This window comes from Butyrivibrio sp. AE3006, assembly GCF_000424165.1.
Lineage (GTDB): Bacteria > Bacillota > Clostridia > Lachnospirales > Lachnospiraceae > Butyrivibrio.
In genome coordinates, this window is the sequence record NZ_AUJJ01000003.1 from 57,672 (window position 1) to 277,803 (window position 220,132).

Genomic DNA, 220,132 nt, shown 5'->3' on the forward strand with positions numbered 1-220,132 from the left:
GATCTCCTTCTCCGTCTTTATGACCTTTGCCTTGTCGATAAGACGGTTACTGGATAAATAGATACGTACGAGATCCTTTTTCTGAGTGGTTGAAATCTTCTCCACCTGAACATCCGCTAATTCTTCTTTTGTGTGTTTATCTAATTCAAGTGTGGCAAACACTTCAAGAAATGGTTTTCTCATACATTAAATCTCTTTCTATAATATAAACACACTTCGAAGATTACGAAGAATCTCCGAAGTGATTATGATCATCAGTCGTTCCAGTGAACGAGCTCTTCTCTGAGGGTATTTATCAGTTCTGCTTCAGGAACCTTCTTCACGATCTCGCCGCGTTTTATAAGAAGTCCCTCGCCTACGCCGCCTGCGATACCTATATCAGCTTCCTTGGCTTCTCCGGGGCCGTTTACCGCGCATCCCATAACAGCCACCTTGATATCTAACGGAAATTCCTGAACCATCTTCTCAACCTGATTGGCAAGTCCGATAAGGTCGATCTTGGTTCTTCCGCAGGTAGGACATGATACAACTTCTATTCCGCCCTTCCTGAGACCAAGAGTCTTAAGGATCATCTTAGCAGTTCTGATCTCCTCAGTGGGATCTCCTGATAATGAAACTCTTATGGTATCACCAATACCTTCATTCAAAATGATTCCAAGTCCGATTGAAGACTTGATATTACCGCCATAAAGAGTACCTGCCTCAGTAATTCCAACGTGAAGAGGATAATTGGTTTTCTCCGCAAGCTTTTTGTGAGCATCAACGCAGAGCATAACGTTGGAGGATTTGATGCTTATTACAAGATTATCATAATCAAAATCCTCAATTATACGAACCTTATCAAGAGCGCTCTCAACAAGACCCTCAGCGGTAACACCGCCATATTTTTCAACAAGGTTCTTCTCAAGAGAGCCGCTGTTTACGCCTACTCTGATGGGAATATTTCTCTCCTTGGCTGTCTTAACAACAGCTTCTATTCTGTCATTTGAACCGATATTACCGGGATTGATCCTGATCTTATCAGCGCCGTTCTCCATTGCAGCGATGGCCATTTTGTAATCAAAATGAATGTCTGCTACAAGAGGAATATGGATTCTCTCTTTTATCTTCTTGATAGCATCTGCTGCTTCCTGAGTAGGAACCGTGCATCTGACAATGTCACAACCTGCTGCCTCAAGAGCAAGAATCTGCGCAACAGTCGCCTCTACATCCTCTGTAGGTGTATTGGTCATGGACTGGATCATTATGGGATTGCCGCCGCCTATGACCTTATTGCCTATATGAACAACCTTAGTATTATCGCGATATGCCATATCTATTACCTCATGAATTTTGAAACATCATTGATAACCACTACAACCATAAATGCCAGCAGTATTACCATTCCTACAAGGTGTACCATACCTTCTTTATCCCTTGGTACGGGCTTACCTCTCACAACCTCGACGAACTGGAATATAAGTCTTCCTCCGTCAAGAGCAGGGAAAGGAAGAAGGTTCATAACTCCCAGGTTCACAGACAAAAGTATTGCAAGTTCAAGCATTGTAAGAATTACAGACCATACACCGTAGGGGCTTACCGCCTCGTAGGTATCATCAACTATCTTAACCATTCCGACAGGACCCGAAACATCATTAAGTGAAAGCTTGCCCTGAACGAGAAGCGCAAGGCTTCTGTAGGTAGTCTTCAGATAATACCAAACATCATACCAGGCATAAGGAATTACCTTGGAAGGACTAACCTTGTCATATTTTCCCATGTAGAGGCCCATGTAATAGCGATCATCCTCGCTGTCGTAACGGGGAATGAGATCGGTAGAATTCACCTGACCGTCTCTCTCATATACGATATGCATGGGACCGCCCTGGCTGAACTGTGAAATAAGCGTTACTTCAGATGCAAGATGAATCTTCTCGCCATTGATCGAAACGATGGTATCGCCTTCCATAAGTCCTGCATCCGCTGCAGCAGAATCCTCTGTAAGACCTGCCACAACAGGATATGCCCAGCTGGAATTAGCTACAACGATAATAGCCAGTATCATAGCTGTTATGAAATTGAAAAACGGACCGCCAAAAAGTACTGCTATTCTTGCCCACACATTGGCATTTGGAAATGAGCGCTCATCAAACTCCTGGTTCTCAGCGTCCATAACATCCTCGCCTTCAAACACACAGGCTCCGCCTATAGGTAAAAGCCTGATGCTGTAGGTGGTTTCCCCTTTTTTCTTTTTCCATAATACCGGGCCCATTCCGATGAAAAACTCAAGAACCCTTATTCCATTTGCCTTGGCAATAAGAAAATGCCCCAGCTCATGGGTTGTAACAAGGACACAGAATATTATGAAAAAAATGATCAAACTAACTAACATATTTTAAAAAGTGCCTCCCGCAAAATTACAGCTTAAAATTCTCAAGATAAGCATAGGTCTCAGCCTCTGCTGCAAGAATCTCCTCAAGATCAGGATTCTCTATCTTATTGTGATGCTCCATGGCACCGGTGATCATATCGTAAATATCAAGGAAACGAATCTCCCTTGCTATAAACTTCTTAACAGCCATCTCGTTTGCCGCGTTAAATACTGTAGGCATGCTGCCGCCTGCTCTTGCAGCATCATAGGCAAGGGCCAGACCTCTAAAGGTATCAGTATCAGGCTTCTCGAAGGTGATACTTGCAAGCTCGAAGAAATCAAGTCTCTTCTCATTCATAGGTCTTCTGTCAGGATAGAAAAGTGCATACTGAATAGGCAGCTTCATATCCGGAACGCCAAGCTCCGCCATAACAGCGCCGTCCACAAACTGTACCATAGAATGTATTATACTCTGAGGCTGTACAATAACCTGGATTTGATCAAGGTCTGTACCAAAAAGCCACTTTGCCTCCATAACTTCAAGTCCCTTATTTACAAGAGATGCTGAATCTATTGTAACCTTAGGCCCCATATCCCAGTTGGGATGCTTTAATGCATCATCCACTGTCATATTAACAAGCTCTTCACGCTTTTTGCCTCTGAAGGGACCACCTGAAGCTGTAAGAAGGATCTTTTCAATCTTATCAGCAGGCTCACCGTTAAGAGACTGAAAAATAGCACTGTGCTCACTGTCCACAGGAAGAATCTTTACATTGTTCTTCGCTGCAAGGGGCATGATGATATGTCCTGCAGTAACAAGAGTCTCCTTATTTGCAAGAGCAATATCCTTGCCACTCTCGATAGCTGCGATTGTGGGACGAATTCCGATCATACCAACCACAGCTGTAAGAACAGTATCTGCCTCCGGCACTGTAGAAATCTCAACAAGGCCTTCCATTCCGGAAAGAACTTTGGTGGGAACATCTGCAATCTTAACCCTAAGCTCCTCTGCTGCCTTCTCATCAAACATGGCAACATACTTAGTCTGAAACTCTCTTACCTGTTTCTCTACCATGTCAACGCTTCTGTTGGCTGCGATACCCACTACCTTAAGCTCATCGGGATTAGCTCTGACAACATCCAGCGTCTGCGTTCCGATTGAACCTGTAGAACCTAAAAGAACAATTTTTCTTCCCATTAACAATTACCTCTTACTAACTAAAATCAAACATTAAGCAGCATCATTGCCATAAAGAATATCACCGGAGTGATAAAAATAACGCTGTCGAATCTGTCCATAATTCCGCCATGACCGGGAATCAGATGACCATAGTCCTTAATATCATGATCTCTCTTTATACCTGATGCGATAAGATCACCTATCTGAGAAAGGGCACCTGCCACAAGAGTGATCAGCATGAAAGCGATAATATCCTGTGATACAGCTGCTGAGCCGGTATTAACCGCATAAACATATCCAAAAACAGCACCTGCAACAACGCTTCCAACAATACCGCCTATAGCACCTTCGACTGTCTTCTTGGGAGAAAGCTTGGGGCAAAGCTTGTGCTTACCAAAAGCTCTTCCTGCGAAGTATGCAAAGGTATCACATATCCATGCGATAAACGGAAGCCATGCCAGGAACTGTCCGTTTGGCATGATCCTAAGAAGATATATAAAGGAAAGCATCACCGGTGCATAAATAAATGAAAACACCGCTGCTATAAGCTGCTTTGAATGATATTTGGGAAAAGAAAAAACAAATACGATAGCCTCAGCAAAAAACAAAAACATCAAGGTCATAACAAGATATTTCATGTCTCCGCCAAAGGCAATTGTCAGACCATAATAAACTGCAACTGCAATAAGGCCAAGTATCTCAATAATGTTAAATCCCTTTTCTCCGTTATTTACACCCAATGCAGATACCAGTTCGTGATATCCCACCAGTGACACAAGAAGGAGAACGCCGGCTGTTACATATCCACCACTAAGGAGTGTGGCCACAAGAAGCACTACCAAAACAGCTCCGCTCACAACTCTAGTCTTCATAAAACACAATTCTCCCTGAATTTATTTTGTCTCGGTATCCTTCAAACCGCCAAACTTACGGTTACGTCCTGCATAGGCATCAACTGCCTTCTGAAGCTCTTCCTTATCAAAATCAGGCCATGCAATATCAGTGTAATAAAACTCTGTATATGCACACTGCCAAAGAAGGAAGTTACTGAGTCTCTGCTCACCGCAGGTACGGATGAGGAGATCGGGATCAGGTATATTACCTGTATCCAGTTTCTGTGAAATCATCTCCTCTGTAATATCCTCAGGTGAGAGTTTTCCATCCTTGCAATCAGCTGCTATTGTTCTTACGGCGCGAACTATCTCATCACGGCTTCCGTAGTTAATAGCTATAGTAAAAGTAAGCCCGGTGTTACCTGCTGTAGTAGTCTCAAGCTCTTCGATGGCTTCTCTGATATCCTCAGAGAGACGTGAACGCTCGCCGATAACCTGACAGCGAACATTATTCTTCATGGACTTCTTGATACTGGTCTTCAAATACTGACGGAGGATCTTCATAAGTGCAGCAACCTCTGTCTCAGGTCTGTTCCAGTTCTCTGTGGAAAAAGCATATACTGTCAGATACTTTATTCCCATATCTCTGGCAACAACCAGTATGTCCTCTACAGCCTTGGCACCCTGCATATGTCCATAATTCCTGGGCATACCCTTTGCCTTGGCCCAACGTCCGTTACCATCAAGGATTATTGCTACATGTTCCGGAATCTTACTCATTTCTTCCATATTCATATTCCTATCTTCAAAATAATAGTTTTAAGTTCTCTACATTTTCCCCAAGAAACCAAATGATTTCCTATGAGATAAAAGTCAGAGCCTGTGATGTCCCCACAGGCTCCAACATTGATTGTTATTTAATACTGATAATAACAACTATTATACAGTCATTATCTCTTTGCTCTTCTCTTCTACAGCGCCGTCAATCTTCTTGATGAACTGGTCTGTAATCTTCTGAAGATCTTCCTCAAGCTCAGCTATCTCATCCTCTGAAACATCTGAACCCTTAAGCTTCTTGAAAGCATCATTACCATCACGACGGATATTTCTGATGGCTACCTTAGAGTCTTCACCCTTTTTCTTGATGTCCTTTGCAAGCTGTTTTCTTCTCTCCTCTGTAAGCTCAGGGAAAACAAGTCTTATAACATTACCATCATTGCTGGGTGTGATACCTACATCTGATGCCATTATAGCTTTCTCGATATCCTTGATAAGGCTCTTATCCCAGGGTGCGATCTGAATCATGCGTGCTTCGGGAATAGAAACGTTACCTACCTGCTGAATGGGTGTGGGTGTTCCATAATAGTCCACCTTCACCTTATCGAGAACATGAGGATTCGCTCTGCCTGCACGTACTGCAGCAAGGTCAGCTACAAGGAAATCATAAGCTTTTGTCATTTTCGCTTCATAAGGCTTAACTTTCTCATTCATACCATTGTCCTCCAACATAATCAGGCTGTTACTGTGGTTCCGTTAAAGTTACCACTCTCTGCCTTAATTATACTATTTTCTTCCTGTAATGCGAATACCCGCATAGGAATATGGTTCTCCATTACCATAATGGAAGCTGTCATATCAACGACCTGAAGTCCCTGCTTTACAACATCTTCAATGCTAATCTCATCATAGCGCTTAGCATTGGGATTGGTAGCAGGATCGCTGTCATATACTCCGTCGATTGCTTTTGCAAGGAGCATTACATCAGCTTCGATCTCAATAGCTCTGAGAGCCGCACCTGTATCAGTTGAGAAGTAAGGATGGCCTGTGCCGCCTGCAAAGAAAACTACCATACCTTTTTCAAAGTACTTATTTGCTCTGTCCTTTGAGAAAAGCTTGGTAAATGAACCACATTCAAAAGGTGTGAGGATGTTTGTCATCATACCTACACTTCTGAAAATCTCAGAAACATAGATGCAGTTCATAACCGTCGCAAGCATTCCGATCTGGTCTGCCTTAACACGATCGATATTCTCGCTGGTTCTGCCTCTCCAGAAATTACCACCGCCGATAACGATACCAACCTGAGTTCCCTTATCAACAAGTTCCTTAACCTGAAGAGCAACCTGACGAACAGTAGGCTCGTCAAATCCTGTCTTATTGGGGCCGGCAAGAGCCTCGCCACTAAGCTTTAATAAAATTCTCATTATTTTGTTCCCTTAAGTCCTTCAAAGAATGCAGAAGGATTAACCTCAGCATAAGCCTGTGAGCAGTTACCTTCGATAACAGCACCGTTGTTGATCTGTACAGACTGAGATTTTATGTTACCCATAACAATTGCTGTTGTATCAAGAACTACAGGTCCGGGTACATCGATGTCACCCTTTACAGCGCCTGCGATTACTGCGCTTGTAGCGAAGATGTTACCGATAACTACTGTGCTCTGTCCAATCTTAACGCTACCCTGGCTGCGAACCTCACCTGTGATTCTTGCTGCCTCAGCGTAAATCTCTGCTGCCTTTGAATCACCCTCGATCTCACCTGTTACGTTAAGCTTACCAAGACAAGTTACGTTACCTGCGATCTTACCAACGAGCTCAAGTGAGCCTGTAGTCTCAAGGTTACCGACAATTTTCATACCCTCGGTAATGCTTGCTGTCTCATCTGTAGGTGTCTGCTGCTGAATATCCATTGTTTCAAATCCCCCATTATTTCTTATTGTATTTGTTGGTGCTTCATATTTAACTGCTTCACGAACCGGAACCTCTTCCACCTTCGCAGTCTCTACTACTGAATTAAGAGACTCTGTAAGGTCAGCAACAGTCTCTGCCTCAGGAACTGTCTCTACGCTTACTTCAGGAATAACATCCGCAATTGAAGAGTCTTCAGCTTTTTCCTTGATCTCTTCTTTGATCTCTTCTTTAATCTCTTCACTGATTACCGGCTCAGCATCAGCTTTCTTATCAGCCCCATCATCCCCGAGCTCGATTTCATCAAGGTGATCAAGCATAGCGTTCAGATCCTTCTTGACCTCTGCCTCGCTCTTAACAGCGGAAGCGGTATCTTCGCTTTTCTGAGGTTCCAGAATCTGTGCATCGTTACTTTCCTCAGGTATGATAGTCTTTGCTGCCTGAGAGAGATCACTTTTCAGCTCTGAAAAAAATCCCATTTTTCATTTCCTCCGTTTTCTTACTGCAAATTACTGATATGTTGAACCGGTAACGTATCGTCCGTTATCGGAACTATCACTGTGTTATCAAGCGCCTGTACCTGCTCAATTATCTCAGGTAGCGCATCCACCGTCGCCTGCTTGTCTGAGGCGTCGTGTAAAAGTATTATCGAGTTCTGGAACTTGGGAACCCCGGTCATGACATTGGTAACTATCAAGTCCTTGGTAATACCGTTCCTGTCATCTCCACTTGCCACATTCCAATCATAATATGTGATATTTTCAAGTGCAAGATAATTAATTAGCTCGCTCATATCGACCTTGCTGACTGTATTGGAGCTGCCTCCGGGGAATCTGTATCTGGTGGACCAGACTCCTGTGGTCTCATAAAGGAAAGTCTGAAGCTTGTGCAGGTCCTCCTGAAAGCCCTCAAGTGACTCGTAAAGTTCGCTGTATTTGTGACTGTATGAGTGCATGCCCAATGTATGTCCGCTGTCCACTATGCGCTTATATACATCTGTGTACCTGGTATCGGGCTTGCCTGTTACGAAAAAAGTGGCCTTAACATCATATTCATCCAGGACATCAAGAATCTCTCCTGTCTTACTGCTAGGCCCGTCATCAAAAGTTATGTAAACTCTTCTGATACCATCACCGACCGCCAAATTGCCGTCAGCATCCTCCAAAACCTCTTCCGTCTTCTCATCCTGATTCTCAGATAGGGCTTCCTCCGCGTCTGCCTGGTCTTCTAAAGTCTCCTCGGGTATTGATGCAACATCTTCTACGGGCTTCTCATCGGTAGTGGCAGACTCCTCTGCCCCGGCGGTGTCCTCCTCTTTTTCCAGAGGCTTGTCATCGCCCTTCCCCCTTGCCAATGCGCTCTCTCCGTATTGTTGCTCGTACCATGAAAGCTCTTCTTTTGCCTGATCGAGTCTGGTCTTTATCCTGTCATATCTGACGGCAAGAACAAGACATATACAGATTGGAATAATAATAGCACCTGCAATCGATGCAAGAATCAATCTTCTCAGAAAACGAATGCGCTTTGCACGGTCGACGGAAGGCTTTTGTTCCTCCCCATTTGTTTGCATATTATTACCACATTTCCAATTTCTATCTATATTACATAGCCAAAAAGCATTATATCATAATTTCACTGCGACCTACAAAACATTTTCCAAAAATCAAGTTGGCAAATTCACTAATAATTCCGAAAAAAATTTGGAGCCTGAAAACAAGCCAGTATATATTTTTTTTAGATTCTCTTTATAGGATGTTTATCCTCAAATGCTATTCTTATTTTACCAAGTAATACAGGAGGAAACGGGTATGAATAGAATCACAACTCTCATCGTAACAATGGCTTTTTTGGTAGGGGTATTCACACCTGTACAGGTCAGTGCAAGTGCTTCATCACAGTCAGATATAGGAATCAAAGCCGAGTATCTTATAAAGGATAACGACGGTTTACATACAAGATATGTAGTACTGGCGACCAACAATTCAGAATCAGATGTAACAGTTAATGCAAGCTTCCACGCATTTGATGCAAACGGCTCCGTTATCAAAACCGTATACGACAATGCAGAATCCATTAAAAAAGGTCAGGATTTCATAATATACGGACAATTCAGAAATGAGATCGCATCTGCTGCATCCGCCATTAAATACGACTTTTCGGTAAATGATGACAATTGTTGCAACTATGACGCCATAGGTCTTGATATCACACAGGACGAGGACCGTTCACTTACAGTAACAGGAACCAACTATTCCAAATCCGATGTAAATGCGGTAAACATTCGCGGAATCTTCTACAAAGACGGTACACCGGTAGCATTTGATACAACCAACATCGCAGACACAGGCTACACACTAAGAAGCGGTAATTCAGGAACACAGGAGCTGTGTCAGGTTCCGACCGATTATGACGACTACGTAATTACCTATTCAGCAAGCAGTGTAACACCGAATATAATCTACAACTGATAAATAATATGACATCATTAAGGGCCCCGGAATTGCATTTCGCAATTTGTCCGGGGCCCTATTCTATTTCATTTAATAATCCACTTTCATAAGACACAGTCCCTGAGGCGGAGCCGTGGGACCGGCTTTTTGTCTGTCACAGGCTTCTATGATATCCTCCATTGCTGATGGTTCAATGTTGCCATAGCCAACCTCCAACAGTGTTCCTGTCATTATTCTGACCATGTTCTGTAAAAATCCGTTGCCATGAAAATAGAATCTTATCTGAGGACCGCTCTCCTCAATCTTGATGTTATCAACACAGCGGACGGTTGATTTTTTCATGTGGGTATTGCCGCAAAAACTCTTAAAATCATGGGTTCCGACTATATATTTAGCAGCCTCCTCCATAAGAGCCACATCCGGTTTTTTCTCAAGAACAGTGACATATTTTCTGTCAAAAACCGGCTTGGTATCGCCAAAATAGCAGGTGTATCTGTAGGTCTTGCCAAGGGCATTGTAGCGACTGTGGAATCTGTCAGAACAGATCCTCACATCATTGATGCTGATATCCTCAGGCAGATACTGATTCATATACCTGAGAATTTCTTCTTCTGTAAAAACCGTATCCAGCACAGCATTGGCAGTCATGGCTCTCGCATGAACTCCCGCATCTGTCCTTCCCGCACCAATAACCTGTACGTTTTCACCTTCCGACATGCCTACCATTCTGCTGAGCACAGCTTCAAGCTTACCCTGAATGGTCATGTCCTTATTGGGTTGTTTCTCCCAGCCATAAAACCTGGTTCCGTCATAGCTGAGTATAAATTTGTAATTTCGTTTCATAATTCACTCAATTCCGGCGTATTATTTAGCCAGCTGCGCCTTTATAGCAGAAAGAAGCTCATAATATCTCTCAAAAGCAGGATACTGCGGGTAATCCTTCTTGATCTGATCAGTTGTTCTGAAAAGAAATCCTGCCTTACTTGCCTCGATCATACCAAGATCGTTAAAGCTGTCTCCACTGGCAATAGTTTCAAATCCGATGCTCTGAAGTGCCTTGACCGTAGTAAGCTTACCCTTCTCGCAGCGCATCTTGAAACCTGTGATCTCGCCATTTTCAGCAACCTCAAGTGAGTTGCAGAAAATTGTGGGCCATCCAAGCTTCTTCATAAGAGGTGTAGCGAACTGTGTAAAAGTATCGCTAAGTATAATAACCTGTGTTATAGATTTGAGTTCATCAAGAAATTCCTTTGCTCCGGGCAGTGGATCAATCGTAGCGATTGTATCCTGAATCTCTTTAAGGCCAAGACCGTGCTCTTTAAGAATATCGATTCTGTATTTCATGAGCTTGTCATAATCAGGCTCATCTCTTGTTGTTCTCTTAAGCTCCGGGATTCCTGTTGCCTCAGAAAAAGCAATCCAGATCTCGGGAACCAAAACACCTTCCAAATCCAAACAGGTTACGTACATTTTCATCCTCCTCGTGTGCTAAACTATCATAATCAACTTTTTTAGTAGTTTACCATACTTTCCGGAAAAGTGAATAAAAATACCTATTTTCTGTATATGAATTTTCTGGCTGCAGCAAGTGCTATCTTGTAGTAGAAAGGATTCAGCTCCTTATCAGCATTCTTAAGCTCCTGCCTGATATTTATATGCTGAGGACAGTGGCTCTCGCACTTACCGCATTCTATGCACTGTGATGGAAGCCCCGGTTCCTTGCGCATTCCAACAATCCGGAAAAATTCCTGCCTGCCGGTGCCCTTGTTATCCATATACATTGCATTATAGCATCTAAATGTACTCGGAATATCGACACCCTTTGGACATGGCATACAATATCCGCAGCCGGTACATCCAACCTTCAAACGTTCATTTATGCTGGCCTTAATCTGATCTATCAGCTGGAAATCCTTCTCGGTGAACTCGCCGGCCTCTGCTTCGGATGCTACTCTGCAGTTCTCCTCTACCATTTCGACAGAATTCATGCCTGACAAGACGCAGGTAACCTGGGGCTGATCCCAAAGCCATCTGAAGGCAAGCTCTGCTGCAGATCTGTGCTTCTCATCCTGAGCAATAAGCGTCTTAGCTTTTTCAGGCAAAAGATCAACCAGTTTTCCGCCGCGAAGAGGCTCCATGATAATAACAGGGATACCCTTTTCGCCTGCTGCTTCAAGTCCCTTCCTTCCAGCCTGGGACACATCATCCAGATAATTGTACTGAATCTGACAGAAATCCCAGTCATAGGCATTAAGGATTTCTATGAACATTTCCGTATTTCCATGAAAAGAAAAGCCTATGTGCTTTATTTCACCGGAGGCTTTCTTCTCTGCTATCCATTCCTCTATACCGAGCTTTTTAAGCTTTTCCCAGGCATTTATGTCTGAAAGCATGTGCATTAAATAATAGTCGATATAGTTAGTACGAAGGCGCGAACATTGCTCCTTAAAGTACTTCTCGATAGCATCTTTATTTGCAATAAGATATTGTGGGAGCTTTGTGGCAATCTGGATCTTCTCTCTGATGTGATTCTTCTCGAAAATCTCACCTATTGCCACTTCGCTTCCCGGATAAATGTAAGCCGTATCGTAGTAATTTACTCCAAGTTCATAGGCTCTCATTATCTCCTTCTCGGCTTTTTCCATGTCAATGCCGGGGCCTTTCCTTGAAAAGCGCATGCATCCATAACCGAGTAAGGAGATGTCTCCACCCTGTCTGTTTTTCCTATATTTCATTCCCTCTCCTTAGTTATTTACATGAGTTTTGCTACACAAGCAGCAACATTCTCCATCTTCTCTGTGGGCTCGAATCTTGCTACAACCTCACCGTTTCTGTCTACAACGAACTTTGTGAAGTTCCACTTGATATCAGGATTATTCTTGTAGTCCTTATCGATCTTCTTAAGCATAACACTCATTGCAAGTGCTGAAGGTCCTTTTCCGAAGCCTTCAAAGCCCTTCTGCTCCTTAAGGAATCTGTAAAGATCAAGCTGGTTCTCGCCGTTTACATCAGACTTCTTCATCTGAGGGAACTTTGTGTTGTAATGAAGTGTGCAGAACTCGTGAATTTCCTCATCTGTTCCGGGTGTCTGGCCTGCGAACTGATTGCAGGGAATATCAAGTACCTCAAAGCCCTGATCGTGGAATTTCTCGTACATATCCTCGATATCCTTGTAATGAGGTGTGAAACCGCAGCCTGTAGCTGTATTAACTACGAGAACTACCTTTCCCTTGAAATCTGCCATTGAAACGGCCTCGCCCTGTGCATTTGTTACTGAATAATCATAAAATCCCATAATGACCTCCATAAAAAATTAAATCTCTTTGTGAATTATCAATGTTATTTCAAAAAATGTTTTGTTAATCATCTTTATGATTTAATGAAATTATATTGCGTGCAATTCATTTTGTCAAGGTCCTAATTTAACTTTTTCTGGTGGCTATTTTAAGGCTTTTCAGGTACTCCTTCTGCTCCGGAGTAATCCTGTAGCTTTCGATTGATTTTTGAATCGCCTTGTTGTGAGTCCAGACATCAAGCTTCTTATTCTCAATAAACGGGATTATGGAATCATACTGCTTTGCCAGAGCTGTGGCAAAATACCAGGCGATCATCATATTGATGTAATACTCATCAGAGCGCACCTTTGCCACCATCTCGGGATATTTCATATCAAAATCATCATCCAGAAAATGCTCCATAAGCATGCCGATGGCAAAGCGGACAGTATAGGTCTTATCTGATACTATCCACTCATCTATCTTTTTTAGAAGCTCTTCCTTATGCTTTTTAAAAATCTTGGGTGACATCTGATCGCAGGTAGCCCAGTTATCAACATAAGGCAAAAACTGACAAAGCTTTTCCATGCACAGATCGTAATCCTTCATGCCGGATATAATGAAGGCCTGAAGCTGGTTTTCATCAAAATATTTATGGGGAAGGTCATCTAAAAATTCATCGATGCCATCTGCCTTAGCATATTGTTTTGCCAGCTTTCTAAGCTCCGGAGTTCTGACACCTATCATGTCATCCGGATCTGTTCCGGGAATAAGCTTTACCTGAAAATCTCTGTATTTAATGTCCTGATGCTTAAATAATTCTTCTCTGATTTCGTCAGTTATCATGGGCTTCATCTATACCTCCACTTTTTTCACAAGGAAGTTCTGCTCTCGCATGCAAGCATGCTCGCCAGAACAACAGTCGTCTCTAAACTCGAACTTCCTTAGCAGTCGTTCTCGTTAAGAGAACGACTGTTTCAACACTCCTGGTGTGGGCAAACATGTCCACGGGGATGATGCGTTTTGCGACGTAGCCGTTCTTGGTCATGAATTCAAGGTCGCGGGCAAGAGTGTCGGGACTGCAGGATACATAGACAACTCTGTCGGGAGCGAGTTTAAACATGGACTCCATGAAAACCTCGGTGGAACCGGCACGAGGGGGATCCATGAAGACAACGTCCACCTTCTCGCCTGCTTCTGCCATCTGAACCATGAATTTGCTGGCATCGTTCTCGTAGATATCTATATTCTTAATTTCGTTCATTCTTGCATTTAATCTCGCATCACGAACAGCATCCTTATTGAGCTCAACGCCAATGACTTCCTTGGCTTTAGGGCTTGCGATGATGCCGATGGTACCAACTCCACAGTAGCAATCGAGAGCTGTTTCTTTGCCTGTAAGACCTGCCAGCTCAACTGCCTTGGAATAAAGTTTCTCAGTCTGAACGGGATTTACCTGATAGAAAGACTTAGGAGAAATCTTGAATTTCATTCCGCAAACTGTATCATAGATGAATCCGGGACCATAAATTGTCTTCTCCTTATCGCCCAGAATCATGCTTGTATGCTTGTCATTTACATTTATAACAATGGTTGTGATCTCAGGATGCTCCTTCAAAAGAGCCTTCACAAAATTATTCTTGGAAGGCAGAATCGGAGATGTGAGCACAAGAACAACCATTATTTCTCCGGTATTATGACCGACTCTTATAAGGACATGACGAAGAAGGCCATATCCATTATCCTCATCATAGGTCTTGATCTTGAAGGACCTTAGCATTCCTCTGATTGTTGCAATGATGGCATCGGCCTTTTCATTCTCAAGAAGACATGCGTCAATGGGCACAACATCATGGGTTCCTTCTTTATAAATTCCAGACTGGGGATTGCCCTTCTTATCATGAGTGAAAACCGCATGAACCTTACACCTGTAATGATCAGGATCATCCATGGCCATGAAGGGCTCGACCTTTCCAAACTTGCCAAGCATCTCCTCCATCTTCTCCTGCTTGATGGCGATCTGCTTCTTGTAAGGCATATCAATCATCTGGCAACCGCCGCACTTCTTAGAGTAAGGGCAGCGACTCTTTGGAGCCTGCTTTGCGTCCCCGGCTTTGCCTGGTCTGCCGGTTCTCCCTGGTACAGCCGGTTTCCTGCGATTATCGGTTTTTTTACCGGTGACGCCGGCCTTATTACCTGCTCTGTTAAACTTCTTTTCCATAAATCTACCTCTATAGACACAAAACCTCCGGAACAACTTCTGCTCCAGAGGCCATTAATTACTTCTTTTTCTTTCCGTTTTTATCTTTTTTGTGTTCACCAAAATCTCTGAGCTTAATATCCTCAAGTCCTGAAACCAGGTCTCTGGCTCTCTCAACATCTGCTCTGTTTATGCGGATGGTGCAATAAATTTTATTCTTGTTACCACCAAAGAGCTTCTGTAAAAATGACTGCTCATGCCAGTCGATGTAGTAAGATATACGGTTTGCTAAAAACCTCTCCTCAAGTGTCTTCTTGCTCTCTCTGCTGTAAACTCTGCAAAAAGATACTTCATTATTAAAAACCTGATCGTCCTGAATGATTGATGACATGCTAAAAACCTCTTAATTTTCTAATGTTTCGAAAACATTTTACACTATCCGCATCTGATTTGTAAATGAAAATGATAACCACCACATCACAAATAACCCATATACATCAAAAATAGCAACAATTTATGATAAACCGCCAACTTTTACACATACTTAATTTTATTTATCATCTTTTCATTTGATACTTTAAACATTCAGGTGTAAAAATTAATTAGAGGTACTATGTAACGGCATGGATGCTGTTTTTCCCGGAAAATACTTTTTCCGCAGATCAAAGGAGTGATATCTATGGGAATAAACGTAAATATGGATTATTCCACCTTATTTAGCAGTATGTCCGGCGCTTCTTCATCCAACAATTATTTATCGGGTTTATCAGGAATGCTTTCCGACTATTCTTCCATCAAAAACGGAAGTTACGGTAAGCTTGTTTCTGCATATTATAAAAAGATCGACGGAGAGAATTCTTCATCAAAAGCTGATGACAGCAAGGACGCAAAAGCTGCTGAGAAATCAAAATCACAGCAGGCAGCTGCAGAGAAAAAGAAATATTCTTCAATAGCATCAAGTGCAAATGCTCTTGAAGAATCCGCTGAGAAGCTGACCAATTCAGGTGCTGATTCCATTTTTGAAAAGGCATGGAAGACAAAAACCGATGAAGACGGCAAAACATCTCAGGTCTACGACTACAACGAAGAAAAAATCGTGTCGGCTGTATCTGATTTCGTAACCAAATACAACAGCCTTGCGTCAGCTTCTGCAGATGCGTCAGATACAAACACCAGCACCAGAGCTTCCTACATGGCAAAAATAACCAATTCCTTTAAGGATGAACTATCCTCAATCGGAATCTCAGTATCCGACAAAGGTAAGCTCTCGCTTGATAAGGATAAAATGAAAGAAGCCGGCATGGAATCAGTAAAAAACATCCTTGGAAACCGCAGTGGATATGCGTATCAGATGTCATCCTCAGCATCCTCCATTGAGAGTGCAGCATCAAAAGCAGCCAGCAACAGCTCAACTTATTCCAAGTCAGGCAGCATTACACCGGACTATTCATCAATAATGGATTCATTTATTTAAAAAGATTTGAGCATAAGCTCTTTTCTCATAAACAATTTGCCATAAAACGAATCCTCACGGCCAGTGGCTGTGAGGATTTGTAATTTAACACAACTATTCTCAATCTCCGTCATCATTCAGATGCAATCTCATCTACTCTACTAGCATATTTTACTCTGTATATTCTGGACAGTGATTCATTGATCCTGTCTTCACTAATGATGCCACTCTGAACTGCTGAGAGAACTCCGTTATAAGATTCCTCAAAATTCCCAGGAATAAAGATCATATCTGCTCCTGCCTGAATTGCTGCAACTGCTGCATCGCCGTCTGAATATCTCTCGAGAATTGTCTCATCGCTGAGCGTATCTGTGATGATGATACCCTGGTAACCAAGCTGACCTCTAAGGAGATCCGTAACAACTGCGCTGCTAAGACATGAAGGTGTATCATCTCCGGTAATGCCTGATGAAGTCGCTGCACAAACCATGATCATATCAGCACCTGCGTCGATTCCTGCCTTGAAAGGAGCAAGGATGTCTGCCATGCCCTCTGCTGTAGTTCCGCTGTCTGATATCTCAGGGAAAAACTGAAGGCAAGAGGAAACGCCATAGGTATCAAGTCCCGTAACTGTCTGAGCTACCATGCTTGAAACCACTGCCTGATCAGTACCAAAGGACTGCTCACTGTCTGAAAGGTTCGCATTTATTCCGAAATTCAGATTGAATCCATATCTGTTAAGGTAATTTGAAACAGTCTCTGCTGCCTCGTGAGCCTTCTCAGGGCTGCCCTCTGCTGCAAGCTGTGAAGGTGAAGCCGGCATCTCAAGTGAAAGTCCGCTGGCAACCTTGCTTCCGCTGCCACCAACCTCTGATGTAGCGATGAAAAGCGGATACTTACTCATATTAACAGTTGATGAAAGCATATCTGTAAGCTGTGCCTCATCCTTGATATTCTTGGTGCTGTAGTAAATACCACCAACAGCATATTTAGAAAGCGCATCCTGTGTAGCGTTACCTGCCTTTATTACAGCATCGGCACCTGTAAGCTGCTCAGGTGAGATCATGAACAGACCTGCAACCTTGTCCTCAAGAGGCATCTCTGAGAGACAGGTTTCAACTATAGTATCAAGCATACTTTCAGTGCTGGATACCTCTGCTTCAGTGACATTCTCATCCGGAGAAGACACTGCCGCCGGCTCTGCCTCTACCTTGGAAGCCTCAAGTGAAGCCTCATAAGAAGCATTCATCTCCTGTATAAATCCTGTAGCCTTGGAAATTCCTAACGCGATAACCGCAACGAAAACTATAACAAAAACTCCCATGACGGAATATGCGATGATCTGGCTTCTAATTCTGCGCTGCCTTCTGATCTCACGTCTCTCATCACGCTCAGAGCTACTAATTCTATCTCTATCTTCCATACATCCTCCCCTATGGAATCCACCCAAAAAACTTACCTAGAGTATAGCATAGGAAAAACACAAATTCTACCCAAACATAGATACGAAACCACTAAATATAGTATGGAAAACCATATATATGGTGCCCAAAATTCCAGCGAAAAATATGTTTTCAAAAAGCAATAATTTTAACCGAACATGCCCCTACATTTTTTACAATAAAAAAACGTAAGGGCGAATGATCGTTTCTACCATTCGCCCTTACGCCTTTTCAAATTGTTCGTTGTCCAATGGACTTACCTCCAAATTCTCAACCCTGCTCTTTCCATTAACCTTTGCACTCGTATGCTGTGACGGTTAGTTCGACGACTAATTCTTCGCCACTATGTCATGTACTCGAACTAGTTGTGATGGAATTAATCACTATTGTTGTGGTTAAACTAATTCGCTCGGTGGACTGTACCTTCCTTTCCGAAACTAATTAAAAACTAGATCTACAGTTCTAACTTATGTTCCCTTTGGACCGTACCTCCCTTTCTTTCAGCCACCCGCTGAAGTATTTAAGATGTATCTCGTTTATTTATGTTTGTAGTATACCCTCGCCATAGTAATTTGTCAATACATTTTTTGAAAATTCTTCTTTTATTTTGATTATTTGCCGGTTATTAATTGTTTTTCTGATAAATTGTCGCAATCATATATAATTTATATACAATTCAAAATACCGAATTTTTCTTTTACATGAATGAAAATACAAATCCCGAAAAAGCCGCGAAATAAAAAGACTACCCGTATAATGTACCGGGTAGTCTCATAACCACAATATCTATTAAATTTATGCTTAAATTTATCAAATAAGAGGATATTTTTTCGTTAACTCGTCAATAATTTTTCTTGCTTCGTCGTTCTTTTCACCCTTGCCCTTGATGACGATGGAAATAGCCTCAGCGATTCTGTCCATATCATCTTCCTTCATGCCACGAGTGGTAACAGCAGGTGTTCCGAGACGGATTCCGCTTGTAACGAAGGGTGACTGCTTTTCATTGGGTATTGTATTCTTGTTAGCTGTGATGTGTGCATCGTCAAGCCATGTCTCAACATCCTTACCTGTAAGGTCGAAGTTGGTCAGATCGATGAGCATCAGATGGTTATCTGTACCGCCTGAAACGATCTGAACGCCTCTCTTCATAAGGCCTTCGCTGAGTGCCTTTGCGTTCTTAACGATCTGCTTCTGATATTCTACGAATGAAGGATCAAGTGCTTCCTTGAAGCATACAGCCTTAGCAGCAACCACATGCTCTAAAGGGCCGCCCTGGATTCCCGGGAAAACAGCCTTGTTGAACTTGTACTTATCCTGTGCTGCCTGATTCCAAAGAATGAGACCACCTCTGGGTCCGCGAAGTGTTTTATGTGTTGTGGTAGTAACAACATCTGCATAAGGGAACGGACTGGGATGAACACCCGCAGCAACAAGTCCCGCAATGTGAGCGATATCTGCCATAAGTACAGCGCCGCAAGCATCTGCTGCCTCTCTGAACTTAGCGAAATCAATTGTTCTGCAATATGCTGATGCACCTGCGATGATGAGCTTGGGCTGATGTTCCTTTGCAAGTCTGATAACCTCGTCGTAATCGATGAAACCGTTCTCATCTACGCCATAAGCCACAACATTGTAATATGTACCTGAGATATTTGCCGGACTTCCGTGTGAAAGATGACCACCCTGACTGAGATTCATACCAAGAATAGTGTCACCGGGCTTTAAAAGAGCAAACTGAACTGCCAGATTGGCCTGTGCTCCTGAGTGGGGCTGAACATTTGCATAATCGCAGTGGAAAAGCTCCTTAGCTCTGTCTCTTGCGATATTCTCAACCTTATCAACTACCTGACATCCGCCGTAGTAACGCTTTCCGGGAAGACCCTCAGCATACTTGTTGGTAAGAGGGCTGCCCATAGCTGCCATAACTGCCTTACTTACCCAGTTCTCAGATGCGATCAGCTCGATGTGATCATTCTGACGCGCCATCTCCTCCTCGATGAGAGCAGCGATTTCCGCATCAACATTCTTAACTTCGTCCAATGAATACATACCCGTTCTCCTCTTTCTAATTTTGACAATTTAAAGTGCTAAAGCAAACTTGTGTTGTATCATAGCATATTATTTTTTTAGTGTCAAAATAAAAAAGCTACCCGTAAGCCATTTTTTAGCTATGAGGCAGCTTTAAGAATCTTCTCCCAAACTATATATCTCTTTTTACAGGAACTCACCAAGCCTTGAAAAAATAACATCAGGCTCAACAGGTTTTGCCAAATGGGCGTTCATGCCGGCCTGAAGGCACTTCTGAACATCCTCATCAAAAGCGTTGGCGGTCAGCGCAATTATCGGTATTTTCCCTGCATCCGCTCTATCCATAGTCCTGATTACAGACGTAGCTTCAAGTCCGTCCATTTCAGGCATTCTCATATCCATAAGAATCGCATCATAATACCCTTCCGGATGACTTGCAAACATCTCTACTGCAAGCTTACCATCCTTGGCATGATCGACCTCCAGCTTTTTCATACTGAGGATCTTCATGATTATTTTGGCATTGACCTCAATGTCTTCTGCCAGAAGTATCCTCTTTCCTACAAACGAAGTCTCATCCTTTTTCTTAGCGGTTACAGTTTCCTGAGCTTTTTCTTCCTCCACCCGCTCTGAGTCTGCCAGTGTCACAGATACCACAAACTCTGTGCCCTCGTCCTTTTTACTGCTGACGGTTATCTCGCCGTTTAGCATATCAACAATATTCTTGGTAATAGCCATTCCAAGGCCTGTGCTTCCATATTTACTGGTACTGGAATCATCCTCCCGGGAAAAGGCATCAAAAATTCGCGGCAAAAAAACCTCATCAATTCCCACGCCGGTGTCTTTCATGGAAAACTTAAGAAGACTGTTGCCATTAAAATGAGTGGCTCTCATAACCGTGAAAATAACATCACCTCCGGGAGGCGTGAACTTCACGGAATTGCCCAGGATATTTATGATTATCTGCTCAAGCTTCATGGCATCGCCAATGTAATAGCGGTCAATATCGCCGATTATCTCCGACTTGTAATTAAGCCCCTTATCCCTGCACTGACTGCCTATTATGGTATCAATCTGATCAAAAAGCTTACCTAACGAAAACTCTTCATTCTTGATAGTCATCTGTCCAGATTCTATCCTGGACATATCAAGGATATCATTGATGATATTCAAAAGATGTTCCGCAGAGTCGCCTATCTGCCGGAGATAATCTCTTGTTTTATCTGAAATATCAGGGTCATCCAGCGCAATCTTATCGATACCTATAATAGCGTTCATAGGCGTTCTGATCTCATGACTCATACTGGATAAAAAAGCAGTTTTCGCTTTACTTGCCTGCTGCGCGACACTGAGAGCGTCGCTTAGAGCCTGACTATGCTCCATGGTCCTTCGCATCTCAGCATCCACATCGGTAAAGCCAACGCCAAGGGAATGAACCATGTGATCCTCTCTGTCCTCAACCCTTCTTACGCCTGCCATACGGATCATCTCATAGGATTCCCTGCCGTTTTTAATGCTGAGATACCTGTAAGCAATAAGCGACTCCTTAGTAAGTCTCTTTCTGATATTTTCAGGATCAATGAATTCCAAAAATTCATCCCTGTACTGCTCTGTCACATGCTCATGAGCATATTTTTCGAAGGTATCGCTAAAAACAAAGGTCTCTCCTTCTTTTAAGCCGTTCTCCAACCTGGAATGAGATCTGTAACAGGTACCCTTGTCCTGATCAAGATTTACATAATAAACACTCCAGTAATCGGAAGCCAGGGCCGTGATCATGTTGTTGGCCTGCCTCTGGGCATGATCCATATACTCTCTCAGGTGATCTCTGACTGAATGGATTTTTTTACCCAGCATCTGAATTTCATTCTGAGCATCACTGTCTGTCGTGCCTATTTCTCTCTTATCCTCCGAGATCGCAGCCCCGGACGAAGCAGCCAGCTCCTTTGTGATATCATCAACGTCATTAGCCAGGTCATTAAGGTCCGTCAAAAGTGTCTTGAAATATCTTCTTACATTTCTCATCACGAAGAATATTAGGAAAATACCAATGACCACAGTCAGCATAATATCTGCAAGAATAATACGGAAAAATCCCGCAATCTGCTCATCATACCAGGTGGCACTGAAATCCACCGCAACCACAACGGCCACATTTCCGTCAGAATCAAAAACAGGACTGTAAGCACTGTAAAACTTTCCCCAGTCATCCTCATAGGGATCCATATCCACGGAAGCTACGCCCTTACTTGCACTGTAAAGGGCATCCGTATAAACGATGGGTGATCCGAATTCTCCCGGATCCTCTTCTGCGGGATCAATGGAAAAAACAAATTCTTTTTCTCCAACCTGCTTAATACAATAAATGTATTTAAGCTCCATATTGTTTTGGAAAGCCCTAAGCTTATCCATCTCTCTTTCATAGGCTTCCGTCCCCTCGTCTTCAGCCTTAAAGGAACCGACAACATCTCCATCAAGCATGGACGCAGCAGTATTGGACATATCCATCATTCTGCTGTTTATAAGAGTTTTGATAGCCCTCTGGGACTGCATTGTCAGAGAGACTCCCAAAAAAACATCTGCCACAAGCAAAAATGACGATACGCCTACGATTATTTGTGTTGTAAGGCTTAGTTTCCTGGTTTTCATAAGCTGGCGTTCTCCGTTGTAAGAACCTCATTTAAAGTAGCGATCAGTTTACTTATATCGATAGGCTTGGCGATATGCCTGTTCATGCCGGCATCCCGGGCAGCCTCTATGTCCTCTTTAAAAGCATTGGCTGTCATGGCGATAATCGGAATCTCAGATATTTCCTTATCTTCCATAGCGCGAATAGCCTTCGTTGCTTCATATCCGTTCATAACAGGCATCTGCACATCCATTAAAATAGCCTGAAAATATCCTGCTTCAGAAGCCTTCACCCTGTCTACGGCTTCCGCTCCGTTTTCCGCATGCTCTACCATAAAACCGAATTTCTTAAGAATGCGACAGGCAATCTCTCTGTTTACAGGCTGATCATCCACCACCAAAAGGCGAATAGTAGTGTAGTCAAGCTTTGCCATATTAGCGGCTGCATCCTCTTCTTCCCTGATTGTTTCTTCATCCACCGTGGCAAAGCTGACTTCTACGATAAACTCCGTACCTTCACCCTTTTTGGAGTTAACAGTAATCGTGCCATCCATGAGATCCACAATACTCTTGGCAATAGCCATTCCAAGACCTGTACCCTGAATGCCCGTTACATCCTTATCTCTCTCGTATGCCACGAAAACTTTTTTTACAAACTCAGGGCTCATGCCCATTCCGGAATCCTTGACACTGATCCTGTAAAAAGCTCTGCTGGTCTCCTCCGACAGCTGCGTAAGAGTTACCCGTACACTTCCGCCCTCAGGAGTGAATTTGCAGGCATTACTAATAAGATTCAGCAGCACCCTGTTAAGTCTGTTGGAATCGCACATAACGTAGCGGTTCTTAAGGTTCACACAGAATACCGTGTAATCAATATCCTTAAGCTTCATCTGATTCGAGAAAAGATCCCTGATATCATCCATGGATTTTTGCAGGTCAGTCTCCACAATATCAAGTTCCATCCTTCCGCTCTCTATGCGACTCATATCAAGAATATCGTTCACAAGAGCAAGCAGATGCTTACTTGATGCCTCGATCTTATCAAGATACTCAATGCCCTCAGACGGCATATTTTCAACATCCCTGGCAATTTCCGTATAGCCGATAATGGCATTCATGGGCGTTCTTATGTCATGGCTCATGTTAGACAAAAACGTAGTCTTCGCCTTGCTGTTTTCCTCAGCTCTTGCCTTTTGCACTTCAAGATTCCTCTCCCTGTGCATCATGGAATTGTATATTGAAAACATGATGAAAAGCGCAACGATTATAGTTACCATCTGCAGCATACTGTTGGTCTGCATGGAATCGTTCACTCTCTCAACCTGGGATGCCATGTAATCCTCTGACTCGATTATCTCATTCAGAGTCAGCGTAACTCCGTGGTTGGACAGCTCCGTCTCATTAAAGTTATCGATATTCACCAGCACCTCTGCCGTGGTCTCCTTTGTAGCCTCGCGGAACCATAGCATAGACAGGAAAAATACCAGAAACAGCAAAGAAATCCACACTACCGTGGACCTGCCAAAGCGCCTGTTTTCATCCTTCATATACACCTGACGGAATGCCAAAAAGCCCAGCATACTCCAGATAATGAGGATCAGGTAGGATTCTGTTGCAAGCTCGCTGACAGACCAAAAGCCAGGCACAAGGAAATACATTGTATATGCCAGGGAAATAAGAAAACCTAATAATCCCGTTATTTTCATGGGAAGATAGTTTTCCTTCTTTGCCGTCCTATAAGCAGACCAGGATGTGTAAGCGTATGCCACCGTGGCGCCGATTGTATTAACATCCACGATCCAGCCGATGGCTGTTCTTCCAAAAAGCGGAATCGGAATGGATATAAGGATAAGGATTACGAATACCTTTGATGGAACGCCCCTCTCGTTTAGACCTGCGAATCTTTCTCCAACTACCCTGTCCTTTGCCATGGAATAAACCAGCCTGCTGGCAGCGATAAGATTACCCACAAGTCCAGTCATAATGCCGCATACCGCAGCGATTCCAAGGATTGCAACACCCCTGCTGCCAAGATAAGTCTTTGCTGCATAAAAAGTAGGAAGCCCCTCAATTCCTGAAAACTTACCAAGATCGTTTATATAGGCTTTCCAGCTGATATAACCCTCAGGCAGCGCAGATGCTGCAATAAGCGCAAGAAGCGAATAAGCCAAAACGCCAGAAATCAGCGATATTATTATCACGGTTATGGACTTTTTCACATCAAAACGATATTCCTCTACAGAGTGGGAAATTGATTCAAAACCCACAAAAGCCCAGGGTGCCAACAAAACTATGCTTCCAACCTGCTTTACGAAGCCTGAGTCATTTGAAAACTGCGGAGTCATACCGGCTATGCTTTTACCACCTGTTGAAAAAATATATGCAGCGCAAAATACGATACCACCAAGCAAAAGTATCGCCATGATTATCTGGACTATGGCTGAAAATCTGCCGCCGTAAATGCACACCACACCAGCAGCCACAAGGACTGCAATGCTCAAAAGTATCTCGCCAAAATAAACCTCAAAGCCGGCCACATTGTAATGAAAACCATACTGAAAAAGACTTCCGAAAAGATTTCTGAAGATAATAGGAAGAGCCGTTACATTGGCCCAGACTATCGCAATATAAACGAGCATGAGAAACCATGTGCTGATAAAACCATGGTCATAGCCCATGGTGTTTTTGGTGTAGGAATAGGTGCCGCCGCAATCAGGATAGCGCTTCATCATGTAAAAATAATTAACGCCGATAAGCAGCATAACAAGACCGCCTATGGACATGCCGATCACGGTACCCACAGGACCTGCCATGGGAAGAAATGTTGTTCCCGGCATAACAAAAGAGCCCCAGCCAACGCTGCATCCAAAAGCCAGAGCCCAGGCGCCAACAAGCGTAAGATATTGCTTTAATTTCGCATTATCATTTCCCACTTTTAGTCCCACCAACAATCATTAAGTCATGTTCCCTGAAAGCGCCCCATTTCACAGGAAAGAGTGCAAATATCGCAAAACTCCGTATCGCTCCAGTTCTTCTCTATTCTGTCTGTAACTACCTTTATGTCCTGTCTGTCTGCCTTGGTAAGAGCTATCATCACCTGATTTTTGCTGTATCTTGTTACAACATCACTCTCTCGTAATAGTCCGCTCACCATTTCAGTGAAGGCATCTGTAACTTCCTCTTCGCTTACTTCACCGTCAGCCTCTAAGGAATATAACAGCACATGGGCAGCGGTTCTGTAATTGGAAACCACTCTGTTCAAATACCTGTAAACATGCTTAAACTGCTCAGGAGTCAGAACCATGGCACCCTTCTTGGGACTTCTCTCACCCATCAGCATCATTGCAGCAGACAATCCCTTTGCATTCTCATTTGCATTCTTGGAACTATCATCTTCCTCCACGAAAATCTTGTAGCCGTGTTTTCCATGCTGTTTTACGTCATATAGAGCCTTATCCGCCTTCTTAAAAAGTGTGAGGAAATCCTTGCCATCTGCAGGTGCAAATACGCAGCCAATGGACGCCCCAAGAGGTATCGTCATATCTTCGCCCATAAGCTCCTTTGCAGAGCGCACAATCTCCTCGTTTATATAGGCTGATTTTTCCCTGATGATCTCTTCTTTGTTGATGTTTTTACAATAGATGATGAATTCGTCTCCGCCCATTCTTCCTGCAATATCCGTGGAGCGAATGGCAGAACAGAGTATCTGCGCAAAGCGGATCAGAACCTTATCACCCATGTCATGACCATAGATATCGTTAACAGGCTTGAAGCTGTCCAGATCTATCATCATCAGGGCTCCACCGGTCTTTTTACAGATTTTTTCTATCTCATCCCGGGATGCTTTTTTATTCAAAAGGCCGGTCATGGGATCTGTGCCCACTTCCTGCTTAAGTCCTTTTATCTGTTCTAAATTGGTGAAAATATTGGATATGCGCTTTAAAAGAACGTCCGCCCTGAAGGGCTTTCTGATATAATCAAGCGCACCTATTGAAAAGCCTTTGCTTTCTGTCTCACCCTTCTTATCAGCTGTCATGAACATGAAAGGAATATTTATCCCCTTTTCCTCCTGAACAATCTGACGAAGCCTGAACCCGTCTATTTCAGGCATTCGAAGATCAGACAGAACAAGGTCCGGCGATTCGCTTTCGATGATATCGATGGCTTCATGTCCTGAAGATGCACAAATTGTATTGTATTCGCTTGATAAAATGTTGTCGGTCATACGAAGAGAGACTATTTCATCATCCACAATCAAAATCGTGTGATCCTTCATCATGATCTCCTTCTACATGCGCATAAATGCTGAAAAGTAAATACAAAAAAGCCTGTGCCACTACCATAAATCGTACCATATACGTTTTGCCTAAAAAGAAAAAAACATATAAAAAAATATTAAATATCTATATTTTTTTGTATAATTATATTATGTACGGAATTTTCTAAACAGATAAGGAGAGACCGCAATGACAATAGATTCACTCAGAGCTTTTGGAGCAAATGTTGACGAAGGTTTAGAGAGATGCATGGGCATGGAGGATTTCTATATTGAGATGATCGAGCTCGGCATTTCCGATGAGCGTTTTGAGGATCTTGGAACCTGTTTACAGGAAGAAAATCTTGACGGAGCCTTCGAAGCAGTTCATGCCCTGAAAGGTGTTATAGGAAATCTTTCGCTTACACCCCTGTATGAGACTATAAATGAGCTCACAGAGCACCTTAGAAGCAGAGATAAAATGGATTATAAGCCCCTTTACGACAAGCTTATAAGTCAGAGAAAAGCCATCCAGGATCTTGGCTGAGCCCTGCTTTTATTCACACAAAATATTACTGACATAAGAAAGATAGAAAAATGTTTTATTGTATTGTTAACCCATCTGCCAGATCAGGAAATGGCAAAAATATCTACAGCAAATTCGAAGAGAGATGTAAAAGTCTCGGAATTCCCTATAAAGTAGTATTCACAAAAGGACCGGGACACGCCATGAGTGTGGTGTCCCGCCTTACATCTGATACACATCACAAGCTTGACGGCCCCTTAAACATACTTGTTATGGGCGGCGATGGCACATTAAATGAAGTTATTTCAGGAATCGCGGATTTTGATAATGTCAGAATCGGCGTTATTCCTTTGGGCTCCGGTAATGATTTTGTAAGAGACATGGGCCTTCCAAAGCGCACAGACGAGCTTCTTGAGACCATACTTAAGGGAGAAGTGGTACGTCAGATAGATGTGGGTAATGTTCACTACAACAATATGACAAAGACCTTCTCAAGGCTCCATGATGATAGAATCGCTGAGGACAGACGCTTTGATGTAAGCTGCGGAATAGGCTTTGATGCCGCTGTATGCGAGGAAGCCCTCTCCTCCGGCACCAAGAATTTCCTTAACAAAATCGGTCTTGGCAAACTGACCTACGGCTCCATAGCAGTGAGACAGATTGTCAACGCCATGCAGCCTGCCTGCGACATAGAAACAGATGATGGCACCAAGGTTCACATCAACCACTTCATATTCGCTGCTGCCATGATCCATCACTATGAGGGAGGCGGTTTTAATTTCGCTCCCGACGCAGACCTCTCAGATGGCTATTTTGAGCTGGTTGCCGCCGGTGATATCAGCATGGCCCAGACCTTTAAGGTGCTTCCCATGGCCTACATCGGTAAACACTACGGCCAGAAGGGCATCCACCACATTAAAGCCAAGGAAATCAGGATAAAGACTGAGCTTCCCCTGTGGGTACACACAGACGGCGAGGTACTTCTTAAGTCCAGCGACATAACACTTACCTGCCATCAGAAAAAACTGAGTATGCTCATGTAAAATATAGTAAAAACGCCCTATTATTTATAATTATTTAATGATTTTTAGTCACTTTTATGTTTGAAAAATCCTCAGCTTTGTTCTATATTACTTCATAAAGGTAACATTTTGTAATATCTATACTTAATAAGGTGTTTTTTTAAATGAAAAAAAGTTTATCGAAGTACTTTGACAAGCCTTGGACCAAAGAGCGTCAGCTTGAAACTATCAAATGTACGATATTCGTTCTCATATATGCGGTTATTTATTTTGTCTGGTTCTTCCATTTGGAGAACACAAATGCAGTACACTACACAGAGATACATGCAGCACTTGATGACAAAATTCCGTTTTTAGAGATTTTTATAATTCCATATCTTGGTTGGTTTGCATATTGTGCCATATTCTTCGTAATGTTCCTGCTTATGTATGACATGGAAGATTTCTTCAAGAATGCAGCATTCCTCTTTACCGGAATGACAGCCTTTTTGATAATCTCATCATTATGGCCCAATATTCAGTATTTAAGACCTGTGGTAATGCCCAGAGATAACGTGTTTACAGCTATGATCTCTCATCTGTATATGACAGATACACCCACTAATCTCTGGCCCAGCATCCATGTGTACAATGCCATTGGAACACATATCGCGGTTGCTAATTCAAGCAGATATGGCAAAGGCATTAAGCGTTTCTCACTGGTATTTAGTATTCTGATCGTGCTCTCTACAATGTTTATCAAGCAGCACTCAGTAATCGATGTACTTGGCGGAGTCCTCTTTGCAATCGTTATGAACCTTGTGGTTTATAAGAGCGAGCTTATCGTTAACGCATACGCCCGTCATGAAGCTAAGCTTAAGACCTACAGAATGTAACAAAAAATTAACGCCGGCAGTTAAATGCCGGCGTTTTCATATTAATCTTTTCTTTTTATCAGTTGAAGTTATACAGTCTCTGAGCAAGCTTGTAACCTGCAAGAGTGATCTTCCTTCCGCCCTTACCCGGCAGATAAACGAATACACCCTCGATTCTGTATCTGAGCTTGCAGTAAAGAAGCAGGCTCTTTTTCTTGATATAATTCATGAGTTCTTTTCTCTTCTCGAGATTCTCACTGGTTCCCGAAGCAAGCATAAGTATGGTGGAGATCGCAGTAATGATCTCAAGATAGTTGAACATGTAATGATGACGTTTCCTGTTGGACTTGATCATTCCGATGTTCTCAACATAGTAGTCAACCATGAGCTTATTTACACGGATCTGCTGATCAATTCGAGAGATCATGATCTGCTGATTAACGGACTGATCTGATCTTCCGATGTAGTAATAGTAGAAGTTCACATCCAGATAGTACATGGTCTTAACAAAAGGAAGCGGATTAAATACATAGATGTTATCTACATAGAAGCAGTGCTCAGGGAGCTTAAGTCCGCAGTCCTTAAGAAGCTTTGTTCTGAAAATAACGGAATGCATAAGAAGATAATGTCCGATGGAAACCCTCTTTACATCATCCCAGGTGAAAAGCTCCTCGATAGGGAACATTCGGTTATATCTCATAACCTTGTGTCTCTGCTCGCCCTCTTTGTTATATACGAAATTGCTGATAAGAAGATCCAGTCTGTCATTACCGCCCACGAACTCCTCAAGGGTAGTAAGAATTTTCCTGTATGCGATCTCCTTTACCCAGTCATCACTGTCAACAACCTTAAAATACAAGCCTGTAGCATTCTCAAGTCCTGCGTTTACAGCTGAGCCGTGGCCGCCGTTGGGCTTGTGAATAGCCTTACAGATAGTAGGATATTTCTCGGCATATTCATCTGCTATCTTGGCAGTATCATCCTTTGAACCATCATCTACTATCAGAATCTCAACATCCTCTCCTCCAACAAGAAGGGACTCAATGCACTTCCTCATATAATCCTGCGAATTGTAACAAGGAATTGCAATACTAAGTAACTTCATCTTCTCCCATATCTCCTTATAAAAATTTCTCTATATTAACTGCGAAGTCTTGATACTTCAAATCTCTGCTTCGTAAGAAGGCACTCTCTAAGCTCGGCGCATCTCTCATCGGGATCATCCCCGGGGATCTCGGTGTCAATCGCCATAGCCATCACATCTATCATCTCGTTTGTGACAACGGGTCTTAAGAGGTTCAGCACTTCAAGTCTTGCAGCACATGTATCAGCGTCAAGGAAACGAACCACAAGAGGATTCATGCCAAAATCCTCAGCCTCTTCCTCAATGGTGCGATTCATGTAATTACTGTTAACAGCACCTTCATCGGGAGTAACCACGTTAGACTTCTTTTCAGGTTCTTCTTTTTTGCCCCAATCTATGAGACTCTTTTTCTCGGGCTCTTCCTTCTTTTCGGGAACGATCGCTTTGGCTTCCTCCTTCTTCACAGGCGCAGCCTTCTTCTCCTCCACATGATCCATGGTATCTGCGGTGTCGTCATGTCCCGGTGTAAAAAGCTCGAAACGCATTCTCTGATCTGCGTTTGGATATTTCTCGTGATCCACCTCTGAAACAAACTCTGAAAGAGGACGGGAATAAACCGTAAACTCTCCGTATAAAGCCTGATAGATTACGTACTCCTCACCGGTATCAGCATCCCTTGCGATGGTGATAACCTGATATTTCCCACCCTTAAAGTGTCTGTATAATTCCTGTGGTAATGGTTTTCTCATAAGTCCATTATTCCCCCTTTGCAATTAGCATTATACCATATAAACCGATTACTCTGTTCTCGATGATGCCTTAATAATGATCATCTCGATACTTATTGTATGGTCAAGTTTTCCTGATTTAACTGCTGCGTCGCTCTCAAGGCACATATCAAGAGAAGCCTTGATGCCGTCTCTCGTATAGCCCTTTACCCAGCCTATATATTTGGAAGCTATAAAAGGCGGCAAGGACAGCGCCGATGCTATGGCATTCTGCGGGCGTCCCATCTCCGTCATCTCTTTTGTAATAAGAAGCAGATTAAACTGTCTCGAAATCAGCGCCAGAATCTGCTCAGGAGCTGTCTTTAATGCGATCAGCTCGTAGTAGATATCCATGGCCTTTTTCTGGTTCTTCTGAACGATGGCATCCGTCATCTCGAATATCCTGCTGGTAAGCCAGTTAGCGCAGATAGCATCAATATCCGCCTCTGTGACCTCGTCCCTGTCAATGCAATAGCAGATAAGCTTCTCCATCTCGTTGGCCATATTGGACATATCGGTGCCCACGCGATTTATAAAATATGCGATAGCTCTTGGAGAGATTCGTTTTTTCTCTGCACCGAGTCTTGATACGATCCAGCGACCAAGCATCTGCTCGTCAGGAGTATCGCAGCTTATATCAAGGCCGATCTTATGGACTGCCTTGTACATATCTTTTCTCTTATCAACAGCTGATTCCACAAAGAGAAAAACTGTGGTCTCTGATGGGCTTTTCAGATAGTCGGCAAGCTCAGGGCATCCGCTTTTGAAAAAGCCACTGTTTTCAATAATTATAACTCTTCTCTCTGCAAAAAAAGGAAGGGTCTCTGCCATATCGATTATCTCAAGAGGATTAAGATTGGCGCCTTCGTAATGCTGAAGGTTCATCTTATCTCCGCCGCCAAGCAGCGCCTTTTCAAGCTTGTCCCTGTTCTGGAGCCTTAGATAAGCCTCATCTCCGTAAATCAGATAGCAGGGCTTAAAGCTTCCGTTTGCTATATCTTCATTAATCTGTCTTTGCTTTACGGGATAATCCGTCGTCTTCTTTGCAGCCATACTATAATCCTAATACCCTTGCTTCATTCTTACAACATGTTGTATTATAACATATCGGGAGGGTAAAAAAATGCTGAAACAGGTTTCTATTTATGCTGAAAACAAAAAAGGATGCTTCAAGACAATTACCGGTATCCTTAGAGAAAATGACATTAACATCTTAGGATCCGTTACCAATGATACAGCCGAGTTCGGAATCATTCGTATGGTAGTATCCGATCCCTATCGCTGCGTTGAGGTTCTCAAAGCCGCAGATTTTATCTGTAAGACCACTTCTGTTCTTGCTATTGAGTGCCCTGATGAAGTCGGTGCCTTTGACAAGATACTTAATTCTCTTTACGAGAGCAATATCAACGTAAATTACACATATCTGTCATTCAACCGCGAATCCGGTCTTCCTATTATGGTAATGCATACCGATGATGTCCACGCAGTTGAGAACATCCTTATCAATAAAGGTTATAACTGCATTGGTGAGAATTAAAAGGAAATATATAAGATAAAATTTAATTGATTTAAAGAAAAAACGCGAGCTCCCCAGCCCGCGTTTTTAGTTAGATAATATATTTAATTTTCATACCCGCTTTTTCCTGCTGCAATCAATCCGACTGCAAAAATCAAACAGATGGCAATTTCTACACAAATGATAAATTTATCATTATCGTCTCGCTGAGCTCCAAGTACCTCCGCATCCTCCTCCGAATTTTCAGAAGCAGAAGCATCCGCATCAGCGGTGGACTCATCATCGAGTTCCTCATATCTATTTGAATCTTCTGCAATCACCTCTGTATCCGCTGTAGCAGCATATACATTGTAATGCATATTCCCAGCGCCCAGCAGAATCATGACCAGAAGGATCATACCTGCGATAAAGCGTTTCATCTTAATCCACAAGTCCTTTCAATTATGTATTTTTATACCCTTATTATATAATATGGTTCACCTTTCGTTACTACGAAAAGTGAACCATTTTGTTCAAAACTCGTACTTGACAAAGTGCAAATTTTGCTGTATAGGATTCGATTATTTTACCTCTTGAAGATCAAGTGCATTAGTTCCAACTGCATATTTTCCTATTCCTGTGCTGTCAGAAACAGGGATTTCCACTGTAATTGACGAATTTGACTTAAGATATGTCTTTTCAAATCCAACGAGACTAAGATACGGCATCTGCTCATCGGGAAGTCTGTAGACCTGAATAAGCTCAGATCCGTCAATATCGCTCTTGTTTGTAAGAGTCAGCTTTACAATATGTCTTCCGGTATTATATGAAATATCGGAAATCTCAAACTCCGAATAGGATAGTCCATAGCCGAAGGGGAACTGTACGGGGATATTCTCCTTGCAGGTATGTCTGTAGCCTATGAAAAATCCTTCTCTGTAATGAACAAGCTCCTTATCGCCAAAGTCTCCAACAGATATTCCGGAGCAGTCCTCCTTCTTGCAATAGAAGGTCTCAGGAAGATGTCCGCTGGGTGATATATCACCTAAAATAACTTCAGCAAGAGCATTTCCGCCCTCCATACCGTTGTAGTACATATAAAGAAGTGCTTTACATTTTGAAAGCCATCTTGTCATATCGACGCATCCGCCGCCGACCATAACAACAACAGTGTCAGGACGCTTTTCAAGAAGCGCTTCCAAAAGTTCATTCTGCTCGTAGGGAAGATCCAAGTCTGCTCTGTCAACGCCCTCAGAATCAATATCATGATTCAGACCGCCCACAAAAATTACATGGTCATAATCTTCGCAAACATCTAGAACTTCATTGCGAAGCTTCTCTCTGTAGGCCTTGAGCTCTGCATCTGCTTTTTCCTTATCAGCTGTGCTGCCGCCGGAATTCTGAAGGCTGAGTGCCTGCCAGTTGGTGCCGCCTGCTTCCATTTCTACATTTAATGCGCTTGCATAGCCTCTCAGATAGTCGAACTTTGTGCTGCCTCCGACTCTTGCCTTTAATCCCATGAGAGGAGTTATCTCGTAGAGTGCCTTGATCTCAGCACTTCCTCCTGCATTGGAATGAGTGCGGTTAGCATTCTCGCCCACAACAAGTATCTTTTTATCCTTGATCAAAGGTCTGATGAGAGGAAGAGTATTGTCCTCATTTTTCAAAAGAACAACGCTCTCTCTTGCTATATCAAGCACATCCGCCCTTGCGGCAAAGCTGTTGTATGGAGCATCCTTTCTTATAAGTCTGTCCTCATCAAGCATGTTAAGGCGCAGCATCAGAATAAGGATATGTATTACCTTCTCATCAATAAGAGCTTCATCAATCTCGCCATCCTCAACCATCTTCTTAAGAGGATTAGCGAATTTGTATTCATCAAAATTATCCCTTACTGACATCTCACAGTCTATTGCTGCTTCTGCTGCCTTTTTTGTATCGTTGACAGCGCCCCAGTCAGATACCACAAAGCCCTCATAACCCCACTTTTCACGGAGGGTCTCGTTAAGCAGGAACTTACTCTCACTGCAAAGTTCGCCCTTTATTCTGTTGTAGGCACTCATCACACTGTAGGGATTTGCTGCATCGATGACATCCTTGAAAACCTTGAGATAAAGGTCATTTAAAACATCATCATCTATCTCTTCATCCACGCCAAGTCTTCCGCTCTCCTGATTATTCAGGGCAAAATGCTTAAGACATGCAGCAACGTCCCACTGCTGAATACCCTTTACATACTCAGAAGCAAGCTGCGATGTAAGGAACGGATCCTCACTGTAATACTCGAAATTTCTTCCGCAAAGAGGTGTCCTCTTCAAATTTATACCGGGAGCAAGGATTACATCCTTTCCTCTGCCCCTTGCTTCGGAACCAAGAACACTTCCTGCTCTCTCTGAAAGCTTTCTGTTCCAGGTAGCTGCGATGGCACTGTTGCAGGGAATGTAGGTAACATAGTCATCCGAATTGCCAACAGGTATCCACTGGCTCGGCTGAAAATCCGCGCGAACGCCGCAGGGACCATCCGACATTGTAAGAGGCGGAATGCCAAGGCGCTCTACTCCCTTTGTTCTAAAGAGCTCGTTGCCGTGGATCATTCCGATCTTTTCATCAAGTGTCAGCTCTTCAAGTATCTCTTCTGCTCTAAAACGCAGTGTCTGTATGCTGCCCTCCATAAATCTCCAATCTGCTGAACATGCATCAGCTGCACTTACTTCATAATCTTTATGATATGCACATCCTTAGGCGCGATCTTGTGCATACCTGCGCCAAATTCTATGCCATTAATTATTTCCATGCCCTCGTCGTGAAGCTCGTAGATACCCTCTGAATCGCCGTGATTCAGAATATAAATGACGATTGCGGTATCATCCTCTCTGCTGGTAACCTCTACGCCCTCTGATGCGTACATAAGTGAATGCACACCGGAGGAAGCAAGGACATCTGATAAAAATGCCGCTCTAAAGCTCTCATCTGATGAGGTTGCAATATAGTAGGCTTTTCCTTTTCCGAACTTATTACTGGTGACAACAGGCATTCCGTGATAGAAATCCTCCAGATATCCGTAGTCATCCTTCATCTTAGCGGTCTCCAGATGTATTAGATCACAGAGGATTCTTGCGGGATAACGCTGTCCGTGATAACTGAAGCTGTTGCACTTATCAGGTCCAAAGGAATCCGTCTCCTCTACCCAGATACCCAGAATATCGCGAAGCTTGCCGGGATAACCGCCTGTTATTACCAGGTCATTTTCCTGAACATAGCCGCTGAAAAATCCTGTCACGAAGGTTCCGCCGTTTTCCACAAAGCTTCTGATCCTCTCGTCAAGATCGCCCTTAACCATGTAAAGAACAGGTGCAATAACAACTCTGTATTTACTAAAGTCAGCATCCTGACCGATGATGTCCACATTGACATTCATGTTCCTGAGAGACTCGTAGTAATCACCAACCAGCTCTCTGTAAGCCAGGTCTTTGCTGGGGCCTGCAGAATACTCAACTGCCCACCAGTTATCCCAGTCAAACATGATCGCCACATCAGAATGAGTCCTCATGCCGATGGTGGCATTACCTATATCACGAAGCTCTTTTCCAAGAGCAGTTATCTCTCTGAAAACTCTGGTGTTCCCTGTTCCCACATGATCTATTACCGCGCCGTGATATTTCTCGCAGGCTCCGATACTTCTTCTCATTTGGAAAAAGAGAACACTGTCGGCACCATGTGCCATAGCCTGATAGCTCCAAAGTCTCATTACACCCGGTCTCTTAAGGGCATTGTAGGGCTGCCAGTTAGTTACGCTGGGAGTCTGCTCCATAAGTGCGAAAGGCGCACCGTCTCCGCAGCCTCTCATAAGATCGTGGCTCATGGCAATTCTTGCAGGTGAATCCGAAGGTCCGGGGTAATTGTCCCAGGATACGAAATCCATCTCTTTTGCCCACTTCTGATAATCAAGGGGCTTAAAGAATGCCATGAGATTGGTGGTTACGTTGGCATCGGGAATGATCTCCTTGATGGCATCTCTCTCAAGCTTGTAGCAATCAAGGATAGCATCAGACATAAATCTCTTGTAATCGATGGAGATTCCCTGAAAATCAGTGTGTGCTCTTCCCATGAATTCGAACTCCTCAGAGAGCTCGTTGGGCGCAACAATCTCATCAAAGTCATAGAAGGTATGTCCCCAGAATGAGGTATTCCATGCTTTGTTCACATCATAGATAGTCTTATATCTGTCGGAAACCCAGTTCCTGAACGCATTCTCACAGTTCTCGCAATAGCACTCGCCGCCGAACTCGTTTGAGATATGCCACGCTATTATATTTCTCTGATGCTGATAGTGCTCAGCAAGCTTGGTTGCCAGCCTATGCGCATACTTTTTATATGTGGGACTTGAAGGACACGAATTGTGGCGACCGCCGAACTTACGCTTTCTGCCCTTATAATCGACTCTAAGAATATCAGGGTGTCTCTTAGCCATCCACGCGGGATGTGCTCCTGTAGACGTAGCCATGATAATATTCATATCATTTTCAGTGACAAGCTTAACTATCTTATCCAGCTTGTCGAAGTTGTACTCATCCTCTGAAGGCTGCAGAGCTGCCCATGAAAAAACGTTCAGCGTAACGGTATCAATACCCGCCTGCTTGAACAGCTTCATGTCCTCCTCCCAAACATCCTCCGGCCACTGCTCCGGATTGTAGTCACCTCCATAAGGAATTTTGTTTATTTTTTCGTTCCAGCTCATGCCCCCTCCTTGTTTTGCGTATAGCCCATTTTGTTATATTTTATCACAGCTGCGGGGTATTGAGAGGGCATTAAATCCTTAATTTTCAATAAAAACCATTATTTTTGCAGGATTTAACTGTTCTGACCGTTGTAGTGAGGAAGCCTTGTCAGTACAAAGAAGGTTATTACAGTTCCTTTTCGTAGCAAAGAAAATCCTGATCGTACATGAAGCATTCCCCCACCACGTTAAAGCCAAAGTGGGAATAGCACGAAATGGCTTTTTTATTTTCTTTGTTTACAAGGAAATGAATACTCTTGTAACCGCGCTCCTTAAGAGTTTTCATGCCATGGGCGATGAGCTGTCTGCCGATACCCTTACTTTGAAGCGATGGGGAAACCGCAACCCTTGCAAGCTCTCCGCCGGGGAATATGCTCTTATCCCAGCAGTCAAGGCTGTCCACAGCTTCATCCTCTTCAAGTGATATTGCAGCTACGACCTTTTCATTTTCTTTTACTACGAATAAAGCATCTCGGGACAGGTCGAAGTCAATGGTCTCATCTGATGGATAATCCTCATCCCAAAAACAAAACTCCCTGCCCTTTTGCTCATTGTATAAATCCATTACCTGTTTTCTGTCATTCTCAGTAGCTAAAACTATTTCCAAAACTTTTCCCCATTTCTAAATTCTATATGTTCTGGATAATCCACTCTCCCTTTTTGTTGGATCCAATTCGCCTGATGATATTTCTATCAGCCAGTTCTCCAAGCTTCCTTTTTACTGTAGAATCAGAACAGTCTAATAATTCAGCCATTTTGCCCCTTGTAATGCCTGGATTATCTCTGAGAATTTCAAGTATTTGTTTAGATTTTTCATCTATATCCAGTGATTTTATTGGGTCATTTATTGGGTCATTTATCGGGTCATCGTGACCCAATAAAAATTTTCCGCTAATATGCATTTCTCTGTTATGAAGCTCATTTTTCTCATTTAACAACAGATTTCTGAAGAATTTCTCAAGAAACTCAGTGGTTTCGTATATACCTTTTTGGATGTTATTGTAATTAGCACGTACCAACGCATTTCTGAAATACCATGAATTCTCTGCAAATAAATCATTATCAGCTTCAAAACCAAGTTGGCGCAAATACTTAATGAAAAATACCGCTGTTGTCCTGGTATTTCCTTCTCCAAATACATGGATCTGCCAGAGCCTTGATACAAATACTGCCAGATGATGTATGACCTCTGTCATAGTTAGTCCATTATAGCGGAAATCTCTCTCCTGCCCCAAATCATAATCTAGTGTTGCCCGAAGATTCGAAGCTCCACCATAAGAAACACTATCTCCATCAAGAACCCATTCTTTCTTTGAGATATTATAATCCCTCAGTTTTCCGGCATGAGAGTATATCCCCTGAAACAGCTCTTTATGAATTGATAGATATTCCGCAGGTGAAAAAACAAAAGCATTGGATGAAAGGAGCTTTGCAATTCTGGCTGAAACTTTATCGGCTTCCTCTGTACCATGCTCAACATGACCCTCTTTACTCTCATAGTAGCTGTTAATAAGCTCTCCTGCTTCGTCAACTGAGATTTCGCCATCAATATTCTTCTTGGCAGTCTCATACAAATATTCTGATGGTTTCAATCCATCAACATCTTGCAAGCCAATAGCTGCAGACCACGCCTGCCCAAGCTCCTTGCGAGTCGGAGGTAAATTTTTTATATATTCGTCAAATGGATCTTTTTTAATATCCTTCAACTTATTCTCCCTCTGAAAAATCATCTTCTCTTCTGTATTTCAAAACTTCTTTCTTAACAATTCCTTACTATTTTATCATATTCACAGAATAAATATGCGTTCTTCCCTGTCTTTAGCTAGAGGTCAAATATTGTTTTCCCCGATTTCCCAGAACTTTTTCACAATTTCATCACATAACTTTAAAGTTCAATAAAGTTCGCGAATTATTATAAATACATCAAGAGGCACACAAGACCTCTTGCCCCCTATCTACGATCCGCTAGCGGACGTAGAACACTCATCCCCCAAGGATGAACACCCCTCATGACACTTTTCTTCATAACACTGGCCGGTAACCCTTATAAAGAACTACCGGCATCCCTCATTTTTATCATTTACAGGTTAGAAAAAATCACTTCCATGCTTAAATAGACTTAAGGGAGTTAGCGGATTTTCCATCACAAAGGTAAAAGCTCTTACGAACAAAAAGGTAGACGTCACATTCAAAAATGCAAGTGACGTTACAGATTATGAGATCAGATATTCAACTGACAAGAACTTCAGGAAAAACGTAAAGAGCTACTCCGCCTGGTCTAAATCCAAGAATGTCAAAGTAAAATAAATAAAATGAAAATGGAGAAAACCTGATATTTGTTAAGGCTTTCTCCATTTTTTTTGCTAAAAATCTCACTTTTTATAACTGATCTTTGCTTTTTTATTTGCTCGCTTTAAAGCCTTCTCTAGCTGCTTTGCAATCTTTGTGCCCTTTTTAGCCTTCTTAACTGTCATCTTGGAAAGCTTATTTGCGCCTTTGAAAGCATCTTTATGAACCTTAGTAAGATTCCTTGCATCGACAGTAAGCTGAGCGACCTTCTTGCCGGTAACTGCCTTCTTGGCTATCTCTGTTACGGGATATTCTTTACCTTCAACCTTAACTGTTGCGGGTATTGTAAGCTTCTTCTTGTTTTCTGCAGAAATAATTCGAACAGAAGAACCGTCAGCACTGGCCTGAACAGTTATACCACCTGAAATCTTCGCCTTTGCATTCGGTTTAAGACCTGTTTCTTCCGCCTGCTGTGTGTTTACGTTTTCGGAAGCTGCCTGATCACCGTTTCCGGCATTTTCAGACTGAGAGCCATTGCCATTATTACCGGACTGAGAGCCACTCTCCGAACTACCTGACTGAGAACCTCCTTCAGTTTTCTCCGGAAGATCTCCTTCCACTCTGATAGCAGTACCCTTGCCAAGCTCTTTTATTTTACACGACTGATCATTTATGTCACACCAGGAATAACCTTTTGGCGTTGGAAGCCCAATCACAGCATCAGAATTATTGACTATCTTCTCAATATTAGTGGTTCCATTAAATAATACACTTTTTACATTTGCACCTATGATAAGAGTGCTTACCACGCTTTCGTAGCTCCAATCGATCTTATAAAATCTAAACTCGCTGCTTCCATTTACAGTCATGCTACCATCAGCATTAATCACATAGGAGCATCCGTTAGATTCTCCTATAAATGGCGCTGTTTGTTTAAGATACCATTTTGTATTTCCAAAATAATTTTTTTTATCATTATCAGTAAGACTCTTAAAAAGCATATCAGACATCTCAATATCACTTAGTGAGTAGCAATCTCTAAAACAATTACCACCAAGACTCTTAACACTGGCAGGGATAACTATCCCCTGAAGGCTATGACAGCCGCAAAATGCATTATCACAGATTTTATCAAGTTCCAATGGCATTTCTACATCTGTAAGATTAGTACAGCCATAGAATGTACTGCTATTAATTTGGGAAAGCTTCCTTGGGAGCCTCACTTTTTTAAGACTGGTACAACCCTTAAAAGCATCACTCGGTACCTCACCTAGTGAATATGGTAATATTGCACTCTTAAGACTTGTACATTCAGAAAACGCACTATACCAAAGCATAACCAGGGAATCCGGAAAATTAATTTTCTCAAGACTTGTGCACTCTGAAAATGCAAATCTTCCAATCCATGTAACTGACTCCGGCACCTTTACTTCCTTAAGGCTGCTGCACCTTTGAAAGGCATTATACCCTATTCCGGTGAGAGTGCTAGGTAATTCCATCTCTTCTAATGCAGTATAATCAGAAAAACCATCTATCTCAGTAAGGCCTTCCCCAACCACAATTTTCTTAATCTGGTTTTTATAAACATTGTATTGCCTCTTATTTCCTACCTTGCCTGTTCCATTTATCACAAGTGTCCCATCATCATATAGACTCCAGGTAATATTGTCCTCTGTCAATCCGCAAACAAACTCTGCTGCCTGCACATCCTTTTTTCCAAAGGTCAGTGCAAGCACCATCAAAAATAATGAAAGCCAAACAAATTTCTTCTTATTCATTGTGTAACCCCTTCCTAAAACCTCTTCTATTTCACACCGATGCATCTATTCTCTGTTTAAATCTGAACTGATGCACCAAATACAATTATAACTCAATTTACAACTCATTACTTAAAAATTTAATCGAAGTTAATTTTTCACTTTACATAATCTAACGTATTCTACAGCGATATATTTCACAATTTCATCACATTACTTTAGTCTGCTTTTTATCGATTTCTATAATCATTCCGGCATCATTTTTTCCAATATTATATATTTAAAAAATCTCTACCATAAAATCTTTACTTAAAATCAATACAAATAGGATAACCATTTTCACTTTGAACAAGGCAGGCATCGATGCCATAGATCGCATGAAGACATTCTGTAGTAATAACGTCAGCGGGTCTTCCCTGACAGATTACACTGCCCTTTTTAAGGCCTATTATGTTGTCAGCAAACTTACAGGCCAGATTCAGCTCATGCAAGACCATGACAATGGTAGTGCCCTTCTCCTCATTAAGCTTTTTAAGGAGTGTGAGGATTTCAAGCTGATATGCCATGTCCAGATATGTGGTTGGCTCATCAAGTAAGATTATATCTGTATCCTGCGCTAAGGTCATGGCGATCCATGCTCTCTGGCGCTGACCTCCCGACAGGGTGCTGACTCCTCTGTTCTTGTAGTCAGTAAGTTCAGTTTTTTCGATGGCATCTTCAATAATGGAATTGTCTTCCTTGGACATTCCGCACATTGCAGACTGATAAGGATATCTTCCAAAGCCCACCAGCTCTTTTACAGTGATTGAGTCGGGACATTTGGGAGTCTGAGGAAGGATTGCCATTGTCTTTGCCAGATCCTTGTCCTTGTATTTTTTGATACCTTTATTGTTGATGTAGATTTCTCCATCAATCGGCTTTATCATTCTGCCCATGGATTTAAGAAGAGTGGATTTTCCGCATCCGTTTGCGCCGATGATGATAGATATCTTCCCCTTGGGGATATCAAGATTCATATCGTTAATAATGAGATTGTTGTCATAACCAACATCCAGATTTTTTACGGATATTGCAATATTGTCTGTCATATATTACACCACTAACTTTCTTTATTTTTCCAAACCAGATACAGGAAATATGGAACACCGATTACTGATACCGTAATTCCGGCAGGCAGTTCTATTGGCGAGAACAAATTTCTTGAAATGGCATCCGAAAAAATGAGAATTACCACTGCTATCATGGCTGATGCAGGAATAAATGCTTTGTGCCTGTTTCCTAAAAGCTTCTTTGCTATATGCGGAGCAACCAGCCCTAAGAAACCAATGTTTCCTGCAAACGCTGTAGCTGTTCCTGCCATTACTACTGATAAAATCAGAAGCCCTACTCTGGCCTTATCTACATTTAATCCAAGACCTGTACCAACTTCATCATTAAACTGCATCACATCCAGCTTTTTATTATTGTAGATTGCAATGATGAAAGTAATTACTATAATCGGAACAATAACCTTTACATAGGACCAGCCTGAGCCCCACAAAGAACCTGTGGTCCAGGTAAGGATTTTGTTGTATTCATTGTTTCCAAATCTAAATGTTCTAAAGCTGATAAAGGCGTTGATTCCGGCATTTACACCGATACCTGTAAGAAGCATCCTGGTGTTGGAAAAGCCTCCAAAGCATGACAACACATAGATAAAAACTGCTGAAATCACCGCACCTGTTATAGCAAACAGCGGAAGCATGTAAATGGAAAATTCTCCAAGCTCTGTGTAATAAGCTACTGTCTGATGCTCTACAAAAAGCACTGCTGCAAGTGCGGCGCCGGAATTGATTCCCATTACACCCGGGTCCGCCAGATCATTTTTAGTGATGGTCTGAAGGATTGCTCCCGATGTCGCAAGGCCCACAGCCACAAATATCGCCATGATGGTACGGGGCAATCTTATTGTCATTATGGCAATTCTCGCCATGTTTTCACCTTTGCCTAAAAGCACAGCAAAGATTTCCGATACATTTATCCGATAACTGCCCCAGTACATGGATAGCAGAAACGCTATAAGACACAGCAGAGCCAGAATAATAAATGTCAGTTTCTTTTTCATCCTTTGCTCCTTCCTGCCATGTATAAGAAAAATGGCACGCCCAGCAAGGATGTAAATATTCCTACAGGTATTTCGTAGGGGTCGTAAAGAGTGCGAGCCAGGATATCGGAAAATACCACAAGCACTGAGCCAAGCAAAAAGCTGTAAGGGATGATCTTGCGATAATCTTCACCGATTGTAAGTCTTACTATCTGAGGAACAATAAGACCTACAAATCCAATAGTGCGCCCCACTGCAACTGTCATGGCGCAAAGAGGGATCATCAACAGTAATGTGGAAAATCTGACCTTTTTAGGATTAGCTCCAAGTCCTGTAGCAACATCATCTCCAAGGCTAACTATATTTATTTTGGGTGAAAAAAATATAGCGATCACAAGGGCTATGATGCCTACCACCATTGCAAGTACAGCTTCACTCCAGCCTGCATTTCTGAATCCGCCGCCTACCCAAAAACCAATCATCTGAGACTGATTTGATAAAAGGCCAATGATATTTGTAATGGAAATCAAAAATGTACTAAGGGCAGTTCCGGCTAAAAGTAGTCTGGATACTGACATATTTGATGGATTATAAAGTGCAAAAATAATTACCACAAGACCTGTGACAAGTGCTCCTGCCAGAGATGCTCCAAGAGTTCCAAAGAGGGTGGCAGACTTTCCTAAGGCATAAAAAACAGCCACCACCAATGTAGCCCCCTGACTGATTCCAAGGAGGGATGGTTCTGCGATTGGATTTCTGGTAACACCCTGCATCAGGGCCCCGGAGAGTCCAAGGCTGCCTCCAACCATCACTGCTGCAATTGCTCTTGGCAAACGCACATCTCTTATTAACATATCTTCAAGGGAGCCTGAATATCTGAATAACGCATTTACAATATCATCTATTCCTATATCCATGCTTCCTTTTAAAACAGCAATTAGCACCCCGACTACAAGAGCCGGGATGCCTGCGGATAGAATTACTATTTCTCTAGTAATTTTTTTCATTCTAAATTCCCTAACATATCAGAAATTTCATCAAGCAACAATTCTCTTCCAATACAGCTATATCCCTGATTGAAGTATGGTGATGAAGGAAGGTCTACGACTTTACCGTTTACAACCGGATCAAGGCTGTTATAGATAGCATTTGAATCCATGTCTGCCTTATCATCGTCTGTTGCGATAGCAAAGATTACATCTGCTTCGATTGATGCTAATCCTTCGTAGGTAACTACCGGAAGGCTGATGTCATCCTGCTCCGGAAGACCTGCCGGTCTTGCAAGTCCCAGATCCTCATAAAGAACTGAACCGAAGCCTGCACCTGTAAATACGAAGAACTGACCACCACTTGCAAGGAATGAAAGATATGATGTGTCATCGCCAAACTTTTCCTTGATCTGATTTCCTACTTCTGTAGCCTTTGCTTCATAGTTTGACAGCCATGCATCTGCAGCATCTGTCTTACCAAAGATTTCTGCAATTGTGTAAATATCGTCCTTCCAGTTAAGAGCCTCAAGCTGAATCATTACTGTAGGTGCGATCGCTGAAAGCTGATCATAAAGCTTTTCCTGAACTGTTGAAATAATGATCAGGTCAGGGTTAAGATTCATAACATTTTCGATATCCATTGTATCCTGCATGCTATATCCTAAAATCTCAGCACCGGAAAGCTCCTCTTCAAGGTATGCCGGGAACTTTGTATAGTCGTAAGCATCACTGTTTGCTGTACCAACAACCTTATATCCAAGGATTGAAAGAATATCACTGTTTCCGCTTAAATCTACAATACGCTGCGGATTTGCAGGGATTTCCACCTCACCTCTTACATCTGTAACTGTAACAGTCTCAGCAGATGCTTCAGTTTCAGCTGCTGTTTCACTTTCAGCTACTGTTTCCTCAGCAGAGGCTGCTGTCTTATTGGGCTGTCCACATGCAGTAAGTGTAAGTGCCATAGCAGCTGTAAGCACAAGGCTAATTAACTTATTGATTTTCATATCTAATCTCCTGTAATGTCTATATTATGTCTATTAAATTGAATAAGTTGCAACTTATTTTGTTAGCAATATCTAACAAACATTTTCATATTATATATGCCAGCTTCGTTTTGTGCAACTATTTTTTATACAATTTTCAATTGTGTGATCAGATGGTTACATAGGTTCCCGCATGCAAAATCCTCGCGCGTGAGCGGTAATATAAACATCCAAAATATTCACGTAAAACTCAGCCGGGATCAGGGCAACCCCTGTATCATCCCCGGCAACAACAAGGTGATCCCCTGCTTTCACTTTTTATCTTTTAGACTTACCCGCTTTCTCTGTATTAACTATGATGATTCCAGCAACTACTAATAACAAAGAGATAAGCCCCGTTATGGAAAATGCTTCCCTGTTTTCTCCAAGGAAAATCGCAGATAAAAGAACGCCCATCACCGGGTTCATGAATCCAAGAATGGATATCCTGCTGACAGGGTTATGCTTTAACAAAATTCCCCACAGCGTGTAGGCTCCTGCGGAAATAAAGCCCATGTAAATAAGATTCAGCACACAGGAAATGCTTCCAAAAATAAGATGCCCGCCCATGGTAAAACCGATTATGAAAAGAACAGCTCCGCCAAGCATAAACTGATATCCGCTAAGGGCAACAGGGTTCTCTTTTCTTGAATAAATCTTGATACAGCAGGATGAAAGAGCATAGAAAATCGCAGCAAGGAGCATTGCACCTTCACCGGATAAAGAAACAGACTCCGCACCGTTAAAGGCACTAAGCCCTCCAAGTATCAGGAATATCCCCGCAAAGCCGGTGATGCATCCTGCAAATTTCCTAAGCGTGAATTTTTCAAAATGGAAAAGATACGCAGCAAGGAGTATAGCGAAAAAGTTCCCTGCAGCGTTGATGATAGAGCCCCGGACACCTGTGATATGTGCCAGCGCCATGAAAAAGAAAAAGTACTGTCCCACTGTCTGAAAAAGTGACAGTACAGCTATGCTTCCAAAGGAGTCCTGCCTTGGCAAAAGAAATCTCTTTGCAAGAAGCGACCCAAAGCCTATAGTCATTACCCCTGCAAGAAAAAATCTGGCCCCTGCCAGCATGATCCTGGATGCAGTATCATCAGGACCTATTCCAAAAAGCTGATATGCGATCTTGATGGCAGGCGTCGCACTCCCCCACAGAACGCAGCAAAAAAGCGCCGTCAAAAAGGTTATGGGGAACCACGCCCACATGGATTTTTTCTCTTTTTTCATACCTTAAAAACCTCCCGATGGATTCAGCATTTCTTTTTTGAAAGTGCTTTCGCGCATATAGAATCCATCAAATATACAAGCGTGATCACTGCGATAACAAGCCCCGCATATCCAATCAGATACCCCGGATTCCCCATAAATGATTCAAGAAAAGATAAGGGACTGTTTGCCACGGGATAATTCACAAAGAAAAAGTTGCATCCCGAAAGCTTATCAAAAACATATATGAACGGCGTTACGCAGCATAGAAACAGCAGTGGCCAGTGCATTCTTTTTATAGAAGGAATCACATATCCGTTAAGCCTTAGCGCCAGAGGATAGACGATCAGCATCCCATGCCACGCATAACTGTACAGATTCATAAAATTAAAAGCAGGATAATAAATCGTCCAGTCAGGAAAAATCAGCGCAGCCACAGAGCTTGGAAAAATCAAAATATACGATAGCTCCCCAAAGAAATCCTTTGCCCTCTGCCCCGGAAGATACTCCCTGAGAAGAAATATGAAAATCCCGATGCTGCAGATATGAAGCGGTAAATACCACAAACTAAACCTGCGAACAGAAACAAGAAATACATCCTTAAACAGTTCCATCCCCAGCATCAGGACAGGAATCCCCTTAAGTACTCTTCGCTGTCTGTCAGACTTCATGCGGCATATACAAAAGATAAGTACTCCCGCAACAAGCAGAGTGACAGCTGCGCTTATTATATGTACCTTTCCAAATAGCGGATATCCCAGTCCCGAAGGAATGTCATCCTGCTGCTTCCAAAAATATTCCAAGAAGAATATGACCTCCTAAAATGTCTTACTTACAAGTTTTCACAATTTCGTCACATTACTTTAAAGTTCAATTAAGGTTGGGGAATTATCATGAATACATCGAGAGGTTCACAGAACCTCTTGGCAACCCCCATCTACGATCCGCTAGCGGACGTAGAGAAACCTCATCCCCCCAAGGATGAACACCCCTCAAACACTTTTCTTCATAACACTGGCCGGTAGTACCCTAAAAAGGACTACCGGTCTTCCTCATTAATCAGACTTTGTTATCTAAATTCAGAAAAATAACTCCATATCATCATCTTCTTTTTCATCAACGGATTTTTTCTTTATAAAGTGAACAATTATCGCGCCAATACCAATGAAAACTGCAAGGCCTATAGCATAGACTATAGCTATGAAGGCTCCCACAATAGGTGTCTCAAAGTCACTACTGATTGTGTAATAGTAACAGGTCGTGTTTATGATGACTCCTATTTCCGATGATGCAAAAAGGATCAGTCCTGACAACAGGTAGTCTTTCATGCTCTCAGAAAGAAGAATATCCAAGATCAAAAATCCCAATATAATCATAGGCCTGACTGGACTTATACCAATCCCAAGCACACAGTCCCACAGGTAGAATAATCCAAGTGGTATGAGGTTAATTAACATGTAGATTTTCTTCATTTGTCAGAACCTTCTCCCAAATATCTCACTTCCTTGCCGCTTATCTCTCCTCATAGAGATTTGAGGAACATTGCAGATTTCCCCATAAAGCCCATCTGATCCTTTGCATCAAAATGTTCTATGGCAAAGTATCCGTCATAGCCGGACTCTACCAGCCTTGTAACCACTTCTTTTATTGGAATTCTTCCATCTCCAACGGGTATGGCTTCAGCTGATCTGTCCTTGCAGTGAACGTGCTTTATCCTTGGGAAAAACTTGTCGAATGCGAAAAGTACATCTTCATCATGCATGATAAAGTTACCGCAGTCGAAGGTAAATCCAATGCCGGGGCACCTATCGAGGAACCATGCAGCTCCGTTTATTCCTGACATCGGGGATGAGAAGTCATCGAAATCTTCAAAAAGAACAGTAATTCCCATATCCTTGCCCATGGCCACAGCCCTGTTCATACCTTCAGCCATACGCTTTACTTCATCATGAGAATCAAAGAAGGAATAAAGCTTCGCCTCATCCTTCATATACTCTTTTAATCTATCAACATCTTCACCTTCCAAAAAGCCTGGAACGATCATAATATTTGGCGCTGAAAGCTCCTTTGCCATATCAAGATGAGCCTTTATTTTCTCTGTCTCATCTGCTTTTCCCATATCATAAAATTCAAAAATACAGCTGACTGAAAGCCCTGCATTTTTAATCCTGACGGCTGCTTCTTCATCCTCCTGCAGGTGGCTTAGCCTGACTTCAAGCGCGTCAATACCGCATTCCTTCACATATTTAAGAATGCTGTCTATATCTTTCCCCGTCTGCTCCTGGGCCTCAACTATATGATCATAGAATACCGAAAGTTTCATCCTTTTATCTCCTCATTTTGCGGCAGTGACCTTACTATTCCATCCGGATTGCAATATCGAACTGCATTGACGATTATCCTTTGTATCTCAGGAATATAGTATGTGGGGCAAGTCTCATGCCCCGGCTGAAAATAAAATATCTTTCCTTTTCCTCTGGTAAAAGTGCATCCGCTCCTAAATACATATCCATTTGAAAACCATCCTGTGAACACAACATCATCAGGCTTCGGGATATCAAAGGACTCACCATACATCTCTTCTTCAGGGATATCTATACATTCCGGGAGCCCCTTTGCTATAGGATGCGTAGGCGCCGTGCACCAAAGCTTTTCAGACTCATCATGTTTCCATTTCAGCGTCATGGTAGTGCCCATAAGGAGCCGCAGCATTTTTGAATAATGCGCAGAATGGAGAGCTATAAGACCCATTCCGGATAAAACATGACGTTTAATCCTATCCGCAACCTCGTCTGAAAACTCATCCTGCAGAGCGTGACTCCAGTAGATTAGTACATCAGTATTATCAAGCACTTCCTCTGTCAGTCCGTGTTCCTCATCTATAAATGTCGCTGTTCTTACTTCAAAATCATCTTCCTTCGATAAGAAAGCTTTGATGCAGCCGTGTATTCCATCGGGATATACCTTCTTAACTACATCCAGCTCCTGTTCATGCTTATACTCATTCCATATCGTGACGCGTATCATCTATCTCTCCCTTAGCTCAATGCCTGATAACTTCCAATATCCGAAATGACATCTTTCGCAAGCCTACTTTCACTTTCCTTACTCTTTAACAGGCTCAAGGTATTCAATCTTTTTCCCATGTTCTCTTGCGTACTCAATCTCAGATCTGGTGCTGTCTCCAATGTAGCCGCCTACATTGATTACAAAAATACCATCTGCCATATCTATCTTGCGCTTATGCATGTCATCCAGCATCTCCTTGGTCTTGGTAAGAGTGCCTTCGTCCATGTTTTCCCAGACTTCCTGATCGCCTGAATGACCAAAGAGACCTACACTGATGACAATATTGCCCTCAAGAGTAAGTCTCTTCTGCGCTTCCATAAATTCGTCCTTAAAACGTGTGCTGCCGCATAATGTAATAACCGGATATTTGCCTGTCATTTTGTATGTCTCCTGATGATAAAAAATATTCGTAATTACATCATATCACTACATAGCCTGCACAGTTAGGATTATTTATAAAATCATATTCAATTATCAAAAATCCTCAAAGTCGTCCGGATCAAGACCTGCATCTTCCAGGGCATCCCAGCGCTCCTCAGGATCCATTAACTCCAGCTCATCTCTATCAAGCCTTGCCATATCAAGCTCGTCCTCAAGTTCATCTTCTTCATCTATATCAGTGTCCAGGTCATCAGAGAAAAGAGTGTCGTTAATAAATGCCCATTCTCCGCCATCAATATGTCCGTCACGGTTAAGGTCAAAGGGTGTGTTTCCAAAAATGTTGTCAAATGGTCCGTTCATGGGATTCTCCTTTTTGTCAAAAACTCTGCATATAGACAAGTTTATAAACCATTTATCAATAATCGATTATCATTTGTTTAAGAAAGTCTTCTTGATTGCAAGAACTATGGACTATTCCGGTGACCTGGACCGCTGCGTTTTCAATATCAATCCAGAAATATACCAGGTAGTTTCCTACATTTACTTTTCTTACTTCCTCTGTCCTCCATGGTTCTTCATCAACAAAAAAATATTTCTCCGGATTCACAGACAAGCTATTAATTTTCTCATCCACTAAATCAATAAAACTCTCTGCAGCATCAGGATTATTCAACACTATCGCTATATATCTCGCGATATTTCTTAATTGTTCCTCCGCCTGTGTAGTTAACCTTACTTCAAATACGTTCACCTAGTCCACTCCCTGATATCTTTTCTAATATCTGAAATGACATCTTTCGCGGGTCGGCTCTCATTATTCTTAGCCTGTGACAAACCATTTTCCATCATTTGGTCGAATTCTCTTGCAGTCATCTCTTCTCTACTTACAGGAGTAGTAGAAAGATCAAAAGAGAATGGAATTCCTCTTGTTCTGATTATCTTTTTATAAAGTGCATTAATAACTACAGAACTTGATATACCTAACTGACTGAGTATTTCCTCTGCTTCTTCTTTGACAGCCGGCTCTACTCGTGCCAATACGGTTGCTGTTTTATTTGCCATAACTATCACCTCTCTTTCTTAATTATATTCTATTGTATATCTAATAGTTATACAATAGTAAAGATGTCATTCTCAGCACATTGATGAAAAAGCACATTTTATATCACTTTTATTCACCATTAAGTAGCCAACACAAAAATGGTATACCTTACAAAGTCCAATAAAAACACCAGCTCAAAAAAGCGCATTTGCCTAAAACATAATAAATCTCTCCGTAAAACTGATTAAAAGTGGAAATCAGTACATTCAGACCGAATGAACTGCAGCTTTGATTGTTGCACTTTTGCTGCGTGGGATAATATAACAGAATCAGAAACTTTTGTAAACAGGATTTTGAAAAAAAGATTAATTACTTTTTTCATAATATAACTGAAAAAAAGGCTCAGCATATGCCAAGCCTTTTACGAAAATTAACTATCAGTACTAAAACTGTAATTACAATCTATCTAATTCTCTCATTTTATCTTCATAGATACTTTTAATCTTAGGAAACATTGGATCATTAGGGAAAGACAGCTCCGCCTTATTATATGCTTGCTGCATTTTACTAACCCAGGCATTAGCCAATGTTATCTCTGTATAATATGTGGAACCGGGTTTTCCCCACATAGTATTCTTAAGGCTCTTTTTACCAAATTCCACATTTATGCTGGCTGCAGCCATGAGAATAAACTCAGATATTTCTTCAACTGTATTTGGAATAGGAAATGCCTTAATATGTGATAGTTTTCTCTCAAACGTCTTGCTACCATAACCTCTTTCCATTACCTTGTCTAGCCCAAAAGCTTTCATATAATTTCCCATCAAGCCCTTTGCGCCAGAATCTTCATTAGCTTCAGCTTCAATTCTTGCTAATTCTTCTGCAAATTGCTTAACAGAATTTGCAACTCCCTTATTTGTTATCTGTGCACCACAGTATGGGCAAGTTGCATCCATCCGTCCAATTGAAGATCCACAATTAGGACACTTTACCATCGTTTCTTGTCTTGGCATTTCAGATGACTGATTGCTATTATCACCTTTTACGTTTCCAAGTGGAGTCCCACAACTAAAACAAAATTTAGCCCCTTCCGGTAATTGCTGTCCACAGTTCATACAAAAAGGCATTTTTTCTCCTCCTAACCTATTCTCCAGTAGTTATTAAACATTTCTCAAATACCCTTAATACTCTTTTCCTTCGTTTGCTTCCACAAAATCAATATAATATGGGTTCTCCCATTTCTCGCCATCAGTAGTTTGATATGATACTACTATCGCTCTAATTTTCTGAATGCTTGGGCTTGTTGAAACTTCATAACCACTATCATCACCGTATGACTGACCCTTTAACAGATTAACATTTGAGTATGTTACTTCCGTAATATAATCACCAGTCCCTATTCCATAAGGTTTCTGTATCTTAACAGGCAGGTTATTTTTATCCCAAGCAGCAAAAGCAACCACCGCTTCTGCTATTTTTTTATCCGAATTATTATAAATTATGGCCTGCATCATATCACCAGATGCTATGTACAAATCATCTTTTCTTAAAATACTTGTTTGGGAGACATATAAATCCTGTGTTTTTACCTTCTCATCAAGCTCAGAATTTGATAACATTGACTCTCCACTTTTTTGCCTAGCCAATTTTTGTTCAAATATTTTCTTTTTGGACTGATAAGTAGCTGCGTCAAAAACAGTCACATCAGAAAAGGTATATCCCCCATCCCCAGGAGTTGCATATGCTTCAAAACCATTTGAAACCTGCATTCCAAATCCATTCTTTCCCATTACCTCGCCAATAATATGATATTTGCCATCTTCTTCAACAATTATTGCATCCTCATAACTTCCAAATTCTGCTGAATCCGGGAATTTTAATAATTCAGCTACCTGAGGTTGAACATTAGTCCAAATCTGTTCCTTTACCTTAGCCTGATTTCCAGAACCTCCTGCACCACCACATGCTGTCAAAAGCATTGAACATAGAATAATTGTTGCAACTAGTCTTTTCATTTAATTACCTCCGCTAAATTTATTGTCTGTGTATTCCTTTACCAGCTTCGTAAAGGCATCATTGACTTTCCATTCAGTTCCATCAGTATAATGAACACTCACCACGTATGCCTCATATTGAGTAGCATTATCATAACCATATGTATTCCAATAAGAATTGCTCCCGTCAAACGTTCCATTTGGCTGTATTCTCTTTTGAGAAATACAATGCAAAATATTATCATCTCTAACGTACTTGTTTACAGGCTTTCCATAATTGTCATAACAATAAAAATCAATCTCAAAGGCATCGACAGTTTTATCGGATTCATTTTTACAGTTAACTGACAACTGATTGTCATTGATTGAATTCTTTGTCACAATAATTTTTGTGATCTTCAGAGGGCATTCAGCAAGGCATTTTTCAAAATCTTGCTCTGTTTGATTTCTCTCGCTTTCTAGTTGTTCTTCTCTATCTTTATCCTTTATTGAATATAACTCTTCTTTGAACTTTAACACTTCTTCAGAACAATCACCCTCGTAGTTTGAACTGATATTATTTAGAATATTTAAAGGCTGATCATATGGTTTTTCAACATTATTACTTATATTATTTTGGTAAAGAACCTGTGCTTTTGAGAAACTAAGTAAAGCATAGGAAGATTTATATGTTGCATCATTATCTACTACCTTTTGAAGGGCTTCAACAGCTTCATCATAGTTCCCTGTTTCGATTGCTTTCAGTCCTTTTTTATACAAAGAAGCGTTGGCGTTTAGGCCACATGAACAGGTTAGAGCCATAGTCAAAATCAAGCAAACAATAAGCGCAATACTATTCTTTTTTAGATATGCCATTTCCATTCCTCACGATTATTTTTGCATAACTTAATATTAATAATATCAACGAAGAATTAAACATCTATTAACGTCATATAAATAGTTTATTACTTTTCATCCGACAAAAAAAGACCATTCACATGACTATACTTTTTCATGTAAATGGTCTTCTCAATTAACTTACATATTCTTTTCGCCCTGCATACTTTCGTTATATAAATTGGACATTCTATTTGATTCAATAGTGTCCAGAATTCTAGCAGGTGAACGATATTCTTTACCACCATTTTTCTTTATTATTTCTAAAACCTGTGAACAATTACACATTTTGCCTCCATTCATGCAACTCTGAAAGTATCAGTTGTAATTTACTATTTAATTCTCTGTATGATAAAGTTATTCCTATTTCACATTATATCATTCATTATTAAATCAAGAAATTTCGGACAAAAAATACACTATTGACACATTATTGATAATTAATAATGGCTATTTAGTTCATCTTTTGCTACAATTGATAAAGGTTAATATACGCTCTGTACTAATCCCAGCATAAAAATTGATGCTCTTTAATTATTCCGCCGCATTCGGGACAAATGATTTTTTCCTGTCTTAGTTCTTTTATAAATTCATCAATAATTTCAGCCTTGCTTCCGCATTTTGAACAATGATGATCGTATTTCTCATAAAAGACATATCTTTTGATTTCTATGATCGACCTAACCATATCTTCCGGCAGGCTCGTGAATTTAGAATCTCCTCGATTAATCCCATCCATTAATGTTTGTCTTTTTTGTTCAATTTCCGGATCAGGTATCATAAGGTTCAAATCATACACCGGTTCGAGATTCCCGCACTTAGTGCACCGAGAAACTACACTCTCGCAGGAGATTGATCCATCCGGATGTTCCTCAAAGAATTTTCTTCCCTGCTCGCCATAGTGGCCTTTCTTCATGTTTTCTATTTCATCTTTTACTAACTGGGGATAGAACATTCCTGATCCAAGTGATGCATTTAATGTATATCCGCATTTTTCACATTTACAAATATATCCTCTGCCCATATTTATCCCTCCATCTGATACTCACATGATACATCCCGATGTGTACCATAAGTGGGCTGTATCCACGAACATGCGTGCACAAAAAATAACCGCCCATTGTCCTGCCAGACTGAGCGGTTATTTCATAATCGACTTATAAAACAGGGCTAACCGTCTATCGGTAGCACCTTTTGTTATATAACCAAGTATTTTGGTCAGTATATCTCTATCCTCACTCTTCATATAAGAGAACACCCTCCTCCTGAATTTTCGACAAAAAATTCTTATCTTCTATGCTTGTCGTTACAACGTCTACATGACATCCAAGACTTTTCTCAAGCTCTTCGACAAACATAAAGTACCTAATCAAACTTTGGACCTGTCCCTTATCAATAATGATATCAACATCACTCTCATCATTGGCTTCACCACGGGCATAAGATCCAAATATCGTCATACTCTTTATTCCGTAACTTATTGCTATAGGAATAGTTTTTTCTTTGATTTCATCTAACGTATAACACATAGTTTTAACCTCATCTTAGTTATAGCTATTTATTAGATAAGTATCTTTCCACTTTGCTGAACTATTTCAGCTTTATTGTCAGTTGCGTAAGTTTAAATGTATTTATTTAAATTTTATTCTACATTGAGTACAGTTTCAATTAAAACAGCTCTAATAGTCCGTCAAATATATAGCAATACTGATCTGCGTCCATGAGTCCATTTTGTCGATATCTGTCACTTTTGCTTTTAGCAGTTTTCCTGCATCCATGAGTCTGGCGAAAACAACGTTGTCTTTCATGGGAACATAGCCCAGTTTTTTCTTTTCATGGTTAAGGACAAGGATAGCGTTCTCCAAACACTCTTACGTATTCACGGTCATAGCTGAGGGCATCTTTTCTTAGTTTGTCTCTTTTGTTAATGAGCGCCTCGTATAGTGAGTAGGATGATTTTTTTACTTCTTCGATAGTGTTCATGGTACATTCCTCCATCTGATACTCACATGATACATCCCGATGTGTACCATAAGCGGCCGTATCCACGAACATGTGTGCATAAAAAATAACCGCCCTTAGCCTGTGATACTAAGAACGGTTATCTCTTGCTTATGCTCACCATCAGTGACCTTATAGCAGTGATTGCGCTATGTGCGACTTTCTTTATTCTTGGTTACATGTTTGGAAAGCATGACGCTAGGACACAAAAATAACCGCTCAGCCTGCAACTTTTTGCGGTTATTAAGTAACTACCAAAATCATTTCGGGCTAGCCGTCTATCGGTAGCGCCTTTTGATATTTATATACTATCATTTCAACTCGTTATCGTAAACCCAAATTCTAAGTTGTTTTATCATTGCCTTATTTTTCTGTTTTATAAATCGCCACAGCTCATTTATCTACCATATATCTGGCGAAATATAAGCATATTTTGCTTCATAAATCGCCAAAGCCTACAAGTCAAACTAATTACCTTCCATGCAATAAGAATCTATAGTGCCTTTTTCACCATCACAACTTCTTCATTCCGGTATTCAATTTCAAAGCCATTCTTCAGAAAGAGCTTATATGAAGGATTATCAGCAGCGATATCGTCATGTAATATTGAAATACCATTTTCTTTTGCTGCCTGGCACAGTAGCTTTATGCCCTCGGAACCGTACCCTTGATTTCTGTATTTTGCCAGGATGATCACATCACAAATGTATATATCTCTTGGCTCATCATAGTGGTACGCAATCTCGCCGACATATTCTTTTTCTTCATTTTGCAGATAACGATAAAATCTATCTTTTCCGGAATTTCTTACCCATGCATCATACCAGGAATTCCACTTCTCTTTGGGAAATGGAATGGTTCCACCCCACTTGGCGTTATAGGACATGGTTTCTTCATCAGCCATAAGGCTTTCTCTAAAAGACATTTCTTCTAATTCAGGTTTTATGAGTTCTAGCATTTTGTCTCATCTCCAATACCCATATTAAAGACATTAGCCACGCTCAAATACAACGCTTCCTCCCTCTGTGGGATGATCCATGTAAACTACATCTTTTGCAGATGATGCGTATGAAGCGATGTTTTTAATTACCATCAAATCTCCACAGGCAGAGGCTGATCCGATTATTCCAAAAAGCATTACCCAAAAATTACCTCCGGCAATGCCAACTACTATGGGAATTATGCCAAGAATTATAAGGGGCATCACTGCACCGAAAATGTAATTTCCTTTTGTCAGTGGTGTCGAGCATGTGCAGTAAGGATTCATAGTGCTGGCAGCATATCCGAATTCGATATCCTTGAACTTCTTTTTGGAAGCAATGCCCCAGCTAAGGCCGTGAAGAGCCTCATGGACCAGTATAGATATTAAGTATGCTCCCATAGTGATGAACATTTCGGATATGTGAAGCTTCGGAATCGGATTTAGTACAAAATACAGAACAAATGAAATCACCGTAAGCGGAATGAGCAAAAGTACCATGTTTTTATTTGCCTCATTCAAATCTATGGTCAGATCTTTGCGCGTATAGTTCTGCTGCGTCATTTCATCAGAAAGAATCTCGAATTTTTCAAGTCTCTTCTTTTCAGCGTCAGTGAGAACTCTTTCCTTTTTCTCTGCGTTATCTTTTCCCATACCAAAATCCTCCAAGTAATAAATATAGTCCTTGGATACTATACCATATTTAATACTCCCTCGTCCTGTCCAAAAAGGCCTTCACAGGATCATATCCTGCAAAGGCCTTTGATTTATATCTATTCTATTTGGCAGTTTTTCTTATGAATCAAAAATCAATATCAGTCCTTGAAGAACTTCATCTCTTCATTGAGCTGATCTGCTGATCGCTGTTACCCTGTTTAACATCCTCTGCTGCCTGAACTGCTGCCTCACCTGCTCTCGCAGCCTCGATTTTAATCAAATTTTAATATTTGATATCTGTGGTACTGATTCTAGCAGGTATCTGGTATACTCGTTCTGTGGATTTCTATATATCTGATTAGAGGTTGCCATCTCACAGATATGACCATTTTTCATGACACAGACTCTGTCGGCAATAAAGCTGACTACTGCCAGGTCATGGCTTATGAAAAGACAGGTAAGTCCCATCTGTTTTTTTAACGATTTAAGAAGATTCAGTATCTGGGCCTGAACGCATACATCCAGAGCCGACACGGATTCATCACAGATAAGGAGTTTTGGATTAAGAGCTATTGCTCTTGCGATGCCTATACGCTGACGCTGTCCTCCGGAGAACTGGTGAGGGTAACGGTCCAGGCAGTCCTCTTTTAAATCCACAAGGTCAAGGAGTTCCACAATCCGCTCATCCATTTTGCTTCTTGAATCATAGGCATTCCATGCTACAAGAGGCTCTGCGATGATATCCCTGATTTTCATGCGAGGATCAAGTGATGATGCTGGATCCTGGAAAACCATCTGCATCTGCCTTCTATAGGGTCTCATTTTTTTCTCAGTAAGACCTGATATCTCATTTCCTTCAAAATATATGCTGCCTTCATCTGCGTTTATCATTCGCATAAGCATTCTTGCAAGGGTGCTTTTTCCGCAGCCAGATTCGCCAACAAGAGCCAGCGTTTCGCCCTTATAGATTTCGAGACTCACATCATTTACGGCGTTTACTTTGTTTTTCATGCCGACGCGGAAGCTCTTTTTCAAATGGGAAGCAGCTAAAATAACCTGATTATCCATTTAGGCCTCCTTTCCTGCTGATGCGAATGCGTAGTCACTTGCAGCAGAGTTATTTGCAGATGTAGCCGTATACCCGACATTTACCGCATGGCAGCGAATGTAATGATTTTCTGCTACCTTTACAAGTGGTGCCTTATCAAAAAAGCACTTCTTTATATCGTCAGAGCACCTCAGGCAAAACTCACAACCTTTGAATTTTTCCTTATTCACAGGAATGTTGCCGGGAATTGTCACTAAGAATTCCGGATTATCTCCCATTCTGGGAATAGATGACAAAAGTCCCCTTGTATAGGGATGCATTGGATTTCTGAAAAGCTCCTTTGTGGGAGCCTGCTCCATTATGGAACCAAGATACATAACATAGACATAGTCGCAGACCGCAGAAACTACGCCCATGTTATGGGTTATAAGCAGCGCACTCATAGTGTAGGTTTCGCACATATTTTGGATCAGCTTAAGTATCTGCGCCTGTGTGGTGACATCAAGGGCAGTTGTGGGCTCATCCGCGATAAGAAGCCTTGGCGAGCCAATCATTGCCATAGCTATCATAACTCTTTGACGCATGCCGCCTGAAAGCTCGTGGGGATAGGCTTTGTAACGAAGGTCAGGCTCCGGTATGCCAACTGCGTCAAGCATTTCAATAACGCGAGTCTTTGCCTTTTCCTTGCTTTTTTCAAGCTTATGTATCATAAGCACTTCCCTTATCTGGTCGCCAACGCTCATCATCGGATTAAGTGATGTCATTGGCTCTTGGAAGATCATTGCTATGTCGGTTCCGCAGAGCTTTCTAATCTCTTTTTCCTTCATAGGAGCAAGGTCAATCGACTCCCCTGAAGTCCAATGCCACAACATAGTCCCGCCTGTTAATTTGGCAAAAGAAGGCAGAATGTGATTAATGGACTTAGCGGTCATGCTTTTTCCGCAGCCTGACTCACCCACAAGGCCTACTATTCCCCTTCGTGGAATCTCGATATCAATGCCCTTTACTACAGGCATCAACTCTTTTCCCTGTTTAATTGACACTGTGAGATTACTGATCTCCAATAATTTATCTTCATTCATTGCTCAATATTTTGTCTTGGGATCAAGGATATCCCTAAGCGCATCTCCCAAATAGTTGAAAACCAAAACGAGAATCATTATCATTATCGATGGTGCAAGAGCAAGCCAGGGCATCTGGAAAAGCAGAGCCTTGGACTGATTTACCATAAGTCCCAGAGAAACTTCCGGGGGCTGAATGCCTATGCCAAGAAAACTCAATGCACTTTCTGAAAGGATTGAAGATGGCACATTAAGCGTAAAAAGAACAATCAGCGTAGGCATAAGATTCGGAAGAACATGTTTAATTATTATGGAAATTTTTCTTACGCCCATGGTCCTTGCTGCCTGTACGTATTCGTTTTCTATGATAGACATGGTAACTGAGCGGACAATTCTGGCTATACTGCCCCATTCCATGATTATGATTGAGATAAGTACCGATGTAAAAGAGCCGCCAAAGGTGTACATGATTGCCATTGCAAGAAGCATTCCGGGAAAAGCCAGTGTCACGTCTGCAAGCCACATAATGACAAGATCCGCTGCTTTTCCATAGTAAGCAGAAACTATTCCCATGACCATGCCTGCAAACACCGCAAGAGCAGTAGGAATGATGGCGATAAGAAGCGAAATTCTTGATCCGTATAGCATCCTTGCAAACACATCCCTGCCTAGCTCATCAGTCCCAAAAAGATGCCCGTTACCAGGCGCCTTTAGCCTGCTCAAAAGGTCCTGTCTCTCTGCCTCGTAAGGAGTCAAAAATGGCGCAAAAACTGCCATAAGAGCGATAATAAGGATGATTCCCACCGATATGACTGCTACTTTGTTGTGAAAAAAAGATTTTGCCATATTTACACTCTAAGCCTCGGATCCATGCACACGTTAACGATGTCCGAAATTATATTTCCAAGTGAGATAATAAGTGCCGAAAAAAGAACCGTCCCCTGAAGAAGCGGCATGTCTCTGGTCTCTACCGCTGACAAGGCCAGCTTACCAAGTCCTGCAATGCCAAAGACACTCTCCGTAATGACTGCTCCTGATAGCATACCTGATAGCTGCAGTGCAAGCATTGTAATAACGGGAACCATGGCATTTTTTAGGCCATGCCTGAATATCGCCTGTCTTGAAGTCAGGCCTTTTGCTCTTGCTGTATCAAGGTAAGATTCATTAAATTGTTCCATAAGACTTGATCTTGTAAGTCTCGCAACGCTGCCTGCACTGTTCCAGCCAAGGGCTATAGCAGGAAGCATCATGGACACAAGGGTTCCGTCATATACCAGCGGTAAAAGTGAGAATTTGAAATAAAAAAGATATTGCAAAAAAAGCGCCACCATAAAGACAGGCACGGAAACACCCAGGAGAGAAACTCCTCTGAAAAGATAGTCCGGCAGTCTGTCGTGATGAACAGCGGAAATAACTCCAACACCGATTCCAAAAAGCCACGCAAAGGCTGCAGCAAAAACAGTGAGCTTCACGGTGTAGGGGAAGGCCTGAAGAACCAGGCTAAGCACAGGCTGTTTCATGTAATAGCTTTGACCAAGGTCTCCCCTCAAAGCTCCCTGCAGGTATAAGAGGAACTGCTCAGGCACAGGCTTATCCAGATTCATGGATGCCGTCAGCCTTTCTATGGTCTCTTTATTAACATGTTCGTTTAATAGAACTGCGGCAGGGTTACCCGGAATGATCCTGAGTACCACGAATATCAATGCCATAACACCTAGCAAAACCAGGATAACCCCGACACATCGCCTTATAAAAACGCTCATTTACTTAAGTGTCACTCCCTTAAAATAGATATCGCTCCATCCTGCCCACTGAGGCACGAACTTTTCTACACGGTCACTTTTTACAAACAGATGCTTTAATGAAAACATGGGCACCCAGACAGCATCATCCTGAACGAGCTTTTTCTCAAGCGCGGCATATTCTGCTGCCCTTTCATCCGTATTTACGATTCCTCTGGCAGCAGCAACCCTGTCAATCGCACTATCATCTGCATAGTTATCGGACCTGACAACGGTATTATCCTTGCTTCCAAAGAAGGTATAAATTACGTTGTCCGGATCGTTGTAGTCCAGAATCCAGATTGCAAGGAACGATGGCATATCGCCACTGTTTCTTGCTTCCAGCCAACTTGCATGGTCGTAGTTCTTGATATTAGCAGATATTCCCACATCACTAAGGTTCTGTGCAATTATCTGTATTACATTTTTAACTGAATCTGCTGCACCTGAATCCAGTGAAAGCTCCATTTCAAAGCCGTCACTATAGCCTGCCTGCGCAAGAAGTTCCCTGGCACCATCAGGATCATAATTAAGCCATCCCTGATTGCCGTTACTGTAGTAGAGACAACCTTCAGGATATATACCATCTTCAAGCTTGCCATCGCCGCTATATATTGAATCCAGAATTGCCTGACGGTTAATCGCCATCTGTATAGCCTTTCTTACCTTAACGTCTCCGAGAGGTTCTATTTTTTCATTAAGCATCAGATAGTTGATGCCAAGTCGATTTACGGATACGATGTTATCCGCAAATTTTGTTTTATAGGTGGATTCAACGATGGCAGAATCAATCATAAGGCAGTCTATAATGTCCAGGTCGCCCTTCTGAAAAGCCATATCCATGGAAGACGCATCCATGATTCTGGCATTTACCTTTTTCACGGAGGGCTCAGGCCCCCAGTAGAGGGGATTATATTCAAAAGTAAGGCCGGCTCCCCGCTCCCATGAAGTCACGATATAAGGGCCTGTGCCCAGGGTCTTTTGGGGCACTACGCCAAAATCATCCCCTGCTGCAGTCACTATGGATTTGGAAAGAATACTTGTGGAAGGAGTTGCGAGCTGCGCAAGAAATCCTGCAAAGGGTTCTGCAAGAGTGATTGTCAGATGTGTATCGTCTTCCACCTTGATACCGCTAAGTTCTGTGGCAGAGCCGTTCATGAGCTCATTTGCGCCTTCTATGGAAATGGCGTAATCCGTCTGCTCACTTTCAGGAAGAGTAAGTATGCGCTCAAAGGTGAATTTAACATCATTTGCCGTAAGGGGTGTTCCGTCTGAAAAAACTACACCGTCCTTAAGCGTAATGCTATAGGTAAGTCCGTCATCGGATATGGAGTAATCCTCAGCCAGGCTTTTTTCTATGCTTGTGGAGCCATCACTATTTACAACGACTTCAAAAAGAGTATCAAAAACGTTCATTGGCACGAGATAATCGTTGGTTGTCCTGTGAACGTCCATGCTGACTATATCCGCATTAAGGGCGATGTTAAGAACAGCATCATCCCCCGCTATGTTTGTATCAGTTCCTGCTGTATCTGATCCTGCTCCGGTGTTTTGCGCGGTACCATCCTCAGCGCTTTGTCCTGCACCTGACTGTCCATCATTTTTTGCTCCGCCACAGGCAGCACATGCAAATAGAAGCGCAGCCATCATCCCTGACATGAAAACTTTTCTTATATCTCCCACTCTGGTTATCCTCCTGTCACATATAAGATAATTAATTCTCAGAAATTCGTACATGAATAACTACAAAATCGCAAAACTTCTGAGTATATTATCTCAGACAGAAATAAAAACCATGTAAAGAAGTAATTAAATTATTATTACTGTTGATTCTGGAAGCCAGCTTACTTACAAGTAATAACCCCAGTTCCAATTACATACCTCCCACAAAAAATGTCATCTAATATACATGGTAAAGACCATTGGCCTTATTTTCAATGTTATTAAAACAAAAAGGGGAACGCTTAGCTCCCCTCTGTCTCGGAATCAATATTTTCTTTTTTACCTTTTCGCAGATGCTCCTTCATGTTGGTGATAAGGGCCAGCCTGTCGGCATTCTGCTTGGTGGTTTTGTTTTTATCGGATGTGAATCTGGATATGCTCGAAAGAATTCTCTTCTGGTTAAAAGAAAGTGAAGCCACATGGAGTGCTGAAATTCTTTTTCTTGATGTAGCGATTCTTGCTTCCATGGTTTCCTTTTCCATGCTTAGTCTGTTCTCTATGGAACTTACCTCCGAGCGAAGCTTCTCACTTACAGCGCTGGGGACTGCGGCAATCTTTTCGTAGTTCTGCTGAGCCTGGATATTGAATTCCTGATGCATTTTCTCAACATCTTTAAGAAGAGCAGAAAGGCTTGCTTCCGTGAGAGCAAAGTCGGCGCCAAATGCTGCTGCAAAAGCGATAGCACAAACCTCATAGACAAAAGCTGGTACCATTGCGTGCATTCCGTTTACAAAGGGAATGAGGTATTTCACCACAAGAATTCCTGCAATGCCAAATGCTGTGCTGACAGGTACGCAGATTCTTCCCTGAATGTTCAGTGGAATGTTGCTGTAGTCCCACCACCTGGCGTGGAATCTTTTCTCTAAAACCCAGGAAGTTCCAAACTCCGCAATGGCGCTGCCTATATAGCAAATGATGAATATGGCCCAAATGGGGAAATTTGGATCGGCAAATGCCGGTATCAGGCTAAAGACCATGGATGCCACTACAACGCAGGATCCATAAATAGGGCACACAGGTCCAAACAGGAATCCTCTGTCAGCCCACTTTTTCTCCTTTGTGGTGCAGTAGATCGATTCCCAAACCCATCCAAGAAAACTGTAAAAAATGAATTCAACGAAGTACTGTGATATGACCATAGCTCCTCCAACTGTTTTTAGAAAACATACGCATCATTAGTTTTCCGGTCAATATAAAATACTCTTACTGTGTATTTTGATACTCATCTATTATAGCATTCAGCTCATGATAGGGATTATCGATAAGTCTGATCTCATCATTTAGCTCAAGAAGCTTGTCATCTGCAGAATTCCACAAAGGCCACTCTTCGAGGCTGATTCCTGAATCGCTCCCCTTGTTTGGATCTCCTGTTTTTGCAAAGTTAGTCCAATAGGTCTGCATTTTTTCTGAAAGCGCATAATCACTCTCGTCATACATTCCGGGGTGATAGTCCAGATTGCCGTAGGCGTAGACCATTTCTCCCGCATGATTGTTGCTTAGATACTTATTTGTCTTTGTGAAAAAATACTGATACACAGGTCTGCCCTGCTGCTCCATATATTTGCTCCAGACATTGTGGCTGTAGGAAAACCACGCGTCGCTGTATATGAAGTTAAGGCTGCCCTTGGCTTCTCCCTTTGGATCGATGATAAAATATGAATCTCTTTCCACCGCGCCGGGAGGAAGAAGCTCAATAGCCTTAGGTGAAAGGTCGCCAAGTATAGGCTCTAAAAGCTCCTCATAATTTTCTTTTGTGGCCTCGGTATCTAATAAAAACGCATCTGCCTCTTTAAGGTTAGAGCCGTTAAGAAGAGCCTGCTCGTGGTTTTCTCCCTTTTCGTAGGTAAGATAAGGCTGCTCTGCAATCGCATAGCCGTCCACGCACATGTCGCTGTTTTGGGATGTGGTGGTGACGAGCTTATTTGCATCAATTTTTCTTAGGTCGGATACATTAGATGCGCCAAACTCAGCTAAGATTTCTCTGCCTGTATCAAGCGCCTCGTCCATTTCCCTAAATGTGTGATAGGGCTTTTTAGCTGCAATTCCGCTGCTTTCTGCTATTGCTCTCACAAAGAGTCCCTCTGTAAGAGGTGATACGCAAAGGGCATTCACAGAGGATGAGCCTGCTGATTCGCCTGCGATTGTGATATTATCAGGGTCTCCGCCGAAGGCTCCTATGTTTTCATGAACCCACTTAAGAGCCATGATCTGGTCAAGAAGTCCGTAATTGCCGGTGGTGCCGTTTGGCGATTCTGCTGCCAGTTCCTCGTTTGCCATGTATCCGAAGATGCCAAGTCTGTAGGCGAAGTTTACGAAGATGACGTCTTTTTCCGCAAAGCTCTCGCCGCGATACTCAGTGTAATAGGAATATCCTGTAGTCAGAGATCCTCCATGCACAAAGAAAACTACCGGCAGGGGCTCACCATCATAGTCCGCCGGCCTGTAGACATTAAGATACAGGCAGTCCTCGCTGACGTCATCCTTGTACTGATCATTAAGTGAGAATCTGTAATCATGGGTTCCGAGAATCTTCGATAGGGACGAGTACCAAATAGCTGATGTCTTCTGCATTGCCATAGGTCCGTAGGTGTCGCAGGCTTTTACACCGTCCCAGCTTTCTGCCTCCTGAGGCTCCTTCCATCTAAGGTCACCTACAGGTGCTTTCGCATAAGGAACTCCCGCAAAGACCTCCACCTGTCGATCTTCATTTACTACGCCTGTAATGTCGCCCTGGGCCACATGAACCACTTCAGTAGCTTTAGGATCCCTTACATCCACCGCTGCCACTCTTTTTACAGGGGGCTGTGTGCAATAGTAATTTACGCCAAACAGGATAAGCAAAATGAGGAATGCGCCTACTCCTTTTATAGCATTCCATTTGCTCTTATTTTTTAGATGTTTTCTCATAAAAAGCAGGCTGACTGCGAGAATTACTGCCACAGCCCAGCCCGGTAATATGTTTTTGGAAAGTTCCAAGAAAAATAGATATAAAGCTGTAATTATAAAAATGAATATTGTATATGCCACTTATTTTGCCTTTCATTTCAGAGCATCGTTCATGCTGCCCATTTTGTAACCCTGAAGATCCAGGGTAACATACATGAATCCGATTTCTTTGAACTTTGAGAAGATGGCTGTTCTCATTTCGTCGGCTGCGAGTCTTGTTATGTCTTCTGGCGGTACTTCGATTCTGGCAAGGTTGCCGTGAAGGCGTACTCTTTCTTGGATAAAGCCATTCTCAATCAGGAACTGCTCTGCCTGATCAATCATGTGGAGCTTTTCTTCTGTAATCTCCTCGCCGTAAACAAACCTTGATGCCAGGCAGGCATATGCGGGCTTACTCCAGGTGGGAAGTCCCATAGCTTTAGATATTTTCCTGATATCGTCCTTGGTAAGTCCTGCTTCTCGTAAAGGGCTTGTGACCTTAAGCTCCTCTACTGCTTTGAGACCCGGGCGATAATCACCAAGGTCGTCCATGTTGGAACCTTCTGCCACGTACTCTATACCATTCTCTTTTGCCACCCTTTTTATCTCGGAGAATATCATCTTCTTGCAGTGATAGCAGCGGTCAGGATGATTGTGCTTAAATGCTTCAAGCGTGAGCGGATTGACCTTGCAGATGACCTGCCTTATCCCTCGCCCCTTACAAAACTCCGCAGCTTCCGCCGCTTCTCTCTCCGGCACAAACACCGCAGCACCTGTGATAGCAAGGGCCTTATCTCCAAGAACCTCCTTTGCCACCACCAGCAAAAATGTCGAGTCCACGCCGCCCGAAAAGCCCACAGCAAGCGAGCCCAGGCTTCGGATGTATTCTTCAAGCTTATTAAGTTTTTCCTGCAAATCAGGGGTAATGGGTTCGTTAGTTTTTATCATAAAGTCCTCTAAGCCGTACTGACACTTATTAAAATCTGTTTTTCACATTTCGCTTGGAAGTGTCTCCGCTCTGTTCGCGATGTTCTGCTTGAAGTTGATGATGTCGTGATTATACTCTTCATCCATGTAGCTTGAATGAATGAGGAAGTCCGCTGTTGCTTTGTTGTTTGCAAAGGGAATGTCATAAACCTGGGCAATTCTCATAAGTGCCTTTACGTCGGGATCATGCGGCGCTGCTGTAAGCGGATCTGAGAAGAATATTACAAAGTCAATTTTTCCCTCTACGATCTTGGCACCAATCTGCTGATCTCCACCAAGGGGACCTGAATTGTAGCCCCTTACCGGAAGGTTTGTGGCATCCGTAATCATCCGGGCTGTTGTTCCTGTTCCGCAAAGGAAGTGCTTCTTAAGTGTCTCCGCATTATCCTTGCACCACTGTATAAGCTCAGCCTTCTTGCCATCATGAGCAATAAGCGCAATATTTTTCTGTTTTCCTATAGTAAGAGTAATTGTATCTGTCATACCCTTATCCTCCTTGTTTTTATTGATATTCTTACTTATTTTTCATTATACAAGCTTGCCTCTGCCGAATACAGTCGCTGACAAAAAAAGTATACAAAATATATGTATTTTTCTATCTTATATACCTGTCTCCGAGTATTCATACAACACCACAAATGTAAAATGGAATCTAATATTTATATTTTCCAGAAGAAACGTGCGCCGTCGGGCGCACTGGAACAAAAAGAGCAGACTTTCATCTGCTCTTTTAATCTCAATCATACTTTTTGCTGTTGCATCTGGGATATGATCTTATGGTAAAGGTATGCTCATGTTTGTTCATATAAGATGTGGACTTAAGGAAATAGGTGTAATAGATTTTGGTATTAACACCTGTTCCGTCTGTGATTGGATCATCCCAGGTCACATCTATGTGATACCATTTGCCGCCGATCTTGACCATATTCCATGCGTGACCACCACCTGTTGTCATACCTCTTACAACAACGCAGGCTACGCCATACTCGTCCATAAGCTTTTTAAAGGCAAGGGCATAGCCCTGACAAACACACTTCTTATCAAGAAGTGCGCCTTCTACCGTGTATACCTTTCGTGGAAGAGTTCCCTTTAAATAGTTCTTATAATCGTAAGAAATATTCCTGATCATCCAATTATGAACTGCCTTTACTTTTTCATAATCGGACATCTTCTTGGATATCGTAAGATTCTTGACCTGCTTCACGCGGTTCTGAACGTTCTTTTTATATACATTTACCTTATATTTGAAGGTCCCATAGGCGTTGGTAGCTGTGATAACGGCTTTTCCGGGCTTTTTCGCCTTAATTCTGCCGGCAGCATCCACGGTAACTACAGACTTCTTGGAGCTGGTCCATACATAGTCATCATAAATCGTGTTGCAGACAGGCTGATTGAACTTATCTCCCACAAGGAGATAGATGTTCTTTTTTGCAAAGCCTTCTTTAATGGTTCTGGTAACAGCCACTCCTAAGGAATCTGCCATACTCTCGGCACTGCTGTTTTTAAAAGGAGTAACTATGTTCTTAAGATTCGCACAATTGCGAATGGCATACTCCTCCAGCTGAGTATCACCTTCAAAGATGATGTAGCGAAGGTTAGGAAGCTCATAGATAGAAAAACCACCTATATTGGTAACTGTGGCAGGCACATGAATAACCTGTACATAAGGATTATCATATATGGCAAACTGTCCAAGCTCTGTTATCTGAGGCGGAATGGTAATCTCAGCATCTGTGCCATAATAACTGGCACCGCTAAAGCTGCCGTAGCTTCTCCACCCTTCAGGAAGCTCGCCCTCTGACTGTCCTAATTTTGTTGTAGTAATCTTAGCATTTGCTGTAATCGCCGACTGGGAAGGTACCCCTGCAACAAGTACTGCTGTCAGCGCCAGTGCAAAGACTTTTAACATATTTTTCTTCATATACTATCCCTCTATTGCATATTAAAGCAGATTAATTATACTCGCTTTTTACCCCTGTGTGAAGCAAATATGTTTCCCTTAAATATTGGCATATTCGCACTTTTTTTGTATAATTATGCTTGATGTTTATCTTTGGGGAATCTGCATATCTGCATATTTTTCACGGATGCGATACATAAATTTTTAGATAAGAAGATGAGAATACTATGGAAAACAAGCTTAATATCTACAACACACTTACCAAGAAAATCGACAACTTCGTGCCCAATGAAGACGGCAAGGTTGCAATGTATACCTGCGGCCCCACTGTTTATCATTTCGCACATATAGGTAATCTTCGCACATATATCTGTGAGGATGTTCTCGAAAAAACACTTCGCTACATCGGCTATGATGTGAAGAGAGTTATGAATATCACTGACGTAGGCCATCTTTCAAGTGATGCCGACACAGGTGAAGACAAGATGCTTGCAGGTGCAAAGCGTGAGCACAAAACAGTCATGGAGATCGCAAAGTTCTACACAGATGCATTTTTCTCTGACTGCAAAAAGCTCAATATCAAGACTCCTGACGTGGTTGAGCCTGCTACTAACTGCATTCCTGAGTTCATCCACATGGTTGAGTCCCTTATCGAGAAGGGCTTTGCCTATGTTGCAGGCGAGAATGTATACTTTGACACTTCCAAGCTGACTGATTACTACGTTCTTACAGGTCACAACGAAGAGGACCTTTTCGTAGGCGTTAGAGATGACGTAAGTGAAGATACCAATAAGAGAAATAAAAACGACTTCGTTCTCTGGTTCACCAAGTCCAAGTTCGAAGATCAGGCCCTTAAGTGGGACAGCCCCTGGGGCGTTGGATATCCCGGCTGGCATATTGAGTGCTCATGCATTTCCATGAAGCACCTCGGCGAATACATGGACATCCACTGCGGCGGTGTTGATAATATTTTCCCTCACCACACCAATGAGATTGCTCAGAGTGAGTCCTTCCTTGGACACAAGTGGTGCAACTACTGGTTCCATGTTCATCACTTGAATGACCAGACAGGTAAAATGAGTAAGAGTAAGGGCGAGTTCCTTACTGTATCCCTCCTTGAGGAGAAGGGCTACAACCCTGTTGTTTACAGACTCTTCTGCCTGCAGAGTCACTACCGCAAGCCTCTTCAGTTCTCATACGATGCACTGGATCAGGCTGCTGCCACCTACGACAAGCTCAAAAAGAGAATTCTCTCTCTTACAGATGAGGGCGAAGTTGATGAGAAGGTATTTGCAGAGTACAGAGCTAATTTCGAAGCTGCACTTTGCTCAGATATCAACACTTCAAGTGCAATCACTGTTGTATATGATGTTCTTAAGGCTGATACCAATGACAAGACCAAGAAGGCTCTTATCGAGAGCTTTGATGAAGTCCTCTCACTTGATCTTCTTAAGGCAGAGGAGAGTTCTTCAGAAGTAGATTCAGATCTAGCAGCTTACGTTGAAGAGATGATCGCAAAGCGTAAGGAAGCTAAGAAAGCCAAGGACTTCGCAGCAGCAGATGCTATCCGCGACGAGCTTGCTTCTAAGGGCATCACTATTAAGGATACCCGCGAAGGCACTGTTTGGGAAAAGGCTTAATTCCTTTATTTTCAAAGATTATATAGCGCTCTGTACACTTTGATGTGCAGAGCGTTTTCTTTATTTTCATATAAGAATAATTTACTTTGTTTTAATACTTGTAGATAAAGCTAAGGCTTATAATATAAACGTAATATTATTTGTATTTACAACTATATTTAGCCTATGGAACATTTTAAAGATCCTAAAAAACGGCTTATTGCTTATATATTTATTTCTTATATCTGCCTCGTCATCTCAACCTTTGCCGGGGCTACTCATTTTATTGTCCTTTTTTCACCCCTTGTTACTCTGCTTTCCTTTGTACTTTGCTATAACTGTGCCCAGGGAATTCCTGAGTTTTCATTGAATATCCTGGTCATAGGCTTAGGAATCCTGTGCTGGAGTATGGGTGATATATGTAAACTCTTCACGGTTTATGCCCTTGGAAGCACGTCCTTTGGCGGTTTTATTAAGACGCTGTACCTATTCCCCAACTATCTTTTTGGCATATCCATCTTCATGTACATCAGAAAAAAGATGAATCAGCGCAACAGGTATAAGCTTCTTGCTGATACCTTCATTATGACGATCATCGGTTTTATCCTTCTCAGGAAGCTCCTTAATGTGCTTCTGGCCGGCAGAACCATTCCCTTTGTCACCTATGTTCGAACCCTTGGATATTTCTTCGTGAACTTTTTCATGATAATGCTGGCGATTTATCTTCTTCGCCTGATCAAAGGTCTGTCTATTAAAAAGGGCACCTGTCTTATTCCGTTAGCGATATTTTTATACATAATTATCGATTTCCAGTACACCTACATAGAAGCTCTTGGACTGGATGCTGAGAATATATTCATGGATCTACTGTACATTCTTTTCATGATTATGATGGCTCTCGGCGCCTACACCCAGGAAAAATATCAATTTGAATTCGGCGTTCGCTCATACGAGAGAAATGAAAAATCAAAGGCCCACCTTGTGATGCAGATACTTTTCCTCTCAGCTGCTGATATTATTTTATTCTTTATAAGGTTCCTTTCTGAAAACGAGTTTTTCTATGTGCTTATTGCGATAATGGGCTACTGGATCATGACCGCAACCTTTGAAAACTCCCAGCTTGACGCTTCTCTCCTTGAAAGTCAGCAGACTCTTAACAAAAAGCTTGAGGAACAGGTCGCACAGAAAACTCAGGATCTGAAAATAGCCAATGATAACCTGAAAAAGCTGTCCTCTACTGACATCCTTACAGGGCTTTACAACAGAAGATACAGCAACTCATTTATAAAGAACATGACCGCTGACTATGAAAAATCAGGACAGCGCTACGCAGTATTTGCCATTGATCTGAACCACTTTAAGCCTATAAACGATACCTATGGTCACGATATGGGTGACAGGGTTCTGGCTGAATTCGGTCACAGAATGCTGCGTCTTCCCAAAAATATGGTTGGATTCAGGACAGGCGGCGATGAGTTCATGATCATTCAGTGCGACGTAATAAATGACGCAGAGGTGGAGACCGCAGCCAAGAAGATTCAGGAGTTACTATGCACTCCCGTGGAGCTTGATACCTACAGCTTCAATCTCTCAGGCAGTATCGGAGTATCCTTATACCCCAAGGACTCTTCTAACCCCGATCTTTTGCTCCAATATGCCGATGCTGCCATGTACATGGTAAAAGCAAGCACCAAAAGGGATGACTATAAATATTTTGATAAGGCTCTTGTACCTTCGGTTGCAAGGCACAATAATCTTCAGGATCTTTTATCAAATGCAGTACCTGAGGATGATTTTGTGCTGCACTATCAGCCCCTTGTAAACACGCAGACAGGCAGAATATTTGGTGCTGAGGTATTCCCTCGCCTTAAAAAGGAGGCCAGCTTCGAGTACTCAGCAGATGAGCTGATCCCTGTTGCAGAAGAAGTAGGCCTTATGGGCAAGCTTGGAACATGGATCGTTCAGACAGCTTTGGAGCAGTTCACCAAGTGGAATGAAAAGTACAACACGGAGTTCTATGTCTCCATAAATCTGTCTGCTTTGCAGCTCCTTGATTCAGGCTTTATCTCATTCCTAAAGAGCGAATCTTCAAGGGTTAATTACCCTTTAAAAAAGCTGGGCCTGGATATCAGTACCACCGTTATGCTTAATGCTGATGATTCATCAAAAGAGGTGCTTATTGATCTTGGCAACTTTGGCTTTAAAATCTGCCTCAATGATTTTGGCGGCGGCGAGCTTAATCTGTCCAATTTCCTAGACTGCAAATTCTATGTAATTAAGCTCTCCCACTCTCTTATCGAAAAAGCCGACAAGGACGACAATGCCCTTCTCCTTGCCAAATCCATCCAGTCCATGGCAGACACCATGGACATCAAGACCTGCGCAGTCGGTGTCGAAACCGACTCCCAGCTCAAAAAAATGCAGGACATCGGCATCTTCATCGCCCAGGGCTTCTACTTCGGCAAACCCTGTGACGCCGAGACCTTCGAGAACAGTTATCTGGATACCCATAATTAGCATAATTTTGCAGTCTGTGGTATCATGTTATTCGGAGTCTTTAGAAAAACAGGGAGGATTTGTAATGTCCAAGTATGTTATCAGCTGCTGCTCTACCGCAGATCTGAGCAAGGAACATTTTGAAAAAAGAGATATTAAATATGTATGTTTCCACTTTGAGATAGATGGTAAACAATATCTTGATGATGGTAAATATCCTATTGCTGATTTCTATAAAGCTATGGCAGACGGTGCCATGACCAGAACATCCCAGGTTAATACAGAAGAATATGTTGATCATTTTAAACCTTTTCTTGAAAAAGGCTATGATATACTTCACCTTACACTTAGTTCCGGAATATCCGGTTCTATCAATTCTGCAAATATAGCTGCAGATATCCTTACAAGCGAGTTCCCCGGCAGAAAGATTTATATCGTGGATTCACTTGCCGCTTCATCGGGATTCGGACTTCTTATGGATGAAATTGCTGACAGAAGAGATGCCGGCATGAGTATAGACGAGCTCCGTGATTGGACTCTTGAACACAGACTTGATATCAATCACTGGTTCTTCACAACAGACCTTACATACCTTGTAAGAGGCGGAAGAGTTTCAAAGGCAGCCGGCTTCTTCGGCGGTGCCCTTAAGATCTGCCCTCTTCTCAATGTAGACTTTGAAGGTCACCTCATTGCAAGAGCAAAACTCCGCGGAAAAGCAGCCGTTATAAGAGCAGCTGCCAATAAGATGCTTGAATGTGCTGAGGATGGCGCCGACTATAACGGCAAATGCTATATTTCCCAGTCAGCCTGCAGAGAAGATGCTGATGCACTCATAGCTGAGATTGAGAAACTTATTCCTGCCATGAAGGGCAAAGTCGAAGTCTATGATATCGGTACTACAATCGGAAGCCACACAGGCCCCGGAACAGTAGCCCTCTTCTTTGTTGGTAAGAAGCGCATTGACTAAATAATTATATGAAAAAATGTGCCGGACACCTTCGTTTTTGAAAGTGTCCGGCATTTTTTATTCCTGAACCTCAGCGATAACGTAAAGTCTGGTATCGTCTGTTCTGAACATTCTGGTATCTTCACCGTAGCCTGTTCCGCCATAGTCAGGTCCAAGACGCACACCACAGCTGTTGGCAACGCCGCCTGTAGTTGTGATCTCCTCTTTTTCGCTCTGCATCTTATAGAATTTATCTATCATTACATGGATGATCCCATTCTGTTTAACATGAATGGGAGCCATTGTATTTATAAGGCTTCCAAAGGCCTTGATGTTGATCTTAACCTGACGGTTGGCAATTCTGTATACCTTGTCAGGATCAAGTCCCATGGTTCTGAGAGCCACATAGTCATTATTGGGTCTGCACTCTTTCTGGAAAATAAGAGCAACAGCCAGTGATTTATCCTTTGATACAGCCATGAAGCGGTATTTATCCAGTCTGTAGAAATCTCCAAACTGGAATACTTTTCTCCACTCCTTGTAGAATGCTACCTGATCTGCAATCTGCTTTTTCTGCTCATCTGACAATTCGCTTAAGTTAAGCTCATATCCAAAGCATCCAAATGCAGCCACTGAGAATCTGGTCTCAAGCGGAACTGTGTGCAGTGTCTGATGATTGGGACATGCAGATACGTGAGCACCATAGCTGTTAACAGGATATCCGTAGCTGTAGCCTCTCTGAATATCCATTCTGCATACTGCATCGGTATCATCGCTTCCCCAAATCTGCGGGAAGTAGCTCAGGATACCAAGGTCAAATCTGTTACCGCCTGATGAACATCCCTCGAAAAGAATCTCAGGGAACTTTCTGGTAAGTTCGCCCATAACTCTGTAAAGGCCAAGGTAATATCTATGGGTGAATTCCTTCATGCGCTCAGCAGGAAGTTCTCTTGAAAATGTATCAGAGAAAACTCTGTTCATATCCCACTTGATATATGAGATATTTGCCGATGAAAATACCTTGCTCATGGCATCTATGATGTAATCCTGAACGTCCTTCCTTGTGAAATCAAGGATCATCTGATTTCTGCCAAGTGAATGGGGACGATTCGGTATTCTCACTGCCCACTCAGGATGAGCTCTGAAAAGATCAGAGTCTTCATTTACCATCTCAGGCTCAACCCAGAGACCAAAGCTCATTCCAAGACCGTTTATCTTATCCGCAAGTCCCTTTAAACCATCCGGAAGCTTTTTGGTATTTACTGTCCAGTCACCAAGACCTGCCTTATCATCGTTTCTCTTGCCAAACCAGCCATCGTCAAGAACGAATAATTCGATACCTGCCTTAGCTGCATCTTTTGCTATTCTAAGGAGCTTTCCTTCATCAAAATCAAAATATGTTGCTTCCCAGTTGTTAATAAGAATAGGTCTTTCTTTGTCACGCCATACGCCGCGAACGATATGCTTTCTTACGAAATCGTGCATTTTGGTGCTCATTCCGTGGAAGCCCTTGTCAGAGAAAGTCATGACCGCTTCGGGAGCTTCGAATTTCTCACCGGCATCAAGAGTCCATGAAAAGCCTGTGGGCTGAATTCCGCTAACGAAACGTGAAAGGAAGGTTCCGTTTGCAGAAAGAGCACTGTAATGATTGCCACTGTAAATGAGATTAAGGCCGTAAACATCGCCTGCTTCCTCAGTAGCATTCGGATCACTTACCATAGTGAAGGGATTACTTCTGCTTCCTGACTCACCTGCTGAGATTTCTTCGTTGACAACTTTTCCTGCCTTGCAGATGCTGTCAGACATATTCATCTCATCAGCCCAGCGTCCGTGGAAGCTTGTAAGCTTAAGACCCACCTTCTGGAAATCCAGCTGGTTGGACAAAAGTCTGTCCACTACAACCTTTTCCTGGCTGTCATTATATAAAACGGAAGTGCGGGTGATTGTGTCGCACTCGGGATAAACCTTGTAAATAAGCTCTAGACGAAGGCCATACTCCTTATCCTTAAGGGTAAGCACAAGCTGTGAAGCCTTATCTAAAGCTCCGCTCTCAAATTTCAGTTCCTGTCCGTCATCATAGGAGCTGGGCAAAGTATCAAGAGCTGAAATCTCATCAAAAATCTCAGCACTATCAAAAAGAAAATCACTTGTAAGGGAGCCGTCTGCGTGAGAAACCTCGATAAGAGGCTCGCGGATATCGCCTTTTCCAAAAGAAGACATCTCAAGAGGCATAACCTCGAGACAAAGTGGATAGTGTTCAGTCGAATACACTATCATGTTACCACCCTCATGGCGATGCTTGATCTCCATGGCCTTAGCCATCTGAAGGACTATTTTGCTGTCCTCCTTATCGCCCTTTAAAAGTTCTTCATACTGTCCACCGGAAAGGATGGATTTTCCATAATGAATATGCTCCACATGACCTGATGGAAGCACCTGAAGAAAATAGCTGCTGTTTTTTGTCTGCAGCAGAAATACGTTCTCATTTCTGATTATCATTTTAAAGTCCCCACTTTAATTTTTATTTGTCTACGCAAATACCCCTCATGATTATATCTATCATAACCTGAAGTGCATCTTCATAGGTAGTATTTCCCTCAAGAAGTACATCTGAGCTTAAAAATCTCTCGATAGAAGCCTCTGTCATAGCCTTGATTACAGGAATAGGAAGGTCCCTTACCTTGCCCTCTGCAATACCTTTCTCAATAAGACCGATGGTATCGCCCCAGTCGTTCTCAAGTCTCTTCTGAACCTTGGCATAAATCTTGGGATACTTATCCTTAAGAGTAAAAACCTTACGGAAATCAACATCCCTGTACTTATCAGGCATGCAGATCATTATTTTCTCAATCTTCTCTACAGTAGAAAGGCTGTCATCAGCAAGAACCTCTGCCTCTTTCTCTTTAATGGAATCAAAGCAGTAATCTACAAGAGCATCAAAAATCTCTTCCTTATCGTCAAACTCCTTGTAGATGGTCTTCTTACTCATATGAAGATCTGATGCTACATCATCCATGGTGAATTTGGATCCTTTTTCCTTGAACTCTGTAAGTACTGCTTCAAGGATCTTTACTCTGGTATCGTTCATAAAAACTCCTTACTTTCTTTTAAACACTGGTTAAGCAACAGATGTTGGGAACTTGTTTTTAATTTTCAGTTTCCATAACTATATACTATCAAATATTAAGTCGATATTCAATCATTTTCGAAAATCGACCTCGTTTCCTTCCGTTAAGCTTATTTTCTATATAAAGCTTTGGATTTTCAGAAGACGTATCTGACATATAAACATTTTATCACGAAACAGTTTCCAAGAAATACATGAACTTATGAAATAACTATAAACTTTAAATTCTCTATTACGATTAATGATATTATTATATTAAGAATACATTTTCTAATTCGCAGCTGATGCAAAAGGCATTACCACGAATAGAAAAAACGGAATCTGACCGATCAGATTCCGCCTATTCAACTAATTATGAGGAGGTAAAGCTATGGCTCACAATACAAGAAACATCTGTATGAATTGTGGCAGACTGTTCACTGCCAGAGAAAGCAACCATGCTTTTTGCTCCCTTGAATGTAAGAGAATGTACTCCAATCACTCAGGCTACAGATGCAGGGATTGCAGAAATGCAGGTTGTAAGGTCAGAAATAACTCCCTGGTAAACTCACCTCCGGATTGTGAGAATCTGCAGCTTCATAAGTCATATAAGGCATCCCCGCCCAAGTAATTTTCACGAAGCTTCAGGCTCCAAGCTCTACCGGAACGGAATTGTTGCTCATTCCGTCTTTCATGGATTTTACATATTCACCGATATATTTAGGTGCTTCTTTTCCATACTTTTCAAGAAGCTTTACTATGGCCGATCCGACAATTGCTCCGTCGGAAATATCGGCCATTTTTTTTGCCTGCTGAGGTGTAGAAATTCCAAAGCCTATTGCGCAGGGGATGTCCGTGTTTTCCCTAACAAGCTCAACCATGGATGCAAGGTCGGTATTTATCTCGCTTCTTGCTCCCGTTACTCCAAGACTTGATACGATATATAGGAATCCACTGGCCTCTTTTGCTATCATGGCAATTCTCTGTCTGGATGTCGGCGCAATAAGAGATATAAAATCAATGCCATACTTATCACATGTTTCAGAGAACTCTTCTTTTTCCTCAAAGGCTATGTCAGGAAGGATCAGTCCGTCCATTCCTATTTCTTTGCAGGTCTTAACGAATCTCTCGATGCCATATGAAAAAACTACATTTGCATAGGTCATGAAAACCATGGGAACATCTACGTCTTTTCTAAGATCTTTTACAAACTCAAATATTTTATCTGTAGTTATGCCACCTGCAAGAGCGCGGATATTGGCTCCCTGAATTACGGGGCCTTCCGCAGTTGGATCTGAGAAAGGTATTCCAAGCTCGATGAGATCAGCACCGTTCTTTGCTGCCTCTCTCACTGCTTTTCCTGTGGTCTCGAGGTCGGGATCTCCGCAGGTTATAAATGCTATAAATGCTTTTCCGTTTTCAAATGCTTTCTTTATATTACTCATTGATGTCCTCCCCTCTGTATCTTGCGATTGCTGCGCAGTCCTTATCGCCTCTTCCTGAGATGGTTACTATTATTATCTGGTCCTTGCTCATCGTGGGTGCAAGCTTGATTGCATGTGCCACTGCGTGAGCTGATTCAATTGCCGGGATGATTCCCTCTGTTCTTGAAAGGTATTCAAAAGCATCTACTGCTTCATCGTCGGTAACAGGCACGTATTCTGCTCTGTGTATGTCGTGAAGATGTGCATGCTCAGGTCCGACACCGGGATAATCAAGTCCTGCCGAGATGGAGTATACAGGAGCGATCTGTCCGTATTCATCCTGACAGAAGTAGGATTTCATTCCGTGGAAAATACCAAGTTTTCCGGTATTTACAGTGGCTGCGGTTTCAAAGGTATCGATGCCTCGTCCTGCTGCCTCACAGCCTATCAGCTTAACGCCTTCATCATTGATATAGTGGTAGAAGCTTCCGATTGCATTTGATCCGCCACCAACACAGGCAACGATTGCATCGGGAAGACGTCCTTCTTTTTCAAGTATCTGAGCTCTTGATTCTCTTGAAATCACTGCCTGGAAATCTCTTACGATCGTGGGGAAAGGATGGGGGCCCATTACAGAACCAAGGCAGTAATGTGTGTCATCTATTCTGGTGGTCCACTCACGCATAGCCTCGGATACAGCATCCTTAAGTGTGGCTGTGCCTGATGTTACAGGAATAACTTCAGCTCCAAGAAGTCTCATTCTGTACACGTTCAGAGCCTGCCTTTTTGTATCCTCTTCTCCCATGAATACAACGCACTCCATTCCCATGAGCGCTGCAGCTGTAGCTGTCGCAACTCCGTGCTGTCCTGCTCCGGTCTCAGCTATAAGTCTTGTCTTACCCATTTTCTTTGCAAGAAGTGCCTGACCAAGAACATTATTTATTTTGTGTGAACCTGTGTGGTTTAAGTCCTCTCTCTTTAAGTAGATCTTGGCTCCGCCCAGGTCCTTTGTCATTTTCTCTGCATAATAAAGTCTTGAAGGTCTGCCTGCATACTCATCCAATAGCTCTGTAAGTTCTCTGTTGAATTCAGGATCATTTTTGTAATGCTCATAGGCTTCTTCCAGCTCAATTACTGCATTCATTAGTGTTTCAGGAATGTACTGTCCTCCATGAATTCCAAATCTTCCTTTTTTGTCTGTACTCATAATCTCCTCCTATTAGTGAAGTTCTGTTCCTGATCTTGCGAGTGGCTCTGCTTCTCACGCAAATAAAATAGGATTTCGCTTGCGAAATCTTCGCGCGCGAGTGTCGCATGATGTCCGGGGGACATCAGCTCTGCGACGACCGAAGTGGAACGAAGACATTGCGAAGCAATAAACTTCATTTCCACGAGCTGCGCATCCACACGGAGTGTTTTTTATCTTATAGGAAATCCGCAGGAAGCTATAAGATAAAAAAAGTCCCTGACAGAAAAATCTATTTTCTGTCAAGGACGAATCATCTAATAATCCGCGGTGCCACCTTGAATTCATGGACTTCCATGCGCCTCACAGGATACCAACATATCCCAGGCAACTAACGTATGCCTTCACGTCGTAGAATACTCAGCTTAAAATCGGCAGCTCTGATATCGCTTCAAAACTCAGAACACATTCGATTCCGGAAATTACATATTTCCTATCTCGCTTTTGATCTACGCCCTCAGTGGTCCATTTGACAATTTGTTTCTCACCCGCTCTCAGCTTCCCGGGCTCTCTGTAAAGGCATCACTGCCGTTATCTCCACTTCAACGGTTTAAAGTATTAAGTTGTTCATATTCTACTCTCATGGTCCTGCATCGTCAAGGTACGAATTTAATTTTTTGTAAGATTAATTTTGCTCTCATAGGAGATATGTTTTTATTTTCTTTTCTATAATCCTTACATCCAACGGATTGGACTCTGATTCCATTGATATAAGTACTCGGTCTCCAACAATATATCCACTTTTTTCATATAGCTGTAGCTTTCCAAAATTCTTTATCGCATAATCCTCTTCAGAGACTAATCCCAAATGTTCCCAGTAGTATGTCTTCCTCTTTCGAACATTTAGAATGATAAAATCAGGATAGACTATTTTCCCACCACGTAATTCAAGGGCAGGCTCATAGCAATATGGAATTTCATACTTGTTGAACAAATCCGCCAGGATCTTTTCAGACTTTGATCTGACATATTCTCCTTTTGCAGTTACATATCTTCCATGTTCCGGATACAAATTCTTTTCGCCTTCATGCTGCTTAAGCCAATTTTTGATATATTCTTCATCCGAAGGAATAATTGGCTCAACTATAGCCTTTCTTGCTTCCCCCATGTGCTCGTAAACATTTTCTATTGCTGATGAATCATACAATTGTAGAAACCTGTTTATCTGGTAATTCAAATTTCTCATGGTTTTAAGAGTTTTCTCTTCATAATCTCTTTGAGCTATTTTCCTGGCCAAGTCCTTGTCCTTATCCTTTACATATTTGGGCTTTGAATCTCCTTCCACAATGTAGTAATGATACCCATTTTTTCGATTTGAGACTCTTAACAATTTGTTTTCTAAGCCAATATAGTTCCTAGCTCTTCTTTCTGTTTTATCTATAAGAGATTCAATTTCTTTCATTTGTTGTTTTAATTGTTTTGAATAACTTTCCAAAAATTTCTCCTTCCGTCAATTGTATCGCTTACGAAAGAAGCGAATACCATTTCATTTTTTAACATTTTTCTTTTGTCATAATTCTTCTAATACCCTGCGGGTAGTGAAAACACGCATACTAAAGTCACATTCTGATTAACGTGTCTTTGCATTGTATAACTAAGGCGCACAAACACGTATATTAGAGCAAGTATTCCTATATACGTGTCTTTGTAATTGCTTTTGTGACGCATTTCTTGTACCTCCTGTTATATTCGTGTTTGGGTACTGAAATACTGTGACGCATTATCTCTATACGAATTCCGCTGCGTGTCCACCGCTCCCCTACTAGCCATAGGCAATCACGCATTTGGGGTAAAGCCAATCATATGCGTGTTGGATTTTCAAATCGTCGACACGTGCGTTAACAAATTAGGCTCAAATGCGTGTCTTTATAGCATATTCCCCTTCTTTTTCCTTTTTTAAAACCGTTTTTAAAAAACAAACTGCACTAATATCCTAAAATGTGTCACTCATCATTAACGTGCATATCTTCGATAAATGTATCCACAATCAGTTTGCTATGCCGGAGTTCGAGCGTAATAGCTCCGCTCTCATCAGTCCTATATATCCTGGTTCCGATTTTCTCAAGTCTCTCCACAAGTTCCTTGTGAGGATGGCCATAGCGGTTGTCTACGCCACAACTGATAAGTGAAATTCTGGGATGGATGAGCTCTAAGAATTCTTCATCGGTGGTATAGCCGCTTCCGTGGTGTGCAACCTTAAGAAGTGTTAAATTACTGAATTCGTCTGGGTTCTTACGTATATACTCCTTTAGGTTCTCCTGTCCCGTGCCTTCAACATCCCCTGTAAAAAGGCCACTGAAGTCGCCGCACTTTAACAGCAATATTGTAGAATAAGCGTTTGGCTCATCAGTAACCATCTTAGACACAGGACCGATGCACTTTATGCGAAGGCATGCGGAGTCAAGATTCAGCTCATCACCCTGCTTCACATAAGACGTAGGAATTTCAAGGCCTGCTGCCTTCGCTTCAAGCATCCGGTAATTATCTCCTTTTGAAGCTTCGCCAATATCCGGCAGGATCAGATTTCTGATTCTGATATTACTTCTTCTCTCTTCCATCATCCCCATAAGCTCAAGAATACCGCTCATATGATCTTCATCCTCATGGGTAAGAATAACCGCATCAAGAGCACCAATACCCTCGTATGAAAGAAATGGCACAAGTTGATATTTAGCCACATCCTTTTTGGAAGTACTTCCTCCATCGATCATCATGTGAATCCCCTTCGACTCAATAACAATTCCGTCTCCCTGTCCTACATCCACGGCAGTAATCTTAAGTTCAGGAGACGGTCTGTAGCACAGCACCACCATCCCGATAAAAAGAAGAGTCCACCTTACCACTAACCACTTCCGATCAGCTTTCTTCTTAGTTTTCTCCCTCTCTTTCACGCAGACTTCTGAGTCCCGTTTATCATGCCCTCTCTCATTATCTTCCGTATCCATGCTCTCCTTCTCCCACTGAAAAATCAGTACAAAGGCAACCAGCATAATCACGTACACTGCCACCTGAAAAGCACAGGAATGGCCTACATACCAGGTTCCAAAGGGCAGCATATCCCCTGTGTTACAGCAAATAAGGAACCACTTAAGAATGTAGTGATCTATCAGTCCAAAGAGTTGTCCTGCCGGCACAAAAAGCGCTCCTACAGCACTGCAAAGCAAAGCTCCAAGCATCAGAACTCCCATAAGGGGAAGTATCAACAAATTCAGGAAAACAGAGAAAATCGGGAAGGTGTAATAGAATGACGTATACACAGGAAGGGTGACTGTTGTAATTGCAAGACTTGCGGAAATCGGTTTGAGAAATCCCGTTCTGATAAATACAGGGAAAGCCGGCAGAACATATCCTATACCGATAATCGCCCCAAAAGAAAGCAGAAACCCGCTGTTTGTTATGTATAGCGGCTGTTCCAACAGCAAAAGCATCGCAGACAACGACAATGCCGACAGCATATCGTAGGTTCTTCCAATAACATCTGCAAAAAGCCTTACTGCGAACATCAATATTGCCCTGTAAGCTGAAGTACTCATTCCGCACATAACGCCATATAGATACATTACTGTAGCTGCGATTATCGCAGATGGCAGAGTCCAAAGGCTGGTCTTACGAAGCAGCTTATAGAGACTAAGACCTATAAGAGATATGTGTAATCCCGATACAGCAATTATATGAATTATTCCATTTCGTTTATAAATATCTTTTATTTCGTCATCAAGTTCATTCTTATCACCAAGTACTATGGCTTTCATTATTCCGGCATCTTCAGGTTCCATACAGGAATCCATGACATTCTCGATACTCATCTTAAGGTCATACATTCCTTCTTTTATGAAATCCCTGTCACCGCCCACGCCAAGTACTTTGGCATTTTTAATTCTATATGCAGTTTTCAAGGTTCTGTAGTAGCTACGGCTGTCGAATTCTCCCGGATTTCTTGCACTGTCAAAACACCTGCATTCCCCGCTGACCCTGATTATCTGTCCAATGTCAGGCTCATAATCAGGGCTCAGGTATGCAAGGGCATGGTAGTCCCTATCAAGGAGCTTCATTTTCACAATAAGCTCCTTTTCTCCACTGTAACTATTTGTTTTTAATTCTTTTCCGATCACTTCTCCGGTTTGTGTAATATGCGCCCGATCGGGCAGATCAGAATAATAATCCTGCGGAAAAATCATTATGAGAATAAGAACAGCCGCCGCTACCAGCATGGTAAATACGCAAAGCGGTCTCTTCATAAATATTACTCAACTATATCTAGATTTCTTTCAAATACGGTTCCCAGGGAAACCGTCTCCATGAAAATAACATCAGAACTTCCGCCAACGGAAATCTGAACTTTATTGGTATCTGTGATAGCACAGAGTGTATTAACGATTGAATATATTGCAACATCGGCAGATACAGCATTGGGCTGTATCAGGAAATTATTATCAAAATCTACATAGCATACGCCATCTCTGACGGATACGGAATTGATCTTGGCCTGAGAATTCAAAGTAGGAAACGCCACATCTGTATTAGGTCCTTTAAGAAGCTGTTCCATAGCAAGCCTCTGCATCGGGATATTACTGTTATATACAACGCTTCTGTAAACCGGTACAAGATTCTTACCATCTTCTGTTGCAAAATAAAGCACCAGCTCAACCTTCTCATAGGTGTTGATCTCGTTACCTGCGTTATAGACAAAACTGTCCGCCGACATATTTCCGATAATATTGCCGTTAACGTCTGTAAGCGGATTACCTGCGATCATAAACGCAACATTCTCTACGTCAGGAATCTGTGTCAGTGTACGCACCATAGCTGCCCTGTCCAGAATCTCGATAGTAACATCCGTCTCAACATAACTGCTGTCAAAATTAAGGGTCAGAAGCCCTGTGTTATACGAATAGGAAAGAAGCTTAATGGGGCCGTAAATAGGTGCCTCATATTCCAGCTTCTCGGGCATAGTCTGCATCTTATCAAGCAGCTCTTCAATGACTGCTTCAGTGTCTTCCATATCAGCCTTAACTTCGTAGTCTTCAAAAAGAATTCCGGTCTCATCGTTGTTTATATAATAGACCTGTACCACTTTATCCTGATCCATGTCAGCACTTTTAGAGCATCCTAAAAGGGTGCTCACGATAAGTAAAAGACAAGGTATTAAATTTAAAATCCTTTTCGTCTCTGATCTCATCTTCTCATTCCTGTGACTGCATGTATTTAAGCGGTATTGTTACTGTGAATATTGTTCCCTCATCCTCAATACTCTGCACATCAATAGTTCCTCTGTGCATAAGTATTGCGCTGTGAGTGATTGAAAGTCCAAGTCCTGTTCCACCGATCTCTCTGGATCTTGATTTATCGACTCTGTAGAATCTCTGGTATATCTTATCAAGACTGTCTTCCGGTATTCCTATTCCGGAATCACTGATTTCGCAGGTAAAAGATTTATGATCCGCATCAAGCTTAACCTTGACCCAGCCATCGTCCTTATTGTATTTAACCGCATTCTCAACCAAATTCATAAGAGCCAGTGAAAGCTTAACCTCGTCAATCTCAGCACTTATTTCTCTTGTGGTCTCGAGGGTAAGCTCAATATTTCTCTTTCTGGCAATAGGCCTCATTCTCTTCATGATGACTTCCATCATCTGAACCACATCAACTGTTGTGATATTAAGAGATGTAGCCTTTTTATCCATCTTAACAAGCTCAAGCAGATCGTTTATGATCTGATTCTCTCTGTCCACCTCTGCTGCTATATCTTCCATGAAATCCCTGTAGACTTCGTTAGGAACCTCATCCTGCATGATAAGCGAATCTGCAAGCACCTTCATTGAGGTTATCGGTGTCTTAAGCTCATGCGATACGTTTGAAACGAATTCCTGTCTGGATGCATCCAGATCATTCATCCTCTGCAGCATCTGATTAAAAGCTGTGATTATATGCTCTGTCTCATAATACTGTGAGCCTTCTATGGGGTCATTTGTAAAGCCGGCCTTAACGTCATTGATTGCGGAAGTGATTCTGTCGAATGGGCGAAGAAGCTTTCCGGATCCCCACCATGCTGATACAAGAATGAGAATAACCGCAATAAGCTCTATTGAAACAGCTCTTCTTGTAAGAATATTCATGGTGTTTCTGATATACTCGGTCGATACGCTTATAAGCAAAACACCTCTTACAACATCCTGAGATTTCTCCCCGGCAGCCACGTCGCCGCTTTCAAAGGTAAGTGTCTCTGTAATGGGAGCCGTCATTTCTATGTAACCGTTGTTCCTGTCGTAAACAGTACTGGCCCCTGCACTTCCGTTCTTCAAACACTTAACAACCTCTTCCGAGATAATAATCTTACCGTCACTGATTCCGTAAGTATCCTTACGAATCTGAAGATTATTATCAATGACCATAACACGACCATCGTAGAGATTGGCAATAAGATCAAGCTCTGCGTTGATAACGTCCGAAGTCGTATCGGAAAAATAATTGTAATTGATAAGGTGATTTGCCAGAATCATAAGCTGCGTAGAAACCTCAGACTCTCTGACGCTCACAGCTCTGTTCTCATAGCTTTCGATTATTGCAAAATGAATCACGAGGCATGAAACCAGCCCCGTGAAAAAGACCATTAAAAATATTCTGAACCTAAGACTTTTAAAAGGATTAAATATCATACGTCGTCACAGCTATCCTGATTATGCCTGGAAGAAGTAACCTGATCCCCACTTGGTACGAACGTATCTGGGTTCACTGGGGCTCTTCTCAAGCTTCTCTCTCAGTCTTCTTACATGAACATCAACTGTTCTCTCGTCACCGGGGAAATCCTCACCCCAGATGGCATGTAAAAGCTCACTTCTGTTATAAACCTTGCCCGGAGTTGATACAAGGAATTCGAGAACATCGAACTCTCTGCTGGTAAGATTAATCTCCTTGTCACCAACATAGACTCTTCTGTACTCTTCATTTATTACAAGCTCTCCAAATGTAAGAACACTGGCCTGAGTATCTGCCTTAGTCGTTCTTCTCATTATGGCTTTGATTCTCGCCTTAACTTCAAGGATATTGAAAGGCTTTGTGATGTAATCGTCTGCGCCGTACTCAAGACCAAGGATCTTATCCATATCATCGCTCTTGGCTGTGATCATAACGATCGGAACTGAAGAAAATTCGCGAATCTGCTGACAAACTTCAAAACCGTCCATCTTGGGAAGCATTACATCAAGAAGTACCATGTCGTAAGCATTATTCTTGGCAAGCTCAAGTGCTTCCTCACCATCAAAAGCACTGTCAACCTTCATACCGTCCTGCTCAAGACTGTACTTTATTCCCTTTACAATTGTTTTCTCATCATCAACGACAAGAACCTTTTTAGCCATCTTTTCTTCACTCCATACGCTAAACTGTTATATAATCTTTTATCTTTGCAAAGAACTTATCTTTGATACCTGATACATTCTTGATATCTTCGATAGTTCCAAATTTCCCTTTTTCCTCGCGGTAAGCCAGGATATTCTTAGCTCTCCCGGGGCCTATTCCCGGTATGGTGCAAAGCTCTGTTTCTGATGCGGTATTTATATTCACCTTGCCATCAGAGGACTTTTCACCCTGATCTGATGCTTCGCCCCCGCCGCTTATTCCTGCCGTCTGCGGGCCTGCGCCATTATCTGATGCTGCATCCTGATTAAGAGCACTGCTCTCTTCAATAGTCGGAATTCTTAGCTTAACTCCGTCCTCAAGGACCTGGGCCTGATTAACAAAAGAACTGTCGGCGTCACCTGAAAACCCGCCTGCTGCCTTAACGGCATCAACAACTCTGCTGCCTGCTGGAAGTTCGTAGACTCCTTCGCATAAAACAGCACCGCAAACATGCACCATAACGCATTTTGCTTCTTCGGGCTCATCTTCATCCGCACTTTCTAAAGCAGATGAATCGTCTGCCTTGTCAGTCTCCTGTTTCTCTCCCTCACTTACTGCTTTTTCATTTGAATCCTCGCTGACCTGAGTCGGCTCAGCTAATATGATTTCCGTGTTTTTCTTACTGCATCCGCTGACTAAAAGAAGAGCGGATAAAATTATCAGTGTACTGATTTTCTTATATCTTTGCATGTTTCCTCCATAATTACGGAGGTCCCCACCACGCTAATTATCATAATAGCTGAAACAAAATCCACTTGCAAGATATATGTAATATTTTTGTAACAATTACAAATAAATGCCCTTTTTACGGGAAGTTTTTGTTAATTATGTCATTCCTCTTCCTGGCCGTCAGTTATGATAACTGTCGCATCCGGAAGCACTTCCTCATGAACCTCTTCTCCGGTTATCTGAAGCTTAATATTTTCGGAAAGTTCACGAAGTGTCTGGTTAACATCCGAGCCATCCCAGATATTGGCAAAAGCAATCTCAAGAAGAACCCAGAAATTGCTGGTCTCCATGAGTTTAGGCATAGGTACTGAATTGCCGTAAACAGATACATAGGATGCCAGTGATCCATTGGAATAATTAACCAGAGAATTAGCTGCAAGCTTGCCGCTCATGGTGTACATGGTCTCTGTATCCTCGCTGCAAAGGAACTTTGCCAAAGCATTGGCCTCTGACATATGCTCTGTAAATCCGTTTATTACAAGACAGTCTGTTACTGACATGGTTCTTGTTGCATACTGCTCGTTCAGCGCAGGCATAGGAGTTACGCCATATTCAAATGAGCATTTACCCTCAGCCTTAGCAGCCTCGATCTTGGCAACTGCGTCTGATGTAGCCACAGTAAATACGGTCTTGCCGTCTATGAAATCCTGCAAAACCTTATCGTATGAAACAGCACCCTCATCAATAGCAAAGAACTGATTAAGCTGCTGGTAGAAGCTCATGCAATTGATGGTATTTTCATTGTAAACATCAATCTGACTGGCATCATCACCTGCTGTGCCGCCAAGATTCAGATAATTACCCACGAAAAAGAAGTTGTAGAAAATATCCGTAACGTCCCACTGAAAGACGGATTCTACAGTGTCCGGGGCATTATATTCATTAGCAAAAACAAGAATATCCTCGATTGTCTTGGGAAGAATATTCTCAAGCTCAGCCTGTACCTGAGCATCATCAAGCTCTATTACCTCATTCTCTGCAGCTTCGGTATCACCCTCTTCGATGTCACCCTCTGCGGCGTCAATCTCAGCCTGGGCAGCCTCGCCCTCAGCAGCATCGATGGCAGCCTGGAGCCTGCTTTTTACTTCATTCTCAAGATAAGTCTTATTATAAAGAAGTGAGCTTGTCTCAAAATAATAGGGATAAGCGATATATTTATCCTTGTAGCTGACAGCATTAAGGGCAGCGGGACTGTATCCGTTAGACTCATCTGTCAAGAATTCCGAACTCTCAACTTCTGATGCAAGTCCTGCAAGGTATGCTTTCTCAAGAGAATCATGGGTCATAATGAAAACATCGGGATAATTCTCTTCCTCGATAGATGCCTTGCCAATCTCCTCAAGATATTCAAGTCCTGAAACACACTCCAGCTCAACTCTGGACTTCCTGCTGGAATTATTGAACTCAACGACCTTGTTTGTAAGGTAATCTGTCAGTGCTTCATCCGTGTACCAGAGCCTTAATGTGATCTTGTCGTTGGCACCAAAAATAGGTCTGTCCTCAGTGAGTTTCTGACCTGACTTCGCATAATAAAAAGCTGCAAGCAGCAGCGCTATAATTAGAACTGCTCCAAGCAGCCTATATCTTATCTTCATATCTACCTCTGTTTTTATAGACAGGGCTCAAGAATCTCCATCATGTCATCAACATCCTTAGTAGTAATGACAAGCGGCGGTATGAATCTAATGATATTGGTTCCTGCATTTATCAAAATAAGCCCGTTATCAAGAGCTTTGTTAATGATCTCGCCTACAGGATGATCAAATTCAAGTCCCTGCAATAGTCCGCTTCCGCGTCTGTCTATGATATCTGAGTGGCGTCCCTTTAATTCATCAAGACGCTTTTCGAGGTATACCGAAACCTCTCTCACGTTATCTATTATATTGTTCACCTCGAATAAATCAAGAACTTTGTCTATTGCAGCACATGCCAGCGGATTACCGCCATAAGTGGTTCCGTGATCGCCGGCAACAAGTGAATTCTGACCAACCTTCTCAGTCATAAGAAAGGCTCCAACAGGTACGCCGCAGCCAAGGGCTTTCGCTGTAGTCATAATGTCAGGCTTTACACCAAACTTCTGCCATGCGTACATGTATCCTGTTCTGCCCATACCGCACTGTATCTCATCAAGAATAAGAAGTATATCCTTTTCATCACAGATAGCCCTTACTTCCTTAAGGAACTGCTCTGTTCCGGGATGAATTCCACCCTCGCCCTGAACTGTTTCCATAATAATAGCACAGGTCTTGTCCGTAATATTGGACATGACACTTTCTATACTGTTGTAGTCCGCAAATTTAATGTTACCGATCATAGGCTCAAATGCCTCGCGGTAATGCGGATTACCTGTTACAGAAAGTGCACCGAAGGTACGTCCGTGGAAGGAATGATTCATAGCGATTATCTCATGATCAGTATTTCCATCTCTTAAGAAGGCATATTTTCTTGCAGCCTTAAGAGCTCCTTCAACTGCCTCAGCTCCGCTGTTTGTGAAAAATACGCGGTCCATCCCGGATACCTTCTTGAGCTTTCTTGCAGCCTCAATGGCAGGCATGTTGTAGTAATAGTTTGAAGTATGAATAACCTTATCTATCTGATTTTTAAGGGCATCATTGTATTCCTTATTGCCGTAGCCAAGTGCGAATACACCTATTCCCGACACGAAATCCAGATAGCTTTTGCCATCCATATCATAGAGATGCACGCCCTCGCCCTTATCGAGGATTATCTGATAACGGTTATATGTATGCAGAAGGTCCTGCTCTGCATTTTCAATGTACTGCTTCATTTTTTCGCTCATGCTATGGTCTCCTCCCCGTCGGGCATAAACATTGTTCCGACACCCTTGTTGGTAAATATCTCAAGCAGTAAGCAGTGAGGAATCCTACCATCAAGAATATGCACTGTATGAACGCCTTGTTTTACTGCATCTGTGCAGTTTGCAAGCTTCGGAAGCATTCCTCCTCCGATGTTGCCGCTGGCTATAAGCGCATCTGCCTCAGATGTAGTGAGCCTTGATATGAAGGTTGAAGGATCATTGATATCCCTGTAAACACCCTCTATATCTGTAAGGAATGCAAGCTTGTCTGCGTGTACAGCCTTTGCGATTGCGCAGGCTGCATCATCAGCGTTTATATTGAAGGTCTCAAAGTTTTCATTCATTCCTACAGGTGCCACGATAGGCAGATAGTCATTATCAAGAAGATCAAAGAGAACCTTTGGATCAACCTCAGTGATCTCTCCAACGTATCCGATATCCTTGCCATCGATGAGCTTTTTCTTTGCCTTTAAAAGTCCGGTATCTTTACCGCTTATTCCGATAGCCTTTACGCCTATCTCCTGGACCATTCTTACAAGGCATTTATTAACTCTGTTAAGGACCATCTCTGCTATTTCCATGGTCTCATCATCGGTGACGCGAAGGCCGTTTATGAACTGAGCTTCCTTGCCCACTTTGCCGACCCACTTGCTGATAGCCTTGCCGCCGCCGTGAACGATGATGGGCTTAAAGCCTACCAGTTTAAGAAGTGTGACGTCCTTGATGACGTTCTTCTGGAACTCTTCGTTTTCCATGGCACTTCCGCCGTACTTTACAACGATGATCTTCCTGTTGAATTTCTGAATATAAGGAAGGGCCTCGATCAGCACTTCCGCTTTTTTCATTACTTCCTGCATATCCTTGTCCACTTTTTTGTCCTCCTCATCTTGCTATTCTCTGCAAGCTTTACTGAACCAAATACCTCGCCGACGCTCTACTCAAAATATGACCGTAACATCAGCTTCTATAGTCTGCGTTTATCTTCACATAATCGTAGGTAAGATCGCAGCCCCAGGCCGTAGCTTCTTCGCTTCCCATTTTCATATCAACCTGAGCGATGACCTCTTTTTCTGAGAGGATTCCTGTCGCATATTCTTCATCAAAATCAAGGGGCTTTCCATCCTTAAAAAGAAGGACGCTTCCCTTGCTGCTCTCAATACTGAGTTCAATTTTTTCGGGATCAAATGCGACACCTGAATAACCAAGCGCGCACAGGATTCTTCCAAAGTTTGCATCATGACCGTAGATCATGGCTTTTGTAAGAGATGAGCAGATTACCGACTTCGCCAGAGTTCTTGCGTTATCCTTAGTATCTGCATTTTTTACATGTGCAGTGAAAAGTGCGGTGGCACCTTCGCCGTCGCCTGCAAGCATTCTTGCCATCTCATAGCAGATCTTATAAAGCGCTTCTTCAAAGCTGTCGTAGGCTTCACCCTTTTCTGTGATCTCTTCGTTACCTGCTTCGCCGTTAGCAAGTACCATAAGTGAATCATTGGTGGACATATCGCCGTCCACAGAGATCATATTGAACGTATCAACCACTACCTTTTTCAGAGCCTGCTTCAAAAGCTCATGGGATATAGCCACATCTGTTGTTACAAAAGAAAGCATTGTACACATGTTGGGATGGATCATTCCTGAACCCTTGGCAAGAGCACCGATGGTACAGGTCTTACCGCCAACCTCAAACTCTACAGCCATCTGCTTGTTATGTGTATCTGTGGTCATTATGGCCTTTGCGGCACCGGTTCCTGCTTCTAATGAATCAGAAAGCTTTGGCACCATCTGCTCGATACCCTTTTCAAGCTTACTTATGTCCATCTGCATTCCGATGACGCCGGTTGATGCCACAAGTACGGAATCCTTGGGGATATCAAGAAGATTAGCTGCGCAGATTGCTGTGTCCTCGCAGATCTTTTTGCCCTCTTCTCCCGTGCAGGCATTTGCTATTCCGGAATTAGCCACGATAGCGTGAACCGGATGAATGTCGTCGCATATCTTTTTATCCCACACAACAGGAGCTGCCTTAACAACATTGCTTGTGAAAACGCCTGCCGCCGTACAGGGTGATTCACTGTAAATAAGCAGCATGTCCTCACGTCCGCTGTATTTAATATTCGCCTCTGTGCTGGCTGCCTTAAATCCCTTAGCTGCTGTAACTCCGCCTTCTATAATCTTCATAATCGCCTCCATATTATATGAAGTAACTATCTGACAAAAGCCAGGTGATTACTTATGTATAAACTCAGTAATATTGTTTTCATTAAGCGCAAAATCGTAGTAGTTCATATCATCTCTAAGTGTCCAGCCCATGCGCTGCCAGAATGCATTCCCCACCTTGTTGGTAACAAAGGCATTCAGGGCCACTTTGCAGATTTCCTCTTCCTTAAGCTTTTCGATGCAAAACTCCACCATTTTCTTGCCGATGTGATGTCGTCTGTAATCCTCTCTTACACACACGTGATAGAAGCATGCTCTTCTGCCGTCATGTCCGCATAGGATAGCTCCTACAATCTGCCCTTCTTCCACATCCACCACACATGTATCGGGATTCCTTTTAAGGAACTTACTTATTCCTTTGAAGGAATCATCTATAGTGCGGATTCCAAATCCTTCTATTGAATTCCAAAGCTCGAAGACCTGCTCATAGTCTTCGATTTTCATTGTGCGAACCATTTCATAACTCTCCTCAATAACTAAATACCTCTTGTGAAAAAGCCCCTTCCATTACGGGAAAGCAGGAACCATATCAAGGCCCATCTTTTCATCGAGGCCAAACAAAATGTTCATGTTCTGAACTGCCTGACCTGCTGCGCCTTTCACCAGGTTATCGATAGCACCCATCATTATGATTCTGCCTGTGCGCTCATCGATCTTAAAGCCTATATCAACGTAGTTACTGGTCTCTACCCATCTGGTCTCGGGATAAACTCCCTTGGGAAGTACTCTTATGAAAAACTCATCCTTATAGTATTTCTCGTATGCACTTCTTATCTCTTCTTCTGTGGGAAGGCTTCCGTCCGCCTTCTTTATAAGAGATGCATATTCTGTTGCAAGGATTCCTCTGTTCATGGGTGCAAGGTGAGGTGTGAAGTTGATCACTATCTCTTCACCTGCCGCATAACCGAGCTGCTCCTCAATCTCAGGTGTATGTCTGTGGTTTGCTACGCCGTAAGGCTTTGCACTTTCATTTACTTCGCAGTAAAGGTTGGCTGTCTTGGCACCTCTTCCTGCTCCTGATACTCCGCTTAATGCATCAACTATCAGTGTGTTAGGGTCAATTAGCTTTTCCTTAACAAGAGGATAAGCTGTAAGAATGGAACAGGTGGTGTAGCATCCGGGATTTGCAACAATTCTTGCATCCTTAATAGTCTCTCTGTTTATCTCACACAATCCGTAAACAGCTTCCTTTATATAAGGAACACCTTTGTGCTCGATGCCGTACCACTTTTCATAAACGGATACGTCCTTAAGTCTGAAATCAGCAGACAGGTCGATGATCTTAACCTTCTTAAGGATCTCTTCATTAACAAGTCCTGCACAAAGTCCCTGGGGTGTTGCTGTGAAAATCACATCTACCTTATCAGCAAGCTCCTCCATATTGTCATCGAGACATGCATCATCTACTATTTCAAAAAAGTTTCCATATATAGAACTGAATCTTTCATCTATATAACTTCTTGATCCATACCATACAACCTCAGCCATCGGGTGGTTGTACAGAATTCTTGCAATCTCTGCTCCTGCGTAGCCTGTAGCTCCGATTATTCCTACTTTAATCATGATAGTTTCCTCTGCTTCCTTTATAACAGTATGCAAAAATATTATAAACTTTATGCAGTAGTATAATCAATATTTCGTATTTATGCAAGCAATTTTTATATTTATGCAATTAAAATGCATTTTAGTTTATTTTTATGCATAAAATTATTGCATTATCGATTTTTATGTTGTATATTGTTCTTGTTCATTGATTTTGGATTTGAGAGGAGAAAAGGAAAAATGGCAAAAGAAAAAGTAATACTTGCATATTCCGGCGGACTTGATACAACAGCTATCATTCCGTGGCTGAAAGAGAATTTTGATTACGAAGTTGTTTGTGTTTGCATCGACTGTGGTCAGGAAGAAGAGCTTGACGGTCTTAATGATAGAGCTATTAGCTGCGGTGCCAGCAAGCTGTACATTCTTGATGTTATCGATGAGTTCTGCGATGAGTACGTTGTTCCCTGTGTTCAGGCTCATGCCGTTTATGAGAACAAGTATCTGCTTGGTACATCCATGGCCCGTCCTCTCATTGCTAAAAAGCTCGTTGAGATTGCCCGCAAGGAAGGCGCTGTAGCTATCTGCCACGGTGCAACAGGTAAGGGTAACGACCAGATCCGTTTCGAGCTTGGAATCAAGGCACTTGCACCTGACATCAAGATCATTGCAGCATGGAGAAATGACAAGTGGACAATGGATTCCCGTGAATCAGAGATTGAATACTGTAAGCAGCATGGAATCAATCTTCCATTCTCAGCTGACAGCAGCTACAGCCGTGACCGTAACCTCTGGCACATCTCTCATGAGGGTCTTGAACTTGAGGATCCCGGACAGGCTCCCAACTACAAGCACCTTCTGGTTCTCGGCGTAACACCTGAGGACGCACCTGATACACCTACTCACGTAACCATGACATTCGAAGGCGGCGTTCCCAAGTCAGTTAATGGAAAAGAGATGAAGGTTTCTGATATTATCCGCACACTTAATAAGCTTGGCGGCGAGAACGGAATCGGAATCGTAGATATCGTAGAGAACCGTGTAGTTGGTATGAAGTCCCGTGGTGTATATGAGACACCCGGCGGAACAATCCTCTATGAGGCACACCAGCAGCTTGAAGAGCTCATTCTTGATCGTGACACATACACCATGAAGAAGGATATGGGCAACAAGTTTGCTGACCTTGTATATGAAGGAAAATGGTTCACACCTCTTCGCGAAGCAGAGCAGGCATTCATCGAGTCCACTCAGAAGTATGTGACAGGTGAAGTAAAGTTCGCTCTTTACAAGGGTAACATCATCAAGGAAGGCACAACATCACCCTACTCACTCTACAATGAATCCATCGCATCCTTTAAGACCGGTGACCTTTATGACCACCACGACGCAGAGGGCTTCATCAATCTCTTTGGTCTCTCATGCAAAGTTCGCGCTATGAAGATGCAGGAAGTAGAAGGCAAAAAGTAATTCCTACATAACTATATAAGAACAATGTGTCTGACAAGTTGGCACAAATGAAATACCGGACAGCTGTATTATGCAGCAGTCCGGTATTTTTATTTGTAAATTGATATAAAAACGATATCAGCAGGTTACAACTATACCGCCATCACCTGCATAGGTCGTGGCAACACCTGCACCATCCACAATGATCGCTCTCTTGAAATTAACCTTTGAAAGGATGAGATCCTTTACAACCTCTGCTCTCTCATAGCAGTTGATGTGAGTGATCATGAGAGTTTTATTCTCAGGATCAACGATTCTCTGAGCAGCAAGCTCAGCCATCTTAATAAGAGCCTTGCGCATGCCTATCCCCTGTCCCCACTGAGCGATCGTTCCCTCAATGGCATAGCATACAGGCTTTATGTTAAGCGTAGTTGCAACAATTGCCTTCATTCCTGTAAGACGACCATTTTTGCGAAGGGTATCCAGTGAATCCAGAACGAAATAGGTGTCCATGTGATCTCTGTATTCTTCAACCTTCTCAACCACTTCTTCGAAGGGAAGTCCTGCATCAGCGCATTCCATGATCTTCAGCATTACATTGGTCTGACCACAGCAGGCTGAAAGAGAATCGAATACATGAATATTCTTCTCGCCTACATCCTCGAGATAGATGCTTCTGCCAAGGATAGCACTGTTGTAACTGCCACTGAGCTTGGATGAAAGTGTAACAACATAAACATCATCAGCATCGCACTCATAAGCTCTTTTATATCTGTCGGGCGAGGGACATGCTGACTTAGCACATGTATCGCTTTCTGCAACTCTTTTTATATAATCAAGCTGATCAAAATTCTCATCATCAAGAACTGTAAAATCACCAATTTGAAGAATCAGAGGTATTACCTCGATTCTGGGATCCTTTTTTAATTCTTCAGTCAAATCTGTGCAACTGTCTACTACTAACTTATAACTCATGCCTAATCCATTCCTCTTGTAATAAAAAGTGCTTCTAAATGCAGCGTTCATACATAGTTTTGCGTACTACATATTCTAGCATGAAAAACAGCGTGCGTAAACAAAATTAAGCATTATCCGGCGCGTAGAACTTTGCCTTATCACCACTGACTATCCTGAACATTTCTCCAAGGCAGGTTACTCCATCTGCCTGGCCCAAATTCTGTATTTCATTAAAGTCTTCATCAATAAGTTTTGCTTCGCCGTCAGTTATGATCAGGGCCTGTCCATTGGAAAACTCGGTTGCATCGTCATATTCATTTACCATTTTTCCATCATGGTCTATATATCCCCATTTATCGCCATCACCGATCAGCCAATATTTTTCTGCAGATAATTGGATGCAATCGTATGTGCATACTGCAGAAGAAGGGTCATAGCATCCAGGATTTGTAAAATCAACCAGGTAATCTTTTCCGCCCAGCATCACTACCGCTTTCTGGCCATAATTGATCAGATTATTTCCATCATAGTAATATTCACGAAACCAAGTTCCCTCTGCGCCGCGTCCACCATATCCTTCAACCTCAAAATCAGTAATCTTGCTAAGACCGGTATCATAAACACACATGTCATCTGTTGATGGCGGATACATTACTACAAAATATCCATCGACTATAGATGTCAGTGGACAACCTGAAAATCTTGGCGAAGATCCGCTATGTGCAATTGCTTTCCATTCTCCCTGCGAATCACCGGTATCATATTCTCCACTATCAACAATACTTGGTCCCTCGTAGATATTTCCAATCCAGCTGACATTTCCTTCTGAATCAAGGTATCCTACCCTATCATACATATAATCATCATTGGCCTCGTTTTGAAATACAGTTATCTTCCCATCCGGGGCTGCACCATAAATAAAGCTGCAGGTCTCATTAGTTCTGATTGTAGACAAAACCTCATTACCACTGTAATCAAAATACTTCACATTGGTAGTATAATAATAATCGTCATCACTTACGTTTATTGGTTCTACAATCCCGTACAATGATCCTGAAGCAACTGCACTTTCACATTCTCCGGAATACAATGAATTGCCCTGAGAATCAAATATGTCAAATACAGGCGTACCATTATAGTTAGTTACATAACCGTTCTCGTCATAAATTAAATCATTAAATATGACTGTGCCGACAAGATTTGGCGCTGCATACAGGCTCCCAAACTGACAGGGAACAAGCTGATCACCCTCGTAATTTATTGCTCCCCACATTCCGTCCTTCCTGACAGGGATCACTCCACCATTTGCAATGCCGTATGACTCGTACCCGGAAAGATCCACGATTTCCTTAAGTGTATAAGAATTTTCAGCATTTCCCTGCCCTGTTTCTTCACTACTGTCTTCTGATAATTCTTTATTTGCAGTAGCTTCACCAGCTATATCAGCCCCAGCTTCATTTGTTTGTAATTCTGCTCCATCATTTGATTCTTCCTTATCACTATCCATAGCCAAATCGGAGCCATTGTCTATGTTTTCCTCTAGAACAGTCTCCTGCCCGCTTGAAACATCCTTTGCAGAACTGTTTCCAAATATAATCGACGCTCCTATAACTCCGGAGACTCCCACTGCTGCTGTGCCAATTATAAGCGGCAGCTTACCTATCGCTTTTTTTCCTGCTACTGCTCCACCTTGTTTAATGGCATCTGTTACGCCATCTGCGCTGTTATCAAAGCTCTTACCACCTGCATTTCTGCATAAATTCTTAAGCGCTTCTGACATCGGAGCAACCTGGCAGGCCTTTGCATCTCTTGTAAAAAGCAGCAGCATGAACGGAGCAAGAGCGTATAGTCTTGTTCCCTTCTTATCCATATCCATTACCGCTTTCTTAATATTCGCTTTAGCTCTGCTAAGATGCGATTTTACCGTATTAAGAGGCATACCGAATTCAGCTGCAATATCCTCCTGCTTCATCTCATTAAAATAAAACGAAACCACGCAAAGTCTCTGGGCATCATTCAGATCGTCTATTATTTCCCTGATAAGACGCACACTTTCCTCGTCATCCAAAAGATTCTCAGGAATAAAAGCATCATCATCCTTAATGTTCTCAAAAAAGTCCGTGATATTGCCTTCATCATCTGTGGTTTCATCTACCAGAACATCTCTCTTCTTTTTTAGAGCCGCAAAGCATTTTCTGTTAACTATTGTAGCTGCCCAACTAAGAAAGCTCTCCGGCTCCTTAATTGAGGGAAGTCCCTTATAAATCTCTATAAAAGCATCCTGGACAACATCCTGGGCATCATCTTCGTCCTTAAGAATATGAATGGCACAGGTAAACAAATATCCATATGTCTTCTCATAGATTTTTTCAAAAAGCACACTGTCTCTCTTTTCGATAAAATCAGATATAATTTCCGTTAATTCAGTCGGTGTTTTCAATTGTCTCTCCTGCGAATTTACAAAAACTATTATTTTACTTTGACCGTTTTTACATTGGACCATTTGCCATGTACGGTCTTCCCGTTTATTTTAGCTGTCTGTCTTACACGGAACTGATACTTTATGTTTTTAGCAAGCTTCTTTACCTTTAATGAGGATGCTTTTTTCGCAGTAACTTTATCCCATTTTCCGGCACCCTTTACTCGATATTGGATTTCGAATTTTGCCCCGCTCACATAGCTGTTCTTTCTAAGCTTTAATTTTACTGATTTTTTTGAAGTCTTTGCTGACTGTATATAAGGCTTTGATGCAAGTACTTTCTTTGTGAGCGCATCATCCAGGGACTCAGCGTGGATTGTGCAGGTAAAATGAGTCTTGGGTATATATTCTTCAAGATCTGCAGCTGTCTGCGCATAAAAAGTATCCTGTTTTACTGCAATATAATATGTTCCTGGATTAACATCCACATATTCCTTAAATGTATAAAGGCCATTAGCTGCATTATATTCATATGAGGTATAGCTGCCTTTGCTTTCTGTCGTAAAATCATGAAAAGTAGAAAACATATACTGACCATGATCATCTATGCATGAATTGCCATTTGCATCATATACACCAAAGTTCATCGCAAAAGCCGCTTCACCAGTCCCAATAAAATGCGCCTTATCCTGAGACTGCTTGGTTATGGTCAGTGTACTTCTATATGGAAAACTTACCTTAAATATCTGAAACCAGTATTCTTCTGTCTCATTGCCATATTTGCTTGTCCTTGGTCCTGTTCCGTATGTCCAGTTATGAGCATCAGCTAATAAGGACGAAAGATCTGCATCCAGAGATACCTGCTGAATATGGTTCATCCAGCCGTCAAATGCCTTTGCTTCCATAGGAAGTGCCACAGATATAGCCGAAATCATAATAGCTATAGCAAGTAAAAGTGCGATTTTTTTGTTTGTTTTCATAAGTTTATCTCCTTTTCTTCACATTGAAGTTTTTATTTACATTTATATAGTGCGAGGCAGTTTGCAAAAGGTTGCAGAAAAATAAAAAAAATTTTAATTATTTTTTTATTCGCCCACCGCAGTTGTAATAAGCCATTTTATCAGCTACAATTAGACCCATGAACTCATTAGAACTTATCATATCTTATCTGTTATTTTTAAATATCGTTGCATTTCTAACCATGGGAAATGATAAAAGAAAATCCAAGAAGCACGGCTTCAGAACTCCGGAGTCTGTCTTCTTTATTTTGTCTGTCATTGGCGGGAGTATCGGAAGCATAGCCGGTATGTTCATATTCCGTCACAAGACAAAGCACTGGTACTTTTTGGTTTTCCTGCCTCTTATTCTACTTATTCAAATCGGGCTATGTGCATTTATCTACATGTCCGGAATGGAAATAGTATTTAGATAGAACCGATTAAATTAAGCCTCCCGCCAAGAAACATAATTGACAGGAGGTATTATTTTTACCTGTTTTATTCTTTCTTATTTTCTTTTTTCTTTCTCTTTACGCTGTACATCTTTTCATCAGCGAGATGTACGATTGCATCATAGTCGAGTTTCCCGGTCAGGTTGACTTCACAATAGCCGCAGCTAACTGACAACTTATAGGAATTCTCTGAAGTCATATTGACGTTATCTATAATCTTTTCTGCCTTTTCAACTATCAACTTAGCATCACACTTACCGGGAATGATTATCAGCATCTCATCTCCGCCAAACCTCATACAGAGTGCATCATCAGGGCTAGCCTTCTTAAGTGCTGATGCCACAGCAGAAATAGCCTTATCGCCTGCTTCGTGGCCATAATTGTCATTTATTATTTTAAGGTCATCAATATCTGCCATGATTACTGTCATGCAACCTTTTTCGCGAAATACATCACCCTTCTCACCTTCAAATGCGCGCATGAACCCGGTTCGATTATACAGTCCGGTGAGTAAATCATATTTAAACATCTCATCGACCTTCTCTGACAGATAGCGCTGATAATGCATATTTATGAAATTGCAGACACCGGTTGTGATGGAATTGGTTATAAGCGCTGTTTTGGAGTAGTCGATTATATTAAAACTGTCAAAACAATAGCATACATAACCCAGGGGCTTATCCAATGTATCAAGAGCATTAAAAATAAGCGGCTGCCCTGTAGCTACCAGCTTCTCTAGTCCCGGCAAAAGCTCACCCTCTTCCAAATCTCTGGTATATGCCTCCTTGCTGGTATGATCACAGATCACTACCCTCTTATCATAATCAGGCACTAGCCCCTCTTCATCGAAGATATTATGACTTCTGTCCAGACAGTACTTATACAAAACCACGCTGAAATCATGCATATCAAAGGTATCATTTAAAACATATTTATGAAGCATGCCCGACAGCTCATTTACATGCTTGCAAAGCTGCATCCTGGCTGTGATACCATATAAAACCCTGACATCATCGAAGTATCTGTAGAATCTGTCATTTAATGATGCAACATTTGACAGGTCCTGATTTTTTACATGAATACAACCGCAGGATTCCTTCAGTTCAAGCTCAGGGATAACGGCGATATTCCAGGTTCTGTATTCAGGCTCTTTATCTATATGCTCAATAACGTAATTTGCTACAGTTTTTGCAAAAACAGCGTTACTGCAATTAACGGTGGAAATTCTGGGCACAGAATAATTGGTCTCTTCAACTCCATCAAAACCTGTAACAATGACCTGCTCCGGCACTGATATTCCGGCGTCCATCAGAACATCACAGACATTTATGGCCATAATATCATTGGCACAGATGATGGCATCAGGCAGCTCGTCGCTGCATTTTATGAGCTTTCTTGTGGCAACTCTTGTGGGTACTGCCCAGAAATCGCCATAACTCACCATTGAATCACTGTACCTTATACCATATTCCTCGATAACCTTTCGAAAAACAGCAATTCTGTCATCAGAAAACTTATTGTTCCTATGCCCCGCCATCATATGCGGTCTTCGAACCCCATGGGTCTCCATTACATGTCTTACTATTTTCTCAAAGCCTGCAGGGTAATCAAAGCCTACACTTATGGTATCTTCATACTGACCATCCAAAACAAGAACAGGAATGTTGCGTTCTTTTGCCTTGGCGATTATGCTCTCGCCGATTCTGCGACACTTTACACGCTCATCCATGTATAGCAGACAATCGATCAGATCATATGGAATAATCTTAAATACAGATGCCTCGGAATGGTATACATCTTCTTCCCAATACAGATCCGTATTAAGCGTAAAAATCAAAAGTCCAATGTTATGTGACTGGAGCCGTCTGCTCAGCAGCTTCACAAAACTGTGGACCGTTGAATCACTTATTCTGGTTGTACATAATGCGACTACTTTTTTACCAGCTATCATATCTATCTTCCAATCAGCGCTTCTCGTCTTCTTCAATGCGCTTTTTTACAGTTTTAATATTCACCTTGTAAAGAGGTGACACATTTACCTTGGCGCCGTTATCCATAACAACGCCGGTAAAGCTTTCTTTGACCACGTGCTTGACGTTGATCATTGAAGTCTGAGAAACAGGACAAATATATCTGAAAATCTCACACTGCTCATAGAGGTTATAAATATCCGATATCAGCGAGATGCTGCGTCCTTCTGTAAGAAAAACATCCACCTTAAAGGGGCCGTTGGCCTTGGCGTAGATGATGTCCATCTCCTCTGCATATATGGTATCAGTCTCGCCGCGAAGCTCAAGCTTGGGAACAGGATTGCCGATTCTGACTTCGCACTCGGAAAGCACCGCTTCCAGGTCACTTGGTCTGATATCCTTTTTCAGGTAGAGCATCTTATCATACATGCCCTCTTCCTTTGCCATGACCTCGTAGTCATATTTTGACGAACACATAACGATATTTTTTATTCCGCCTGCTTCAAAAAGAATCCTTGCGACATCCAGGCCGTTCCTGAAATGTGTATCCTCTGTCTCCAGCGTAGTCTTATCGATAAAAATAATGTCATACATCTGAGGAAATCTAAGAAGCGCCTCAATATTTCCATAAGAGTCAATATAAAAATGCTCCTTGCCTTCCTTCTGATATCTGTCAGACTGTCTGCCAAGTAGCCGTTCCAAATGTTTTCTGTCTGCTATGTTGTCGTCAAAAACCGCTATATGCATTCGTTTTTCCTCACTTTATTACTGACACTATTTTACCACAATGATAAAATATAGAGTATATTCTATCGAGACAAGGATTAACAATGATTGCAATCAAAATAAAAAGCACTAAAAATTTCATGGCAAAGTTGTTGGCATCAGAGGTATTTGATGCATTTCTGTTAGACAGCGCAGAGATAGCTGTAGCAAACACATACACAATTGACGGGCACATCAACAAAGAGTTTTACGGCGAAGATGAGGAAGGTGCTCCCACCGGAACCCTTACTCCATGGTCTGAAGTAAGGCAGAGATGCTTTGATCTCATAAAGGGAAAACGCACTCCCTTGTCCTTTAAATTCCTGCTGTGTCTTAATAGCGACAAAAAAGACGAGCTCCTGTCTTCTGAAGAATACTCAGAAGTACGATCACTCGTCTCATCTCTTGTTATGATCATTAAATTCAAGGATGGTGCTATAACCATCACTACGGGAGCTGCCCTGTCAGGCTTCTCCATGGATAAATCCTACGAAAAGCTCTGGGACAGTTATATCACAGCCTTCCTTGATTCTTCAAATATAGAATTTGAAGAGCTTTAAGCATACTTTTTTAAAATTCCTATGAGTTCATCATAGGATTTTTTAATTCTTTCAAAAAGTTCCTCTGAGCCATCAAGGGACTCAGTTCTGAGAATCTCAGTAAGAGTAAGTACGTCCGGCAGGAAGCCCTGAAGCCCAAGATTACCGCCAACGCCCTTCAGGGAATGGCAGCCTTCGAACGCTTCCTTAACGTCCTTCTCCTCTAAGCCCTTTTGAAGCTGGGCAAAACTGGCATCATTAAGAAATTTCAGCATAAACTTCTCAATCAGTTCATCCTTCCCCATGAAACGTTCACTGACTTCTTTCCAGTCAACGCCCCATTCAATGAGTTCCTGCTTCATCTGCTCATTCATACAGTCGGCTCCTATATGTTCAAAACGTTTTACTGTGCAAGACCTGCAAGCTTCTCAGCCTGACTGGCTGTAGTAAGTGCATCTATAAGCTCGTCCAGATCTCCTTCCATTATAGCATCTATCTTGTACAAGGTTAAACCTATTCTGTGGTCTGTAACCCTGCCCTGATGGAAGTTATAGGTTCTGATTTTCTCTGAACGGTCACCGGTTCCAACCTGACTCTTTCTAAGAGCGGCCTCTGAATCATGCTGCTTCTGTCTCTCAAGGTCAAAGAGCTTTGCTCTGAGAACCTTAAGAGCCTTTGCCTTATTTTTAATCTGACTCTTCTCATCCTGACAGGAAATAACGATTCCTGTAGGAATATGCGTAAGTCTTACAGCTGAATCCGTAGTATTTACGCACTGTCCGCCATTTCCGGAAGCTCTGAAAACATCGAACTTACAGTCATTCATATCGATGTCGACTTCTACATCCTCTACCTCAGGCATAATAGCCACGGTAATTGTGGAGGTATGAATTCTTCCGCCTGACTCTGTGGCAGGTATTCTCTGAACTCTGTGAACTCCACTCTCGAATTTAAGTCTTGAGTATGCACCTGTACCTGACAGCATGAAGTTAACAGACTTCATTCCGCCGATTCCGGTATCCTCCACGCTCATAGTCTCGATTCTCCAGCCCATGCGATCTGCATAGCGGGTATAGACTCTGTACATATCAGCCGCAAAAAGAGCGGCTTCATCTCCGCCTGCACCGGCACGGATCTCGACGATAACGTTTTTATCATCATTAGGGTCCTTGGGGAGCATTAGAATCTTAAGCTTCTCCTCAATTCCGGGAAGCTCATCCTTAGCTGCGGAAAGCTCTTCCCTTAGCATCTCCTTCATATCATCATCTGATTCAGCTGAAAGAAGCTCCTCGCTGTCAGCTATTGTCTGCTTACAGCTCTTATATCTCTGGAACTCTTCAAGTATCGGTAAAATATCGCTCTGTTCCTTCATGAGCGCTTTAAATCTGTTCTGGTCTGCAGCAACACCGGGTTCACCCAGTTCCATGGTGATATCCTCATATCTGCGAACCATTGCTTCTAATCTATCAAACATAATTGCCTCCTATAAATCGGTACTAAATAACACAGTTACAAAAATGAATTAAGCACCGCTAATAGAAGCAACCACTGACTACTCTGTCGTTGCCGCCAAGATCCTTTATAACCTGAACATCCTTGTATCCGTTTTCTTCCATAAGGCTCTTTACCGCTTCGCCCTGATCATATCCGATCTCAAGAAACAGATATCCGCTCTTATACAGATATTCCTTAGCCCCCGGCACAATCCTTCTGTAAAAGATAAGACCATCCTCACTTCCATCAAGAGCCATGTAAGGCTCATAGGTCTTAACCTCAGGCTCTAAGGTCTCAATCACTGCCGTAGGAATATAGGGCGGATTGGATACGATGATATCGTATTTAACATCTGAAGCTTCAGGGAAAATATCCGCCTTTACCGCACTGAATCTATCCTCAAAACCAAGCTTTTGAGCATTGTGAGCAGCGACTTCCAAGGCCTTGTCGGACATATCCGTGCCTGTAGCCTTGGTATCATTGCTGTATCTAAGAAGGCTCAGCGCAATGCAGCCAGACCCTGTGCAAAGATCAAGTATATTCATCCCATCGTGAAGATATCTGAGGGCCTCCTCTGCAAGAGTCTCCGTATCCTGATTGGGAATAAGAACATCTCCTGTCACATCAAATTCAATGCCCATAAACTCAGCATTCCCAAGAATGTAGGCAACAGGTATCCTCTTTTCACGCTTAGCTAAAAGTTCAAGATAAGCGCTCTCATTCTCGGCACTGACCTCAATATCTCCGTGGGATAAAAGGGTATTGTGGTCTGTCCCGCAAACGCTCTCAAGAAGAAGTCTCGCATCCAGGGAGGCATCCGCAATACCGGCATTATTCAGTTTTTCCTCTCCTTTTTTATAAAGTGATGCGTAATCCATCTTCTGTAAATCCTCTAAATTTTCTAGTTAAACTTTTAATTCGTAGTATAGTTTTTGTTCGCGATAAAAAGTCATTCTGCGATTTTCTCTTCATCCTCGAACTTGTATCCAAAGGAATCCTCAAGGAATTCCTTCCAGTCAAATACAGCCTCAACTGACTTCATTCCAACCTCGATCATCTCATCATCGGGCTCTTTTGTAGTGAGCATCTGCATAAGCATTCCTGGCGCAGATAAAATACGAATAATGATATTGTTGCTCCTGCCTGCGATTCTGATGAGCTCATAAGCGATACCTGCGATAACGGGTATAAGCGCTATTCTGATGACAATCCTTAAAGGCACGGAAGGTGTTCTTATAAAGAAGAACAATATAATACTTATCACCATTACAAACAGAATAAAGCTGCTGCCGCATCTCTTGTGAAGCCTGGAGCTCTCTCTTACATTCTCAAGTGTAAGGGGCTTACCTGCTTCAAGGCAGTTGATGCACTTGTGCTCAGCTCCGTGATAACGGAATAATCTTCTGATATCCTTCATAAGCGAAATCAAAAGAATATAGATCACAAAAATCGCTATTCTGAGAACTCCTTCAAGAAGCGCTGTCACTGAACTGTTCCTGATATATGACTCCATAAGTGAACTCAGATAATATGGAAGTATCATGAATAGTGCAATTGCAAAAACAAAAGCTATCACTGTGGTGAAGCCCATTATAGCCTTCTCTTTACCCTCTTCTGCTATAGGATCCTTGCTTGAAGCAATATCCTCTTCTCCAAATAAAGAAGCAGAGTAATTGAGAGCCTTCATTCCCAGTACCAGCGAATCCCAGAATACGAATACACCTCTAAGAAATGGGATATGTGTAAGTCCCATAGCTTCGCCTGCTCCCTTATAATGATCTGTCTCAACTGCGATCTCACCATTCTCCTCGCGAACAGCAACAGCATATACGTCCTTGTTGCGCATCATAACGCCTTCAAGAACTGCCTGTCCGCCTATTCCGGAATAATGATTTATCTTCTGCTTCGCCATAATAGCTCCTTTTTCTTAGAAAAAAGAGACCAAAGCATCTGCTTTGGCCTCTTCGTAATCACAAGTAAAATTAGTTGTTAGAAGTCATGCCATACTTGCGGTTGAACTTATCAATACGTCCGCGAGCAGCTGTTGCCTTCTGTGTACCTGTATAGAAAGGATGGCACTTAGAACAAATTTCTACGTGAATCTCCTTCTTAGTAGATCCTACTGTGAATGTGTTACCGCAGTTGCAAGTAACAGTTGCCTGATAGTACTCGGGCTGAATTTCCTGTCTCATATTCTCACCTCTTTTATATCAATGATTCTTAATATTTTTTTAAATATTATACTATAGTTACAATTGCTGTCATATCACAACAGCTTGTTAATTGTAGCATAATATGATTGCCTTCGCAAGAAGAAATTTATAAACCGCTGTTTCTCTGACAGAAATCAGGCTCATTATCATTTATCCGAATTTTTATTTATATATTTACGTATCTTATTTTTTAATCTGAAAAGAGCATTATCTGTGGACTTTTCATCTTTTCCCAAAACCCTGGCAATCTCTACGTAGCTCATGCCCGTCATATGTAGTTCTAACACTGACTGCTCGAACTCGCTAAGTCCATTCTCAATGAACTCTTCGATGTCTCTGGTGTTTTCCTTATCTATCATCATGGACTCGGGATCCGTGTCCTTCATATCCTCAAGAATCTGGTCCAGAGAAAACTCCTTGTCCTCATCGGAATCTCCCTTCTTGGAATAGAGGGAAATATAACTGTTAAGGGGCGCATGCTTTTTCCTGTTGGACGCCTGAATGGCAGTGTACATCTGCCTTGATACGCAAAGGTCGGCAAAGGTACGAAAGCTTGCATCTCTTCCGGCATCATAGTCCCTGACCGCCTTGAAAAGGCCAATCATACCCTCCTGGATAAGATCGTCCTTGTCGGCCCCCAGAATATACATAGAAGCAGCCTTGGATCTGACCATATCCTTGTACTTATTCATTATGTAATCTGTAACATCGGACTCTCCGTCCCTGAGCCTTGTTATAAGCTCCTCGTCGGATTCATCCATTGATATTTTTGTCATCTGCACTCCTCTTAAAGTGAAGCTTAGTTACAGTAACATGTCATAGGTAGTGTTAGCAGTTTTGTCTGATGATTACTTACTAAATCCGCGCTGCCTCACAATCTCATAAGCAAGAACGCCTGCTGCCACTGATGCATTAAGGGAATTTATCTGTCCCTTCATGGGAATTGATGCAACCATATCGCATTTTTCTCTGACAAGCTTGCTGACTCCCGAGCCCTCATTACCTATTACAAGGCCGATGGAGCCCTTAAGATCAAGATCATACATAAGGCTTCCGTCCATATCAGCGCATACAAACCACATGCCGCGGTCTTTAAGCTCATCAATTGTTCTGGCGATATTTGTAACCTTTACAACAGGTGTGTAATTAAGAGCACCGGCACTGGTCTTGGCAACTGTGGCGGTAAGTCCCACCGCTCTGTTCTTGGGAATGATAACCCCATGAGCTCCTGCAATATTGGCAGTTCTTACGATAGCGCCAAGATTATGGGGATCCTCAATGTTATCAAGAATCAGCACAAAGGGAGGCTCGCCTCTCTCCTCCGCAAGGTTAAAGATATCCTCCATATCGGAATAGTCATAAGCTGCCGCATAGGCAATAACACCCTGATGAGCACCTGTCTCAGATATCTGATCAAGTCTGTCTCTTGAAACAAACTTAAGCATTATCCCTGCTTTTTTGGCTTCCTTTCTGATGGTAGCCACAGGTCCGTCCTGGCATCCATCAAGTACAAGAATCTTATCAATGGATTTACCGCTGCGGATTGCTTCTATAACTGCATTTCTGCCTTCAATGGTAAGGCTGCCTACAGCTTCATCTGCAAAAAAGTCATCTCTGTTTGAACTCTCTCTTTTGCTGCCGCCCTTTTTGAAATTATCCTTATTATGGTTATCCTTCTTAAAACCGTTCTTACGTTTTTCTTCTCTCATTTAAATCTCCTGAAAAATACATGCAGTGGTCTCTTACCATCTACGCCTTCACAAAGCACTTATCGTTCTATGACCTCTATTCCCTTTTTCAAAAGGGATATCAGTCTGTCCATTTCGCCATTTAGATAAAGATATCCGCACAGCGCTTCCAAGCCCGTGGCCTTCCTGTAGTCGTTTACGCTCTGGTTCTTGGCGCTGGTGGCTGACTTTGCGTTTCGGCCTCTCTTATACACATCGCTCTCTTCATCTGTAAGCAAAGGCTCTATGTATTCTATTATTTTTGCCTGAGCTGCGGCATTTACATATTTTACCTTAATCTTGTTTAGCTGCCCCGCAGGCCTGTTTGCTTCCTGAACAACGATGCTTCTTATAATGATCTCATACACGCTGTCCCCCATAAAAGCCAGTGCCAGAGGGCTGTATCTGTTCATAGGTTCACCGGAAACCTCGAATTCGTTTCTAACGACAGCTGCCAGATCAAGATTCATATTATTGATGTCTTCCATCCGATCCTATTCCTCATTCATTACTATCAGCGCCACCGCAGCAGCATCCACCCTTAGGAGCTTCTCCTGTCTGGAATGTGACATTTTTGGTGTAATACTCGATGGGACTTGCAAGAAGACAAACCGCCTGAGCTGCGATACCCTCGCCTGCCCCTGTAAAACCAAGGCCTTCTTCAGTAGTTGCTTTTACGCTTACCTGTTCAATATTGATTCCAAGGGCGTCTGCAATATTCTGACGCATGGTATCAATATATGGTCTAAGCTTTGGAGCCTGACATAAAATAGTAGAATCAATATTCTCTATAAGATATCCATTCTCCTCAAGCATTTTGCCAACCTCTGACAAAAGCTTTATTGAATCTGCTCCCTTGTATTTGGGATCAGAATCCGGGAAATGTTTTCCAATATCTCCAAGTGCTGCTGCCCCAAGAAGAGCATCACTTATGGCATGCAAAAGTACGTCCGCATCTGAATGTCCAAGGAGCCCCTTTTCATAAGGGATATCAACTCCCCCAAGAATAAGCTTCCTGTCGGGGACCAGTCGGTGTACATCATAACCTGTTCCAATATGCATATTTAAACCTCCATGAAAAATGACAGGGGCCTGTTTTCAAAATAAAAACCCGGGAACCCTATTGTCAAATAAACCACTCAACTGCAAATACTACAATACAGCTAACTGCCGCTACAGTGAGAAGACTCTTTTTCCTATAAGCCAGTACCAGGGCAACCGCAAAGCCTGCAATTGATCCTCTGATGTCATCGGAAGCATGAAGTATAGCAGGAAAAGTCATTGCTGCCAAAGTAGCGTAGGGCACGTAATACAAAAATGATTTCACGAAATTACTTTTTATCTCGCGCCTTATCAGTGTAAGCGGCAACATTCTGACAAGATATGTTACTACTGCCATTACCAAAATGTAAATATATGTATTATGCATCTGTTACCTCCTCATTGTTTACAGGAGATAACACTGCCGCAGCGGCCGCCACAACTATTGTGACAATAATAATGCGAAATCCTGATGAAATCTCTCTGAGCACAGGTGCATATGTGAAAACTGTGCTGAACACCATTGCGCAAACAACTACCATCAAAACTGCCAAAGACTCTCTGGCATCGGGAATTATAATCGCAATGAACATTCCGTAAATCGCAAGTCCAAGAGCACTTATAATCCTTTGTGGCATGATCTGTCCGGCAAAGGCTCCAAGGAAGGTACCAAGCACCCATCCAAAAACTGAACAGATTATAAGACCGTAGGAATATGCCGGATGGAGCTTTCCTTTTCTTGTAACGCTAAGGCCGAATATCTCATCTGTTACGCCGTAAGCAATAAGACATCTTGAAACAGTCCCCACTTTTGATGAAAGCTTTTGCGAAAGCGCCGTACTCATCAGCATATATCTCATGTTTACCACAAGCTGTAAAAGTGCAATCTCTGCATATGTTCCGTTATTGCAAATAAGGTCAAGAGCAGAAAACTGTCCTGCACTTGTTACATTTGCAAGAGACATTATCGATGCCTGAAAAACACTAAGTCCTGCCTCTGAAGCCTGTATGCCAAATGCAAAGGACACTGCCAGATAACCAAGGCATATAGGAATCGCATCTCTTAGCCCCATTCTAAATTCATGCCGTTTTTCCATAATCACTCCTCCATAGCGTTTACTGCAATCTACAAGGCAGCATGCTGCAAGTGTAGATCATATCGTCGCTGCCACGCTAAGAATATCCTCCTTGGAAGCACCGCTTATACTTCCCTGAACCATTGCAGGGGCTCCGCCTCCCCGAACCTGGAATTTCTCCTTAAGGATATTTAGAACATCATTACTGTTAAGACCGTTTCCACATCCTATTATGAAACGGTAGCCATCAGTATCATCTCCGAAAAAGATACCAAGACAGCCCTCTCTGTCAGCAACAAGCTTTGTCACAACTCGTCTTATTACATTGGCATCAGAGTTTTTATCTGCAAACATGAAAACACATTTGCTATCTGCAGGTAGCTCCGCCGCCTCACTAAGCAGAATTTTTTCTCCTGCCTCCGATAATGATCTTTTAAGTGCGGCTATCTCTTCCTGCTGTTTATGGATCAGATCCGGAATGCTATCCACAGATGTAGTCAGTGAATTTGCAAGTTCCGTTATCATATCATGCATTCCTGCCAAATACAAAAGAGCTCTTTGTCCGCAAAGTATGCTGACTCTTGTTCCTCCCTTGTAATTCTGGGAGCTTACAATTTTCAAAATCCCAATCTCTCCGGTCCTTGCTACATGCGGTGCGCAGCAGGCGCAGATATCATATCCCTCGACCGTAACAATCCTCACATCTCCTGTAAGTTCTTTTTTACTTCTGTAATCAAGCTTTGCAAGTTCATCCGCTGAAGGATATCTGCAGGTAATAGGAACATTTTCATAGATCGCCCTGTTAACACGAAGCTCTACGTCAGTCAGCTCCTCCTTTGAAAGCTGCCCGCTGTAATCCATGGTCACCACGGAATCGCTAAGATGAAAGCCCACGTTGTCATAGCCATATAGGCTGTTCACAATTCCTGAAAAAATATGCTCTCCTGAGTGCTGCTGCATATTGCTGAATCTGTGTGCAAAATCAATGATTCCCTTTATCACAGTCCCGGGCTCAATTGACTTATCCGTAAAGTGGCTTATCACATCATCCTTTATCTGAACATCAAGGACATTCACCACATCTCCATCAGCTGTCCCTTCGCCGGCTTCCGATTTCACCTGAATTGTTCCTTTATCCGGTGTCTGTCCACCCTCCTCCGGGAAGAAAAGAGTCTTGTCCAGAATTATCTCAAAGCCGTCAAAATCACCGTTTGCAGGCCTGCAATCCATGACCCTTGCTTCGAATTCTTTATTGTATGCATTTTCGTCATATAGTTTTATTGTTTTTTCGCTCATAATTCTTAATTATACCACAAACAAGCCCCTTTAAATTTTATAAAAAATTGATAACTTTTATTCTAATTTAACATTCTAACAAAATATATGATGTAGAATATAAGTACCGATAAATCACGATTTTATTTGTGTTTATGTACGTTCATTCAAAGGGGGATTTCTATGGAGGCAAAGGTTCGAAAAGGTAAACTGATACAGAAGCTTATCTTAGCAGCAATCGCTGCAATTATCGCAATTTCGGCTATTCTTACAATCATAAGTATTGTGGAACTGAAAAAGACTTATAACAACATGGTAGAAGAAGAGCTCAAGGTTGCTGCAGAGCATCTTCAAAGTGAAATGAATTCCGTATGGGATGGTGACTGGTCCTATGACGGAACAAATGTCTACAAGGGTGAAGAGAACATTATGGGTGAATACGAGGAATTAATGGATGAACTTCATTCCAAAACCGGTGTTCAGTACTCTCTTTTCTATATGGATGAGCGTGTCATTACAACTCTTCAGGAAAATGGTAAGAGACTTGTGGGCTTTAAGATTGGCGCTGCCACCAATGAGCATGTTTTACAGAATAAGCAGGAATACTATATTCCCGATTCAGCAGTAGCCGGTACAGAAACTAAATACTATTCATACTACGCACCACTGCTTCAGTCTGACGGCAGTGTTGCAGGTATGGTTTTTGCAGGAAGACTTGGGGATGACGTACAGACTGCAATTCAAAAAGCCATTATCACAATGGTTGTCATTGCTATTGTTCTCGTAGCTGCTCTTTCAATAGTCGGATTCGTAGTTGCCAATACTGCTTCCGTTAAGATGAGAGCCATCGCTGATGAACTTGGACTCCTTGCACAGGGTAACCTTAACCTCACAATCGATGAAACTACAATTAAACGTAATGATGAAATCGGTCTTCTCGCCGACGGAGCAAAGGTGCTTAGCGACAAGCTTGGTGAAGTAATCAGGACCACAGTGGATATGTCCAATGAGCTTAAAAACTCCGGTATGGAACTGAGCGAATCCGCAACAAAAGCATCCGATGCTTCCAACCAGGTAAGCGAAGCCGTTGATGAAATCTCAAAAGGTGCTGTATCACAGGCTGAGAGCGTTGAAACCGCAGCAGGAAACACTCAGGAAATCGGCAACAATATTGAAATTGTTACTGATAACGTAAATCAGTTGCAGAGCTATGCTACAGAAATGAAGCAGTCCTGCGAAACTGCAATGGCAGCACTCAACAAGCTGATCACTCAGAGTGAAGAGGTTCAGGCATCTGTTCGTGAAATCGGTCAGACCATAGATTCCACCAATGAATCCGCAAAAGAGATTTCCAAGTTCTCAGAAGCCATCACCTCAATCGCTTCCCAGACTAACCTCCTGTCCCTCAATGCTTCCATCGAAGCTGCCAGAGCAGGCGAAGCAGGAAAAGGCTTTGCGGTTGTTGCTACAGAGATCGGACAGCTGGCTGAGCAGAGTTCTGACAGTGCAGATGAGATCAAGAAGATCGTTGATAAGCTTGTAGCAGATTCTGAAGCATCCGTTGCAGTAATGCAAAAGCTCAACAGCAACTTCGAACAGCAGGAAGCACAGCTTACAGATACCAAGGGTAACATGCAGAGCATGGCTGAGAACGTAGATAATGTATCAGAGAGTACAGATAACATCTCCGGCAGAATCGAAGAACTGAATCATGCCAAGGACGAGCTGCTTAATATCATCTCTGATCTGTCAGCTGTTTCAGAAGAGAATGCCGCATCCTCTCAGGAGACCAACGCCTCCATGCAGGAGCTCAATGCTACCTTCTCTATCATTACAGAAGCTGCAGGTAAACTGGAAGAGCTTGCAGAAAACATGACAGAAGCTATCAGTTACTTTAAACCGTAAATAGATAAAACTAAGGCTCCCGATTCTAAGCGAATCGGGAGCCTTTTATATTTAAATGTTATATAAAATTATCGGTTAATCGTTTAAGTATTCATGCAAGAGTAAGCTGTGATAACTCATTTGTAACGCGCTCCTTGATTGCATCAAGCTTAGACTCCATGGAATAAGCCATCTCAGAATACAGGAGCTTCTCAGCAATACTAAGATACTTCTCATCCATAGAAGCGAACTTCTTGCCTTCAGCAGCTCTTTTAGCCTTGATGCCTCTAAGTGACTTAACAAGGCACATCATCTCAGGAGCCTTGTTGCGCTTAATAACGTCAACAATAACGGCCTCTGCCTTCTTACCTGCAGGGATGTCATAAACCTCGAGCTCATCGATCTCATTAATAAGCTCCTCAGCCTCATCTGCATCAATAGCTTCACGCATTTTATCTTCAGCCCCCTCAACGGGAACAAAAATTACTCCTTTAGTGTCTATGCTTGAGACCATGCTGTAATACAGTGTCTCATTGCCTCTCTCTAAAAATGCCGGAACAAGGATATCTTTTACCTCGCACAGTCCATGGTTACCAAAAACTACACAATCTCCTTTACTTAGCATATTTTTTCCTCCATTTTCAAACTACCAAAATCCAGAGCGACACTAAAATAATTCTAGCAATTTTTTACGATTAATGTAATATATTGGCTCTATTCTTAAGAAAAAATTAATATTCAAATCGTACCTGAACATTTGGTGTTTCCTGAGGTTTTACCACTATATTTTGTGGCAAAAAGAAGACCCGACGGAGGTATACTCACGTCGAGCCGTCTTCGTTCATAATAAAATACAAAAAGAAAAAGGAGGAATAAAAATACTAGCTATATTGCTTCACCAAGCTTTGTGTAGATAAAGCCGGTATCCTGACAAAACTTTTGAAGATCTTCACCAAACATCTTCATATAGGCGTCTTCCTTGTACTGAACTTCGCTTCCAAGGAATAACAGTACCTGTCCGCTCTTAAGATCCCACTCTATATCTGTGGTAGGCTCCAATGCATCTATATCCTTAAAGGATATGCCAAACTTCTCCAGACAATAAGCGTCGCGGTTGTCTACGCCGGATGTGGCATCGATTATGTCATTTTTCTTCTTTCTCATATCATCGAGCCAGTGGAGTACTATAAATTCTGCAACATTGAGAGATGTGATCTCATATCCGCCAAGTCTCATGTCACCGATTACTCTGTCAAAATCTATTTTAGCTGCTGCAAATGGATCAATTTTCTGTTCGCCAACACAAAAAACTGCATTATACAAACTCTGATTCATGTTAAAGCCTCCTATATTACAAATATAGAAACACCCGGTTGTATAGTAATTATTATACCACCGGGGTTCATTTATAAAAATTATTAATCCATAAAATATCGCTAAAAATCTAATGTTAAAACGCTACTAAATCAGCCGTGATAAAGCTTCTTGGTCTGATACTTAGCTTCACATGTAAGGTTAACACCAAGCTTGTGGAAGGTGTTCTCATCAACAGGTGAAAGGATAACTGTTGAATGAACCTCAAGTCCTCTGAGTTTGCCAAGCTGATCAATAGCTGCCTTAGCCTGCGGATCTGTAGCTGCGCAGATTGTAAGCGCGATAAGTATCTCTCCTACATGAAGGTGAGGGTTGTGTCCGCCAAGGTGCTGTACCTTCAGATCCTGGATAGGCTCGATGATTGAAGGAGCAATGAGCTGAACTTCATCAGGAATTCCTGCCAGAGTCTTAAGGGCATTTAATACCATGGCACTGGTAGCACCCATAAGAGCGCTTGTCTTACCTGTGATAACCTGTCCGTCAGGAAGCTCTATTGCAGCTGCGGGAGCACCTGTAAGTTCAGCCTTGAGATTAGAAGCTGAAACTACTGGTCTGTCCTGAACAGTGCAGCCTGCCTTCTGCATGATAAGCTCAAGCTGGTCGATACGCTCCTGAGAGCTGTCTCCCTTTCTCTTTTCACAGAGCTCCTTATAATATCTTCTGAGGATCTCCTGCTTACCTGCTGCCTGAGCTGCCTCATCATCAATGATGCAGTTACCTGCCATATTTACACCCATATCTGTGGGTGACTTGTAAGGTGAATCACCGTAAATCTGCTTGAACATTGTATTAAGCACAGGGAAAACAGCAACGTCACGGTTGTAGTTAACTGTTGAAACTCCGTATGCCTCAAGATGATAAGGATCGATCATGTTCATATCAGCAAGATCCACTGTAGCTGCCTCGTAAGCGAGGTTTACAGGATGCTGAAGCGGGATATTCCAGATAGGGAAGGTCTCAAACTTCGCATAACCTGCCTTAACACCATGGATGTTTTCATGATAAAGCTGTGAAAGACATACAGCCATTTTTCCGCTTCCGGGGCCGGGAGCTGTAACAACAACCAGTGAATGCTTTGTCTCGATGTATTCGTTTTTGCCGTATCCCTCATCGCTGATGATAAGCGGAATGTTTGAAGGATATCCGGGAATTGTATAGTGCTTGTAAACCTTGATACCAAGGCTCTCAAGCTTTTTCTGATATGCGATTACGGTATCTGTTCCGTCATATCTTGTAAGAACAACGGAACCCACATAGAGACCATAATCATGAAAAGCATCAATAAGTCTCAGTACATCCATATCATAAGTGATACCAAGATCGCCTCTTACCTTGTTCTTCTCGATATCGCCTGCGTTGATGGCAATTACTACCTCAACGTCTTCCTTGATCTGAGTAAGCATGCGGATCTTTGAATCCGGCTGAAATCCGGGAAGTACTCTTGATGCATGATAATCATCAAACAGCTTACCTCCAAATTCCATATAAAGCTTTCCGCCGAACTGTCCGATTCTCTCGCGAATCTTCTCAGACTGCATGGAAATGTACTTGTCATTATCAAATGCCTTTTTCATCGTTATTCCTTTCTCATATCTTAGTTCTTATGAAAATATGCACATGCTATAGCACCGGGTCCGGCGTATGTGCCTATTGTGGCACCAACATGCTCAATCGGAATATCATCCACATAATCAACATATAGATGTTTACTGTCTTCTTTATATTTTAAAAGAAACTCATCCGATAATCCGGAGTATGCTAAGCACATCGGTTTATCATAATCTATTCCGCCGTGTTTATCAATATACTGAATCAACATATTATTACCATTTTTTGATCCTCTTGCTTTTCCAACAACGGCAACAACACCGTTTTCAATGGTAACAACAGGCTTTATGGATAATATGCCACCTGCCATGGCTGCAGCAGAAGAAATTCGTCCGCCCATCTTAAGATATTCCAGTGTATCAAAAACAGAAATGACTCTGGCGAACTTCTTTTCCTTTTCTATAATCCGGGTTATCTCATCTGCACTTTTGCCTTCGTCACGAAGCTGTACTGCTCTCTGAACAATGATGTATTCAGATATGCAAAACTGCATGGTATCTATAACTCTTACTTTTCCGTCAAACTCATCAGCTGCTATACAGGCACTCTGATAGCATCCTGAAACTCCGGAAGACAATGTCATACATATAACATCATCCCCTGCTTCCACTGCCTTTCTAAACTCCTCCTCGAATTCGAAGGGCGGAATCTGACTGGTCTTTGGAAGCTCATCCGACTCAACCAGTCTTGAGTAAAACATATCACTTGTAAGGGTCACTCCATCCAAAAACTCCTCTTCACCAAAGCGGACTTTGAGAGGTATAACTGTGATCCCCCACTCTTTTGCTTTATCCTGTGGTATGTCACTTGCTGAATCGGTAATAATTCTGATTGCCATAATAAACTCCTTAAGTAAACTGTTTACATTGTCATCTTGCCAAAATCCACAATACAGTTTACTTTAGGAAAACTCTTTAATCAAATCAGTTCCCTGTCTCAGGAATTTTCTTCTATATGTCTTCTTCTGAGCTGTCCGCATGCGCCATCAATATCACGTCCCATCTCACGGCGAACAGTGGCATTTATACGGCGTTTTTCAAGACGCTTTTGGAAATCAAGAACGCGCTTCCTTGTACTCTCTACGAAATCTCTTTCCTTAATAGGATTAACAGGAATCAGATTGACCACGCAGTTTAAATCAGAAAGTAATGCTGCCAGTTCGTCCGCATCATCATCGGTATCGTTAACTCCGCCTACAAGGGAATACTCGAAGGTAAGCTGTCTTCCTGTTTTTTCAAAATAATTCCTGCAGGCATCCATAAGCTCATCAATTGAATACTTGTTAGCTATGGGCATAAGCTCCTGCCGCTTTGCCTGATTGGAAGCATGAAGAGAGATTGCCAGATTGATCTGGAGCTTTTCATCTGCCAACTTATACATGTTAGGAACTATTCCGCAGGTAGAAACAGTAATATTTCTCTGTCCCATATTAAGGCCGTTCTCATCAGATAAAAGCTGAATAAATCTAAGAATATTATCGTAGTTATCAAGGGGCTCTCCGCTTCCCATGACAACAACGCGGGATATCTTTTCTCCCGTATCCTTCATAATGGAATATATCTGATCAAGAATCTCAGATGCTGAAAGATTACGCTCAACGCCGTCCAGCGTGGATGCACAGAATCTGCATCCCATTCTGCAGCCCACCTGAGAGGATACGCATACGCTGTTTCCAAATTTGTACTTCATGAAAACACTCTCGATAAGGTTCCCGTCTGAAAGAGCAAAGAGATATTTCCTTGTGCCATCTATGGCAGATTCCTGAACTCTTTCGATACGAAGGGATACAAAATCGCACTCTGTGGCAAGCTTATCCCTAAGAGCTTTAGAGAGGTTTGTCATCTCATCAAAGCTTCTTGCCTGCTTTTTATGCATCCAATCATAGATTTGTCCGGCCCTAAAGCCGGACTCACCCATTTCCTTAATTTTATTTGTCAGTTCCTCTTTTGTAAGAGATTTAATATCTATCTTTTCCAAAATTTATTCCTATAAAAATATGTCCTGCCAAGAAGCATTGCTGCTGTTGGCATACGCTAAATCATTTACTGCAATTTATCATTCCTTGCGTCTGAACTTTGCAATGAAGAATCCGTCTGTTTCAAATTCTCCCGGTAAAATCTGAATGTATCCATCCTTTGCAGTATCGATACTCTTCATCTTTTCAGGAAGCTTATCTGTAAGATCAACCGGCTCAAAGGGAAGATTCTCAAGAATCCACTTTACGTTGTCCTCGTTCTCTTCCTTAGCAACTGTACAGGTGCTGTACATCATGATTCCGCCGGGCTTTACATAACTCCATACAGCATTCAGGATATTCCTTTGTTTCTCCTGGAGACTACGAATGGATTCCTCGTCGGTATTCATCTTGATGTCAGGCTTTCTGCCAATAACGCCAAGCCCTGAACAGGGAAGGTCACAGAGAAGTACGTCTGCTGCAGACTCCATTTTTTCATCATGCTTCTCGGCATCATACTGCTCTACCGTCACATTGGCTGCTCGCATTCTATTAACGTTTTCACGTATAATCATGCACTTATTTGCAGACAAATCTCTTGCTATTACCTGACCGGTTCCTTTAAGCTTATCTGCTGCATGAAGGCTCTTTCCTCCGGGAGCCGAGCACACATCCACAACTGTGTTGTCAGTTTTTATGCCGGCAAGCTCGCATACAAGCATTGAGCTGATATCCTGAACAAGGAATGCTCCCTCGTCGTAACCGGGCAGATATCTGATATTATCCGTATGATAAAGGTCCATGGCATAAGGCAAAATCTCATTCATCTTAAGAACTATATTGCCGTTATTTGCCTTTTTCATTTCAGCTATAAGAGACTTTAATTCCTCTGTCTCAAGTCTTCTGCTAAATCTAATGGAAACAGGTCTTGTCTTTAAAAAGAACCTGAAAATCTTCTCTGTCTGCTCTATACCGTAATCACCTATCCATCTGCCGGCAAGCCACTCAGGCTGTGAATACTTAATTGACAGATAGTAGGCTTTACTCTCTCTTGTTATCCCCGGCTCAGGCCAGTCGATCTTGTCCTTTTTCCTTGAGATATTTCTGAGGACTCCGTTTACAAATCCCTTAAGCCCCACGAAATGGCGCTTTGCAGTAAGCTTTACCGCTTCATTTACCGCTGCAGAATCGGGAACAGAATCCATAAAAAGAATCTGATACACACTCATCCTGAGGATCAGCAATATTGGCAGTGCCATCTTTTCAGTGGGCGTCTTGGAAAACTGATTTATGACATAGTCAAGAGTAAGCTTCCTCTCAACAGTTCCCCCTGCCAGATACTTAATAAAAGCTTTGCTTTTGGTATCAAGATAATCGTAGCGGTCAAGAACTCTTTTGATAGTAGAAAACTCATGATTGGAGGAATCCTCCATCTCTAAGAGAATGTCTAATGCAATTTTTCTCTCATTTACCTTTTCTGCCATAAATTAGTCACGCCTTCTTCCGGTTCCGGTGATCATAATAAGTCTAAGAAGCTGTAAAACTGATGAAGCTGCTGCCGCAACATAGGTAAGTGCCGCTGCGCCTAAAACCTTTTTGGTATGAACCAGTTCATCATCCCCGAGAATTCCGTACTCGCCAAGCATCGCAAGAGCTCTGTGAGATGCATCGAACTCTACAGGAAGAGTAACAATCTGGAAAAGAACAGCCAGGGCAAATACCCATACACCTATTTTTGCAAGAGGTGAAATTCCAATAATCAGGCCGAGCATAATGATCGGGATTCCAAGCTTTGAGCCGATATTCGCAGCAGGCACAAGAGCTGAGCGAATGCTTATGGGTAAGTATCCTGTATGGTGCTGCAGTACGTGTCCGCACTCATGGGCCGCAACGCCTATTGCAGCCACACTGTTTGAACCATAGGTTGCATCTGAAAGATTCACTGTTTTGGTTCTGGGATCATAGTGATCAGTAAGATTACCGGACACATGCTGAATCTGCACATCCATTATTCCGTTTCTTCTAAGAATCTCATGTGCTGCCTGTGCTCCGGTCATTCCGCTCATACTGCGGACTCTGGCATATTTACTGTAGGTAGTCTTTACTCTTGCGCTGGCAATGATACACAAAAGCGCTCCGATAAGAACTAAAATATAGGTACTGTCAAAGTACATTCCCCTGCTCATATATCCATAGTTAGCATACATGTCTGCTTCCTCCTTTAAAACATTTTAAACAGGCGTGTTCATAATCTGGTCACGCTATCTTTTACTTAAATATAAGATATTTTCATGTTCAAAATGTGTCTTAACCAAGCTTATCCCCGGCAATTATACTGTATCCAAGAAGGAAATCCTTAACACTCATGCGCTTTTTACCTTCGAGCTGAAGCTCTGTTATCTCCAGAAGTCCATCTCCTGTGTTCACGATGAAGGAATCCTTTTTCACATCATATACAGTTCCGGGAGCGCCGTCAGTAGCCTCTTCTATAGGCTTAACCTTCCAGATTTTAAGCATCTTACCGTTAAGCTTGGTATATGCACTTGGCCAGGGGCTCATGCCTCTTACAAGATTAAATATCTCGCGAGCTGACCTGTTAAAGTCAATCTGTCCCATCTCTTTACTGATCTTGCCGCACTTTGTGCTAAGAGAATCGTCCTGAGGAGTAGGTGTAATCTCACCCTTCTCAATCCTAGGAAGTGTCTCTACTATTAAATCAGCTCCAAGGAACATAAGCTTATCAAACAAAGTTCCAGCAGTATCCTCATCCTCTATAGTCAGAGTCTTGGTAACAAGAATATCACCGGTATCCATTCCTGCATTCATCTGCATGATGGTAACTCCGGTTTCCTTATCTCCGTTTAAGATCGCCATCTGAATTGGCGCAGCACCTCTGTACTTAGGAAGAAGTGATGCATGAATATTCACACAACCGTACTTCGGTATATCCAGAACCTCCTGAGACAAAATCTGTCCAAAGGCAGCTACTACAAAAATATCAGCATCAAGAGCCTTAAGCTCAGCAACTACAGATGCCTCTCTTACCTTTTCAGGCTGCATAATTTTAAGGTCATGCTTAAGGGCACATTCCTTTACAGGAGATATGGCAAGCTCCTTACCTCTCCCCTTTGGTCTGTCGGGCTGTGTGACAACTGCCACCACTTCATGCCCAGCTTCTATTATTTTTTCAAGCGCCGCAACCGCAAAGTCCGGCGTTCCCATGTATACTACTTTCATCTATTCTCCTTAATCGTCCCTTACTGAGCGGGTTCCGCAGATGTATCCGGTGTAGGTGTCGCTTCTGCAGGTGCAGCCTCCTCTGTTACAGGGGCTTCTGCGGGAGTCCCCTCTGTAGGAGCGGGAGTCTCCGGTGCAGGGTCCGGTATAACTGTAAGTCCCTGTTCTGCAGCTACACTTGCAGGTACACGTTTTGTAGTAACTGCTCCTGTTTCGGGATCAACAATCTCTGCTGTGACAACTGCTTCGGGCTCAGTTTTACCGCCGTATACAAATACGGCTTCGCCCTTTTCTACAATCTCAAATATCTCAGCCGCCTTATCTGTCGGAAGATTGATACATCCGTGGGATCCGTCTGTGATATAAATCCATCCTCCGAATTCAGATCTCCAACTTGCATCATGCATACCCACATTGCCGTTAAAGGGCATCCAGTACTTAACAGCTGATGAATAGTTCTCGCCTACGAGAGTGGCATCCCTTTCCTTATAAGTAATGCCATAGGTTCCTCTTGGCGTAGTTCTTCCTTTATTAACACAGCCGGACACGAAGTCAGAATCAATAACCTCCTGTCCGTCCTGATAAACCCACAAGTGCTGACTTGTGAGATCAATTTCTACATATGAATTACCATAATCAGTAGCGCCATATGTAAGGGCTGTTCCGAAATACACAGGGGTTCTTGTGCCTCTGTAACCGGTTTTTATGGCTTCTAAAAGTTCATTGGCTTCAGTTGTTCTATCCATCCACCATCCGTAATCGCCGCCCTGAACAGTCACCTCTTCGCCGCTGTGGGATATGATGGTTCTGTCCCTGCCAAAGGTGTCATACTGTCTTGAAAGGCTCTTTACGAATTCCTTAACCTGCTCTTCATCAAAGCTTACGCTCTGACCTTCAATGTTGCACCAGTCCTTAATGACTGTGCCGTCAACCACCACAGTTTCATCGCCGAATTCGTATGTTATTGAAGCTTTGCAATATACATTCAGATTGTTGCAAAGATCATTAAGCTCCTGATTGTCTGATGTGATGGCAGGCTTCTCGTAGCATTCATCGCTAAGTGTAACCTGTGCTTCAAGTACGTCCAAAGCCGCACAGATCTCAGAAATTACGGTATCCTTTACCGGGCTCTGTCCCTGCTCCTCAGGAATAATGTAAAAACCCTCTTCACCGGTATCCTCTGACAAATGTGCATCCACAGGTGCGATGATATTCTCAGCATCAAAGATACTAAGGCTGCTTATTTTTTCAGCTGCAACCTCTCTTGAATATACGACTATATCATCGGTGGTAAGATGGGTTTCCTTAAAAAGATATGCAGGCCACAGGAAGGGCTTCTGCTCTTTTAAAGCCTTATCAAATTGTCCATCCACCTGAAGTGACAGGCTAATATCGTCAGAGGTCAGTGTCTGCGTGATACCACCCCTGGCGTCTATAGTTAGCACATATTTTCTTAGTCCGCTTGCAATCTCCTCTTCAATATCCTTCGCCGTCATATTGTATGCCGGGATATCATTAACGAAGGTATTAAAAAGATAATGCTTCGTAAAATATATAGAAATCCCCACATAAGTAACAGCAAGAATACCAAGCATGATTCCAAGGACTTTTCCGGCCTTACCGCTTTTAGTCTTTTGTTTTTTCATACTTTTCTCACTCTGCATAATTGAGCCAAACTCTGCTCTTTCGGAATTTATTCCGCATCAGGCTGCTGAAGTTCCTCGTTATCAACAAGATCTCCCTCAACCTTCTCAACATACATGTGTCCGTCAAGGTGATCGCACTCATGACAGATAGCTCTTGCAAGAAGCTCTGTTCCCTCAAGCTCAAAGGGCTTCATATCAATATCAAAGGCCTTAACCTTCACATAGTTAGGTCTTGTAACAACGCCTGACTTACCGGGAAGTGAAAGACATCCCTCGTAGCCTGTCTGCTCTCCGCTTGTCTCTAAGATCACAGGATTGATGAGAAGATGAGGATCCTCTCCCTCAGGAGAACAGTCGATAACAACGATTCTCTTTAAAACACCTACCTGAGGTGCTGCAAGACCAACGCCGTTAGCGTCGTACATTGTCTCAAACATATCATTTATAAGTTCACGGATTCTGGGAGTAACCTCTTTTACCTCTTTGCAGGGGCGTGCAAGAACGTCATCTCCATATTCTCTGATTTCTCTAAGTGCCATATTTACTACCTTTCCTTAAAACAATTCATTTACTTTATCCAAATGCGTCGTAGCATAGAGTTTCTATATAAAGTCATGCCTTTTGACGCTTTCTATAGTATATCACAGGCAATCAAGTTATGTAGCCTGCATGGGATCAAAGTCGTATTGTACCTGTATTCCGCGAAGTTCTCCCCTCTTTTCAAAATAATCAAGAAGGGATGCCGCAGCGTCCTTCATCTCCACGAGACTATCCATGCTCTCATGCTTAACATAGATCACCATTCTGTAAATATCATTTATCTTGCTGATAGCTGCTGCCGCAGGACCGATTATAATAGCGTCCCTTATGCCAAGGCGCTCTATCTCTGCCCTTAATCTTGCCGCCAGCTTTTTGCCGTATTCTTCATTGGAAGCAAAAATCTGAATTGCCATCATGTGGGCTGCAGGCGGATATCTAAGGAGCTTCCTGTAGGAAATCTCTTCCTCATAAAAAGCCTTATAGTCCTGATCCTTTGCATGAACAATGGCGTAATTATCAGGCTGATAGGACTGAATTACGACGCTTCCTGGGAAGGTTCCTCTGCCGGCTCTTCCTGCTGCCTGGGTGATCAGCTGGAAGGTTCTCTCACCGGCTCTGTAATCCCCTGCGTTAAGGGACATGTCTGCTGCCAGTATTCCAACCACTGTAACATTGGGGAAATCGTGTCCCTTTACAATCATCTGGGTTCCCACCAGCACATCAGCTTCTTCAGCCGCAAAGGATGAAAGTATCTTCTCATAACTACCCTTTGTCCTTGTGGTATCAGCGTCCATTCTAAGAACCCTTGCTTTAGGAAAAATCTTATTTACTTCTTTTTCTATCTGCTGAGTTCCTGCCCTGAAGGCTGTGACATATTTGGAGCCGCATTCGGGACAAATCCTTGCAACAGGCTGAGTGTGTCCGCAGTAATGGCATACCAGCATGCCGCCTCTGTGCTCTGACATTGATACATCACAGTGAGGGCACTTAAAAACATAACCGCAGGACCTGCATGAAATAAAGCCCGCAAGGCCTCGCCTGTTAATAAAAAGCATCGCCTGATGCCCATTTTCCAGAGCATCATTTAATTTTTCCTGAAGATCTCTGCTGAAAATCGATCTGTTTCCGCTTCGAAGCTCTTCTCTAAGATCTGCAATTATAGCATCGGGAAGTGTTCCGCCAGTAAGTCTTCTGTTTAGTTCAAAAAGCTTGTATTCTCCTGTCTCAGCCCTGTAGTAGGATTCAAGAGACGGAGTTGCAGAGCCCAGTACCACGCTGGCTCCCCCAGGCACAAGCTTCGCTAGTTCGATGGCTGTCTCCCTTGCATGATACTTAGGCATGGTCTCACTTTTATATGAACTCTCATGCTCCTCATCAATTATGATAAGTCCCACTGAGGGAAACGGCGTAAACAAAGCGGATCTTGGGCCTATGATTATATCTATATCGCCTTCTTTTGCCCTTTTTGCCTGGTCGTACTTTTCACCCGGTGACAACGTGGAATTCATTACAGACACTCTGTCTCCAAAGTGTCTGTAGAATCTCATAAGTGTCTGATATGTAAGCGCTATCTCAGGAATAAGGACTATTGCCTGCTTACCCCTTTCAAGCATCTTATCGATCATGTCTATGTAGACTTCTGTCTTACCACTTCCTGTAATACCATGGATAAGATAGGTTTTCCGCTCTCCACGGTCAAAATCAGCTATTACTTCATCAGATATAGCCTGCTGCTCGTCACTTAGTATGACCTTTTTGGCAGCGGGGCTGACTTCTCCCACAGGATTTCGATAATAGTCCTCAGTTTCTATTTTGATGATGCCCTTTTCAGAAAGAGATCTCAAAACGGCTGTGGAAACATTGAGCTTGGAAACCACCAGCTCCTGAGGAATTCTCTCGGAAGGGTTCTCCAAAAGTGCCTCAAGAAGACGGGCTCTTGCCACCTGATGCTTTTTGACACAGTTCATGTAAAAATCTCTTGCTTCCCGCTCAGGCTGAAGGAGTTTTACATATTTATGCTGAAGTGTGCCTACTTTTTTCCTGACAGGCAAAACCGTTCTAAGAGCATTTATCATGGTTGAGCCGTAGTATCTGTGCATCCATGCAGCCAGCTTAACCATGATGTCATCTACTGAAACCTCATCCCCAGAAAGACCCGATATCTCTTTTATTTTCTCGGGAGCACACTGAGGCTCATTCATAAGCTCCACAACATACCCTGCTCTTTCGGTATTACCTTTTCCAAAGGGTATCTTTACACAGCTTCCGATATCGATCCGTCCCCTTAGGGCTTCAGGAATTCTGTACTGAAAAGGTCTGTCCACCTTCTCGTGTGAAATATCCACTATTAAATTTGCATAGAGGAAGTCATTATTCTGCATTTATTTCTCTTCAAGTATTTCTTTAATAAGGTCGCGCTCATCCATGGGATATTTAACGCCTTTTATCTCCTGGTAATCCTCATGGCCCTTGCCGGCAAGGACGATGATATCACCATTTTCGCCATGCTCGATGGCATATTTGATGGCTTCTTTTCTGTCTTCAATCATGATGTACTCGCCATCTGTCTTTTTCATGCCGGTCTCGATATCCTTCATGATATCCATAGGCTCTTCAAATCTCGGATTATCTGAAGTGATGATTGTAAAGTCAGCATATTTACCACTTACTTCACCCATCTCGAATCTGCGGAGCTTTGATCTGTTTCCGCCGCATCCAAATACGCTGATAAGTCTGTTTGGATGATAATCTCTCAGGGTGCTGAGAAGGCTCTTAAGTGCCATAGCATTATGGGCATAATCTATCATAAGGGTAAAGTCATCAGATACCTTTACCATCTCGATTCTGCCTTTAACGCGGGCTTTCTTAAGGGCTGCAGCAATTTCATCCACACCTGTGCCCAGAATTCTTGCTACATCAATAGCGCAAAGTGCATTGTATACGCTGAATCTGCCGGGTGTAGGAACAGAAGCATGCATCTCAAGTACGCCTGTTGTATCGAACATTACACCAAGTTCGCCGGGCTTATGAAGATATGCAAGGTTTATTGCACGAAGATCAGCATCTGCTGCAAAGCCGTAGGTTGTAAGCTCGCAGGTATGACCTTCAAGAACATCTATCATTCTGGGATCATCTGCATTGGCGATACCTACCCTACACTGTTTAAAGAGCATGCCCTTGCAGTGCATGTAATCATCAAAATCCTTGTGCTCGTTAGGTCCGATGTGATCGGGCTCGATATTTGTAAATACGCCGATATCATATATGAAGCCCTGGCTTCTGTGGAGCATAAGTCCCTGTGATGAAACCTCCATTACCACGCAGTCGCAGCCTGCATCCACCATTCTTCTCATATATTCCTGAAGCTCGTAGGATTCAGGTGTTGTGTTCTCTGCATGAATATGCTCATCACCGATGATAACCTCGATAGTACCTATAAGTCCGCACTTATGTCCTGCATTCTCAAGCATGTTCTTAATAAGGTAAGTAGTTGTAGTCTTACCCTTTGTACCTGTAATACCTATTGTCTTAAGATGCTCAGCGGGATGCCCGAACCATGCAGCTGAAATGAAAGCCATAGCATATCTGGTATTCTCAACTCTTACAACTACAGCTTTGCAATCATCGGGAAGTTCAACATCCTTCTGAACAACGATAGCAGCTGCGCCTTTTTCGCAGACATCCTTAGCTGCGCTATGGCCATCAAAATTAGCACCTTCTATACACAGGAAAAGGCATCCCTCTGTAGCCTTCCTGTTATCATTTATCACTGCAGATATCTCTATATCGAGATTTGCAGCCTCTTTTCCTGTATTTCCCTCATAAGCTTTGTAGTCCAGATTTTTCAATAAATCTACTAATTTCATACTCTCGCTCTCCTTTTCTACAAAATTTCTTAAGAATCTTTCGTTTTCCTTAAGGTTTTAAACATATTCTATTCACATTTGTAATGTATATTATGTATCAAGATAGTTGATGAACTAACTATCTCCCCCTCATAAGAAACCGCTGACACACGCTCTATGCGTGTGTTTTGTGGTTTTATGAAGACTTTTTTTCTGAACATTTCATGTAATCCCTAAGTACTATTTGCAAAGACTCCATTCCCCTGTATTCATTAATTTGTGGTCTGTATGCTACATTTATATACATTTTATCATTTAATGAGCCATTATAAAGCTTTTTAACATTATCTTCTCCGAATGTTTCATTCAGGAATTCATCCCATTTATCAAGATTATTGAACACCATCATATCGTAGCATCTTCCTGTGGTATCCTTTATCTGGAATTTTCCTACATTTGCATTCTTACCGATGACTCTGCCACTTACAAGCTCAATATTTCTTGCAGCAAAAAGAGGCTCTTCATTACCTGTTCCGTAAGGACCTATTTCCTCGAATTCTCTAAGAAGCGGAATACTAAGATATTCCGGCGGAAGCTCCATATCTATATGAAGAACCTCCTGGAAATCATCCTCTGCCAAATTACAGTTATCATTAAGAGCCTTATTAAAGGCTTCCAGATTGTCTTTCTCTAATGAAAAGCCAGCTGCCATCTTATGGCCGCCAAACTTAAGAAGGAGATCTCTGCATTCACTTAAAGCATCATGCATATGATAAGCCTCAATAGATCTGCCTGATCCCTTAAGTATGCCATCCTTTGTATCAGTAAGAATGTAGGTGGGTCTATGGGTTGCTTCTCTGACGCGTCCTGCTATTATTCCTGCAAGAGATTCGTGAAGTCCAGACAGGTATATTACAAGCACCTTGGGAAGCTGTCCATTATATTCATCAAGCTTCACCATAGCAGCATCCTGACCTTCCTTTGTAAGGTCCTTGCGGCTGTCGTTTAATTCCTTTAATTCCTTAGCTATGCCTGCTGCTGCATCCGGATCCTGCTCAAGCAAAAGCTCTAGACCTCTCATGGCTGAATCCAGTCTTCCTGTAGCGTTAAGACAGGGGCCCAAGACAAAGCCGTAGATGTAGCAGGTAATTCTGTCTGCCTCCACACCACACTCCCTTATAAGTGCGTTGAGTCCCACATTATGTGATAAAGGTATATTCTTAAAGGAATCCTTTACGATAATTCTATTTTCGTCCTTTAAAGGCATAACATCACAAACTGTCGCCCATCCTGCAAATATTCTAAGGTCCCTAAAAAATCCATCGTTCTGACTTTCAGAAATACCCATAAGTTCTGCGAGTACACAAATAAACTTGTATGCAACCATCGCACCGCATATCTCATGGAACTTGCTTTCATCATCTTTTCTCTTAGGATCTACTACCGCATCTGCCTCAGGAAGGATCATTCTATCCTTGTCTTCACTGTCGCACAATACCTCATGGTGATCTGTGACGATCACAGTCATTCCAAGCTCTTTCGCATGTGCAACCTGCGTGGTAGCAGCTATTCCATTGTCACAGGTTATGATGGTATTAATACCTTCTTCCTGCGCTTTATCAATAAGGGCATCGCTAAGACCATAGCCATCCTCCACTCTGTGAGGAAGTCTTACATCCACATGTCCTCCGCATTTTCTGATACCTTCATAGAGGATATATGAAGAACAGATGCCATCCACGTCATAGTCACCAATAACGCGAATGTTATCTCCACGTTCTATGCATTCCTTCATTATTGCTGCCGCTTTATCCATATCCTGAAGCTCATGAGGATCATGAAGGGATCTTATATCTGAGTGTAGAAACGCTTCTACATCTTCAAACTCAAATACATCTCTGTTTCTAAGAAGTCTTGCAGTTATGGGCGAAATGCCATGCTCCTGTCCGATTTTATTAAAGTCAGCCCCTTTTCGGGTTACGAACCACTTTGCCATAGTTACCTCAGGTTGTTTAATTTTTTTTATTATAAAAATGGCAAAAGTCAGGAAAATCCACGATTTCCCTGACCTATGCTCATTCATTATAGCAGTTTTTAAGTGCTATATTATTTCTTATTTTCACCCTTAAAGCGAGTCTTCAGATCCATCCATATAGGTGATGCGATGAAGATTGAAGAATATGTACCTGCTACTACGCCGACCATAAGAGGAAGTGCGAAGAAACGGATATCCGGTACACCAAAGATGGCAAGTGCCAATACCATGATGAAGGTTGTGATTGATGTAAACAAGCTTCGTGTTATTGTCTGGCTTACACTCTTGTTAACAAGTGAAGCATAGTCATCTTTGTGGCTCATGTTGAACTGGTTCTCACGGATACGGTCAAAGGTAACGATTGTATCGTTGATTGAGTAACCGATAATTGTAAGGATGGCAGCAATGAAGGTACCACCAACCTGAATTCTTGTAAGTGCATAGCATGTGATAACGATAAGTGCATCATGTGCAAGAGCGATGATAGCTGCAGCACCAAACTTTATATCTCTGAATCTGATCCAGATATATGCAAGCATAAGTACAAGAGCAATGATCATAGCAGATGTTGCATCTGCACGCATCTCGTTACTGATTGTAGAACTGATACTCTCAGCAGCTATGTTCTCCTGAGGAACATTGTAATCTGTCTCAAACATGTTTGAGATTGCTTCACGCTGTGCTACTTCAAGAGTAACTGTCTTGAAGATAACCTGATTTGATCCTGATACTGTCTGAACCTGTACAGAATCAACACCTGTAAGCTCCTTGATCTTCGGAACTACTTCGCTGTCAAGCTTCTCTGTAGTCCAGTTCTCATTGAATGTAACGCTTGTGGATGTACCACCTACGAAATCAAGGCTGTAGTTGAATGCGCCAACTCCGCGTCCGCCGTTTACACCCATGGTTACAAAACCAATAAGGATGAGCGCAAGAGAGATGCCATAAAACATCTTTCTCTTTGATGTGAAGTCGATGATCTTAAGATCCTTAGCCTTGCCATACCACTTCTTATCCTGAATACCAAGATTAAAGAAGATGTTTGACATAATTCTTGTGATAACAAGAGCAGTGAACATGGATACGATAATACCAAGAGCAAGTGTTGAAGCGAAGCCCTTAACTGTACCTGTTCCTCTAAGTCCAAGGATAGCTGCTGCTATAAGTGTTGTGATGTTACCATCAAGGATAGCTGAAAGCGCCTTGCTGTAACCTGTCTTGATAGCAGCCTTTACATCCTTACCGCCTGCAATCTCCTCTCTGATACGTGCAAATACAAGAACGTTTGCATCTACCGCCATACCTACTGAAAGGATGATACCTGCGATACCAGGAAGTGTAAGTGTAATCTCGAATGCTGAAAGAAGAAGTATCTCAAGTCCTACATAGAAGCCAAGAGCAATACTTGCAGCAAAGCCGAGCACTCTGTAAACAACTAACATGAAAAGAATGATTGCTATGAAACCTACGATAGCAGCGATCAAACTTGTATGAATAGCATCGGAACCAAGCTGAGCACCAACTACGTTGGAACGGAGCTCTGTAAGCTGAAGCTTAAGTCCACCGATACGGATCATAGAAGCAAGGTTAGATGCTGATTCGAATGTAGGCTCACCTGTGATGATGGCACGTCCGTCTGTGATCTCAGCCTGTACGTTGGGAACTGAAATGAACTCACCATCATAATAGATAGCAATTGATTCGCCATTTGCGAAGGCCTTCTTTGTAGCCTCTGCAAACTTTGTCTTACCTTCGTCTGTGAACTCAAGCTGAACTACTACTTCCTGAGTGTTAGCTGTACCGGAATTCTGGTAACCTGCCTGAGCATCAGCTACGTCCTCACCCTTAAGTACGATAGAACCTTCTGCTTCAAGTTCTTCAATAGTCTTGTTTAATACATAACCGATCTGAGCATTCTCATCCATTACGAGGTTGCCTTCTTCATCGGTTGTGTAACCCATGTTGTACTCGTAGTTCTTGTTGCCTTCACTGTCTGTCTCGGCGATGAAGTACAGATTACCGGGCTGTCCCAGCTCCTCAAGGATCTTGTTTGCATCTGTAACACCGGGAATCTCGATGTTGATACGGTTAGAACCTTCCTGATAAACCTGTGACTCTGTGCTGTACTGATCTACACGTTGCTGGAGCTTGTAAATAGTATCTGACATATCCTCGGCGTTAGGTGTCTCTTCTCCACCTACCTCATAAGTGATGCTGACACCACCTGCAAGGTCAAGTCCGAGGTTGATACTCTTAAGTGAACCGGACTTGTCGCTTCCAAGACCATACACTGAAGAGTATGCGAGGCCGCCCAGTAGTAATAACATTACTAACAGAGCTAAAAATGGTTTTACCTTTTTCATTGTTCCTAATCCTCCATCTAAATCATTCGGCAAGGGCTGCCTTGATCATAATAGCGCACTCGATACGCTTCCTCTGCAGCTCGCATCCCGTTTGATAGGTTGTATTTATATCGCCATTGAAATTATAGGCGTTTGCAGCGCAACCACCACTGCAATAATATCTTGCAAAGCACTTCTGACACTCAGGTCTGGAGTACACATTGCTCTCTTTGAACATCTTCCTGATATCAGGTCTTGTGATACCATCGAAGACATTACCCATAATGAAATCTTCATTACCAACAAACTGATGACATGGATAAAGGTCACCCCAGGGAGTAACACCGAGATACTCACATCCCGATCCACATCCTGAAAGTCTCTTGGCAACACAGGGACCACCTTCAAGATCGATATTGAAGTGGAAGAAATTGAATCCTTTTCCTTCCTTGTGTCTCTGAAGGTAGAACTTGGCAAGCTCGTCATACTGCTCGCAAAGATACGGGATATCCTCGTCCTTTATAGCGTACCAGTCTTCAGGCTTAGCCACTACAGGCTCTACTGAGATCTGTTTGAAACCAAGGTCTGCAAGATGCTTAACATCCTCACAGAAATCCAGATTGTTGTGAGTGAAGGTACCTCTTACGAAGTATCTGAGCTGATGTCTGGACTCAGCAACCTTCTGGAACTTGGGAACTATCTGATCGTAAGTACCCTGTCCGCCGCGCATGGGACGCATCTTATCATTAACTTCCTTACGTCCGTCAATGGATAATACGATGTTGCCCATCTCTTTATTGGCAAATTCAAGGATCTCATCATTTAACAAGGTGCCGTTCGTAGTAAGAGTGAAGCGGAAATTCTTATCGTGCTCCTTCTCTATGCTGCGACCATACTCTACTATCTTCTTAACGACATCCCAGTTCAAAAGGGGCTCGCCGCCAAAGAAGTCGACTTCGAGGTTCTTCCTGCCGCCTGAATTCTTAATAAGGAAATCCAGGGCTGCCTTACCAACCTCTTCAGTCATAAGTGCTCGTCTTCCGTGATACTCACCCTCGTCTGCAAAACAATATTTGCATCTGAGGTTACAATCATGTGCGATATTGAGGCAGAGAGCCTTAACAACTGTATCTCTCTCCTTGAACTCTTCCACATAATTCTCATATACATCATCTGTATAGAGGACTTCGCTTCTGCGAAGCTCGAGAATGTCTGAAATAGCATCCTTCAGATCGTCACTACCATATTTACTTACTAATTCCGGATTCTTACCGGAGAGTTCTGATACGAGCTCTGTGCATAATACAGAATCATCATATCCTTCGGCATCGGGAGCAGTAATATCTCCTGAACCGAATCTGGCTGTCAGAGCTTCCTCGACAGGACCTGTCAGGTCAAAAACAATGTCGTCCACCACGTGAACGGATCCACTGTTTACATCCAGAACAATGTTATAACCGTTGTTCCTGTATGCATGAATCATAAAAAATTATCACTACCTTACTATTTTAAATTTATAAAAAGATCACCGATCAAGTGATACTTAATATACACAACCTGGTCTTTACACTTTACATAAGATAGGCAGCGGCTAGGCCGCTGCCTGACATTAAATAATTATTCAGTTAAGAACCAAATTACTTTGTAGCCTGCTCGCAGCTCTGGTTACCTACTGTGCAGGATGTCTTGCAAGCTGACTGGCAAGATGTCTGGCACTCACCGCAGCCGCCCTTTTTCATTGACTCTTTAAGATTTCTTGTTGCAAGTGTTTTTACATGCTTCATAATATTTCTCCTTTTCCGCTTGGGAATATTACCGAAAACAATAGTTTTCCACATTTCAGTAGTATAGCATACTTTAAGACAAGCGAAAAGCACTTTTTCTTATATGTAAAAAGAAATCGCAGCAGGTGCGATTTCTTTTATACATAGCCTTTTTAAGCTGTTTTTTCAATTTTATACAGTCTCTACATTTCTGGTAGCGATGACATCAACGCCTGTTCCTGCAACGTCCTTTACAAGAACATCTCCGATGTGAGCAGGAGCAGGTACAACAGCTGCATCGATATCCTTCATAACCTCAAAAATCTTGTCCTTGGGAATATCGCTTGCTGTTTTTACTGATACTCTCTCCTTGTCACCACCTGTGATTCTGATGGTGCTTGTCACAATTCGTGTGGGGTTAACTACTTCTTTTCTTGCGTAGATATCACCCTTCTGACATGTATTACCTGTAACCTCTGTTACTTCACCGTTCTCCATGGTAACTGTAAGCTGGCATCCCATGGGGCATCCGATGCATGTGAGTTCTCTCTTTTCCATTTTGGTCACTCCTTCTCAATCTTTACAGTTATCTTCTTCAGACCCTTGTGCTCCTGAAGCTGAGTCTTTCTGAGAATGATCTGCTCCATTTCGCCGGGAGCCATGATTCTCTTCTGGTTGTGCATGATTCTCTCATCATCAAAGTATACACTTACGAAAGAATTCTTATATACATCACCGACTCTGAATCTTACTGTAAGAAGATCGCTCATGCGCTCGGTATCAATTGTGCTGGGCACTGTGTATCTTGCGCCTTCTGTAGCAACGATCTCGATGACATCTGAGCTGTCAGCTGCCTTGCATCCGTCGTTAATATACTTAACAGCGTTCTCTCCGGCTCTCTTAGCCTCTTCAGATACATAGTCAACAAGGTCATGTACGTGAAGAACGTTACCACAGGCAAATACACCGGGGATGTTGGTCTCTAGGGATTCATTAACAACAGGTCCTGATGTAACAGGGCTCATCTTTACGCCTGCTGATCTTGAAAGTTCGTTCTCGGGAATAAGTCCGCAGGACAAAAGCAGTGTATCGCAGGTATATCTGATCTCTGTTCCGGGGATAGGCTTTCTGTCAGGGCCAACCTCAGCAATTGTAACTGCTGTTACATGATCTTTTCCTTCGATATCAACGACAGTGTGTGAGAGCTTAAGCGGAATGCCATAGTCATCAAGACACTGCACGATATTTCTCTTAAGTCCGCCTGAGTAAGGCATAAGCTCAGCTACAACCTTAACCTTAGCGCCTTCGAGAGTCATTCTGCGGGCCATGATAAGTCCGATATCACCTGAACCAAGGATTACAACCTCACGTCCGGGCATGTAGCCTTCGATGTTAACAAGTCTCTGAGCAGTACCTGCTGAAAAGATACCTGCAGGTCTGTATCCGGGAATGTTGAGGGCTCCTCTGGGCCTCTCTCTGCATCCCATTGCAAGGATTACAGCTTTTGCAGGGATCTGGAACATTCCGTCTTCTCTGTTCATGGCTGTAACGGTCTTGTCTGCTGCAATATCCATTACCATGGTATTGAGCTTGTACTCTATGCCAAGGTCAAGAACCTGCTTGATGAATCTGCATGCATATTCAGGACCTGTAAGCTCTTCCTTAAATGTGTGAAGACCAAATCCGTTGTGGATACACTGATTAAGAATACCACCAAGTTCATGGTCTCTCTCAAGGATGAGAATGCTGTCATTTCCGGCTTCTTTTGCAGCAACTGCAGCTGCAAGGCCTGCCGGGCCGCCTCCTACAATTACAATATCATATGTCTTCATGAGTGGCTTTCCTCCCCTTTGGTTCTTTCAAGAATGATGTTGGATTTTCCGCCGCTCTTAGTGATCTTTTCATAAGAAAGGCCTAACTCTCTGTTGATGATTTCCATCGTTCTGGGGCTGCAGAAACCTGCCTGACATCTACCCATTCCGGCTCTTGTTCTGCGCTTAACGCCATCAAGTGAACGCGCGCCGAGAGGTCTGTGGATAGCATCAAGTATCTCACCTTCTGTAATTGATTCACATCTGCATACGATTGTTCCGTAAGCAGGATTTTCTTTGATAAGAGCATTCATTTCGTCAATTGAAAGACCTTCTGTGCTCTTAATACCTTTGCGGGTAGCGATCCAGTCTGACTTCTCTGTAAGTCCCATCAAATCCTTAAGCATATCTCCTACCATCTTTCCGATTGCAGGAGATGCTGTAAGTCCGGGAGACTCGATGCCTGCTACATCGATAAAGCCTTTAGCATCTTTTACTTCTTCGATAACGAACTCATGTCTTTCAAGATGAGCACGAAGTCCTGCGAATGATGTAATTACATTTCTGAGAGGAAGGTTCTTTACATTCTCGCTGGCCTTAGCGGTAACTTCGTTAAGACCTGCTGCTGTTGTATTGTTTCCTTCCTTATTCTCAAGATCAATTGCTGTAGGGCCTACAAGAAGGTTTCCGTGTACTGTAGGTGTTACAAGTACTCCCTTACCGTATTTTGTAGGCTGCGGGAAAATTGTATGTGATACATAATTACCAACTTCCTTATCAAGAAGCAGGTAATCTCCTCTTCTCTCGATGATGTGCATCTTGTCAGCACTTACCATGTTATGGATTTTATCAGCATATACGCCTGCAGCGTTAACAACTACTTTGCTGATATACTCACCGTTGTTTGTGCGAATATGGAAAAGACCATCCTCACCCTTTTTGATATCCTCAACTTCAGTATTGAATCTGAATTCAACGCCGTTCATGTTGGCATTTTCTGCCATTGCGATGTTGAGCTCGAAAGGACAAACAATGCCGCCTGTAGGAGCATAGAGAGCACCTACAACGTCATCTGAGAGGTTGGGCTCCATCTCAAGGGCTTCTTCTCTTGAAATAATCTTAAGGCCCTTAACTCCGTTCTTAACACCTCTGTCATAGAGAGTCTTAAGTCCATCTATCTCTTCCTCGTGTACGCATACAACAAGGGATCCGTTTCTCTTGAAAGGAATATCAAGATCCTTTGAAAGCTGATCCATCATCTCATTGCCCTCAACATTGAGCTTAGCCATGAGTGATCCTTCTTCAGCATCAAAGCCTGCGTGAACGATGGCTGAATTAGCCTTGGAGGTTCCTTCGCAAACATCCTCACATTTTTCAAGTACACATGCTGATACATTGTATCTGGAAACTTCTCTTGCTACAGCGCTTCCGGAAACACCTGCACCAATAATCAATACGTCATACATTATTTATCTCTCCTTAACGTGCCCAGCCTCTTGTTGAAGCAACTGCCTGCTTCCAACCTGCGAGCTCTTTTTCTCTCTTTTCATTGTCCATTGTGCTTGTAAACTCTCTGTCTACAGCCCAGTTACTAATGACATCTTCCTTGTTTTTCCAATAGCCAACCGCAAGGCCTGCAAGATATGCAGCACCCATAGCTGTAGTTTCTACGCAGCTGGGTCTTACAACATTGGTATCAATGATGTCTGACTGGAACTGCAACAGGAAGTTATTCTTGGAAGCTCCGCCGTCTACTCTGAGACTTGTAAGCTTCTTACCTGTGTCGAGCTCCATGGCCTTAAGCACATCGGCTGTCTGGAAAGCCAGAGACTCAACTGTTGCTCTGATAATGTGATATTTGTTAACGCCTCGTGTAAGACCAACTATGGCTCCACGTGCGTAGGGATCCCAATAAGGAGCACCAAGACCTGTGAAAGCAGGCACAACGTAGCATCCGTTCGTATCCTTAACTCTTGTAGCAAAGTACTCTGAATCCGGTGCGGAATCGATGGTTCTAAGCTCATCTCTAAGCCACTGAATTGCAGCGCCTGCAACATATACAGAACCTTCGATTGCATAGGTCACCTTACCGTCAATTCCCCATGCGATTGTTGTAAGCAGATCGTTCTTGGAATAAACAGGCTTATCACCTGTATTCATCAGCATGAAGCATCCTGTTCCGTATGTATTCTTGGCATCACCCTCTTCAAAACAGGTCTGTCCGAAAAGCGCTGCCTGCTGGTCACCGGCTGCTCCGGCAATCTTGATCTCGCCGCCGAAGAACTCGGGATCTGTCTCTCCGTAAATGCAGCTTGAAGGCTTAACCTCAGGAAGCATGCTCATGGGAATATCAAGGATATCGCAAAGCTCCTTATCCCATTCAAGTGTATTGATGTTAAAGAGCAATGTTCTTGATGCATTGGAATAATCCGTTACGTGAACCTTACCCTTTGTAAGCTTGTAAATAAGCCATGAATCAACGGTTCCAAAGCACAGCTCGCCGTTTTCTGCTCTCTGTCTTGCACCGTCAACATTATCAAGTATCCATCTGATCTTGGTTCCTGAGAAATAAGGATCGAATTTAAGTCCTGTCTTGCACTGGAATTTCTCAACAATTCCGGGAACTTCTTCCTTCATTTTCTCAGCAAAGTCCGCTGTTCTTCGACACTGCCATACGATCGCGTGCGATATGGGCTGTCCTGTTTTTCTGTCCCATACGATAACAGTCTCACGCTGGTTGGTGATACCAATCGCTGCTATATCCTCAAAGCTCGCATCTATCTTGCTCATCGCTTCACGCGCAACAGACAGCTGTGTCTGCCAGATCTCACTGGCATCGTGTTCTACCCAACCCGGCTGCGGGAAAAACTGGGTAAATTCTTTCTGGGCGCAGGAGCAGATCTCACCTTTTTGATTAAAAAGGATGCATCTGTTGCTGGTAGTTCCTGAATCCAGCGCCATTACATATTTTGCCATTTCTTAAAATCCCCTTTGTGTTTTTGCTATAAATTTATCTGACTCATTTAAGTGATATCAGTTTTTATCCTGTTTTTGTTTTATGCGGTAAGAAACGCTTCATTCAAAAATACCGCAAGGCCCTCTGTATGTTCTCTGTTTACACGAAGATCAGTTTTTACAAAGAAATCATCCGAAACCAGCGGATCGTATTCCTTGTAAGCCTTTATAAAGCGTTCCATGTAGCCGGGAATCTCAAACATATATCCGATAAGCACTACGTTCTTGGAATCCAGAATGCTTATGCTGTTTTTGAGATTGAAGGCCAACATATCTATCTTATTGTCAATAATCTTCTCTATGTTTTCATCTCTTTCGAGCTTGTCTGCATTTTCATCGGTTCTGTCAAGCTCAGCCTGCACGTCGTCGGCTATCGCCTTGGTTGAAACATAAGCTTCAAGGCAGCCCTTACGTCCACAGTTGCAGCTGCGTCCGTCCTTTACTGCAGTCATGTGACCGATCTCACCGGCCATCTTGTTTGAACCCTGATAGATTTTGCCGTCGATGATAATGGATGCACCAACACCGGGGCCCCATTTCAATATGAAAAGATTACTAACAGTACGTCCAAGGCCAAAATATACCTCTGTCTGTGCATACGCTTTCAGGTTGTTCTCAACAACTACCTGAAGTCCAATATCCTTCTTAATAAGATCAGCGACCGGTATGCTTTCAGTCCAGATGCTATATGTATTGAGGCTTATTCCTCTTTTTCTGTCCACACTGCCGGGAATAGTTACAGCAGCTCCAAGGAGCTTCTCCCTGACAATGTTGTTTTTCCAGAAAAGCCTCTGACATTCATCCGTAACATTCCTGAAGAACTGTTCCGGCTTAGTATGCTTGTCTGTGGGAAGGCTACAGCTGCAAAGCATGTTACCCTTCATATCAGTAACTGCAATGTAGGTTGTATCTGATTCTACAGCGATGCACAGTACATTCCTGTATTCCGGATTGATGTCCACCAGAATCTTTTTCCTGCCCGCTCTTTTTTCTTCAGCAGCCTCGCCAAGTTCTACGATTATGCCCTCCTCCATCAACTCAGAGCATATTAAAGTAACAGAGGCGGCTGTTAAGCCAACCGTCTCTGCTATATCTTTTCTTGACATTGCTCCATTGTTGTTAAGCAAAAGAAGAATGGAAGAACGGTTACTAAGTTTTACGTTTTCTAAATTTATCCCCTGATATTTCATAATTAAATTATATCCAACTCTTTTAGTAACGTACAACCTCTAAATCGAGCATATTACCAAGTTTTTCGAGCTCCTCTGCTATATTTTTGTAGATAACTACATAGTGGGGTTCCCAACCATTCTTAATGGTTTCTTTAACAATCTTCTCTGCTGACTCCTTAGTCTGAACAACGATAGAAGCGCCATTGAACTGCTTGGGCTTATCCATAACATTTCCTTCCGCAATGAAGAATCTGAACTTACCTTCTGCTGTACGACCTACTCTGAAGATTGTAGCTTCCTCTGAAGCCTTGCATCCAAAGTCCATAACAGGTCCGATCTTTCTGTTGGGATGAACACCTACCTGAGCACCGGTGTCGCAACGTGCAAGGTTACATGCTGCCATTCCACAGTGCCAGAAAGTGATTGAACTTTCTTTTTCATCCATTGATACAGGATCACCGAAGAAGGTGGACTGACCTGTGAATGCAGTTCCGATATACATTGAAAGTGCGCCGTATACGTCTGCTTCACAGCTTGCAGGAATGTTAACCGCATTAAGAAGTGATAATACCATGCATACAGGTGTACCGAATTCTGTGAAGAAATCAGGCCAGCAGCGTGAAGAAATAGCACCGATACGGTTTTCATCTACATAAGCCTTGTATGCTTTGTAAAGTCTTGCAAAATCCTTGATGTTGTTCTCAGGCATTTTCTCAAGACCAACCACTTTTTCTTTTGCCTCAGCCAGATCAGAAGCACACTCCTCATCTGTATATGCCTTAGCCTTGTTGATAAGCTCTCTTGCTTCGATGGCATCAAGTGTTACACCGAATTTGCTAAGAAGCTCTGCATCCAGCGCTCTACCAAAACCGAAGCCCTGGGGTGTGTGACCTATTGCAGACATTTTAAGACCTGTAAGATCCTTCTTTACTCTTGCTGCAAAGATTGTAGCTTCGATCTCTCTCTTTACATTTTCCTCTGAAGGAGCGCCAAATACATGCTCGAATTTTCCCTGTCCTCTGAATGCGCATATAGCATTGGCTGCCGAGTATGCTCCTGTAAGAGAGTTGCTGCGAAGTCTTGTTCCGTCTATGACAGGCTCCCTAAGTGTCCAAAGCAGAATAGGACAATTAAATCTTCTAAGAACCTCACTTGCATAAGCTGCATTGGCAAATGTAATATTCTGTAAAATTACAAGATCGGGATTCTTATCGCTTAAAAAATCAGCTACAGCATCTACTGTAAGCAGGATGTCTTCAGGAACAACTATGTCCTTGTCAATTTTCTTTAAAAGCTCTGCTGAGTTATCAAACTGCTCATGTGCAGTTACCATCTCGTAAGTTCCTACTCCGATAGGAACATATACCACCTGAAAATTCATATCAAAACCTCTTTATTTGTTCCCCAAAAATCAATGTCTGCTGTAGTTAATACTTAAGTTCCTTGTTCTCACCGATGAGCCCTGGAAACGCCCCCTGCTTAATGAGTGGTTCTCTCTCAGGATGAGAAATTACCCATTTATTTCTCTGGAGCAGAAGCCTCTCTTCTCCTGTTTCCTTTGAAGACTTTCTGTCAAGAGGTGTGTTTGTTCCTCTTGGAAGAATTACTATTCCCTTAAAGCCTTCATCACATACCCTTACCGGTGAAAGATGCAGTGTCGTCTGGAACATCTCTATTGCTGTTCCCTTAGGTACAAAGAACACTCTTGCGTCCTCTACCTTATAGGTGTTATCAGCTGCAATCTCCCAGGTATGTCCAAGAACTAACATAAAATCTGTTACCGCAACATTTATCTCGCTTCCCTTGTGATATTCGAAGCCATTGTATGTAGTATTTCTACCGTTGCAGTAGCCGACCTGGATTGGCATGTCCCCATAAAAGAATCCCTGAACATCTGCTACAACACCAAGTTTTTCCATCTCCGGAACGGAAGCTACATATACATTCCCATTCTCCGGGATATCTGTGTTGTCCTCCATGTATCTGATCATCTCGGAAAAATCGTAACCCTCAACGATGTTTCCGTAGGTTTTAAACTCTTCATCAAAAACGGAAGTGATCTTTACGTCATTTACTTCATTAAGTCTGTCTATCATCATTGTCTCCCGTTTATTATCTGTCTCTTACAACCTTGATTGTTGCTCTGAAGTCTTCCTTTGCCATGCCTCTGTCAAGAGCTGTCTGATATACATTCAGCGCATTCTCTTCACCGGGCATCTTAACTCCGCACTCCTTTGCAAGGTTCACGCAGATGTTTACGTCCTTAGCCATATTCTCGATTGAGAATGCTGTTGTGTAATCCTCCGCTTCAAGCTTCTTAGCCTGTCCATCAAGGTACCAGTTAGCAGCTCCGCCGTATGAAACAGCTGTTGTAAAATCAGGAATTGAAATTCCGTTTGCCTTTGCAAGTGTGATTGTCTCGTTAACACCGTTCTGAATCTGTGAAACAAGTGCATTGTGACAGATCTTCATTACAAGACCCTTGCCGTTATCACCCATGCGGATTACGTTGCAGCCCATGTATAAAAGGATGGGCTTCATAGCTTCGTAAGTCTTCTCATCGCCGCCTACGTAGATACCAAGTGTACCTTCAATAGCTGCGGGCTTTGACTTAACTACAGGTGCATCGATGAAGCCTGCACCTGTCTTTTTAACCATCTCTGAGATCTCAACTGAAACGCTGGGATCGATTGTGCTCATATCTATGCAAGTCTTAGACGAATCAAGAACATCAACGATTGCCTCGTATACTGATCTTGAGTGCTCACTCTTTGGAACCATTGAAATGATGACATCTGACTGCTTTGCAAGCTCTACTGAATTCTCGCAGGGAACTGCCCCCTTAGATGCAAGAAGGTCAACCTTCTCTTTGATGAAGTCGAAGCAGTAAACAGTGTCGTCATGCTTTTTTACTATGTTCTCGCACATGGACTCTCCCATGATGCCAAGTCCGATAAAACCGATTTTCATATCTCTCTATCTCCCTTTAATATTTTTAAGGTTTCGATCACTCGGTAACTGTGTTATCCCAAGCTTCACAGAATGTGTTAAGACCCTGGTTTGTGTATGCATGCTTCATGCAATCCTGGAATACTGCAAGTCCGCATGTAACGATGTCAGCACCTGCTACTGCGCAATCAGCGATCTGCTTAGGTGTACGGATTGCTGCACAGATGATCTGTGTTTTTCCATAGAAGCCGTAGTTCTTGTAGATCTCTACGATGTTCTTGATATATTCCTTGCAATCCTCACCGTTCTGCTCTTTCCAACCGATGAAAGGTGAAACGAAAAGTGAACCGTTCTTTGCAGGAAGAATAGCCTGTGAAGGTGAGAAGATCAGAGTTACGTTTGTTCTGATGCCTTCCTTCTCAAGGATTCTTGCAGCTGTGATACCGGGCTCGATTGCAGGAATCTTGATTACGAAGTTAGGGCTGATCTTAGCAACCTTTCTTGCCATCTCTACCATATCCTCTGCCTTATCGAAGTGAGGATTGATCTCAACTGATACAGGGAACTTATCAACTCCCTCAAGACCCTCTTCCTTGATCCAGTTTGCAATATCGGTAATAGCTGTCATGAAAGGCTTACCACTTAACATGATGTGACGGGGATTTGTTGTTACACCGTCAATACCGAATGTATTGTAAGCTAATTTGATTTCATCGAGTTTCGCACTGTCTAAGAAAAATTTCATTATATTGCCTCCTAAAACTATATTAGTTAATTGCTTTAAGCAACTATAATCATAGCACCTCACATTTTACAGTCAACAGCTAATATATGGTTTTTATTAACTTTGGCGTTTTGTTTGATTTGTTTAATCTATTTTTGTTAATTAGTCACATAAAAGAAAAAGTGATTTTGATTAACGTTTTTAATTTATAGTGTACCAAACCCAGGCCATACAAGCATTGTCACGTATCCAACCGCTACCGCTATGAGCATTCTCACCAAAGCTACCACCAGACCATTCTTAAGGAGCTTGTCGGGATCAAGACCGTATGATACGGAAATAGCTCTTACACTTACAGGAAGAATTGATTCAAAGTTCATACCCATTGCTGTTGTGAAGACATAAGGAATGGGATTAAGTCCCATCTTCTGCGTTACACCAATTACTATAGGCAGTGCAACAGCTGCAGATACTGTACTGTTTGTCATCTCGGATATAATGCAGGCAAAAAGTGTAAATACCATTATTGTTACAAATCCGCCATTTAAGTTGGCAGATGAGATCACACCGGCGATAGCATCATTAGCACCTGAGCCTGTAAGGATCTGTCCAAGAGCAAGGCCGCCTGCGAAAAGAAGAAGCATTCCCCACATAACTTCCTTCTGGGCCTTTTCCCAGGTAAGAAGCAGTTCCTTTTTCTCGAAAGATACGATAACAAAGTTAGCAAAACCAAGAAGCAGGAAAAGATATGCAGGAACAAGTCCCGGAATCAGATCCGCATATAATGGTCTTACAAATGAACCGAGCATAGCTACAATAAAGAGAACAAGACTTACTTTTTCATCCTTTTTCATGGGACCAAGGTCCTTGTAGCATTTTTCAAAATATTCCTTTGTTCCCTCAAGAGAGTTTGTCTTCATGGGTTTAAGAAGCATTGTAAGAAGCACTGCTACTGTAGCGATAATTGTGTAAGGAAGCATTCTGGTAATCCAATCAATGTACATAAATTCCTTACCTGTAAACTCTTCAATAAAGGCTATGGCTGTGATGTTCATTGCACCGCCAAGAGGTGTGCCGGCACCGCCGACCTGAGACCCCCAGGCAATGGCGCAAAGGATAGGTGTTGCAGCTTCGCAGTTTCTGATATCCTTATAACCTGCTGCCGCCAGCATTGATACAGCGATAGGTGTGAAAATAGCAACTACAACTACGTTGGGCATCATGTTTGAAAGCACAATGGCTGCAATGAGCCATACGGTAATCTGAGATTTCATGGAAGGTCCGATAAGCGAAAGAGCCTTAAGTGATATTCTCTTATCAAGTCCTATCTCACTCCAGGGAGCTGTCAAAAGGCATGAGCCGAAGATCAGAATAATACTGCTTGATGCATACTGGCTTATAACATTCTCCATGGGAACGATATCAAAAATCGCGTTTATAACTCCGGGAAGAAGCGCCGTTACAGTTATGTCAACCGGTCTTGTAACCCACCAGTAGATCATCCAGACCGCAGTTCCTATACCCTTTGCAGCGGTATAATCGATAAGACCTGTTTTGCCAAGACAAAGACTTATCAGCAGGAACAGCACAGGTCCCAGTATCAGGTGCATTCCTCGTTTTGTGTTACTCATTTCTTTTCCCCTTTAATTAACAATTTTAATCAATTGTCTTATTTTTTAAGCAGATCTAACTACCACAAGCCTGCGGAATTAAATCTGCTTTTATTAGCTTAGAACTTCAGAGCATTATCCTCATTCCAGAGTTTATCATATTTGAATCCTGTAACCTTTTCACATACAGCGATCTCCTTAGAAGTGATCTTTGAATCATCCTCTCCTCTTCTTCGCATAATTTCTTTTTTAATGATATCGTACTCAGGCTTATTCATCGGGAATAGAACCGCGAACACAATCGCCAGTGCCATCAAAGCAACGGGAATCCAAACATAGAGCTGTGTAATACCCATCTGCGTTCCTGCTGCCTGTCTCAGCTTCTGAGAAGCAAGGTTCTCATCATATCCGATCATTGCGAGACAAATACCTATTATAGTCGAACTAAGTCCGGTTGCAATCTTTCTGATGAAGGTCGCCATTCCGGATACTGTTCCGGGACGTCTTATTGAGGTAATAAGCTCATCCACATCCGCCATGTCGGACAATATAGCATAGATACTAACTGATGAAGCAGCCATACCAAGTCCGATAATGAATGAAAGCACAAGGATTATAACAAAAGGTGCTCCCTCATAGGAGAGGAACAGCAGTGCAACAGTAGCGATCATTCTCACAGGGAAGCCGATAAGTATCGGGAACTTCTTAGATGTCTTTGGCATGATTATCGAGAACAGTATCGTGCCTGTAAACTGAGCAAGAAGCAATACTCCCATCATGATTGTGAAACGGCCGCCGGAGTATGCATTAAGCACGTCATCAACATAGTAAACCGCAAGGCCTGTAACAAAATCAGCAGCACCCTGTCCTGCAAGGAAGATGCAGATAAAAAGCTTAAAGGAAAAGCTCTTATATACTGTAAAGGACTGCACAAGGCTCTTCCTTAACGGAACCTTTACGGGTTCCTTCTGCTTTTCCCAGGTTCCGAAGAAGGTAAGTAAAATCACCACAAGGAATATCACTGAGAAAATGATCGCAACTGTAAAATACAGGCTTGCATTGGTGTTATCTGTGATAATGATGGTAGGTACAAGGCCTGCCAGAATTGCACCAAAGCTTGAAAATACAGTTCTTATTCCGGAAAAGCTGCCTCGCTTATTGTAGTCATCAATCATATCCGGAAGAAGTCCGTTATAAGGTACCATTACGATAGTGAAGCCCGTTGAAAACAGCATGTACATAAGTGCGTAAAAAGTATATTGTCCGCCCACGCTCTCAATGCCTGCATTCATCCAAAGCATCAGAAACGTAATAGCAGATATGATACTTCCGATAAGAATGTAAAAACGTTTTGCTCCGAATTTCGAGCTGGTTCTGTCAACTATATTGCCCATTATAGGGTCTGTAATTGCATCCCATACTTTTCCTATAAGCGGGATTGTACCTGCAAGTGCAGGCGACATTCCTAGCGCCTTTGTAAGAAATACCGTGAAAAATGTGCTGATTACAACAAATGCACCGCCGCCGTAAATGTCAGCAAGGCCGTAAGCACATTTTGAAAGAAACTTATCTTCTCTATTATTACCCATCTCATTAAACCCCATTAAATTATTCTCTTATTGTGATAAGCTCATCGAATCTCTCTGAGCTTTTTCTGACAAATACACATGGCTTCCCAACAGGCGCATCCACAGTACAAATCCCCTTCTTGTACTCCTTACCTGTATAAAGATGTACCCATGTATCATCAGGTAGTGTAACCGTCCTTTTGTCGGTACCTGCTTCAAGAACAGGTGCAACCAGAATATCTCTTCCCAAAAGATACTCTGTCATCTCGCTGTAAGCCCAGGATTCATCATAGTGATAGAACACAGGCCTGATGACGGGAGTCCCTTTCTCTGCCGCCTCATCAACGAGTTCTTTAATATAAAATCCAAGCCTTGCATGAATCCTTGTGCACATGGCTGTGTGCTTCAAAAGCTCTTCATCTGAGTCAAACTGCACATTATTTCCCGGCTGATTACCCTCATGAGTTCTGAAAAGAGGCGAAAATGCATTCATCTCTTCCCATCTCATAAGAAGCTCCTTAGTTCTTCTCATGTGCATTATGGTGGTATATCCGCCTGCATCCGAATGAGTTATGCCGTATCCTGACATGGCAAGTGACAGTGTTGCAGGTATTACAGATGGAATTCCATCATCCACCGACCAGTCTACATGCTGATCTCCTGTCCACATCATGGCCGCACTGCCAAGACTCTGCGTATAGCCTGCTCTTGTGAAAAAGAAGACTTCATCCTCTACGCCGCACTCTTCTATGGCCTCTCTGTTCATCTGTGCCCAGATACCCGGCCACTTATTGTGAAGAGTTTTCGGATCTCCGTCATAGAGCACAGCATCCACCGGCAGGTACTCACCAAAATCAGCCATCCAGCCGCCCATGCCGATCCCTATCATATTTTCCTTGATGATATTCTTATACCAGTTGTAGGCTTCAGGATTAGTGAAATCCACCATTGCAGCCGGAAATGTTGTTATCGTAACAAGATAATCGTCTCCGTTTCTATCCTTTACGCAGTATCCCTTTTCTTTTGCTGTCTCGTAAATATCCTTCTCAAGTGCAATAAAAGGATTGATATATCCAAGGAATCTGACGCCCTTCTCCTTCCACTCTTTTATCTTGGATGGAAGATTCGGGTATTGCTGATCGTTATATCTCCAGTTCCACATAACCTGATAGCCAAAGCCTGTACAGCGACAGCCGCACCAGTCCTGACACCAGACACCTACAACCTTGCCATTTTCTTTTGAAAGCTCTTCCAGCTTCCTGTCGATATTGCCGCAGCCATCAAAGCCTTCTTTTACCTTATCGCCATCCTTGATCCAGTCCTGCATGGCGATGATACCGCCCTCATAGATCCAGTCAGGAAGCTTTCTCTGACGGCCAAGAAGATGAGTCAGCTTATCAGAAAGCTCTGTAAAAGTGCCGGCTCTTTCGCTTGTAACCACCGGAAATTCCTGGGTGTATAAAGTAATCTTGTCAGGAACTGAAAAATCAAACTCGCCGTAAGCGCTCATATCCACATGAACATAGTATTTATCTGATGATGTGAATGTGGGCTGTACATAGTAAGATTCATATTTATCAAAGGGCAGCTTTTTCTTTGGACGAGGTCCCCTCAGCTTTTCCTTGATAAGCTTTTTGGAAATCCTGGATGCATTCTGATGCTCTGCAACCCATATCCTTACGTTTTGCCCTTTAAGATCAAACTCTGAATAGGTCTCTCCGCATCCATAGATATGTTCACCCGGATTAGTAGGAAAGCTTAGCCAAAATCTGTTTATCTTAGAAGCACTGCCTGAATCTGATGTAAGCTTCACATCAGTCCTGTCACCGTTTGTGGTAACCTTAAGTCTTAGTAGCTCTCCTGTTTTCCTGCATTCGTAAATATATTCTGTTCCATCGGGAGTACTTACAGTTTCCTTCAAAGCACACTGTTCTTTCCAGTCAAAGCTCTGTTTATACTTAAAGCTCCCCCTTTTCATGGAGAAGTTGTTCTGCCCTGCTCCCACGCAAAGGGCCATGTTTTCAAAGACTATTGTAATTCCCTCCCTAATGTCATATTATCAAAATAAATAATTGATTAAATGTTTTAACCAATCCTAAATCATTCTATATTAACTTTTGCGTTTTCTCAATTGTGAATAAATAAAGAAAAATGGACAGCTCTATTGTGCATATATACAGAATCTAAAAATGAAAAAATAGGGTATAATATAACCATATACTACCTATTTAAGAAAGGTTTATTTAATGCTTAGATTTTATTACGTGATAATAGTCTCTTTACCTCTGATTATCTATTACATCATAAAAGGCAGGCTCGTCATGAACAAACCGGATAAATATTCCAACGAGTACTGCTACAAAATCGCCAGAAACATGGTTCGCAAGGTTATGCGAAACTGTTTTATCAAAACAAACTGCTACGGTGTTGAGAACCTTCCGAAGGAAGGTGGATATATAATGATTCCCAATCATCAGGGCAAATTTGATGCTCTTGGCATCATCAATTCTCACGATGAACCCTGTAGTGTTGTTATAGATCTTGATCGTTCAAAGATGATACTTACAAATGAATTCATAGGACTACTGCGCGGAATTCGTCTTGATAAAAATGATATGCGTGCTCAGATTAAGAGCATGCGCCAGATGGCAGATGAGGTAAAAGACGGAAGAAGGTACATTCTCTTTCCTGAAGGAGGATACGATCACAATCAAAATACTGTGCAGGACTTTAAGCCCGGAGCCTTCAAGACGGCTCTCTGGTCAAAACAGCCAATAGTTCCGGTGGCGCTTGTTGATTCCTATAAGCCCTTTGAACTCAATTCTTTAAAGCCTGTGACTACACAGGTGCATTTCCTTAAGCCCATCTACTACGATGAATATAAGGACATGAACACCACCGAAATAGCTGATATGGTAAAAAAACTAATCGAATCCAAAATTGCCGAAGCATTAGGAACGGCAAATAAGTAAAAGCCTAATCAAACTAAGTGAATACAAAAATTACGCAGGTTACAAACTTAATTGCAACCTGCGTTTTTTTATTCTTCCGTATCCTGTTCTGTATCAGCCTGGCTCTCTTTTTTATCAAAAGTGCCTTCAGGTATGTAAACAAGTACCGCTGTAATTCGATTTCTCTTGATAGCACTGGCAGTAAGCTCTACACCGTTATCAAGCTTTGTGGTCTCGCCGCCTCTTGGCAATCTGTCAAGATTCTCTATCATCAGTCCGCCGATTGAGTCATAATCGTCTGATTCAAACTGTGTTCCCAGAGCATCATTGATATCATCAAGCTTCATGTTTCCTTCTACTAGGAATCTTCCATCGCCAAGCTCTCTTATCTGCTCTTCTTCGTCCGTATCATACTCATCACGAATCTCACCAACGATTTCTTCAAGAAGGTCTTCCAGGGTGATCATACCAACAGTAGCGCCGTACTCACTAAGTACAAAGGCAACGTTCTGAGCATTTTTTCTCATCTCCACAAGAAGATCCGCTGTCTTTTTATATTCGTAGGTGTAATAAGCTTCTCTCAAATAATCGCTTATCTTGAAATTATCCTTATCGGATACCAGCACGATATCCTTGATATTTATAAGACCGATGATGTTGTCCTGATTATCCTCATAGACAGGGATTCTGGTATACATCTCCTGCTTGAAGACTCTCATAACTTCATGGTATTCAGCGTCAGCACTGACGCAGCTCATATCGATTCTGGGGATCATGACATCCTTGGCAACAGCGTCACTGAATTCAAAGATATTGTAAATGATCTCCTTCTCGCCGCTCTCGATTACGCCGTCCTCATGGCTTACATCCACGTAGGTCTTAAGCTCGTTCTCAGTCATGACAGTTTTGCTGTTTTTATCAATGCGAAGTATTCCAAGCACCACATCTGCAATGGCATTAACGATCCAGATAAAGGGTGTCAGGATCCACATGATCGCAAGGATTATCCTTGCATAATAAAGTGAAAGATTCTCCGCATAGGTTGTAGCTATTGTCTTAGGAATAATCTCACCAATTATAAGAACTGCGATTGTAAGGACTCCTGTTCCGATACTTACTGCCCAGTCGCCCCACAGTCTTTGTACAAACATAGTGGCAAGAGCAGATGCCGACAGATTAACTATGTTATTGCCGATAAGTACAGCTGATAGCATCTTCTGATAATTATCAAGAATCTGCGAGACAGCCACGGCTCTCTTATTATTCTCATCCACAAGCGTCTTTATTCTCACTCTGCTGACACAGCTCATGGCTGTCTCTGCTGACGAAAAGAACGCCGATATAAACACCAGTAAAACAAGTATTACGAACTGTATTATGTTTTGCTGCAATTTGATTCCCCCTGTAATTAGCAAAATCTAAACTCAAGTAATTTTATTATATCATCCGGTACATCTGCAAATATCTTGCCGCCGGCTTCCTGCTGTTCCTCCCTGGTGCGGAATCCCCAGGCAACACTTATGCAGGGCATGCCTGAATTGGCTGCTGTTTTAATATCCACATCGGAGTCGCCAACATATACGCAATCAGATGCGGTAACACCAAGAATCCTCATGGCTTCTATAACCGTATCGGGTTCAGGCTTTTTACGAATACCTGCTCTCTCGCCTATAGCAACATCAATAGTATCTTTAAAATACAGAGCTGCCAGTTCCTTTGTGGCATCCATGAATTTGTTTGATACTATGGCAAGCTTATAACCCTTTTCCTTAAGAGCTGTAAGAAGCTCCGGAATTCCTTTGTAGGGTCCGCTGTTATCGTTACAATGAACCTTGTAATGCTCTTTAAAATCTGCAAAAACAGCTTGGAAATCCGGATTCTCAAGGCCGCCCGGAACGCATCGTTCCATCAGCTTCTGTACTCCGTTCCCCACTCTGTATTGTATATCATGAAGTGAGCAGGTTTCCATACCATGCTTACTAAGTGCATAATTGGCACTCAGCATCAGATCCTCAAGTGTGTACAAAAGTGTTCCGTCAAGATCAAATATTACTGCCTTAATTTTACTCATTTATGCAAGCTCTGCCTTCCCGGTCCCCATCTTGGAGACTACCTTTTTCTTAATGATGAAATAACTTATAAGATGAGCGGACGCAGTTATAAACCAGGTCACAGGATATGAAATATAAAGTACTGTAAGGGAATGATATATTCTAAATATAGTCAATATCCAAACGATTCTAAGTCCGCATGCACCTACTATAGATACTATCATAGGCACTGTGGAATATCCCATTCCGCGAAGACTTCCGCAGATTACATCCATACATCCGCACAGGAAATACAAGGTGCAGATGATCGCCATACGCTCAACGCCGAATTTAATTGTATCAGGCTCAGCTGTGTAAATTCCAACAAGCTTGGGTCCAAGAATATAGAACAGGTTACCCATGGCAAGACCAACAACCGCTACTATTGCAAGGCAGTTACGAAGAACCTTGCCTATTCTGTCAGCTTTTCCTGCACCTACATTCTGGCTGGTGAAAGATACGCAGGCCTGATATATGGAGTTCATAGCCATATATACGAAGCCCTCAAGGTTCGCACCTGCAGCACTTCCTGCCATGGCTGTAGCACCAAACTCATTTATAGAAGACTGAATAAGAACATTTGAAAATGAAAAGATTGTTCCCTGAAGTCCTGCAGGAAGGCCCACTCTGATAATCCTCTTAGCCTTATCCATGTTCACATGGATTTTCCTAAGGTCAAGCTTATAGCTTTCTTCTGTCTTCATAAGCGCTCTTACGATAAGAGCTGCGGATACTGCCTGCGCAATAATGGTAGCAAGAGCAACTCCTGCAACATGCATGTGAAGAAGGATTACAAAAATCAGATTGAGGATAACATTTATTACGCCTGCACCCATTAGGTAGTACAGCGGTCTTCTGGTATCCCCGGTTGCCCTAAGAACGGCAGCTCCAAAGTTGTAAAGAAGCGTCACGGGCATTCCCACAAAATATATCCTCATATAGAGAGCAGATAGATCGATTACTTCCTCGGGAGATCCCATTAGGCCAAGAATCGGCTTGGATGCAAGAACACCGATTACAGCGATGATCACACCGCCGATAAGAGCCAGCGCAACAGTAGTATGAACCGTCTCGCTCATCTCTTTTTTCTGTTTTCCTGCGAAATATCTGGCTGCAAGAACATTCACGCCTACAGAAAGCCCCATGAAAACACTAAGGAGCATATTGATAACAGATCCCGTTGATCCGATGGCCGCAACGCAGTTTGCACCCATAGTCTCATCACCGGAAAACTGTCCCACAACCACGATATCCGCTGCGTTAAACAGGAGCTGCAGAACGCTTGAGATCATCAGTGGTATAGAAAAAAGGAGAATCTTCGGCAGAAGAGCCCCCTCCGTCATGTCTATTTCGTATTTCTTATTACCAGCACTCATTTTAATAACCCTGTGCAAATCCGCACAAACAAATCAAAAAACAACCTCATTAAGGTTAATATTATCCGTCCTCTCTCCGATACATACTGTAAGAACGTTTCCAATGAGGGGGAGAGGTTCTATTATATAACCGGCAGTTACTTCGGGACTTCCTCTGCGAATTTCCATATCATCAAAGGATATATGGAAACCGCTCAGGTCTTCCTGAAGTCCATGGCCGGTCATTTTTATGTAAGCTTCCTTTGCAGACCAGATCCTGAAAAACATGTGTGAACGTTCTTCATCATCTGCTATCTTCCTTAACATCTCATTTTCTTTTTCAGAAAAAAATCTCTCGGCAAGCTTATCTGAATCCGATACCCGTTCTTCCTGCACATCAATTCCAACAGGAATACCGGCCGCAGCCAAAGCCACATAGTCACCTGAATGAGATAGTGAAAAATGGAAACTCGGATAATTTTTAACGTACGGTTTACCATTTTCTACCAAGACGTAGCTTATGTCAAGTACATCCTCGGAAGAAAACTTTCGCGCTTCATTCTCTGCGATATAATCCTTTAGAGCATTCTGAACAAGAGCTCCTCCCACAAGGCTGCAGACCTTGTCGGGAAGTCTTTTGAAACGAGAAGCCTTCTCTATTCGCGTCTTATCCACCCTTTTCATAAGGGCTTCTAAAACCGAATCATCGGCCTTCGCCTGTTCTATTAGATTATGAACGTTGCAATAATAGATTTTCATCAGTGCTTAAGTTCTGTCTTGTAGAAATCCTTAAACTCTTCGTAACCCTGAGCTGTAAGCTGCTCCTTCTGGAACTTCTTATTCTTGTTCATACGAACAACAAGAACCTGCTTACCAGCTGCTCTTTCCTTCTGAGCCTCAGCGATAATATCTGATAACTGCTCGCCGCCGATACCCTTCTCAACAAGGAAAGCTACCTTATCCTTCTCATCGGGAATCTTGAAGCCCTCATCCATCATGATCATGATGATACGTTCAAATCCGATTGAGAATCCGCAGGCAGGTGTATCCTGACCTGTGAACTTACCAACCATCTTGTCATAGCGTCCGCCACCGCCGCAGCTTCCGCCGTACTGAGGCATAGCAACTTCAAAGATTGTTCCTGTATAATAGCTCATTCCGCGAACAAGAGTGGGATCGAATACAAGCTCGAACTCAGCACTCTTTGTGGTGTCGACACTTGAAATGATCTCTTCAAGATTGTTCTTAACATCAGCATCAAGGAAATCGCCAAGCTCATCAGCAAGGAATCTGATTCCGTCGATTGCACCCTTATCCTCAACATTCTTGAACAGGTTAAGGTACTTATCGATGCTGGCCTTATCAAAGCCATCCTTCTCAAGCTCTTCTGCAACCCCCTCAAGACCGATCTTATCCATCTTATCAAGAGTGATGAAAACAGAATCATAGCTCTCTTCCGGGAATCCGCTGTAAGCTGCCATAGCCTTAAGCATACGTCTGTCGTTTATTCTGATCTGGAAGCCCTTAAATCCGAGTCTTCCAAGAGTTGTGGTTGTAGCAAGGATAAGCTCTATCTCTGCAAGGTTAGTTGCCTCGCCAAGGATATCGATATCGCACTGCATGAACTGACGATAGCGGCCCTTCTGAGGTCTGTCAGCTCTCCATACATAGCCCATCTGAAGTGCCTTAAAGGGTGAAGGAAGCTCGTTCTGGTGATTTGAATAATATCTTACAAGGGGAACAGTAAGATCGTAACGAAGACCAGAATCTGTAAGGTCATTCTCTTCCTTCGCTGTCTCTAAGTTAAGCTTCTCTCCTCTTTTCATTACCTTGAAGATAAGCTTCTCATTCTCTCCACCCTGCTTACTGTTAAGGTTTGCAAGTGATTCAACGCAGGGAGTATCGATTGATGTAAACCCAAATCCCGCATAGGTCTCCTTAATGATACCTATTACATAATCTCTCAGCTTCATCTCCTCAGGGAGAATATCCTTCATACCTGTTACAGGCTTTTTAATCAATGCCATTTTTATTCCTCTTCTTTCTTTTATATAAATTTGCAAGGAAGTTCTGCTCTCACTTCGTTCGCCAGAACACGCGCGCACTAGGCTCGACAAAACCTCGCCAAGTGCTTACAGCCAATTCCACGGGTTACTTAGCTTTTTAGCGCGGAGCACTATGTCCTCGCGGTTCTGTTTGATGTAAAACTCCAGAGCTGCGATCTCGTCAGGCTCGAAGCCTTCAGATTTCATGATCTTGTAGCCCGGGATTATGCCCTCAGCGCTGGCTTCCTCGCCATTTATACCTTTTCTCACGAAATAAATTCTGATAAAGGTCTTACCTGACTTGGACGTAAGGAGTCCTGTCTGAGTCATTTCAAGTTCCTGGCCAAAATTTTTTGCCATGTTTTACCCCACATAAAAATAAATGAACATTCTCCACACATAATATATGGGCGGAACAAAAAATACAAGTCCGCCCACGTCTGCTGTTATTCTATTCCGGTTACAGTTACATTTTCAAGTCTTGTGAGCGCAGGGATAAGGCAGAAGTCGTACTGACGCTGTTCTTTTGACATGTACATCTCATTTACGAAATTGAACATGCTTCCTGAAACAGAACCGCCGCTTACAGGTGTAACCTTATCTCCGTCGTGATAGTAAGCAAGTCTTATCTCTCCGGCGATATCGCCTGAAATTGAATCAACCTCAAAGCTTGAGAACTCTACCACTTCAAGATACTTTCCGCTTCTGATCTCATCCATGGTCTTGCTGCCGCCGCTTACCTCGTAGTTGTAAGCCATGGAAGATCCCTCTATTCCAAGATAGCAGCGATATCTTCTGCCGCCGCAGAAGGTCTTGGGTATATTGTTTTCAAGAAGAACCGTATCCTTGATAACTGCACCTTCTTCATCCACATCGAAGTTTTTGGATGAATTGGGAAGGTTCCTAAGAACCTTAAGAGTCACCTTATCGCCCTTTGCCTTGGGAGCAATATCCTTGCCGATTTCCCAATCTGAATAATGATTGTAAATAAATCCTGCATCACTCTTACCTGCAAAATAGTGGTAGAGCATAACAGCATCGCTTGTAGGGAACACAACCGCTGCCTTGCCAAGCTGAGGAGTAGGACCTGCAATTAGCTTATCCTTACCATATTTTAAAACTTCAGTAATGTCTTTCTTGAGGCCTTCCTTATCACAGGTGCCGCCCTCATACATGCGATAAAGCTCAATCTCATGTGCCTCATCTCTGGCATTAACAACAACCTCTACCATTGAAGAAGGGTACTCGTAGGAAACATCAATGCCTTCAGAGTTGATGAAACGGCACTTATTTTTATTTACAAAAATCTCGTATGAGTTAAGGTCCTCTGTATCAGTCTCGGGAATCTCCTTCATGGTATTAACAAAGTCTTCCGCAATCTTTGATACATCAATATCAGTATTCTTTGAAGCCTCAAATTCTACAGGCTTGTTGAGCTCATAAAACGGATTCTGCACGTTCTCAGCTCTTGAAATAAGCTTATCAATTTCGCTCTTTATCTCATCCTCTGTAAGTGTGGGATAAATCTCACCGGATGCGCTTCCAATCACCTTGCCGTCCTCGAGCTTTTTAAATACCTTTACGTTAATGTGCTCAACGTCTCTTACTCTGTTCTGATCAAGCTTGTGCTTAATAAAATAAAATTCATATGCAAGTGTAACTGTATCTGTAACCTCGAAGGCATCAGCACCGGATGCCCTGAGGATCTCTACTATTTTATCTGTCATTTTGAATATCCTCTTATTATGTATATAATTTTTTTCCTTTTTCACAAGGAAGTTCCGCTCTCACTTCGTTAGCCGGAACAACAGCTCTGACTAGGCTCAAAACAACTTCGCCAAGTCATCGCAGTTAGCCTAGTCTCGCAATTGCCTTAAGGCACGGGCCGCCATCTGAAACCTTTGCCCATTCCTTGTGGCCCTTGCCGCAGCCGCCGGTACCGAAGGATTCGCGGTCCTTACTTACCATTGAAATGGAACCAAGAAGATCCGGAACATAACCTGTCATAACAACAGGAGAAACAACCTTACCTGTAAATTTACCGTCGATGATTTCTTTTCCTCTTGCGACGATACACTGGATTCCCCAATGCTTGGGATCCTCCATTCCTGAGAACATTCCTTCAAGATAGTAACCCTTCTTTACAGAAGCGATCATCTCTTCTTTGGTAGACTCGCCGCTGTCAAAAATAGTGTTGGTCATTCTGGTGTAAACCTTGTGCTCAAAGTTCTCACGCTTACCGTTTCCTGTAGGCTTTGTTCCAAGTCTGAGGGCAGAAAGAGCATCGCAAACACCGGTCTTAAGAATACCGTGATCTATCTCTGTAACATCACCAGCAAGAGTTCCCTCATCATCAAAAGCATAGCTTGCAACATCAACAACGACGTTTGCACCCTCGTGCATGGAAACAAGATCTGAACCTACTCTCTTATCGATATACTCTGCGCCAAGGGCTCTGTTTTTCACAAACATATCCATCTCAACGCCGTGACCAAAGGCCTCGTGAGCGATAAGTCCTGTAACCTCAGGGCTTGTTACAATCTCATATTCACCGGGTACAACAGGTGATGCATCAAGCATCTCGCCTACTTCTATTGCAGCAAGCTCTGCCTTTTCTTCAAGGCCGTCGATTATGCCTACACCGCTTCTGTCTGATACACCCTGAATTGCCATTGAGTTCTTGCCGTTCTTTACACCTATGGCAACAACAGATCCTTCAGTGTAAACATAGCTCTGTCTCATATCTCTGTTTTTGGTAAGGAACATCTTACATACATGTGTTGACTTAGCGGAAACAACAGCATCTACCATATAATCCTTAAGACCTGCTGCCTTATCGCTGTAGCTCTTTAACTTTTTCATAAGAGCACCAAGATCAGCATCCTCAGGCATTACATCTGTTTCCATCTCCACAAAAAGTTCGCAGGGCTCGTCCTCAAGCTTTGCTGTGTCAAAGACTTCAGTAGATGTTCTTTTTAAAATGGAAATCTGATCATCAAGAATCCCCTTTAACCTGGAAGCCATCGCACTAACGTCAGCTTCAGGTCTGTTAAAGGCATATTCGCTGTAAAGGCCGTCCTTGTAAACTCGTACAACGCAGCCCCTCTCAGTCATCATTGTCTCTCCTGTAAGAGACTTGTTTCTCTGTGAAGCCTGCATGGAAAATCCCTTGGAATCCGTAGCAAGAACGCTCACATAATCATAATCCGATGAGAGCTCATCTATGAGCTTTTTAAGGCTCGGAGCAAGCTCTTTCAGATAGTTTGAAAAAATTGCTTTCATATAATAAAACCCCTTTCTTTTTCACCAGCTCCCCGATCATTTATCTTCTGATCTTATCAGAATTATTCAAAAGCCTTTGCATGGCTTCTTCTAACTTATGTCTTGGGCATGCGATGTTGAATCTCTCAAAGCCTTTACCCGCTTCACCAAAAAGGTATCCTTCGTCGGTAAACAAAAGCGCATCCTTGATATTAAACTCCTCAAGTTCACTGCAGCTAAGTCCGTATGCGCCAAAATCACACCATAAAAGATAGGTGCCTTCAAGGGGATAGACCTTCACCTCAGGGAAATGCTCATTAAGAAAACTCTTCATATACTTCGCATTGCCATCTATCACTTCTATACATTCATCAAGCCACTTTTCGCATTCAGTATATGCTACTCTGCAGGCCTCCATTCCAAGGGCATTGACTACTCCTCTATGTCCTTTGGCACGGCTGTTTATAAAGGCTTTTCTCCTGTCCTCATCCTCAATAATGATGCATGAAGTCTGAAGTCCTGCCAGGTTAAAGCTCTTACTTGGTGCAGTACATACCGCCATGTGTTTTCCTGCATCTTCAGCCACATTGGCCATAACAGTATGCTCATAGCCCGGCATTATCAGATCGTTATGAATCTCGTCACTGATTATGAAAACATCATTTGAAACGCAGATATCATAAACCTGCTTAAGCTCTTCCTTTGTCCACACTCTTCCAACCGGATTGTGAGGATTGCAGAATATGATAAGCTTGTTGTTTTTATCTGCTGCTGCCTTTTTTAGGCCGTCAAAATCTATGGTGTATGAAGAATCATCATGTAAAAGATCCACATTCACCACTTTTCTGTTATTTTTTTCAATTGAGCCCTTAAAAGGATAATATACAGGAGTCAGAATAATTACGCCATCGCCCTCATCTGTGGTGGACCTGATAAGGTCGCTCAGTGCAGGAACCACACCGTCTGATAGGGCTATCCACTCTTTTTCGATATGGTAATCGTGGCGCTTTTCCATCCATCCACAGACTGCTTCAATAAATCCATCGGATGGTGCCGTATAACCAAGAACCGTATTCTCAATATATTTCTTTAATCCCTCTATAATCTCAGGAGCATTTTTAAATTCCATATCCGCTACGGAAAATGGGATCACGCCCTCAGGGATGTCAGGATTTTTGTCAAACATATCCTTATACTTGTAGGAAAAAGATTTTGTTCTGTCAGGACATGTTAAAAAATCGTACATTGTCTTTACCTCTGATATTTATTTTCTCTCTATAATTCCGGAATCCTTTTCCCTGGCGATCCTGGCCAGATCCTCGTATTCCTTCTTCTGACGGCTTACACCATAGCCGCTTACTTCCTTAATTCGAATATCCCCATCAGGTGTGGAGACAGTTTTCTCTATGCGGTCAAGAACATAGCGTCTGCAAATGCTCTCTCTTATGCCGATAGTTGTAGTATATTTAAAAATCAGTTTTACAAATTCATCCTTTGCATTTTCTTTGCAAAGTACCGTCAGCATTACGCCGGGGCGGTTCTTTTTCATCCCTATGGATGTGGTGAAAACATCCAGGGCTCCTTCTTCCATAAGGCGCTCTGTGGCAAAACCGATCTCCTCGGGAGTCATGTCATCAAGATTGCAGACAAGCTCAGTGACGCTGTCCATCATATCTGTATCTTCGCCAAGCATAACTCTTACAGTGTTTGCCTGAGGGAAGTCCTTTTTGCCCATACCATATCCTATTTTGGATATACTCATAACAGGCTGATTTCCAAAGCTTGACGCGAAATATTTAACCAGCGCTGCCCCTGTAGGAGTACAAAGCTCGCCCTTAATATCACCGCTATAGCTGGGAATTCCCCTTAGAAGATATGCGGTTGCAGGTGCGGGAACAGGAAGAATTCCATGGGCACACTTAACCTGACCGCTTCCAACATGGATTGGAGATACCACTATATTATCTACTTTAAGGCGGTTCATGACAAGACATACCGCGGAAATATCAGCGATTGCATCCATATTTCCAACTTCATGAAAATGAATCTCATTTACATTTACGCCATGGACATTACTTTCAGCTTCAGCAATCAGTTTGTAAACATTTATCACATCCTGTTTTACAGCTTCACTCATCTTAAGAGAATTAACGATCTCTTCGATATCCTTAAGGTGTCTATGTACGTGATGGCTGTGATGATGCTCATGTTCATGGCTATGATGATGCTCATGCCCCACATCTTCACTTATCTCTTCTTCACCATTTACCTTCACTTCCAGATGGCTACCCATAATTCCGCATTTTTCACTTTTTGTAAGCTCGTAGGTAACCCCGGGAATCCCCAGCTCAGATAGCTCTTTTAATATCTCTTCCCTGTCATCGCACAGCTCTATAAGTGCAGCTGATAGCATATCACCGGCAACGCCCATTTTGCATTCCACATATAAAGTCTTCATCATCATGTCCTCATTAAAATACTTCTCGTCAATTGTTGCTAGTTGGTGAATCTTTTAAACCTTATGTTATTATATCAATCTATGGACACTTTATCACGACCAATATTGTTAAATGTGGTATCATATATAGAAATGATTTTAGGCTTATTTACTGCATTCGCGGTAAGTATTCCTAGAAAAGGATGTTAAAAATGGTTTTATTTTTCGATATCGACGGAACACTCTGGAACTATAAAAACGAGATCAACGAAAAGACAATAGAAGGAATCAGACAGGCAAGAGCAAACGGTCACAAGTGCTTTATAAACACCGGCCGCGCCAGAGCTTTTATCACCAATGAAAATCTGCTTGGCATCGGCTTTGACGGCATCGTATCAGCCTGCGGAACCATGATTGAATTTGGAGATGAAGTTATTTACCAAAGATTCATTCCAAAAGAGGATGCCATAAGAACCATCGAAACAGTAAGAGAATATGGCTTTAAGCCAATCCTTGAAGGTCCTACACACCTCTATTTGGAGCTTAAGGATTTTCAGGGTGATATGTACGGCGATAAGATAATCGCTGAGATGGGCTCACACCTTCGGGGCATCGATGAATGCTATGGAAATTGGGAGATGAATAAACTCTCCTGCGCAACAGAGATTCCTGTTGAAAAAAGAGATGAGTGCTTCGATAAGCTCTCAGACCTCTATGATTACATAATTCATTCAGACACCGTTGTTGAGATGGTTCCCAAGGGCTTCAACAAAGGTACAGGAATCGAGAAGGTCTGCGATCTTCTTGGTGAATCAATTGAAAATACCTTTGCCTTCGGTGACAGCATAAACGACAAAGAGATGCTGCTCGCAGCAGGCGTTGGTGTAGGCATGGGTGAAACCTACCATGACCTTACAGACTACGCAGACTACATCACAACATCTCTTGATAACGACGGCATCTGGAATGCCCTTAAGCATTTTGAGCTTATTTAAGACTTATCTTTAGATCATTTCCTTTTGCGTATACCTTGGCCTCAGCTCCCATTACAATGGGCATTGCAGGATCAATATGTCCTATATCCGCATCCATTACGATAGGCACTCCAAGCTCGCCCACAATATCCGTAACGGCATTGAAATGATTTGCCCCCATCATCTCGCTTCCAAAAGCTGTAAGAGGGCGACCTATTACAAAGCCCTTGGCACTGTCAAACCATCCCGCTTCTCTCATGTTCCAGATGGTTCTTCTGTAGCTGAGAGGTGTCAGGTCACAGGCTTCAAGAACCCAGATAACATCCTTAAAATCTTTATTGAATTCCTTCATCTTATCAAACCTTGTTCCCACAAGATTTGCAAGAACGTCAACGCAGCCCCCAAGTAGAATTCCCTGCATATTTATCTCAGTATTTTCATCTACCTTGACTGCCTTGCCGCTGTCGCACGCAAAGCTTGTAAGAATCTTATCCGAATTATATTCGTAGGGAACATCAAAGTTCACCTTTGAATAATCCGTAATTTCTTCAGAGGGCTTCTCTTCTTTTGCAGGATCAACGAATTTCTCATAACCGGAAAACTCTGTTTGAGTTCCCTCAAGAGCGGCCATAGCGTCAAACTCAGGCTTCTCCCATTTTTTTGAAAAGCCCGAAATACACGGCCCATATATACCCTGCACTCTTGAAATTGTAACAAGAGGGAAAATAAAATTAGTATTGTCCGAATAGCCAAGATACCACTTGGGCTTCTCATTTTTCAAAGCTTCAAAATCCACATAGGTTATGGTCTCATTCATGCACTCGCCGCCCCCGGCAGAGATAATTGCATCGATGTCATCCCTTTTATAGAATTCCACAAGCTCAGCGGCAGCTACCTTGGGATCTGTATTTATTCCGATCCCGTCATTTTTAAAAAGGGTATCACCCTCAATAATTTTATAGCCTCTGTTCTCAAGATTTCTCTTGGAATAACCATACATTGAATAATAAGGCTCGCTGGATGGCCCAAAAGAAGGTGCTGTGATTCCGATACTACATCCTGGTTTAATATATTCAGGTCTTTTTATCATACTGTTCTCCTCCTTTTTATCAGCAGTATATTTTAAAAACATACATAAAAACAGGCTGCTCTTTTCGGAAAACAGCCTGCTTTACAAAACTATCTTTGTACTAAAACTTAATATGGCAGTTTATATTTATAGTTGATCAGTCTCTCCACAAACTCTTCGTATGGAAGCGGCTTATCAAAGAAGTATCCCTGTGCCAGAACGCATCCTGTTTCTTTCAGGAACTTAAGCTGCTGTTCAGTCTCCACGCCTTCTGCGATACTCTCAAATCCCATATCGTTAGCAAGAGAAATTACGTGGCGGAACATGATACTTCTGATGCTTCTCTCATCCTCATCATCTTCAGGAAGGAAGCACTTATCAACCTTAAGTACATTCCAAGGGATTTCTTTTATGAGATTCAGTGATGAATAACCCATACCGAAGTCATCAACAGAAGTAAATATTCCTACCTCCTGAAGATCACTAACCATTCGCTTAAGATAAGTGAACTCTACATCGGCATTGGTCTCAGTAAGCTCTATCTCAATGTATTCATGAGGTACGTTATGTCTGTCTATGATATCGAGAATATGCTGCGTTATATCAGGATCAGCCATGTGCTTACGTGACAGGTTAACAGAAACTCTAACTACTCGTTTACCCTCGTCAAGCCATTTTCTTATATCCATGCAGGCATGCTCAAGCATATAAAAATCAAGCTTGCAGATATCCATATTCATCTCCAGGATCGGAATAAATTCCATAGGCGGAACTATTCTTCCATTCCTGAACCATCTACACAGTGCCTCAGCTCCCATCAGTTCACCGGTTTCTACTGCTATCTTTGGCTGATAGTAAACCTTAAACTCCTCATCCCTGAGAGCTTCCACAAACTTACTCTGAACCTTTATGATATATTCACGATCGATATCTGTTTTTCTGTCGTAATTAATTATGCTGGCACCGCCGCCTGTCCTTGCCTGCTCTGAAGCCCCGGTTACCTTCGTCATTATGTCGCCAAAATCATGATATTCGAATTCCTCAGGAATATTGAAAACACCTGCAGATGAAGACACGACAATATAGTCACCGCTATTATCATCATAGACAACAGGTGCCCCGGTAATGATTTTAATTACGTCATCTTTTTTATCCTCAGTCAGGATCATTATGAAATTGTCACCACCGATATGACAAACGACACCATCACCGGCAATCGCATCCTCAATCAATGAGATATATTTCCTCATAACAACAGTACCGGCATCTCTTCCGATCTGCTGATTGACAAGTGAAAAATGGCTAAGATTAATTCTGATAGCCACCATGCCGTGAAGCTTATCTTCCTCATTAAGCCTGTCTATTTCACGCATATAGAACTTTAGGTTCTTATATCCGTCAATATCATAGAAAGAAAGTCTCTCAACTGTTCTTTGCAAACGCGTTCTGGATGCAATGCTGACGATAATCTTTTGAATCAGATCGATACGCTGAGTCTCCTCTTTATTTAGAGGTTCTGCGCCTTTTGCAAAATAGCAGATACAGGTGGTCACAGTTTCTACATCTGTTTCGAAGCGGGCAATTCTTGTCTTATCAGAACTGTTCCCATCATCGTAGCAGATAAACTTTTCACCTATATCAAGAGCCTCATTTTCAAGACTGTCGTAAAAACAAGTGACGCCCTTTGATACTCTGAACATTTTGCATAGCTCGCCCAGAGTAGTATAGATGTCTTCAATATCAAGGACTTCAGCCGTCATCTTTTTTACAAGTTGTTCAAGTAATTCATAGTATCCCATACACGGATCACCACTTTCATACTTAATTAACAATGACTACTATTATATTTTACCTTAATATTCAGATTTTGGCACCACTTGTTATCGATTTGTCAGATAAAAGTTTTATTAAATTGATAATCTAATTCTATACTGCGCTATGGAATCCACCGAATTCATTCTGCAAACCTTACCATCCTCCATTTCAGGTCTGGTCTGAAGGTAAATCTTATCATTTTCATGCAGGGGATAAACCACAGCCTCAGCCTCGAACTCTTCCTCAAGACCGCTTTTTCCTTCTGATCCTATAAATCTCTTAAGCCCGATTTCCCACTTTTGACCTGTGTAGAAGCTGTCAGCAATCATCTGGCCTTTGGTAAAGCTCTCCATCTCTGCTCCGGCATAGATTTCTCCTCTGTCTCCTGCGTAGTCTATCATAAGATAAACTTCATCTATGTCAGCATCTATATCAGATACTTTTATTCCGTATTTCATGCTGCCGTCGGAGGCAGCTTCAGCGTTCTCATCCCAGGAAAGAATTGTCATTACAGGATTTACATACTCATCAACATATCTGTAATCAGCAAATTCCATGCTGTCTATCATATATGATTCGCTGGCACTTTCAGCATCTGCATGTATAAAACCTATGGGCGTCTCATCAAGATCAGGCCATACTCTGAAGGATACGCCGTGAGCCTGTCCATCAGAAGGAATCTCTGCATATATCTCATATCCAAGAGAATTGCCCTTTTTGTCGGTCCTTGGATTCTCAACAACGTTATATTCACTTATTATGAGGTGCTCTGCGCCGCGCTCATCCTTTACCTTTACAGCGTGCTCAGCCTCTTCCCTGAGAAGAGTAACAATGCTGATTCTTCCAAGGTCACCTTCAATTTCGTAGGATGCAGACTCATTTTTATCTGTGTAGAAGACGTATGCTATCTCTCTTCCTCTCTCGTCATGAAGAATGCAAAGAGGAGTTGCGTTAGCCTTCTTTAAAACCGCATCATAGCCTATAGGCATATTAAAGGGATAGAAGAAATAGTCTCCATTCTTTACATCCCTCTCCTCGAAATCGCAGATTTTCTCTCCTGCTTCACCATAGGCAGAAAGCACAATCTGCTCATGATCAGCCATCTCATATCTTCTCTGATAATTGTTTACAAAAAGATATCCAGAGAGTTCTTCCTTGCCGCAAATCTCTGCCTTGTGTGCTCTTACAGCACTTCTAAGAGATGAAAGATCATCCGGCTTAAGGGGGTTACCTGGCTGCGGAATGTAAGGCATGTCACAAAGTTCTTCTCCAAAATCCTTGGTGAACATGGCAAGAGTTCTTACCTTGCGATAGGTCTCCTCCATCTGTCCATACTCTCTGATGGGAGCATTAAAATCGTATGACAAAACAGGAAGATCATTAGGATATCCCGTCTCAGTGCTTTCCTGAAGAGTTGTGAGCTTACCCTCGGGATTGGTGCCGCCATGATACATATAATATCCAAGAAGATTTGCACCACTTCCCATTTTTACCATACTCATAGCAGCTGTATCATCACCTGTAGCGATAGGTCTTCTGTGGTGTGTAACCTGAAGTCCGCCTCCAAGCTCTGCTGTGAGATAAGGGAACTTATCCATATCAAAGGTAATTCCCACGCCAAGACCATGATCTGAGCCTATGTTGTGATCATTTCTCTCTTTAGTAAAAATATAATTGCCGCTGGGTTCAATCTCAGTAGTTCTGGGATCCCAGGGAGCTTCGCAGTATCCACCCATGACAGGCAGCATCCCTCCTGTCACAGCACCTCCCCAGCCGGTAGCAGTATAGATTGGTACATCAAAGCCTATCTCCTTGGCCATGCTCTGAAGAGTTCTCATATGCTGCTCACCCTCAGGGCCTCCGAAGCCGCCACAGTGACCATACTCATTCTCAATCTGAACGCCGATAACCGGGCCATCATCCTTAAGGAAAAATTCTTTTGCCTGCTCATAGATGTGCTCATAGAAATTTCTTACATGTGCAAGATATTCCGGCGCATCACTTCTAAGGTCGTATCCCTTCTCCTCAGCATCCTGTAAAAGCCAATCAGGAAAACCTCCGTTTCTGACTTCGCCATGAGCCCAGGGGCCTATTCTCAAAATGCATTTAAGCCCGCTGCTTCTGACGGTTTCAAGGAATCTATGTAAGTCCCTGTCTCCGCTAAAATCAAACTCTCCGCGAATTTCTTCATGATGTATCCATATAGTATAAAGTGAAACGATGTCTACACCGCCACTTTTCATTTTCTTAAGTTCTTCAGCCCAGTAACGGCTTCTATATCTGGAAAAGTGCATCTCACCCATAACAGGATAAAAAGCCTTCCCATCAACTGTCAGTGACTTTTCATTAAAAGCCAGTTTGTTTTCCTTAGTAAGTTTCATTTTTTCATATCCTCCGGGCAGGTCTGGCTCAGAAGAGTCATTCTCCTGCTTTATTTAAAAAGTGCCGGCTCATTTGAAATACCAATAAATGAGCCGGCTTATTGATTTTACTTCGTGCTTTCCTTCATTACAACTTCATAATTTTGCAGACTTTGTTTTTCAACACTTTCACCGTCAATAAGCGAAAGCAGCATTCTTGTCGCTGTAGCACCAAGTTTTCTTTCATCAAAATTCAGTGAAGTAACAGGAACTACAGCATTTTCCAAAATATTACTGTTGTAAAAGGATGCCAGTCTAATATCCTCAGGAATCTTGATTTTTTGTGCTCTGCATATAGAGATCACATACCCAGCAAGCTGATCATCCATACAGACTACACCATCAACCTTCTTGGCTGCAAGCTGCTTTACAATTTCGGTAAGTCTCTGCTCATTACCCTGATTAAGGAAAATAAGTGACTCATCGATCTTCTTATTGGCCCTCTTAAAGGCATCAACAAAGCCATTATATCTGGTCCTTGTTATCATGTGATTCGAGGAACCGCCGATCAGAGCCAGCCTGGAATGCCCCTTCCCTATCAGAATAGAGGTAAGTTCCAAGCATGCGCCATAATTATCATTATCAACAGTAATGATATCTTCGTCAAAGGATGTACCTATGGCTATAAATGGAATCCCGCTTTTCTTTAAGTACTCTGCAGGCCTGTCATCAATAAGCGTTCTTGTCAGGATTACTCCATCAACCTTCCTGTTTTCAATGATTCGTCTGAGATTGGATATCTCATCTCCGGACACAAGGGATATAACAATGTCATACCCGTGACCGCTTGTAACCTCGCTCATTCCAATGAGACATCTCTGAAAAAAAGGAAGATCAACAAGTGAATAATCTCCGGGCCATACAACAGCCATGTTGTAAGTCCTGCGCTGCGCAAGTCCCTTGGCGACAACATTAGGTTTGTAATTATTCTGTTCAATGTATTCGAGGACGCGGTTTCTTGTTTTTTCTCCAATTCTGCCTTTACCGGAAATAGCTCTGGATACGGTAGTTTTGGAAACACCAAGGGCCGCCGCAACATCCTCGATAGTAATTTGCTCGCCCATATTATTCTCTCAATTGTTTTTTATAAGGAAGTTCCGTTAACCTTTCACAGCACCGCCGGTAACACCTTCAACATAGTACTTCTGCAGGAACAGGAATAACAGTGTAACCGGAATGGCAACAAGTACGCCGCCGGCACAGAATCTTGTAAAGTAACCCTGATAGTCTCCTGTATTCATCCATCTGTACATGGAAACGGCTACGTTGTAGCTCTTATCATGTCCAAATGCGATGTAGGAAGCAAATACATAATCATTCCAGGGTGCCATGAAAGCTACCAGCATTGTGTAAATGATGATGGGCTTACTCATGGGAAGTGTCATTGTAAAGAATACTCTTGCTCTGGAAGCGCCATCGATACGGGCAGCTTCATCCAGTGCCTTGGGAATAGTATCAAAATATCCCTTACATACGTAGTAACCCATACCTGAGCTTGCTACAGATACAAGGATCAATCCGGGAATTGCTCCGGCCTGAGTAAGTCCCATCTGCTTAAGCAGGAAGTACAGACAGATCATTGTAAGGAAGCCCGGGAACATTCCAAGTACCAGCCAGAACTTCATAAGTGCAGTTCTTCCGTAGAATCTCATACGGCTAAGAGCATAGCTTACGCAAAGTACGATGATAGTCTGAAGAACAGACACGCATGTAGCAATAATAACCGTATTGAGATACCATCTCTTAAAGTTGGTCTCATTTCCAAGAACGAATCTGTAGTTGTCCAAAGAGAAAGTCTTGGGAACGATATAACCAACAATTCCGCCGTACTCAACCTCAGGAAGATATGATCTGAAGCTTCCAAGTACCAGTCCCACAAAAGGGAACAGCCATATTATTACGATGATTGTAAGTGCCAGATAAGCAAGAGCGTTGCTAATGGCACGTTTCTTTTTCATTGAAGTTTCTTTTGCCATTACTGGAATCCCTCCTCATCCTTTACTGACGGCAGCATGCGATATACAGAAAGCATGATTATAGCCGTAACAACGAATACCATGATACCTATTACAGCGGCCATCTTATAATCAGTGTCATTGATGGTCATCTTATAAAGCCATGTAACCAGAAGGTCTGTACCACCTGCACCTCCTGCATAACTCATGGACTTCGGTCCGCCACCTGTCAAAAGATAGATAACGTTAAAGTTATTAAGGTTACCTGTATATGATGTCAGAAGGTACGGTCCTGTTACGAAAAGCATGTACGGCATTGTGATATTCTTGAACATCTGCCATGGTGTAGCGCCGTCGATCTTGGCACTTTCATACAGATCCTCAGGAATATTCATAAGAAGACCTGTAGCCATAAGCATAAGATAAGGAATACCGATCCAGATATTTACTACTACAATTGTAATCTTGGCAAGCCATGGATTTGTCCAGAAGGGAATCGCGCTCTTTATTATTCCAAGCTTCAAAAGTGTAGCATTGATGATACCTGCGTTATCGAACATCTTTGCCACATACAAAAGACTAACAAACTGAGGAATAGCGATGGTCATAACAAGACAGGTACGCCAGAACTTTTTAAATTTGATTCCTTTTTTGTTAATAAGGATTGCAACTGCTATTCCAAGGAAATAGTCGATAAACGTTGCAAGAAAAGCCCAAACCAGTGTCCAAAGAAGTACGCTTACGAATGTACTACCGAATCCGCTTTTTCCAAATGAAAACAGATTCTTGAAGTTGGCAAGTCCAACCCATGTGAACAGCTTGGTCGGTGCCTGATGTGTCGCATCATAATTAGTGAAGGCAACACATATCATGAAAATGATTGGCAAAACGGTGAAGGCAAATACACCTGTTACCGGAAGTGCCAACAATGTTTTATCAAAATTAGAATCAAAGAGAGACATGAAATCTGCTCTGTTTCCAGGAAGCTTCTTGCCCTGTTTAAGTGCAAGCTCTTCCTTTCTGTTCTCTTTGATGTTCATTCTCCACAAGAAAATAATGAATACAATAAAAATAAGAGTAAGAAGACCAAACAAAAGAATAAGGAATGAATGATCTCCATAAACTATTTTTCTGTGCTTTTTAGTTGTCTCGATTACACCAAGGGTTCCCAGCTTGGAAAAATATTTACCACCAAAAGCTCCAAGGAACACAAAGAATAAAATCTCAACAACAAGATACATAAGACCTCTTAAGGTCTGTCCCCTGAGTATCGGTCCGATACCCATAATCAAAAATGAGAGTTTTGTTTTCCAATCGCCCTCTTTAAATGTGACCCCGATCTCTTTGAGGTCATTTACCAAAATCGAAAAAAATCTGCTAACAGGATTCTGTTTCGAATTAGACGCATTATCACTGCTCATAGCGTTCTCCTCCGCTCTTGCGTTCCCACACAACCAAGTATTTTCAGCATTCCTTCTAAAAAACCGGCAGAAGGCAAAAGCTCCTGCCGGTTTGAATTTTTCAAGGTATTGTTTTTACAGACTTCTGACTAAGCTCGACAAAACCTCGCTAAGTCATCAGTTTTACTGAGCAAGACCTACTACTGTCTCCTGGAATGTAGCAAGTGCTGCCTTGAGGTCATCATCAGATGCGCTCTGGAACTTGTCTGTTACGTCACCAGCAAGTGCCTCTGCGTTTGACCAGTAGTCACCAGGATACTGACCCTGAGGAATTGTGAATGCGAACTGCTCTGAAAGTGCTGAAAGAGCTTCGTCAGCCTTAACTGATGGATCTTCCTGAGCCTTGAGGTTTGAAGGGCCCCAACCTACTGCATTGTATCTAGCAAGCTGAACTTCTTCGCTTGTGAGGTACTGAGCAAGTGCATCACATACAGCAAGCTTGTTCTCATCTTCCTGAGGCTTAACACCGATGAGCTTGCAGCCATTGAAGCCGCTCATCTGATAGCTCTTGCCGTCAGAACCTGTGAATGTAGGAAGCTTAGCGCAAGCGTAGTTGTCGCCAAGTGCTGCCTTAACAACATCTGCATCCCATGTACCATCGATGATTGCTGCGTAGTCAACTGCATCGCCTGCAGAAGAACCGGGCTGGAAAGCCTTAGAAGAAGCAACTTCGATCATCTCTTTAAGAGCTACAAGACCTTCTTCTGAATCATAGTTACAATCACATGCTGTGAAGTTACCATCATTGTCAGACTCGTATGTAAGTGTGCAGCCTGTTCCGAAGAAGAATGCTACCTGATACCAACCTGTAAGATCCATGTAGAAGTTCTTACCAGCTGCTTCGCACTGCTCAAGGATGCCCTCAAGAGTAGAAGGATCTGTTACAACGCTCTTATCATAGTAAAGGAAATATCCGTTATCTGCTGTCTCAGGATAAGAATAAAGTGTGTCACCAACTGTTGCTGCTGTTACAGCACCTGCTGCGTTCTCACTCTTGATTGCATCAACGTTCTCAGGAGCAACCTCCTCAAGAGCACCTGCTGCAACAAGTCTTGCTGTCTGGTCCTGAGCGAAACCATAAATATCAGCACCTGCTGTTACGTCTGTGATCATGTTGCTTGCTGCATCGCCTTCACCTACAGCCTCAACTGTTGCTGTGTATCCAGCGAACTGAGGGTTAGCTTCGATAAACTTATCGAACTGCTCCTTTGTGAAATCAACTACGTTGTCAGCAACCCAGATCTTGATCTCGCCTGTGCCGTAATCTGTGTCATCTGCTGCTTCTGCAACATCTTCTGTAGCTTCTTCAACATCTTCTGTAGCTTCTTCAACTGCTTCTGCTGCATCTTCAGTTGTTTCTTCAACTGCTTCTGTTGCCTCTTCTGCAGTCTCCTCTACTGCATCTGCAGTGCTCTCAGCAGTATCTGCTGCTGTGTCGGCTGCGCCGCCGCATCCTGCAAGCAGTGATGCAGTCATAGCTGTTGCCATCAAAACTGATACCAATTTCTTTTTCATTTTACTCTTTCCTCCGTTTATTACCGTTTTTTGTTGCGCAATGATTAATTTGCGCAATCGGTTGCTCTTGAACACATTGTAAGTCTGTGCTTTTTTATCGTCAATAGTGATTTTCTCATAAAAGAAAAACGTTTTCCTTATACATATTGCACAAATTCATTACCGGAAACGTTTACACGGCAAATGTGTGTGCGCAACCGTTTATCTTAGCTCTATTACTGTGTTGGAAACGTTTCCGATTGAAATTTTAATTAGGTTATTTTTTTACAAAAACCTCCTCCGTTTCCGGCTGCTATCCCCATGATACAAAGTTCAACAAGGATATTCATAACCTCCGAGATTCCCATGTTTATGCCCTTTGCGGCCATTTTGTCATAAATGGCAGTTGAAGTCTGCGGATAAAAATCCATTTCCGAATACACTTTTTGTTGCTCATCGCTTAGCGGAACAAGTGGCGCAGTTGCGCTATTTTCAGTCTTATCTTTAATGGAAACTTTATAATCCGGGGCAGTACGCTCTGAATTAATTTCGAACCCTCCATCCTTTTCCTTCGAAATTACACCTGCATCTCCTATAAGCTTTCTTCTTAGAAATTCCACAACGTCTTCCGGAGAAGTGGCAATATTCGCTCCCTGCCTTATAAGCTGATTACATCCGCTACTTAAGTTGTCACAGATTCTACCTGGCAGGGCAAAAACCTCCCTTCCCTGATCCAGTGCCATATCAACAGTGATAAGTGTTCCGCTTTTCTGCCTCGCCTCTATGACTATCACCGCATCGGAAAGCCCGCTGATAATCCTGTTTCTTGGCGGAAAGAACTGAGGCTTTGGTAAGGTCCCCGGAACATATTCAGAGATGACACCACCCGTCGAAATAAGAGCATCATACAGAAATCTGTTTTCCTCCGGATAACACACATCAACACCGCTTCCAAGGATCCCAAAGGATTCTCCATCTACGTCTACTGCCGCTCTTTGTGCAATACCGTCAATTCCTCTTGCCATGCCGCTTACAACCTGGGCTCCCGCAAGTGCCAACTTTTCACCAAAAAGCCTTGCAGCATATTTCCCATATTCAGAACTGTTTCGCGCTCCTATTATCGAAACGGAAGGCCGCAGCTCATCAGGTAATTTCCCGGCGCAATATAGCCCAAAGGGCGGATCGGGGATATCCTTAAGGCGCCTTGGATATTCACCCGAAAAGTAAGGATAAAAATCGATCCCTCTGTTATAAAGAAATTCATATTCACCCTCTACATCAAATTCTCTTTTCGCTGTTTCAAAGGCTCTGCATTGTTTGGCAGTAAGAATCTTTCTGATGTCCTTATCAACCGCGTTATATATCTCACTGCAGCTTCCAAATTCTTCATAGAGCATAAAAAGAGTTTTATTCCCAAAGCCCGGAATGCTATGGAGCATATATGCATATTTGACCTCATCAGATGCTTTCCGGCCATTTTTACCGATCCCGCAATATGCCATTATCCTGCCCTCCTGCTCTTAATAATCTTTACAGGCGTATCATCTTTTCCCCGGGTACTCTGCTTATTCCAATATTTGGAATCCGTCATCCTATAGCACGCAGCCTCAGTAATATGCCTTGTTTCAATAAGCTCGCTCCCATCAAGATCTGCTATAGTTCTTGCCACACGGAGAACCTTATGATACGCCCTGGCAGAAAGATCCATAGTATTAAAAATCTGCTCCATCAATCTCTGTTCTTTAATTCCAAGTCTGCAATATTTTCCAATCTGAGACGGGCTCATCTCAGAATTAAACCTTATGCCTTCGTCCTTAAATCTTTTCTTCTGAATATCCATAGCTTTAAGCACACGCTTTCTGATCTCAGCACTGCTCTCATTGCAGTGATTATCATGGCTAAGTTCGCCCACATCTATTTTGGCAGCCTCGACACTTATATCTATTCTGTCCAAAATAGGTCCGGATATTCTTCCAAGATACCTGGATATCTCATTTTCCGAGCATCTGCATTTATTCAGATCAGGATAATATCCGCAGGGGCATGGATTCATGGCACCTACCAAAAGCATGTCGGCAGGGTATGCAAAATTGCCTCCGCTTCTTGCCACATGAACCTCCCTGTCTTCAAGGGGCTGCCGCAAAAGATTAAGTGTATTTCTCTTAAATTCTGTCATCTCATCCAGGAAAAGAACACCTCTGTGAGCCAGTGAAATGACTCCCGGATGAGGTATTGTTCCGCCTCCCGTCAGAGCCGATTCCGTTATGGAATGATGAGGACTCATAAATGGTCTTCTTGTGACCAGCGCCTCTCCCTTTTTAAGCATCCCTGCCACACTATAGATTGAGGATACTTCGAGGCTCTCATCCTCTGATAAGGGTGGCATTATCCCGGGAATCCTCTTGGCGATCATGCTTTTCCCCGATCCCGGAGGACCAACTATAAGTATGTGATGATATCCGGACACAGCAATTTCCACTGCTCTTTTCACCGCAGCCTGCCCGTTTATTTCAGAAAAATCCATCCCCCTCAGATACTTATCACCGGGCTCGGCATCCCTGAACATCATGCTCACATCGATGTTTGTCGGCTCAATTACGCTGTCACGCTCAGCAGCATCAGCAGTAAGATAGCTTATTGTCTCGAGAAGATTCTTTACACCGATGACCTTCATCCCTCTTACAACAGCGCCTTCTTTTGCATTATCGTAGGGCAGAATGCAGGTCTTGAAGCCCCTTTTCCAGGCATAGGTAACCATGGGTAATACACCGTTTACCGCCTTCACTTCACCGTCAAGTCCAAGCTCGCCGATAACCACTGTGTTTTCAAGAGCCTTCTCATTTATCTCACCCATTGCACAAAGAATTCCCAAGGCCACAGGGAGATCTACCGCAATGCCGGATTTTCTTATATCCGCCGGAGACAGATTAACCGTAATTCTCATGGGCGGCATCGGAAATCCCGCATTTTTAAGGGCAACTCTGACCCTCTCTGAGGCTTCTCTAACTTCTCCGCTTACAAAGCCAACCATATTGAACATTGGAAGTCCGTCGGAAGCATCCACCTCAACCTGCATCAGATACGGCTGAATCCCCTTCACCGCACCTGAAACAACTGTACTAAACATATAAACTCCTTTCAGGGCATAAACGTACCCCAAAGGACCGTCAATCCAATTAATTCACCAAAAATAAAGGAAAATTATACGGAGAATCTCCGCGTGAAATCTTTTTAATTATACCGATTAGAAAAAGAAATGCAAGCAAATTTTCAAATAAAATCTTTTATCGAAAATCTGCCTGCACTTATTTACACTGATTTAGCGGTTTCAAAAACCGCATCTTCAAACACTGATCATCTAAGAATTTTTGCCTGCATGGTCTCAGGATCCTGAGCATAATGTATAGCCATATCACGATTTATCTGGCCTGACTTACACAGCTCAACAATTGCATCATCCATGGTGATCATGCCCTGCTTGCGGTTTGTCTGCATGATTGTGATAAGCTGGTGAGTCTTACCTTCACGAATCATATTTCTGACAGCACTGTTTACATGCATAACCTCGAAGGCTCCCACTCTGGCATCACCATCAGCTGTAGGAATAAGCTGCTGTGAGATAACAGCTTCAAGAACGTTGGCCAGCTGAATACGGATCTGCTGTTGCTGATGAGGCGGAAAAACATCGATTATTCTGTCCACAGTACTTGCTGCTCCGATGGTATGCAGCGTGGAAAGAACCAGATGTCCCGTCTCAGCCGCAGTAATAGCTGTACTTATAGTCTCAAGGTCTCTCATCTCTCCAACAAGGATTACGTCGGGATCTTCTCTTAAAGCAGCCCTTAAAGCATTGGCATAATTATCAGAATCAAGGCCAACCTCTCGCTGATTTACTATGGATTTATTGTGCTGATACAAAAACTCAATAGGATCCTCAAGGGTGATGATATGAGCTTCCCTGTTGTCGTTTATCTTATCGATAATAGATGCAAGCGTTGTGGATTTTCCTGAACCGGTAGGTCCTGTTACAAGCACAAGCCCTCTCTGTCTCTGATAAAGATTGACTACAGACTGAGGGATTCCCAAAATCTCAGGATCCGGTATCTCAGTGGCAACAAGACGAATTGCCATAGCCACAGAGCCTCTCTGTTTAAACACATTAAGTCTGAAACGTCCAAGTCCCATAACCGAAAAAGACATATCATGCTGACCGTTGGCATCTAAAAGCTCAAGCTGCTTTTCGCTCATGATGGTCTTTGCAACTTCCATGGTATCATCGGGAAGCATTCTCTGATATCCTTCAAGAGCTATAAGCTTACCGTTTACTCGCATCTTAGGCGGAATACCTACAGTAATATGGACATCTGATGCCCTTGCCTCTTTCGCTGTTTTAAGAATCTCATCAATCCTTGACATTTTCCACTCCTTGCATTTGCATGCGCATATTTTTCTATAATTATCTTGTCGAAAAGAAAAAAAATTGTCAACGAAGTTATCGTTAAATATTCTTAAATTTGGATTAAATGGCTCAAACTGCCACTCTTACTCAAAATAAAAATTCAGCCATGCAGTAGTTACTGACATCCAGCCCTGCGTAAGATAATCTAATCATATCTCCCTCCCATTCAAGGAGCTCTTTTTCCCGGAGATCCTCGATAACATCTCCGTATACTTCTCCTATTCCTATTCCAAATCTGTCTTTAAATTCACTGGCGGATACTCCCTCTGTAAGGCGAAGCCCCAGGAACATAAACTCTTCCATTTTGGCCTTTTCATCCAGCTTTTCTATATCTTCTCTGATATCAGAAAGGAGCTGCACCCTGTCATTATCGCCATCGGCTTTGTCAGGTAAAGCATTGCCCAAAACTTCTATGTACCTTTCAAAATCAGACGTATTGTGGAATCTTTCGCCCTTCATCAAAGATGCTGCTCCAAGGCCGACACCAAGATAATCTCCGCCCTGCCAGTATCTTAGATTGTGGCTACATTCTTTTCCATTTCCCGAGTAATTGGAAATCTCATACCTGTGATAGCCATGGGCAGATAGTATTTCCTCCGTGCGATGATACATCTTGCGCTCAGTATCCTCATCGGGAAGAGGGAGCCTACAGTCATCGCGGCTGCCCGCCTGAACATGCGATGCGTAATCAATACTGTTTCCTTCGCTATCATCTCCATACATCTCATAAAAAGAAGTACCCTCCTCGATGATAAGACTGTAGGCAGAGATATGCTGCGGCGCAGGTTCAAGGTCGCACACATATCTCAGATTATCCTCCCAAGCCTCCAAAGACTGACCGGGAAGAGCGCTCATAAGGTCCACATTTATGTTCTCAAAGCCTGCCTTAACTGCATTTTTATAACAATCCTCAAACATCGACCTGTCATGGATTCTGCCAAGCCTTTTAAGCTCCTCATCATTTGCTGACTGAAGTCCTATGCTCAGCCTGTTTATTCCTGCTTCCCTGTATTTTTTCAAAGCTTCATAATCCGCCGTTCCGGGGTTACACTCCATGGTTATCTCAGCATCATTTTTTATCTGAAAATTATCTCTAAGGACATTCATTATCCTCACGATACATTCCGGTTCAACAGAGGTTGGCGTTCCTCCGCCAAAAAATACAGAATGCACTTCATACTCTCTGCAATCCTCAGCCGCAACCAAAATCTCTTTTTCAAGAGCATCAAAATAAAGTGCCTGCTGCGCTCTCCCCTTGGGAAAGGAGAGAAAGTCGCAGTACAGACACTTTCTTATGCAAAAAGGTATATGAATGTAAATTCCAAGTGAATTCATCAGTTACCCTCATCCGTCAGCTTCGCTGACACCTTCTCCCTAATTATAGGGAGAAGGCTTTAGATTAGTATTCCTTGCTTAATTTCCTTCATCCAGTTTAAGGACGCTTAAGATTAGTATTCCTTACTTAATTTCCTTCATCCAGTTTAAGGACGCTTAAGAATGCCTGCTGAGGGATCTCTACGCTACCAATCTGGCGCATCTTCTTTTTACCCTCTTTCTGCTTCTCAAGGAGCTTTCTCTTACGGCTGATATCACCGCCGTAGCACTTGGCAAGCACGTCTTTACGCATAGCTTTAACGGTCTCTCTGGCAATGATCTTGCCGCCCACTGCTGCCTGAATCGGAATCTCAAACAGGTGTCTTGGAATCTCGCCCTTAAGCTTCTCACACATTTTGCGTCCGCGCTCATAGGCACCATCCTTGTGAACGATAAAGGAAAGGGCATCCACCTGCTCACGATTTATGAGAATATCAAGTTTCACAAGCTCTGACTGTTCATAGCCCTTGATCTCATAATCAAAAGAAGCATATCCCCTTGATCTTGACTTAAGCGCATCAAAGAAATCGTAAATAATCTCATTAAGCGGGAGCTCATATTTAAGGATAGCTCTAGTAGCCTCTATATATTCTGTGCTCAGATACTTACCGCGTCTCTCCTGGCAAAGCTGCATAATGGATCCCACATAATCGGTGGTAACCATAATCTCGCCGTTTACAATAGGCTCCTCCATGTAATCTATCTCTGAAGGATCAGGGAGGTTCGAAGGATTGGTCAGATCAAATACTGTTCCGTCTGTCTTATGAACCTTGTAAACAACGCCGGGAGCAGTGCTGACAAGATCAATATTGTACTCTCTTTCAAGTCTCTCCTGAATTACTTCAAGGTGAAGCAGTCCAAGGAATCCTGCACGGAATCCAAAGCCCAGGGCCTGTGAAGTCTCGGGCTCATAGAAAAGTGAAGCGTCGTTAAGCTGCAGCTTTTCAAGAGCGTCTCTAAGCTCAGGATATCTGGCTGTATCAGCAGGGTAAAGGCCGCAGTAAACCATAGGCATTACCTTCTTGTATCCCGGAAGGGGCTCTGCGCAGGGTCTGCTGACTTCAGTTACGGTATCACCAACTCTCGCATCCTGAATATTTTTGATGGAAGCTGTAAAATATCCAACACTTCCTGCAGAAAGCTCATCGCAGGGAATAAACTGACCGGGGCCAAAATATCCAACCTCGACAACTTCCCATGAAGCACCGGATGCCATACATTTTGCGGTCATGCCCTTTTTAAGGACACCGTCTCTTACTCTTACAAATACGATAACGCCGCGGTATGAGTCATATACAGAGTCAAAAATAAGTGCCTTAAGAGGCTCCTTGGGATCCCCGTTAGGCGCCGGGATTCTGTTAACAACAGCTTCAAGAACATCATCAATTCCTGTTCCCATTTTTGCAGAAACCAAAGGCGCATCATGAGCCTCGATACCTATTACGTCCTCGATCTCTTCCTTAACCTCATCAGGTCTTGCACTTGGAAGATCGATCTTATTTATTACAGGGAAAACATCAAGGTCGTGGTCAAGGGCAAGATATACGTTTGCCAATGTCTGAGCTTCAACGCCCTGAGTCGCATCAACTACAAGTATTGCGCCATCGCATGCCGCAAGGCTTCTTGAAACCTCATATCCAAAGTCGACGTGACCGGGAGTATCTATCATATTGAAAACATACTCCTCACCGTCTTTTGCTTTGTAAATCATACGTACAGCCTGAGATTTGATAGTGATACCTCTCTCACGCTCGATATCCATATTATCAAGAACCTGGTTCTGCATCTCACGACTTGTGAGAACACCGGTGGTCTCAATCATACGATCAGCCAGGGTTGACTTACCATGATCTATATGTGCTACTATGCAAAAATTCCTTACTTTACTCTGATCAAATTCAGCCATTCTATAAATCCATCCTAAAAAACATAATACATACGCGCACTAATTCCGGGTAGCACGCATACCATGAAATATGATAACATAAGAAGCGTCATAAAGTACAGTAATTCAAAAAAGCTCTTGACATAATCTACTATAACAACTAAAATATTTGGGTGTATGTGGCATTGACTGTCCGTGTCCGGTTTCATAGCCATATAACTTAGATGACTATTAAATTTTTGTAATAATAATGGAGGAAGTTATGGCTAATATCAAATCTGCCAAGAAGAGAATTCTTACAAATCAGAAGAAGGCTGCAAGAAATCAGGCTATCAAGTCTGGTGTTAAGACTGAGATCAAGAAGGTAAGAGCAGCTATCGAAGCTGGCAATAAGGAAGAGGCTGCTAAGGCACTCCTTGCTGCTACATCAGCTATCGACAAGGCTGAGTCAAAGGGCGTTTTCAAGAAGAACACAGCTTCTAGAAAAGTTTCTCGTCTTGCTCAGGCTGTTAACAAGCTTGCATAATTAAATATATGAATTTTAAAAACTCCTGCATCTCTCACCGGTGCAGGAGTTTTTTGTTGTTTAGAAAAAAGAATTACCTGTATGACAAAAATCGCCGGTAGAAAAAATCCACCGGCGATTATCATTTATTCATTAGGATTTGAAAAATCGATTACAGGGTTCTTAGGCTCTGATACATGCTCTATATCAACGACACTAAGAAGTGGTCCAACACCCTGATATTCAGGCACAAGAGCCTTTCTTACATTGGCTGTTACCCTAACCCACTCTTTCTCCTTAAGTGAAGGAGCATCGTCATATTCGCACTTAAAGCCCAAAAACTGCATATCCTCTGCGCAGCAGGTCATAGCCATACGTCCGGGAACAAATGCATTATCAGCCATATCAAAAGGTTTAGCTACCAAGGCAGTAAAACGGACATTTTTGCCGTCATATCTGTCTACATGCTCAAGAGCATCTAAGTAGAACATTCCATAACCAAAATTATTGAGCTCAATAGGATCAGCATTTAGATCAAAAGGAAGATCCTCATCCAGAGTCACATCAACCTCTCCGTTCATATCCTCGAAGATGATATCTGCTTTCTGATTTATAGCCTTAACATTCCTCTTATAGGTAGCAAGATCTTCTATTCCGTCACATCTGTTAAACAGAATAAGCTCAGAATTCCTAAGCTGTTCTGACAGCAGTGATTTCATATTTGTAAAATAAAGCTCAAAGCTTGAAGCATCAATTATTGTAATCTGCTGCTCAAGTTTCCACTTGTTGGGAATCTTGAAATTCTTAAAATTCCACATTCCGTTATACTCAATGAGAATACGCTCAGGCTCATGCTTTGCATCAAGAGCCATAAGAGTCGCAGGAGTAAAATCTTCCTCATCCTCAATGGTCTCAAGCACTGTATTGGTATTGCTAAGAAGCTTCTCCTCGTATTCATTCTCACCCTCTTCACATACTATAAGAAGAGTCTTGCCCTTGGTTCTGAAGTAAGGCTGAGCAATTGTATACTTGAAAAAGTCTGTCTTTCCACTGTCAAGAAAGCCATTAATTACATATACAGGTTTCATTTTCTTCTCTCTATTCCTTCCAAACATCAAATAACTCCACAAAATCCCCCGCCAAAACGACGAGGGATATCATTATTATACCTGGGTTACAATAAGCATCAAAGCTTTCTCTTAAAGAGCTTTTCAAGATTATCCTCGTTAAGCTCAGCACCGATTACACAGAACTTACCTGTTACATCTGCGCTGCCCTTACGGATTGTAGGCTCTCCGGGAACATAATCAAATTCGATCCATTCACCGTTCTCATCGGGAACCATTCCCTTTGCTCTGAGAACAACACCGAAGGTCTCCTCTTCCTCAAGTCTTCCAAGCATCTTCTCGATCTCATCCTTGGAATACTTAGCAGGAGTCTCCATTCCCCAGCTTGTAAAAATATCATCTGCATCGTGATGATGGTGATGTTCATGCTCATGGTCATGATCGTGGTGATGCTCGTGTTCATCGTGGTCATGATGATGCTCGTGCTCATCGTGGTCATGATGATGCTCATGCTCGTCATGGTCATGGTCGTTATGATGCTCATGCTCGTCATGATCGTGATGATGTTCGTGCTCGTCTTCATCATGGTCGTGCTTGTGAGCTCTGTAAACTGTATTTCCATCCTCATCAGTGAACTTTTCAGAACCATGGTCATGGTGATGATGATGCTCATCAGCCTTCTGCGCAAGAACCTCCTTAAGAAGCTCTGCCTCAAGATCATGATTGCCTTCGAAGGTATCAAGAACCTCTTTACCATCAAGCTGATCAAGAGGTGTTGTGATTATTGTAGCCTTGGGATTGTGCTGACGAATAAGCTCAACAGCAGTCTCAATCTTAGCTTCATCAGCCTTATCTGTTCTTGTAAGAAGGATAGTTCCTGCATTTTCAATCTGGTTTGTGAAAAACTCACCGAAATTCTTGATGTAAACCTTAGCCTTGCTGACATCAACAACAGTAACAGCACTGTTCATAGTAAGATCAGCACTCTGGTCTGCAACATTCTGGATAGCTCTCATAACGTCTGAAAGCTTACCTACACCTGAAGGCTCGATAAGGATTCTCTCAGGAGCATAGGTATCCATTACTTCCTTAAGAGATGTACCAAAATCACCAACAAGTGAGCAGCAGATACATCCTGAATTCATCTCACGGATATCGATACCTGACTCCTTAAGAAATCCGCCATCAATACCAATCTCACCAAACTCATTCTCTATAAGTACTGTTTTTGTTCCTGCAAGCGCTTCTTTTAAAAGTTTCTTAATAAGAGTAGTCTTACCTGCGCCAAGGAAACCTGAAATTATATCTATTTTTGTCATATAATCACTCTCCGTTCCAAAAAAAGTCAAATTCTATTAAACAACGCTAACATTGTAGACCTGAATTCAGACAACTGTCAAGGAACGCAGAATATCAGTTATTTTCTGTAGCAGCCTCAGGAGTGGCCGTGTCATTACCATCCCCTGATGCTTCCTCTTTTACTTCCACAGAATTATCAGTCTGTTTCTCTTCTTCGCTTTCACTACCTTCTCTCTCCTCTTCTATAGTCTCGTTTTCTACCTCACTGTTTTTTGCTTCTGAGCCTTCCGTTCCATTCGAAGCATCAGGCTGCTGTTCACCGGCAATTTCATTATTATCGCCAACCTCCGGAGCCGGTTCTATGGCACTACCATCTGTGTTTTCATCGCCTTCCACTTCAGTTTCAGAATAATCCTCAATTTCTGAATCATCATTATTTCTTGGAATAAACTCTTCAAACAGTATCTCTCCGTCTATAAAATTCACTTCCTGATTTGTGCTCATTAGAGATGTTTCAAGATTATTCTTTTTATCATATTTAATGATAGCTTCAACAATCGAATTCTCGTAATATCCACAATTTGGAGCATAACACTCAATCATATTTTTCTTTTTGCAGATAAGATTTCTTTCAACCCTCTTTTTACATCCTGTAACGTTTCTTTGTGATGCCAGAAGAACGTCATCAGTTTCCTCATCATGTAAGGGGCTATGCAAAAATGTTTTGTGACACAGATCACAGGTGTATTTCTCCGGGCCGCCATTCATAAACTCTCTGCTATCATAGTGCTCAGTTTTATAGCTGTAATATGTTTTTTCTTCAAAACACTCAGGGCCATGTCTGTGTCTTACTTCGGTCTGGAAGCAGCCGCCTTTATTTTTACTGGTCTCATAGGGACAGGCACCCTTTCCATCCTTGTGATGGTGACGAACATATTCAACATTACTTGTCTTTACAATTGCCTCAGGAACCTGCTTTATTGCATTTTCAAGATCCGCAAATTTGGCATCCTCAGGAACATTTACTCCAAGTGTGGCAAGCGCGGATGCCAGTTTACTCTTACCGCTGGCCACCTGGTTAAAAACCGTTTCAAGCTTTTCAGAAAGGGACTGAATATTAGTGTCAATCTCATCGATGTCTTCCTCTATATAGCCCATTCTGTCATCCATGGTATCAAGCTTGTCATTGGTGTCATTCTGAGTCTGCTGAATACCATCGACACCGCTTTTTACATTATTAAAACCGTTATCGACCTTTGCGCCAACGCCATCAACCTTGTTTTCAACTCCGCCAACCTTGGATTCAACGCTGCTGACTTTGCCATCTACTCCGCCAACTTTTGTTTCAACACTGCTAACCTTGCTGTCCACTCCGTCAACCTTGTTTCCCACATCGCCGACCTTGCTCTCAACACCGTCAACGTTTTTATCGATACCTGCAAGGCCTGTCTCAACCTTTTTGCCGACTCCGGATACGCTCTTATCTACCTTTTCTACGCCCTTTTCAAGGTCATTCATCTTGGTGATGTAAGTATTCTGGGTCCTTAAAAGATCAGACTCCATTCTGGAAAGAGTATCATTTGCATTTACCTTCTCGAGCTGCTTCTCGATCTTCTCAAGATTATTAATTACAGTTTTGTTATCAGTTCCTGCAGTATCCTTGCTCTCCTTGATCTGTGTAGCCAGCGCTGTAACATCTGAACTTGATTTTTCACAAGCCTTCTTAATATCACTGAGCGCATTTGTAATCTGTGAGAAATTCTCCTTATCTTTATCTGAGTTATCGCTCCCACCTTTATTCATGCTCTCCTTAAGCTCTTTTACCTGATCGGATGTGTTCTGAATTTCTGTATGGATTGATGCCAGCTCCTTATCAAGACCTCCGATTTTCTCTACCACCTTGGTATTATTTGTTACAGTGGAATTGTTCTTTTCATTTTCAATTGTCTTTTCAGTAAGCTGCTTCTGCTCACTCTGAACAGTCTGAATCTCCTTAATAAGATCCTGGCTGCCTGTTACGACACTATCAAGCTTCTCAAGATAATTGTCGATCTCTTTTAGCTGATCGCTGGCCTTTTTCTGGACTCCAAGAGAATCCTTACGGACCTCCTCCGCAGCCGCATCAGCACTTATGGCAGGTGTTGTTACATAAACAAATGCACCGCATAAAATTGTTGCAGCCATAACACCGGCACCCATAACAAGGGTATCGTGCCTGCGAAGCTTCTTTAATAATTCTTTCATCGAGTTACTTTGCTTAAATGGTTTCATAGATAATAAACCGCCTTTCATAAAAAATAATAAAAAATAAAAACAATAGGGATTCTTCTTGAAGCGATGGCTTCAAAGAATAGCCGGCTGACCGCCGACAGGAAGTGATACTACCACACCAAAAAATCACAATGCAATAGATTTTTGTAAACTTAAACCTTTCTTAAGATTGCCATAAGAATCTTAAGATTTTCAGATTCGCTTTTTATCAACTTTCATTTATATTGTTCAAAATGTTTTTTGTGCTAAAATGTTTATATGTTTACTAAAAAAATACCAAGAGATGAACTTCATATTTTTTATCAATCGAAATTTGATTATTACCGGAAGGTCTCCTTTTTATCAGCTTTGTTGACAGGACTTTTGGAGATAACATATTTTGTTTCTGATTGTCAGATTTTCGGAAGATTCGCTGCAGAGACTTTAATTCCGAGGTTTTCTGTCATAGTGCCTCTTATTCTGCTTGCTGTCTGCGAGCGCAGAATAAAGGATTACAGGTATGGCGTCTTCCTATATTATATGGTAGCCCATGCATCCATGTGGGCCACGATATGGGCCATTTGGTTTTTGCCAAACAAGGATTTCGCCAGAGAGGGCTTTATAATAATGCATTTTGCATTTCTAGCCATCGGACTTGGAATGCCTGTGGTATATCACATCCCCATCCATTCACTGGTTTTGCTGAACATAATTATTTCCAACATGTGGAATCATTATGAACACTTTAATATGATGATTTCTTTGGCTGTGCCTGTTTTCATAGGAATAATCGTTATCATGCTCATCCTGGAAAACTCCTATGCAGATCAGTACCTGATAAAAAAGGAGCTGGAGAAAACATCCATTACCGATAACCTTACTGAAGCATTTAACAGAAACAAGATCAACGAGATTGTATCCCATGACGAGGCTGAGCAGCTCAACATCCCACAGTCTGCAAATGTTGTAGTGCTGATGATCGATATCGATAAGTTCAAGAGAGTAAATGATACCTACGGCCATGATGCCGGCGATAAGATTCTGGTATTTCTTGCAGAACAGATCAAAAGGTGTATCAGATCATCAGATATGCTGATCCGTTGGGGCGGCGAAGAATTTGTAGTTTTTCTTGTGGGTGCTGAGACGGAGGTTGGCTTAAGAATTGCCGAGCATATAAGACACTCAGTTGAAACCTTCGAAAACGAGGTTTGTCCTATTACAATCTCTATAGGTGTCAGCAGATATGATGGCGGTAATTACCGTGACGCTGTTAGAAAAGCAGACAGAGCTCTTTATTATGCAAAGGGACACGGAAGAAATCTCGTAGTCCACTATGATGATATAGCTGATGAAGATCTAAAAGGTTATACGGAAACAGAATAAAATCAATCATACTTGACAATAAACATTCTATTTATTAAAGTGCTTATGTATGAGCAGGACAAATGATCGCGGCCGCTATTCCCGAAAGGGTGCGGGTGAGGAAAGTCCGGGCTTCATAGGGCAGGATACCGGATAACGTCCGGCGGAGGTGACTCCCGGGATAGTGCAACAGAAAATAACCGCTCGTAAGAGTAAGGATGAAAAGGCGGTGTAAGAGACCACCGTGCAGATGGTAACATCTGTAGCCATGTAAACCCTATCCGAAGCAAGACCGAAAAGAAAACCATGGATCGGCCCGGTCCGTTTTCAGGTGGGTCGCTTGAGGCTGTTGGCAACAGCAGTCCTAGATAGATGATCATTCACGACATAACCCGGCTTACAGGCCTGCTCATACATAAAAGGAACAATGTCTAAGAAAATAATCTTTTCACTTTTAATCATCATATTGTTTAATCCCATAAAGGCAAGCGCTCACGGCCCCATGCCATCTGAGATAGCTAGAGACATGCTTTCTGTCGATGCCTTTTCCATGTCCCCAATTGACAATAACTTTGAATCAGAACAAGACGTTATAGAAACCGCTCTTTATATAAGGCCTTCCTATGTAAGAATACAGATAGGAAACCATTACGGCGAGGGCACTATCATTTCTGTGGATGAAGATGAGATCAGAATCCTGACTGCTGCCCATGTCATGAGGGTTTATACAGAAAAAGATAAGATTTACACCGTTTTCTATAACGGCCTTGTAAAGGAATCTAAGCTCTTATACATAGATGAAAATGTGGACGCAGCTCTTATCAGCGTCCCCACATCAGAAATTGATCCATCAGACCTTATCCACCTAAAGAGCGCACCAATCTCAGAAAAAGCCTTCAATGCTTTTGAGAAAAAAAGCAGCGAAATAGTTATTGCTCTGGATTCAGAGCCCTGCGCTTTTCCTGAGAAAAATCAGCACTATGATTTTTACGGAAACGGAACAAAGGTAGCAGAAAGCTACATCTACGGAACAGCCATCAATACCAATATTCTGGTGACAAACTTCGGTTACAAGATGCTATATGCAAAATGCTCCGCCCACGAAGGAATGTCCGGAGGCGGAGTATTTGATATCAATGGCAATTTGGTAGGCGTTCTTGCAGGCGGCACCGAGAATGATGAAATGGTGGCCGTACGCCTTGTTGATGTTATAAAAGTACTTTCATACTTTGAAGCAGCTTCCACCCACGAACTCTCTGGTAAGTGAATTCATAGGTAGTGCCTGTGCGTCTACAGCCACAAAGTAATCCAGGAATTTAAGAAGCCTCTTAGCTTCGAAGTATTCAGGCTCTCCAGGCTTAATCGCAAAAAGCAGCGGTTCGGCATACTGTTTTAAAACAGCAAGTTCATAAATCTGAGCGGAATTGAACATCTCATCCGCATCTTCCTGGAAGGGGAAAATATTCTGCTCTTCCCCTCTTCTTACAGAATCCCACATGGCAATAGTATGTTTAGCGGTAGCCCCGCGGGTTCTAGCATCCCTTACTATTCTTCGAATAAGACGACCATCTGTGGTGGTAATTCTGTTATGGGCATCAACACTCAAAGTTGTTAATGCACTTATGTAAATCTTGAACTTTGATTCTGCTGGAAGTGCATAGCTCATTTTTTCATTAAGGCCGTGAATTCCCTCTATAACAAGAACATCATTGGGAGCAAGCTGAAGGAAATCCCCATTCATCTCCCTCTTACCTGTAACAAAATTAAAGGTTGGCATCTCCACCTTCTTGCCGTTAAGAAGATCCACCATGTCCCTATTGAACTGCTCAACATCGAGAGCTTCAAGACACTCAAAGTTATAGCTTCCATCCTCATTAAGAGGAGTCATTTCCCTGTTAACAAAATAGTTATCAAGACTTATAGGATGGGGGCGAAGACCGTATGTCCTCATCTGAATTGCAAGTCTATTGGCAAAGGATGTTTTTCCTGATGAGCTGGGACCGGCTATCATGACGAATTTTACATGTTTTGCATCAAAAATCTTCTTGGCGATCTCACCGATTCTGCGTTCCTGAAGAGCTTCCTGAACCAGCATCAGTTCATTAAAACCGCCATTGCAAATAACATCATTGAGGTCTCCTACAGTATCAACTCCCATCATCTCTCCCCACTTGGAAGCACGCACCATCTCTGCGAAAATCTTCTCTCTGGGAGCACTTTCAGTGATGGAATCAGGATTCTTTCTGGTGGGCAGATTAAGAAGAAGTCCGTCGTGATATTTCTCAACCTTAAACCACTTAACATAAGAGGTATTCGGAAGCATATATCCATAATAGTAGTCCGAGAATCCATCAAGCTTATATACATTTACTTCCGAACTTCTGCGGTAACGAAGAAGGCGAACCTTATCATCCATGCCTTCTCTAGTAAAAATATCAACTGCATCAGGAAGAGAAAATCCCTTCTTGGTTATGGGAAGATGGTCATCAACCATATTCTGCATGCGCTTCTGAACTTCCTCGGCAAATGCCTCGGTAACCTTGAAATCTCCTCTGATGCTGCAGTAATATCCGTTACCAATCTTGTACTCGATTCTGGTAAAAGCAGGCTGTTTGCCTGAAGCATCACGGACAGCCTTAATAAGCATCATGAGCGCAGTTCTGGTATATGTGTTATTACCAATCTCATCTGCTGTTGTAATAAAAGTAAGGTCATCATCATGATCGACCTTCTTCATAAGCTCCCTGATACGGGTACCATAGGTAACAGCCACGATCTGATTTGGAACCTTGGGCTGATATTCTCTGGCAATCTCTTCAAAAGTAGTGCCCTTGTCGTACTCTTTAATCTCACCGTTTATCCTAAGCTTTGGCATATAATGTTCCCCCTAAACCTTTCATGCACAAAATTGTCAGTAGCTTAATACAGCGAAAGAACAGTTGTAATATCGTTCTTTTTATTTATAATATCACGCATTCTGTCTGTATGCTCGTTTTCAGATAATTTTTTTAAAATCGTATCGTAAACACTAAGTTCGTGCTCAAGATAATCCTTAAGAACCGGGTCTTTTCTCAAAATAAGAACAGGGCCAAATCTATGACAGATATGAACCGCCCTTTCCTTATCGCAGCCGCAACGCTCTACTATCTCATTTACAGCCTCTTCTTCAGGAGTGATGTCCCCGGAAAAATCAGATCGCACCCTCATCATGGTGTAATATTTTCCCTCTTCGAAAATCTCCCTTTCATCATCTATCACCAGGTTATTCTCGCTGAGGAATGTTCTGAAATTCACAAGATCAGACTGTGGCTGAAGGATCATAGTCTTTATGCCCTTACCTACAGGATCTCCCTCCTTCAGAATTCGCATCATCAAAAGGCCGCCCATTCCGGCGCATACCATTGTATCTGCTTCACCCTTTGAGAGTTCCTTTAATCCGTCCGATAACCTGAGCTCGATTTTTTTATCAAGGCCGTACTCATGGACATGCTCCTTAGCCCTTTCCAAAGGACCTTCATTTACATCCATGGCCACTACGTGCTCTGCGATATTTTCATTTATAAGATAAATCGGAACGAATCCATGATCCGTCCCGACATCTGCCACGCGGCTGCCCTTTGGAACAAGGGATGCAGCCGCGAAAAGTCTTTCTGATAATTGTACGTTCTTCATTAATCCAGATAATCCTTAAGCTTTCTGCTTCTGCTGGGATGACGAAGCTTTCTGAGAGCCTTAGCTTCGATCTGTCTGATACGTTCACGGGTAACGTTGAACTCCTTACCAACCTCTTCAAGAGTTCTTGCTCTTCCGTCATCAAGACCAAATCTGAGTCTAAGTACCTTCTGCTCTCTCTCTGTAAGAGTTCCGAGAACCTCTACAAGCTGCTCCTTAAGAAGCGTGAATGCTGCAGCATCTGCGGGTACAGGTACGTTATCATCCTGAATGAAATCACCAAGATGTGAATCTTCCTCTTCACCGATAGGTGTCTCAAGGGATACAGGCTCCTGAGAAATCTTGAGGATCTCTCTTACACGCTCTACAGGAATACCCATTTCCTTTGCGATTTCTTCAGGTGAGGGTTCACGACCAAGCTCCTGAAGCAACTGTCTGCTGATACGGATGAGCTTGTTGATAGTCTCAACCATATGTACAGGAATACGGATTGTTCTTGCCTGGTCAGCGATTGCACGGGTGATAGCCTGACGGATCCACCATGTTGCATATGTGGAGAACTTGAATCCCTTACGGAAATCAAACTTCTCAACTGCCTTTATAAGACCAAGGTTACCTTCCTGAATAAGATCAAGGAAAAGCATACCTCTACCAACATATCTCTTGGCAATACTTACAACAAGACGAAGGTTAGCTTCTGCAAGGCGCTTCTTTGCTTCATTACCATAGTAAGTGAGGTTCTTTAATTCTTTGTCATCAAGATCCTTAATGCGATCATAAGGCTCCTGCTCTTCTTCCTTAACCTCAACCTTGTCAGCACCGCCTGCTGCAAGAATCTTCTCAGCCATCATACCGTCTTCCATCTGCTGAGCAAGCTCAATTTCCTGCTCTGCTGTAAGAAGCGGTACCTTACCGATTTCCTTTAAGTACATACGAACCGGATCCTCAATGCTGATTCCATCCGGAACTGAGAGATCGATATTCTCCATATCAACCTCATCCTCATCAGAGAGAACAACTTCATCATCATCAGGAAGCTCAACTTCTGTATCATCCATTCTGATTACGTCGATTCCTGCTGACTCAAGATGCTCAAGCACCTTATCGAGGTTCTCTTCATCAAGGTTAAGGTCTCTGAAATAATCACTTACTTCGTTGTAATCAAGAGTATTCTGTTTTTTCTTACCAAGGGCAAGGAGCTCTCTCATCTTCTGGATGAATTTAGCCTTTGTCTCCTCATCGAGCTCTTCGCCGCCCTCTTCTCTTGCGGGAGCAGTATTTTCAGGCTCAGCCTTTTTCTTGCCCGCCTTCTTGGCAGGTGCCTTGGGAGCCTTCTCTTCAGCAGCCTTCTTTGCAGGCTCCTTCTTTGCGGTCTCCTTTTTAGGTGCTTCCTTCTCTTCTGCCTTGGAAGCCTTCTTAGCAGGCTCTTTCTTGGCTGTTTCTTTCTTGGCACTTTCCTTCTTAGCAGTCTCTTTTGCTGTATCTTTCTCAGCTGCCTTGGTGCTCTTAGCCTTGGTTGCTGTCTTTGTTTCCTTTTCAGCAGCTTTCTTATCATTGGCTGTAGTCTTCGTCTCTTTTTCAGCTGCAGCCTTCTTGGTAGTCTTCTTTACTGTCTCTTTCTCTTCTGCCTTGGCCTTAGCTGTCTTTGACGTTGTCTTAGCTGTTGTCTTCTTCTCTGCCACGTTAATCAATTCCTTTCTTAATCAGTGCTAATTATGATTCTTGCCTTTAATAGCTCTTCAAGTCTGCGTTTTCCCTGGAGTGTAAAATTCCATCTCTCAGGATCGTCGGATGCCATGTCCTTTAGTCGCCTCTCGTAACCGGTCCTCTTGACCTCATATAAAATATCATGTAGCGCTTTTTCACGTTCATCCTTCGTATCTATCTGAACAAGGTTTGTATTAAAAAGCTCCGCAACCTGTGCATGCTCTTCCTCTTCAACAAATCGGTCAAGCACTCTGGCGGGATCAAAACTGCCATCGGACAATCCTTCCCACATCTGCTTCGCTATTCCCCTGTACAAATCATCTGAAAAATCTTCAGGTTCAATCCACTTACTGATTGATTCAAAAAGCTCCGGCTCATCCGCAAGCCAGGTTATCAGAACTCTCTGGGGCTTCCTGCCCGGATCCTCTTTCCTTAGCTGTGAATGCATTCCGCTCTTTGGCTTTTCCTTGGCTTTGACTATTCCGCCCTCTGCTGCAATGCTTGCAACCAGTTTATGCAGATCATCTGAACCTATCGAATATCTCTGAGCCACCGCCTCGATGTAATTCTCTCTCTCGACGGCTTCCTTGAATTCACAGAGCTTCTGACCAATATATCTGTGGAACTCCGTCTTGGCAGCGGGATCCGACATATCGTACTCCCTTTCCTTTACGGAAATCTCAAAGAAAAACGGATTCTCAGCTTTTTTGATTCTCTCTTCGAAAGCTTCTTTCCCTTCAGCTTTTATGAATTCATCAGGATCCTTATAGGGCTTAAGATTAAGAACCTTGCCCTTTAGTCCCGCCTCCTTCAAAAGCTGTATTCCTTTCAGGGCTGCGCTGGTACCTGCTCCGTCACTGTCGTATGAAAGTATGACGGTATCGGTATACCTTTTAAGGAGCTGGGCCTGCTGTGATGTAAAAGCTGTTCCCAATGATGCAACCGCCATATTAAAGCCTGCCTGATGCATCGCTATTACATCCATATATCCCTCGCAGATAATGATGTAGCCTGCTCTGGCGTTCTTGGCATAATTAAGTCCGAATAAATTCCTGCTCTTATCGAAAACAGGGGTCTCGGGAGAATTGAGATATTTGGGTTTTCCATCTCCCATCAGTCTTCCGCCAAAGCCGATGACCTTGGAATTGGCATCAAGTATCGGAAACATTACTCTGTTCCAAAACTTATCATGGGTGCCGTATTTTTCATCATGGGATGCAAGGCCCGCCTCGATGATAAGAGCATCGCTGTAACCCTTGCTCCTAAGGTATTTCACCAGATCATCGCTGCTGACGTTTGCATAGCCAAGTCCGAATCTGGTAATGGTCTCATCCGTAAGCTTCCTGTCTCTGAAATAAGCAAGGCCCTTTTCACCGGATCTGCCTTTTAACTGATAAACATAGTATTTGGCAGCCTCTTTATTTATCTCAAAAAGGGTGGCACGTTTATCTCTCATGCGCTTAGCTTCGGGGGATTCATCTTCCTCAGGAAGCTTCACTCCGCCTCTCTCAGCAAGAGATCTGACTGCTTCACCAAATGTCAAATTGTCATATTTCATTAAAAACGAGAAAACATTGCCGCCCACTCTGCAACCAAAACAGTAAAACATCTGCTTGGAAGGTGAAACACTAAAGGACGGAGATTTCTCATTATGGAAAGGACACAGCCCCACGTAATTGGCTCCGGCACGCTTAAGGCTCACATACTGCCCTATAACGTCCACTATGTCATTACGGGATCTGACCTCTTCTATGATGTCATCCGAGTATCGCATTTTTATCCCTTTATTTCAAAAAGTTCCTTAAAGTACCTGCCAGCTCTGAGGCACAAAAATCTCATGGAATCTGGCAATCGCAAATCTGTCTGTCATGGAACTTATGTAATCACAGACAATTCTCTCTTTGGCCTGTCCGTCCTCAAGTAATTTCTTAAGGTAATCCGGAAGCACATCGAGGTGGTCCATATAATACTGATAAAGAATTTTGACGAGGTTCTCAGCCTTACCTTCCTGGCTCTTGGCTACAGGATTGGTATATACGCTCTTAAACATGAAGGCTCTTAGCTCCATCAGCGCATTGCCCACCTCATCGGACATGGTAATGTCATTCTTATCAAAACTGTTTTCAACTATGTCATGAATAAATGTATCAAGCCACTCACCATTGGTATGACCGATGACCTTTGTAATACTCTCCGGCACATCGCTTACCTTAAGGATCCCGCCTCTTATGGCATCATCCATATCATGATGAATATAAGCTATCTTATCCGAAAGCCTCACAACCCTTCCCTCTAAGGTGATGGCTGTGGTATTCATCTCATGATTAATGATTCCGTCTCTGACTTCAAAGGTCAGATTAAGCCCTGCTCCGTCCTTCTCAAGAAGCTCCACGGTACGAAGACTCTGCTCGTTATGCTTAAAGCCAAAAGGGCAGATATCATTAAGCGCGCGTTCTCCCGCATGGCCAAAGGGTGTATGCCCAAGGTCATGACCAAAAGCAATGGCTTCACACAGATCCTCATTTAACTTAAGTGCTCTTGCAATGGTTCTTGCATTCTGAGCTACCTCAAGGGTATGAGTCATTCTGGTTCTGTAATGATCTCCGTCAGGTGTTAAAAAAACCTGCGTCTTGTCCTTAAGTCTGCGGAATGATTTGGAATATAAGATTCGATCCCTGTCCCGCTGAAAACACGGTCTGATATCGCAGGGCTCCTCATCAATTTCCCTCCCCCTCGAATTCATGCTGAGGGTAGCATAAGGGCTTAAATTAAGTCTTTCTCTGTTTTCTAAGTTTTCTCTTATTTTCATAGTCTGAAAAACTCCCCACAGTTATTATATTCTGCGGGGAGTCTGCTTTTCCTTTTTTCAATTTTTAAATTTTCAGGATTCATTCCAGTCGCGGCTGTCATACATCTGATTGATCCACTCAATTGCCGCATCGAAGCCCTCCTCATCAATGGAAAACTTCTCTGATATTTTCTGTTCATCGGGAGTATCAAAATAGCTGTATGGCTCAGGCCACACCGTTGCCATAAGTCTGGCATCAGGATCCCTGTCCTCCACCGGCACGAAAAACACGTGATCCAGTGGCTCTCTGGCAAGTCGGAAGCGCATTCCCTGATAGCTTCCAAAAAACGCCTCTCCATACTCGTAATGTCTTAAATTAAAAAATAAATTCTTTTCTATCTTCAAAAATAAATCCTGCCTTACTGCTAATCAATATGTGAACTTACCTGTATCCTTGTGATTGACCACATAATACGCGGTGTTCTCCTCGGGTTTTAAATAAACCTGAAGCTCTTTAATGTCACTTGCCTTGTGACCATCCGCAATATAAATCTCGCGAATTTTCTGTGCAATGTCCTCTGTTCGAATCTCATAATCCTTGTACTGAACAAAAAACTCAGTCTTCTGATTCTTCTTGGCAGAAGCATCTGTTAAATCCTTGGTAGCTGCGCGCACCTTGTCAGCTGCCTTTGTTCCCTGCTCCTTTGCCTTTTTGATGTAAGGACCTGCATTTTTCTTGGCAACATCGATGGCCGGCTCAGCTTTTTCCTTCATTTCTTCAATGACAGGACCGCCTTTTTCTTTGGCCATCTCGATATAAGGTTCTGCTGCATCAGTAACTGTTTTTGCAATATCCTTTATTGCATCACTTGCTTTCTTTGCCATATCAATCACCCCTTATCTAAATTTGTTCATAAAACTCGCAAAAGGACCAACTGCATCCTGAAGGTCAGTTATCGCCTTATTAAGTCCATCGAAATCTATCTGAGACATTTTATCCAGTGATTCAGTGAGAGTACTCTCATTATCCTTGATCAGCTTATTCATGTCTTCCCCGGTCTGCTCAATCGAATCGGCCATTTCGGATATGTCGGCAAGAGTACTATCCGCCTTCTCCAGTGTAGACATGGCTCCTTCCGCTACACTCTGTGCCTGATCCAGCAGTTTAACAGCCCTTGGTACCACCATAATAACTGCGATAAGAATAACTACAAATATACCTGCCGTACAGAAAGTCTGCAGCTTCTGGAATTTCAGTATTTTTTCATTAACGTTGTTTTCCATATGCTCCCCCTTACATCGTTATAATGCATTTATGCTGATTTTTATTGTATCACAGACTCTATTTGATTTGGTACAAAATAGAGTAATATAGTTTGTTCTTTTTTTCGTAATAATTTACGCAAATTTTAGAATATGCTCGCTGTTTTTTTACACATTAATGATAAGTTTAGAATAGCATTATATGTATTGTATTTTCCTTCAAATAAAGGAGGCCCAAATGAGTGAAAAAGCTGCTAAAGTTCCAAAGAGAGGAAAAATAAGGAACAGACTACTTCTGTACATCGTTCCCATAGTAGTTATCATGATTGCTGTTCTTGTCACCATAGCTACTACCATGTCAAGAAAACGTATGACCGAGCTTGCAACTTCCAACCTGAATACTTCCATTTCCAATCAGGCAGATAACATCGAATCCTGGCTGAATGAAAATCTTGAGTTCTTTAAAACTGCGAAGCAGGCTATTGAAGGCTCTGAACCTGATTCCGACCAGCTTCAAAAACTCCTTGATTCCTATTATGGATTCAATTCCAATTCACCTGAGGGACTACATATAGCAACCTCAGATGGAGAGTTTATAAAGCCTACAGAGTCATCCCTTGAGGAAAATGATCCCACTAACTCTACCTGGTACAAGCAGGGACTTACAAGAGCTAACATGCAGTACGGTACAGCATACAAAAACGCAGAAGGCATCAATGTAATAAGTGCCTCTGCCATCATCAATTACGGTGATGATTCCATAAAGGTCATAGCCGCAGATGTTACTCTGGACAAAATCAGTATTATTGTTAACTCCGGTGTAAAAATGGATAAAGCAAGTTCTTTCCTTGTTGACACCAACGACAATACCATTCTTGCTCACAGAGATTCCGCCCTTGTATCCACAACGCTTGACACAAACAACAGCAACAGTCTTCTGGCAGGCATTGCTCAGTCCATAGCCGATAATGATCTTACAACAAAGGACATCGGCAAATATGTTGTTGCTTTTAAAGAAATCAGTGGCACTGACTGGATACTGGTTTCCTATATTGCAGAGGATGTTATAATGGCCAGCGTTCAGGAGCTTGCAAATTATCTGCTAATGGCAGGTATTATCGCTGTAGTTATTATCATACTTCTCATCATCTTCGTAGTTAGCAAAGTTATAGCTCCTCTCGCAGGAATAACAGAAAGTATCCACGCCATGAGCGAAGGCGACTTTACTATAGATATAAAACCTCAGAGTAATGATGAGATTGGCGTCATGAGTGGCAAGATTTCCGAATTCATTGCCAGTATGAGAAGTATGCTTTCAAGCATCAGCGAAGAGTCTGAAAAGCTTAAACAGGAATCTGAAACCAGCGACGCTGTATCAAGAGACATGTTCGATGCATCACAGTCACAGGCAGAAGCTATGCAGCAGCTTAATGATACTGTTGATCAGCTTGCCATAGCTGTAGGAGATATCGCTGAAAATGCAACCACACTTGCTAACGTAGTAGCTGATACCAAGGATAATTCAGAAAAAGCTGATGTGGCAATGAAGGAAACCGTTAAGATTTCTCAGAAAGGCCGGGAAGATATGGAAAAACTCTCCCATGCCATGGAAGGAATCCAATCTGCAAACAACCAGCTTGTTGATTCCATCAATGAGGTAGGCAAGGCATCTGAAGAAATCACGAATATTGTAAGCATGATCGCAGAGATTGCAGAAGAGACCAATCTCTTATCACTTAACGCTTCTATCGAGGCTGCCCGCGCCGGTGAAGCAGGTAAGGGATTTGCAGTAGTTGCAACACAAATTGGCAAACTGGCTCAAACCAGTTCAGAAAGCGCAACAAATATCTCCAACCTCATCGGTGATGTCCACAGACTGATTGATGAAGCCGTAGGTCAGGCCAATGCCAGTGCCGAAAGTATTGAGAAAAACAGTGAACTTATTAACGTAGCAGTTGATACATTCGATCAGATTTATTCCAATATTCAGGCATCCAATGAGTGCATAGAAGAGATGATAAGGAATGTCGAAAAGGTTAATGATGTATCAACTAATGTAGCTGCCATCTCTGAAGAACAGGCCGCAAGTGCAGATGAGATACTGGCAACCTCACAGAACATGGTTGAACAGGCCAAGAATATATCAAGAAGCAGTGAAGATGTGGCCAACAACTCACACGAGCTTGCAAACACATCTGACACTCTCACCGCCCATGTTCAACAGTTTAAGATTTAAGAGGAGGTCTTATCATGAAAAAATGCATTTCAACCAGATTGATAAGTATTTTGGCAGTATGTATATTAACAATCACTACTATCACAGGCTGCGGAAAAGCTTCCTCAGATAGTGGCTCTATTGATGGTTCAGGCGTCAAAGTATTCTTCTCCACTTTGACTCTCGACGATTTCAAGGAGCTGATAATGAACTCAGTTGCAGAGGCAGGCGCCAAAAGCGGAGTGACTGTTGATCTTGGAGCACCATGTGCCTCTGTAGATGAACAGGTTGTTCAGATCCGCGACGCGGTGTCAAAGGGATATGACGCAATTATCTGCAATCCGGTTGATGCAGATACTGCGTTGCAGCTTGAGGTAATAGCAGGTGATACACCTATAATATTCACCAACACACAGCCCTCAGAAGATCACCTTAAACCTGATAAATACATTTATGTTGGAAGTTATGAAATAGATGCAGGAACCATGCAGGCAGAATATGTATGGAAAACACTGGGCAATCCAAAGAGCCTTAATGTAGTTCTTTTCCAGGGTCAGCCCGGGCACCCTGCGGCAATCAGCAGAACCAAATCCGTTAAAAACTTCTTCAAGAAAAACGGAGTTGATGCCAACTACGTGTTCAATGATACAGCTTATTGGGATACTCAGAAGGCTGCAGACGGATTCAAGACCTTCCTGAAGACACAACAGGATTATGACTGCGTCATCTGTAACAACGATTCCATGGCTCTTGGTGTTGTACAAGCCATGAATGAACTTGGAATCGATACTTCCAAAGTTCCCGTTGTCGGTATCGACGCAACAGTAGACGGCTGCCAGTCCATTCTGGATGGCGGTATGCAGTTCACAGTTTATCAGTCAGCTACAGGTCAGGGTGCTGCCTGCATAGAAGCAGCGGTAGCCCTTGCGAAGAAAGGCACCATCAAGGATGTAGAGTATGTAACAAACGATAAAATGTACGTCTGGGTTCCATTCGTTCCTGTTGATAAATCAAACGCCGGCTCAATACAGTAAACTTGTTCCCGGTATCCCCAACGGGCACGAAATGCTATTTAGGTAGTATTTCCTATAAGAAAAAATGGCTATGGCTTTGTAAAAACGCAGCCATAGCCATATCTTTTAATATTTTATCACGGTGCCTCAGATAGTAAGCTTACCCTTTTTGAAATGCTTTCTGCAAAGAGCAATATAGCTCTCGTTTCCGCCCATGAAAACCTGCTCACCGTCTCTGACGATTTTGCCATCATGTATTCTGGCATTACAGGTAGCTTTACGGCCGCACCAGCATACAGTTTTAACTTCTTCTATCTTATCTGCAATCTCCATGAGTCTGAGTGAACCAGGGAAAAATTTCTCCTGGAAATCAGTGCGAAGACCGTAGCAGATAACAGGAACCTTATCAAAATCAACGATATCTGAGAGCATATCTACCTGCTCTGCTGTAAGAAACTGAGCTTCATCAACGATAATAGCATCGTATTTTTCGATCATCTTGTGTTTTCTGGTGTATTCGTCAAAGAAATCCTCCACCAGCATACACTCTGCCTGAAGACCTATTCTGGAACGAATTATCGTTGCTCCGTCCCTGTTCTCGAGACCGGGCTTAAGAATAATTGAATTCTTCCCTCTCTCATGATAGTTGTAATTGACCATAAGTGCATTGGCCGTTTTTGACGACCCCATTGCACCGTATCTGAAATAAAGCTGTGCCATCTAACCCTCCAGTACCCATAATGAATTGGTCACTTGGACCTAAACATCATATTATCCTTTTTATGATGCCTTGTGAATAGGGAACCGACAAATTAACGCATCTAATCAAAGGAGACTACTATTATGCCAGATAATTCCCCTAAGAGTCAGTTGATTTCCGACAGCGGTGTTATTGACAGCAAAAAAGAATTGCATACAAAAATCTTCGTTACACTATGCCGGATCATGAGCTTAGCACTGGCTATTATCGGCATACTTGCTTTTATAGAAGGAAATTTCTAAATTTCATTTGCCGCAGAATTTACCGTTAATCGCTCTAACAATTGCCTTGACTCAGGCAGAGAGGTGCTTATGAACGCTTTCAAAAAAAGGATCTATGAAGTAATAGAAGTTTCCAGTATAGGTGATGCCTCCAGCAGGGCCTACGATATTCTCATGACTACAACCGTCATCGTAGGAATGATTCCTCTGACTCTAAAGGCAGACAACATTTATACCTTTATCATTGAAATAATGACAGGAATAATTTTCCTGATAGACTACTGTGCAAGAGTGTACACAGCGGATTATAAAATGGGCTACATCAGCATTCATGCATACTTTGCCTATGTTCTGACGCCCCTTGCGATATTTGATTTGTTATCTGTTATGCCGATTTTATATGTGTTTTTCCCGACTTCACAGAGTCTTAGACTGTTAAAGCTCATTCGAGTTTTCAGAGTAGTGAAGCTGGTAAGATATTCCAAGACCATGATCGTCATTGCCAATGTTCTTAGAAAAGTAAAAAAACAGCTCCTGGCTGTTCTTATACTGATAACAATATATATCTTCGTTTCTGCCATGCTGGTATTCCAGCTTGAACCGAATCTTTTTGATAATTTCTTTGATGCCCTGTATTGGGCGACCATCTCCATAACCACTATAGGTTACGGAGACATCTCACCCACAACGGACATCGGCCGTTTTATAACCATGATATCAGCATTGGTAGGAGTCGCCGTAATAGCGCTTCCCTCAGGCATGATAACCGCTGCTTATATGAATGAAATAAGCAGAAAAAAATCAAAATACGAGCTGTAATTATCAGCTTGCCTTTGCTTCAAGCTCTTCCTCTTCCTTCTTGTTCTTATAGATAGGAGCAAGAATGAAAAGAGCAAATACAAGGCTCTGAACAACCGCGATCGGAATCTGCGCCCATGTGATGGTCTGATTCTGAATGACAGTGGCATCTCCACCTGCAAATACAGCGATGTAGTTGTTATTGATAAAGTGCATCATTGCAATTGCCCAGATGTTTCCTGTCTTCATGTATGCATATCCCATGAAGATAGCAAGGGCGATGCAGGTGATGATCTGCGCTGTAAAGTACTGCAATCCTGTGGTTGTGGAGTAGAATATGAAATCAAGCACTCCGTGCCATGCTCCCCACAAAACACCAAGAATTATTACACCAAGTCTAAGGCCGAACTTCTTCTGAAGTATTGGCTGTAAATAATATCTCCAGCCATATTCCTCACCAAGAAATGCAATAAACATGAGCGGGAAATTCACAAGAACAATTACCGCACTTGAAAGCACAGCAGGATTTGTAAGCAATCCATTTATTTCTGCTATAAGGCTCATTTCAGGCTTTAAGATTATCTGTGTCAAAAATCCCGATACATACATTCTTGCAATGTAAAGTGCCACAAACAGTACAACCATAACTATGCTGAGCTTAACCTTGGTTCTGCTAAGCCCGGCATTTCTTCTCTTTTCCTTACCGCATACCCAGAAAAGAATATATGCTATTACACTTCCTGCCATAAGAACATACTGAGAATAGAGATTCCAATTGGAAATCTGTCCTCCGTTTATCTCTGACATTACGTGTGGCATGAATGTAGATGCGATAGCCACAACCATCATAAGAGCAGAGGTTGCCAAAAACACAATAAAGCCTGCCTTTGGAAGCTTCTTCTCCTTATTCCCCCAAATAAGAAGTCCGAGAATTACGCCGCATGCGGGATAAGTCATCTGCACATTTACAAATGCAGTCATGTCCTTATCTGCCTTGAAGCACATGAACATAAAGATGCTCATGATCAGGGTCAGACCATAGGCCACCGCCAAAAACAACACTAATCTCTTTTTTTCATTTTTTTCCATGTAATATACCTCCAGTAAAACTTTTTTCACGACAATTAAATAAATTACCATATATCCGTATTATTTTCAATTAAAAATCGGTTACCCGTGTACCTGTCGTTTCCTAAAAACGACCAAATACAGCAGATGACCGAATAATCATTGCGCTTTCGTTACCTATATGGAAGTCTATTTATTCGATTTATTTATTCTTCACCAAAGCCAAAACTGTGTCATAATCAAGAGCCCTGAAGGCGCTCTCAACCTTCCCAAGAAGTTCTGCATCCTCTTTAGGGATAACATAGCCCTTCATACCATCAAAAATCATCTCTATGCTGCTGTAATCCATGTATTCAGCGGCTTCCTTGATCTGATTGTAGGCTTCCTGAACAAGCCATGGTTCCGCCACAACCCTGTGTTTTTCAGGGCTCTTGTCCTCGCACACTTCCCCTACAATATCCTTAAGCTTCCTGCTCTTTTCTATAAACTTATCATGATGTTCCCTGATATAATCATAGTCTTCCGCCATACCGGCACCCTCAAGGCGCTGCGCCTCATCAGATATCCCGACAGCCCCGATTATTCCAAGGGAACTCTTTAACGCATGGACCTTAATGGTATAGTTGACAAAATCACTGTCACTATAGTAACGGTCAAGTTCATCCAACTTAGAATCTGCCGTCTCATAGAATATTTGTAATATAGGCAGATAATCCTCCGTCGAGCCGCTGTTTTTAAGGCCGATATTGACATCTATTAGCTCCTGCCCGACTAAAGGAGCCAGTTCTTTATCTATCTTGGTTTCATCTTTTACTTTGGGTGCTTTATCTGCTGTATCTGCACTTGTCATTTCGATAAGGTCGGCAGGAAGATACTTGATCAACATGTTTTCAAGTCGATCGGGATCAATGGGCTTAGTCAGATATCCATCAAAACCGGCTGCAATATATTCTTCTCTTGCACCCAGAACCGCATTGGCAGTAAGGCATATAACAGGCGTTGAAATATTTGGATTATCCTTCTCCTGTTTCATCTCGTGAAGTGTGGTAATTCCATCCTTCTCAGGCATCATGTGATCGAGGAAAATAATATCGTATTTTTTCTCTCTCATAAGCTCAAGGCCCTGATCTCCGCTGTCAGCAGTATCTGCCACTATTAGGGTCTGCTTGATAAGACTCTTAAACACAGCCAGATTCATGGAATTATCATCAACAACAAGTACCTTAGCTGACGGAGCAGTGAATTTCTCCTTATAGCCTGCACCCTCGCTGAGCGCAGACTTATATGATGCACTGTAATCACCAAGAACCTCGTTACCAACAACCTTCTGCTTCAGAGCAAAATGGAAATTAGAACCCTCGCCGTATTTACTTTCAACCTCCAGCGCTGAGCCCATCATTTTGAGAAGATTCTGTGTGATGTTCATACCAAGGCCTGTTCCCTCGATATTGCGGTTTCGCATCTCCTCGATTCGCTCAAACTCTGAAAACAGCTTTTCCATGTCTTCCGATTTGATGCCAATACCTGTATCCTTTACAGACACCTTCAAATAGATGCTGTCAGGCTCTTCTTCAATCTTTTCATAACCAATATGAAAATTGATGCTGCCAATTTCAGTGTATTTGACGGCATTGGTCAAAATATTGGTGATGACCTGTTCAAGACGCACAGCATCTCCGTTAAGGTTTTTGGGAATATCCGGATCAAAATCAAGATTAAGCGCAAGCCCTTTATCATCCACACGGGTGCGGATCATATTTACAAGATCATTTATTACTGATGAAAGGTCATAATCAACCGGAATTATCTCCAGTTTACCTGCTTCTATTTTGGAAAAATCAAGAATATCATTTATAATGCCAAGCAGCGTAGAACCCGCTGTCTTAACGTTTTCTGAATATGCGCGAATCTCCGGATCTGAGGACTCGCGAAGAACCATTTCATTCATGCCAAGAACGGCATTTATAGGCGTACGAATCTCATGGGACATATTGGCAAGGAAGCTGCTTTTTGCTCGGTTTGCAGCCTCAGCTTTCTCAATCTGTTCCGTAAGTGATACTGCCATGGACTGCAATGCATGGGACAATACGCCCAGTTCATCCTGCCTGTCAATTTCAAGCTTCTTGCTAAAATCACCACGCGAATATTGTGTGGCAATCCTGGTAAGCCGGGCCATAGGTTTGGTGATGGTTCTAACCTGTAAATAACACAGAGTTCCAACAAGTGCGATGTTAACAGAAAGAATCAGCAGAAAGACCAGCATTGTACTTCTGATCTGGTCACTAAGCTGACCTTCATACCATTCCTTACTGAAATCCACGGCAACTATTCCGACTATTTCGCCGTCCGAATCATAAACGGGGCTATAAGCACTGTAAAAGGTTCCCCAGGCATCGGTATAAGGCTTCTCATCAACAGCGCTGATCCCTTTGCTGGCCTTAACGAGCGCATCTGTTTTTACTACGGATCCTCCAAATTCTCCGGGTTCCTCAAGAGATGGATCCACAGTGAAGGTAAAGCTGCCATCCTCTTCCTCATGAATACCATACACAGATTCTGACTCAATATTGTCACGGAAAATAGCAAGGGCGTTATATACTCTCTGGTATCCGGGATTACCTACACTGTCCTTCGAAAGTCTTTTTAATGTATCGCCATCAACTGACCCGGATGCACAATTTGCTATATCCAGCATTCTTTGTCTCGTGGCACGGATTATACCATTATTGGCCTGAATCATGGTTACAACACAAAAAGAACCGGTCGACAGAAATATCGCCAGCAAGACTATCATCCATATTCTTGTTGCAAGGCTTTTGCTGTTATTAACCATCAATGCCACCCGTCGGCTGCATCCTATTTTTCGCCTACTCAAGATGGATACAATGCTTATATTAAATTATAATACCTAGCAAAGGCCTAAAGTCCTCATTTATGAAAATATTAACTTTATTTAATCCCATGTTTATAAGTAGAAAAAATCAAAATGCCGTCGCATAGCCGATTTCTGTATAGATCATGCCATGACTTCCCCTCTCGGATTTCATAAGGGAAATACCCCTGACACGCATAGTCTCAGCCTCATCAAATTCAGGTAGCGGCGCACCTTTGACGCGGTGAGCCTTTCTTACAAGAGTGACGTGAGGAAGGAACTTTTTCCTGTCAAAAGGAATCTCCTTTTCTGTAAGAGCAGCCCTAAGCCTTTTCACATAGGCCCTAAGATCCTCATTTTCCTCAATGTCCGCAAAGATCATGTCCTTAAAAGGTCCGTATCCCTTAAGGGCAATGGAAAAAGACCTCATAGGCATACTTTTCATAACTTCAAGTACGCCCTCAGGATCATCCCACTCACCGATAAAGGCCAGTGTCATATGGAGGTTCTCAGGAGCAGTGTAATTCCCTTCAACTCCGCATCGCATAAGATCGTCCTGAATATCAATAAGCGCATCCCTGAAATCTTCTTCAAAGTTAATTGCAATGAACAGTCTCATATTCCGCCCTCCGTTTGCATTTATTTAGCCGATAGTAAGTCAGATATCACAATACTAATAGTATCAATCCTTATTAAGTTTGCTTTCCATTGTTGCAAAGCTTCAGTTCAAGTTGCTAACTCTTTCGTCCGATACTATATGCTCTACTCCGGTATGCTTTGTTTGTAAATAATCCTTCATAAAACAGGGAAATGCTTTGTAATTATCAAGCTCTGATATGGGAAGCCAGTGCATGGTCTCTTTCACTCCCTGAGTGTAGCTGTCGCTTTTAAGCTCCTTTGTTCCTCTTGGCTTCATCATGAAATAGAATGCAATCTCATGACAATCCATCCCCTTCAAGGCTCCCTGATTTTCATTAAAAAAGTTTTCATGTATCACAGCAAGATGATCAATCTCATATTTTATTCCGGTCTCTTCATAGACTTCCCTCATGACAGCATCTTCTGCCGTCTCACCCATGTGTACAGCTCCGCCTATAGAGTAAAAATAATTATCTTTTTCATTCCCTGCAAACAAAACACATCCATCTTCTACAATTATCGCCGCCGCGCGATACCTAAACCACTTATTATCCTTTGTAAATCCGCAATTATATTCCATACTTCTCCTCTTTTCCGATCACTATTGCCTTTGAATTATGGCCATGTCCGATTTCTCTTGTACCTGCCACAGGAAGGTCCTTTGAAATATGCATCTTAAGAAGATCATATACAGACATGGTAAAATCTGCCTTTTCATAATCAGTAAAGGTACCAAGCAAAACTCCTGCCACCTGATCAAAGACACCCATATTATCTAGCTGCGTAAATAACGTTGCTATCTGCCCTGAGCCGCCGCCCAGGGATTCAAGAAACAATATCTTCCCTTTCATATCAGGAAAATATTTTGTTCCTGCAAGCTTTGTAAAGCAGCGGATATTTCCGCCAACGACTACGCCCTTCATGGCTTTTCCCTGCAGGAAGCTGTATTCGATATCAAAAAGGTCTTCATTCTCTCCGGAATGATAATCCCAAAAGCGCTGCCTTTGCATATCAGCATAAGACCATATCATATTTTTCACCTGATAAAGAACTGATTCATTTCCGGTCATTGTATATATAGCATTGATCACAGTTGTAAGATCGCTATATCCCCAAAAGGTTTTCCCGGATTTTGCGATCACATCATAGTCCAGGTATTTAAGCACTCCATTAGCCAGATCGCCGCCGGAAATATCGTATATATCAGATATTTCATCATCCTCATAAAAACCCATGAGATCAGCTGCTCTTTCCATATCGGTACCGCTAAAATCATCCACAGTCCTTATGATATGCTGCGCAGGCACCGCCTCTACTCCATTTTCCTTAAAAACTCCCACAAGCTCTGCTATCTGATCTTCCCACTCAGGAAGATGTCCGCTAGAACAGGCTGATAAACCTACTTTCATACTTTGCTCCTATATCATGATGATAATTCATAAATCCAAATCTAATTTATAGTAAGGATGACTCATAATCATAATGATCTTGCTAAATGCCCAAGATCTCACTGAAACCGGTCTGATCAAATATGATTTATTCCGTTCCGCAATTTCTATGGCACGTGGCGTATATCCACAGGGCAGGTCAACGAATACAGGGAATCCTGAATTTTTTGCCAGGCTGCCCATCATGTGGTATCGCGTCTCCAGAATGATTCTAAAGGTCATCTCTTCCTCAGCGCCCATGATTCTTCCCAACCTTTCTGCGGATACTTTTACCCCTCTGCAAACCCCAATTGCCGGTCTCATTTATAATAAAATTATAACAGAAAATTCTTCTGGTTAAGAAAAGACCAGATATGACCTGGTCTTTTTGTTCTTGAACTTCAATTAGATTATCAACCGTAAATTTTCTTCATTCCTGCGTTAAAAGCTTTAACTGTTTTACCTGCTCGTTTTGCAGCTTCCTTCACATCAAGAACTCCATCATGAATCAGATAATAGCTCAATTCTGCCTTTCTCAATGCCCTGTTCCATCCCTTTTTCTATGCCTTTTTCCTCTATCTCATCAAGAACCGTACACATATTAACACGCTACTGTTCTTTTGAAGACCCGCGCCACTATTTTGAGTAATATGGTTATTTTCTCTGCGCAGACCTTATGGTGAGAATCTCTCTAAAGTCGCTCAAACGGGCTTTACGCCTCTATTTTAGGGGAATTTGCGATTTTCTCTGCTCAAAATCCGGTTTTATGGCATTTCAGAAAAATGCCGCGCCTCTATTTTCAATGAAATCTTTATTTTCTCTGCGCGAGAGTTCAGCTTCGAACTATCAAAAGCTATTCAAGAGCGATACCGCGCCTCTATTTTGGCGATAATTGTGTTTTCCTCTGCGCAAAAAGGATTTGGCATACTTTTCAATATTTGTCCGCACCTCTATTTTGATCAAAATCAACATTTTCTCTGCGCGAAAAGAATTAGAAATAGGAATAGATAGTTTGTATTATTTCCGAAAATAAGATGATTACATAAGAGATTGGCAGCTTCGAATTAGCAGAATAGAAACATTTTTGAAAAAAGCGAGTAAAACATTTCAAGTGCGGAAGATGTGGCGCTGCGTGCCAGTGGCACGCGTTTAGCGCCGACCGAGGCGTGTCCCCACACGCCGAGACCTTGAACCCTGCTTGCGAAGCAAGTTGGTCCAAGTATACCCTTCCACAAGTGCGGAAGATGGGGTGAGCCGGAGAAAGAAAAAGGTCCAGTGGACCTTTTTCCCGGCGAACTGTTGCTGCACATCCGGGGGATGTGCGTTCAGCAACGACCGAAACGGAGTGTAGACGACGCAGGCGCCCCGCGCCGAGGAGATTGAACCCAGCTTGCGCAGCAAGCTGGGTTCAAGGCCCCTTCCGCACGAACGAAAAAGACCAGGTCATTCGACCTGGTCTTTTCATTCGTGCGGAAGAAGGGACTTGAACCCTCACGATGTAGCCATCACAAGATCCTTAGTCTTGCTCGTCTGCCAATTCCGACACTTCCGCATCTATCAAGTTTTCGCTGCCGCTGTATCAGCGACAGCTTCTATATAATATCAAATTCACAGAAATAGTCAACCCCTTTTTTAAAAAATCGTTAATTTATTTATTTCTGCACGGTATTTGATAATATCTCAACTTGCTATTTCCTTTTCATGGAGCTCCTGAATGTCCTCCATTGCTGAAAGCATGGGCTTTACATCCTTACCCTTGATCTTTCTGTCCACATAGTTCTGAGTTATTTTCATAACTGTTCCGCTAAGTGCAATTACACCGATAAGGTTGGGAATCGCCATCATTCCGTTAAATGTATCTGACAGATCCCATGCAAGTGACAGATCCATGGTAGCACCTACAAAGATAAATACCACAAATACAACCTGATAGAACTTGATTGCCTTTGTACCAAAGAGATACTCAAAGCCCTTACTTCCATACTGGCTCCAGCCAAGTACTGTTGAGAAAGCAAAGAACAGAATAGCTATAGCAATGAATGCAGAACCTGCTTTTCCGAAGATAGTTGAAAATGCTTCTGCAACAAGAGCTGTAGAAACCTGATCGGAAAGAACTGTTCCTGTCTCAAGATCAACAAGTCCGCTTGAAAGAACTGCAAATGCAGTAAGTGTACAAACGATGATTGTGTCAGCGAATACCTCGAATATACCCCACATACCCTGAATTACAGGCTCGCGGACGTTTGAACTTGAATGAACCATAACTGAAGAACCAAGACCAGCCTCATTTGAGAATACGCCTCTCTTCATACCCCACTGCAGAGCATATGCGATTCCACTACCTACGATACCGCCGCCAACAGCTTTAAGTCCAAATGCGCCTTTAATTATAGAAGTGAAAACTGCACCAACCTGATTTATATTTGCAAAGAAAACAATAAGTGCTCCTACAAGATATATAACAGCCATGAAGGGAACAAGTCTCTCGGTAACGGCAGCGATTCTCTTAAGACCGCCAACGATTACAAGACCTGCAATGACCATAAGGAATATTCCTGATGCTACAAAAGGAACGCCAAAAGCTGAGTTCATGTTTACAGCGATTGAGTTAATCTGGCTCATGTTTCCGATACCGAATGAAGCAAGAACGCAGAATACGCTGAAAAGAACAGCAAGGATTGCACCGATCTGTTTGCAGCCCTTCTTTGCTCCAAGACCGTCTTTAAGGTAGTACATGGCACCGCCGCACCACTCATTTCTCTCGTTTCTTCTGCGGTAATAGATACCAAGAACGTTTTCTGAAAAGTTGGTCATCATTCCGAAAAATGCAACGATCCACATCCAGAAGATAGCTCCCGGGCCACCTGCCACGATAGCAGCTGCCACACCTGCGATATTACCTGTTCCGATAGTAGCTGCAAGAGCAGTACAAAGGCTCTGGAACTGACTTATCTGAGTATCCTCTTTTCCGGTATGAGCTGTGACATGCTTATCCTTGAAAATACCGCCGATGGTGTTTTTAACCCAATGACTAAAATGAGTTACCTGAAAAAGTTTGGTAAGCGCTGTCATCAGGATGCCCGTTCCTACAAGGAGAATGAGCATCGGCAATCCCCACACAAAACCATTCACTGCATTGTTGACATTTTCTACTGTTTGAACCATAGAATTCTCCCCTTCCTGACACACAAAAACAAATTTTTAGAAATTATACATGAATTTCCCCTGTGGCACAATAAAAAATATTCAAAAAAAGTATTTTTATTCATTTTTTATGCATCCGTAGGCACAAATAAAAAAACTGCCCGCAATAATAGTACTCATGCACCCTTGCAGACAGTTTAATATTTACATTATTTAGTTTTCAAAATGAATAAATTACCACTCAGCCTTCATAGGGAGTAACTGCAGGTCTCTTGTGCCAAAATACATGCTGTTTCTGATCATCCCTATTCTGTACAGGCTGATTACATAATACAACGATTTTGTCACATTGACAAATCCAAATACTTCAACGAGTTCCTCCACCGTGGGCGGGTAGCCTTTTCTCCTTGTGTAATTCCCAACAAATTCTGCAATGTAAGTATCGCTCGTTTTCATATGACGTCCTCTCCTTTGCAAGTCATGAAACCATCTTACATTTGAAATGTTTAGAAACTGTGAGCCAATTATAAAAATTTTATAAACTTATTGCCTCTTCTATTTTTTCTTAAGATTATCAGTATCAATCAGAATAGTTACGGGACCGTCATTTATGGACTCGACCTTCATGTCTGCCCCGAATTCTCCTGTCTGAACTTCGAAGCCTTTTTTCCTGCATTCTGAAACCACAAGTTCATATAAGGGCTCTGAGATTGGAGGTTTTGCTGCTTCGGTAAAACCGGGCCTTCTTGAAGAAACATCCGCATAGAGGGTGAACTGGCTTACTATAAGAAGCTTTGCTCCTGCATCTGCAGGACCGATATTCATCTTGCCGTTTTCATCCTCAAAAACACGAAGGCCGCATATTCTGTCGGCCACCTTTATGGCTTCTGCCTCTGTATCATCATTGTGTACGCCAAGAAGCACGAGAAATCCGTTCCCTATCTCGGATACTTTTTTGCCATCAATTGTGACAGATGCTGATAAAACTCTTGTTACTACTGCTCTCATTTTGCACCTTCCGTAAGCTCAGTCAAAAAGCTCTTTATAGCATCTGTGACTTTTTCCAAACTGTTGTCATAACAATGTGTATCGCCTGGAATAAGAACCAGCTTGCAGTTTTTGTAAAGCTTTGCAGCATCGATTGAGTACTGTACAGGAACTGCCTCGTCCTCATCGCCGTGGACGATAAGTACGGGACCATCGTATTTTTCTATAGCTTCTTCCACATGAAGTGTCTGAGCTGCACGAACATAGTTACCGCTAAGGCTTCTGCCATCCCATGAAAAGAGTTCGTCCGGGATATGATCAGGATCAAAGGGCTGTCCAAGAAGATTACCTTTTCTTGCGCCATCAAGAATTACAAGGGCAGGGGAAAGAGGAAGAAGCGCCTTAATCTTATCTCTTTCCATACCGGCAAGAAGCATTGCTGTAAGTCCGCCCTGAGAGTGTCCTGCCACATAAATATCGGTGACAAAATCAAGAGTCTTTGCATAGTCCATAACCGCCATAGCATTTGTAAGCCACTTGTAAAGTGTGTGATCCTTGAATTCGCCGTCACTGTTTCCATGGCCATACATTTCAACTCGAAGTGTTGCAAAGCCCACTTCATTCATAGCTTCCTGGGCTGCTATTATATGTCTCTCCTCCATGTGGCCTGTAAAGCCATGAATTATAATGCAAAGCGGGCATTTCTCAGCGCCGTTTTTAGGCATATCAATCTTCGCATTAAGTCTGATTCCATCGTCTGTAATATACATTTTCCGTCTCCTCCATTCTGTAAAATACCTTCAGTAAAAAATTTTATCATCTATGCTTATAAGTTTATAGTCTAAAGTCTTGCACACTCGTATGCTTCAAGGGGCTGCCCCATAAGCTCCATTATCTTAAGCTCATCTTCAGCATCCCTCACTGCATTGTGAGTCTCGCAGTAATTGGTGCCGTGACCAAGCATTCTCAGGATCTCTTCTACGCCATAGCCCCGCTTAAGTCTGCCGGTTTTACAGCACTCGGCGGTGGCAGGAATGCTTTTATTATACTGTTTGTATGCAGCAAGCCTCATGATATCAAACCAGTCAAAATCAGATAGTTCAGGCATATGTCCATAGTCGAATCTGGCGTTGTAGGCAAAAATCGAAGCGGCACCTTTCTCTTTTAAATATTTGGCAATGTCCTTCATTACCTTTTTCCTATCGCCCTTGAGCTGGGTGGCATCCTTGGCAATATAGAGGACGCTGTCGAACATTCCTCCAACAAAAATTTCAGGCTCAAGTATGTAATATCTAAGTTCAAGGCACTTGAAGGTCTTTGCATCGGCAAGAGCAATTCCGATAGACATTACTTCATCATGCCAGTTGGTTTCTGTATCTATGACTGCGATAACTGAAGATGATGGTTTAGTGTCTGCCATCGTCTTAGTTGAAGTATCAGCTGAAGTTTTTGGTTTGGTTTTCGCTTCATTTATTTCAGACTTTTTTGCGATTTCCTTTTTTACTTCTTTTTTCTCTATAGGTTTTGCAGGCTTTGATGATGTATTCTTAATCATCTCCAGAAAATCCAGGGATTTGTTATAACTCATAAAACTCCTCAAAAAAATTTATTATGTGCATTCCATTTTAACATGTACCCGGCACAATAGCATTTTTGCGCCAAATGGTATATTATATAACAATATTAAGTATATCCTTTCCGGGATAAAAAGTGGGGAGAATTTTAACATGATGGAAAAAAGAATTCGCGACAGATTAAAGAGGGTTGAAAAGCTCGAGACAGAACTTTTATCCGATGAAGAGATTCTTGCAGAGAAAAAAGAGATTCAGGTGCTGATCGATGCGATTCACCAGGAGCTCCTTAGAAGGATCATAGTGATGGCAGCGATCATTGTAGGGCTTACGATATGTGTGGTTGGTATTTTGGCAAATCCCACACCGCTTAATCTGATAACGGTTCTTATCAGTATATTGCTCCTTATTATTTCAATTATTCAGTACTATCAGAAGTTCCATATTTTAGGAGATCTATTCAAGGCAGCGGACAAACTGAACGTGGATTGAGCCGAAAAAAATTGCGGCTGATATAAGAAAATATCGTTGACAAAACGGGGCATAGTAGATAGAATATCTATTGTTGCTTGCAGGAATGGCGGAATTGGCAGACGCGCACGGTTCAGGTCCGTGTGATAGCAATATCATGAGGGTTCAAGTCCCTTTTCCTGCATCAGTTTTAAACTAGTGCAACTGAACTAAATATGTAAAATGCGGAAGTGTCGGAATTGGCAGACGAGCAAGACTAAGGATCTTGTGATGGCTACATCGTGTGGGTTCAAGTCCCATCTTCCGCACTAAAAACGGATAGCAATCGCTATCCGTTTTTTGTGTGGAAGAGGAACTTGGACCCGCTTGCTTCGCAAGCCGGGTTCAATCTCCTCGGCGCAAAGCGCCTGCGTCGGTCGGTTCGGTGGGAAAACGGTCCCCCGGACCGTTTTCTATTTCCACCTCACCCCATCTTCCGCACTTGAAATGTTTTACGTTCCAATCTAAATGGTCTTTTTCGTTCGGGCGGAGAGGAACTTGAAACCCTTGCTTCGCAAGCCGGGTTCAATCTCCTCGGCGCAAAGCGCCTACGTCGTCCACACTCCGTTTAGCAACGACCGAATAAACGATTCAAAATCAAATAATCTTTCGTCCGTGATGCCTTTTTGTACATCTACTACAAGCAGTTTCATTTTCATCCTCCGTCGACAGTTATTTATATTAAAAGTTATTTTTTATAGCAAAGGCTGTATCTTGTCACACCATTATCAGCTATTACAGTATTATACAGTTCACAGCCAAAATGCTTATACATCTCTGCGTACTCTTTCATATCCGTATCAAATAGAAGCGGTATCCCCATTGTATCCGACATGTTCTTGGCATATGTCACCAATTCTGAGGCGATTCCCTGTCCCTGGTGTCCTTTATCAACACAGACCATAAGAGCATCCAAATGCCGATACTTTGCATACTTTGCGTTTGAAGAACCGATCTGTTTTGCAAACCTAATCAGGCTCTTAAGTTTCGAGAACCGGATATTTGTCAGCATTCTGAAAAGCATCCTGACTTGTGGAAGCTTATGTGCATTTTCTGAATCTTCCAGCCCGATGAATCCGGTAAAATCTTCATTGGAATACAATTCCCCGGCTTGATATACATAGTCCACATATAGCGCCATATACTTCATGACATCTTCACGGCGCTCATCTATGGATCCCCAATTATGAAAAAGCTCATTGGTAACAAAAGCTTCGCCAACAAGAATCCGAATCTTTTCAAGCTGCTTTTCCGATATATGTTCTACTCTGCTTATCATTTCTTCGTGATCACCGCTGTTGCACAAGGCATTCTTCCGTCAACCACGTGGTATTCCACGTTATTGTATCCCATTCCTTCAAAGAATGACTTGTATGATTCAAGATCAAACTGCTTTTTGAAATCAGCTCCCAGAAATTCTACGAATTTCACAGCTAATCCGGCCGACTTCTTTGACATGTTGATATAAGTAGGTATGATTATCTGTCCACCGGGTTTTACTACTCTTTCAAGCTCTGCAAGTGCCTTGGCCGGATCTTGTAATAAATGGATCACATTGCCAGCAACTACCTTGTCAAACCGATCATTCCTGCACTTGATCCTTGTGATATCTGCTCTCTTAAAACGCACATTACTGAACTTTCTGCATTTTCTTGCTGCCTGTTTAAGCATTCCGGGTGCAAAATCCGTTGCTATAAGTCTCCTGCACTTTTCGGCAATGCAGACAGTTATAGCCCCCGTACCGCAAGCACATTCAAGAACCTCATCTGTCGTATCAATAAACTCGGCGACCTTTTTGCCGGTATCGGCATACACCTTATGGTTATAAACATTTTCAAACAGGTCATATAATGGCGAAATCTTATCCCAAAACATGTGAATTCTCCTATTTCAAGCCTACCGCTTTGATTGCGCCTAGGCTATGAATCCTTACGACACGGTTACTGTCAGTTTCAGATATCTTCTGCAACTGTTCAACATATGGTCTTACAAGTTCCGATTCGTTCAATCTCATATCTCCTTAACCTTGCACATGCAACAGATACAAATCATCCGCATATATGCGTTCTCCCTGCACGTACGGCTCCAGGTTTTCCTGATGCCACCGTTGCAATCTGGGTGCAAACCACTCTTGCTTACTCCACTGCTCATAATGAATTCCAAGACAATCTAACAACGTAAGTACAAAGCAAGCGTCTAACACGTCGTAGCGAATCGTTCCACCGGCATCACGATACCCTTCTGCCATTTGTTGTCTACGCACCAATCCGCCAATATTCCCAAACAGAACTGCAAGATCATACATAGGATGTCCCATTCCGAAAAACGAAAAATCAATAGGCACTAGCCCATCCGGCGTTTGCAAAATGTTCGACGCAGATAAATCCCCATGAATCATTTGAAATTCATCCCGTGCTTTTTCCAATACTGCCCCGGCATGGTCACAGCACTTTTGCATGATTGCTGAAAGCTCAGCACTTAACCCTTGGTTTTCCAATGCCTGAATTCTTTTTTTCGTACATTCACAATGTTGCTTACCGTACGATTTTACCGGTGATACTCGGAATCCCTTTGCCTTCTGATGCAAACATGCAAGCATCTCACCTATCTGATAACAAATCTCCGCATTCAATTCAAGCTTGTCTAACGATTCGCCCTCGAGCCATTTCGAAACCGTAACATACGTACCATTCTGTAACTTCGTAATGCATTCACCATGACAATTTTCAACTGCTTCACGTATCTGCATGCCCTGTTTCTTTAAGTGCGCTTGGAACGCAAGCTCTGCCTTATATATCTCGATACGCTCAACACCTTCAAAAAAAAAATCTGTAGAAAACCCTTCTACCGGCTCATGGATTTGCAGCAAATACTCGTTTCCCACACGATAGGTAAGATTCTCATTGTGTCTCAGTAATTCTATTTCCGGCACAGTTATATTGTAATGAGCTAACGCTTCTTGTATGTAGTTGCGCTCCATATTTTGATCCTCCTGCGCTGAAACCAATTCAAGTTTATCTAACTGTTAGACATATTGGAATTTACTCACAATACATACAGATAGTTCCTTGTGACAGTTTAAAGCCATTATTTTCATAGAATTTGAAAGCCGGTGCATATTCACTGGTGTAAAGGACAACTCCAGCACATCCTGTTTCCTTACTATAATCTAATAGCGTCTTCAGTAATTGCCTGCCAATACCTTGGCCTTGTCTTTCAGGTAAAACTGCCATTTCGTTAATATATATTTCTTTTTTACTTCCTGATATCTTACATAATGCAAATATACATCCAATTACCACGTCATCTTCTTCATACACATATCCTACAAATTTTTTCTGCTCGTAATAATCCAATAAATATTCTTTTGCATTATCAGGGTTCCAATCAATCCCCCAATATTCTATAGGAAACGCTTTAGCATATATCACTCCACACTGTTGCAAATCTTCCTCTTTCATTTTTCTTATCATAAAAATCACCTCGTGTGCCTCAGTCTATTACATGACAGATCATCTGAAGGTCATATGGTTCCTTTTCAGCAAGTTCTTTTATAGGAATAATTCGATTTTTATCAAATAATAATTCCCCTTTCATCACTCACATTTCTTAATATAATAAATGAATTCATTATCCCGACTCACTTCCACATATCCCAACTTGGTATAAAAGGCGTTTGTTCTGACATTCCAAATGGGCGTATCTAATACAAATTCCTTTACATGTGAAAACATTGTCTCAATTTCCTGCATCATGTAGACTCCATAGCCTTTGCGATAATGCTCCGGGCTTACAAAGATCCTTCCGATGTTCAACTTGTCTTTTTCCAAAAATAGAATCGCACCGCCAACAATTAGTCCATTGTCCGTGAGCTTATACAAATGATTTGTTCTGGCCATCTTTGTGTGATAAGAAACAGACATATATCCAGGTGGCCCACCAGCTGAAGGTGCTCCAACCTGAACATCGCTATCAAAGGCTCTTTTAGATATTCCATTAAGTGTCAAAGCATCAGAAGTGCTTGCTTTTACAAATTGTAAGCTCAAATCTTTACCCCCCTTATTTCTATACCCATCCATGCCGGATATCATCACGTTCAGTGATATCTCAAAGCTCTCATCTGAGTATTTGTTATACCAGAGCATCGCTTCAAATACGCCAGATTTGTATTAGTGTTCAAAGATAAGTTTCTATAGTTTTCATTTTTTCAGCGAAACCAGCTCTTTCATAGAACTCCATACCTCGCATATTTTGTGGGAAAACTTGAGTCCTCATGAAATCTGCGCCTTTATCTTTTCCATAATTCCTACATGCATCAATAAGTTTTGATCCTATCCCCTTACTGCGCATTTCTTCTGCGACATCAATATCTTGCAAATAAAGAACCCTTTCATCTTTCAAGCAAGGAACCTTTTTTTGTTCAAGAATCATAACGTGGGCAAATCCAATAATATTTCTGTCTTCTTCCGCAACAATAATGTCCTGATGATCACTGTCGAAAATAGTATTAAAGAATTCTTCATCACGATTTCCAATAACAAAATGCTCTGGTTGAAAATTGACAGCATCTTTTTCCAATTCAAAATATAATGGCTGTAATCCCTTAATATCTTTTTCATTTGCCAATCGAAGAATCATTTTTTCTCTCCTATTAATTGTCAGAATTATTAACAATCTCTCTTATTACAAAAGCGTTCCTAAAATATGTATTACGCTCCTTTTTACACAACCTATATAAGAAAAGCTCTTAAGGCAAATTTATATACCTATTTCTCACATAAAGGATCTACAAACACTATGCCACGAATCATATTGGGATACAATCTGGCAAATTGCTGCGCATACAGACCACCCTGTGAATGTGCCACCACTCACCGGCAACTGCGCCAAGCCCCATTTCAATAACCAGATCAATATCTCCCTCGCCAAATATGCAATAGGATATATTCTGACCCTCTATCATTTTGCTATCCAGAGATAAAGGCTTTTTCATTTAGAATCTCCTTTATTGTTATTTTCCCAGCAATCTACTCATCCCAGGATTTTCTTATACCACACGCTCCTTTTCGCTTAACTCTTTGGAACATCCTAGAACAAAAATATCACAAAACAAAAAACAGGTCTTATCTTACACTGATAAAGACCTGTCTTTCACTTAATTATCTTCCCTCTCCAATCAATGCAGATTCAGTACGAACTTCACAAACTCAGGACTATCATGGTTTACGATCTCGCTGTGTCCCAGATCCTTTGCAGCCACCTTAGCCATCTCTTCATCAGTGAGTTCAAAATCCCAGATATCGATGTTCTGTTCCATTCTCTCCACATGCACTGACTTTGGGATGATGGAAACACCTCGCTGGGCATTCCACTTCAAAGCAACCTGTGCTGCACTCTTATCATACTTCTTTCCAATCTCTGTAAGAACAGGATCTGTAAAAATCCCATGTTTTCCTTCTGCAAGAGGTCCCCAGGCCTGAGGAACAACGCCATAAGCCTTCATAATCTCAAGTGCTGCTTCCTGTGCAAAGTAGGGATGAAGCTCTACCTGATTTACAGCCGGAATTACTTCTACTGTCTCGCAGAGGTTTGTAAGAATAGCAGGATAGAAATTTGCTACACCTATAGCCTTTGCCAGACCTTCCTTGTATGCCTTTGTGATCCCGCGGTAAGCTGCGAAGTAATCACCCATTGGCTGATGAAGGAGAATGAGGTCTGCATAATCGAGTTCCATCTTGCCAAGCGATGTCTTTACAGCTTCATAAGCAGCTTCCTCACTCTTCATGTCGTTTACCCACACTTTGGTGGTTATGAAAAGCTCTTCCCTTGTGGTCAGACCATCAGAAATAGCACGGGCAACTGCTTTTCCAACAGCT

202 protein-coding genes, 3 tRNA genes and 1 other RNA gene (1 of these 206 running past the window's edge) are annotated in these 220,132 nt (G+C 42.4%); 27 read left to right on the forward strand and 179 right to left on the reverse strand.

Going from position 1 to position 220,132, the window contains the following annotated elements; all coding sequences use genetic code 11:
* The 10 genes from G603_RS0103310 to G603_RS21250 all read right to left on the reverse strand — a co-directional run.
* On the reverse strand, positions 1-183 hold the 5' end (the start) of the coding sequence (locus G603_RS0103310) for a PolC-type DNA polymerase III (RefSeq protein WP_026669319.1). Its footprint begins 4,359 nt before the window's first position; only the first 183 of its 4,542 coding nucleotides appear in the window; its start codon is at positions 181-183; its stop codon lies off the left edge, out of view.
* A 71-nt stretch (positions 184-254) separates the two neighbouring features.
* Complete coding sequence (gene ispG / locus G603_RS0103315; RefSeq protein WP_026669320.1) at positions 255-1,313, reverse strand: flavodoxin-dependent (E)-4-hydroxy-3-methylbut-2-enyl-diphosphate synthase; 1,059 nt, start codon at positions 1,311-1,313, stop codon at positions 255-257.
* Positions 1,314-1,318: 5 nt separating this feature from the next.
* Complete coding sequence (locus G603_RS0103320) at positions 1,319-2,371, reverse strand: M50 family metallopeptidase (protein WP_026669321.1); 1,053 nt, start codon at positions 2,369-2,371, stop codon at positions 1,319-1,321.
* A 25-nt stretch (positions 2,372-2,396) separates the two neighbouring features.
* The gene (locus G603_RS0103325; protein WP_026669322.1) at positions 2,397-3,548 is read right to left on the reverse strand and encodes a 1-deoxy-D-xylulose-5-phosphate reductoisomerase; all 1,152 of its coding nucleotides are present in this window, start codon (positions 3,546-3,548) and stop codon (positions 2,397-2,399) included.
* A gap of 26 nt (positions 3,549-3,574) precedes the next feature.
* A complete protein-coding gene (locus G603_RS0103330; RefSeq protein WP_026669323.1) occupies positions 3,575-4,402 on the reverse strand; it encodes a phosphatidate cytidylyltransferase in 828 nt (275 codons plus the stop codon).
* Between the two features lie 21 nt (positions 4,403-4,423).
* Positions 4,424-5,152 (reverse strand): isoprenyl transferase, encoded by a 729-nt coding sequence (locus tag G603_RS0103335; RefSeq protein ID WP_026669324.1) that lies wholly within the window; start codon positions 5,150-5,152, stop codon positions 4,424-4,426.
* A gap of 150 nt (positions 5,153-5,302) precedes the next feature.
* Positions 5,303-5,854: a ribosome recycling factor gene (gene frr / locus G603_RS0103340; protein ID WP_026669325.1), complete on the reverse strand. Its 552-nt coding sequence runs from the start codon at positions 5,852-5,854 to the stop codon at positions 5,303-5,305.
* 20 nt (positions 5,855-5,874) lie between these two features.
* Positions 5,875-6,567 (reverse strand): UMP kinase, encoded by a 693-nt coding sequence (gene pyrH / locus G603_RS0103345; RefSeq protein ID WP_035791878.1) that lies wholly within the window; start codon positions 6,565-6,567, stop codon positions 5,875-5,877.
* Positions 6,567-7,529: a polymer-forming cytoskeletal protein gene (locus G603_RS0103350; protein ID WP_026669326.1), complete on the reverse strand. Its 963-nt coding sequence runs from the start codon at positions 7,527-7,529 to the stop codon at positions 6,567-6,569. Before G603_RS0103350 ends, pyrH begins: the two co-directional genes overlap by 1 nt.
* Before the next feature lie 20 nt (positions 7,530-7,549).
* Positions 7,550-8,620 carry a polysaccharide deacetylase family protein gene (locus tag G603_RS21250; RefSeq protein ID WP_051207404.1) on the reverse strand — a complete coding sequence of 357 codons (1,071 nt, stop codon included), beginning with the start codon at positions 8,618-8,620 and terminating at the stop codon, positions 7,550-7,552.
* Between the two features lie 238 nt (positions 8,621-8,858).
* Here G603_RS21250 and G603_RS0103360 point away from each other — a divergent pair, with 238 nt between their 5' ends.
* On the forward strand, positions 8,859-9,518 hold the full coding sequence (locus G603_RS0103360) for a hypothetical protein (protein ID WP_026669327.1): 660 nt from the start codon (positions 8,859-8,861) through the stop codon (positions 9,516-9,518).
* Positions 9,519-9,590: 72 nt separating this feature from the next.
* Here G603_RS0103360 and truA read toward each other — a convergent pair whose 3' ends face one another.
* The 7 genes from truA to G603_RS0103395 all read right to left on the reverse strand — a co-directional run bounded on the left by truA (position 9,591) and on the right by G603_RS0103395 (position 15,366).
* Positions 9,591-10,343: a tRNA pseudouridine(38-40) synthase TruA gene (truA, locus tag G603_RS0103365; protein ID WP_026669328.1), complete on the reverse strand. Its 753-nt coding sequence runs from the start codon at positions 10,341-10,343 to the stop codon at positions 9,591-9,593.
* Positions 10,344-10,364: 21 nt separating this feature from the next.
* Positions 10,365-10,970, reverse strand: coding sequence for a bifunctional phosphoserine phosphatase/homoserine phosphotransferase ThrH (gene thrH / locus G603_RS0103370; protein ID WP_026669329.1), 606 nt, complete (start codon positions 10,968-10,970; stop codon positions 10,365-10,367).
* Between the two features lie 83 nt (positions 10,971-11,053).
* On the reverse strand, positions 11,054-12,235 hold the full coding sequence (locus G603_RS0103375; RefSeq protein ID WP_026669330.1) for an aldo/keto reductase: 1,182 nt from the start codon (positions 12,233-12,235) through the stop codon (positions 11,054-11,056).
* A 17-nt stretch (positions 12,236-12,252) separates the two neighbouring features.
* Positions 12,253-12,795: a glutathione peroxidase gene (locus G603_RS0103380; protein ID WP_026669331.1), complete on the reverse strand. Its 543-nt coding sequence runs from the start codon at positions 12,793-12,795 to the stop codon at positions 12,253-12,255.
* A 127-nt stretch (positions 12,796-12,922) separates the two neighbouring features.
* Positions 12,923-13,621 (reverse strand): DNA alkylation repair protein, encoded by a 699-nt coding sequence (locus G603_RS0103385; protein ID WP_026669332.1) that lies wholly within the window; start codon positions 13,619-13,621, stop codon positions 12,923-12,925.
* 82 nt (positions 13,622-13,703) lie between these two features.
* The gene (rlmD, locus tag G603_RS19040) at positions 13,704-14,996 is read right to left on the reverse strand and encodes a 23S rRNA (uracil(1939)-C(5))-methyltransferase RlmD (protein WP_081669803.1); all 1,293 of its coding nucleotides are present in this window, start codon (positions 14,994-14,996) and stop codon (positions 13,704-13,706) included.
* A 58-nt stretch (positions 14,997-15,054) separates the two neighbouring features.
* Positions 15,055-15,366 (reverse strand): hypothetical protein, encoded by a 312-nt coding sequence (locus tag G603_RS0103395; protein ID WP_026525040.1) that lies wholly within the window; start codon positions 15,364-15,366, stop codon positions 15,055-15,057.
* Between the two features lie 288 nt (positions 15,367-15,654).
* Between G603_RS0103395 and G603_RS0103400 the strand changes: the two genes are divergently transcribed.
* Positions 15,655-16,449 (forward strand): hypothetical protein, encoded by a 795-nt coding sequence (locus G603_RS0103400; RefSeq protein ID WP_026669333.1) that lies wholly within the window; start codon positions 15,655-15,657, stop codon positions 16,447-16,449.
* 112 nt (positions 16,450-16,561) lie between these two features.
* On the opposite strand, the gene G603_RS19045 is transcribed toward G603_RS0103400, so the two are convergent.
* The 5 genes from G603_RS19045 to G603_RS0103435 all read right to left on the reverse strand — a co-directional run bounded on the left by G603_RS19045 (position 16,562) and on the right by G603_RS0103435 (position 26,805).
* Positions 16,562-17,851 carry a glycoside hydrolase family 3 N-terminal domain-containing protein gene (locus G603_RS19045; RefSeq protein ID WP_051207406.1) on the reverse strand — a complete coding sequence of 430 codons (1,290 nt, stop codon included), beginning with the start codon at positions 17,849-17,851 and terminating at the stop codon, positions 16,562-16,564.
* An 829-nt stretch (positions 17,852-18,680) separates the two neighbouring features.
* Positions 18,681-19,919, reverse strand: a complete 1,239-nt coding sequence (gene glyA / locus G603_RS0103415) for a serine hydroxymethyltransferase (protein ID WP_026525042.1) — start codon at positions 19,917-19,919, stop codon at positions 18,681-18,683.
* Between the two features lie 165 nt (positions 19,920-20,084).
* Positions 20,085-22,547 (reverse strand): hybrid sensor histidine kinase/response regulator, encoded by a 2,463-nt coding sequence (locus G603_RS21255; RefSeq protein WP_051207408.1) that lies wholly within the window; start codon positions 22,545-22,547, stop codon positions 20,085-20,087.
* Positions 22,544-25,459 (reverse strand): ATP-binding response regulator, encoded by a 2,916-nt coding sequence (locus G603_RS21260; protein ID WP_051207410.1) that lies wholly within the window; start codon positions 25,457-25,459, stop codon positions 22,544-22,546. Before G603_RS21260 ends, G603_RS21255 begins: the two co-directional genes overlap by 4 nt.
* A 26-nt stretch (positions 25,460-25,485) precedes the next feature.
* The gene (locus G603_RS0103435; RefSeq protein ID WP_081667446.1) at positions 25,486-26,805 is read right to left on the reverse strand and encodes a GGDEF domain-containing response regulator; all 1,320 of its coding nucleotides are present in this window, start codon (positions 26,803-26,805) and stop codon (positions 25,486-25,488) included.
* A 187-nt stretch (positions 26,806-26,992) separates the two neighbouring features.
* Here G603_RS0103435 and G603_RS19065 point away from each other — a divergent pair, with 187 nt between their 5' ends.
* The 3 genes from G603_RS19065 (at position 26,993) to G603_RS19070 (ending at position 29,204) form a co-directional block, all read left to right on the forward strand.
* The gene (locus tag G603_RS19065; protein WP_051197964.1) at positions 26,993-27,328 is read left to right on the forward strand and encodes an Hpt domain-containing protein; all 336 of its coding nucleotides are present in this window, start codon (positions 26,993-26,995) and stop codon (positions 27,326-27,328) included.
* Between the two features lie 50 nt (positions 27,329-27,378).
* The gene (locus G603_RS0103445; protein WP_026525044.1) at positions 27,379-28,350 is read left to right on the forward strand and encodes a diacylglycerol/lipid kinase family protein; all 972 of its coding nucleotides are present in this window, start codon (positions 27,379-27,381) and stop codon (positions 28,348-28,350) included.
* Between the two features lie 143 nt (positions 28,351-28,493).
* Positions 28,494-29,204 carry a phosphatase PAP2 family protein gene (locus G603_RS19070; protein WP_026525045.1) on the forward strand — a complete coding sequence of 237 codons (711 nt, stop codon included), beginning with the start codon at positions 28,494-28,496 and terminating at the stop codon, positions 29,202-29,204.
* A gap of 58 nt (positions 29,205-29,262) precedes the next feature.
* Here the strand turns inward: G603_RS19070 and G603_RS0103455 are convergent, their stop codons facing one another.
* Genes G603_RS0103455 through holA form a run of 3 tightly spaced genes read right to left on the reverse strand, consistent with a single transcriptional unit; the run spans position 29,263 to position 32,087 of the window.
* Positions 29,263-30,288: a glycosyltransferase family 2 protein gene (locus G603_RS0103455; RefSeq protein ID WP_026525046.1), complete on the reverse strand. Its 1,026-nt coding sequence runs from the start codon at positions 30,286-30,288 to the stop codon at positions 29,263-29,265.
* 35 nt (positions 30,289-30,323) lie between these two features.
* Positions 30,324-31,016: a DUF1653 domain-containing protein gene (locus G603_RS21265; RefSeq protein WP_051197965.1), complete on the reverse strand. Its 693-nt coding sequence runs from the start codon at positions 31,014-31,016 to the stop codon at positions 30,324-30,326.
* Between the two features lie 48 nt (positions 31,017-31,064).
* Positions 31,065-32,087, reverse strand: a complete 1,023-nt coding sequence (holA, locus tag G603_RS0103465; protein ID WP_051197966.1) for a DNA polymerase III subunit delta — start codon at positions 32,085-32,087, stop codon at positions 31,065-31,067.
* Between the two features lie 70 nt (positions 32,088-32,157).
* Between holA and G603_RS0103470 the strand changes: the two genes are divergently transcribed.
* Positions 32,158-32,571 (forward strand): amino acid-binding protein, encoded by a 414-nt coding sequence (locus tag G603_RS0103470; protein ID WP_026525048.1) that lies wholly within the window; start codon positions 32,158-32,160, stop codon positions 32,569-32,571.
* A gap of 83 nt (positions 32,572-32,654) precedes the next feature.
* Here G603_RS0103470 and G603_RS0103475 read toward each other — a convergent pair whose 3' ends face one another.
* The 39 genes from G603_RS0103475 to G603_RS21280 form a co-directional block, all read right to left on the reverse strand.
* On the reverse strand, positions 32,655-32,969 hold the full coding sequence (locus G603_RS0103475) for a hypothetical protein (protein ID WP_026525049.1): 315 nt from the start codon (positions 32,967-32,969) through the stop codon (positions 32,655-32,657).
* Positions 32,970-33,110: 141 nt separating this feature from the next.
* Positions 33,111-35,201 carry a glycoside hydrolase family 3 C-terminal domain-containing protein gene (locus G603_RS19080; protein WP_051207412.1) on the reverse strand — a complete coding sequence of 697 codons (2,091 nt, stop codon included), beginning with the start codon at positions 35,199-35,201 and terminating at the stop codon, positions 33,111-33,113.
* A 35-nt stretch (positions 35,202-35,236) separates the two neighbouring features.
* Positions 35,237-37,267 (reverse strand): beta-galactosidase, encoded by a 2,031-nt coding sequence (locus tag G603_RS0103485; RefSeq protein WP_026525050.1) that lies wholly within the window; start codon positions 37,265-37,267, stop codon positions 35,237-35,239.
* A 166-nt stretch (positions 37,268-37,433) separates the two neighbouring features.
* Positions 37,434-37,913 (reverse strand): GNAT family N-acetyltransferase, encoded by a 480-nt coding sequence (locus G603_RS0103490; protein WP_026525051.1) that lies wholly within the window; start codon positions 37,911-37,913, stop codon positions 37,434-37,436.
* Between the two features lie 22 nt (positions 37,914-37,935).
* Positions 37,936-39,003 carry a Fic family protein gene (locus tag G603_RS0103495; RefSeq protein WP_026525052.1) on the reverse strand — a complete coding sequence of 356 codons (1,068 nt, stop codon included), beginning with the start codon at positions 39,001-39,003 and terminating at the stop codon, positions 37,936-37,938.
* Between the two features lie 675 nt (positions 39,004-39,678).
* The gene (locus G603_RS21270) at positions 39,679-41,373 is read right to left on the reverse strand and encodes a leucine-rich repeat protein (RefSeq protein ID WP_026525053.1); all 1,695 of its coding nucleotides are present in this window, start codon (positions 41,371-41,373) and stop codon (positions 39,679-39,681) included.
* 284 nt (positions 41,374-41,657) lie between these two features.
* Positions 41,658-42,440, reverse strand: a complete 783-nt coding sequence (locus tag G603_RS0103505) for an ABC transporter ATP-binding protein (protein ID WP_026525054.1) — start codon at positions 42,438-42,440, stop codon at positions 41,658-41,660.
* A gap of 11 nt (positions 42,441-42,451) precedes the next feature.
* Entirely contained in the window at positions 42,452-43,456 is a 1,005-nt protein-coding gene (locus G603_RS0103510) for a FecCD family ABC transporter permease (protein ID WP_026525055.1), read from the reverse strand.
* Complete coding sequence (locus G603_RS0103515) at positions 43,453-44,442, reverse strand: FecCD family ABC transporter permease (RefSeq protein WP_026669334.1); 990 nt, start codon at positions 44,440-44,442, stop codon at positions 43,453-43,455. The genes G603_RS0103510 and G603_RS0103515 overlap by 4 nt, the downstream gene beginning before the upstream one ends.
* Entirely contained in the window at positions 44,439-45,431 is a 993-nt protein-coding gene (locus tag G603_RS0103520) for an ABC transporter substrate-binding protein (RefSeq protein ID WP_026669335.1), read from the reverse strand. Before G603_RS0103520 ends, G603_RS0103515 begins: the two co-directional genes overlap by 4 nt.
* Positions 45,432-45,728: 297 nt before the next feature.
* On the reverse strand, positions 45,729-46,682 hold the full coding sequence (locus G603_RS0103525) for a DMT family transporter (RefSeq protein ID WP_026669336.1): 954 nt from the start codon (positions 46,680-46,682) through the stop codon (positions 45,729-45,731).
* 23 nt (positions 46,683-46,705) lie between these two features.
* Positions 46,706-47,464, reverse strand: a complete 759-nt coding sequence (locus G603_RS0103530; protein WP_026525059.1) for a YwaF family protein — start codon at positions 47,462-47,464, stop codon at positions 46,706-46,708.
* A gap of 276 nt (positions 47,465-47,740) precedes the next feature.
* Entirely contained in the window at positions 47,741-48,133 is a 393-nt protein-coding gene (locus tag G603_RS19090) for a hypothetical protein (RefSeq protein WP_051207414.1), read from the reverse strand.
* 50 nt (positions 48,134-48,183) lie between these two features.
* The gene (locus G603_RS0103540; protein WP_026669337.1) at positions 48,184-48,984 is read right to left on the reverse strand and encodes a sugar phosphate isomerase/epimerase family protein; all 801 of its coding nucleotides are present in this window, start codon (positions 48,982-48,984) and stop codon (positions 48,184-48,186) included.
* Positions 48,981-49,688 carry a ThuA domain-containing protein gene (locus G603_RS0103545; protein ID WP_026669338.1) on the reverse strand — a complete coding sequence of 236 codons (708 nt, stop codon included), beginning with the start codon at positions 49,686-49,688 and terminating at the stop codon, positions 48,981-48,983. Before G603_RS0103545 ends, G603_RS0103540 begins: the two co-directional genes overlap by 4 nt.
* Positions 49,689-49,766: 78 nt before the next feature.
* The gene (locus G603_RS0103550) at positions 49,767-50,108 is read right to left on the reverse strand and encodes a hypothetical protein (RefSeq protein WP_026495222.1); all 342 of its coding nucleotides are present in this window, start codon (positions 50,106-50,108) and stop codon (positions 49,767-49,769) included.
* A gap of 96 nt (positions 50,109-50,204) precedes the next feature.
* The gene (locus G603_RS0103555) at positions 50,205-50,471 is read right to left on the reverse strand and encodes a hypothetical protein (protein WP_026669339.1); all 267 of its coding nucleotides are present in this window, start codon (positions 50,469-50,471) and stop codon (positions 50,205-50,207) included.
* A gap of 55 nt (positions 50,472-50,526) precedes the next feature.
* Positions 50,527-50,862, reverse strand: coding sequence for a type II toxin-antitoxin system RelE/ParE family toxin (locus tag G603_RS0103560; RefSeq protein WP_026669340.1), 336 nt, complete (start codon positions 50,860-50,862; stop codon positions 50,527-50,529).
* The gene (locus tag G603_RS0103565) at positions 50,859-51,173 is read right to left on the reverse strand and encodes a type II toxin-antitoxin system RelB/DinJ family antitoxin (protein ID WP_026669341.1); all 315 of its coding nucleotides are present in this window, start codon (positions 51,171-51,173) and stop codon (positions 50,859-50,861) included. Before G603_RS0103565 ends, G603_RS0103560 begins: the two co-directional genes overlap by 4 nt.
* A gap of 435 nt (positions 51,174-51,608) precedes the next feature.
* Positions 51,609-52,280 (reverse strand): zinc-ribbon domain-containing protein, encoded by a 672-nt coding sequence (locus G603_RS0103570; RefSeq protein WP_026669342.1) that lies wholly within the window; start codon positions 52,278-52,280, stop codon positions 51,609-51,611.
* A gap of 54 nt (positions 52,281-52,334) precedes the next feature.
* On the reverse strand, positions 52,335-53,168 hold the full coding sequence (locus tag G603_RS21275) for a DUF5780 domain-containing protein (protein ID WP_026669343.1): 834 nt from the start codon (positions 53,166-53,168) through the stop codon (positions 52,335-52,337).
* The gene (locus G603_RS0103580) at positions 53,169-54,002 is read right to left on the reverse strand and encodes a DUF5780 domain-containing protein (protein WP_026669344.1); all 834 of its coding nucleotides are present in this window, start codon (positions 54,000-54,002) and stop codon (positions 53,169-53,171) included.
* Positions 54,003-54,164: 162 nt separating this feature from the next.
* Positions 54,165-54,311, reverse strand: coding sequence for a hypothetical protein (locus G603_RS22240; protein ID WP_155832608.1), 147 nt, complete (start codon positions 54,309-54,311; stop codon positions 54,165-54,167).
* A gap of 214 nt (positions 54,312-54,525) precedes the next feature.
* Positions 54,526-55,047 (reverse strand): hypothetical protein, encoded by a 522-nt coding sequence (locus G603_RS0103590; protein WP_026669345.1) that lies wholly within the window; start codon positions 55,045-55,047, stop codon positions 54,526-54,528.
* Between the two features lie 211 nt (positions 55,048-55,258).
* A complete protein-coding gene (locus G603_RS0103600; protein WP_026669346.1) occupies positions 55,259-55,552 on the reverse strand; it encodes a nucleotidyltransferase family protein in 294 nt (97 codons plus the stop codon).
* A gap of 150 nt (positions 55,553-55,702) precedes the next feature.
* Positions 55,703-55,888: an HIRAN domain-containing protein gene (locus G603_RS19100; protein ID WP_051207416.1), complete on the reverse strand. Its 186-nt coding sequence runs from the start codon at positions 55,886-55,888 to the stop codon at positions 55,703-55,705.
* Positions 55,863-56,006 (reverse strand): hypothetical protein, encoded by a 144-nt coding sequence (locus tag G603_RS22565; RefSeq protein ID WP_196808038.1) that lies wholly within the window; start codon positions 56,004-56,006, stop codon positions 55,863-55,865. Before G603_RS22565 ends, G603_RS19100 begins: the two co-directional genes overlap by 26 nt.
* Positions 56,007-56,517: 511 nt before the next feature.
* The gene (locus G603_RS0103610; RefSeq protein ID WP_026669347.1) at positions 56,518-56,982 is read right to left on the reverse strand and encodes a GNAT family N-acetyltransferase; all 465 of its coding nucleotides are present in this window, start codon (positions 56,980-56,982) and stop codon (positions 56,518-56,520) included.
* Between the two features lie 33 nt (positions 56,983-57,015).
* Entirely contained in the window at positions 57,016-57,657 is a 642-nt protein-coding gene (locus tag G603_RS0103615) for a DUF3267 domain-containing protein (RefSeq protein WP_026669348.1), read from the reverse strand.
* Positions 57,658-57,936: 279 nt separating this feature from the next.
* On the reverse strand, positions 57,937-58,728 hold the full coding sequence (locus tag G603_RS19105) for an ATP-binding cassette domain-containing protein (protein WP_051207418.1): 792 nt from the start codon (positions 58,726-58,728) through the stop codon (positions 57,937-57,939).
* Complete coding sequence (locus tag G603_RS19110; protein WP_196808039.1) at positions 58,729-59,751, reverse strand: ABC transporter ATP-binding protein; 1,023 nt, start codon at positions 59,749-59,751, stop codon at positions 58,729-58,731.
* Positions 59,752-59,793: 42 nt separating this feature from the next.
* Positions 59,794-60,615, reverse strand: a complete 822-nt coding sequence (locus tag G603_RS19115; protein WP_051207420.1) for an ABC transporter permease — start codon at positions 60,613-60,615, stop codon at positions 59,794-59,796.
* Positions 60,616-60,617: 2 nt separating this feature from the next.
* Positions 60,618-61,532: an ABC transporter permease gene (locus G603_RS0103640; RefSeq protein WP_026669349.1), complete on the reverse strand. Its 915-nt coding sequence runs from the start codon at positions 61,530-61,532 to the stop codon at positions 60,618-60,620.
* The gene (locus G603_RS0103645; protein WP_051207422.1) at positions 61,533-63,233 is read right to left on the reverse strand and encodes an ABC transporter substrate-binding protein; all 1,701 of its coding nucleotides are present in this window, start codon (positions 63,231-63,233) and stop codon (positions 61,533-61,535) included. It abuts the gene before it with no gap.
* A 281-nt stretch (positions 63,234-63,514) separates the two neighbouring features.
* Positions 63,515-64,411, reverse strand: a complete 897-nt coding sequence (locus G603_RS19120) for a putative ABC transporter permease (RefSeq protein WP_051207424.1) — start codon at positions 64,409-64,411, stop codon at positions 63,515-63,517.
* A 64-nt stretch (positions 64,412-64,475) separates the two neighbouring features.
* Positions 64,476-66,179 carry a carboxylesterase/lipase family protein gene (locus tag G603_RS0103655; RefSeq protein ID WP_242834829.1) on the reverse strand — a complete coding sequence of 568 codons (1,704 nt, stop codon included), beginning with the start codon at positions 66,177-66,179 and terminating at the stop codon, positions 64,476-64,478.
* A 132-nt stretch (positions 66,180-66,311) separates the two neighbouring features.
* Positions 66,312-67,145: an ATP-dependent sacrificial sulfur transferase LarE gene (gene larE / locus G603_RS0103660; RefSeq protein ID WP_051207426.1), complete on the reverse strand. Its 834-nt coding sequence runs from the start codon at positions 67,143-67,145 to the stop codon at positions 66,312-66,314.
* 42 nt (positions 67,146-67,187) lie between these two features.
* Positions 67,188-67,667 (reverse strand): methylglyoxal synthase, encoded by a 480-nt coding sequence (locus G603_RS0103665; RefSeq protein ID WP_026495021.1) that lies wholly within the window; start codon positions 67,665-67,667, stop codon positions 67,188-67,190.
* A 253-nt stretch (positions 67,668-67,920) separates the two neighbouring features.
* The gene (locus G603_RS21280; protein ID WP_026669353.1) at positions 67,921-69,105 is read right to left on the reverse strand and encodes a transglutaminase domain-containing protein; all 1,185 of its coding nucleotides are present in this window, start codon (positions 69,103-69,105) and stop codon (positions 67,921-67,923) included.
* Positions 69,106-69,311: 206 nt separating this feature from the next.
* On the opposite strand from G603_RS21280, the gene cysS reads away from it, so the two are divergent.
* The 3 genes from cysS (at position 69,312) to G603_RS0103685 (ending at position 74,166) form a co-directional block, all read left to right on the forward strand.
* Positions 69,312-70,724 (forward strand): cysteine--tRNA ligase, encoded by a 1,413-nt coding sequence (cysS, locus tag G603_RS0103675; protein ID WP_026523325.1) that lies wholly within the window; start codon positions 69,312-69,314, stop codon positions 70,722-70,724.
* Positions 70,725-71,111: 387 nt separating this feature from the next.
* Positions 71,112-73,220, forward strand: coding sequence for a putative bifunctional diguanylate cyclase/phosphodiesterase (locus tag G603_RS0103680; protein WP_035791882.1), 2,109 nt, complete (start codon positions 71,112-71,114; stop codon positions 73,218-73,220).
* A gap of 64 nt (positions 73,221-73,284) precedes the next feature.
* Entirely contained in the window at positions 73,285-74,166 is an 882-nt protein-coding gene (locus G603_RS0103685) for a DegV family protein (protein ID WP_026669355.1), read from the forward strand.
* A 57-nt stretch (positions 74,167-74,223) separates the two neighbouring features.
* Here the strand turns inward: G603_RS0103685 and G603_RS0103690 are convergent, their stop codons facing one another.
* Together G603_RS0103690 and G603_RS0103695 are read right to left on the reverse strand one after the other, a co-directional pair.
* Complete coding sequence (locus tag G603_RS0103690; protein WP_026669356.1) at positions 74,224-76,644, reverse strand: alpha-galactosidase; 2,421 nt, start codon at positions 76,642-76,644, stop codon at positions 74,224-74,226.
* 22 nt (positions 76,645-76,666) lie between these two features.
* Positions 76,667-77,233 (reverse strand): TetR/AcrR family transcriptional regulator, encoded by a 567-nt coding sequence (locus tag G603_RS0103695; protein WP_026523321.1) that lies wholly within the window; start codon positions 77,231-77,233, stop codon positions 76,667-76,669.
* A gap of 409 nt (positions 77,234-77,642) precedes the next feature.
* On the opposite strand from G603_RS0103695, the gene G603_RS0103700 reads away from it, so the two are divergent.
* Entirely contained in the window at positions 77,643-77,882 is a 240-nt protein-coding gene (locus G603_RS0103700; RefSeq protein WP_026523320.1) for a hypothetical protein, read from the forward strand.
* Between the two features lie 13 nt (positions 77,883-77,895).
* Here the strand turns inward: G603_RS0103700 and trpA are convergent, their stop codons facing one another.
* From trpA to argC, 14 genes are all read right to left on the reverse strand, one after another.
* Complete coding sequence (trpA, locus tag G603_RS0103705; RefSeq protein WP_026669357.1) at positions 77,896-78,696, reverse strand: tryptophan synthase subunit alpha; 801 nt, start codon at positions 78,694-78,696, stop codon at positions 77,896-77,898.
* Positions 78,689-79,882, reverse strand: a complete 1,194-nt coding sequence (gene trpB / locus G603_RS0103710) for a tryptophan synthase subunit beta (RefSeq protein WP_035791884.1) — start codon at positions 79,880-79,882, stop codon at positions 78,689-78,691. Before trpB ends, trpA begins: the two co-directional genes overlap by 8 nt.
* A 676-nt stretch (positions 79,883-80,558) precedes the next feature.
* On the reverse strand, positions 80,559-81,356 hold the full coding sequence (locus G603_RS21285; RefSeq protein WP_026523316.1) for a hypothetical protein: 798 nt from the start codon (positions 81,354-81,356) through the stop codon (positions 80,559-80,561).
* Between the two features lie 508 nt (positions 81,357-81,864).
* The gene (locus G603_RS0103725; RefSeq protein WP_026669359.1) at positions 81,865-84,159 is read right to left on the reverse strand and encodes a DNA internalization-related competence protein ComEC/Rec2; all 2,295 of its coding nucleotides are present in this window, start codon (positions 84,157-84,159) and stop codon (positions 81,865-81,867) included.
* A gap of 5 nt (positions 84,160-84,164) precedes the next feature.
* Entirely contained in the window at positions 84,165-85,010 is an 846-nt protein-coding gene (locus G603_RS0103730; protein ID WP_051207427.1) for a GerMN domain-containing protein, read from the reverse strand.
* 94 nt (positions 85,011-85,104) lie between these two features.
* Positions 85,105-86,532 carry a sensor histidine kinase gene (locus G603_RS0103735; RefSeq protein WP_242829592.1) on the reverse strand — a complete coding sequence of 476 codons (1,428 nt, stop codon included), beginning with the start codon at positions 86,530-86,532 and terminating at the stop codon, positions 85,105-85,107.
* Positions 86,533-86,598: 66 nt separating this feature from the next.
* A complete protein-coding gene (locus G603_RS0103740) occupies positions 86,599-87,279 on the reverse strand; it encodes a response regulator transcription factor (RefSeq protein WP_026669361.1) in 681 nt (226 codons plus the stop codon).
* A 19-nt stretch (positions 87,280-87,298) separates the two neighbouring features.
* Complete coding sequence (locus tag G603_RS0103745) at positions 87,299-88,009, reverse strand: helix-hairpin-helix domain-containing protein (protein WP_026523254.1); 711 nt, start codon at positions 88,007-88,009, stop codon at positions 87,299-87,301.
* Positions 88,010-88,149: 140 nt separating this feature from the next.
* Entirely contained in the window at positions 88,150-89,643 is a 1,494-nt protein-coding gene (locus G603_RS19135; protein ID WP_051207429.1) for a sugar ABC transporter substrate-binding protein, read from the reverse strand.
* 14 nt (positions 89,644-89,657) lie between these two features.
* On the reverse strand, positions 89,658-90,848 hold the full coding sequence (locus G603_RS0103755; RefSeq protein ID WP_026523253.1) for an aspartate aminotransferase family protein: 1,191 nt from the start codon (positions 90,846-90,848) through the stop codon (positions 89,658-89,660).
* Positions 90,845-91,723 (reverse strand): acetylglutamate kinase, encoded by an 879-nt coding sequence (gene argB, locus G603_RS0103760; RefSeq protein WP_035791984.1) that lies wholly within the window; start codon positions 91,721-91,723, stop codon positions 90,845-90,847. Before argB ends, G603_RS0103755 begins: the two co-directional genes overlap by 4 nt.
* Before the next feature lie 100 nt (positions 91,724-91,823).
* Positions 91,824-93,047, reverse strand: coding sequence for a bifunctional ornithine acetyltransferase/N-acetylglutamate synthase (gene argJ / locus G603_RS0103765; protein WP_155832609.1), 1,224 nt, complete (start codon positions 93,045-93,047; stop codon positions 91,824-91,826).
* Between the two features lie 48 nt (positions 93,048-93,095).
* Positions 93,096-93,542, reverse strand: coding sequence for a GNAT family N-acetyltransferase (locus G603_RS0103770; RefSeq protein ID WP_026523250.1), 447 nt, complete (start codon positions 93,540-93,542; stop codon positions 93,096-93,098).
* A gap of 51 nt (positions 93,543-93,593) precedes the next feature.
* Complete coding sequence (argC, locus tag G603_RS0103775) at positions 93,594-94,649, reverse strand: N-acetyl-gamma-glutamyl-phosphate reductase (RefSeq protein ID WP_026669363.1); 1,056 nt, start codon at positions 94,647-94,649, stop codon at positions 93,594-93,596.
* Positions 94,650-94,868: 219 nt separating this feature from the next.
* Between argC and G603_RS0103780 the strand changes: the two genes are divergently transcribed.
* Complete coding sequence (locus G603_RS0103780) at positions 94,869-96,092, forward strand: argininosuccinate synthase (RefSeq protein ID WP_026523248.1); 1,224 nt, start codon at positions 94,869-94,871, stop codon at positions 96,090-96,092.
* Positions 96,093-96,209: 117 nt separating this feature from the next.
* Here the strand turns inward: G603_RS0103780 and G603_RS0103785 are convergent, their stop codons facing one another.
* From G603_RS0103785 to G603_RS0103795, 3 genes are all read right to left on the reverse strand, one after another.
* Positions 96,210-97,046 (reverse strand): DegV family protein, encoded by an 837-nt coding sequence (locus G603_RS0103785; RefSeq protein WP_026669364.1) that lies wholly within the window; start codon positions 97,044-97,046, stop codon positions 96,210-96,212.
* A gap of 106 nt (positions 97,047-97,152) precedes the next feature.
* Complete coding sequence (locus G603_RS0103790) at positions 97,153-99,468, reverse strand: sigma-70 family RNA polymerase sigma factor (protein WP_026669365.1); 2,316 nt, start codon at positions 99,466-99,468, stop codon at positions 97,153-97,155.
* 29 nt (positions 99,469-99,497) lie between these two features.
* Positions 99,498-100,427, reverse strand: coding sequence for a fibronectin type III domain-containing protein (locus tag G603_RS0103795; RefSeq protein WP_026523245.1), 930 nt, complete (start codon positions 100,425-100,427; stop codon positions 99,498-99,500).
* Positions 100,428-100,585: 158 nt separating this feature from the next.
* Here G603_RS0103795 and G603_RS21885 point away from each other — a divergent pair, with 158 nt between their 5' ends.
* Positions 100,586-100,879 carry a DUF1294 domain-containing protein gene (locus G603_RS21885; protein WP_081667104.1) on the forward strand — a complete coding sequence of 98 codons (294 nt, stop codon included), beginning with the start codon at positions 100,586-100,588 and terminating at the stop codon, positions 100,877-100,879.
* A gap of 64 nt (positions 100,880-100,943) precedes the next feature.
* On the opposite strand, the gene G603_RS0103800 is transcribed toward G603_RS21885, so the two are convergent.
* Complete coding sequence (locus tag G603_RS0103800; RefSeq protein ID WP_026669366.1) at positions 100,944-102,848, reverse strand: GGDEF domain-containing protein; 1,905 nt, start codon at positions 102,846-102,848, stop codon at positions 100,944-100,946.
* Positions 102,849-102,861: 13 nt separating this feature from the next.
* On the reverse strand, positions 102,862-103,614 hold the full coding sequence (locus G603_RS0103805) for a response regulator (protein WP_026495251.1): 753 nt from the start codon (positions 103,612-103,614) through the stop codon (positions 102,862-102,864).
* An 83-nt stretch (positions 103,615-103,697) separates the two neighbouring features.
* Here G603_RS0103805 and G603_RS0103810 point away from each other — a divergent pair, with 83 nt between their 5' ends.
* Entirely contained in the window at positions 103,698-104,192 is a 495-nt protein-coding gene (locus G603_RS0103810; RefSeq protein ID WP_026523243.1) for a DUF5721 family protein, read from the forward strand.
* Here G603_RS0103810 and G603_RS0103815 read toward each other — a convergent pair.
* The 12 genes from G603_RS0103815 to G603_RS0103870 form a co-directional block, all read right to left on the reverse strand.
* The gene (locus tag G603_RS0103815; protein ID WP_051197409.1) at positions 104,189-104,545 is read right to left on the reverse strand and encodes an Hpt domain-containing protein; all 357 of its coding nucleotides are present in this window, start codon (positions 104,543-104,545) and stop codon (positions 104,189-104,191) included. The genes G603_RS0103810 and G603_RS0103815 overlap by 4 nt on opposite strands.
* A gap of 29 nt (positions 104,546-104,574) precedes the next feature.
* Positions 104,575-105,645 (reverse strand): peptide chain release factor 1, encoded by a 1,071-nt coding sequence (gene prfA / locus G603_RS0103820; RefSeq protein WP_026669368.1) that lies wholly within the window; start codon positions 105,643-105,645, stop codon positions 104,575-104,577.
* Positions 105,646-105,703: 58 nt separating this feature from the next.
* On the reverse strand, positions 105,704-106,543 hold the full coding sequence (gene prmC / locus G603_RS0103825; RefSeq protein WP_026495255.1) for a peptide chain release factor N(5)-glutamine methyltransferase: 840 nt from the start codon (positions 106,541-106,543) through the stop codon (positions 105,704-105,706).
* 71 nt (positions 106,544-106,614) lie between these two features.
* Complete coding sequence (locus G603_RS0103830) at positions 106,615-107,577, reverse strand: DUF1385 domain-containing protein (protein WP_026669369.1); 963 nt, start codon at positions 107,575-107,577, stop codon at positions 106,615-106,617.
* Positions 107,578-107,647: 70 nt separating this feature from the next.
* Entirely contained in the window at positions 107,648-107,857 is a 210-nt protein-coding gene (gene rpmE / locus G603_RS0103835; protein ID WP_026495257.1) for a 50S ribosomal protein L31, read from the reverse strand.
* A gap of 167 nt (positions 107,858-108,024) precedes the next feature.
* Positions 108,025-108,654, reverse strand: coding sequence for an RNA polymerase sporulation sigma factor SigH (gene sigH / locus G603_RS0103840; RefSeq protein ID WP_026495258.1), 630 nt, complete (start codon positions 108,652-108,654; stop codon positions 108,025-108,027).
* A 72-nt stretch (positions 108,655-108,726) separates the two neighbouring features.
* Positions 108,727-109,587: a 23S rRNA (guanosine(2251)-2'-O)-methyltransferase RlmB gene (gene rlmB / locus G603_RS0103845; RefSeq protein ID WP_081667102.1), complete on the reverse strand. Its 861-nt coding sequence runs from the start codon at positions 109,585-109,587 to the stop codon at positions 108,727-108,729.
* A 59-nt stretch (positions 109,588-109,646) separates the two neighbouring features.
* Positions 109,647-110,093, reverse strand: a complete 447-nt coding sequence (locus tag G603_RS0103850; protein ID WP_051207431.1) for a Mini-ribonuclease 3 — start codon at positions 110,091-110,093, stop codon at positions 109,647-109,649.
* Positions 110,094-110,106: 13 nt separating this feature from the next.
* On the reverse strand, positions 110,107-110,667 hold the full coding sequence (gene ispF, locus G603_RS0103855) for a 2-C-methyl-D-erythritol 2,4-cyclodiphosphate synthase (RefSeq protein ID WP_026495261.1): 561 nt from the start codon (positions 110,665-110,667) through the stop codon (positions 110,107-110,109).
* 64 nt (positions 110,668-110,731) lie between these two features.
* The gene (locus tag G603_RS0103860) at positions 110,732-111,034 is read right to left on the reverse strand and encodes an AzlD domain-containing protein (protein WP_026523238.1); all 303 of its coding nucleotides are present in this window, start codon (positions 111,032-111,034) and stop codon (positions 110,732-110,734) included.
* Positions 111,027-111,743: an AzlC family ABC transporter permease gene (locus tag G603_RS0103865; RefSeq protein ID WP_026669371.1), complete on the reverse strand. Its 717-nt coding sequence runs from the start codon at positions 111,741-111,743 to the stop codon at positions 111,027-111,029. Before G603_RS0103865 ends, G603_RS0103860 begins: the two co-directional genes overlap by 8 nt.
* A 57-nt stretch (positions 111,744-111,800) precedes the next feature.
* Positions 111,801-113,018, reverse strand: coding sequence for an alanyl-tRNA editing protein (locus G603_RS0103870; RefSeq protein ID WP_035791886.1), 1,218 nt, complete (start codon positions 113,016-113,018; stop codon positions 111,801-111,803).
* A 162-nt stretch (positions 113,019-113,180) separates the two neighbouring features.
* On the opposite strand from G603_RS0103870, the gene G603_RS0103875 reads away from it, so the two are divergent.
* Positions 113,181-114,902 carry a methyl-accepting chemotaxis protein gene (locus G603_RS0103875; RefSeq protein WP_035791890.1) on the forward strand — a complete coding sequence of 574 codons (1,722 nt, stop codon included), beginning with the start codon at positions 113,181-113,183 and terminating at the stop codon, positions 114,900-114,902.
* Between the two features lie 91 nt (positions 114,903-114,993).
* Here the strand turns inward: G603_RS0103875 and G603_RS0103880 are convergent, their stop codons facing one another.
* The 28 genes from G603_RS0103880 to G603_RS19155 all read right to left on the reverse strand — a co-directional run bounded on the left by G603_RS0103880 (position 114,994) and on the right by G603_RS19155 (position 150,091).
* Positions 114,994-115,506, reverse strand: a complete 513-nt coding sequence (locus G603_RS0103880; RefSeq protein WP_026495266.1) for a CarD family transcriptional regulator — start codon at positions 115,504-115,506, stop codon at positions 114,994-114,996.
* Positions 115,507-115,766: 260 nt separating this feature from the next.
* Positions 115,767-116,216, reverse strand: a complete 450-nt coding sequence (locus tag G603_RS0103885) for a hypothetical protein (RefSeq protein WP_026669374.1) — start codon at positions 116,214-116,216, stop codon at positions 115,767-115,769.
* 131 nt (positions 116,217-116,347) lie between these two features.
* Positions 116,348-117,829, reverse strand: coding sequence for a DUF1846 domain-containing protein (locus G603_RS0103890; protein WP_026523235.1), 1,482 nt, complete (start codon positions 117,827-117,829; stop codon positions 116,348-116,350).
* A gap of 20 nt (positions 117,830-117,849) precedes the next feature.
* A complete protein-coding gene (locus G603_RS0103895) occupies positions 117,850-118,701 on the reverse strand; it encodes a DegV family protein (RefSeq protein WP_026669375.1) in 852 nt (283 codons plus the stop codon).
* A gap of 98 nt (positions 118,702-118,799) precedes the next feature.
* Positions 118,800-119,840 carry a 23S rRNA (adenine(2503)-C(2))-methyltransferase RlmN gene (gene rlmN / locus G603_RS0103900; RefSeq protein WP_026669376.1) on the reverse strand — a complete coding sequence of 347 codons (1,041 nt, stop codon included), beginning with the start codon at positions 119,838-119,840 and terminating at the stop codon, positions 118,800-118,802.
* Between the two features lie 78 nt (positions 119,841-119,918).
* Positions 119,919-121,301: a 16S rRNA (cytosine(967)-C(5))-methyltransferase RsmB gene (rsmB, locus tag G603_RS0103905; RefSeq protein WP_026669377.1), complete on the reverse strand. Its 1,383-nt coding sequence runs from the start codon at positions 121,299-121,301 to the stop codon at positions 119,919-119,921.
* A 3-nt stretch (positions 121,302-121,304) separates the two neighbouring features.
* The gene (locus G603_RS0103910; RefSeq protein ID WP_051207433.1) at positions 121,305-122,024 is read right to left on the reverse strand and encodes a zinc metallopeptidase; all 720 of its coding nucleotides are present in this window, start codon (positions 122,022-122,024) and stop codon (positions 121,305-121,307) included.
* A gap of 100 nt (positions 122,025-122,124) precedes the next feature.
* On the reverse strand, positions 122,125-123,054 hold the full coding sequence (gene fmt / locus G603_RS0103915) for a methionyl-tRNA formyltransferase (RefSeq protein WP_026669379.1): 930 nt from the start codon (positions 123,052-123,054) through the stop codon (positions 122,125-122,127).
* A 20-nt stretch (positions 123,055-123,074) separates the two neighbouring features.
* Positions 123,075-124,700, reverse strand: a complete 1,626-nt coding sequence (locus G603_RS19140) for a L,D-transpeptidase family protein (protein ID WP_051207434.1) — start codon at positions 124,698-124,700, stop codon at positions 123,075-123,077.
* A gap of 47 nt (positions 124,701-124,747) precedes the next feature.
* The gene (gene def / locus G603_RS0103925; protein ID WP_026523229.1) at positions 124,748-125,239 is read right to left on the reverse strand and encodes a peptide deformylase; all 492 of its coding nucleotides are present in this window, start codon (positions 125,237-125,239) and stop codon (positions 124,748-124,750) included.
* Positions 125,240-125,356: 117 nt separating this feature from the next.
* Complete coding sequence (priA, locus tag G603_RS0103930; protein WP_026669380.1) at positions 125,357-127,621, reverse strand: replication restart helicase PriA; 2,265 nt, start codon at positions 127,619-127,621, stop codon at positions 125,357-125,359.
* Positions 127,622-129,106 carry a UDP-N-acetylmuramoyl-L-alanyl-D-glutamate--2,6-diaminopimelate ligase gene (locus G603_RS0103935; RefSeq protein ID WP_026669381.1) on the reverse strand — a complete coding sequence of 495 codons (1,485 nt, stop codon included), beginning with the start codon at positions 129,104-129,106 and terminating at the stop codon, positions 127,622-127,624.
* 175 nt (positions 129,107-129,281) lie between these two features.
* Complete coding sequence (gene recJ / locus G603_RS0103940; protein WP_026669382.1) at positions 129,282-131,081, reverse strand: single-stranded-DNA-specific exonuclease RecJ; 1,800 nt, start codon at positions 131,079-131,081, stop codon at positions 129,282-129,284.
* A 110-nt stretch (positions 131,082-131,191) separates the two neighbouring features.
* Positions 131,192-133,483, reverse strand: a complete 2,292-nt coding sequence (locus tag G603_RS0103945) for a protein translocase subunit SecDF (RefSeq protein WP_026669383.1) — start codon at positions 133,481-133,483, stop codon at positions 131,192-131,194.
* A gap of 22 nt (positions 133,484-133,505) precedes the next feature.
* A complete protein-coding gene (gene scfB, locus G603_RS0103950; RefSeq protein ID WP_026669384.1) occupies positions 133,506-134,945 on the reverse strand; it encodes a thioether cross-link-forming SCIFF peptide maturase in 1,440 nt (479 codons plus the stop codon).
* 154 nt (positions 134,946-135,099) lie between these two features.
* On the reverse strand, positions 135,100-135,246 hold the full coding sequence (scfA, locus tag G603_RS19145; protein WP_035791893.1) for a six-cysteine ranthipeptide SCIFF: 147 nt from the start codon (positions 135,244-135,246) through the stop codon (positions 135,100-135,102).
* 171 nt (positions 135,247-135,417) lie between these two features.
* Entirely contained in the window at positions 135,418-135,783 is a 366-nt protein-coding gene (locus tag G603_RS0103960) for a DUF1667 domain-containing protein (RefSeq protein ID WP_026669385.1), read from the reverse strand.
* A 5-nt stretch (positions 135,784-135,788) separates the two neighbouring features.
* Complete coding sequence (locus G603_RS0103965) at positions 135,789-137,057, reverse strand: NAD(P)/FAD-dependent oxidoreductase (RefSeq protein ID WP_026669386.1); 1,269 nt, start codon at positions 137,055-137,057, stop codon at positions 135,789-135,791.
* A complete protein-coding gene (locus tag G603_RS0103970) occupies positions 137,054-138,502 on the reverse strand; it encodes an NAD(P)/FAD-dependent oxidoreductase (protein WP_026669387.1) in 1,449 nt (482 codons plus the stop codon). Before G603_RS0103970 ends, G603_RS0103965 begins: the two co-directional genes overlap by 4 nt.
* Before the next feature lie 13 nt (positions 138,503-138,515).
* Positions 138,516-140,012, reverse strand: a complete 1,497-nt coding sequence (gene glpK / locus G603_RS0103975) for a glycerol kinase GlpK (RefSeq protein ID WP_026669388.1) — start codon at positions 140,010-140,012, stop codon at positions 138,516-138,518.
* 80 nt (positions 140,013-140,092) lie between these two features.
* On the reverse strand, positions 140,093-141,241 hold the full coding sequence (locus G603_RS0103980; protein ID WP_026669389.1) for an ROK family transcriptional regulator: 1,149 nt from the start codon (positions 141,239-141,241) through the stop codon (positions 140,093-140,095).
* 22 nt (positions 141,242-141,263) lie between these two features.
* Positions 141,264-142,604, reverse strand: coding sequence for a fucose isomerase (locus G603_RS0103985; protein ID WP_026669390.1), 1,341 nt, complete (start codon positions 142,602-142,604; stop codon positions 141,264-141,266).
* A 46-nt stretch (positions 142,605-142,650) separates the two neighbouring features.
* Complete coding sequence (locus tag G603_RS0103990) at positions 142,651-143,319, reverse strand: DUF4867 family protein (protein ID WP_026669391.1); 669 nt, start codon at positions 143,317-143,319, stop codon at positions 142,651-142,653.
* Between the two features lie 16 nt (positions 143,320-143,335).
* Complete coding sequence (locus G603_RS0103995) at positions 143,336-144,193, reverse strand: NAD(P)-dependent oxidoreductase (RefSeq protein ID WP_026495287.1); 858 nt, start codon at positions 144,191-144,193, stop codon at positions 143,336-143,338.
* A gap of 37 nt (positions 144,194-144,230) precedes the next feature.
* Complete coding sequence (locus G603_RS0104000) at positions 144,231-144,917, reverse strand: transaldolase family protein (protein WP_026495288.1); 687 nt, start codon at positions 144,915-144,917, stop codon at positions 144,231-144,233.
* A gap of 185 nt (positions 144,918-145,102) precedes the next feature.
* The gene (locus tag G603_RS0104005; RefSeq protein WP_026669392.1) at positions 145,103-146,527 is read right to left on the reverse strand and encodes an SLC13 family permease; all 1,425 of its coding nucleotides are present in this window, start codon (positions 146,525-146,527) and stop codon (positions 145,103-145,105) included.
* A 98-nt stretch (positions 146,528-146,625) separates the two neighbouring features.
* Complete coding sequence (locus tag G603_RS19150) at positions 146,626-148,110, reverse strand: MFS transporter (RefSeq protein ID WP_051207436.1); 1,485 nt, start codon at positions 148,108-148,110, stop codon at positions 146,626-146,628.
* A 4-nt stretch (positions 148,111-148,114) separates the two neighbouring features.
* On the reverse strand, positions 148,115-150,091 hold the full coding sequence (locus G603_RS19155) for an alpha-glucosidase (RefSeq protein ID WP_051207438.1): 1,977 nt from the start codon (positions 150,089-150,091) through the stop codon (positions 148,115-148,117).
* A gap of 304 nt (positions 150,092-150,395) precedes the next feature.
* On the opposite strand from G603_RS19155, the gene G603_RS0104020 reads away from it, so the two are divergent.
* Positions 150,396-151,046 (forward strand): lysophospholipid acyltransferase family protein, encoded by a 651-nt coding sequence (locus G603_RS0104020; protein WP_242834831.1) that lies wholly within the window; start codon positions 150,396-150,398, stop codon positions 151,044-151,046.
* Between the two features lie 68 nt (positions 151,047-151,114).
* On the opposite strand, the gene G603_RS0104025 is transcribed toward G603_RS0104020, so the two are convergent.
* From G603_RS0104025 to larC, 10 genes are all read right to left on the reverse strand, one after another.
* The gene (locus G603_RS0104025) at positions 151,115-152,416 is read right to left on the reverse strand and encodes an HlyC/CorC family transporter (protein ID WP_035791902.1); all 1,302 of its coding nucleotides are present in this window, start codon (positions 152,414-152,416) and stop codon (positions 151,115-151,117) included.
* Positions 152,417-152,433: 17 nt separating this feature from the next.
* On the reverse strand, positions 152,434-153,096 hold the full coding sequence (locus G603_RS0104030; RefSeq protein ID WP_026669395.1) for an HAD family hydrolase: 663 nt from the start codon (positions 153,094-153,096) through the stop codon (positions 152,434-152,436).
* Positions 153,097-154,491, reverse strand: a complete 1,395-nt coding sequence (locus tag G603_RS0104035; protein WP_035791904.1) for an MATE family efflux transporter — start codon at positions 154,489-154,491, stop codon at positions 153,097-153,099. It abuts the gene before it with no gap.
* Between the two features lie 33 nt (positions 154,492-154,524).
* A complete protein-coding gene (locus G603_RS19160) occupies positions 154,525-155,154 on the reverse strand; it encodes a 4'-phosphopantetheinyl transferase family protein (RefSeq protein ID WP_196808040.1) in 630 nt (209 codons plus the stop codon).
* 74 nt (positions 155,155-155,228) lie between these two features.
* Entirely contained in the window at positions 155,229-156,497 is a 1,269-nt protein-coding gene (gene hisS / locus G603_RS0104045) for a histidine--tRNA ligase (protein ID WP_026669397.1), read from the reverse strand.
* Positions 156,498-156,602: 105 nt separating this feature from the next.
* On the reverse strand, positions 156,603-156,875 hold the full coding sequence (locus G603_RS0104050) for a hypothetical protein (RefSeq protein WP_026669398.1): 273 nt from the start codon (positions 156,873-156,875) through the stop codon (positions 156,603-156,605).
* Positions 156,876-156,961: 86 nt separating this feature from the next.
* Positions 156,962-158,242: a metallopeptidase TldD-related protein gene (locus tag G603_RS0104055; protein WP_026669399.1), complete on the reverse strand. Its 1,281-nt coding sequence runs from the start codon at positions 158,240-158,242 to the stop codon at positions 156,962-156,964.
* A 124-nt stretch (positions 158,243-158,366) separates the two neighbouring features.
* Positions 158,367-159,797, reverse strand: coding sequence for a TldD/PmbA family protein (locus G603_RS0104060; RefSeq protein ID WP_026669400.1), 1,431 nt, complete (start codon positions 159,795-159,797; stop codon positions 158,367-158,369).
* A gap of 40 nt (positions 159,798-159,837) precedes the next feature.
* Complete coding sequence (locus G603_RS0104065) at positions 159,838-161,022, reverse strand: MalY/PatB family protein (protein ID WP_035791907.1); 1,185 nt, start codon at positions 161,020-161,022, stop codon at positions 159,838-159,840.
* Positions 161,023-161,040: 18 nt separating this feature from the next.
* Positions 161,041-162,237 carry a nickel pincer cofactor biosynthesis protein LarC gene (larC, locus tag G603_RS0104070; RefSeq protein ID WP_330367505.1) on the reverse strand — a complete coding sequence of 399 codons (1,197 nt, stop codon included), beginning with the start codon at positions 162,235-162,237 and terminating at the stop codon, positions 161,041-161,043.
* A 188-nt stretch (positions 162,238-162,425) separates the two neighbouring features.
* Between larC and G603_RS0104075 the strand changes: the two genes are divergently transcribed.
* Positions 162,426-163,208 carry a Cof-type HAD-IIB family hydrolase gene (locus G603_RS0104075; RefSeq protein WP_051197392.1) on the forward strand — a complete coding sequence of 261 codons (783 nt, stop codon included), beginning with the start codon at positions 162,426-162,428 and terminating at the stop codon, positions 163,206-163,208.
* Here the strand turns inward: G603_RS0104075 and G603_RS0104080 are convergent.
* The 12 genes from G603_RS0104080 to lepA form a co-directional block, all read right to left on the reverse strand.
* Positions 163,201-164,277 carry a S66 family peptidase gene (locus G603_RS0104080; RefSeq protein ID WP_051207442.1) on the reverse strand — a complete coding sequence of 359 codons (1,077 nt, stop codon included), beginning with the start codon at positions 164,275-164,277 and terminating at the stop codon, positions 163,201-163,203. The genes G603_RS0104075 and G603_RS0104080 overlap by 8 nt on opposite strands.
* A 107-nt stretch (positions 164,278-164,384) precedes the next feature.
* The gene (locus G603_RS0104085; RefSeq protein WP_026669404.1) at positions 164,385-166,055 is read right to left on the reverse strand and encodes a GGDEF domain-containing phosphodiesterase; all 1,671 of its coding nucleotides are present in this window, start codon (positions 166,053-166,055) and stop codon (positions 164,385-164,387) included.
* 108 nt (positions 166,056-166,163) lie between these two features.
* Positions 166,164-168,452 (reverse strand): beta-galactosidase, encoded by a 2,289-nt coding sequence (locus G603_RS0104090; protein WP_026669405.1) that lies wholly within the window; start codon positions 168,450-168,452, stop codon positions 166,164-166,166.
* Positions 168,453-168,559: 107 nt separating this feature from the next.
* Positions 168,560-169,555, reverse strand: a complete 996-nt coding sequence (locus G603_RS0104095; RefSeq protein WP_026523201.1) for a LacI family DNA-binding transcriptional regulator — start codon at positions 169,553-169,555, stop codon at positions 168,560-168,562.
* A gap of 36 nt (positions 169,556-169,591) precedes the next feature.
* Positions 169,592-170,467: a sugar ABC transporter permease gene (locus G603_RS0104100; protein WP_026523200.1), complete on the reverse strand. Its 876-nt coding sequence runs from the start codon at positions 170,465-170,467 to the stop codon at positions 169,592-169,594.
* The gene (locus tag G603_RS0104105) at positions 170,467-171,867 is read right to left on the reverse strand and encodes a carbohydrate ABC transporter permease (protein ID WP_026669406.1); all 1,401 of its coding nucleotides are present in this window, start codon (positions 171,865-171,867) and stop codon (positions 170,467-170,469) included. Before G603_RS0104105 ends, G603_RS0104100 begins: the two co-directional genes overlap by 1 nt.
* A gap of 162 nt (positions 171,868-172,029) precedes the next feature.
* Positions 172,030-173,421: an extracellular solute-binding protein gene (locus G603_RS0104110; protein WP_026669407.1), complete on the reverse strand. Its 1,392-nt coding sequence runs from the start codon at positions 173,419-173,421 to the stop codon at positions 172,030-172,032.
* A 251-nt stretch (positions 173,422-173,672) separates the two neighbouring features.
* Positions 173,673-174,902 carry a DNA-processing protein DprA gene (dprA, locus tag G603_RS19165; RefSeq protein ID WP_051207444.1) on the reverse strand — a complete coding sequence of 410 codons (1,230 nt, stop codon included), beginning with the start codon at positions 174,900-174,902 and terminating at the stop codon, positions 173,673-173,675.
* On the reverse strand, positions 174,902-176,527 hold the full coding sequence (locus G603_RS19170) for a YifB family Mg chelatase-like AAA ATPase (RefSeq protein ID WP_051207446.1): 1,626 nt from the start codon (positions 176,525-176,527) through the stop codon (positions 174,902-174,904). The genes dprA and G603_RS19170 overlap by 1 nt, the downstream gene beginning before the upstream one ends.
* A 227-nt stretch (positions 176,528-176,754) precedes the next feature.
* The gene (locus tag G603_RS0104125; protein WP_026669408.1) at positions 176,755-177,816 is read right to left on the reverse strand and encodes a type IV pilus twitching motility protein PilT; all 1,062 of its coding nucleotides are present in this window, start codon (positions 177,814-177,816) and stop codon (positions 176,755-176,757) included.
* Positions 177,817-177,946: 130 nt separating this feature from the next.
* On the reverse strand, positions 177,947-179,194 hold the full coding sequence (gene hemW, locus G603_RS0104130; protein ID WP_026669409.1) for a radical SAM family heme chaperone HemW: 1,248 nt from the start codon (positions 179,192-179,194) through the stop codon (positions 177,947-177,949).
* A gap of 127 nt (positions 179,195-179,321) precedes the next feature.
* Positions 179,322-181,139, reverse strand: a complete 1,818-nt coding sequence (lepA, locus tag G603_RS0104135) for a translation elongation factor 4 (RefSeq protein ID WP_026523195.1) — start codon at positions 181,137-181,139, stop codon at positions 179,322-179,324.
* 241 nt (positions 181,140-181,380) lie between these two features.
* Between lepA and rpsT the strand changes: the two genes are divergently transcribed.
* On the forward strand, positions 181,381-181,644 hold the full coding sequence (gene rpsT / locus G603_RS0104140) for a 30S ribosomal protein S20 (protein WP_026495310.1): 264 nt from the start codon (positions 181,381-181,383) through the stop codon (positions 181,642-181,644).
* Between the two features lie 125 nt (positions 181,645-181,769).
* Here rpsT and G603_RS0104145 read toward each other — a convergent pair whose 3' ends face one another.
* The 3 genes from G603_RS0104145 to G603_RS0104155 form a co-directional block, all read right to left on the reverse strand.
* A complete protein-coding gene (locus G603_RS0104145) occupies positions 181,770-182,738 on the reverse strand; it encodes a TIGR03943 family putative permease subunit (protein WP_035791910.1) in 969 nt (322 codons plus the stop codon).
* A 71-nt stretch (positions 182,739-182,809) separates the two neighbouring features.
* Positions 182,810-184,009 (reverse strand): CobW family GTP-binding protein, encoded by a 1,200-nt coding sequence (locus G603_RS0104150; RefSeq protein WP_026669411.1) that lies wholly within the window; start codon positions 184,007-184,009, stop codon positions 182,810-182,812.
* A gap of 94 nt (positions 184,010-184,103) precedes the next feature.
* A complete protein-coding gene (locus G603_RS0104155; protein ID WP_026669412.1) occupies positions 184,104-186,233 on the reverse strand; it encodes a hypothetical protein in 2,130 nt (709 codons plus the stop codon).
* 390 nt (positions 186,234-186,623) lie between these two features.
* Between G603_RS0104155 and G603_RS21290 the strand changes: the two genes are divergently transcribed.
* The 3 genes from G603_RS21290 to G603_RS0104165 all read left to right on the forward strand — a co-directional run bounded on the left by G603_RS21290 (position 186,624) and on the right by G603_RS0104165 (position 188,868).
* Positions 186,624-187,622, forward strand: coding sequence for a GGDEF domain-containing protein (locus G603_RS21290; protein ID WP_196808041.1), 999 nt, complete (start codon positions 186,624-186,626; stop codon positions 187,620-187,622).
* Between the two features lie 50 nt (positions 187,623-187,672).
* An RNA gene (rnpB, locus tag G603_RS21310) (RNase P RNA component class A) lies at positions 187,673-188,017 on the forward strand.
* Positions 188,018-188,028: 11 nt separating this feature from the next.
* Positions 188,029-188,868 (forward strand): S1 family peptidase, encoded by an 840-nt coding sequence (locus G603_RS0104165; RefSeq protein ID WP_026669413.1) that lies wholly within the window; start codon positions 188,029-188,031, stop codon positions 188,866-188,868.
* Here the strand turns inward: G603_RS0104165 and G603_RS0104170 are convergent.
* The 8 genes from G603_RS0104170 to G603_RS0104205 all read right to left on the reverse strand — a co-directional run bounded on the left by G603_RS0104170 (position 188,824) and on the right by G603_RS0104205 (position 197,052).
* A complete protein-coding gene (locus G603_RS0104170) occupies positions 188,824-190,476 on the reverse strand; it encodes a nucleoside kinase (RefSeq protein WP_026669414.1) in 1,653 nt (550 codons plus the stop codon). The two genes, G603_RS0104165 and G603_RS0104170, sit on opposite strands and share 45 nt — an antisense overlap.
* A gap of 44 nt (positions 190,477-190,520) precedes the next feature.
* Positions 190,521-191,273, reverse strand: a complete 753-nt coding sequence (locus tag G603_RS0104175) for a tRNA (adenine(22)-N(1))-methyltransferase (protein ID WP_026669415.1) — start codon at positions 191,271-191,273, stop codon at positions 190,521-190,523.
* Positions 191,273-192,481: an RNA polymerase sigma factor RpoD gene (gene rpoD / locus G603_RS0104180; protein ID WP_035792005.1), complete on the reverse strand. Its 1,209-nt coding sequence runs from the start codon at positions 192,479-192,481 to the stop codon at positions 191,273-191,275. The genes G603_RS0104175 and rpoD overlap by 1 nt, the downstream gene beginning before the upstream one ends.
* Before the next feature lie 491 nt (positions 192,482-192,972).
* Entirely contained in the window at positions 192,973-194,754 is a 1,782-nt protein-coding gene (gene dnaG, locus G603_RS0104185; protein ID WP_026669417.1) for a DNA primase, read from the reverse strand.
* Between the two features lie 27 nt (positions 194,755-194,781).
* Positions 194,782-195,789, reverse strand: coding sequence for a deoxyguanosinetriphosphate triphosphohydrolase (locus G603_RS0104190; protein WP_026669418.1), 1,008 nt, complete (start codon positions 195,787-195,789; stop codon positions 194,782-194,784).
* A 72-nt stretch (positions 195,790-195,861) separates the two neighbouring features.
* Entirely contained in the window at positions 195,862-196,173 is a 312-nt protein-coding gene (locus G603_RS0104195) for a hypothetical protein (protein ID WP_026669419.1), read from the reverse strand.
* Positions 196,174-196,197: 24 nt separating this feature from the next.
* The gene (locus G603_RS21295) at positions 196,198-196,653 is read right to left on the reverse strand and encodes a DUF6465 family protein (RefSeq protein WP_051207452.1); all 456 of its coding nucleotides are present in this window, start codon (positions 196,651-196,653) and stop codon (positions 196,198-196,200) included.
* Between the two features lie 12 nt (positions 196,654-196,665).
* A complete protein-coding gene (locus G603_RS0104205) occupies positions 196,666-197,052 on the reverse strand; it encodes a hypothetical protein (RefSeq protein WP_026523183.1) in 387 nt (128 codons plus the stop codon).
* A gap of 217 nt (positions 197,053-197,269) precedes the next feature.
* Between G603_RS0104205 and G603_RS0104210 the strand changes: the two genes are divergently transcribed.
* Positions 197,270-199,267: a methyl-accepting chemotaxis protein gene (locus tag G603_RS0104210; protein ID WP_026495323.1), complete on the forward strand. Its 1,998-nt coding sequence runs from the start codon at positions 197,270-197,272 to the stop codon at positions 199,265-199,267.
* Between the two features lie 14 nt (positions 199,268-199,281).
* Positions 199,282-200,280, forward strand: a complete 999-nt coding sequence (locus G603_RS0104215) for a substrate-binding domain-containing protein (protein WP_026669420.1) — start codon at positions 199,282-199,284, stop codon at positions 200,278-200,280.
* Between the two features lie 126 nt (positions 200,281-200,406).
* Here the strand turns inward: G603_RS0104215 and G603_RS0104220 are convergent, their stop codons facing one another.
* Positions 200,407-200,979 (reverse strand): thymidine kinase, encoded by a 573-nt coding sequence (locus G603_RS0104220; RefSeq protein ID WP_026523180.1) that lies wholly within the window; start codon positions 200,977-200,979, stop codon positions 200,407-200,409.
* Positions 200,980-201,102: 123 nt separating this feature from the next.
* On the opposite strand from G603_RS0104220, the gene G603_RS22245 reads away from it, so the two are divergent.
* Positions 201,103-201,261 (forward strand): hypothetical protein, encoded by a 159-nt coding sequence (locus G603_RS22245; protein WP_155832610.1) that lies wholly within the window; start codon positions 201,103-201,105, stop codon positions 201,259-201,261.
* A 69-nt stretch (positions 201,262-201,330) separates the two neighbouring features.
* Complete coding sequence (locus G603_RS0104230) at positions 201,331-202,059, forward strand: ion transporter (protein ID WP_035791913.1); 729 nt, start codon at positions 201,331-201,333, stop codon at positions 202,057-202,059.
* A 3-nt stretch (positions 202,060-202,062) separates the two neighbouring features.
* Here G603_RS0104230 and G603_RS0104235 read toward each other — a convergent pair whose 3' ends face one another.
* The 12 genes from G603_RS0104235 to G603_RS0104295 all read right to left on the reverse strand — a co-directional run bounded on the left by G603_RS0104235 (position 202,063) and on the right by G603_RS0104295 (position 213,763).
* Positions 202,063-203,127, reverse strand: a complete 1,065-nt coding sequence (locus tag G603_RS0104235) for a CPBP family intramembrane glutamic endopeptidase (RefSeq protein ID WP_026669421.1) — start codon at positions 203,125-203,127, stop codon at positions 202,063-202,065.
* 181 nt (positions 203,128-203,308) lie between these two features.
* On the reverse strand, positions 203,309-205,939 hold the full coding sequence (locus G603_RS19185; RefSeq protein WP_051207453.1) for a hybrid sensor histidine kinase/response regulator: 2,631 nt from the start codon (positions 205,937-205,939) through the stop codon (positions 203,309-203,311).
* 148 nt (positions 205,940-206,087) lie between these two features.
* Positions 206,088-206,597, reverse strand: a complete 510-nt coding sequence (gene thpR, locus G603_RS0104245) for an RNA 2',3'-cyclic phosphodiesterase (RefSeq protein WP_026669422.1) — start codon at positions 206,595-206,597, stop codon at positions 206,088-206,090.
* Between the two features lie 102 nt (positions 206,598-206,699).
* Complete coding sequence (locus G603_RS0104250) at positions 206,700-207,197, reverse strand: NUDIX hydrolase (RefSeq protein ID WP_026669423.1); 498 nt, start codon at positions 207,195-207,197, stop codon at positions 206,700-206,702.
* A complete protein-coding gene (locus tag G603_RS0104255) occupies positions 207,187-208,026 on the reverse strand; it encodes an LD-carboxypeptidase (protein ID WP_026669424.1) in 840 nt (279 codons plus the stop codon). The genes G603_RS0104250 and G603_RS0104255 overlap by 11 nt, the downstream gene beginning before the upstream one ends.
* Positions 208,027-208,457: 431 nt before the next feature.
* Positions 208,458-208,583, reverse strand: coding sequence for a hypothetical protein (locus tag G603_RS23100; protein WP_256379767.1), 126 nt, complete (start codon positions 208,581-208,583; stop codon positions 208,458-208,460).
* A gap of 929 nt (positions 208,584-209,512) precedes the next feature.
* Positions 209,513-209,596: transfer RNA gene (locus tag G603_RS0104270), tRNA-Leu, on the reverse strand.
* Positions 209,597-209,724: 128 nt separating this feature from the next.
* The gene (locus G603_RS0104275; protein WP_026523174.1) at positions 209,725-211,209 is read right to left on the reverse strand and encodes an alanine/glycine:cation symporter family protein; all 1,485 of its coding nucleotides are present in this window, start codon (positions 211,207-211,209) and stop codon (positions 209,725-209,727) included.
* A gap of 213 nt (positions 211,210-211,422) precedes the next feature.
* Positions 211,423-211,644 carry a hypothetical protein gene (locus G603_RS0104280; protein ID WP_026523173.1) on the reverse strand — a complete coding sequence of 74 codons (222 nt, stop codon included), beginning with the start codon at positions 211,642-211,644 and terminating at the stop codon, positions 211,423-211,425.
* A gap of 99 nt (positions 211,645-211,743) precedes the next feature.
* Positions 211,744-212,196 (reverse strand): D-aminoacyl-tRNA deacylase, encoded by a 453-nt coding sequence (gene dtd / locus G603_RS0104285; RefSeq protein WP_026669426.1) that lies wholly within the window; start codon positions 212,194-212,196, stop codon positions 211,744-211,746.
* Positions 212,193-212,945 (reverse strand): alpha/beta hydrolase, encoded by a 753-nt coding sequence (locus G603_RS0104290; RefSeq protein WP_026523171.1) that lies wholly within the window; start codon positions 212,943-212,945, stop codon positions 212,193-212,195. The genes dtd and G603_RS0104290 overlap by 4 nt, the downstream gene beginning before the upstream one ends.
* Before the next feature lie 71 nt (positions 212,946-213,016).
* Entirely contained in the window at positions 213,017-213,763 is a 747-nt protein-coding gene (locus G603_RS0104295; RefSeq protein ID WP_242834832.1) for a hypothetical protein, read from the reverse strand.
* Positions 213,764-213,902: 139 nt separating this feature from the next.
* Between G603_RS0104295 and G603_RS0104300 the strand changes: the two genes are divergently transcribed.
* The 3 genes from G603_RS0104300 to G603_RS0104310 all read left to right on the forward strand — a co-directional run bounded on the left by G603_RS0104300 (position 213,903) and on the right by G603_RS0104310 (position 214,525).
* Positions 213,903-214,238: a hypothetical protein gene (locus G603_RS0104300; protein WP_026523169.1), complete on the forward strand. Its 336-nt coding sequence runs from the start codon at positions 213,903-213,905 to the stop codon at positions 214,236-214,238.
* 79 nt (positions 214,239-214,317) lie between these two features.
* Positions 214,318-214,401, forward strand: a tRNA-Leu gene (locus G603_RS0104305).
* Between the two features lie 40 nt (positions 214,402-214,441).
* Positions 214,442-214,525, forward strand: a tRNA-Leu gene (locus G603_RS0104310).
* Between the two features lie 419 nt (positions 214,526-214,944).
* Here G603_RS0104310 and G603_RS0104320 read toward each other — a convergent pair.
* The 8 genes from G603_RS0104320 to G603_RS0104360 all read right to left on the reverse strand — a co-directional run.
* Positions 214,945-215,562 (reverse strand): GNAT family N-acetyltransferase, encoded by a 618-nt coding sequence (locus tag G603_RS0104320; protein ID WP_207637056.1) that lies wholly within the window; start codon positions 215,560-215,562, stop codon positions 214,945-214,947.
* Positions 215,532-216,131, reverse strand: coding sequence for a class I SAM-dependent methyltransferase (locus tag G603_RS0104325; protein WP_026669429.1), 600 nt, complete (start codon positions 216,129-216,131; stop codon positions 215,532-215,534). The genes G603_RS0104320 and G603_RS0104325 overlap by 31 nt, the downstream gene beginning before the upstream one ends.
* Before the next feature lie 145 nt (positions 216,132-216,276).
* Positions 216,277-217,236, reverse strand: a complete 960-nt coding sequence (locus G603_RS0104330) for a phosphotransferase enzyme family protein (protein WP_026669430.1) — start codon at positions 217,234-217,236, stop codon at positions 216,277-216,279.
* 61 nt (positions 217,237-217,297) lie between these two features.
* Positions 217,298-217,729, reverse strand: coding sequence for a GNAT family N-acetyltransferase (locus tag G603_RS21300; RefSeq protein WP_051207455.1), 432 nt, complete (start codon positions 217,727-217,729; stop codon positions 217,298-217,300).
* Positions 217,730-217,852: 123 nt separating this feature from the next.
* Positions 217,853-218,302: a GNAT family N-acetyltransferase gene (locus G603_RS0104345; RefSeq protein WP_026669431.1), complete on the reverse strand. Its 450-nt coding sequence runs from the start codon at positions 218,300-218,302 to the stop codon at positions 217,853-217,855.
* A gap of 130 nt (positions 218,303-218,432) precedes the next feature.
* Positions 218,433-218,894 carry a GNAT family N-acetyltransferase gene (locus G603_RS21305; RefSeq protein WP_026669432.1) on the reverse strand — a complete coding sequence of 154 codons (462 nt, stop codon included), beginning with the start codon at positions 218,892-218,894 and terminating at the stop codon, positions 218,433-218,435.
* 169 nt (positions 218,895-219,063) lie between these two features.
* Complete coding sequence (locus G603_RS0104355; protein WP_026669433.1) at positions 219,064-219,249, reverse strand: hypothetical protein; 186 nt, start codon at positions 219,247-219,249, stop codon at positions 219,064-219,066.
* Positions 219,250-219,432: 183 nt separating this feature from the next.
* Positions 219,433-220,132: aldo/keto reductase (locus tag G603_RS0104360; protein ID WP_026669434.1), on the reverse strand; the 700-nt coding region annotated here is incomplete at its 5' end.

Excerpts from the sequence above, each read along its gene's own strand:
- G603_RS21275 (WP_026669343.1), bottom strand. The coding sequence starts at position 53,168 with ATGAAAAGACTAGTTGCAACAATTATTCTATGTTCAATGCTTTTGACA.
- G603_RS0103335 (WP_026669324.1), bottom strand. The coding sequence starts at position 5,152 with ATGGAAGAAATGAGTAAGATTCCGGAACATGTAGCAATAATCCTTGAT.
- G603_RS0103555 (WP_026669339.1), bottom strand. The coding sequence starts at position 50,471 with ATGAACGGACCATTTGACAACATTTTTGGAAACACACCCTTTGACCTT.
- G603_RS0103520 (WP_026669335.1), bottom strand. The coding sequence starts at position 45,431 with ATGAAAATCAATAAGTTAATTAGCCTTGTGCTTACAGCTGCTATGGCA.
- G603_RS0103935 (WP_026669381.1), bottom strand. The coding sequence starts at position 129,106 with ATGAAATTAGTAGATTTATTGAAAAATCTGGACTACAAAGCTTATGAG.
- G603_RS0103850 (WP_051207431.1), bottom strand. The coding sequence starts at position 110,093 with ATGGAAGACATCAATAATATGAATCTTGATCTGGCAGCTGTCGTTAGA.
- G603_RS19120 (WP_051207424.1), bottom strand. The coding sequence starts at position 64,411 with ATGGTCATATCACAGTACTTCGTTGAATTCATTTTTTACAGTTTTCTT.
- G603_RS19045 (WP_051207406.1), bottom strand. The coding sequence starts at position 17,851 with ATGGAAGATAGAGATAGAATTAGTAGCTCTGAGCGTGATGAGAGACGT.
- argJ (WP_155832609.1), bottom strand. The coding sequence starts at position 93,047 with ATGAAGATTATAGAAGGCGGAGTTACAGCAGCTAAGGGATTTAAGGCA.
- G603_RS0103550 (WP_026495222.1), bottom strand. The coding sequence starts at position 50,108 with ATGACAGGCAAATATCCGGTTATTACATTATGCGGCAGCACACGTTTT.
- G603_RS0104235 (WP_026669421.1), bottom strand. The coding sequence starts at position 203,127 with ATGGAAAAAAATGAAAAAAAGAGATTAGTGTTGTTTTTGGCGGTGGCC.
- G603_RS0103695 (WP_026523321.1), bottom strand. The coding sequence starts at position 77,233 with ATGAACGATACCAGAGTAAAGATCCTTGAAGCAGTACTTACAGAGTTC.
- G603_RS0104085 (WP_026669404.1), bottom strand. The coding sequence starts at position 166,055 with ATGGGATACTATGAATTACTTGAACAACTTGTAAAAAAGATGACGGCT.
- G603_RS0103540 (WP_026669337.1), bottom strand. The coding sequence starts at position 48,984 with ATGAAACTTTCGGTATTCTATGATCATATAGTTGAGGCCCAGGAGCAG.
- G603_RS0103885 (WP_026669374.1), bottom strand. The coding sequence starts at position 116,216 with ATGAATCAGAGTTTGTATAATGCAGTTTTTTGTGTTGGCGAACAGAAA.
- G603_RS0104155 (WP_026669412.1), bottom strand. The coding sequence starts at position 186,233 with ATGAAAGAATTATTAAAGAAGCTTCGCAGGCACGATACCCTTGTTATG.
- G603_RS0103805 (WP_026495251.1), bottom strand. The coding sequence starts at position 103,614 with ATGCATATAGCGGTTTTTGACGACAACATAGCAGACAGAAAACATTTG.
- G603_RS0103945 (WP_026669383.1), bottom strand. The coding sequence starts at position 133,483 with ATGAAAAAGGTAAAACCATTTTTAGCTCTGTTAGTAATGTTATTACTA.
- pyrH (WP_035791878.1), bottom strand. The coding sequence starts at position 6,567 with ATGAGAATTTTATTAAAGCTTAGTGGCGAGGCTCTTGCCGGCCCCAAT.
- G603_RS21280 (WP_026669353.1), bottom strand. The coding sequence starts at position 69,105 with ATGAAGAAAAATATGTTAAAAGTCTTTGCACTGGCGCTGACAGCAGTA.
- G603_RS0103525 (WP_026669336.1), bottom strand. The coding sequence starts at position 46,682 with ATGAAAAAAGAGAAAAAATCCATGTGGGCGTGGTTCCCCATAACCTTT.
- G603_RS0104255 (WP_026669424.1), bottom strand. The coding sequence starts at position 208,026 with ATGAAAGTAGGTTTATCAGCCTGTTCTAGCGGACATCTTCCTGAGTGG.
- G603_RS0103435 (WP_081667446.1), bottom strand. The coding sequence starts at position 26,805 with ATGATGAAGGATCACACGATTTTGATTGTGGATGATGAAATAGTCTCT.
- G603_RS0103980 (WP_026669389.1), bottom strand. The coding sequence starts at position 141,241 with ATGAAATATCAGGGGATAAATTTAGAAAACGTAAAACTTAGTAACCGT.
- G603_RS0104095 (WP_026523201.1), bottom strand. The coding sequence starts at position 169,555 with ATGGGCGAGCAAATTACTATCGAGGATGTTGCGGCGGCCCTTGGTGTT.
- rpmE (WP_026495257.1), bottom strand. The coding sequence starts at position 107,857 with ATGAGACAGGAAATTCAGCCCGAGTACTATCAGGCAACTGTTACTTGC.
- G603_RS0103570 (WP_026669342.1), bottom strand. The coding sequence starts at position 52,280 with ATGCCTTTTTGTATGAACTGTGGACAGCAATTACCGGAAGGGGCTAAA.
- prfA (WP_026669368.1), bottom strand. The coding sequence starts at position 105,645 with ATGTTTGATAGATTAGAAGCAATGGTTCGCAGATATGAGGATATCACC.
- G603_RS0103470 (WP_026525048.1), top strand. The coding sequence starts at position 32,158 with ATGCTGAAACAGGTTTCTATTTATGCTGAAAACAAAAAAGGATGCTTC.
- G603_RS0104170 (WP_026669414.1), bottom strand. The coding sequence starts at position 190,476 with ATGCCAAAGCTTAGGATAAACGGTGAGATTAAAGAGTACGACAAGGGC.
- def (WP_026523229.1), bottom strand. The coding sequence starts at position 125,239 with ATGGCACTTAGAGAAATCAGAGAATATGGAGATGACGTTCTTGCACGC.
- G603_RS19160 (WP_196808040.1), bottom strand. The coding sequence starts at position 155,154 with ATGAAAAGGGTGGATAAGACGCGAATAGAGAAGGCTTCTCGTTTCAAA.
- G603_RS0104205 (WP_026523183.1), bottom strand. The coding sequence starts at position 197,052 with ATGGAAAACAACGTTAATGAAAAAATACTGAAATTCCAGAAGCTGCAG.
- lepA (WP_026523195.1), bottom strand. The coding sequence starts at position 181,139 with ATGGCTGAATTTGATCAGAGTAAAGTAAGGAATTTTTGCATAGTAGCA.
- hisS (WP_026669397.1), bottom strand. The coding sequence starts at position 156,497 with ATGGCATTGATTAAAAAGCCTGTAACAGGTATGAAGGATATTCTCCCT.
- G603_RS0103860 (WP_026523238.1), bottom strand. The coding sequence starts at position 111,034 with ATGCATAATACATATATTTACATTTTGGTAATGGCAGTAGTAACATAT.
- cysS (WP_026523325.1), top strand. The coding sequence starts at position 69,312 with ATGGAAAACAAGCTTAATATCTACAACACACTTACCAAGAAAATCGAC.
- G603_RS0103610 (WP_026669347.1), bottom strand. The coding sequence starts at position 56,982 with ATGCTAGAACTCATAAAACCTGAATTAGAAGAAATGTCTTTTAGAGAA.
- glyA (WP_026525042.1), bottom strand. The coding sequence starts at position 19,919 with ATGTATTCATTGGACGAAGTTAAGAATGTTGATGCGGAAATCGCTGCT.
- G603_RS22245 (WP_155832610.1), top strand. The coding sequence starts at position 201,103 with ATGCCAGATAATTCCCCTAAGAGTCAGTTGATTTCCGACAGCGGTGTT.
- G603_RS21305 (WP_026669432.1), bottom strand. The coding sequence starts at position 218,894 with ATGATTCTTCGATTGGCAAATGAAAAAGATATTAAGGGATTACAGCCA.
- G603_RS0104215 (WP_026669420.1), top strand. The coding sequence starts at position 199,282 with ATGAAAAAATGCATTTCAACCAGATTGATAAGTATTTTGGCAGTATGT.
- G603_RS0104020 (WP_242834831.1), top strand. The coding sequence starts at position 150,396 with ATGAACAAACCGGATAAATATTCCAACGAGTACTGCTACAAAATCGCC.
- G603_RS0103960 (WP_026669385.1), bottom strand. The coding sequence starts at position 135,783 with ATGGAAAAGAGAGAACTCACATGCATCGGATGCCCCATGGGATGCCAG.
- G603_RS0103690 (WP_026669356.1), bottom strand. The coding sequence starts at position 76,644 with ATGATAATCAGAAATGAGAACGTATTTCTGCTGCAGACAAAAAACAGC.
- trpB (WP_035791884.1), bottom strand. The coding sequence starts at position 79,882 with ATGAGTACAGACAAAAAAGGAAGATTTGGAATTCATGGAGGACAGTAC.
- G603_RS0104090 (WP_026669405.1), bottom strand. The coding sequence starts at position 168,452 with ATGAAACTTACTAAGGAAAACAAACTGGCTTTTAATGAAAAGTCACTG.
- G603_RS0103875 (WP_035791890.1), top strand. The coding sequence starts at position 113,181 with ATGGAGGCAAAGGTTCGAAAAGGTAAACTGATACAGAAGCTTATCTTA.
- G603_RS0103895 (WP_026669375.1), bottom strand. The coding sequence starts at position 118,701 with ATGGCAATCAGAATTATTACCGATTCAGCAAGTGACATACCACAGGAT.
- G603_RS0104300 (WP_026523169.1), top strand. The coding sequence starts at position 213,903 with ATGATGGAAAAAAGAATTCGCGACAGATTAAAGAGGGTTGAAAAGCTC.
- G603_RS0103510 (WP_026525055.1), bottom strand. The coding sequence starts at position 43,456 with ATGAAAAAGAAACTGACATTTATTATTCTGGCTCTGCTGTGTCTTATA.
- rsmB (WP_026669377.1), bottom strand. The coding sequence starts at position 121,301 with ATGGCAGAAAAGGTAAATGAGAGAAAAATTGCATTAGACATTCTCTTA.
- G603_RS0103785 (WP_026669364.1), bottom strand. The coding sequence starts at position 97,046 with ATGAGTTATAAGTTAGTAGTAGACAGTTGCACAGATTTGACTGAAGAA.
- argC (WP_026669363.1), bottom strand. The coding sequence starts at position 94,649 with ATGATTAAAGTAGGAATAATCGGAGCTACAGGCTACGCAGGAGCAGAG.
- G603_RS19115 (WP_051207420.1), bottom strand. The coding sequence starts at position 60,615 with ATGGCAAAATCTTTTTTTCACAACAAAGTAGCAGTCATATCGGTGGGA.
- G603_RS19170 (WP_051207446.1), bottom strand. The coding sequence starts at position 176,527 with ATGTTTAGTACAGTTGTTTCAGGTGCGGTGAAGGGGATTCAGCCGTAT.
- priA (WP_026669380.1), bottom strand. The coding sequence starts at position 127,621 with ATGCAGAATAATGACTTCCTCTATGCAAATTTAATAGTGGATATTTCA.
- G603_RS21270 (WP_026525053.1), bottom strand. The coding sequence starts at position 41,373 with ATGAATAAGAAGAAATTTGTTTGGCTTTCATTATTTTTGATGGTGCTT.
- G603_RS19185 (WP_051207453.1), bottom strand. The coding sequence starts at position 205,939 with ATGGTTAATAACAGCAAAAGCCTTGCAACAAGAATATGGATGATAGTC.
- G603_RS0103475 (WP_026525049.1), bottom strand. The coding sequence starts at position 32,969 with ATGAAACGCTTTATCGCAGGTATGATCCTTCTGGTCATGATTCTGCTG.
- larC (WP_330367505.1), bottom strand. The coding sequence starts at position 162,237 with ATGATGAAGACTTTATATGTGGAATGCAAAATGGGCGTTGCCGGTGAT.
- G603_RS0103580 (WP_026669344.1), bottom strand. The coding sequence starts at position 54,002 with ATGGCATATCTAAAAAAGAATAGTATTGCGCTTATTGTTTGCTTGATT.
- G603_RS0104280 (WP_026523173.1), bottom strand. The coding sequence starts at position 211,644 with ATGAAAACGAGCGATACTTACATTGCAGAATTTGTTGGGAATTACACA.
- G603_RS0103445 (WP_026525044.1), top strand. The coding sequence starts at position 27,379 with ATGTTTTATTGTATTGTTAACCCATCTGCCAGATCAGGAAATGGCAAA.
- dtd (WP_026669426.1), bottom strand. The coding sequence starts at position 212,196 with ATGAGAGCAGTAGTAACAAGAGTTTTATCAGCATCTGTCACAATTGAT.
- G603_RS0103320 (WP_026669321.1), bottom strand. The coding sequence starts at position 2,371 with ATGTTAGTTAGTTTGATCATTTTTTTCATAATATTCTGTGTCCTTGTT.
- G603_RS0104355 (WP_026669433.1), bottom strand. The coding sequence starts at position 219,249 with ATGAAAAAGCCTTTATCTCTGGATAGCAAAATGATAGAGGGTCAGAAT.
- prmC (WP_026495255.1), bottom strand. The coding sequence starts at position 106,543 with ATGGATTACGCATCACTTTATAAAAAAGGAGAGGAAAAACTGAATAAT.
- G603_RS0103615 (WP_026669348.1), bottom strand. The coding sequence starts at position 57,657 with ATGGGAAAAGATAACGCAGAGAAAAAGGAAAGAGTTCTCACTGACGCT.
- G603_RS0103375 (WP_026669330.1), bottom strand. The coding sequence starts at position 12,235 with ATGAAATATAGGAAAAACAGACAGGGTGGAGACATCTCCTTACTCGGT.
- G603_RS0104230 (WP_035791913.1), top strand. The coding sequence starts at position 201,331 with ATGAACGCTTTCAAAAAAAGGATCTATGAAGTAATAGAAGTTTCCAGT.
- G603_RS0103400 (WP_026669333.1), top strand. The coding sequence starts at position 15,655 with ATGGGAATAAACGTAAATATGGATTATTCCACCTTATTTAGCAGTATG.
- G603_RS0103890 (WP_026523235.1), bottom strand. The coding sequence starts at position 117,829 with ATGAAAAAGGCATTTGATAATGACAAGTACATTTCCATGCAGTCTGAG.
- G603_RS0103655 (WP_242834829.1), bottom strand. The coding sequence starts at position 66,179 with ATGAGAAAACATCTAAAAAATAAGAGCAAATGGAATGCTATAAAAGGA.
- G603_RS0103505 (WP_026525054.1), bottom strand. The coding sequence starts at position 42,440 with ATGACAGACAATATTGCAATATCCGTAAAAAATCTGGATGTTGGTTAT.
- G603_RS21265 (WP_051197965.1), bottom strand. The coding sequence starts at position 31,016 with ATGAGAAAACCATTACCACAGGAATTATACAGACACTTTAAGGGTGGG.
- G603_RS0104220 (WP_026523180.1), bottom strand. The coding sequence starts at position 200,979 with ATGGCACAGCTTTATTTCAGATACGGTGCAATGGGGTCGTCAAAAACG.
- G603_RS0103865 (WP_026669371.1), bottom strand. The coding sequence starts at position 111,743 with ATGGAAAAACGGCATGAATTTAGAATGGGGCTAAGAGATGCGATTCCT.
- G603_RS0103600 (WP_026669346.1), bottom strand. The coding sequence starts at position 55,552 with ATGTGTTATACGTTAGATGAAATCAAAGAAAAAACTATTCCTATAGCA.
- G603_RS0103385 (WP_026669332.1), bottom strand. The coding sequence starts at position 13,621 with ATGATAACTGACGAAATCAGAGAAGAATTATTTAAGCATCAGGACATT.
- G603_RS0103970 (WP_026669387.1), bottom strand. The coding sequence starts at position 138,502 with ATGTATGACGTATTGATTATTGGTGCAGGTGTTTCCGGAAGCGCTGTA.
- G603_RS0103455 (WP_026525046.1), bottom strand. The coding sequence starts at position 30,288 with ATGAAGTTACTTAGTATTGCAATTCCTTGTTACAATTCGCAGGATTAT.
- scfB (WP_026669384.1), bottom strand. The coding sequence starts at position 134,945 with ATGATTCATGCATACAGGAACAACGGTTATAACATTGTTCTGGATGTA.
- G603_RS0103870 (WP_035791886.1), bottom strand. The coding sequence starts at position 113,018 with ATGAGCGAAAAAACAATAAAACTATATGACGAAAATGCATACAATAAA.
- G603_RS0104275 (WP_026523174.1), bottom strand. The coding sequence starts at position 211,209 with ATGGTTCAAACAGTAGAAAATGTCAACAATGCAGTGAATGGTTTTGTG.
- thrH (WP_026669329.1), bottom strand. The coding sequence starts at position 10,970 with ATGTACGTAACCTGTTTGGATTTGGAAGGTGTTTTGGTTCCCGAGATC.
- G603_RS19155 (WP_051207438.1), bottom strand. The coding sequence starts at position 150,091 with ATGGCCCTTTGCGTGGGAGCAGGGCAGAACAACTTCTCCATGAAAAGG.
- G603_RS0103515 (WP_026669334.1), bottom strand. The coding sequence starts at position 44,442 with ATGAAAAAAATTACTAGAGAAATAGTAATTCTATCCGCAGGCATCCCG.
- hemW (WP_026669409.1), bottom strand. The coding sequence starts at position 179,194 with ATGAATTCACTTGGAATTTACATTCATATACCTTTTTGCATAAGAAAG.
- G603_RS0104055 (WP_026669399.1), bottom strand. The coding sequence starts at position 158,242 with ATGACAGATAAAATAGTAGAGATCCTCAGGGCATCCGGTGCTGATGCC.
- thpR (WP_026669422.1), bottom strand. The coding sequence starts at position 206,597 with ATGAGACTGTTCATTGCAATTAACTTTGAAGAAGATTTCAGGGATGCG.
- G603_RS21295 (WP_051207452.1), bottom strand. The coding sequence starts at position 196,653 with ATGGCAAAGAAAGCAAGTGATGCAATAAAGGATATTGCAAAAACAGTT.
- G603_RS19080 (WP_051207412.1), bottom strand. The coding sequence starts at position 35,201 with ATGGAGGGCAGCATACAGACACTGCGTTTTAGAGCAGAAGAGATACTT.
- G603_RS0104105 (WP_026669406.1), bottom strand. The coding sequence starts at position 171,867 with ATGAGCAGTGATAATGCGTCTAATTCGAAACAGAATCCTGTTAGCAGA.
- G603_RS0104080 (WP_051207442.1), bottom strand. The coding sequence starts at position 164,277 with ATGATAAAAAGACCTGAATATATTAAACCAGGATGTAGTATCGGAATC.
- dprA (WP_051207444.1), bottom strand. The coding sequence starts at position 174,902 with ATGGCATATTGCGGGATCGGTAAAAATGGCCGGAAAGCATCTGATGAG.
- G603_RS0103990 (WP_026669391.1), bottom strand. The coding sequence starts at position 143,319 with ATGATAGACAGACTTAATGAAGTAAATGACGTAAAGATCACTTCCGTT.
- sigH (WP_026495258.1), bottom strand. The coding sequence starts at position 108,654 with ATGACAAAAATATCAATGGATGAATCCGACGAGGAGCTTATAACAAGG.
- G603_RS0103755 (WP_026523253.1), bottom strand. The coding sequence starts at position 90,848 with ATGAGCGAAAAAATGAAGCAGTACATTGAAAATGCAGAGCAGGACCTT.
- frr (WP_026669325.1), bottom strand. The coding sequence starts at position 5,854 with ATGAATGAGAAAGTTAAGCCTTATGAAGCGAAAATGACAAAAGCTTAT.
- rlmD (WP_081669803.1), bottom strand. The coding sequence starts at position 14,996 with ATGGAAAAGAAGTTTAACAGAGCAGGTAATAAGGCCGGCGTCACCGGT.
- larE (WP_051207426.1), bottom strand. The coding sequence starts at position 67,145 with ATGATAAAAACTAACGAACCCATTACCCCTGATTTGCAGGAAAAACTT.
- dnaG (WP_026669417.1), bottom strand. The coding sequence starts at position 194,754 with ATGCGATACTCGGATGACATCATAGAAGAGGTCAGATCCCGTAATGAC.
- G603_RS0103360 (WP_026669327.1), top strand. The coding sequence starts at position 8,859 with ATGAATAGAATCACAACTCTCATCGTAACAATGGCTTTTTTGGTAGGG.
- G603_RS0104330 (WP_026669430.1), bottom strand. The coding sequence starts at position 217,236 with ATGGAGCGCAACTACATACAAGAAGCGTTAGCTCATTACAATATAACT.
- G603_RS0104125 (WP_026669408.1), bottom strand. The coding sequence starts at position 177,816 with ATGTCAAGGATTGATGAGATTCTTAAAACAGCGAAAGAGGCAAGGGCA.
- G603_RS0103730 (WP_051207427.1), bottom strand. The coding sequence starts at position 85,010 with ATGGATCAGGATAAAGTGGTACAGGTCTATTATATAAACAACGATGAG.
- recJ (WP_026669382.1), bottom strand. The coding sequence starts at position 131,081 with ATGGCAAAGTGGTTCGTAACCCGAAAAGGGGCTGACTTTAATAAAATC.
- G603_RS0103680 (WP_035791882.1), top strand. The coding sequence starts at position 71,112 with ATGGGTGATATATGTAAACTCTTCACGGTTTATGCCCTTGGAAGCACG.
- G603_RS0104100 (WP_026523200.1), bottom strand. The coding sequence starts at position 170,467 with ATGGCAAAAGAAACTTCAATGAAAAAGAAACGTGCCATTAGCAACGCT.
- G603_RS0104075 (WP_051197392.1), top strand. The coding sequence starts at position 162,426 with ATGGTTTTATTTTTCGATATCGACGGAACACTCTGGAACTATAAAAAC.
- G603_RS0104065 (WP_035791907.1), bottom strand. The coding sequence starts at position 161,022 with ATGTACGATTTTTTAACATGTCCTGACAGAACAAAATCTTTTTCCTAC.
- argB (WP_035791984.1), bottom strand. The coding sequence starts at position 91,723 with ATGCAGGAAGTAATGAAAAAAGCGGAAGTGCTGATCGAGGCCCTTCCT.
- G603_RS0103590 (WP_026669345.1), bottom strand. The coding sequence starts at position 55,047 with ATGGGCAGAGGATATATTTGTAAATGTGAAAAATGCGGATATACATTA.
- G603_RS0104000 (WP_026495288.1), bottom strand. The coding sequence starts at position 144,917 with ATGAAATTTTTCTTAGACAGTGCGAAACTCGATGAAATCAAATTAGCT.
- G603_RS0104035 (WP_035791904.1), bottom strand. The coding sequence starts at position 154,491 with ATGAGTGCTGGTAATAAGAAATACGAAATAGACATGACGGAGGGGGCT.
- G603_RS0104165 (WP_026669413.1), top strand. The coding sequence starts at position 188,029 with ATGTCTAAGAAAATAATCTTTTCACTTTTAATCATCATATTGTTTAAT.
- G603_RS0104030 (WP_026669395.1), bottom strand. The coding sequence starts at position 153,096 with ATGAGTAAAATTAAGGCAGTAATATTTGATCTTGACGGAACACTTTTG.
- G603_RS0104210 (WP_026495323.1), top strand. The coding sequence starts at position 197,270 with ATGAGTGAAAAAGCTGCTAAAGTTCCAAAGAGAGGAAAAATAAGGAAC.
- G603_RS0103810 (WP_026523243.1), top strand. The coding sequence starts at position 103,698 with ATGATTGCAATCAAAATAAAAAGCACTAAAAATTTCATGGCAAAGTTG.
- fmt (WP_026669379.1), bottom strand. The coding sequence starts at position 123,054 with ATGAAAGTAGTATACATGGGAACGCCGGACTTTGCGGTTGCGGCGCTT.
- G603_RS0104060 (WP_026669400.1), bottom strand. The coding sequence starts at position 159,797 with ATGAAAGCAATTTTTTCAAACTATCTGAAAGAGCTTGCTCCGAGCCTT.
- G603_RS19135 (WP_051207429.1), bottom strand. The coding sequence starts at position 89,643 with ATGAAGATAAGATATAGGCTGCTTGGAGCAGTTCTAATTATAGCGCTG.
- glpK (WP_026669388.1), bottom strand. The coding sequence starts at position 140,012 with ATGGCAAAATATGTAATGGCGCTGGATTCAGGAACTACCAGCAACAGA.
- G603_RS22240 (WP_155832608.1), bottom strand. The coding sequence starts at position 54,311 with ATGTGTAATTGTTCACAGGTTTTAGAAATAATAAAGAAAAATGGTGGT.
- G603_RS19105 (WP_051207418.1), bottom strand. The coding sequence starts at position 58,728 with ATGGATAATCAGGTTATTTTAGCTGCTTCCCATTTGAAAAAGAGCTTC.
- G603_RS0103395 (WP_026525040.1), bottom strand. The coding sequence starts at position 15,366 with ATGTCATCAATCATTCAGGACGATCAGGTTTTTAATAATGAAGTATCT.
- rpoD (WP_035792005.1), bottom strand. The coding sequence starts at position 192,481 with ATGAGAGAGCTCCTTGCCCTTGGTAAGAAAAAACAGAATACTCTTGAT.
- rlmB (WP_081667102.1), bottom strand. The coding sequence starts at position 109,587 with ATGAGAGAAGAAAAACGTAAGAACGGTTTTAAGAAGGATAACCATAAT.
- G603_RS0103350 (WP_026669326.1), bottom strand. The coding sequence starts at position 7,529 with ATGGGATTTTTTTCAGAGCTGAAAAGTGATCTCTCTCAGGCAGCAAAG.
- G603_RS0103665 (WP_026495021.1), bottom strand. The coding sequence starts at position 67,667 with ATGACAGATACAATTACTCTTACTATAGGAAAACAGAAAAATATTGCG.
- G603_RS0103380 (WP_026669331.1), bottom strand. The coding sequence starts at position 12,795 with ATGGGATTTTATGATTATTCAGTAACAAATGCACAGGGCGAGGCCGTT.
- trpA (WP_026669357.1), bottom strand. The coding sequence starts at position 78,696 with ATGAGTAATATAAAGAAAGCATTTGAAAACGGAAAAGCATTTATAGCA.
- scfA (WP_035791893.1), bottom strand. The coding sequence starts at position 135,246 with ATGAAGCATGTAAAAACACTTGCAACAAGAAATCTTAAAGAGTCAATG.
- G603_RS0104190 (WP_026669418.1), bottom strand. The coding sequence starts at position 195,789 with ATGAAAATAAGAGAAAACTTAGAAAACAGAGAAAGACTTAATTTAAGC.
- G603_RS0103640 (WP_026669349.1), bottom strand. The coding sequence starts at position 61,532 with ATGAGCGTTTTTATAAGGCGATGTGTCGGGGTTATCCTGGTTTTGCTA.
- G603_RS19065 (WP_051197964.1), top strand. The coding sequence starts at position 26,993 with ATGACAATAGATTCACTCAGAGCTTTTGGAGCAAATGTTGACGAAGGT.
- G603_RS19090 (WP_051207414.1), bottom strand. The coding sequence starts at position 48,133 with ATGAAGAAAATCTACATGTTAATTAACCTCATACCACTTGGATTATTC.
- G603_RS0103800 (WP_026669366.1), bottom strand. The coding sequence starts at position 102,848 with ATGATAGCTGGTAAAAAAGTAGTCGCATTATGTACAACCAGAATAAGT.
- G603_RS0104150 (WP_026669411.1), bottom strand. The coding sequence starts at position 184,009 with ATGACAAAAATAGATATAATTTCAGGTTTCCTTGGCGCAGGTAAGACT.
- G603_RS0103735 (WP_242829592.1), bottom strand. The coding sequence starts at position 86,532 with ATGGTCTTTTTCACGGGGCTGGTTTCATGCCTCGTGATTCATTTTGCA.
- G603_RS0104050 (WP_026669398.1), bottom strand. The coding sequence starts at position 156,875 with ATGGCAAAAAATTTTGGCCAGGAACTTGAAATGACTCAGACAGGACTC.
- G603_RS0103725 (WP_026669359.1), bottom strand. The coding sequence starts at position 84,159 with ATGAAGAGACCGCTTTGCGTATTTACCATGCTGGTAGCGGCGGCTGTT.
- ispF (WP_026495261.1), bottom strand. The coding sequence starts at position 110,667 with ATGCATATTGGAACAGGTTATGATGTACACCGACTGGTCCCCGACAGG.
- G603_RS21250 (WP_051207404.1), bottom strand. The coding sequence starts at position 8,620 with ATGCAAACAAATGGGGAGGAACAAAAGCCTTCCGTCGACCGTGCAAAG.
- G603_RS21255 (WP_051207408.1), bottom strand. The coding sequence starts at position 22,547 with ATGAAAACCAGGAAACTAAGCCTTACAACACAAATAATCGTAGGCGTA.
- G603_RS0103880 (WP_026495266.1), bottom strand. The coding sequence starts at position 115,506 with ATGCTAAGTAAAGGAGATTGTGTAGTTTTTGGTAACCATGGACTGTGC.
- G603_RS0103985 (WP_026669390.1), bottom strand. The coding sequence starts at position 142,604 with ATGAATTTTCAGGTGGTATATGTTCCTATCGGAGTAGGAACTTACGAG.
- G603_RS0103485 (WP_026525050.1), bottom strand. The coding sequence starts at position 37,267 with ATGAGCTGGAACGAAAAAATAAACAAAATTCCTTATGGAGGTGACTAC.
- G603_RS0104175 (WP_026669415.1), bottom strand. The coding sequence starts at position 191,273 with ATGAAGAACGTACAATTATCAGAAAGACTTTTCGCGGCTGCATCCCTT.
- G603_RS0103910 (WP_051207433.1), bottom strand. The coding sequence starts at position 122,024 with ATGTATGCTAACTATGGATATATGAGCAGGGGAATGTACTTTGACAGT.
- G603_RS0104290 (WP_026523171.1), bottom strand. The coding sequence starts at position 212,945 with ATGTATATTACAGACGATGGAATCAGACTTAATGCGAAGATTGATATG.
- rpsT (WP_026495310.1), top strand. The coding sequence starts at position 181,381 with ATGGCTAATATCAAATCTGCCAAGAAGAGAATTCTTACAAATCAGAAG.
- truA (WP_026669328.1), bottom strand. The coding sequence starts at position 10,343 with ATGAAACGAAATTACAAATTTATACTCAGCTATGACGGAACCAGGTTT.
- G603_RS19070 (WP_026525045.1), top strand. The coding sequence starts at position 28,494 with ATGAAAAAAAGTTTATCGAAGTACTTTGACAAGCCTTGGACCAAAGAG.
- G603_RS0103815 (WP_051197409.1), bottom strand. The coding sequence starts at position 104,545 with ATGAATGAGCAGATGAAGCAGGAACTCATTGAATGGGGCGTTGACTGG.
- G603_RS0103965 (WP_026669386.1), bottom strand. The coding sequence starts at position 137,057 with ATGAAGACATATGATATTGTAATTGTAGGAGGCGGCCCGGCAGGCCTT.
- G603_RS0103740 (WP_026669361.1), bottom strand. The coding sequence starts at position 87,279 with ATGGCTAAAAAGGTTCTTGTCGTTGATGATGAGAAAACAATTGTAAAG.
- G603_RS21300 (WP_051207455.1), bottom strand. The coding sequence starts at position 217,729 with ATGATAAGAAAAATGAAAGAGGAAGATTTGCAACAGTGTGGAGTGATA.
- G603_RS0103830 (WP_026669369.1), bottom strand. The coding sequence starts at position 107,577 with ATGGCGAAGCAGAAGATAAATCATTATTCCGGAATAGGCGGACAGGCA.
- G603_RS0103700 (WP_026523320.1), top strand. The coding sequence starts at position 77,643 with ATGGCTCACAATACAAGAAACATCTGTATGAATTGTGGCAGACTGTTC.
- G603_RS0103330 (WP_026669323.1), bottom strand. The coding sequence starts at position 4,402 with ATGAAGACTAGAGTTGTGAGCGGAGCTGTTTTGGTAGTGCTTCTTGTG.
- G603_RS0104145 (WP_035791910.1), bottom strand. The coding sequence starts at position 182,738 with ATGTTTGGAAGGAATAGAGAGAAGAAAATGAAACCTGTATATGTAATT.
- G603_RS22565 (WP_196808038.1), bottom strand. The coding sequence starts at position 56,006 with ATGAACACTATCGAAGAAGTAAAAAAATCATCCTACTCACTATACGAG.
- G603_RS0103770 (WP_026523250.1), bottom strand. The coding sequence starts at position 93,542 with ATGGTTCGCACAATGAAAATCGAAGACTATGAGCAGGTCTTCGAGCTT.
- G603_RS0104005 (WP_026669392.1), bottom strand. The coding sequence starts at position 146,527 with ATGAGTAACACAAAACGAGGAATGCACCTGATACTGGGACCTGTGCTG.
- G603_RS0103995 (WP_026495287.1), bottom strand. The coding sequence starts at position 144,193 with ATGAAAATCGGTTTTATCGGACTTGGCATCATGGGAGAGTCCATGTGC.
- G603_RS19150 (WP_051207436.1), bottom strand. The coding sequence starts at position 148,110 with ATGGGGTTTAATGAGATGGGTAATAATAGAGAAGATAAGTTTCTTTCA.
- G603_RS0104295 (WP_242834832.1), bottom strand. The coding sequence starts at position 213,763 with ATGAGTTATAACAAATCCCTGGATTTTCTGGAGATGATTAAGAATACA.
- G603_RS0103565 (WP_026669341.1), bottom strand. The coding sequence starts at position 51,173 with ATGGCAAATAAAACAGCAACCGTATTGGCACGAGTAGAGCCGGCTGTC.
- G603_RS0103780 (WP_026523248.1), top strand. The coding sequence starts at position 94,869 with ATGGCAAAAGAAAAAGTAATACTTGCATATTCCGGCGGACTTGATACA.
- G603_RS0103325 (WP_026669322.1), bottom strand. The coding sequence starts at position 3,548 with ATGGGAAGAAAAATTGTTCTTTTAGGTTCTACAGGTTCAATCGGAACG.
- G603_RS0103795 (WP_026523245.1), bottom strand. The coding sequence starts at position 100,427 with ATGAAAACAAACAAAAAAATCGCACTTTTACTTGCTATAGCTATTATG.
- G603_RS0103685 (WP_026669355.1), top strand. The coding sequence starts at position 73,285 with ATGTCCAAGTATGTTATCAGCTGCTGCTCTACCGCAGATCTGAGCAAG.
- G603_RS21885 (WP_081667104.1), top strand. The coding sequence starts at position 100,586 with ATGAACTCATTAGAACTTATCATATCTTATCTGTTATTTTTAAATATC.
- G603_RS0104110 (WP_026669407.1), bottom strand. The coding sequence starts at position 173,421 with ATGAAAAAGAAATTGGTATCAGTTTTGATGGCAACAGCTATGACTGCA.
- G603_RS0103745 (WP_026523254.1), bottom strand. The coding sequence starts at position 88,009 with ATGCAAAGATATAAGAAAATCAGTACACTGATAATTTTATCCGCTCTT.
- G603_RS0104250 (WP_026669423.1), bottom strand. The coding sequence starts at position 207,197 with ATGGAATATAATTGCGGATTTACAAAGGATAATAAGTGGTTTAGGTAT.
- ispG (WP_026669320.1), bottom strand. The coding sequence starts at position 1,313 with ATGGCATATCGCGATAATACTAAGGTTGTTCATATAGGCAATAAGGTC.
- holA (WP_051197966.1), bottom strand. The coding sequence starts at position 32,087 with ATGGCTGCAAAGAAGACGACGGATTATCCCGTAAAGCAAAGACAGATT.
- G603_RS19140 (WP_051207434.1), bottom strand. The coding sequence starts at position 124,700 with ATGAAAAAACAAAAGACTAAAAGCGGTAAGGCCGGAAAAGTCCTTGGA.
- G603_RS0103545 (WP_026669338.1), bottom strand. The coding sequence starts at position 49,688 with ATGATACGCGTCACGATATGGAATGAGTATAAGCATGAACAGGAGCTG.
- G603_RS0104325 (WP_026669429.1), bottom strand. The coding sequence starts at position 216,131 with ATGTTTTGGGATAAGATTTCGCCATTATATGACCTGTTTGAAAATGTT.